The 184,105-nt window shown below is 41.5% G+C and carries 159 protein-coding genes and 3 pseudogenes; 54 read left to right on the top strand and 108 right to left on the bottom strand.

The annotated features are described in order from the left end of the window. Positions 1-250: 250 nt before the first annotated feature. On the top strand, positions 251-1,225 hold the full coding sequence (gene pfkA / locus G7B20_RS12780; protein ID WP_164111792.1) for a 6-phosphofructokinase: 975 nt from the start codon (positions 251-253) through the stop codon (positions 1,223-1,225). 40 nt (positions 1,226-1,265) lie between these two features. On the opposite strand, the gene G7B20_RS12775 is transcribed toward pfkA, so the two are convergent. The 3 genes from G7B20_RS12775 to G7B20_RS12765 form a co-directional block, all read right to left on the bottom strand. After that, positions 1,266-2,522, bottom strand: coding sequence for a metallophosphoesterase (locus G7B20_RS12775; RefSeq protein WP_164111791.1), 1,257 nt, complete (start codon positions 2,520-2,522; stop codon positions 1,266-1,268). Positions 2,523-2,529: 7 nt separating this feature from the next. Next, positions 2,530-3,558 carry a ferrochelatase gene (gene hemH, locus G7B20_RS12770; RefSeq protein ID WP_164111790.1) on the bottom strand — a complete coding sequence of 343 codons (1,029 nt, stop codon included), beginning with the start codon at positions 3,556-3,558 and terminating at the stop codon, positions 2,530-2,532. Between the two features lie 71 nt (positions 3,559-3,629). Beyond that, entirely contained in the window at positions 3,630-4,478 is an 849-nt protein-coding gene (locus tag G7B20_RS12765) for a 4-hydroxy-3-methylbut-2-enyl diphosphate reductase (RefSeq protein WP_164111789.1), read from the bottom strand. A gap of 105 nt (positions 4,479-4,583) precedes the next feature. On the opposite strand from G7B20_RS12765, the gene G7B20_RS12760 reads away from it, so the two are divergent. After that, positions 4,584-5,003: a nucleoside-diphosphate kinase gene (locus G7B20_RS12760; RefSeq protein ID WP_164111788.1), complete on the top strand. Its 420-nt coding sequence runs from the start codon at positions 4,584-4,586 to the stop codon at positions 5,001-5,003. A gap of 59 nt (positions 5,004-5,062) precedes the next feature. Here G7B20_RS12760 and ybeY read toward each other — a convergent pair whose 3' ends face one another. Further along, entirely contained in the window at positions 5,063-5,497 is a 435-nt protein-coding gene (ybeY, locus tag G7B20_RS12755) for an rRNA maturation RNase YbeY (RefSeq protein WP_164111787.1), read from the bottom strand. A 2-nt stretch (positions 5,498-5,499) separates the two neighbouring features. Then, the gene (gene ruvX / locus G7B20_RS12750; RefSeq protein ID WP_164111786.1) at positions 5,500-5,913 is read right to left on the bottom strand and encodes a Holliday junction resolvase RuvX; all 414 of its coding nucleotides are present in this window, start codon (positions 5,911-5,913) and stop codon (positions 5,500-5,502) included. 119 nt (positions 5,914-6,032) lie between these two features. Here ruvX and def point away from each other — a divergent pair, with 119 nt between their 5' ends. Further along, positions 6,033-6,755, top strand: coding sequence for a peptide deformylase (gene def, locus G7B20_RS12745; RefSeq protein ID WP_205600273.1), 723 nt, complete (start codon positions 6,033-6,035; stop codon positions 6,753-6,755). A gap of 11 nt (positions 6,756-6,766) precedes the next feature. Here def and G7B20_RS12740 read toward each other — a convergent pair whose 3' ends face one another. From G7B20_RS12740 to G7B20_RS12725, 4 genes are all read right to left on the bottom strand, one after another. Beyond that, on the bottom strand, positions 6,767-7,804 hold the full coding sequence (locus tag G7B20_RS12740; RefSeq protein ID WP_164111785.1) for a glutaminyl-peptide cyclotransferase: 1,038 nt from the start codon (positions 7,802-7,804) through the stop codon (positions 6,767-6,769). A gap of 37 nt (positions 7,805-7,841) precedes the next feature. After that, positions 7,842-8,195 (bottom strand): YraN family protein, encoded by a 354-nt coding sequence (locus tag G7B20_RS12735; RefSeq protein WP_164111784.1) that lies wholly within the window; start codon positions 8,193-8,195, stop codon positions 7,842-7,844. A 74-nt stretch (positions 8,196-8,269) separates the two neighbouring features. Then, on the bottom strand, positions 8,270-10,261 hold the full coding sequence (gene dnaG / locus G7B20_RS12730) for a DNA primase (protein WP_164111783.1): 1,992 nt from the start codon (positions 10,259-10,261) through the stop codon (positions 8,270-8,272). A gap of 30 nt (positions 10,262-10,291) precedes the next feature. Continuing rightward, on the bottom strand, positions 10,292-10,492 hold the full coding sequence (locus G7B20_RS12725; protein ID WP_164111782.1) for a PLDc N-terminal domain-containing protein: 201 nt from the start codon (positions 10,490-10,492) through the stop codon (positions 10,292-10,294). A 151-nt stretch (positions 10,493-10,643) separates the two neighbouring features. Here G7B20_RS12725 and G7B20_RS12720 point away from each other — a divergent pair, with 151 nt between their 5' ends. After that, a complete protein-coding gene (locus G7B20_RS12720; protein ID WP_205600274.1) occupies positions 10,644-12,029 on the top strand; it encodes a nucleotide sugar dehydrogenase in 1,386 nt (461 codons plus the stop codon). A 5-nt stretch (positions 12,030-12,034) separates the two neighbouring features. On the opposite strand, the gene G7B20_RS19685 is transcribed toward G7B20_RS12720, so the two are convergent. Continuing rightward, positions 12,035-12,718, bottom strand: a complete 684-nt coding sequence (locus tag G7B20_RS19685) for a helix-turn-helix transcriptional regulator (protein ID WP_317164279.1) — start codon at positions 12,716-12,718, stop codon at positions 12,035-12,037. 217 nt (positions 12,719-12,935) lie between these two features. Between G7B20_RS19685 and G7B20_RS12710 the strand changes: the two genes are divergently transcribed. The 3 genes from G7B20_RS12710 (at position 12,936) to G7B20_RS12700 (ending at position 14,921) form a co-directional block, all read left to right on the top strand. Then, positions 12,936-13,304, top strand: coding sequence for a hypothetical protein (locus tag G7B20_RS12710; protein ID WP_164111781.1), 369 nt, complete (start codon positions 12,936-12,938; stop codon positions 13,302-13,304). A gap of 175 nt (positions 13,305-13,479) precedes the next feature. Further along, positions 13,480-13,815, top strand: a complete 336-nt coding sequence (locus tag G7B20_RS12705; protein ID WP_164111780.1) for a phosphoribosylpyrophosphate synthetase — start codon at positions 13,480-13,482, stop codon at positions 13,813-13,815. Positions 13,816-13,883: 68 nt separating this feature from the next. Then, positions 13,884-14,921: a LacI family DNA-binding transcriptional regulator gene (locus G7B20_RS12700; protein WP_164111779.1), complete on the top strand. Its 1,038-nt coding sequence runs from the start codon at positions 13,884-13,886 to the stop codon at positions 14,919-14,921. Positions 14,922-15,028: 107 nt separating this feature from the next. Here the strand turns inward: G7B20_RS12700 and G7B20_RS12695 are convergent, their stop codons facing one another. Continuing rightward, the gene (locus tag G7B20_RS12695) at positions 15,029-15,625 is read right to left on the bottom strand and encodes a TetR/AcrR family transcriptional regulator (protein WP_164111778.1); all 597 of its coding nucleotides are present in this window, start codon (positions 15,623-15,625) and stop codon (positions 15,029-15,031) included. Between the two features lie 566 nt (positions 15,626-16,191). On the opposite strand from G7B20_RS12695, the gene G7B20_RS12690 reads away from it, so the two are divergent. Further along, positions 16,192-16,692, top strand: coding sequence for a GNAT family N-acetyltransferase (locus G7B20_RS12690; protein WP_205600275.1), 501 nt, complete (start codon positions 16,192-16,194; stop codon positions 16,690-16,692). A 356-nt stretch (positions 16,693-17,048) separates the two neighbouring features. On the opposite strand, the gene G7B20_RS12685 is transcribed toward G7B20_RS12690, so the two are convergent. The 20 genes and pseudogenes from G7B20_RS12685 to G7B20_RS12595 all read right to left on the bottom strand — a co-directional run bounded on the left by G7B20_RS12685 (position 17,049) and on the right by G7B20_RS12595 (position 50,987). Beyond that, a complete protein-coding gene (locus G7B20_RS12685; RefSeq protein WP_164111777.1) occupies positions 17,049-18,206 on the bottom strand; it encodes a sialidase family protein in 1,158 nt (385 codons plus the stop codon). Then, positions 18,130-18,642: pseudogene (locus G7B20_RS12680) on the bottom strand (AGE family epimerase/isomerase). The gene G7B20_RS12685 and the pseudogene G7B20_RS12680 overlap by 77 nt, the downstream one beginning before the upstream one ends. Next, positions 18,643-19,005: a hypothetical protein gene (locus G7B20_RS19495; protein WP_240452896.1), complete on the bottom strand. Its 363-nt coding sequence runs from the start codon at positions 19,003-19,005 to the stop codon at positions 18,643-18,645. 14 nt (positions 19,006-19,019) lie between these two features. Further along, on the bottom strand, positions 19,020-20,813 hold the full coding sequence (locus tag G7B20_RS12675) for a RagB/SusD family nutrient uptake outer membrane protein (protein WP_205600276.1): 1,794 nt from the start codon (positions 20,811-20,813) through the stop codon (positions 19,020-19,022). Next, positions 20,813-24,067 (bottom strand): SusC/RagA family TonB-linked outer membrane protein, encoded by a 3,255-nt coding sequence (locus G7B20_RS12670; protein ID WP_164111776.1) that lies wholly within the window; start codon positions 24,065-24,067, stop codon positions 20,813-20,815. The genes G7B20_RS12675 and G7B20_RS12670 overlap by 1 nt, the downstream gene beginning before the upstream one ends. A 16-nt stretch (positions 24,068-24,083) precedes the next feature. After that, a complete protein-coding gene (locus tag G7B20_RS12665; protein WP_164111775.1) occupies positions 24,084-25,226 on the bottom strand; it encodes an Sb-PDE family phosphodiesterase in 1,143 nt (380 codons plus the stop codon). 174 nt (positions 25,227-25,400) lie between these two features. Further along, on the bottom strand, positions 25,401-26,741 hold the full coding sequence (locus tag G7B20_RS12660) for a RagB/SusD family nutrient uptake outer membrane protein (RefSeq protein ID WP_164111774.1): 1,341 nt from the start codon (positions 26,739-26,741) through the stop codon (positions 25,401-25,403). 10 nt (positions 26,742-26,751) lie between these two features. Next, positions 26,752-30,072, bottom strand: a complete 3,321-nt coding sequence (locus tag G7B20_RS12655) for a SusC/RagA family TonB-linked outer membrane protein (RefSeq protein WP_164111773.1) — start codon at positions 30,070-30,072, stop codon at positions 26,752-26,754. A 297-nt stretch (positions 30,073-30,369) separates the two neighbouring features. Beyond that, a complete protein-coding gene (locus G7B20_RS12650) occupies positions 30,370-31,572 on the bottom strand; it encodes a FecR family protein (RefSeq protein ID WP_164111772.1) in 1,203 nt (400 codons plus the stop codon). 73 nt (positions 31,573-31,645) lie between these two features. Next, positions 31,646-32,263 (bottom strand): RNA polymerase sigma factor, encoded by a 618-nt coding sequence (locus G7B20_RS12645; RefSeq protein ID WP_240452897.1) that lies wholly within the window; start codon positions 32,261-32,263, stop codon positions 31,646-31,648. A gap of 258 nt (positions 32,264-32,521) precedes the next feature. Next, positions 32,522-33,397 (bottom strand): phosphodiester glycosidase family protein, encoded by an 876-nt coding sequence (locus G7B20_RS12640; protein ID WP_164111771.1) that lies wholly within the window; start codon positions 33,395-33,397, stop codon positions 32,522-32,524. Positions 33,398-33,418: 21 nt separating this feature from the next. Next, positions 33,419-34,570: a YdcF family protein gene (locus G7B20_RS12635; RefSeq protein ID WP_164111770.1), complete on the bottom strand. Its 1,152-nt coding sequence runs from the start codon at positions 34,568-34,570 to the stop codon at positions 33,419-33,421. Positions 34,571-34,576: 6 nt separating this feature from the next. Next, a complete protein-coding gene (locus G7B20_RS12630; RefSeq protein ID WP_164111769.1) occupies positions 34,577-36,271 on the bottom strand; it encodes a right-handed parallel beta-helix repeat-containing protein in 1,695 nt (564 codons plus the stop codon). 47 nt (positions 36,272-36,318) lie between these two features. After that, positions 36,319-38,106, bottom strand: coding sequence for a RagB/SusD family nutrient uptake outer membrane protein (locus tag G7B20_RS12625; RefSeq protein WP_164111768.1), 1,788 nt, complete (start codon positions 38,104-38,106; stop codon positions 36,319-36,321). Positions 38,107-38,119: 13 nt separating this feature from the next. Continuing rightward, positions 38,120-41,629 (bottom strand): TonB-dependent receptor, encoded by a 3,510-nt coding sequence (locus G7B20_RS12620; protein ID WP_240452898.1) that lies wholly within the window; start codon positions 41,627-41,629, stop codon positions 38,120-38,122. A gap of 170 nt (positions 41,630-41,799) precedes the next feature. Further along, positions 41,800-42,984 carry a FecR domain-containing protein gene (locus G7B20_RS12615; protein ID WP_164111767.1) on the bottom strand — a complete coding sequence of 395 codons (1,185 nt, stop codon included), beginning with the start codon at positions 42,982-42,984 and terminating at the stop codon, positions 41,800-41,802. A 108-nt stretch (positions 42,985-43,092) separates the two neighbouring features. Next, positions 43,093-43,674, bottom strand: a complete 582-nt coding sequence (locus G7B20_RS12610) for an RNA polymerase sigma factor (RefSeq protein ID WP_164111766.1) — start codon at positions 43,672-43,674, stop codon at positions 43,093-43,095. 479 nt (positions 43,675-44,153) lie between these two features. Continuing rightward, entirely contained in the window at positions 44,154-45,752 is a 1,599-nt protein-coding gene (locus G7B20_RS12605) for a RagB/SusD family nutrient uptake outer membrane protein (protein ID WP_164111765.1), read from the bottom strand. Between the two features lie 19 nt (positions 45,753-45,771). Further along, positions 45,772-48,681 carry a SusC/RagA family TonB-linked outer membrane protein gene (locus G7B20_RS12600; protein WP_164111764.1) on the bottom strand — a complete coding sequence of 970 codons (2,910 nt, stop codon included), beginning with the start codon at positions 48,679-48,681 and terminating at the stop codon, positions 45,772-45,774. 365 nt (positions 48,682-49,046) lie between these two features. Next, positions 49,047-50,987 carry a polysaccharide biosynthesis protein gene (locus tag G7B20_RS12595; protein ID WP_164111763.1) on the bottom strand — a complete coding sequence of 647 codons (1,941 nt, stop codon included), beginning with the start codon at positions 50,985-50,987 and terminating at the stop codon, positions 49,047-49,049. 298 nt (positions 50,988-51,285) lie between these two features. Between G7B20_RS12595 and G7B20_RS12590 the strand changes: the two genes are divergently transcribed. The 9 genes from G7B20_RS12590 to idi all read left to right on the top strand — a co-directional run bounded on the left by G7B20_RS12590 (position 51,286) and on the right by idi (position 57,808). After that, positions 51,286-51,930 carry an HdeD family acid-resistance protein gene (locus G7B20_RS12590; protein WP_164111762.1) on the top strand — a complete coding sequence of 215 codons (645 nt, stop codon included), beginning with the start codon at positions 51,286-51,288 and terminating at the stop codon, positions 51,928-51,930. 104 nt (positions 51,931-52,034) lie between these two features. Further along, on the top strand, positions 52,035-52,361 hold the full coding sequence (locus G7B20_RS12585; protein WP_164111761.1) for a zf-TFIIB domain-containing protein: 327 nt from the start codon (positions 52,035-52,037) through the stop codon (positions 52,359-52,361). Positions 52,362-52,604: 243 nt separating this feature from the next. Continuing rightward, positions 52,605-53,198: a MarR family winged helix-turn-helix transcriptional regulator gene (locus G7B20_RS12580; RefSeq protein WP_164111760.1), complete on the top strand. Its 594-nt coding sequence runs from the start codon at positions 52,605-52,607 to the stop codon at positions 53,196-53,198. Between the two features lie 39 nt (positions 53,199-53,237). Continuing rightward, positions 53,238-53,648 carry a hydroxyisourate hydrolase gene (uraH, locus tag G7B20_RS12575; RefSeq protein WP_164111759.1) on the top strand — a complete coding sequence of 137 codons (411 nt, stop codon included), beginning with the start codon at positions 53,238-53,240 and terminating at the stop codon, positions 53,646-53,648. Between the two features lie 8 nt (positions 53,649-53,656). After that, positions 53,657-55,138: a phytoene desaturase family protein gene (locus G7B20_RS12570; RefSeq protein WP_164111758.1), complete on the top strand. Its 1,482-nt coding sequence runs from the start codon at positions 53,657-53,659 to the stop codon at positions 55,136-55,138. A 114-nt stretch (positions 55,139-55,252) separates the two neighbouring features. Further along, positions 55,253-56,089, top strand: coding sequence for a phytoene/squalene synthase family protein (locus tag G7B20_RS12565; protein ID WP_164111757.1), 837 nt, complete (start codon positions 55,253-55,255; stop codon positions 56,087-56,089). A 2-nt stretch (positions 56,090-56,091) separates the two neighbouring features. Further along, positions 56,092-56,550, top strand: coding sequence for a sterol desaturase family protein (locus G7B20_RS12560; RefSeq protein WP_164111756.1), 459 nt, complete (start codon positions 56,092-56,094; stop codon positions 56,548-56,550). Continuing rightward, entirely contained in the window at positions 56,547-57,236 is a 690-nt protein-coding gene (locus G7B20_RS12555) for a lycopene cyclase domain-containing protein (RefSeq protein ID WP_164111755.1), read from the top strand. Before G7B20_RS12560 ends, G7B20_RS12555 begins: the two co-directional genes overlap by 4 nt. Before the next feature lie 47 nt (positions 57,237-57,283). After that, on the top strand, positions 57,284-57,808 hold the full coding sequence (gene idi, locus G7B20_RS12550; RefSeq protein WP_164111754.1) for an isopentenyl-diphosphate Delta-isomerase: 525 nt from the start codon (positions 57,284-57,286) through the stop codon (positions 57,806-57,808). 243 nt (positions 57,809-58,051) lie between these two features. On the opposite strand, the gene G7B20_RS12545 is transcribed toward idi, so the two are convergent. From G7B20_RS12545 to G7B20_RS12515, 7 genes are all read right to left on the bottom strand, one after another. Further along, the gene (locus G7B20_RS12545; protein WP_164111753.1) at positions 58,052-58,882 is read right to left on the bottom strand and encodes a family 16 glycosylhydrolase; all 831 of its coding nucleotides are present in this window, start codon (positions 58,880-58,882) and stop codon (positions 58,052-58,054) included. Beyond that, a complete protein-coding gene (locus G7B20_RS12540; protein ID WP_164111752.1) occupies positions 58,860-59,279 on the bottom strand; it encodes a DUF5017 domain-containing protein in 420 nt (139 codons plus the stop codon). Before G7B20_RS12540 ends, G7B20_RS12545 begins: the two co-directional genes overlap by 23 nt. A gap of 16 nt (positions 59,280-59,295) precedes the next feature. Beyond that, complete coding sequence (locus G7B20_RS12535; RefSeq protein ID WP_164111751.1) at positions 59,296-61,137, bottom strand: RagB/SusD family nutrient uptake outer membrane protein; 1,842 nt, start codon at positions 61,135-61,137, stop codon at positions 59,296-59,298. Between the two features lie 31 nt (positions 61,138-61,168). Next, positions 61,169-64,558 (bottom strand): TonB-dependent receptor, encoded by a 3,390-nt coding sequence (locus G7B20_RS12530; RefSeq protein ID WP_164111750.1) that lies wholly within the window; start codon positions 64,556-64,558, stop codon positions 61,169-61,171. 90 nt (positions 64,559-64,648) lie between these two features. Further along, complete coding sequence (locus G7B20_RS12525; protein WP_164111749.1) at positions 64,649-65,794, bottom strand: FecR family protein; 1,146 nt, start codon at positions 65,792-65,794, stop codon at positions 64,649-64,651. Between the two features lie 52 nt (positions 65,795-65,846). Then, complete coding sequence (locus G7B20_RS12520) at positions 65,847-66,371, bottom strand: RNA polymerase sigma factor (protein WP_164111748.1); 525 nt, start codon at positions 66,369-66,371, stop codon at positions 65,847-65,849. Between the two features lie 255 nt (positions 66,372-66,626). Beyond that, positions 66,627-69,848, bottom strand: coding sequence for a discoidin domain-containing protein (locus G7B20_RS12515; RefSeq protein ID WP_164111747.1), 3,222 nt, complete (start codon positions 69,846-69,848; stop codon positions 66,627-66,629). A gap of 488 nt (positions 69,849-70,336) precedes the next feature. Here G7B20_RS12515 and G7B20_RS12510 point away from each other — a divergent pair, with 488 nt between their 5' ends. The 5 genes from G7B20_RS12510 to G7B20_RS12490 all read left to right on the top strand — a co-directional run bounded on the left by G7B20_RS12510 (position 70,337) and on the right by G7B20_RS12490 (position 74,426). Continuing rightward, positions 70,337-71,101: a hypothetical protein gene (locus G7B20_RS12510; RefSeq protein WP_164111746.1), complete on the top strand. Its 765-nt coding sequence runs from the start codon at positions 70,337-70,339 to the stop codon at positions 71,099-71,101. A gap of 75 nt (positions 71,102-71,176) precedes the next feature. After that, positions 71,177-71,533, top strand: a complete 357-nt coding sequence (locus tag G7B20_RS12505) for a hypothetical protein (RefSeq protein ID WP_164111745.1) — start codon at positions 71,177-71,179, stop codon at positions 71,531-71,533. A gap of 2 nt (positions 71,534-71,535) precedes the next feature. Next, positions 71,536-72,393 (top strand): hypothetical protein, encoded by an 858-nt coding sequence (locus G7B20_RS12500; protein WP_164111744.1) that lies wholly within the window; start codon positions 71,536-71,538, stop codon positions 72,391-72,393. Positions 72,394-72,414: 21 nt separating this feature from the next. After that, a complete protein-coding gene (locus G7B20_RS12495; RefSeq protein ID WP_240452899.1) occupies positions 72,415-73,095 on the top strand; it encodes a response regulator transcription factor in 681 nt (226 codons plus the stop codon). Next, complete coding sequence (locus G7B20_RS12490; protein ID WP_164111743.1) at positions 73,092-74,426, top strand: sensor histidine kinase; 1,335 nt, start codon at positions 73,092-73,094, stop codon at positions 74,424-74,426. The genes G7B20_RS12495 and G7B20_RS12490 overlap by 4 nt, the downstream gene beginning before the upstream one ends. 145 nt (positions 74,427-74,571) lie before the next feature. On the opposite strand, the gene G7B20_RS12485 is transcribed toward G7B20_RS12490, so the two are convergent. The 31 genes from G7B20_RS12485 to G7B20_RS12335 form a co-directional block, all read right to left on the bottom strand. Beyond that, positions 74,572-75,369, bottom strand: coding sequence for a tyrosine-protein phosphatase (locus G7B20_RS12485; protein ID WP_164111742.1), 798 nt, complete (start codon positions 75,367-75,369; stop codon positions 74,572-74,574). 368 nt (positions 75,370-75,737) lie between these two features. Further along, the gene (locus G7B20_RS12480; protein ID WP_164111741.1) at positions 75,738-78,134 is read right to left on the bottom strand and encodes a GumC family protein; all 2,397 of its coding nucleotides are present in this window, start codon (positions 78,132-78,134) and stop codon (positions 75,738-75,740) included. 2 nt (positions 78,135-78,136) lie between these two features. Beyond that, positions 78,137-78,907, bottom strand: coding sequence for a polysaccharide biosynthesis/export family protein (locus G7B20_RS12475; RefSeq protein WP_164111740.1), 771 nt, complete (start codon positions 78,905-78,907; stop codon positions 78,137-78,139). Between the two features lie 529 nt (positions 78,908-79,436). Then, positions 79,437-79,865 (bottom strand): WxcM-like domain-containing protein, encoded by a 429-nt coding sequence (locus G7B20_RS12470; RefSeq protein WP_164111739.1) that lies wholly within the window; start codon positions 79,863-79,865, stop codon positions 79,437-79,439. Between the two features lie 44 nt (positions 79,866-79,909). Beyond that, on the bottom strand, positions 79,910-80,872 hold the full coding sequence (locus G7B20_RS12465; RefSeq protein ID WP_164111738.1) for an MraY family glycosyltransferase: 963 nt from the start codon (positions 80,870-80,872) through the stop codon (positions 79,910-79,912). An 8-nt stretch (positions 80,873-80,880) separates the two neighbouring features. Beyond that, a complete protein-coding gene (locus G7B20_RS12460) occupies positions 80,881-81,747 on the bottom strand; it encodes an aldose 1-epimerase family protein (protein ID WP_164111737.1) in 867 nt (288 codons plus the stop codon). 3 nt (positions 81,748-81,750) lie between these two features. Further along, entirely contained in the window at positions 81,751-82,740 is a 990-nt protein-coding gene (locus G7B20_RS12455; protein WP_240466009.1) for an NAD-dependent epimerase/dehydratase family protein, read from the bottom strand. Between the two features lie 72 nt (positions 82,741-82,812). After that, the gene (locus G7B20_RS12450) at positions 82,813-84,177 is read right to left on the bottom strand and encodes a right-handed parallel beta-helix repeat-containing protein (RefSeq protein WP_164111736.1); all 1,365 of its coding nucleotides are present in this window, start codon (positions 84,175-84,177) and stop codon (positions 82,813-82,815) included. 59 nt (positions 84,178-84,236) lie between these two features. After that, positions 84,237-85,406, bottom strand: a complete 1,170-nt coding sequence (locus tag G7B20_RS12445) for a glycosyltransferase (RefSeq protein WP_164111735.1) — start codon at positions 85,404-85,406, stop codon at positions 84,237-84,239. Continuing rightward, positions 85,381-86,484, bottom strand: a complete 1,104-nt coding sequence (locus tag G7B20_RS12440; protein WP_164111734.1) for a glycosyltransferase family 4 protein — start codon at positions 86,482-86,484, stop codon at positions 85,381-85,383. Before G7B20_RS12440 ends, G7B20_RS12445 begins: the two co-directional genes overlap by 26 nt. A 1-nt stretch (position 86,485) precedes the next feature. Further along, a complete protein-coding gene (locus G7B20_RS12435) occupies positions 86,486-87,802 on the bottom strand; it encodes an O-antigen polymerase (RefSeq protein ID WP_164111733.1) in 1,317 nt (438 codons plus the stop codon). After that, positions 87,792-88,757, bottom strand: a complete 966-nt coding sequence (locus tag G7B20_RS12430) for a glycosyltransferase family 2 protein (protein ID WP_164111732.1) — start codon at positions 88,755-88,757, stop codon at positions 87,792-87,794. Before G7B20_RS12430 ends, G7B20_RS12435 begins: the two co-directional genes overlap by 11 nt. Positions 88,758-88,764: 7 nt before the next feature. Next, positions 88,765-89,811: a glycosyltransferase family 4 protein gene (locus tag G7B20_RS12425; protein ID WP_164111731.1), complete on the bottom strand. Its 1,047-nt coding sequence runs from the start codon at positions 89,809-89,811 to the stop codon at positions 88,765-88,767. Continuing rightward, on the bottom strand, positions 89,802-90,917 hold the full coding sequence (wecB, locus tag G7B20_RS12420; protein WP_164111730.1) for a non-hydrolyzing UDP-N-acetylglucosamine 2-epimerase: 1,116 nt from the start codon (positions 90,915-90,917) through the stop codon (positions 89,802-89,804). The genes G7B20_RS12425 and wecB overlap by 10 nt, the downstream gene beginning before the upstream one ends. A gap of 2 nt (positions 90,918-90,919) precedes the next feature. After that, positions 90,920-92,110, bottom strand: a complete 1,191-nt coding sequence (locus G7B20_RS12415; protein ID WP_164111729.1) for a glycosyltransferase — start codon at positions 92,108-92,110, stop codon at positions 90,920-90,922. Next, complete coding sequence (locus tag G7B20_RS12410) at positions 92,111-93,355, bottom strand: O-antigen translocase (RefSeq protein WP_164111728.1); 1,245 nt, start codon at positions 93,353-93,355, stop codon at positions 92,111-92,113. It abuts the gene before it with no gap. Next, entirely contained in the window at positions 93,355-94,455 is a 1,101-nt protein-coding gene (locus tag G7B20_RS12405; RefSeq protein ID WP_164111727.1) for a DegT/DnrJ/EryC1/StrS family aminotransferase, read from the bottom strand. The genes G7B20_RS12410 and G7B20_RS12405 overlap by 1 nt, the downstream gene beginning before the upstream one ends. A 1-nt stretch (position 94,456) precedes the next feature. Then, positions 94,457-94,987, bottom strand: a complete 531-nt coding sequence (locus tag G7B20_RS12400; protein WP_164111726.1) for an acyltransferase — start codon at positions 94,985-94,987, stop codon at positions 94,457-94,459. Beyond that, complete coding sequence (locus G7B20_RS12395; RefSeq protein ID WP_164111725.1) at positions 94,980-95,399, bottom strand: sugar 3,4-ketoisomerase; 420 nt, start codon at positions 95,397-95,399, stop codon at positions 94,980-94,982. The genes G7B20_RS12400 and G7B20_RS12395 overlap by 8 nt, the downstream gene beginning before the upstream one ends. Further along, positions 95,389-95,796, bottom strand: coding sequence for a sugar 3,4-ketoisomerase (locus tag G7B20_RS12390; protein ID WP_164111724.1), 408 nt, complete (start codon positions 95,794-95,796; stop codon positions 95,389-95,391). The genes G7B20_RS12395 and G7B20_RS12390 overlap by 11 nt, the downstream gene beginning before the upstream one ends. Further along, positions 95,756-96,670 carry a glucose-1-phosphate thymidylyltransferase RfbA gene (gene rfbA / locus G7B20_RS12385; protein ID WP_164111723.1) on the bottom strand — a complete coding sequence of 305 codons (915 nt, stop codon included), beginning with the start codon at positions 96,668-96,670 and terminating at the stop codon, positions 95,756-95,758. Before rfbA (G7B20_RS12385) ends, G7B20_RS12390 begins: the two co-directional genes overlap by 41 nt. Before the next feature lie 41 nt (positions 96,671-96,711). Further along, positions 96,712-97,101 carry a GxxExxY protein gene (locus G7B20_RS12380; protein WP_164111722.1) on the bottom strand — a complete coding sequence of 130 codons (390 nt, stop codon included), beginning with the start codon at positions 97,099-97,101 and terminating at the stop codon, positions 96,712-96,714. A 12-nt stretch (positions 97,102-97,113) separates the two neighbouring features. After that, positions 97,114-97,965 (bottom strand): dTDP-4-dehydrorhamnose reductase, encoded by an 852-nt coding sequence (rfbD, locus tag G7B20_RS12375; RefSeq protein ID WP_164111721.1) that lies wholly within the window; start codon positions 97,963-97,965, stop codon positions 97,114-97,116. 186 nt (positions 97,966-98,151) lie between these two features. Further along, positions 98,152-98,721 (bottom strand): dTDP-4-dehydrorhamnose 3,5-epimerase, encoded by a 570-nt coding sequence (rfbC, locus tag G7B20_RS12370; protein WP_164111720.1) that lies wholly within the window; start codon positions 98,719-98,721, stop codon positions 98,152-98,154. Positions 98,722-98,761: 40 nt separating this feature from the next. Next, entirely contained in the window at positions 98,762-99,811 is a 1,050-nt protein-coding gene (gene rfbB, locus G7B20_RS12365) for a dTDP-glucose 4,6-dehydratase (protein WP_164111719.1), read from the bottom strand. Positions 99,812-99,816: 5 nt separating this feature from the next. Further along, the gene (locus G7B20_RS12360) at positions 99,817-100,812 is read right to left on the bottom strand and encodes a mannose-1-phosphate guanylyltransferase (protein WP_164111718.1); all 996 of its coding nucleotides are present in this window, start codon (positions 100,810-100,812) and stop codon (positions 99,817-99,819) included. Positions 100,813-100,934: 122 nt separating this feature from the next. Further along, a complete protein-coding gene (locus tag G7B20_RS12355) occupies positions 100,935-101,525 on the bottom strand; it encodes an adenylyltransferase/cytidyltransferase family protein (RefSeq protein WP_240466008.1) in 591 nt (196 codons plus the stop codon). Further along, positions 101,525-102,868, bottom strand: a complete 1,344-nt coding sequence (locus G7B20_RS12350) for an RNA-binding domain-containing protein (protein WP_205600277.1) — start codon at positions 102,866-102,868, stop codon at positions 101,525-101,527. The genes G7B20_RS12355 and G7B20_RS12350 overlap by 1 nt, the downstream gene beginning before the upstream one ends. Before the next feature lie 76 nt (positions 102,869-102,944). Then, complete coding sequence (locus tag G7B20_RS12345; RefSeq protein WP_164111717.1) at positions 102,945-103,451, bottom strand: ArsR family transcriptional regulator; 507 nt, start codon at positions 103,449-103,451, stop codon at positions 102,945-102,947. A 249-nt stretch (positions 103,452-103,700) separates the two neighbouring features. Continuing rightward, positions 103,701-104,705, bottom strand: a complete 1,005-nt coding sequence (locus G7B20_RS12340; RefSeq protein ID WP_164111716.1) for an ATP-binding protein — start codon at positions 104,703-104,705, stop codon at positions 103,701-103,703. Between the two features lie 190 nt (positions 104,706-104,895). Then, on the bottom strand, positions 104,896-105,090 hold the full coding sequence (locus tag G7B20_RS12335) for a cold-shock protein (protein ID WP_079643937.1): 195 nt from the start codon (positions 105,088-105,090) through the stop codon (positions 104,896-104,898). Positions 105,091-105,370: 280 nt separating this feature from the next. On the opposite strand from G7B20_RS12335, the gene G7B20_RS12330 reads away from it, so the two are divergent. From G7B20_RS12330 to G7B20_RS12280, 11 genes are all read left to right on the top strand, one after another. Continuing rightward, on the top strand, positions 105,371-105,793 hold the full coding sequence (locus G7B20_RS12330) for a hypothetical protein (RefSeq protein ID WP_164111715.1): 423 nt from the start codon (positions 105,371-105,373) through the stop codon (positions 105,791-105,793). A gap of 379 nt (positions 105,794-106,172) precedes the next feature. Then, positions 106,173-106,808, top strand: a complete 636-nt coding sequence (locus G7B20_RS12325) for a fibronectin type III domain-containing protein (protein WP_164111714.1) — start codon at positions 106,173-106,175, stop codon at positions 106,806-106,808. Between the two features lie 104 nt (positions 106,809-106,912). Beyond that, the gene (locus G7B20_RS12320) at positions 106,913-107,344 is read left to right on the top strand and encodes a hypothetical protein (RefSeq protein ID WP_164111713.1); all 432 of its coding nucleotides are present in this window, start codon (positions 106,913-106,915) and stop codon (positions 107,342-107,344) included. Further along, a complete protein-coding gene (locus tag G7B20_RS12315) occupies positions 107,263-108,012 on the top strand; it encodes a hypothetical protein (protein WP_164111712.1) in 750 nt (249 codons plus the stop codon). Before G7B20_RS12320 ends, G7B20_RS12315 begins: the two co-directional genes overlap by 82 nt. Before the next feature lie 49 nt (positions 108,013-108,061). Then, entirely contained in the window at positions 108,062-108,493 is a 432-nt protein-coding gene (locus G7B20_RS12310; RefSeq protein ID WP_164111711.1) for a hypothetical protein, read from the top strand. Positions 108,494-109,260: 767 nt separating this feature from the next. Continuing rightward, entirely contained in the window at positions 109,261-109,815 is a 555-nt protein-coding gene (locus G7B20_RS12305) for an RNA polymerase sigma factor (RefSeq protein ID WP_164111710.1), read from the top strand. 39 nt (positions 109,816-109,854) lie between these two features. Beyond that, positions 109,855-110,895 (top strand): FecR family protein, encoded by a 1,041-nt coding sequence (locus tag G7B20_RS12300; protein ID WP_164111709.1) that lies wholly within the window; start codon positions 109,855-109,857, stop codon positions 110,893-110,895. Positions 110,896-110,997: 102 nt separating this feature from the next. Further along, positions 110,998-114,273, top strand: a complete 3,276-nt coding sequence (locus G7B20_RS12295; RefSeq protein WP_164111708.1) for a SusC/RagA family TonB-linked outer membrane protein — start codon at positions 110,998-111,000, stop codon at positions 114,271-114,273. Positions 114,274-114,285: 12 nt separating this feature from the next. Next, entirely contained in the window at positions 114,286-115,884 is a 1,599-nt protein-coding gene (locus G7B20_RS12290; protein WP_240452901.1) for a RagB/SusD family nutrient uptake outer membrane protein, read from the top strand. Positions 115,885-115,887: 3 nt separating this feature from the next. Beyond that, positions 115,888-116,748 (top strand): endonuclease/exonuclease/phosphatase family protein, encoded by an 861-nt coding sequence (locus tag G7B20_RS12285; RefSeq protein ID WP_164111707.1) that lies wholly within the window; start codon positions 115,888-115,890, stop codon positions 116,746-116,748. An 85-nt stretch (positions 116,749-116,833) separates the two neighbouring features. Further along, positions 116,834-117,649, top strand: a complete 816-nt coding sequence (locus G7B20_RS12280; protein WP_164111706.1) for an endonuclease/exonuclease/phosphatase family protein — start codon at positions 116,834-116,836, stop codon at positions 117,647-117,649. Between the two features lie 205 nt (positions 117,650-117,854). Here G7B20_RS12280 and G7B20_RS12275 read toward each other — a convergent pair whose 3' ends face one another. The 5 genes from G7B20_RS12275 to G7B20_RS19615 form a co-directional block, all read right to left on the bottom strand. Then, positions 117,855-118,244 (bottom strand): hypothetical protein, encoded by a 390-nt coding sequence (locus G7B20_RS12275; RefSeq protein WP_164111705.1) that lies wholly within the window; start codon positions 118,242-118,244, stop codon positions 117,855-117,857. Positions 118,245-118,336: 92 nt separating this feature from the next. Further along, positions 118,337-119,068 (bottom strand): LytR/AlgR family response regulator transcription factor, encoded by a 732-nt coding sequence (locus tag G7B20_RS12270; protein WP_164111704.1) that lies wholly within the window; start codon positions 119,066-119,068, stop codon positions 118,337-118,339. Further along, the gene (locus G7B20_RS12265) at positions 119,055-120,050 is read right to left on the bottom strand and encodes a sensor histidine kinase (protein ID WP_164111703.1); all 996 of its coding nucleotides are present in this window, start codon (positions 120,048-120,050) and stop codon (positions 119,055-119,057) included. Before G7B20_RS12265 ends, G7B20_RS12270 begins: the two co-directional genes overlap by 14 nt. A 55-nt stretch (positions 120,051-120,105) precedes the next feature. Beyond that, positions 120,106-120,900, bottom strand: coding sequence for a hypothetical protein (locus tag G7B20_RS12260; protein ID WP_164111702.1), 795 nt, complete (start codon positions 120,898-120,900; stop codon positions 120,106-120,108). 60 nt (positions 120,901-120,960) lie between these two features. Continuing rightward, the gene (locus tag G7B20_RS19615; RefSeq protein WP_262886573.1) at positions 120,961-121,095 is read right to left on the bottom strand and encodes a hypothetical protein; all 135 of its coding nucleotides are present in this window, start codon (positions 121,093-121,095) and stop codon (positions 120,961-120,963) included. Between G7B20_RS19615 and G7B20_RS12255 the strand changes: the two genes are divergently transcribed. The 4 genes from G7B20_RS12255 to G7B20_RS12240 all read left to right on the top strand — a co-directional run bounded on the left by G7B20_RS12255 (position 121,094) and on the right by G7B20_RS12240 (position 123,088). Further along, entirely contained in the window at positions 121,094-121,321 is a 228-nt protein-coding gene (locus tag G7B20_RS12255; protein WP_164111701.1) for a hypothetical protein, read from the top strand. The genes G7B20_RS19615 and G7B20_RS12255 overlap by 2 nt on opposite strands. Positions 121,322-121,481: 160 nt before the next feature. Continuing rightward, positions 121,482-122,051, top strand: a complete 570-nt coding sequence (locus G7B20_RS12250; protein ID WP_164111700.1) for a Crp/Fnr family transcriptional regulator — start codon at positions 121,482-121,484, stop codon at positions 122,049-122,051. 150 nt (positions 122,052-122,201) lie between these two features. Continuing rightward, positions 122,202-122,798, top strand: coding sequence for a MauE/DoxX family redox-associated membrane protein (locus tag G7B20_RS12245; RefSeq protein WP_164111699.1), 597 nt, complete (start codon positions 122,202-122,204; stop codon positions 122,796-122,798). Continuing rightward, on the top strand, positions 122,762-123,088 hold the full coding sequence (locus G7B20_RS12240; RefSeq protein ID WP_164111698.1) for a hypothetical protein: 327 nt from the start codon (positions 122,762-122,764) through the stop codon (positions 123,086-123,088). The genes G7B20_RS12245 and G7B20_RS12240 overlap by 37 nt, the downstream gene beginning before the upstream one ends. 57 nt (positions 123,089-123,145) lie before the next feature. Here G7B20_RS12240 and G7B20_RS12235 read toward each other — a convergent pair whose 3' ends face one another. From G7B20_RS12235 to G7B20_RS12225, 3 genes are read right to left on the bottom strand one after another with little or no spacing between them, the layout of a single operon-like run. After that, complete coding sequence (locus G7B20_RS12235) at positions 123,146-124,462, bottom strand: TlpA family protein disulfide reductase (RefSeq protein ID WP_164111697.1); 1,317 nt, start codon at positions 124,460-124,462, stop codon at positions 123,146-123,148. Between the two features lie 14 nt (positions 124,463-124,476). Further along, entirely contained in the window at positions 124,477-125,835 is a 1,359-nt protein-coding gene (locus tag G7B20_RS12230; RefSeq protein WP_164111696.1) for a RagB/SusD family nutrient uptake outer membrane protein, read from the bottom strand. 2 nt (positions 125,836-125,837) lie between these two features. Further along, entirely contained in the window at positions 125,838-129,326 is a 3,489-nt protein-coding gene (locus G7B20_RS12225; RefSeq protein ID WP_164111695.1) for a SusC/RagA family TonB-linked outer membrane protein, read from the bottom strand. 881 nt (positions 129,327-130,207) lie between these two features. Here G7B20_RS12225 and G7B20_RS12220 point away from each other — a divergent pair. From G7B20_RS12220 to G7B20_RS12210, 3 genes are all read left to right on the top strand, one after another. Beyond that, a complete protein-coding gene (locus G7B20_RS12220) occupies positions 130,208-130,762 on the top strand; it encodes a hypothetical protein (RefSeq protein ID WP_164111694.1) in 555 nt (184 codons plus the stop codon). A 142-nt stretch (positions 130,763-130,904) separates the two neighbouring features. Continuing rightward, positions 130,905-131,132 carry a PLDc N-terminal domain-containing protein gene (locus G7B20_RS12215; protein WP_164111692.1) on the top strand — a complete coding sequence of 76 codons (228 nt, stop codon included), beginning with the start codon at positions 130,905-130,907 and terminating at the stop codon, positions 131,130-131,132. Positions 131,133-131,606: 474 nt separating this feature from the next. Continuing rightward, positions 131,607-132,728 carry a Fic family protein gene (locus G7B20_RS12210; RefSeq protein WP_164111690.1) on the top strand — a complete coding sequence of 374 codons (1,122 nt, stop codon included), beginning with the start codon at positions 131,607-131,609 and terminating at the stop codon, positions 132,726-132,728. Positions 132,729-132,764: 36 nt separating this feature from the next. Here the strand turns inward: G7B20_RS12210 and G7B20_RS12205 are convergent, their stop codons facing one another. Continuing rightward, positions 132,765-133,130, bottom strand: a complete 366-nt coding sequence (locus G7B20_RS12205) for a hypothetical protein (RefSeq protein WP_164111688.1) — start codon at positions 133,128-133,130, stop codon at positions 132,765-132,767. A 534-nt stretch (positions 133,131-133,664) separates the two neighbouring features. Here G7B20_RS12205 and G7B20_RS12200 point away from each other — a divergent pair. Both G7B20_RS12200 and G7B20_RS12195 read left to right on the top strand, forming a co-directional pair. Further along, positions 133,665-134,177 (top strand): hypothetical protein, encoded by a 513-nt coding sequence (locus tag G7B20_RS12200; RefSeq protein WP_164111686.1) that lies wholly within the window; start codon positions 133,665-133,667, stop codon positions 134,175-134,177. 17 nt (positions 134,178-134,194) lie between these two features. Further along, the gene (locus G7B20_RS12195) at positions 134,195-136,357 is read left to right on the top strand and encodes a hypothetical protein (RefSeq protein ID WP_164111684.1); all 2,163 of its coding nucleotides are present in this window, start codon (positions 134,195-134,197) and stop codon (positions 136,355-136,357) included. Positions 136,358-136,409: 52 nt separating this feature from the next. On the opposite strand, the gene G7B20_RS12190 is transcribed toward G7B20_RS12195, so the two are convergent. Continuing rightward, complete coding sequence (locus G7B20_RS12190) at positions 136,410-137,207, bottom strand: hypothetical protein (RefSeq protein ID WP_164111682.1); 798 nt, start codon at positions 137,205-137,207, stop codon at positions 136,410-136,412. 480 nt (positions 137,208-137,687) lie between these two features. On the opposite strand from G7B20_RS12190, the gene G7B20_RS12185 reads away from it, so the two are divergent. The 8 genes from G7B20_RS12185 (at position 137,688) to G7B20_RS12155 (ending at position 144,291) form a co-directional block, all read left to right on the top strand. Continuing rightward, positions 137,688-138,338 (top strand): HIRAN domain-containing protein, encoded by a 651-nt coding sequence (locus G7B20_RS12185; RefSeq protein WP_164111680.1) that lies wholly within the window; start codon positions 137,688-137,690, stop codon positions 138,336-138,338. 545 nt (positions 138,339-138,883) lie between these two features. Then, a complete protein-coding gene (locus tag G7B20_RS12180; protein ID WP_164111678.1) occupies positions 138,884-139,843 on the top strand; it encodes an ATP-binding protein in 960 nt (319 codons plus the stop codon). A 128-nt stretch (positions 139,844-139,971) separates the two neighbouring features. After that, a complete protein-coding gene (locus G7B20_RS12175; protein ID WP_164111676.1) occupies positions 139,972-140,994 on the top strand; it encodes a YhcG family protein in 1,023 nt (340 codons plus the stop codon). 298 nt (positions 140,995-141,292) lie between these two features. Next, a complete protein-coding gene (locus G7B20_RS12170; RefSeq protein ID WP_164111674.1) occupies positions 141,293-142,456 on the top strand; it encodes an ATP-binding protein in 1,164 nt (387 codons plus the stop codon). A 206-nt stretch (positions 142,457-142,662) separates the two neighbouring features. Beyond that, positions 142,663-142,794 (top strand): hypothetical protein, encoded by a 132-nt coding sequence (locus tag G7B20_RS19610; RefSeq protein ID WP_262886576.1) that lies wholly within the window; start codon positions 142,663-142,665, stop codon positions 142,792-142,794. Between the two features lie 17 nt (positions 142,795-142,811). Next, positions 142,812-143,195, top strand: a complete 384-nt coding sequence (locus G7B20_RS12165) for a hypothetical protein (RefSeq protein ID WP_164111672.1) — start codon at positions 142,812-142,814, stop codon at positions 143,193-143,195. After that, on the top strand, positions 143,114-143,854 hold the full coding sequence (locus G7B20_RS19490) for a CHAP domain-containing protein (RefSeq protein WP_240452905.1): 741 nt from the start codon (positions 143,114-143,116) through the stop codon (positions 143,852-143,854). Before G7B20_RS12165 ends, G7B20_RS19490 begins: the two co-directional genes overlap by 82 nt. 2 nt (positions 143,855-143,856) lie before the next feature. Continuing rightward, positions 143,857-144,291, top strand: a complete 435-nt coding sequence (locus G7B20_RS12155; protein ID WP_164111670.1) for a hypothetical protein — start codon at positions 143,857-143,859, stop codon at positions 144,289-144,291. Positions 144,292-144,311: 20 nt separating this feature from the next. On the opposite strand, the gene G7B20_RS12150 is transcribed toward G7B20_RS12155, so the two are convergent. Continuing rightward, positions 144,312-145,622 (bottom strand): sulfatase, encoded by a 1,311-nt coding sequence (locus tag G7B20_RS12150; protein ID WP_164111667.1) that lies wholly within the window; start codon positions 145,620-145,622, stop codon positions 144,312-144,314. Positions 145,623-145,887: 265 nt separating this feature from the next. Continuing rightward, positions 145,888-146,160 (bottom strand): hypothetical protein, encoded by a 273-nt coding sequence (locus G7B20_RS12145; RefSeq protein WP_164111664.1) that lies wholly within the window; start codon positions 146,158-146,160, stop codon positions 145,888-145,890. Positions 146,161-146,502: 342 nt separating this feature from the next. Between G7B20_RS12145 and G7B20_RS12140 the strand changes: the two genes are divergently transcribed. Then, positions 146,503-147,666, top strand: a complete 1,164-nt coding sequence (locus G7B20_RS12140) for an ATP-binding protein (protein WP_164111662.1) — start codon at positions 146,503-146,505, stop codon at positions 147,664-147,666. A 256-nt stretch (positions 147,667-147,922) separates the two neighbouring features. Here the strand turns inward: G7B20_RS12140 and G7B20_RS12135 are convergent, their stop codons facing one another. From G7B20_RS12135 to G7B20_RS12115, 5 genes are all read right to left on the bottom strand, one after another. Then, entirely contained in the window at positions 147,923-148,750 is an 828-nt protein-coding gene (locus G7B20_RS12135) for an endonuclease/exonuclease/phosphatase family protein (RefSeq protein WP_164111660.1), read from the bottom strand. Between the two features lie 110 nt (positions 148,751-148,860). Further along, a complete protein-coding gene (locus tag G7B20_RS12130) occupies positions 148,861-150,534 on the bottom strand; it encodes a RagB/SusD family nutrient uptake outer membrane protein (RefSeq protein ID WP_164111658.1) in 1,674 nt (557 codons plus the stop codon). Positions 150,535-150,540: 6 nt separating this feature from the next. Continuing rightward, positions 150,541-153,855, bottom strand: coding sequence for a TonB-dependent receptor (locus G7B20_RS12125; protein ID WP_240466007.1), 3,315 nt, complete (start codon positions 153,853-153,855; stop codon positions 150,541-150,543). A gap of 215 nt (positions 153,856-154,070) precedes the next feature. After that, positions 154,071-155,267, bottom strand: coding sequence for a FecR family protein (locus G7B20_RS12120; RefSeq protein ID WP_164111654.1), 1,197 nt, complete (start codon positions 155,265-155,267; stop codon positions 154,071-154,073). Between the two features lie 60 nt (positions 155,268-155,327). Further along, entirely contained in the window at positions 155,328-155,912 is a 585-nt protein-coding gene (locus tag G7B20_RS12115; protein WP_164111652.1) for an RNA polymerase sigma factor, read from the bottom strand. 335 nt (positions 155,913-156,247) lie between these two features. Here G7B20_RS12115 and G7B20_RS12110 point away from each other — a divergent pair, with 335 nt between their 5' ends. Beyond that, the gene (locus G7B20_RS12110; protein WP_164111649.1) at positions 156,248-156,538 is read left to right on the top strand and encodes a hypothetical protein; all 291 of its coding nucleotides are present in this window, start codon (positions 156,248-156,250) and stop codon (positions 156,536-156,538) included. Here G7B20_RS12110 and G7B20_RS12105 read toward each other — a convergent pair. The 7 genes and pseudogenes from G7B20_RS12105 to rfbB (G7B20_RS12075) all read right to left on the bottom strand — a co-directional run bounded on the left by G7B20_RS12105 (position 156,527) and on the right by rfbB (G7B20_RS12075) (position 161,274). Then, complete coding sequence (locus tag G7B20_RS12105; protein WP_205600258.1) at positions 156,527-156,772, bottom strand: hypothetical protein; 246 nt, start codon at positions 156,770-156,772, stop codon at positions 156,527-156,529. The two genes, G7B20_RS12110 and G7B20_RS12105, sit on opposite strands and share 12 nt — an antisense overlap. Positions 156,773-156,853: 81 nt before the next feature. Continuing rightward, a complete protein-coding gene (rfbA, locus tag G7B20_RS12100) occupies positions 156,854-157,717 on the bottom strand; it encodes a glucose-1-phosphate thymidylyltransferase RfbA (RefSeq protein ID WP_164111647.1) in 864 nt (287 codons plus the stop codon). Positions 157,718-157,755: 38 nt separating this feature from the next. Further along, positions 157,756-158,013, bottom strand: a pseudogene (locus tag G7B20_RS19770) (four helix bundle protein). A 148-nt stretch (positions 158,014-158,161) separates the two neighbouring features. Continuing rightward, a complete protein-coding gene (gene rfbD / locus G7B20_RS12090) occupies positions 158,162-159,016 on the bottom strand; it encodes a dTDP-4-dehydrorhamnose reductase (RefSeq protein ID WP_164111646.1) in 855 nt (284 codons plus the stop codon). Between the two features lie 191 nt (positions 159,017-159,207). Continuing rightward, positions 159,208-159,774, bottom strand: a complete 567-nt coding sequence (gene rfbC / locus G7B20_RS12085) for a dTDP-4-dehydrorhamnose 3,5-epimerase (protein ID WP_164111643.1) — start codon at positions 159,772-159,774, stop codon at positions 159,208-159,210. Between the two features lie 202 nt (positions 159,775-159,976). Further along, positions 159,977-160,195, bottom strand: coding sequence for a four helix bundle protein (locus G7B20_RS19485; protein WP_240466006.1), 219 nt, complete (start codon positions 160,193-160,195; stop codon positions 159,977-159,979). Between the two features lie 26 nt (positions 160,196-160,221). Further along, complete coding sequence (gene rfbB / locus G7B20_RS12075; protein ID WP_164111641.1) at positions 160,222-161,274, bottom strand: dTDP-glucose 4,6-dehydratase; 1,053 nt, start codon at positions 161,272-161,274, stop codon at positions 160,222-160,224. A gap of 333 nt (positions 161,275-161,607) precedes the next feature. On the opposite strand from rfbB (G7B20_RS12075), the gene G7B20_RS12070 reads away from it, so the two are divergent. Further along, on the top strand, positions 161,608-162,270 hold the full coding sequence (locus G7B20_RS12070; RefSeq protein ID WP_164111639.1) for a MarR family winged helix-turn-helix transcriptional regulator: 663 nt from the start codon (positions 161,608-161,610) through the stop codon (positions 162,268-162,270). Between the two features lie 82 nt (positions 162,271-162,352). On the opposite strand, the gene G7B20_RS12065 is transcribed toward G7B20_RS12070, so the two are convergent. Continuing rightward, positions 162,353-163,297, bottom strand: a complete 945-nt coding sequence (locus tag G7B20_RS12065) for a fasciclin domain-containing protein (protein WP_164111637.1) — start codon at positions 163,295-163,297, stop codon at positions 162,353-162,355. A 257-nt stretch (positions 163,298-163,554) separates the two neighbouring features. Between G7B20_RS12065 and G7B20_RS12060 the strand changes: the two genes are divergently transcribed. Further along, positions 163,555-165,978 (top strand): TonB-dependent receptor domain-containing protein, encoded by a 2,424-nt coding sequence (locus G7B20_RS12060; RefSeq protein ID WP_164111634.1) that lies wholly within the window; start codon positions 163,555-163,557, stop codon positions 165,976-165,978. A 20-nt stretch (positions 165,979-165,998) separates the two neighbouring features. Here G7B20_RS12060 and G7B20_RS12055 read toward each other — a convergent pair whose 3' ends face one another. The 14 genes and pseudogenes from G7B20_RS12055 to G7B20_RS11990 form a co-directional block, all read right to left on the bottom strand. Further along, on the bottom strand, positions 165,999-166,688 hold the full coding sequence (locus G7B20_RS12055) for a hypothetical protein (RefSeq protein ID WP_164111632.1): 690 nt from the start codon (positions 166,686-166,688) through the stop codon (positions 165,999-166,001). A 259-nt stretch (positions 166,689-166,947) separates the two neighbouring features. Beyond that, entirely contained in the window at positions 166,948-167,991 is a 1,044-nt protein-coding gene (locus tag G7B20_RS12050) for an alpha-L-fucosidase (RefSeq protein ID WP_164111630.1), read from the bottom strand. A 425-nt stretch (positions 167,992-168,416) separates the two neighbouring features. Beyond that, entirely contained in the window at positions 168,417-170,357 is a 1,941-nt protein-coding gene (locus tag G7B20_RS12045; protein WP_164111628.1) for an alpha-L-fucosidase, read from the bottom strand. Then, positions 170,354-171,658 (bottom strand): L-fucose:H+ symporter permease, encoded by a 1,305-nt coding sequence (fucP, locus tag G7B20_RS12040; RefSeq protein ID WP_240452882.1) that lies wholly within the window; start codon positions 171,656-171,658, stop codon positions 170,354-170,356. Before fucP ends, G7B20_RS12045 begins: the two co-directional genes overlap by 4 nt. 23 nt (positions 171,659-171,681) lie before the next feature. Continuing rightward, on the bottom strand, positions 171,682-172,875 hold the full coding sequence (locus G7B20_RS12035; protein ID WP_164111627.1) for a UxaA family hydrolase: 1,194 nt from the start codon (positions 172,873-172,875) through the stop codon (positions 171,682-171,684). Positions 172,876-172,885: 10 nt separating this feature from the next. Then, positions 172,886-173,191, bottom strand: coding sequence for a UxaA family hydrolase (locus tag G7B20_RS12030; RefSeq protein ID WP_164111625.1), 306 nt, complete (start codon positions 173,189-173,191; stop codon positions 172,886-172,888). 1 nt (position 173,192) lies between these two features. After that, positions 173,193-173,849, bottom strand: a complete 657-nt coding sequence (locus G7B20_RS12025) for an RraA family protein (RefSeq protein WP_205600260.1) — start codon at positions 173,847-173,849, stop codon at positions 173,193-173,195. Positions 173,850-174,051: 202 nt separating this feature from the next. Further along, positions 174,052-174,735, bottom strand: a complete 684-nt coding sequence (locus G7B20_RS12020; RefSeq protein WP_164111623.1) for a DUF4998 domain-containing protein — start codon at positions 174,733-174,735, stop codon at positions 174,052-174,054. 26 nt (positions 174,736-174,761) lie between these two features. Next, positions 174,762-175,955, bottom strand: coding sequence for a DUF5000 domain-containing lipoprotein (locus tag G7B20_RS12015; protein ID WP_164111621.1), 1,194 nt, complete (start codon positions 175,953-175,955; stop codon positions 174,762-174,764). Positions 175,956-175,970: 15 nt separating this feature from the next. Beyond that, positions 175,971-177,875 carry a RagB/SusD family nutrient uptake outer membrane protein gene (locus G7B20_RS12010; protein WP_164111619.1) on the bottom strand — a complete coding sequence of 635 codons (1,905 nt, stop codon included), beginning with the start codon at positions 177,873-177,875 and terminating at the stop codon, positions 175,971-175,973. Between the two features lie 19 nt (positions 177,876-177,894). Further along, positions 177,895-181,080: a SusC/RagA family TonB-linked outer membrane protein gene (locus G7B20_RS12005; RefSeq protein WP_164111617.1), complete on the bottom strand. Its 3,186-nt coding sequence runs from the start codon at positions 181,078-181,080 to the stop codon at positions 177,895-177,897. A 412-nt stretch (positions 181,081-181,492) separates the two neighbouring features. Further along, positions 181,493-182,320 carry a sialate O-acetylesterase gene (locus G7B20_RS12000; protein WP_164111614.1) on the bottom strand — a complete coding sequence of 276 codons (828 nt, stop codon included), beginning with the start codon at positions 182,318-182,320 and terminating at the stop codon, positions 181,493-181,495. Next, complete coding sequence (locus G7B20_RS11995) at positions 182,317-183,375, bottom strand: glycoside hydrolase family protein (protein WP_164111612.1); 1,059 nt, start codon at positions 183,373-183,375, stop codon at positions 182,317-182,319. Before G7B20_RS11995 ends, G7B20_RS12000 begins: the two co-directional genes overlap by 4 nt. A 10-nt stretch (positions 183,376-183,385) precedes the next feature. After that, a pseudogene (locus G7B20_RS11990) lies at positions 183,386-184,105 on the bottom strand (glycoside hydrolase family 29); the annotation flags it as partial.

The following is a 184,105-nucleotide window of genomic DNA, read 5'->3' as shown; positions in this document are numbered from 1 at the left end:
CACAGCCTTTATATGCGCTGTTGGATAATGAGGGTGAGCTATTGGTTCCTACAAGCGGAGCGGTATACGACATTGAGAAGTATATAGCCTTCCTGCAATCGGGAATCGATGCATTCAAAGCAAAATAACCATACTTTTAATACAAAAATAACAACATGTAAAAACAAATGTTGTTATTTTTGTATTGTTATTTTCGATGCATCTAACAATTATTTTGCACTTGAAAATAAATTTATCTAGGTTTGGAGATATGAGTGAAATTAAGAATATAGCTGTTTTAACCTCAGGAGGAGACTCTCCTGGAATGAATGCTGCGATACGTGCTGTAGTTCGGGCAGGTATATACCACGGTGCCAATATGTTTGGTGTACGCCGTGGATATGATGGATTAGTTAATGGAGAGATTATAGCAATGGATGCTAAATCTGTTGCTAATATTATCCAACGAGGCGGAACAATCCTAAAAACAGCTCGAAGTGATGAGTTTAGAACAATCGAAGGACGTAAAAAAGCCTACGAGAACATAAAAAATTTAGGCATTAATGCACTTGTTGTTATTGGAGGGGACGGTACATTTACGGGGGCTTCTAAATTTATTGAAGAGTTTGATATTCCCATTGTAGGTATACCCGGTACAATTGATAACGATCTTGCAGGAACAGATTTCACAATAGGCTATGATACCGCTATCAATACAGTAGTAGACGCTGTCGACAAGATCAGAGATACCGCCGAATCACACGACAGATTATTTGTCGTCGAAGTAATGGGCCGTGATTCAGGGCTTATTGCTGTCCGTTCAGGCATCAGTACGGGAGCTGAGGCAGTGCTTATCCCTGAGCTAGAGGTAGACTACCAGGCGATCATGAAACGTTTGGATCAAACCCGAAAAAACAAATCTTCCCGAATTATCATCGTTGCCGAAGGCGATAATGAGGGAGGTCTCGTTGTAGCGGAAAAGATTAAAGAGAGTTTTCCGCATTACGATGTCCGTGTTTCTATCCTGGGACATATACAACGTGGAGGAAAGCCGTCATGCATGGACCGTGTACTTGCCAGCCGACTTGGGGTAGCATCCGTAGAAGGCTTGCTGGAAGGAAGAAGAGGCGAAATGGCCGGGTTAATATGTGGTCAAGTGCAATTTACACCTTTTGATAAAGCAATCAAGCATATTGATAAAATCAACGACAACCTCTTACGGATCGTAGAAATATTATCTTTGTAAAAAAACAAAGCCTGTATAAAACTTCTACAGGCTTTGTTTTTTATGAGGCAACTAACTCAAAAATAGTTATTTCGGGCAGTATCCCAACCCTTCCAGGATAGCCCAAAAAGCCATATCCTGTATTAACATAGAGCTTTTGGTGATTTTCTTCATACATGCCTGCCCATTCTTTATAAATATATTTTGCTGGACTCCATTGGAAATGCTCACCACGAACGCCGAACTGCATACCGTGCGTATGCCCTGCAAACATAACATCAATATCTGTATCTAACACTTGCGCCCGCCAATGTGAGGGATCGTGCGATAATAACAACTTAACAGCTTTGTCCTCTGTGCCAATAAGTGCTTTATTTAAATCTCCCTTTTTTGGGAATCTGCCAGTTCCCCAATTTTGAACGCCAACTATAGAGATTTCTCCATTACCGACTTTTAATGTCCGATTCTCATCCATAAGAAGATCCCACCCCATTACCTTGTGGGTATCGATTACGTCTTTTAGGTTCTTACGTTTTGCAGCGCTATCTTCTTTTCCATAATAATAATCTCCATAATCATGATTTCCCAAAGTAGAATACACTCCAAAATCTGCATGTAGCTTTGAAAAAATATCTTGATAATCTCTCATTTCGGAAGCTACATTATTAACGAGATCACCTGTAAAGAAGATCGCATCTGGCTTTTCACCCAAAAGCATCTCTATACCTCCCAAGACAGCCTTCTTATTATAAAAAGACCCAGAGTGAACATCGGATATCTGTGCAATTTTAAAACCATGGAAGGATTTGGGAAGGTTGGGTAACACTAACTTTTGCCGCCTGACACGATAATCATAGGAACTTGAGAGCACCCCCCAAGCAAGCGGAAACATAGGTAACGAAGCCACTACAAGCCCTGATTTCAGTAAAAAATCGGATCGACTAATCCCATTTTTCGGTTGCTCAGGAAGAGGTTTTTCCAGCTCTTCAACCCTTTCTTCTATCGATTTCCCAACTTTTGGCGAAAAAAGTCGGGAAACCCACACACCACCACGTCTTAAGTCGTCAATTAGCAAAACAATAACGTATATAAATTTGCTAACTGCTGTCATGAAAAAAAGCACCAAAATAATGGAGCGGTACATCAAGGGGATATTAAACTTGAAAGCTATAAACACCCCCGCCAATAAACTTAAGGAATAGGCCCACCAAATTACCGTAAACCATTTCTTTCGAGCGAAACTTATCTTTGTTGCTCTAAGAGCAAAAAAGATATAGAAATCTAAGAAAAATAAGAAAATAGAGTTGAAGATCAACATAGTTTTATCAATTTGAGAGTACCAATCGCTTTAGCGAAGCGATCCATCTCGGATTATCATTTAAGCTTTCCACCATCACTACTTCCTCTCCACCTAATGCTTTAAATTCATCCGCATATTCAACCTGGATCTCATCTAATGTTTCAATACAGTCAGCTACAAATGCAGGACTAAATACCAATAATTTTTTGACTCCCTTTTGCGCCAAATCATGTAACACATCGGACGTATAAGGCTGTATCCACGGCGTCTTACCTAATCGGGATTGAAAACAAACTGTGAATCGATCCGATGACAATCCTAGTTTAGAAGAAATAGCACGTGTCGTTGCATAGCATTGTGAAAGATAGCAAAAAGTATTAAGCTCTGTTCGACAGCTGTCACAACCCGTATCTGGACATTTCAATTCACCGGTAGGATCCACCTTTCCTAATTGACGAACGGGTAAGCCGTGATAACTAAACAAAATATGATCAAATTCATCTATATTATGTTTTTTACCATTCTCCGCAAACACCGTCACCATATCTTCATCTTCACAGTAGCTATTTACAAAAGAAACATTCGGAAAATATTGCCATTTTCGCATAATTTCCATCACTTTCTCTATGACTGAGCCTGTAGTAGCCGATGCGTACTGCGGAAATAGGGGCACTACTTTTATAGATTCCAACAGCATTCCTTCCATCTTTTTTAATGCAGACGCTATAGAAGGATTTTGATATCTCATCGCAAGTTCGACGTGATACTCCTCTCCTAACTCTACTTGCAGCATTTCCTTTTGTAGCAAGCTGTAATACATCAGTGGGGATCCTGTATCCTCGTCCCAAATCGTCTTATAGGTTGCTGCAGAATTAGCGGCGCGCTTTGGTACGATAACACCTTTCACCAATAGTGACCGACTGAAATAAGGAACATCTATTACACGTCCATCCATCAAGAACTCATTGAGATATCTTCTTACGTCAGTAGTCTCAGGCGAATCGGGGGTACCCAATTGCACCAACAAGACTCCTTTTTTAGCTTGTTTGTCCATTAGTACAAAATTATACAAAAAAATAGATTATGCCCGTGAGGCACATTTAATATGAAAATTGTATGACCCAGTTACAATGATTCGAGGGCAACTTTAATTTCCTTCATCAACCACATAGGTGTGGAAGTAGCGCCGCAGATTCCTATCGTTTCGCCTTCATTAAACAACGTCAAATCTAATTCTTCTACCTCAGATATAAAATAAGAGTTGGGATTTGCTGCCTTACAAACGTCATAAAGAACTTTCCCATTAGAAGATTTCTTTCCTGAAACAAACACCACGCGATCATATTGCTTTGCAAAATCACCTAAATCTTCATAACGGTTAGACACCTGCCTGCAGATAGTGTCGTTTGCTTTCACTTCATAGCCCCTATTTATGAGTTCCTTTTTTATGGCATAAAACTTATCAACACTTTTGGTAGTTTGGCTATACAAGGTGAAAGACTGGGGCAATTCTATATTATCCAGCTCATCAATATCCTGAAATACCAGCGCCTCATTATTAGTTTGACCTTGAAGGCCTATTACTTCAGCATGCCCATGCTTACCAAAGATCAAAATTTTCTCAGAATCGTCATAAGAGGTTTTTATCCTATTCTGAAGCTTTAGCACGACAGGACAAGAAGCGTCGATAAGCGTGATATTATTCTCCAAGGCAATACGGTAGGTTTCAGGGGCTTCGCCATGAGCACGAATCAAAACCTTTTCATTCTGCAAGTCAGGAAGTGCGTCATGACTAATAATACGTAATCCTTTAGCTTTTAAGCGAGCCACCTCCTCATCATTGTGGACAATATCTCCTAGACAATAAAGATACCCCTCTTCTTCTAGTATTTCTTCGGCCATATCAATAGCATACACTACACCGAAGCAAAATCCTGAATCCTTATCAATCGTAACCTGCAGATTTTTTGACATACTACAAAGTTAAATAACTTTTAGATAAGTGAGAAGGAATCTTTTATCGCCAATCTTGAATCTTTTATCATTATTCTTTTATCTTTGCAAAAAAATTATAATACAATGGCAACAAACAGAACATTTACGATGATCAAGCCAGATGCAGTAGCAAATGGGCATATCGGAGCTATTTTAAATGACATTATTGCAGGTGGCTTCAAAATCGTCGCAATGAAATACATTAGCCTTACAAAAGAAACAGCAGGCGAGTTTTACGCGGTTCATAAAGCACGTCCTTTTTACGGGGAATTGGTAGACTTCATGTCTTCTGGCCCTATCGTAGCTGCAATCCTTGAAAAGGATAACGCAATTGAAGACTTCCGTACATTGATCGGAGCAACAAACCCAGCGGAAGCCGCTGAAGGCACAATCCGTAATAAATATGCTAAATCTATCGATGCTAACGCAATTCACGGTTCTGACTCGGACGAGAATGCAGCGATTGAAGGCAGTTTCTTCTTTTCGCAATTCGAAAGATTTTAAGCTAATCTAAATATTTAAAAAGCTCCTAAAACCATGGTTTTAGGAGCTTTTTAATTTGACTAAAAGGCTCGTTTGCTAAGGTATTCGTTTTCTTTGGCAGTCATCAATTCCTTATCCGCTTTCTTTTTATCATGATAACCACATAGGTGCATCACCCCATGGATAATAACACGATGCAACTCGTCTCTTTCTGAAACCTTAAACTTAGAAGAGTTGTCTCTAATCCTATCAATAGAGATAAATACATCGCCTGCTATTACCTCCTCCTCCTCGGACGAATCAAATGTTACAATATCGGTATAGGTATCATGATTAAGATATTGCTTGTTGATATCGAGAAGATATTCATCCGAACAAAATATAAAATTCAATTCACTCACTCTCTTAAAGCCTTCTCCTTGAATGGCAAGATTAATCCATTCACGGATCTTCGCTTTTTCCTTCAACATATAATCCGTGTCTTCCGAAAAAAAAGCTATATTCCTTAATGCCATAATTAGTATTTTTGCGTATTCATATAAGTCTGCAATATAAGCGTTGCAGATATCGTATCTACAAGACCTTTTTCTTTTCTTTTGTGTTTTTTTATCCCACTTTGCGCAATAGCTTGAGAAGCTATTTTTGAGGTAAATCTTTCGTCAACATGGACTATTGATATTCCAGGGTACTCCCGCTGCAATTTACGGACAAAACCAACGACATGCTGCGCAGATTCCGAATCGGTTCCATCCGTCTGCAGGGGTTTACCCACGACAAATGTCTCCACTTGCTCATGTTGCAGGTAGTTCTTTAAAAAATCCCAGATTTTCTCCGGATGAACTGTATCCAATGCCGTAGCAATGATCTTTAGAGGGTCAGAAACTGCAATTCCAATCCGCTTAGTCCCATAATCAAATGCCATTAACCGCATAATCTTCTTTTTTCACAAAGGTACAATTCCATTTCGAGGATAACATCCATCTATTTAAAAACAAATAAGATTTGTCTAATTGAAAAAAAGTGTAGATTTAATTCTATTTTCAAGGTAGCATGAAATTAAAAAATAGTTACACTGTCATCTCGTACTTCTTGCTTGCAGCGAGCACTCCCACACTTGCTCAGGTAAAGGTAATGTCAACAATGGAAAAGAGCACAATGAAACACACTAAAAACGAAGGCTTTAACAAACATGAAAAAGAGATCATTCTTTTCGGCGACCAACACAGCAAGTTACATGTCTATCAAACAACCGATGAATCGGAGTTTAAAGTTTTGAAAAACCTATCATTAGATATCTATTACGCTGACCCCTTATTACCTATCTTAAAGGCACGCATGCTTCTCACTGTGCAAGATCCCACACATCCCGGTGTAGGAATCGCTGCTCCCCAAATTGGCATCAACAGGAATATAATATGGGTACAACGGTTTGATAAAAATGATGAGCCTTTTGAATTCTATATTAATCCAAAAATAACTTGGAAGTCGCAACTTATTCGCCTAGGAACCGAGGGTTGCCTTTCTATTCCAGACCGAAAAGAAAGTATACATCGCAGCTATGCAATCCGAATCCAATACCAAGATAAAGAAGGTCAAGTTATAGAAGAGAATATTGAAGGATTTACAGCCGTAATATTCCAACACGAAATTGACCACCTAAACGGAATTCTATATCCCGACCGTCTTGAAGAGCAGTCGTCTGTTGGGTATGTTGAATTGAACGAAAAAATCCCATTCTCTCTTCAGATCCAAGGAAAAACTATATTACCGTAAGACAGAAAAAGTTAACGGGCAACCAACTTTATTTCAAATAACTTAGACCACAACTTACCCGTTACAAACAATCGTTTCGTCTGATGGTCATAAGCTATTCCATTTAATTCATTGTCTACCGGTTGGCGATTTTCATCATACATACCTACCAAATTGATCCTTCCCTCGACAGCCCCCGTTTTAGGATCAATGATTACAATAACTTCCTGACCGTAAACATTTGCATACACTTTCCCATCAATAAACTCCAATTCGTTAAGATTGTCCACGGCTCCATTTTCATCGTACACAGCTATAGATGCTTCCTCTGTCCCTGTCTTCGCATTTAAGAAATACAAACGATTAGTTCCATCAGATTTGATCATTCTTTGTCCGTCATAGGTCAATCCCCACCCCTCTTTGCTATTACTATAGTTAAAAGATCCTACCTGGGCAAAATTATCCTTATTATAAATCAGCGCTATATTTTCCTGCCAGGTCAACAGTACGATTTTACCATCTACGATTGTCATCCCCTCTGCAAAATACTTATCATCCAATTTAACAGACTTCAAAACCTTCCCGGTCTGAAGTTCAACCTTTCTCAATTGAGATTTTTCATATCTACCTGAAGATTCATACATGACACCATCGTGATACTGTAATCCTTGGGTAAAAGACTCGGAGTCGTGCGGAAAAGTGTTAACCACCTCAAATCCGTAATTCTTTGCGTTGGCGGGTACCACCATCACATTGCTATAGGCAATATCTTCCTTTCCTTCAACATAAACTTTCGCAGACAGCGAACGGTCCCCTAGACCGTACTGTTTTGTATCAAATGATATAGAAGCTGTATCTCTTTTTGTTTCAATCACATTGCCATCGATCGAATACACAACAGAATCTATCGTCGCATTTGGAAAATTCAGGGTCAATTTCACTTGTTCTCCATAGGCGATCCGTTTTCCCGAATCCGGGCTAATAAATTCTAATTTACCTTTTTGCGTTTTACAACCTATTACTGTAGCCAGCATTGCTACACACATTAGAGCGACTGATTTTTTCTTCATCGGGATGTTTTTAATTTTTACGGCCTACTTATTTAGACTATTCGTTCCAAAAGGCATCTTTAATCAATTCAATCTTTCCAGATTTCAGGTATACAGCGATAATATCAAATCGTATCTCTCCCTGAAAACTATTTATTTTTATATAAGCTTCAGCCAGTTTGACCAAATTTCTTTTTTTCTTCCAATTCACAAATTCCACCGGCTCGCCAAATGCCGTATTTGTACGGCTCTTCACCTCTATAAAGACCAGCGTATCCCCATCCATAGCTATTATATCCACCTCCCAATACCGGTATCTCCAGTTGGTATACAAAACTATATATCCAGCTTTAAGGATATAATCGACTCCGAGCTGCTCCCCATATCGACCCGATGATAGATGCTGCGCCATATACTTAGACAAGCTTTATGTAAACTTAGAGAAAAAGCTTTATATTCACCGCCTTGATCAGTAAAAAACAACATTTATTTCACGATCGTATTACCCAATAGATTACCGAGCAATTGTTCTCCCTCTTTCAGCTTTTGGTACTTATGCAACGCGATCTCCATATCCTGCGCATTAAGCGGCTGCTTGAGTTCCTCTCTTATCTTATGCATTTCAGAAGCAAACTTTCTTTTCTTAATTCGGTATATAGCTTGAATCACCAATTCCTTCAGATGCTCTATCTCCCTAGTCACATATATTTTCCGCTTATCGTCATTCCAGTTAGCACTAATTTCATACCGTGTAGCGATACTATCGATGGCTAGTTTAGCTACGTCCTCATTCTCGTGAGCGAAGAAAAAACGAGCTTCTGGCACTTCAAAAGCCTCCGCTTGCTTTCTAAATTCATCTACGATCACAGCACTGGGTCGATCTTCAAAAGTCAGATCATCTATGCTTCCCAGCAGATAAGGAGCGACAGGAATATCACCATTACCTTCCCAACTGACCAGCTCACGACCATAATTCAGCAAAATCCGAACAATCTCCCGTTCCTGTAATATCTCTGCAGTAATCGGCTGCGACACCGAGTCAGTACCCAATCCACTTTCACCCCTTTCATCTTCGGTCATGAAAAAATCAGGTGGAGGCATATCCCCTTCTGGCCCCACAAAAACGGGAGCTGACGGCATCTTACCTCCGCCTTTTTTATCTTGTGCTTTTGCACGGGTGAGGCGGATTTTATTCAGCTCGGATAATAAGATTCGTTCTTCGATATCTAACAACGAACTACACTGACGGATGAAAACGGAAACCTTGATTTCATCCGGAATCAAAGCAATACTCTCGACCACTTCCCGAATCACCTCAGCTCGCTTTATCGGATCATCCTTAGCGTCTTTAAGTAGAATATGGGTCTTATAAAAAATAAAATCCTCTTGGTGTGCCGCGATATATTCTATAAAAGCATTAGATCCCACCTCTTTAATATAAGAGTCTGGATCATTCCCATCAGGAAAAAGCAAAACCTTCACATTCAGACCTTCTTCGAGCAACATATCTGTTCCTCGGAGTGAAGCTTTAATACCTGCCGCATCTCCATCATACAGAATTACCACGTTCTTAGTAAAACGTGAAATAAGCTTAATCTGTCCCGAAGTAAGCGATGTCCCCGAGGAGGACACTACATTCTCAACTCCAGCCTGATGCATCGCTATGACATCAGCATACCCTTCGACCAGATAACACAGATCAGCATCCATTATGGCCTTCTTAGCATGATTTAGACCATATAAGACATCAGACTTATGGTATATTTCACTTTCTGGAGAGTTAACATATTTAGGCACCGATTTCTCGGTCTTCAATGTACGTCCACCAAAACCGATAATTCTCCCGGTCAGATTATGTATAGGAAAAATCACTCTTCCCCGAAACCGATCATACAGACTTTTATCATCTCTTTCTATGGCTAAGCCAATCTCGGCAATATACGCTTCCTGGAATCCATCTTTTTTTGCAGCATCTACCAAAGCTGTCCATTGATCTGGCGAATATCCCAAATCAAACTTTTTGATAATATCGTCCCGATAGCCCCTTTCCTTAAAATAAGATAATCCAATCGATTTTCCCAGATCTGTCTCCCAGATCTGTTGCTTGAAAAACTTCCCGGCCCACTGGCTCAATACATACAAGGACTCCCGCTTATCCTGAGCAGCCATCTGTGCCGGACTACGCTCTACCTCCTCGATCTCAATGCTATATTTACTGGCTAAGTAACGAATTGCCTCTGGATACGAAAATTTCTCCAGTTCCATCACAAACTTGAGCGAATCTCCTCCAGCACCACAGCCAAAGCATTTATAGATTCCCTTAGCTACCGAAACATGAAATGACGGTGTCTTTTCATTATGAAAAGGACAATTACCAATAAGTGATGTACCCCTCTTTTTGAGATCGACAAATTCACCTACGACCTCTTCGATACGAGCCGTATCCAGTACCTTATCAATTGTTTCTTTCGTAATCAACTATGCCCCCTAACTTTTTAACTCCAATTCCTACAACCGCTCCTTTGGCACCTCATTCAGAAACAGATATACCAATCCTCCAAATACAGGAATAATTATGATCCCCACACTCCACAACAATTTGTCTACTTTGCCCATACGCGGATTTACCATACATCTGTAGAACGCAAACAAGGGCACTAGAACAATCAATGCTCCAAATGCATAGGTAAAAAACTGTTGTATATCCATACTCAATTATAAAATGCCTTCAGATCAAAATTAAAAATTAAAAATCAAAATTCCCCACATTCGAGCTGAAGAGAGTTAGATAAAGTTAAGAAGTTATATTGCGTTAAGAACGATAAATTAGCTATTTTTGCATTACAAAATTTGATTGTCAATGGCTATTACCATAAAAAAAATATGCTGCATCGGTGCTGGTTATGTAGGAGGTCCTACCATGTCGGTCATCGCCCAGCAATGTCCAGATATTCAGATCACACTGGTAGACATGAATGCAGAACGAATTGCAGCATGGAATAATCCGGATTTGGAGCAGCTCCCTATATACGAGCCTGGTCTTTCAGCCATTGTCGCCGAGTCCCGAGGGCGTAACCTTTTTTTCTCTACGGATGTTGAAAAGGCTATCGACGAAGCAGACATGATTTTCATCTCTGTAAATACACCGACCAAAAACTATGGTAAAGGCAAAGGTATGGCCGCCGATCTTAAATACATCGAATTATGCGCCCGTCAGATTGCCGATGTCGCGACTTCCGATAAAATTGTAGTCGAAAAGTCAACACTTCCTGTTCGCACTGCTGCAGCTTTAAAAAGCATCTTGCACAATACCAACTCAGGAGTAAACTTTCACATTCTTTCGAATCCTGAATTTTTGGCCGAAGGCACAGCGGTACAGGATCTCCTCCAACCGGATCGTGTCCTCATCGGAGGAGAAGACCAAGACGCTATCCAAGCATTGGTCGATGTCTACGCAAGATGGGTAGACCGCGACAAGATCTTGACGACCAACCTCTGGTCTTCGGAGCTATCCAAGCTCACGGCCAATGCCTTCCTAGCGCAACGCGTATCTTCGATAAACTCGATCTCCGAACTCTGTGAAAAAACAGGTGCTGATGTTCAAGAGGTTGCCAAAGCCATAGGAATGGATTCTCGCATAGGGTCTAAATTTCTAAAAGCTTCTGTAGGATTTGGAGGATCTTGCTTTCAAAAAGACATCCTTAACTTAGTTTACATCGCTCGCTCTTACAACCTGCATGAAGTCGCAGATTACTGGGACCAGGTGATCCGAATGAATGACCATCAAAAACAGCGCTTCGCAGACAACATCATTCAGACATTATACAACACCGTGAATGGAAAAAAAATTGCTATTCTAGGTTGGGCATTTAAAAAAGATACCAATGACACCCGTGAATCTGCAGCGATATATGTTACCGATCATCTTCTAAACGAACAAGCCAGTATTAGTGTATACGATCCTAAGGTGCCAGCAGAAAAGGTGTTTATTGATTTAGAATATTTAAACAGCCGTCCAGCTATAGAGACACAATCTTTAGTCGTGGTTAATGACGACCCATACGAAGCCTGTAAAAGTGCGCATGCTATTGCTATTCTTACCGAATGGGACGAATTCAAATCGTACGACTGGCAACGGATCAAGCAAAGCATGAAAAGCCCTTCCTTCATATTTGATGGACGTAAGCTCCTTAATAGAGAAGAGTTAGAAAAGTTAGGCTTTATTTACTATGGCATAGGCGAATAATAAGATTATTCGTCCATAGTAGCTTGAAATTGTTCAAGCAGCTGTGCTACTTCAACTATTTTATTAACTTTCAGCTTTTTATACACATTTTTAGTATGTGTCTCGACGGTCGCTACAGAAATAAAAAGCTTTGTAGCGGCTTCTTTTTTGGTAAGCCCAGAAACCAATAGATGGATCACTTCCCTTTCTCTCACTGTCAGCTTAAGCAATTCCGAAAAGACAGAAGGATCTTTTTCTAACAACCTTTCTTCCATAACCGTAATCCCTATTTTAGCCTGTCCCTGTTTGTTCCAAATTACCGTTTTTGTACTTCCCACAGTATCTTTCCAAATATTCTGATAGTTTTTAAGCTTATACCTCAAGTTCAAATACCCTCCTTTATTTTTTCGGAAAAAGGAAATAGATTCTACCAGCGTATGATATGTCGACGTATGTATAGTTGTCAAGTAATACAAATAGTCCATTCCCTTCAATTTATTTTCCCGAAACCCATAAAACGAACGCATCTTATCATTAATATACAATGGTTTAAATGCCTCCACATCATGGACAGTGATTAGAAATGACGATTGGTTTAACACATTAATAAATTTATCATCATATATCATACTCAAATACATACAATCCAGAAACAACATTTCTTTTTCGATACGTTGCAGTTCTGTTTCTAATATTGGAAATGGATTCATGCTAATTTGGTTAATGTGGTTTTTTCATAATACCCACCCAAAAATAACAAATTTGAGCATAGGCGAAGAATAAAATAGCTATAAACAATTTACTTCACAAAAAAATAGCAAAACGTTAATATCCTAAATTTCAATTCGCTTGATCTGAGAACACAATTAAATTGGATATAAAAATGAATTTATGTAGATTTAAGACTATGAACCAATAGGAGTCCTAATGAAGCATATTATTTTCGTTGACGCCGCCAACATAGGACTCTTTTATTTTAGAGCCTTTATCTTCGAAAACAATCACGAGGAAGTCTGTTTCGGTATTTTTTTGGACGATCACACCTCACCTCTAATCTGGTTTGAGCAGACAAAAAAAGATTCTGTTGCTCTACACATCGATTTTAATCTAGCCCAATTGATCGGCGACAACAGTCAATCAGACAAAAAACAAAGATCTAGAAATTTTAAAGAGTTCATGCAATTTGTCAAAGACAGCGAACATATTGCATCAAAGATGGTATTCCGTGGTAAGCAAATCGAATTCCTTAGTAAAAGTCTGGATCTTGCCGATATAAAGAAAAATTACATCAAATAAAACTGATTAAACCCTATGTCTTAATTTACCTTTCAATTGGACTCCAATTTGGTAGCAATTAAGTGACATTTTCAATCGCATAAAATTTAGTATCTTTAACTAAATAGCGCACACATACATAATAAACTGAAAAACAAAAAGTTATTTTTCAACAATCATATATTGGCACAGCGTCATGGGAGATAATCAACAAAGATACGTTTACGACACCTTAAGTGAAGCCGTTAATGACTTACAAAAACGAGGATACACACACGATTTTTTGATTCCGGAAGATAAGGAATGCATCTATTGCATCGAAAAGTCTTTAGAGTTATCTCCCGACGATTTCAAAATTGAGGAAATCTACCGTTTTGAAGGAATGACAGATCCAGGGGATGAGAGTATTGTATTTGCCATAGCATCCGAAGAATATGACATTAAAGGACTGGTAATAAATAGCTTTGGAGCAGACTTTGGCTATCGCTCCTCTAAAATCGTCGAATACCTTTATCGGAGATCAAGACAATAGACCTGAACTAAAAGCAACGAGATAATACACTACATATCAAAAAGCTTACATCATCTGCAGTTAAACTTTTGAATAAAAAATTGGTACAGAAAAAAGAAATTGGACAAAAGGTCACATTGGTAGACATAGCCAAAGCAAATAATTGCTCTGTTTCTACCGTTTCAAGAGCCCTCAGTGATAGCCATGAAATTGGCGAAAAGACAAAAAAACGCATTGTTGAATATGCAAATAAACACAATTATATTTTCAACAACCTTGCTAAAACGCTAAAAAGAGGCAAGAGCAACCTCATTGGCGTTGTCGTTGGAAATTCAGGGAACTCATTTTTTTCAGCTTTGCTAGAAGGCATACACCAAGGTGCTAGAGAATCAAGCTATTCTATTATTGTGATGCAGAGTAACGATAATCCGGGCGAAGAAAAAAAATGTATAACAACATTAGTGTCTATAGGTGTAGATGCTCTTATTATATCGCCAATAGGCAATAGCGATAACATCGAATATCTCCAAAAGCTCCATATCAATAGATGCATGGTTATCGCTGTAGACCGAATAAACAACAGATTACAGACCATTAAAATCGGCAGTAAAAATTATGAAGGAGCCTACCTAGCAACCAAACAACTCATCGAAATGGGTCGTGATCGGATAGCCCACATAACACTGAATGCCAAAGGAGTATCTCAAGAAAGATTCAATGGATTTAAGGAATGTCTCAAAAATCACAATATTAAGATCAATGATAAATACATCCAAAAAATCCAGGTAAATAATAACGACGAGCTCTATGCAGAACTAGAAAAATGTATCAGTACACTTTGGAAAATAAGAAGTAGACCAAACGCTATTTTTTGTGCGATGGACAATATTACAAACAATATCTACGACATTCTCCGCGACAAGAAAATCAGTGTGCCAAAAGACGTTATCATTGCCGGTTTTTCAAACATGGAATACTTATCAAACTTTAAGAATCCCATAATACGTATCGAACAAAATGCATTCGATATAGGAAAAGAAGCAATACAAACTGCATTTGAATACCTGAATAACCAGGGTCTTCCATTATCTAAACGCATTGAGTTCAACGTAAAACTGATTCAATAGCATTAAAAACTTTGATAGTTATCTTAATAAAAGGTTAAATTCACTCGATCCTTGTTTCATTCATAAACAAAGAAAAACGTAAGACACTGGTTAGATCTGACGATATATTATTTGATCTTCTTCAAAATCCGCTCTAAAGTATCTGATACCCGATTAGCATCCTCCTCTTTATTGATATCTAGACCACAAAACAAACTCCCGTTTACAGTAGCATGCATAGACAAGTAATAAACACCTCCTATCAATAACGCCAACAAAGGTTGTACGTCATCTTTGAAACTTTCCTTTTCGATAATCTTCTGCAATAAACTATTCCCAACCTCATCTCTTTCATCAGCAAGGGCAGAGAGGACTTCATTTTTTTCGCTAAGCTCCCAGATTAAGAGTTGTGTTAATAATTTATTGTTTTTCATCTCGGCAAATTGATTGAGCAATACCTCAACTACAGCTTGCTTATCAAGCTTTTCAGGGATCTCTGCATAGGCCTTAGAAAACCAAAAATCCTTACTCCGAAGAAATGCATTAAAAAGACCTTTTAAATCTCCGAAATGAAAATAGATTAACTTTTTGTCAACTCCAGATACCCTACTGATGTTTTCAACTTTCAACGCAATAAATCCTTCATTTGACAGAATATCTTCTACCGCTTGAAGTAATTTTCGCTTAGTTGATTCCGATTGAAGCGTTTTCTTATTTACTTTCATATTATAAATATACTACTAAATATCTTTTTATCAACACCTTTTGAACTCTCAGCCCGTTTCACGCCCCCAAAAGAGGGAATTCTCCGTATAACTAAGAACTGAAAAACAAAGCACGTTTAAACATCATTTTCATAAGAGGTCAAATCCATTATTTGGACTATTTATTTATTATATTTAGGATAATATAATTCAATTATAGTGTAATTTTTTGACAATACTACATTTCATAAATTTTCAAAAAAATAATTATCATACGGTCAAAAAAATATACTTTGCAACAACATATGCTACTTTTTAGCCTATCACAACAGCCTAATCCTATTTCCGATTACGAAAGAATCTTATAACAACTCGGTCAATGATCCCATAGTCCATCCTTTCAAAAAACAGCCCCGAAGCTAGCATCTCAGGGTTATACAAACCCTTTTAATCTAGACTATGAAATCCTATATTATTGAACATTTGAAGCCAACAGATCGGCTTTATTATTTACCAGAAATGAAAAAATCTAATTTTGGTGATTTACAATAGAACCCCTATTTTTATCGCAAACAAAATCATCCAATATGATTAAAATAGTAACGGCTCAATTAGAAGATATACCTATTATACAATCCATAGCAGCAGAAGCTTGGCCTGTAGCCTTTAGCGACATTCTGTCTGCAGAACAGATTACCTATATGATGGAAATGATGTATTCAACAACAGCTCTTGAAGAACAAATAACCACAGGTAATCATTCATTTTTAATCGCTAAAGAAGAGGACAAAAATATAGGGTATCTGTCCTTCGAGCTAAACTATAAAAACCAACAAAAGACAAAAATTCACAAAATTTATCTTTTGCCCGATACACAGGGAAAAGGAGTTGGCCGACAACTATTTGATGAGGTATCTAGAATAGCACTTATTAACACTAACCGTACCTTATCGCTTAACGTAAACCGGGACAATACGGCTGTAAATTTCTATCAAAAAATAGGCTTTGAAATTGTGGGTCAAGAAGATATTTCTATTGGTAATGGATTTCTGATGGAAGATTATATTATGGAACGTCAACTGCATTAACATATTAGGCTACATTTCCTTCGATAAAAAAGCCTGTCCCCACACGGGACAGGCCGCTAAGCACTTACACAAATATCCCCCCGACTTAGCGATACATAATCTATACGTATAAAGTTTTAAAACTTCATAGATACCATCACTACACCAGCTTTCCCCATTCGTCCAGAATTTCACAACTCGTTTCATGTCATACTTTAATCCCTTATTCGCGTTTAAGAAAGCCGTCCCAAAACAGATACCTGTTCAGATCCAAACGACCTTCTTCCCTAGCTTCCAAGTAGATCATTACCCTTTTCGGACAATGCAGATTTTTCAATGGTTTGGGTGCCCTTCATCTACTTCCCTAAAAACCACTACTACTTTATAGATACTGGCAAAAATACGATCTCTTTATAGTTATCTTTTTCATATAGAACTCCGATTGTACGGTTATCAACTTTTACCATATCCGAGTAAGCAGAATATGCACCTTTATATCCTTCCGGTGCTTTTGCGATAATCTTTTCAAAATACCACTTCTTCCCTTTGTCTTTTGACAGACGTAAAGTCAGCTTATCCCTTTCCTTCGCGTCAGCAGCATTGCACACAGCCAAGATATAGCTCTTTCCTTTCTTCCAAGACAAAGTGCTTCCTTGATTTACAGGATCTGGCAGATTATTATCATAAAAAGTGGTGTCCCAACTGACGCCACCATCCTTTGAATAGCTTACGATACGGGCACGTACATTTCCTTGCTGATTTCTCGTATTCATATACAGTTCAGTATCCGATAGCTGAGCAGCCATCGTCTCATTTCCTCCTTCGAAGACAATCTTATCAGCAAGTTTAAATGTTTTACCGTGGTCATCCGAATAGTAAGCATGTGCAAAATAATCTCTGCCCTGTGATTTCGGTTCGCCTATTGAATGATTGGCCGGGATATAAATCCTTCCTTTATACACACCGCTATCAAATTGAAGGGCGTGTCCCGGCGTATTTGCATACGCTCTCCAGTCTTCCTTAAAATTATACGCTGGGTTTACATCAGGTTGGTTAGGTCGATGCACCTGTGTCGTGATATTTACAGGTTCAGACCAGGTCAATGCACCATCTGTAGAAGTAATGTACCAAGCCTCTCGCAATCCATTTCCCTCACGTACCTCATGTTCATGGTTATTACCTGTATTATAGAACAGAAGAATTCTACCTTTTGGGTATTGGGGATCCAGCAGATCGACAACAGGAGCAGCATTACCGGCCTGCAACTTGTCATAGTCTGCCGCAATTTTCAAGCTTCCCCACGTCTTACCGTTATCCTTGCTGATTTTATATACAATATCTACGTTGCCATAATCACCGGCATGATCTACTCTCCCCTCGGAAAATGCGATCAGCTGTCCACTTTTGTCCTTAACCACGGCAGGTATCCGATAACTAGCATAACCCTCGCTACCCGATTTAAAAACAGTCACCTCTTGCGCTTCCAATCTGGATACAAGAGCCAACGAAATCAATGTAATTAGTATTCTGTTCATATGTGTGTGTTTTTTTCTTTTTAATGGTCGTATGGAATATCCAAACTATATCCACTCGTTCCTTATCACGAAAATGACTGTATGCATATTCGTAGATCTGTTGATGCATCATTGCGTATTTATCCTTGTCCGTCATGAGATAAGCCAGCAAGATAGCGATGATTGTCTCATGCTGCAGCCACCAAAACTTCATATCCTGGCAGTACTCTTGCACAGGATTATGATATACATCTCAAAAATAAAGAATTCCGCCATATTCTTTGTACCAACCTCGTTCCCACATATAATCCAGCATACGGCAGCCCAGATCGATCAGCTGGGGATCGTTATTCCTATACCGGGCCTCATGGAGAATAATCCAAGCCCCTTCAATAGCATGTCCTGGATTTAGTGTTCGTCCATCCACATAATCAACAATACTCCCATCTAGAGCCACCTATTCCATCACACAGCGTATATCATCCTTCACAAACAATGCTTCTATCTCACTCATCCAGTGTACAATAGCATCATCACATCGTGTATCGCCTATAGTCACGTGCAATTGTTGTGCGGTAGTAATCATGATCATAAGAATACCTATCCCTTTTGTAGGACGAGTACTTTCAAACTTTGGTTCCATCAGCCGTTGGCCTGCGGTATACTCCATACATACACCAAACAGATCTCTGGCCAGTCGAGCAGCACCCTCATCTCCCGATGCCTTAGCATAGGTTGCACAAGCGGACACGACAGAATTTAACAATAAAAAAGCCTGTATCTCGATTAGATACAGGCTCTTTAGCCTTCGGCTTTGCACGATTTAACCAACGATTAATCCCAGCCTGGATTTTGTTCCAATTTATTATTATCGACTATATCCGCGTTTGCAATTGGTCTAAAGTACTTTTTGTCTTCAAATCTTCTTTCTTCGTCTATACGCCATATGATATGACCTTTAGTTCCTTCGGACAGCTTGGCTGCTTTATCATCTACTACAAAGTACACCACCCCTGGCGTGGTCTTACTCGGAATAGACTTCACAAAACATACATCAGGCGTATTATTACCGTCCAGATCCATTTCGATATTCATTCCAGGTACATATATCCCCTTCCAGTCCATCTCCAACAATTTTCCTTTACGCCAGCGTAACAGATCGTCATACCTTAATCCTTCGTACACCAATTCTATTCCACGTTCACGTCTCACTTCCATCAGGTATTTATCAGACACTTCTGGAAAATAAACCTTTTGCATGTAAAGATCCACCGCCATTGGTACCGCGGGATTCACCCCTGCGCGCTTGCGCAGCGCACCTATAGTCTCCCCCCATATCACATCGTTCATCAAGCCCAGCTCGGCCTTTGCCTCTGCATAGTTCAATAGTATCTCAGCATAGCGCATCATCGTTATCGAATTGAATCCCTCGGCTACACCATCCAAGCGCTTATCGTCCAAGCTGAACTTATGGATATGATAACCTGTAAACGTATACCCAAAGTTTGGAGGAGCTGCCGATCCATCCGAACGTTTATAGCCAAGCGAGCGCACCGACTGCCCCAATCGCGCATCCCTCCCTTTCATCTCCTCCTTAAACTCCAATTCGTCGTAACCCGCTTTATCCGTAAAGCGCGTACCATCAGTATTTAGATACGTATTTACAAACTGCTTATTCAATCCCCAACGTGCCCCATAGGTAGCCGAGTTAAATTTCCAGGTGATCTCGTGCCAGCGCTTCAATGCATTATTGAATGTATTTGCCCACATGACCTCTGTCGACACCGGATTTTCACTGATAAAAAGTGTCCTATAATCCGAATTCGGTTTTCCCGTATTATAAACCGCATATTGCTTACTATCGATCACTTCCTTCGCCGCCTTTGCAGACTCTTCCAACCATTTGTCCGCTGAAGATTTCAACCCTAAATTATCATGGTATTTTCGGAAAGTACCTTCAAAAAGACATATCCTGGACTTCAGTCCTAAAGCCACCCATTTAGTAATCATACTCGACGAGTTATCTTTATTCGTTCTGATATTTGCTATCGCAAAGTCAATATCTGCCAATACCGAGTCCATGACCAGTGACCTTGGATCTTGCTTCTTATAGAGATCCGGATCATCCGTAGCAAGCGGTTTACTGTACCAAGGCACATTACCATAGGTTTTCACCTTATCAAAATAAAAGTAAGCCCTAAAAAAGCGAGCTACCCCTGCATAGTGCTTCCTCGCTTCTTCCGGTATAGCCACATTGTCGTAGCGTGATAGAAAGTAGTTTACGTTCCGCAGCTTTGTCCAATCCCATTTGCCCTGATCCACTGGAGAAAAATTACCAGCAATAAATGTTGGCGAGTTATTTTTAGACGTATAGTCTCCCATCTCATCAGCCTGTACAATCGCTAGTCCATTCGGAATAAAATCCTGATAGAAAGAATTGGTATACAACTGTAAGTCCGCTTCCGTGTTAAAGAAAGAAGCCGGCACCAGCTTATCAAAAGGCTCCTTATCCAGAAAATCCTTACAGGAGCTGGCCAACACAACAGTTGTCAACAGACCCAATATAAATTTTGTTTTCATCCGATTCATCACAAAAAAATTCAAAATATCCAGTATCCTATTACCCATTAAAATGTTAAGTTTATCCCTATCGTTGTACTCTTCAACATAGGATAGGCATATCCCTGTCCCGATCCATTGGTCAGGTCACCATTAGTTTTTGGCTTTTCCATTACCTCTGGGTCAAAGTTGTCCGTATGTTTGAATAGTCCCGAGAATGTAAATAAGTTCTGAGCCGTCACAAAGATCTGTGCATTGTTGATCTTCATTCTATTGACCCACTCCTTGGGCAGTGTATAGTCCACCGTCAATGTTTTAAGACGCAGATAAGACACATCCTGTAAATAGCGGGTCTGCGGAGCTCCCAGAGACCGGTCGGTTCCCAATGCAGTGTACCCCCTATAGCGTGGGAAATAGGCCTCCGGGTTCTCCTCGGTCCATATATCCTCCATCATCTTTGTCGGCTGATAACCGTATGGTCTATTGTACGGACCCCAGAAAAGGCCTGCCTCAGGCGCAAAATACCAATCCCGCTTACCTATACCTTGGAAGAAAGCAGACAGCCCTATACCATTCCAATTACCCGATAGTGTAAAACCATATTGGTACCTCGGACTATCGTTACCAATTATCCTACGGTCACCTGGATTATTCACCGTATTATCCCCATGATTGATAACATCATTATTATCCAGATCGGCAAACTTTAAGTCTCCAGGTAGCCAGACATTATTGTTTGAGTTTTTCAGGAATTTCTGATTAGCATGATTTTTCACATCTTCCTCCGATGTAAAGAATCCCAATGTTTCATAGCCCCAGATCTCACCGACTTGCTGCCCCACATAATAAGTAGATAATAGTTTATTCGGGTTATTAAAGCGCTCTATCTTTGACCTACTATCCCAAAGAGATCCGTTTATCCCCCAATTAAAAGGTTTTCCAGCCAGTTCAAACTGCGAGTTATAATTTGCCGTCAGCTCCCATCCCTTGGTCGACATATCCGCATAGTTGCCAAAAGGCACTGCTGCACCAAATACATTTGGCAGCGGCTGACCCGCTGTAAACATATCGTAGGTCATACGGTTGTACCAGTCAAAAGTAAAGTTTAGACTATTCCCAAAAACGCCCAGATCCACTCCAAAGTTAGCTGTCGTAGAGCGCTCCCAGGTCAGACCATCCGGGATCACACCAGGCAATTTTGTATAGTTTGTCTGTACGCCATTCAGCACGACCGACGTTTTGCTTACCCCCATCTGCTCTAGGTATCGATATGGAGCCACATTTCCATTTCCGAGCGAACCATAGGATGCCCGCAATTTAAAATTACTTACCACAGGTTTTAACGGGTCAAAAAATCCTTCATTAGATACAATCCAGCCTCCCGATACCGATGGAAAGAATCCGTAGCGTTGATGCTCAGGAAACTTAGAAGACCCATCATAGCGACCATTAAGTTCCAACAGATACCGATTATCATAAGCATAATTCAAGCGATAAAATACACCCAGATAGGCCCATTCGTTACCCCCACCAGTTATATTGTAATTCAACCCGTCCATCAGATTGAAATCAGGTTTCGATTCGACCAGGATACCATCACGCTGTGCACGTAGCATTTTTGTTCGCGATGACTCTACGTTATAGCCTATCAACACATTCAAATCGTGCTTATCAGCAAACTTATTCACATAATTTGCTGTAATATTACCTGCTAGATAGGTTGTGTTTTCATTCCACTCCCGCAACAAAGACCTTCCAAATCTCGATATTACACCGGGCGAATTACTGTAGTCCATATAATTGTTGGTACGTACCTCGTTCTCCCAAGTCCTTCCATACGTCATATCCCCTTTTAGTGTCAGACCTTTCACAGGTCTTACGATCAGTCCTGCGGTATTTCTTAGCACCGTATTATTCAGATCTGAAGCATTATTACCTTCCATAAAAGACGCTACCCCTGTATACACGGCCGTATGCGTATAGGTACCGTCCGGATTATAGACTACAGCCATTGGATATCCCTGATGTTCAAACTGACGCCATATATTCCCATCGCCGTCCGCAAACATCGGGTAGTGATAATCGTAGGTACTCAACTCGGTATTGTTCTGAAAAGTAATCCAATCGTTGAGTTTCACATCCCCTTTAGCCCGTAAATTGTACTTATTAAATTTGTCCGGGTTATACTTAAATATACCGTCCTGATGATAGTACCTACCCGACAGATAATACGATGCCTTATCTCCCCCTCCTGACACACTCATCGCCTGTTCAGTAGCCGGCATGACATCTTTATAGATCATATTGTACCAGTCCGTATTACCGAAATACTCATACCTATTCTTCACCGGGTTAAATACAGCCTCCTCACCGGTAGGATTTTCTGCGTATTTTCCCAATGCTTCTAGATATTCCAAAGAGAAAGGATATATATTATTGACCGATATCGGTGTAGACTTATAGTCATACCAGGCATTGAAAGAATCGTTAAAATTTTTAGCCCATTGGTAGCCGTTAGTCACTAGCTTAGGTTCTACCGTGCGTTGATTAAAGGAGTAATTAGAGTTTAAGGTTACTTTTGCCTGTCCTTTAACCGGATTTTTGGTGGTGATCAGTACCACCCCAAAGGCAGCTCTCGAGCCATATATTGCAGCAGACGACGCATCCTTCAATACGGTCACCGATTCGATATCGTTCGGGTTGATCATATTTGCGTCGCCTTCCACACCGTCGATCAGTACCAAAGCCGATCCCCCGGCACCTATCGAGGTTGTACCACGCACATTAAATTCGGCGCCACGAGTAGGACTACCGTCCACCATTTTGAGGTTCAGGTTAGGTAGCGTGCCCTGTAGCATCCGGCTTAGATTAGGGGCCGGTCTATTTTCTAATACTTCAGAGGATACCTGCGATACCGCCCCCGTTAGGTTAACCTTCTTCTGTGTACCATACCCCACGACCACCACCTCATCCAGATCGTTCTTGTTGTCCAAGGTAAGGAGGATATCCGTCCCGAAGTTGACTTCAAAATCTTTCGTCGAAAAGCCCACACAACTAACCGTCAGAACCACTTTAGCGCCATTCGTATGGTTAAATTCAAATTCCCCTTTCGCATTCGTACTCACATTCAACAGCGTACCTTTGATCGACACATTTGCATGCGGAATAGCCCTTCCACTACCATCCACCACACGACCAGCCACTTTCTGCTGCTGCCATTCTACCGTTCTCCCCTCTTTAATCGATGAGCCTAGCTCCATAGCCTGGAGATTTTGGGACATAGCTATCCCTGCCAATAAAAAAATTGGAATTCGCTTATTCATGATTTATTGATATAAATTATAGGCTTAGTTCTATTTTCAGATGCTTGTCGCTACGCACATAGGTAGACACCACTTCATAGGATAATTTTCGTTGACCGTCATCCGCTATTAGGATCTGCGAAGACTTCGGTTGCAATACAATACTTTTAGTAGCCTTTCCATCCACAAGTTTTAGCTCAAAATACAGGTCCGAGTTGTTTTGCAGCTCATAATACTTACTGCTCGCTTTCTTAGCATTGGTTTTGGTATAAAATGTCGGGCTCAACTTTACACAGGCGTGGAACAAATCACGTACATGTTCTTCCTTTCCAAAGAGGTAGTTGCTCGACCAGGCCACCGTATTACCCGCTTCCAAAGCCGCACGTATCCCTTCAGCCGATCGATCTTTCGCCATCACCAGAGTCATGGTACGATGTACGCCGGCACGTTCGATATCATATTCATGCGCGATCAAGTTATGGATATCCGTATTGCCGATAACGGTTAGATTTCTATCCAAAGCCCAGTCCAATGCTTTTTTATGAAAACCGAAGCCATTGACCACCTCTATACCGTGCAGATGCTTGTCTTTATACATTTTATCCACGAATGGAATCCATTCATATGATCCTTCTATCTGCGTAGCTTTCCAACCCGGATGGTTCCAGAAGATAAAAGCCTTTTGATCCACGACCGCCTGAATAGCCTGCTTATCCAATTCCGATTCCCTGGACACGACTAGATTCTTATCGTCTTGTATAAATAAAGCATTAAAGTGACCAGGAGGCGTGTTACGCGTTACCTCTGTACCTTTGATCAAAAGGATGTTCTGTTCTTCTGCCATATTCTTGGCCAGTTCATGCGGACGTAGATTACCTGGTTTTACATCGTCTTTATGCGGCATATACTCGACATGCTCCGTAAACGAAATCGCATCCAAGCCCTCTTTCCAGGCCTCTTGCACCCGTACATTGGGCCATACGTGTCCATCGGTAAATACCGTATGCATATGAAAGTCACACTTCAATACCTGTAAGCCATTTACATCGGGAATATCGATTAATTTGCGTTGTTTCGGGTAGCGTAATTCGTTGAGTTTCATTATACCGGCATCATCCTGTGCCATAGCTACCCCTGCTAGCATTAACGCTACGGCAGTCAGAAGTAAAGTTTTCTTCATACTAACTTATCAATTTTGGCACAAAAATATTGAGCCTACATTACGATAACATTAAATAAAGATACTTTTCAGGTTAATTTTAATATTTGTTTTTGATCAAATTACAATCAAAAACCCAATATACATGGTCTTCGGTATTATAAACACTATACCGAAGACCATCGTAAGGAATAGCTATCGCTCATTCTGCTTCATCCCAGTTATCTGAATAACCGAGTTCGGAAATGGCAACGCATATCTATTTTCATTAGGTAGCAATTCTATCGTGCGGCCGTCTATGGTTCGAGTAAGTGTTTTTTGCAAATCCACCTCCGTATTCAATCTCTTAAGGTCCATCCAACGCAGATCCCTCATCAACAGCTCCTTTCTTCTCTCATCCAATACCAACTTTAGTGCTTCCCTAGCATTTGCCGCCTGTTTTTCAACAAATTCGCCCGTTACATACCTTTTAAGCAATAACGCATTAAGCACTTCCAATGCCTTATCAGAATCCCCCATTCGGGCGAGGCATTCCGCCTTGGTCAAGTACACCTCATCAACTGATATCCCGGTAAACAGGAGACTAGACCCCGTGTAACCTCCACAATAAGCCTTTGTGCCATCCTGATTTTCTTTAAAAAACAACACTTTTCTACGGTCATGTTCTTCGTACAGATCATACAATTCCGATGGGATCTTCAGAACCGTGAGCGACGGAAGGCGCGAAGAGCCATAAGTATAATAAATCAGCTCCACATTATACGTAGGAATAGGGTATCTCAATTTTTCATCCAACTCATTATAATCCATCAATCGATTACTCAGCGATAAACACATATCGGCATATAACTCAGCCTTCTCATAGTTCTTCATCGCCAGATACATCCGAGACAAAAATGCATATGCAGCCCACTTACTACCTCTCATTTGGTGCGCCGGAAATTCGGGTAAAAGATCTACCGCTTCCAAGGCATCTTTTTCTATCTGTCGATAAGTTTCTTCAAGAGAAGACCTAACAGATTTATCATTAAAGTTTGATGAAAGCCTCAACGCCAATCCCATATTACCAGCTGCAGTCCCCTTATCATATTGTTTCGTAAATGTTGTAGCGAGAATTAAATACGTATATGCCCTTACAAATAGCGCCTGCCCTCTTATCTCTCTCCTTTCTCCTGCATCCCCGGTTTCCGGTAGGTTTTTCAGCTCATCGAGGACCACATTCGTAACATTTATCCGCTTATACAACACCTCATACACATTTTCCGAGGATATCTCTGCCTCCCAGGTGTACGTATTCCTCAAAGAAGAAGATTGTGCGTCAAAATCCTTTTGGTCCAGATAATAGTTGTCGGCACTGGCCTCACCTAGTCCACCACCAACATAATTGAGCTGAAAATAGTCATCCAATAGTGCTCTAAGAGCTTTCAGCGAATTTGGCGTAGCCAGTTTCTTATCCGGCTTAGTCTCCAGTAGCTTTTCACAACCCGTCAAGGCTGTCAACAGTATTATTCCTAAAATATATACAATAGATTTCATTTCTTTCATTTTAAAGGTTAATATTCACACCGATAGAAAAACGTTTAGCACTGGGCAGATTCTCTATGAAGTCAGGGTCATAAGGAGTTTTTGCTGCCTTCCACAGAATTCCAAGATTCTCTCCGTTAGCAAATACCCTTATGTTCATACGTCTATTTCCTACGGTGATGGGATTAACCGCATAATCTAGACGGATATAATTTAGCCTAATGTGATCCGCTTTATAAACATCAGGGTTTATACTTTTATACACAAGATTTTGATATGAATTCAACGGGTATACAAATTTTGGGACATTCGTAAAGTTTTCGTCACCAGGTTTTTGCCAGCGGTTTTTAAAATTCCCACTACCATTGGCTATACCCAAAGCCGCTATAGTACCAAATCCTACTTTTGGCCCTTGGTAGTGATGTCCGAGTTTATAGGTCAGATTAATACCTAGACTTACTCTTTTATAAGAGAATGTATTCGTAAAAAATCCATAAGCCACCGGTACCGTAGACCCCGCATACACAAGATTAGAATAATGAGAGTTGTAAATATCCACATAGTTTGTACTTTCCTGACCATCCAAAGAAAACACAGGTTCACCTTTATCGTTCACTCTCAAGAAAGGAAACAATACAATTTGATACAGCGGTTGTCCCACTTGAGGAGATATAGACCCCCCATCCGTAGTAAAATCACGAGCAGATTGTGAATCATTGAAATACTTAGTAACCTTAGATTTAGTATAGTTAAAAGCAATATTACTATTCCATTTGAATGCCTTATCAATAATTTTCGCGCCGACATTCACTTCCCATCCATAACCCGCCATATTAGCGACGTTTTTGCTGATTGTCTTTCCCACACCTGCAGTGAGGTCCATTTCAGACGGACCATATAAATCGATTCCTTTCTTTCTGTAATAATTTACATTACCATAAACCCTATCTCTTGATGACCCGATATCAAAACCGACATTAAACATGGCTGATTTTTCCCATCTCAATTCCGGATTATTATATTGTGTAATATTTGCCTTTTGGAAATTTGTAATATATGCCGTTCCATATCTTATGATAGAGACCGCCGAAAGAGCCTGGTTTACCAATCCACTTTTACCGTAGGTAGCTCTTAATTTCAAATACGGTAGCCCCTTATCTTTGTAAAAACTCTCTTCAGAAATATTCCATGCCCCCCCAATAGACCACAAAGGTTGCCATTTATCGTTGGTCTCTAGTCCAAAGAGATTAGACGCATCCTGTCTTGCACTTGCAGACAATACATATTTTGACTGATACGTATAACTACCGTTAAAATACTGCGAAATAAAATTATTCTGTGTCGAATTATACTCTTCGTCCGACGGTATATACCTTCTATCCCCATACACAAAATCCTGGTATAAAAGATTATAATTGATATCGCTGGTTGTCAGTACTTCTTCATCAAAACCATAGGTCAAAAACCGATATCCATCCGCTTTGATCGTTCTAATCTCTCCCCCTACGACCGCATCGACTTGATGATCTCTCCATTTTTTCGCAATATTCATTTGCAATCGATAATTATTAGCGACCAACTCATTTTGCGAATTTCTCAATATACTTCCATAAGGTATATTTCGTTTTATTTTTCCACTAATAGGATCTAGCTCACTAAACATATTAATCAGATCTCGCGCATAATACCCTTCCACATTATTGGTAAGCCTGTTACGCTCATTCTGTCTATCCACATTATACATCAGATTAAAGTTTAGCCAATCGAAAGCCTTATAGTTCAGGTCAAAACTAAAATTGTAGTTTTGAGAAAACCCACGGTTTCTATTAAACTTATATTCTGCATAGGGGTATTTATTCCAATCCAGCAAATCATAATCTTTCACGGTCTCCAAATAGAAAGGATTTAGGCCTGGCATAGCTAGCGCATTTTTATCCTCATCGTATAGATTAATATATGGTTTTAACTGCCCATAGCCTTCCCTTCCGGACCTACTGTTACGCTGCGAATAGTTCAATCCCATATTGAAATTAATAGCATTGGACAACTTATAAGTAATATTGTTTCGCAGGCTCAGCCTATCCCCATAGCTTTCCAGTGAGCTACGAGATTTATCATACCCCACTCCCATAAAAAGAGATAGTTTATCCCATCCCGAGGTCAAGTTCAATGCATATTGTTGATTCAACGCATTTCTATACACACCGTCCATGTATTGCTTTCTGTTATCAATCCCGCGCAACTTGTCCAGTTCTATCGCTAGAGCTTCATCACTTAGCTTCGTTTTATCCTTATTATTGGCGATCAACATCGCTACCACCGGAGAGATATAAGATTTGGATCTTAAGTTTTCCGAATTTTTATAGAGACCCGCTTTATACAATTCGACTTCCAGGTCGATCACCTCCGAGCTCGACATCAGATTATAATAGTCCAGATCAGGCTTTTGTCCGATCTGCGTACTATTACTAAAACTGATTGTACTCGGCGAGTTTAGTTTCCCCTTTTTTGTCGTGATTACGATCACACCATTTCCGGCGCGTGTTCCCCAAATTGATTGTGCTGCCGCATCTTTTAGGAGCGTAATATTCTCTATGTCGTTAGGATTTATATTCTCTATATCCCCCTCATATGGAAAATTATCCAATACCACCAACAGATCCTTCTCACCTTTGATGGTACTAAATCCCCTTAGGGCCAATGCAGGACGATTGAGAGCATTGTCAAATAGCAATGAAGTTGTCCCCTTCAATCGATCAATAATATTGGAGCCCACCAATTGGTTAATCGTATTATTATCTACAATTTCAAAACTACCTGTAGCCCTCTCCTTAGGAATTTTTTGGTACCCTGTACTTGCCACCACTTCTACCGAAGACAACTCCGAAACAAAAGCCCGCATCCGAATTAGCTTTACACCGTCAGATACCTTTCTTTGCTCCACCCGATGTCCAAGACAACTAATCACAATTACGGCATCCCGGTCTACATTGTCAAACGAAAAATAGCCCTCCTTATCCGTTTGTGTTATCCTATCCGTCCCTTTGATCCTCACCGTTGCACCGGATATAACACTTCCGGCACTATCTACCACTTGTCCCGTCACCTTGGACTGCAAAAGCCCGTCACTCTCTATTTGAAGTATCTCCCCTTTTGGCGTTTGGCTTTTAGAATGCAGCACCACATATTCTTGATATATTTTATATGTTACAGGTTGGTTTTCTAAAATCTGATCCAAAGCCTCCTTCAGATTTAATCCACGTATATCGATATCAACCTCTTTAGCATCCTTTAGAAGATCCTTTTTATAGAAAAACACGTAATCAGACTGTTTTTCTATCATTTCAAAAGCTGTTTGAAGCGTTCCCTTTTTTACCTTAAATGAGAATCGCTGAGCATGCCCCTCGACAAAGCTCAACATCACAAAACAACACGATATTAAGATAGTAAGTTTCATTATCAAAAAAATGCTTGCCTTAACCTTTTTGCACGACAGGTCTACCCGGCCTCTTTCTTTACCGAAAAAATTCATAAATTAGTTTTTAATTAGGTTTAAAATCTTGTTAACCACTCGATTTAGAAGCCATCCGTTCCAGACCGATTTGTTAGCAGCAGATCGGTCTTTTTAGGCTTCCACATGTTACACTTTTTTTCTCTTCATAATTCTTAGTTTTTTTTCTATCAGTTCTACTTTTACCTCTTCGGTCAGTTCCAGTATTGTAATCAATTCCAGGAGACTTATTTTTTTACTCAGTTTTAAGACAAACTCCATATCCAAGGGCTCCACATATTCCACATCTACTCCATACCAGCGTTCTACTTCATCCATCAATGCACCCAGTGTGATAGACGAGGTAGAGAAAAAACCATCTTTCCAAGCCATTATTTCGACCAGATTAACATTTTTCAAGAGCCTGCTGCTATGATCAGACCTATATTCCAACTGCTGTCCCGGATACAAAACAGTTGCTCTATTTTCTTTTCCCACTTCGACAGCCCCCTCCACTACTGTAGTCTTTATCAAATTTCTATTCTGATACGAATTAATATTAAAACAAGTACCTAACACCCTTACGTCCAAACCATATACATCGACCACAAATGGCTTTCCTTTATCTTTGGCCACCTCAAAATACGCTTCCCCGTTCAACTCTACTCTTCTCTCTTGCTTGGCAAATGAAGTCGGGTAGCGGAGTTGCGACATCGCATTTAGCCAAACGCGACTTCCATCAGGGAGCAACACCTGAAAAGTACCCCCTACAGGAGTTTGCATGGTATTATAAAGAATCTCCCCTCCTTCCGATGCGACACTTGCGTACACGATACTACCATCATCCATTTTCGTAATTTGGAGTTTTCCGTCATATATGGATACCCCTTGAGTCAGTGTATCCAATAACACCTTTCTACCATCCCCCAGTGTCAATATCGCCTTATTACCACCTGCAGGTATATTATATTTTGTGCTCACAGCCCTACTTTCTGCCGTATCATCAGCATACCATACCGTCACGAGCCACGACGAGATCAGAAAGATTACTATGCTTGCGGCAGCAGTAACAGCCCACCTTCGCATTAACCTTATTTTTTCATGTCTTCTTAGCTCCTTGAGTTCTTCCCTTTGATAGCCCACCAAATACTTTAGGATAGCCTCTTTGTCTAGATCCACTATCGTTTCATTCTGCCCTTCCATTTCCCGATCATATAACGAAGCCATCAAGAATTGGGCATCTTCACTATTATTAGAATCAGCTATCCAATTAAAGAACTCCACCCGTTCCTCATCAGACGCAGTCTTACGACAATAATTATCAAATAAATAAATTATCCTTTCGTCTATCATTGGTTAATTAGCGTAAAATTCGAATCCTAATCATACTAAAGACAAACAGATTTCGAAAAGTGGTAATGGAAAATTAAAATTTTGTAAAATAAATTGATGAAAGAATCAGCAAGAGTATGCCTCCTTCCTTTCCTTTCAATTGATTTCTGAGCGTTCGTTGCGCCAGATACATATGTTTGCGCACCGTTTCAACAGAAAGATCAAGAAACTGTGCGATTTGTTCATACTTCATTTTTTTCATCTTGGCCAGTTTGAATACCCTTTGTTGCTGCAGGGGAAGTTTTTCTATTTCTTCCTCCAACAGCTTAAAATACCTTTCCCTCTCCTTAGGATCGTCCGATTGTTCAGACCTTTCCGTTAGCTGCGTCAGATGCATTTCCAGGGACTCAAACATCAGACTATCTTTAGCCTTTAGTTTGAGTTGATTATAAATCCTATTCCTTGTTATAATAAAAAGATAATCCTTAAAGCTCTCTACGTCAGCCAGACGTTCGCGTTCTACCCACAGGCCCAAAAAGACTTCCTGCACCAAGTCTGCGGTAGAATCCTGATCTTCCAGGAGTCTGTATATATAATTACCCAAGGCTCTATAATAGTGCAAGAAAAGACGTTCAAAACCATCATGATTCCCTTTACTAATTGCTTTAAGCAATTCTCTTTCATCTTGCATACCGGTTATCGTCAGCTTCATAATCTAAGAGACAGTGAGTAATAAAGGTACAATTTTAAAATAAAGTTAAAAAAACAATCCAAGAGCTATCCGTACAAACTACGTTTCATCAATCGATATTTAAGCTAAAACTTCCTTACACATTACTCCCTTTTGCAGAAACAAAAAACAGCAGTAGACCGAGTCATACTGCTGTTTTTTATAATAGATTGATCCCAAACTCTACTGTTCAAGATCCCTAAAGACACTAAGATTAGTTTAAATTTTTAAGCCCAACATTTACTTTACCGTAAATACAGTTGCAACACCGCGCTCGCCCTCATGATCAAACTTACCATTATCCGACGGAAAATTAACGACGCCCTCTCCCTTTACCCAAGCCGTAGAGGATCCACCCCCATCTAGATTGATTGCTTGCGTACAGCCCAAGGCTCCCATCAATTGAGATAGCTGTGGAATTGTCAGGCCCTGTGACTGTGATGAACGGCCATCAACCACCACTACGATCATCTTCTTCTCGGGAGTAATACCTAAAGCGGTACGCGGGTGCCTCGTCGTGTTAAAATCCACCACCAGTTGCCCGAGTTCCTTTCCATCCAATAACAACAGTGGTCCTGCGGCCAGCGCTACCGGTTCAGTAAGCCCCTGCCAACCTGAAGCCGGCTTTCCTATTACCCGTGGTAGCCCTGTATTATCCAGTACCACGGCTCCATTCTCCCGATAAGCCGTAAACCCCGAAACGGTATTATTCACAACCTGTCCATCATTTTTAAAAAATACCGTAGACCCACCTGTCGTTGTATTAAAATAGCTTCCATTAAATGCTACCAGAGCATCTTTACTAGCCGCTGCGTCACTCGTCTTCAAAAAACCAGCCTTCACATAGGGAATCTCTATTTTTAGCCCTTTGGTCAAGTCAATTTCCAAAATATTAATGTACTGTCTCGATTCAAAAATCTGCGGAAATTGATAATATTTCCAGATCACACCATCAGACACCACTTTTGTTTTCCAATCCGCCTTCGCCAGTATATCTTTTAGATTATCTTTTTCAACCTGAGAATAATCGTAAGGCAACTGTGTTCCTTCCTCCTTCGCAGTACACCCGAAGACGAGAAAAAGCAACATTAAACTGTATAAAAAATTCTTTTTCATCTTTATCAAATTACAATGTTATTACTTGGTATTTTCGATCCACTTTAATTTAAAAGGCATCGGCATTCCGATCAACTGACGATCCTTATCGACCCGGACCATTTCCATATTACGGTACAGCAGCAATTGCCCTGTCATGTGGTCCACTTCAGCACAGGCCACATTACTCTTTCCCCAAGCAAACGGCCAGCTTTTAAAATACTTATCTGCGGCCATCTCCTTTACAAATACGAATCTGTTCTTTTCCTTCTTGGCAATCAGGATACGGTCATTGGCAAATAACAATAAGGTCCTATCCCAGATCACTCCTGTTTCAAAAGCACCTTCTTTCCAAGATACCGGCATTCCTATTACCCAATCGGGCCACTCGGCACGCGCCACGGTTTTCTTAGCGTGCTTTGCAACTTTCCAGAGCGTCTTGCCGTTGCGCACCCACCAGAAGTCACCGCCGTCTATAAAGGCCCGCGAATGCTTTACGTCCAGCTCATTCAAAAAAGGGAGCACTTCCAACCCCCGCTGGATTGAAAAAGAGCTGTTTTCTTTGTCCGTTCCATACACCAGGTTATCCCGGAGATAATAGGTCGTATCTTGATGCGTCCACACCGCTTCCGGTGTAAGCCAAGCTCCTTTCAATACAAACTTCTCATTATCTGCCTGTCCATTAAAAATCCCCACATAATCCAGTTTGTCCGTATCCTTAGGCCGGATACTTCCCTCGATAGAAAAACGAGCCTCCAGTCCATCGTATTCGCGCAATCGCGCCGCAACAGCTATCGCATGCCAATGGTTAGACACGACCAATACCGTATCTCCAGGCTGCATAATGATCTGATCCTTTTCATCGCGAAGTATTCTGCTAAACACATAATTTTGGACGGTTGTCTTTGCATTCTCTTCCTTGTAGATTTTATGTCGATCCACTCCTCTAGCGACCAGTCCTTGCTGCATCACAGAGGCCTCACAGATACCTGAGCCATGCGCTCCACAGCCCCCACTCACAATAATCTTTTGGATAGGTTGCGTTTGGTACAGCCGCGCTGCTATCCCAATGCGCTCTTCCAACACCTGCGGGTCTGCCGATCCCAAGACCAGCATGACGGTCTTGGGGTCGGCTGCTATACATAGCTTTACCGACAAGCCCCAACAAATAAATAACCAGAATAACTTCTTCATCACGGTCTACTTTACTTTAGCTCCCATTACTGTCAAAGTTCGCGATTCGCCATTCATATCCTTTGCAATAGCCTCATTCAGCACCGGGTTATAAGTCTGTCCTATACCCGTCAGGCTGGTACCTGTCAATCCATAAACCAATGCCGGATTATTGGCACCAATAGGCAGGTAACCTGTACTCAACATCGAAGAGGGTGTAAATACCGCACCTGCTACAATTGTTCCCGCATCTCCATAAACCGAGGCCGTAGTAATAGCATTCTTAATCACAGGGATCACCGCTGCGTTATCCGTATGGGCATCCACATCTTTTGAGTTACCCGCCTGCTTATTCCCCGATATGATTGAATTAATGACAGTCAGGTTATTCACCTTATCACGTCGATACACCCCAGCACCTGGACCGACGATTTCATTCCCTGTTATCGTACAGCTTATAATGTCCACGGTAGTTCCACCATACTGCATTACTGCGCCACCGCCGTTGGCCGATGTACTCTTATTTCCGACCAAAAGACAGTTGACCAATAGCGCGTTTGAATTCTCCCTCACATAGACACCAGCACCATAAGATGTGTTGCTGTTATTCATGACCTGCGAGTTGTACAAAGAGATACTTGCATTGGGGTAGCCATGTACAGCACCCGCCGTTCCTCTCGCATAGTTGCCATTAAATTGACATCGATAAGCCGTCAGACTGGCATCGGCCACCCATACCCCACCGCCATTATTATTGTTATTGGAGTTGTTGTTCACCTTTGAGTCTTCCATCGTTACCTTTGCTCCGGCAAAAACATACATTCCAGCTGCATATCCCACCGTTCCTCCGCTATTAGAGGCCTCATTCGCTACAACTTCCACCTGTTTCAAATGCACGATGGTATTCGCTATCAGCATTCCACCACCATGACCGCGGTTATACTGTACACTATTGATACTCACATTGCTTCCTCTATTCGTTGCTTCTCCCCCACGGATGGTGAGACCTTCTAAATACACCTTCGACTCGTTATCCAGCGGCGCGGTCACCGTGACCGTATGATAGGCCTTTTTACCTGCTGCTATAGTCCCGTCCAAGATCGTTTTATAAAGCGCTGCGTTAGGCTTAGCCCCAGGTAGAGCGTCCGCTGCAAAACCACCGATCAAGGATATATTTTTCGAAATTTCAAAAGTACGATCCGCCAGTAGGTTTGCATCTCCGTTACGGATAGTCTTTGATGGCACGTACACGCCTTCCGCGAGATAAATTGTACTATTGGTTGTCGCTTTCTCTATTGCCGTGTTCAGGTCCGTAGCTGTATTCCAGGATTTACCATCGCCCGTACCATCCGTCTTTACGTAAAATACAGGCACTTTACCCGACTCCTGTACCACCAGCACCTGCCTGGTTGTCTCCGCATTGGTACGTACGATCACCATTCCCGACCGTTCGTCGTCGGTATTCGTAACGATGGAAAAACCGATACGTTGCTTTCCTTTTTCGTATACCGTTGTATCCAGTACGATCCACTCGGCATCCGTTTCCACCTGCATCGTTGTGTTGGATAACACCTCAAAATTATAGGTATTCGCCTTACTACCCACCTCCATATATTCCGTTCCGATCAGCAGTTTTTCTTCAAAGGCCTCTTTATCTTTCTTACAGCCTGTTACTCCTATAAAAAGAAATAAGCCCAGCAGTATATAGTTTATTATGTTCATTACAATATCATCTTTAAATTTACAATCACCGCTTCCATACAAACAGATTACTCGTCCCATTTTGGGTTTTGGCGCAGGTTTTCATTCAACAACAATTCTTCCGAAGGGATAGGCGCTAGGTAATCCCTATCCTCTCTAAACTTACCGCCATCCACAAAAGGATCTATATTTCCGAAATCACTATTTCGGTTACCTGTCAACGGATCGCGCAACGTGCGTTGTCTGATATTCACCATCGAAGTCACCGATGAAGGAGCGCCAGAAGTACTTCCCGTATGCACAAACACATCCGCTAGTCCATCTCCCGTAAAATCATAAGCCCCCACTCCCGGAAAATAAACGCCAACAATAGGCTGCATCACCTTTTGACCTTCTTTCCAGCGCATCAGATCGTCCCAACGGAACCCTTCATTAAATAATTCAGCCCTACGTTCCCTTCTGATTTCCAAGATTACCCCCTGCATGCCATGGTCATTTTTCACGTTCGGGTACATCGCCATCAAGTAGGGGTCTGGATTTGCGTTCGCCTGCGCCATATCCAGGTTAGGCATCCCTGCCCGCGCTCTCAATCTATTGATCGAAATATTCAGATCTGCCTGCGTTAAGGTCCCTAACTCCGCCTTCGCTTCCGCCAATACCAGCAATGCTTCCGCATAGCGGAATAAGATAATATCAAAATAAGCGCCCGATGTCGTCCACTGTGCGCGGTCAGGAAGCGCTTTGATCAAGCGATAGCCCGTAGTTGTTATGGAGAGATTTACCGGTTCATTTTTAGTCTCGCCGTTCACCCTAAATTCAGGTCCCGCCGTGGTTTGAGTCAATCGTGGATCCCGGTTTTGCATCTCTTCAAAAAAGCCCATGGTCTTGTAATTGGGCCTATCCGTAAATCGTGAACCATCGCGCATAAGGTAACTGTTTATCAAATCTTTTGGCACCCCATACGATCCCTGTGTCGCCGAAGTAAATGAATTGCCTAGCGAGTGTACCTTCAGTCCCAATTCATAATCTACCGCCAATAGGGTCTCCGTATTATTCTGATTATTGCGTGCGAATAGATTTCTATACGCCCCTTCGGCTCCACCCTCTGTATATAAAGAATACGCATTGGTCGTGATCAATGCCTGCGCCGCATCTGCAGCCAATATCAGGTATTGATCAGCTCCCTCGAGGCCATGATACTTGCGAAAAGTTCCCTCAAACAGCGCCACACGGGCTTTCAACAACATGGCCGTATAGCGTGTGATCAGGTTTACTTGCTTTTCAGCGGGTATATTAGCTATGGCAAAGTCCAGATCAGCCATCACCGAGTCCATCACCAAGGCCCTCGAATCCCGAGCTTTATACAGTTCCGGATCCTTTGCATCCAGTACACCACTATACCAAGGCACATCGCCAAAAGTCTTTACCTTATCGTAATAGAAATACGCTCTGAAGAAACGGGCTATACCGCCGTATTTAGCTTTAGCGGCCTCATCTTTCACCTTATGATAGTTCCCTAAGAAATAATTTATCTTACGCAGGCCAGACCAGTTCCAGCCCCCCGACCGCCGACCTACCGGAACCACCCTCGAACCCCTTACTCTTGGCGCTGGATTCAGCGGCATCAGGTTGTCCGAAGCAGCATCTTCTGTATATACCGATGTCCAGTCGTCCCCTTCGTAGTCCTTAGAAAACGCTTTGTAAAAATCATTCGTTGCGACCTCCAGATCTTTAGCCGTATTAAAAAAATAAGGAGCCTCCACCTGATCTTCCGATGGTCTATCCAAGAAACCATCATCACATGAAGCCGACATTCCCCCTAAAACAATTCCGAATATTATTAATCTTAATTTCATGACTTTTCTCCTATTATAAACCCAACATTACACCAAAAGAATAGGTTTTTCCCATTGGATACACCCGTTGATCCCCCCTATCCGTAGCATCCTTAGGTGCAGAATAACTTACACCTGCACCCGCCTGCTCTGGATCGATGTACTTGGTCAATTTGCCAAAGCTCCAGGTAAACATATTTTCTCCACTAAAAAATACGCGTAGACGATCCACTTTAGCTTTACGCGTCCATTCTTGTGGCAGGGTATAGCCTACTGTCAAGTTTTTGACACGGAGAAAGCCTAAATTTGTCAGGTAATAATCGTTAAGCTCGTATAGGGAGCGTCTTGCCTGTAGCGAAGAATATCCTCTATAGATCTGTGGATACGTATTTTCCGGTTTATCCGGCGTCCATGCATTGTCGACCAAGTCCTTACGGATAAAGGACAGATAAGGTCTTTGGTAAGTTCCCCAGTACAGCTCCCCTGTCGGATACCAATCCTGACGTCCTACACCCGACAAGGCTGTAGACACATCAAATCCCTTCCATCGAGCATTGAGGTTCAAGCCGAATAAGTACTGCGGCATAGCGTTACCGATCTTTTCCAGATCCCCGTGATTGGCTAGCGTATTATCGCCCTTATTTATCTTCCCGTCTCCATTCAGATCCAAGTACTTAATATCTCCACCCCGGAGGTGATTCCATTCGCTATTCTGCATAATGTTCAACACATCATCATAGACCTGTCCAAGATTTGTGGACGGGTTATCAAACGAATTTTGGTAAGCAAAAGCCTCCTCATCCGATTGGAATTGACCATCGATACGGTATCCCCATATTTCCCCCAGGCGCTGTCCCTCGTAGTAGGAGCTCAGCAATCCCTTTGGGTTATTATATTTCGTAATCGTACCTTTAAAATTAGAGACATTCGCCGTCACATTAAACTGCAAAGGAGCACCCGCTACATCAAACTTATCGCGGTACGATACCGCAACCTCCCAGCCATCATTACGCAATGCTGCATAATTTTCACGCGGTTCACTGGCTCCAAATACACCTGGCAGTGGTTCTCCAGGTAGATACATACCTTCTACATTCTTGCGGTACCAGTCCGCATTGACAAATAACCGGTTGTTCATCAGACCGATATCGGCCCCTAGGTTCAAACTTTTTGTACGCTCCCAGGTCACCACACTCGGCAGTGGTGCAGGCATCTGTGCACCCGTCAGGGGCAAGCCACTGTTCAACCAGGAGATCCGTCTCACCGCCATCAGCTCTTTAAAAGTATTTACCGATACGGTCTGGTTGCCCAATGCCCCATACGACCCCCTCAGCTTGAGCGAAGACACATAGGGCTTTATCTCCTGCCAAAAGTTTTCTCTATCCACTTGCCATCCCAGAGAAAGCGACGGAAAGAATCCCCATCTGCTATCCGCCGGAAAGCGGGATGACCCATCATAGCGCGCATTGACCTCCATGAGGTATTTCCCATCGTAATCGTAGTTAAAACGACCAAAAAATCCCCGCACAGCCCAGTTTGTCGCACTCCCCGTCATTGCATTCATCACGGTAGACAGCGATAGGTTGGATAGATCCTCCAACAGCAGATCATCTCCTTTTACACCAATAAAATCCTGATCATACTCCTCCTGGTTAAAGCCCAGCAACAGTTTAAAATTATGTCTATCCGCTACCGAGGTATTATACGTCCCGAAAAAGTTCAAGGCATTATACTTATCTTTTGTACGCTGTTCTTCCAGACGGTTCAGTCCCACGGTCAGTGGATTCAAACGATTTCCGGACAGATAGGTAAAAGGATTCAGACGCAAGGCCAGACTTTTATTCTCGATACGGTTGCTGTAGTCAAAGTTAAACTCCAGTCCTTTCAGCGGACGAGCCACCACGCGAAACGTATTGGTAAATTCCTCCGTGCCGATATCGCGCCAGCTCTTACCCGAATACAGACCGGCATTGCCGCCCTGGCCACCCGATCCCGTACCGATATCCGTAGGTATACCATCTACAAAATTCGGGTAAAAAGGCATCAGGTTGTACCAGGTCGTCGTACTCCACAACCCACCAAAACCGTTCGAGAAGCCACCATAGTCTTTATCCCTCTCGTTTATAAACTGCACATTATTGGATACCTCCAACCAATCATAAGGTGTAAACACGATGTTAGCCTTCATATTATTACGGCCTATACCTGCATCTTTATTGATGTTGTTGATACTTTGTCGATCATACACCCTTCCCGATAGATAACCTTTCAACTTGTCACTACCGCCCGATATCGAAATGTTGTGAAAATTAGAAGCCTGATATTTACGGAACAAATAGTCCCACCAATCCGTCTGGTAGAAAAACTTGTTCGTACCATCCGGCTGCAATTCGTGAAAAGGCGCAATTTCACCTCTGGACACCATCTTTATCGCCTCCCAATCCATCTCATTATAGCGGGTATAGCTACTTCCGTTGTATCCATATATCGCTGCATCTACCGTCTTTCCATATACATAAGGATCGGTGATGTAATCCGTACGTGCCGCTGGCGTAGTCCAGGCAAAATTGTTCGAATAATTAATTTCCATTTTACCCGACTTGCCCGACTTAGTCGTTATCAAGATTACTCCAAAAGCACCCCGTGCACCATATATCGCCGAAGAAGCCGCATCTTTAAGTACGGTGACCGCTTCAATATCATTCGGATTGACCCGTGTGATATTTCCCTCTATCCCGTCGATCAGCACCAGCGGGTTTCCTCCGTTTATGGAGTTAAACCCCCTCACGTTGATATCCGGTGTAGCACCGGGGTCGCCATTATTGATCTGAATATTCAGGCCCGGCATCAAGCCCTGTAGTGTAGCGGCAATATTAGCATCAGGACGTAAAGCGATATCCTCGGCATTGATCTGCGCTACAGCTCCCGTCAGGTTAGCCTTCTTTTGCGTACCGTAGCCTACGACGACCACCTCGTCCAGATCACTGATAGACTCCAGCATCCGTATCAGCAGTTCTGCGCCCACTTTATAGGACACAGTCTTATCTTCATAGCCCAGTGCCGTGATCAGCAATTGTCCATCGGCCTGCACCACCGGCATTGTAAACGAGCCATCCGCTTTGGTCGCTGTAGCAATATTACTTTGCTGTATACGTACCGAAGCCCCCGCCAGGGGTTGCCCTCCACTATTCAGCACTTTCCCTTGGATGTGCTGTTGTTGCCCTTCGATCTCCTTACTTTCCAGCTCCGAAGCCTTTTTTATCAGTACAGTCTTGTTCTGCACCACATAGAATAATCCCCGCGGTGTCAGACAAGCATCCAACACCTTTTTCAGATCCATATTTTTTACATCCAGATCGATTTTATCCACCTCTTTGAGTTGACTGCTGTTATAAAAAAAATCGAGGTTGGTCTGCTCTTGGATCTTTATCAGCACATCGGCGAGCTCCGCCCGCTTCACCGACAAACTTACTTTTTGCGCATAGGTATTTCCATTTGCCTGCATGAAAAAGCCGATTAGCAAAAATGAATATAACTTCATCATTAGTAAACACGTTATCAATCGGCGGTGAGCTCCTCCGATTGCGGTAATATTTTTATACATTTGATAGGTATTTGGTAAAATATTATTAATTCAAAACTGATGCTATTTCCAGGTACTACCGAAGAGGGGGTGTTGTCGCATCTCCTCTTCTCCTGATATGATTTCCGTCCTTATTTCATTACGATCACCCTCCCTTCTTGAATATCAAAACGTAAATCAGATACCTGTTCTATACTCGCCAAGACATCACTCAGCTTCTTGGAGCGCTTAAGGCTCCCTGTAAATCTATCGGTAGAGCCCGCTTTAAATTCGACCCCTTCTATGGCATACCACTTGGCCAGATCGGCCATAATAAGGCGTATCGGCACATCTCTAAATCGAAAATAGCCATCCCGCCATGCTAAAATGCTCCCCATATCCACATTATCTTCCACCTGTATTTTAGCGGTAGCTCCTGCCCGTGCCTGTTGCCCCGGCTTTATACGCACCTGCCCATTTCCTGCTTCCACCTGTACCGAACCCGACACCAGCGTCGTTGCCGTCAGACCATCTTCTTTATATGCCGACATATTAAACTGTGTTCCTAATACAGTGACCGCTGTATTTTTCGCATGAACCACAAAGGGAATAGCCTTATCATGAGCGACCTCAAAAAAAGCTTCCCCGGACAATGTCAACTCACGCTGTCTTTTACCAAATGAAGCATAAATTTCCACCTGCGAATCCGAATTGAGGTTCACTACCGAAGCATCAGGCAACTTCAACCTTAAGGTCTGTCCCTTAGGCGCTGCAAACCGATGTTTTTCGTCGGCCTTAAAAAAATCACCCGCACGATCCTGCTTTAGCTCAATCGTTCCGTCTTTAGCGCGCAACAGGGCAAGCCCTTTATAATGCAGCGTATCCTTGCCCACATCCGCCAGTGATAGCTGCTTTCCATCCGCCAATGTGATCATAGCGTCCTCTTCCGGCAATTCGATATCTTTGGATAGCTCCATCGAGGGGGCTTCGGTCAAATTTTCCACCGCAAGATCTCCTGGCCACAACCGATAAGCGACCATACCCACTAGTCCAGCTAATAAGAGCACCGCAGCAATCTTACCCCATTGCTTCCATCTTGCATACAGCGGTAGTACAAGCGCAGGTTCTTTATCGTCCATTTCTGCTTCAATGTTCTGATAGACTTTATCCCGTTCGAAAGCCGTATTTTCCACCAATTCAATAGATTCATCCACCAAATTTGAGAACTCAGATTTTTCCACAGCAGCCATCATTGCATCAAACTCTTCCTCTTCCGAAGCGTCCAGCGTACCTTTCAGGTATTTATTAAAAAGAAGTCGTAATCTATTTTTGTCCAATTTTCTTATCCTTGATTATAGGTAGTACACCCAAGTCGAGTGATAGGACTAGTCGAAAGTGTATTTTCTTTTAAAAGCTATACGCCATTAGCCAAAAGCCATAAGCCATTAGCCATACGCCATTAGCCATACGCCATAAGCTATTATCAAGAAGTTATAATCCGCTTGGGGCAGCGTCTTTTTTAGATTCTTGAGCGCTTGGGTGATATGATTTTTGACCGTATTTGGCGAGATCCCCATCTCTACCGCTATCTGCTGATGGGTGTAGCCTTCCATTCGGCTCAATTTTAAAGCCCTTTTTTGCTGTTCGGGTAAGTTTTCTATGGAATATTCCAATTGGCTTTCCAGTTCGCGTACGTTTAAGCGCTGTTCCACATCGTTGATCAGCACATCATCCAGCTGAACCAGATATTTTCTTGCTACACGGGCGTGCCGCAATTGATTAAAGCAAAGTCGCTTCGCTACCACATAGATCAGTGGCCATATCTCTTGATCCTCCCGAATCTCGCTACGGGCAGCCCATATTTTAACAAAACAATCCTGCACCATCTCTTCGGCCAGTCCAGAATCTTTCAAGAGTTTAGATCCCAAATCAAATACAAAAGGGGCATATGTATCATATAGCGACCTAAAGGCTTCCCTGTCACCATTTTTGATTTGTACCAATATCTCCTTTGTGCTTGTTACCATGATCTCCAGCAGTTACCGCAGACAATTTAGATTCAGGATAAAGGTATACACATTTATCTAAAAATCCAATCTGCGCCAAAGATACCACTCCAATGTTAGCCCAATGTTAAGGAATAAATTACCGCTCTACATTTACGCCAACGGGGTAGAAAGAAATGCATTCTTTTCTTGAATTCCATTACCGGAGAACAAATTAGCCCCATTTGGTTCAACTGCGGATTTTATCGAGCAAAAAAAAGCAGGCGTCGATGTACTACCGGCGCCTGCAAGTTCCGACAAAACCGGAACTTTCTCTAATATTAAGCTTAGTTCTATCTTTTTAATGTGCAACCTTATACAATTATTAAGCCATTTTTTATCGAGCTATTTTTTTACTAATTCAGGCAGCCCCCAAACCATTTACTTTCAACGGATAATAAAAAAAACAACGCCCACCTTTTACCAAGGTGGGCGTTTTCATATTCGTATCCATTAAACTATTAATAGCCTGGATTTTGCTTGAGGGCCGGTTCTACGCGGAGGCTATTCTCATGGAATGGCCACAGGTAGTTATTATCCTTAAAGGATCGGTCTTCCACCTTCAGCGTCTCCACCTTGCCATCTACCAATCTACTGTGTCCCATTGCCGGTTGGTTCATCACCTGTTCTGCTATTTTCCATCTCAGGATATCATCATAGCGCAAGCCTTCACCCGCAAATTCCGTACGGCGCTCGTTCCGTATCAGATCGATCCACTGCTGTTGCGACTTGGCAGTCAGTGTCACATCCGCCACACTCATGTCCAATCCTGCTCTACGCCGTACATCATTGATACATTTTTTAGCGAGGTCATCCACATCATTCATCATGATCTTAGCTTCCGCATAGGTCAGCAATACCTCCGCATAGCGCAAGAAACCAACATCCATATTACCGGATGATTTGGCCGCATCGGCTTGGTCTACCCATTTCTTGAACCAAAATCCCGACTTACCCGCTCTAGCCTTCTCGTGGTATACCGATGTACTTGGATCATAGATATCCAGTTTTTCACCGTTGAATGTATCCCCGTGCATAAATATACTTTCCGCCAGTCTCGGGTCTCGGTTCAGTTTAGGATTCAGTTCGTATTCCTCTTTTGTATGCAATGGACAAGCATCGATCGGCCTTCCCTGTTTTGTCCAGTAAGCATCTACCAATGCCTTAAGAGGCACTAGATAAGATTGTCCATGCCCCGTTTTCGACTGCGGCGCCATGACATTGAATGTAATACTTCCTCCCGATCTACTGTCGCGATCAAAGCGCATCACAAATTCCTTATTCGTCTTATCGGCTTTATAGTTAAACATATCACCGTATTTTCCATGTAGCTCATATAGCCCTCCATCCATCACCTCTTTGGCGAGTCTAGCAGCCAATTCATAGCGTCCATTGATCAATGCATAGCGCATAATCAGCGCTTTAAACGAATATTGATTAAAAAGGTAGGCGTTTGTCGTATATATTTCTTTAGGCAATCTATTGGCAATCTCCTCCGCAAGCGGAAACAATATTTCCAATATCTCTTCTTTTGTCTTCGTCGGCTGCAGAGCCGAGCCGAGGTCGGCTGGTTCCAGGTGGAACGGGACATCTCCCCAGCGGCTCGTGAGCTTAAAATAGTGCCAGCAACGCAATGCCTCAAATATAGATTTATACCTACTGCGCAACGCTTCATCTTCCATATACGGCACATCCATACTCGCGATAAAGGTATTGAGACGGCCCAAGTGCTTCATATGCAATTGATAGTAGAACAAGAACGGTTCGGTATTCGAGTTGATATTACCATTAGCTACCTGCTGATGCCTATCGCCCGATATACGGCTATACGCATTGTCCGACTTTCCATCTTCCATATAGAACAAGATGTGTCTATAAGTGCCGTGCGAAAACGGATCCATATAACTACTGTAGAGTACCCTTAGCACATCGGCCTCGGTATTAAAAAATTCCACAAAATCAGTCGCAGTAGGGTCGGTCTTGTCCAGGAACTTCTCACAACCTGTGAGCGACAATGTAGCCGATGCCAGTATAATATAGAATAGATTCGATTTTTTCATCTTTCTCAATCTTTAACTTTTAAAATATAGAAGTAGATACACCAATGGTATACGTCGCCATACGCGGATAGTTACCACCGCCACCATTTCTTTCAGGCTCTAGGCCTTCCCATTTCGTAAAGGTAATGGCATCCTGTGCATTGACATATACCCTCGTATTGTGGAATGCCTTTCCAATTTTCTTGACCGTATAGCCCAGTTGCAGCACCTTGATACGAAAGTAAGCCGCATTACCGATCCACACATCACTCAGGTACGCATTCGTACTTGTCCCGGTCCATACCCTTGGGAATCTACTGTTTTGGTTTTCAGGTGTCCAGCGATTATCCGCATAATACTGTCTAGGAGCACCTAATGCGTTTGTATTACCGTCCACCAATACCGGATAGCCCTCTTGATCGCTTATTCTCGCCGTACGTTTACCTACGCCTTGTCCCACCATACTAAAGTCAAAGCCCTTATATTTCAGACTCATATTGACATTGTAGTTATAGCGCGGCGATGGGTCTCCAAGATAGACGCGGTCCGCATCATTGATGATACCGTCGCCATTCTGATCCACATACTTAATATCTCCAGGCAGTGTATTTGCCATTTTAGCTGCCGTATTCGCTACATCGTCGGCGTCCCTAAAAAAACCATTAGTCTGGAATCCATAATAGTTGTCTATAGCGATTCCTTTGTACCATATTTTGTCTGTATTATCTGTAAAGACCAAGGTGTCGCTATCCTTATATCCTGCTTTCAATACCTCGTTGTTATTATCGAAGAACGCACCACCGATACTGTAAGTTACATTTCCGATTTTATCGCTCCAGTTTGCAGATAGTTCTACCCCCTTGTTGCGCACCTCCCCGATATTCACTGCAGTCGTCAATGAGTGCGATCCCGTAAGTGGAGGTACCGGAAATTTGGAATAGATCAGATCATAAGAGAATTTATCATACAGCTCAGCGGTTAATGTCAACCGATCTTTCAACGTAGTCACATCTACCCCCACATTCCATTGCTTTTGCTTTTCCCAGGAGAAATCAGGATTTGGCACCCGCATCGTCCATCCATAATTATTCACCACTTCCTCCCAAAGGTAAGGGTCTACATTCTCGTTACCGATCAGCCCGTATGATCCTCTCAGTTTCAGATTAGACAATACCTTAGCATCCTTCAGTCCTTGCATAAAGTTCTCGTTGTGGATATTCCATGCTACCGCTGCCGAAGGGAAAAATCCCCATTTATGCCCTGGTGCAAACTTACTACTACCATCTGCACGGCCAGTAGCCTCTAGGATATAACGATTATCGAATGCATAGTTCAGCTTTCCAAAAAACGAAGCCTTCGATATCTGCTTATAGCTGGTATAAGTCAGATCCATCACCTCGGTACCTGCCGTAAAGTAGATTTTATCTTTTCCGCCACGCAGGGAGTTGGTATAATTGAGTAGTGCACGAGCCGTCAATTGGCTTTCACTCACCCCCTGAGAGGCATCCACTTTGTTCGACACGATCTGTATCGGTTTACCGTTTTCGTCAAGGTATCTAAAAGATTTTACTTCTTCCTTATTGGCCGATTTACTGACCATATACGAGACATTTCCTTCAATATTCAGTTTATCGGTTATATTATAGCGCGGGCGTAGATTTATTACACTTTTGTCGTGCATATAGTTCTTGATTCCCCCTCGGTTGATACGCGCTACCGGATTCAGGTCATTGTGCAATATATAATGCTCTGGCAGCCCACTATCGTAGTATACCTGTTGGGTTGGATTCATGCGCCAAGCGACTTTATAGAGACCGTTACCATCGTCATTCTGCAAGAGACGGTCATTTTGGAGGCGTTGCGCGTAAAAATCCGCCAATAGCACAAATTTGTTTGCGATATTGACATTCGTGTTGAAGCGTGCCGTAAATTTCTGTGATCCTTCGATCGCATTGAGGCCTGTTTCGCGCAGGTGCCCCATCATCAGGTTGAAGGTCCCCACACCACCACCGCCCGATACATTGGCGGATTGGTTATGGGCCATAGACGTACGCTGCATGACTTCCTTCAACCAGTCTACCGACTTTATGTCACCGGACTGTGCCCTAGCGATATCAGCATCCGAGTAGGACAGCGACTGTCCCTGGTATCCGCTAGCCTCATTATTGAGGCGCATATAGTTTTCTGCATTTACAAATTGAGGCAGATCTATGGCTTTATTAAATCCAGACCAAGCATTCAGATTGACTTTAAACTTACCTGTAGTCCCTCTTTCCGTCTCAATAATAATAACCCCATTGGCCCCTCTCGATCCATACATGGAGGCCGAAGCCGCATCCTTCAATACGGTCAGACTCTTTATCTGATTGGGATCTAGGTCCGATATATCCATTTCCATTCCGTCTACGATGACTAGAGGCTCCGCATTCTGCAGCGTACTGACACCACGGATATTGATACTACCAAAGGTACTTCCCGGCAGCGAGTTGCCCTGCATCATAGTCACCCCAGGTATAGTTCCGCTAAATGCCTGTTGCATTTTCATAATGGGCCTGGACTTGGTCTGCTCCATATCCAACTGACCTACCGACGAGGCCACGTGCTGCCTATCCACCTTATTATAGCCCATCACTACGACTTCATCGAGCCCTAGCTGCGCTTCCTCCAGGATGACATTGACCGTTTTCGAAAAGTCCCTAATCACGATTTCCTGCGTTTCATAGCCCACCGCAGAGATGATCAGCGTTACAGCCGACGAATTCGACTTTAGGTCAAAGTTTCCCCCCGCATCTGTCTCCGTCCCCACGTTTGACCCTTTGATCAAAATAGAAGCATTAGCTACGGGTCGGTTCAGGTTATCTTTGACCCGTCCTGTCAGCCCTGCACCCGTCTGTGCCAGCGACCAGGTCGTAAAGCAAAGTAGGTTAAAAAAAAGTAAAATTGCTTTCATTTAGTTTTTAAATTGTTTTTAATATTTAGGAATTCTTGTGCATAGTTAACCAACTTTATTAAAAAAAACAACAAACAAAAACCATAAGCTTTAAAATCTAAATGAAAAAAAAGCAGCAAAATAGCATAAAAAGCAGTTTAAATCCCTTACAAAGCATTTCGCTGCCTATGTTAAGAAATTATTAATTATGAAAGGTATCGTAACAAAAAAAAGAAAAAAAAGGCCATGACTTTCGATTTCGAAATAAAAAAAAACTTCTTTTAATACGATTCGTTAGTTTATTATCAGCCTGTTATCATAAATTTTTTAGGTGGTACACTATTTTGTAGCCTATCTATCGGGAGTTTCTTTTGACACGATCGAGCTTAGCTGTCCAATCGCTCAAACACCGAGTTCTGCGATTTAAACTCCGGCACGATCTCTTTGATAAGCCGTACCAGTTCCATCTTATGCTCTTCCGGATCTGCCGTCTTTACGAGATTGCACAACAGCTCGATCTTCAGCCTTTTAAGCTCCAGATCATCGGTATTGACCTTGGCTATCATAATCTTCTCGTGATGGGTCTTTTCGGTAGTTTCTCCATTTGCCAGGAGCTCTTCAAATATTTTTTCACCCGGGCGCAGCCCTACCACCTTGATATCGATATCCTCGGGGTGGCTGTAGCCTTTTAGGCGGATCATCTGCTTGGCCAGATCCATGATTTTTACCGGCTGGCCCATATCAAACACGAAGACCTCCCCTCCTGCGCCCATCACCCCCGCTTCCTGCACCAGCTGACAAGCCTCAGGAATAGTCATAAAGTAACGCGTAATATCCGGATGCGTAATAGTCAGCGGCCCCCCTTTGAGCATCTGCTTTTCAAACAATGGGATTACCGAGCCATTCGATCCCAGCACATTACCAAAGCGTGTCACGATATAATTGGTTTTAGAATCTTTATTTATGCAGGACACGATTATCTCAGCCACCCGCTTCGTTGCTCCCATGACATTCGTCGGATTTACCGCCTTATCTGTCGAGACCATCACAAATTTCTCCACGCCATACCGATCGGCCAGCAGGGCCACGTTGCATGATCCCCAAACGTTTGTCATTACCGCCTCATAAGGGTTTTCCTCCATCAGCGGGACATGCTTGTACGCTGCCGCGTGGAATACATACTGCGGACTATACTTCTCAAAAACACGGCGCATGAAAGCCTCATTACGGATATTCCCCACAATAAATACGAAGCGATCGCTTCCCTTATAACGCTGCAGTTCTTGCTGTACCTCATATAGCGCAGATTCCGCCTGGTCCAGCACAATCAATTTTGAACAGCCAGTACGTCCGATCTGCCTTACCAGCTCAGCCCCGATAGATCCAGCCCCTCCAGTTATCAAGACCACCTTATCGCACATTTCCTGCTGTATTTCCGGGTTATCCAGATCGATGGCCTTACGCCCCAACAAATCCTCTATGCGCAAGCTACGGATCTGCCGGGTAGCCACCTCACCGGCCATCAGACGCGCACTATCCGGTATTATCTTGACAATCAAAGGAATAGGCTCTGCCAATTTTACGACCCGCTGTAGGCGTTCCGGCACATTACGGTCTGTCGCGATGATCAGTTCATGCGCATTTCCATATTGCTGTACAAACTCCTTATTCAATTTAGAGACATCATGGATCTTAAATCCCTGCAACCGTTTGCCGATACGCGTTGGGTTATCGTCCATTATCGCTACGATACGGTATTTGTTCCGAGAGGTCGACTGGATAAAATTAAACGTTGTATTCCCCATATTGCCCGCCCCGAACAAGATCACCGGGATACGGTTGTCCTTACGGTTCCATAACAGTTCGTGGTATAGCGCCCGATAGAGCACCCGTGCAAACGACATACTAAAACCAGTGATAAACGCATGAAAGAGCAATTGCGTATCCGAAAAAGGCAGTATATACCGCATAAAAGGAAGAAACTCAATTTTCCAATGAATCAGATGCGTTACCACTTCGACCAGCGCTAATGCTGTAAATACCGTGATCGACACCTGTTGCAGGTCACGGATCCCCGTACGGCGTATCACCGAACGATAGGTCTGAAAACCCAGAAAGCACAGCAAGTAGATCATTCCCACGACAGCCAGCTGCCCCAGCATACGATCCAGCAGATTCACCAGATTATGCGTCGTTATTCCATTACGCTCTTTAAAGATCAACACATAACTCAGGACAAATGCTCCAGCCATTAACAGCAGGTCGATCAATAGGATCACCCAGCGCGGCTTGTTCATCCGCAGTCCTTCTCTCCAAATATCTATCATGTAGTATACAACAAACTAAGTTTCACCCAGTCCACTCCCACAGGAGTGCTGGTTACAGATATCTCCTTGATTAATTTTCAGTTATTCTGGATTAACACCATTTAACTAAACAAAAAAGATACCAAAAAACAGAAAACAAAATATAATTAAGTCCGAATAGTACGCAAGATATAAAAAACATTCAATCCGATTTGTATTATTTATCGTAACTTATCCATTATCCAATTAGATTCCATGGCGTATTAACAAAACCTATAGCCTCCTTTTTTGTTAATTTAATACCTTAAACAACACAGATATGCAACACACATTTTTCAAAACGATCCAAAACTCGGTAAAACACTGGTACATCCCCTTGATCATCGGGGTACTATTGATCCTATTGGGTTTTTACACCATCAGCACGCCCCTAGCTTCTTTTCTGGCGTTAACATTTCTTTTTTCCTGGTCCTTTATTATTTCCGGGGTACTTGAGATTATTTTCGCTGTACAAAACAAGCGGGAGATCGAAGGCTGGGGCTGGTACCTTACCGGAGGTATCCTGTACACGCTCTTCGGCATACTGCTTTTCAGCAATCCGCTGTTATCCGCTGCCACGTTGAGCTTTATTGTCGGCTTTTACGTGATGTTCCGATCGATACAGCTTATGTCCTTCTCTTTCGATCTGAAAAATTACGGCAGCAAGAATTGGGGCTGGATGACTGCCTGGGCCGTATTGGGACTGATTTTCAGCTTTATCCTGCTCTGGAACCCGGCCTTTGCAGGGCTTTCCTTGGTCATATGGACAGGACTCGCCATCACGGCGGTCGGATTCTCGGCCTGCTTATTAGCCTTCCAGCTGAAAAACCTAAAGAACAAATATTCCAACATGTCGGCAGCGTGGAAAGAAAAGTACCAAAGTCTAAAAGATGAGTTCCACAGACAGCATAAAGGAGGAGCCTAACGTTAAAAAACGGTAAAATTTCAGCACGGCGAGCGGGAGAACAAACCAAAATCCTTAGCTTGCCGTTTGATTTGTTAGACTATTTATTTAAAAAAAATAAAACTATGAAGTGTCCCAATTGCAACGAAACATTACTCATGACCGAGCGTCATCAGGTCGAGATCGATTACTGCCCGAGCTGCCGAGGCATCTGGCTGGACAAAGGCGAGCTCGACAAACTTATGGATTATGCCGCAGCACAGAGCCAAGCGCCAGCAGCAGCCGCACCACGCTATGAAGAGCGTCCGCGCGACAGCCACTACGACCGCTCCGATCGGCACCAGCACCGCGATCATCGCGACAGCAGAGACCATAAGGATAGCCGAGACTACAACCAGCAGTACCCTCGAAAAAAGAAATCCTTTCTTTCCGATTTCTTTGATTTTGATTAACAGGCGCAGCCGTTTCAAGATCTCACCCATGCCCCTTCGCAAGTAGCCGGGCGACAGCCCCCCTAGCGCTCTACGACGCCAATAAACAGTTCCATTTATACCTCCCTTACTTTGGCGTCGTAGAGCCCTTATTCCCCTATCCCGCTACACATAGTATATTAAGATACCAAATTCGTTTATTTAGTTTACTTTTTTACTAATATAAAATATTTTAGTATACTTGTATTCTAAATAAGGCTACTTATGCATTATAATATGATTAATAATATTATTGACCTCGTAAAAGATTTCGAATCTGCCAACGCAGAGTCCTCTTACGACGCTACGATACAGGGCTTTAAAAAATGGGTTTACGAAGACTATGCCTTATCTACCGGAACGACGGCCAGTGCCGATACCGATGATCTGGCAAAAGACAGGATAGAACTGTTGGTCTTAATAAAAAAGATAGCGGGTATTTATTCACGGGTCACCGTTTCAGACTCCGATTTTTCGAGTCAAAATGACTTTTTATACCTTTTACATATTAATTTATCCGGCAAGACTACCAAGACGGCGCTGATCAATACGTTGGGCCACGACAAGCCCGTCGGCATGTTGACGATCAACCGGCTTATCGCCAAGAACTGGGTGGCACAAGAGAATTCGGCTGCCGATAGGCGGAGCAAATTGATTTTCCTGACCGCAGCGGGTAGCAGCGTGCTGGATCAACACCTCGAAAAGATGCGCAAGCTGTCCAATATTATAGGCGGCGATCTTTCCGTTACCGAGCTTTCCGAGCTTACCCGGCTGCTGAACAAGCTCAACGATTTCCATATCCATTTAAATCAAAAATAGACAAAAGAACAATTTATAAACTAAAAACACATTTCAACAATGAAAACTATAATAAGTACATTTACATTACTGGTGGTATGCGCGTTAGCCTACGGCCAGTCAAAAAGCCACCAACTATCCAGCCATATACTCAACATAACTACGGGACAGCCTGCGGCCGATGTGGTCATTAAACTGGAAAAATTAAACGATAAAAATCAATGGGAGCCTGTCAGCGTCAAAAAGACCGACGCCAATGGCCGGGTCGGCGATTTCCTACCTTATGATGAGGCGAAAGACAACAAAGGGACGTACAAACTTATTTTTGAGACCTATCCCTACTTCACAAAACATGGCGGTGATAGTTTTTATCCCTTTGTAGCGGTTGTCTTTGCGATCAAAGACCAGGCGCATTACCATGTCCCAATTACGATCAGCCCTTATGGCTACGCCACCTACAAAGGCAACTAGACTGGATTATGAAGAAGAAAATAGCAATCATAGGTTCTGGGTTTTCCGGGCTGTCTGCAGCGGCATATGCCGCTCAGGCAGGCCATGAAGTCCATGTCTTCGAGCGGCATGACCAGCCGGGCGGGCGGGCGCGGCAGTTCCGTACGGACGAAGGATTTGTATTCGACATGGGCCCCAGTTGGTACTGGATGCCCGACATCATGGAGCGTTTTTTTAGTGATTTCGGCTACCAGGCTTCCGATTTTTTCGAGCTGGTACCCTTAGATCCACAGTTCGAAATGGTATTCCAGGATACGCCGCTGGCAGTGCCATCCCATATAGCCGAACTACGATCGCTGTTCGAACAGCTGGAACCGGGGGCTGGCGCCCAGTTTGAAAAATTCATGCAGTCTGCCCAGTTCAAGTACGAAGTAGGCATGCAAGACTTCGTCAACAAACCATCCCACAGCTGGCTGGAGTTTATATCGCCCAAGATTGCCAAAAGCGCCTTAAAGTTGGATCTACTCACCGATTTCAGGACCTATGTGGCCCGGTATTTCAAAAATCCCAAGCTCCGTACGCTGATGGAGTTTCCGGTAATATTCCTGGGTGCATCCCCCAAAAACATCCCGGCCCTTTACAGCCTGATGAACTATGGCGGCTATGGCCTCGGCACCCATTATCCCATGGGCGGCTTCTACCAGTTGGTATTAGCCATGCAAAAGGTAGCAGAGGCACAGGGTGCCCGTTTTCACTTTGGCCATACCGTCCAAAAGATAAATACCAGTAGCGACCGGGTGAGCTCTTTGACGATAAATGGCACAATACGTCGCTTCGATGCCGTTATTGCCTCATCCGACTACCACCATACGGAGACCCTGCTCGAGGATAGTCAAAAAAACTATACCGAGGCCTATTGGCAGCAGCGCACCTTCGCGCCATCCAGTCTGATCTACTACCTGGGCATCCATACAGCGATACCCCAGCTCAAGCATCATACCCTATTTTTTGAGCATGATCTCGATGCGCACATCGACAATATCTATGGCGCGCAAAAATGGCCGGAAAACCCGTTATTTTACGTCTGCTGTCCTTCAAGGACCGACCCATCGGTAGCACCCTCCGGTGCCGAGAACCTGTTTTTACTGATGCCCCTGGCCATCGGTATACAGGACGGGGAGTCGCTTCGCGAGCAGTACCTGGACAAGATGCTGGCCCGTATCGAGCGGCACGCGGGACTGACCGATCTACGTTCACAGATTGTCTACCAGCGTAGCTATTGCGTAAGCGACTTTATAGCCGACTACAGCGCCTACGGGGGCAATGCCTATGGCCTGGCCAATACGCTAAGCCAGACCGCCGTGTTAAAGCCCAAAATCCGCAACAAACAGCTCAAGAACCTTTTTTATACCGGCCAGCTCACGGTACCTGGCCCCGGTGTACCACCGTCCATCATATCCGGCAAGATAGTAGCCCATGAAGTCCATAAACTTAAAACCCAGGTATTATGAGATATCCATGTAGCAACTTGACGAGTACGATGCATACGAAGCCCCCTGCACAGCATTTGCAGCAGGGTATATCCGGATATTCCACAGGCCCATTAAAAAACAAACCAACCCGCTATGAAACAGCTATTTGACGATCTTTCGTACGCAGTAAGCAAGATCACCACGCAGAAATACAGCACCAGTTTTTCCCTGGGTATCTTAGCCCTCAAGCCCTCTATCCGCAGCGCCATTTACGCCATCTACGGCTACGTACGCCTGGCCGACGAGATTGTAGACAGTTTTCATGGCTACGACAAAGCGCGCCTGCTCAGCAGGCTGAAGGTAGAGACGGCAGTAGCCCTTGAAGAGGGCATATCGCTCAATCCCATCTTACAGTCCTTTCAGGAGACCGTACGCCGCTACCAGATCGACCATACCCTGATCGATCAGTTCCTGCACAGTATGGAGATGGACCTACAGCAGCTGGACTACAGCCCATCGCTGTACCAAGAGTACATCTTTGGATCGGCGGAGGTGGTCGGGCTGATGTGCCTTCAGGTGTTTACCAAGGGCGATACAGCGCAGTACCAGGAGCTCAGGCCCTATGCGATGAAGCTGGGATCGGCCTTCCAAAAAATAAATTTCCTACGTGACCTCAAAGAGGACTACCACATCCTGGGGCGCACCTATTTCCCCAATATCGATATGGCCGTATTTGACAATACGGTCAAGTGCCAGATCGAGCAAGAGATCGAAGCCGAGTTTCGCGAGGCCCTGGTCGGCATCAAGCGGCTACCGCACTGCGCTATGTTTGGGGTATACCTGGCCTACAAATACTACCTATCGCTGTTCCGTAAGATCAAGAAAAAGTCTTCGCAGGACATCCTGCACAGCCGGGTACGCATTCCGGATACACAAAAAGCATTCGTAGCCTTAAAAAGTTATTTACGTTACAAAACTGCCTATTTATAGCCATGAACATACTCATCACCCTTGCCACCTTTACGCTTATGGAAGGCGCCACCTGGCTGATCCACAAATACGTCATGCACGGCTTCCTATGGTTTTTGCACCGCGACCATCACGACCACAGTACCGAGGGCCCTTTAGAGAAAAACGACTATTTCTTTGTCATTTTTGCCCTACCTACGATAGCCCTGCTGTATGTAGGCACGATGGATGGCATCAGCTACCTTTTCTACATCGGCCTGGGCATCATGCTTTACGGCATGGCCTATTTCTTCGTGCACGATATTTTTATCCATCAGCGTCTCCAATATTTCACACGCACGCGCAACCCCTACTTTTTAGCCCTTCGACGTGCACACAAGCAGCACCACCGACACACCGGCAAATACCACGGCGAGTGCTTCGGCTTCCTGTACGTGCCCATCAAATATTTCAAGATGTATTTTAAAAACAGTCCCCGATGATGCATTATACCTACGCCCTCGTCTTATTTTTTACCGTTATCATCTGCTTTGTAGCCTCTTTTGATAAGCGTATTCCGTTCCATTTACACTTTGCTGCGTTCCTCAAGGCTTCGGCTCTTGTTGCCCTTCCGTTTATTGCCTGGGACATCTGGTTTACCGCTCAGGGGGTATGGTGGTTTGACAGCTCCTATACCCTGGGATTCCGCCTCGCGGGGCTCCCCATCGAAGAATGGCTCTTTTTCATTTTTATCCCGTTCTCCTGCATATTTACCTACTACTGCGTAGACAAGTATTACCAGCTGGCCTGGCTCCAGGGCTTCAACAATCTTATCGTATTTGTGAGCGTCATCATCTGCGCCGTCGTCGCTTTAGTATACCAGGATCGCATGTATACCCATCTGACAGCGGTGGTGACTATTTTAACGCTGGTCTACCTGCATTTCATTAAGCGGGCAGACTGGATCGGCAAAGCATCGTTCGTATTCAGCTGCCTTATGCTGGGCTTTTTCCCGGTCAACGGTGTGCTCACGGGCACAGGCCTTCCTTCGCCTATCGTAAATTACAACCCCGAGGAGTTTCTCGGTATCCGCATACTCAGTATACCGATCGAAGACGCCGTATACGGCTATAGCCAGTTCTTGCTGGTACTGTATTTCTTCAAAAGATTCAAAAAGTCCGACGTATAGTGCGGATCACCCTTTATTCCACAATAAAAAAAACAAAAACATTACCAATGGACAGAAACAAAGTTGTACTCGTAGACGAGCATGATCAGACAATAGGGGAGATGGACAAGCTACTTGCCCACGAGCAAGGCCTGCTGCACCGGGCCTTTTCTGTATTTATATTTAATGCGCAGGGCGAGCTTCTGCTGCAGCAACGTGCCGACTCCAAATACCACGGCGGCGGTCTATGGACCAATACCTGCTGTTCGCACCCCCAGCTGGACGAGGACATCCATTGCGCAGCACTCGAGCGCCTGGAGTACGAGATGGGCATACGCTGCGAGCTCCGCCACCTTTACTCTTTCGTCTATAACGAACCCGTAGAGAACTACCTGATAGAGCACGAGCTGGACCATATATTTATAGGCCATTCGAACCAGACCCCTACCCCCCATCCCCTCGAAGTGCAGGACTATAAGTGGATGCGCCCCGCCGCTATCATCATCGATCTGTTGGAGCATCCCCGCAGGTATACGGTATGGTTTAGGCAGGCCTTTTCCGAGCTGGTCCTCAAATCAGTCATCAAAATATAAAACGCTTCCAACAAAAAAAGGCTTAGCTCAATTCCCGAGCTAAGCCTTTTTCTATAGCTATTCACAGTAGAATCCTTTTTACCCAACTTCACTACTATCGTATTCCGGACTATCGGGGCTACTACAGCATCCTTATCCCCCACCCTATACCGCAACTCGTGCGTATTATTCGATATACGCTGGTTCAGCGTACGGCTGTGGGGCGAGAACCGGCAACTGTAGTCTACACCAAAATTGCCATGATTACCCTTTCAGCCGATACACCTTTACATAATCAAACAAGATGCTGTCCGGATAGTTAGCGTGAAGGTGATTCCCGCCAAACCCCGTCAGCTCCGTACTCAAGATAATATACTCCGCGATATTAGATAGCGCCTCCGAAGTGCGCCACGTTTCCACGCCATCAACAAAGAAGACATACTCTTTTTCCGTCCATAACAGACCAAAAGTATGATACCCTTTATCCACCCCTGGAGCGGGCAATGCCAGCCCCACATTTTTATGTCCTGCACCATATCCATTCCAGTGCAGGTTATGGTGCACTTTATCCGGAGTGTTTCTATGGTACTCAAAGATGTCTATTTCCGTTCCATTATTCCAAGGATCATTATTCTCTTTAGTCATCGTATTGGTCTGGAGCCAAAATGCTGAGTGCGTGCCCAAGTATTTATTCACCTGGGCACGGCATTCAAAATAACCAAATTTCTGCGCAAATATTCCATCAGTAGTCACCTGTCCCACGTAGTATTTACCGTCCTTTTTTAGGGTCTGTAAGATCAGATTTCCCTTTCCGTCCAGTGCTATAGTTTCTCTCGACACCGTTGCAAACCCTCTTTTCGATCCTTCTGCGCGATATTTCCATTTTATTGTGTCCAATACCTCCCCTTCAAAATCATCCCACCAGCACAACGCATACTGACCGATAAAATCGTCCACCTTCAGCCCTGGATTTTCTATTATGCTTCGGTCTTTGCGGCCCTCCATCTGGGACAGCCCACGCAGGGGCATACCCACCAGCAACACCATCGCTATTAGGCCTATCGCGGATAGCCTAATTGACCTGTATCGTGACATCCCGTTCTGTTTTGGCCATTTCCTTTCCATCCACATCTTTGCCCAGCACCGTCATTTTATACTGACCAGGGGTTTTATACCCCAGTCTATAACTCGTCATCATATTCTGAAACCTCGTTTTCACGATATGCGATGGTTTATCCGGGGCCACTTTTTTATCATCCAGCATCGTCCTATCTTTAAAGCGGTATTCATGGCCCACCGTACCATCATACACCAGTATACTATCCGCATATCCGCCAAATTGTAGTGTAAAAAACTCCGATTGCTTGATGGCAGATTTATCCACCTGAATGGTCAGATCCCCCGTCCCGGGCTTCCAGTCCTCGGAGTACTCCTGTTTGCTACAGCCCGCAAGCACACCTATCAAAAGGCCAACAAATAACATTTTTTTCATCTCTAAACAATTAAATTTAATACAATGGATTCTGAACCAACAGTTTACTATTCTGTATCTGCGTCAATGGGATCGGGTACAGGTACATCGCCTTCGTGAACACCCTGTCCTCCACTTTCGTCCTTTGGTAGAATCCCGCTTCATTCGCAAATACATTCATGCCATATATCGCGCCCCCCTGCTTATAACCATCTGTTTCGGCCAGCATCCAACGCCTCACGTCAAAGTAGCGCTGTCCTTCGGTAGCCAGTTCTACCCGCATTTCGCGTCGTATAGCCTCCCGTTGTGCGTCCTGATCACCTACGATACCCGCCTTTATCGTGCGGAGTGCCGGTACGCCAGCCCGCTCCCTCACCTTGTCCACGTATTCCAAGATACGGGGGTCGTTTGGATTCACTTCGTTGAGCGCCTCTGCATAGAGCAGATAAAACTCCGCTAGGCGGTGAATAATTGCCGGTCTATATTCCGAGGTAGGGTTAGGGCTCAGGTTGTACACCCTACGGCTCATGCGCTTGTACATCAGGTAGCCGGTACGTGCGTTGTCTATGCCCGACGAGTTGTCGCTATTCCCACCTCTGTGCCAGGCGACCACTTCATTGCCTACATGCCATTTACGCTTGTTATAGAACACCGTACGATAAAATCGCGGTTCCCTATTGGTCCACATGCGGTAGGTTCCCACATCGGTACGTCCGGTCGGGTCATCCCCCGCCACCGAAAATCCTGTTTCCTTATACAGCGGCGACTCCTCGATAGTCAGCCCATCCCGCATCAAAAAATCGTCTACCAGCTCCTGGGTTATCGCCATGTATCCAGTTGTTGTATTCCCATTTCGGACACCTCGGGGTACATTCCAGCCATCCAGTCCGGCCCTAGACGATATATTTCCAAAATTGCCATTCGTCCGCGCGAATATCACCTCCTTGTTCATACTCATAAACATCTGGTAGAGGCTTTCGTCTGGATTTATCGATCCATCGGTCTTCATCACTTTAAAGAGCTCATAGTGGCCCGTATTGGCATAGTCCATAAATTCCTGCATCGCTTTCAGTGCGGCATTCCACTTCGCATTATCCTTAGCCGGGAATAGCTGTTTACCATCGGGATTCCTGACCTGCAATGCTTCTGCATATCCCCCGTTGAATAGTGGGCTCGCGGCATACATCATCAAGCGGGCACGCACCGCCAGTGCGGTCCCCCTTGTTGGCACGCCCAAGCGATTTACATCTGTCAGATTCGGGTCCTTTAGTGCCCCCGCGCAAAAAGTCAACTCATCGTATACAAACTTGACCACCTCATCGACGCTGTTGCGAGCAAAGTCCAACTGGCTGCTGCTGTTCGGATCCACCAGATAATCCATAATCGGCACAGGCCCATACTGTTCGAAGAGCAGGTAGTGGTAGTAGGCTCTAAAAAAACGAGCTTCCACCTGTAAGCTAGCTAGCTCCTCATCCGACACGTAATCTGCATCGCCCTGTTTAGGTATTGCTTTAGCCCGCTCCAAGAATACGTTGGCCTGTCTTATCAGTTTATAATACAGATCCCACCGCCCATAGGCGGTGTGCGACGAATTGAACGCGACCATATTAAAGTCGGCCCCTTGCGCCCTTTCGATCTCATCTGTGAGCTGAGGCCAGGGCAAGTCAGTGCCCGTAAGCTCCCGCATAAATTCGGCAGTATTCGGTATACCGGTATACACTACGCGATGAAACCGGCGCAAATTATCCGGTTCACTGAACACCTTTTCGTAGTCCAGCTCCTCCGCCAGCTCGTCCGATACATCCAAGAACTTCTTACACGAAGTAAATGATGCGGCCAGCATGGCCGCTATTGCTATAGCTATTATTGTTCTGTTCATGATTTACGATTCTTAAAATTACACCGACCGGTTAAAACGACAATTCCAGTCCACCCGTCCACATCGATGGCAGCGGGTACTTGGTACCACCTGCACTATTTCCCAGCTCGGGGTCATACATCTTCACTTTATCCCACAGCGCCACATTCTGTCCCATAGCATACAGGCGTATTGACTGTATACCTATGATATTCAACTTTTTGATATCAAAATTATACCCCAGTTCGACATTTTTCAGCCTTATGAACGAGGCATCTCTGATCCAGTATGTACTTCCGGTATTCGTATTGGTCATATTCACCGTCTGCAACCTCGGAAAGAATACATCCTGTCCCGGCTGCTGGACAGTCCACCTACTTTCCAGTACCTCGGCCCGCACATTACTCTCCAACAAGCCCCAGTGGAAAGGCAATGTCGCATTCGACTGGTTGTTCAGATTGGTCGATACATTGGCCGCCCCTTGAAAGAACAGGCTCAAAAAAGCCCCTTTGTACTTAAAGCTGGTTCCAAACCCATAAACAATCTCAGGGACGGTAGGCATTGCGGCATCTTTAATACGGTCAAAGGCGTTGACTATACCATCCCCATTCAGGTCTTTATACCTGATATCCCCCGGTTTCGGGTTGGCCATCTGCTCCGATGGCGCTATGCCCTGTTTCAGTTGATAAGCAATTTTACCATCTGCATCGGTGTATATATTAAAGTCGTCGTCCTTAAACAATCCATCCGCTACATAGACATCATTTATACCGTTGAGGCGTTTGCCCGTCAGCTCCATCCAAGGGTGGACCTGCTTTACCTCATCGTACTCTGTTATCTTATTACGCGCAAAGGTAAAGTTACCGCGTAGCTGCATGCTAAAGTCTGTTCCCAGCTTCTGGTTGTACGTCACCGATCCATCTACCCCCTTATTCTGCACCTTACCATAGTTCTGCCAAGGGTTGGACATGAATCCTGCGGCATTGACTATTGTTCTTCTGCGGAGCAAGATATTATAGCGGTCATTCTGAAAGTAGTCTGCCGTGATCTGCAGGTTGTTATTGAACAAACCCAGATCAATACCAAAGTTTCTTTTATTTTCGATTTCCCAGCCTATCATCGGTGCTTCAAATCGGGTTTCTGTCAGTCCATTTAGATTATCCAGGCTTCCTGTTGTCCCGATACCTATCGGATATGAAGAATAGGCTCCAAATTGGCCACGGTATATAAATCGGTTAGCCTCACTTCCGGTATCGTCATTACCTGTTCGTCCTACCGATGCCCGTAGCTTCAAGTTAGATAGGTAGCGTTTGAGGTGCTCTGGGAAGAAAGGCTCATTGGTCACGACATAGGCCAGCCCTACTGCCGGGAAGAATCCAAAGCGGTTGCCTTCGGCAAACTGCTCCGACCCGGTGATCCCAAAATTGGCTTCCATCGAGTATACCCGGTTATAGCTATAGGTTACCCGTCCTACATACGCCTGTTTACGGAACGATAGGGCCTGATTGTGCAATTGCCTTTCCTTCTGGTAGGTCAGTACCATAGCCGACACATCATGTCTATCGGCAAATACGCGGTCATAATTTAGCGAGGCCTCGAGGTATATTTTCTTCTCTGCCGAGTTCGATTCCGTGGGCTCACCCATCGCCGTCTTATTGGTTTTTCTTACAAATATCAGCTTTCCCTCATCATCCCTACCGGTAGCCACAAAGGTCTCCGGCGTGCGGGTCCTGGCCATCTGAAACTCCCCATAGGCATCGTAGCTCACGGTACCTTTAGCGCGTAGCCCCTGTGTCAGAAAGGGCAGCTTCTGCTCGATATCCACACGGCTCTGTATGGATGACCGCCATTCCTTTCTATAGCCGTACTCCAGCAGCTGGTTGTAAGGATTCACCTTATTATTATCCTGCGAAGGGTGTGCCGCCAGTGTTCCATCCGAATAGATCGCTGGGAATAGGTGCGGCGGTATCCGCGAGAAGCGATCGAATATTACGGTCTGATCGTAGTATGGCCTGTTCACCTGCCCATACTGCCCTGCCAGATCCACCCTTAGGGTCGTTGTATTGGTCACATCCATATCGATATTACTCCGCAGGTTGTAGCGTTTATAGTTCGAGTTGTTGTTATACTCTTTGGAGGACACAAACAGACCACTTTCGTTAAAGAAGCCTGCATTCACAAAAAAACGCATTCTGTCTCCACCACCTCTAAAGTTGAGGTTGTGTCTTGTATTGTAGGTATTGTCACGCAGCAGCAGGTCGTACCAGTTGCTGCTCGGGTATAGATCCGGATCGGCATTGGTCCGGAACTTGTCCAAGAGGTCGTCGCCAAATGCCGGTAGCAACCCATCATTTACCTGCGCTTCATTATACATACGGAGGTAGTCAAAGGAGTTGGCCATCCTGGGCACCCTGGTCGGTGTCGAGTAGGAGTATTCGCCGCGGTAGCCTATGGCTGTTTTTTGGATCTTTCCCCTTTTAGATGTGATCAGTATTACCCCGTTTGCTCCTTCTGCGCCGTATACGGCAGTCGCTGCGGCATCTTTCAACAAGGAGAACGTCTCTATTTCATCGGGATCAATATCATTCAGGCTTCGCGGTATCCCATCCACCAGCACTAGAGGCGATGTGCCGCCGGCAAAAGAGCTGGTGCCGCGTATCCAGAATTCGGCATCGTCGTAGCCCGGCATCCCCGATCGCTGTACGGCGATCAGTCCCGGTATCTGGCCGGCCAGGTTGTTGCTCAGACTGCGTGTGGGTGCGCGGAGGGTCTCCCCCGATACCGTCGCTATCGAGCTCACCACCGATTCTTTCTTCTGCTTGCCAAACCCCACAACGACGACCTCCTCCAGTCCCGCCGCATCCGGCAGGAGCACGATCTTATAGTCCTTGCCCTGGGTTACGACGAGCTCCTGGCCGGTAAATCCCATATAGCTGACCCACAGCACCGCATTAGGCGCTACCTCGATCACGAATCTACCGTTTCTATCGGTAGCCGTACCTATAGCCGGGTTCGATTTCAAAGCTACAGAAGCCCCCGTGATAGCAGATCCTGTGCTATCGGTTACCAGGCCTGTTACCTTAATTTTATCCTGTTTGCTGTTCGGTCTTTCGCTTTGCTGCAGCGTGATATTATTGTTGCGTCGCGTGTAGGTAATGCCCGACTCGCGAAATAGCCCCTGGAGCACCTGCTCTATCTCGACATCTTTCACATCAATACTCACAGGTTTCATCCTTAGCAATAGATCATCTTTGTAAAGGAAATGAATCTTATACCTTTCGGTAATCTGCTCCAGCACTTTTTCAATACGCTTGTTGCTCTGTTTGAGCGTGATCAGTTGGGCCGTTGCCTGTGCCCAAAAGCCAAATAAAAACATGGACAGCACCAGTAGACCATACTTTAGCACCATCCAGCTCTTATCTTTAATCTGGTTTTTCATCATAATTTAGACTGGTATCTTCTTTTTTAATATTACAGTTAGTTAATTCGCTGACATTTCGCAGCACTCGTCCTTGTTAATCCATAAGTTTCACTATTTGGTTATTTTCAATATTCTATTCTCAATCGTAAAGTGCAGCCCAGAGACATCCTTCAGTATGGACACCGCTTCCGCCAGGCTCGCCTTTTTATCTATTGTGCCCGATATATGCACCATTCTATCCGCTACCTCCGACTGTACCTCGATATCGTACCAGTCGGCCATCCTTTGCACCACCTCATTGAGGTTGTCCTGTTTAAAGTAGAAATACCCATCTTTCCAGGAGCTATACTTCTTTACGTCCACCTTCATCGCTACGAGTTCTCCATTGCGCCATCTACCTTGATAGCCCACCGGCAGATCCAGCATTTTTCTTTCCTGCCCCTGCATACGGACCTTGCCCTCGAGCAGGGTAGCAGCAGGATGCTTGCCATAGCTATTGACATTAAAAGAGGTACCGTATACCGCTACGGTATCCCTATCGGAGACGACCATAAATCGTCTTTCCGCATCTTTCGCCACCTCAAAAAAAGCTTCTCCCTTGAGGTACACCATCCTATTCCGTGTATTATATGCGCGATCGATTGTCAGCGTACTGGCCGCATTGAGCCATACCCGCGTATTATCAGGCAACCATAGTTCGATATTGCTCGCCTTCGGGGTAGTTATCGTCTTTATATTATCCATCTGCTGGGTAAAAAACCCCGAAGCAGCATCATTCCGCCCGCTATCTGCTCCTATTTTCAGGATCTTATCCTGCACCACGACCGTCTCTCCATTGGCCAGTTCCACCAGTGTCTGCATCTTACCGGGGCTGACGTCGTTTTTCTGGCCAAATACCCGATCCGGTATGACCTCGTTATAGTATACCCCCTGCCGCGCATCCCTACGTAAAAAGTATAGAGACAACGCTGCGGCCAACAATAGCGTAGCCGCTACAGCAGTATATTTATAATATATTTTCCACTTAGAGCGGGGCTTGGCGGTAGCTTGTAGATTCTTCCAGGCTTGTTGCTTTTTAGATTCAAAATAAACCAACAGCTCGTCCTGTACCTCGCGTCCTTTTTCAAAATCAGACAAGATTTTTTTGAGTTCAGACGGAGGCACCGCGGCCTCCAGTTCCTCCAATTCGTCGGATGAGATATTCTGATTGATATACTTAGCGATTAGCTGCGCCAATCGGATTGCGTGCTGTTCCATATCTCTATAATCCACTGGGAGCGGAAAAGGATGGAAAGAAAATTATTTTTTTTTAGAAATTTTTCAGAAACAGCAATATGGTCAGCAGATAGTGCAGCGACACCCGTTCCCGTAACAACATTAAGCCTCTATTTTTCTGGCTTTTTACCGTGTGTATCGAGATACAGAGCTTCTCTGCTATCTCCGCATTTTTGAGTCCTTCGACATAGCTCATTTTTAGGATGCGGCTACATCCTTCGGGCAGCTCCTCCAACAGTGCAGACAGGGCGACCGTCAGTTCAGCCTGGATAATCCTTTGATCATAGCCCTCTTCACTGATTTCGATCATCCCACTGGACAGGTATTTGGTATGGGTATTCTCTTTACGTATATTTTTCAGGCAACCATTTTTGACTGCACGATAGAGGTAGGGCAGTCCGATGCGCTGCACTTCGCTGGTCGCGTTGGCTACCATATTGAGGAATACCGCAGCCACCACATCTTCCGCAGCATGCGGATCGCCCAATAGGGCGGTCGCATAGACACATAGCCTCGCATAATACTGCTTAAAAAGTAATTCGGTGATCTCCGCTGTCATAATTCTAAGGTTCCCATTTCAGCTCCAGGCTGCAAATAGTGGCACTATTATAGTAAAAGTTAATAAAGGAGCGATACATTATCCATGCAAACGTTTCCGTTCGGTGCTATCTATTTGCGGGTATTTTTTCCATTCTCCATTCCGCCGGTTACCTTTTGGCCTAGCGCTCTGCTATCCCCTATTACCGGGGATAGCACGATATCCCTACCCTAGGGCTCTTTTTTCACCATTGTGTCTGGAACGCTGTGAAAAACACTAGAAAAAGTCAAGATCAGCTATTGCAGCCCATTTTCTTTTATTGACCTCTTCCAGCGCCACAAACTTCACGAACTTCCCTTCCCGGGGCTTTTCAAACTTCACCTGCTGCACCTGCGCCACGTTTTCAAAAGAACCACTTGCCACAGCCTCTCCCCAGCTCTTTCCATCCATACTGACAAATAGCTCATACTTCCCTACCCTTCCGTTTTCAGAGTCCTGCCGGGGCGTATAGGTACAGCCCTGGATCAGCTTAGACTGCGGCAGCTCTATTATTAAATAATGCGACTTGCTCGCCCTCCATTCCCCATTCCACTCACTGCTCCAAAAGGTAGCAGGATCGCCATCCAGCACATCCCTATAATCGTGCAGGGGCCATCGGCTCGATCCCTCCAGCACCCGGGTCACGGTCTTAGGATCCGGAATTAAGCTTTCCAGGGCCACGCTATCCATCTGCACTTTCGGGTCGAACGCATCACTTTGCATATACGCCAATAGGCTGTTTTTAAAATGTTGTATTTCCGGTCTCTTGGCTTCATCCGATACCAGGTCCAGTCCACACACCATCAATTTACCCTTCCCCACCCTGAGTTCGAACACCGCTGCCAGTTTGTTATTCCTATGGTAATCATCAATGATCTGCACCAATGGATCAATGTCTTTGTGATCGTTCAATATAAATGCATTTGCAAAATGGATCATATGCATCCATCTCGGATCCGCAAAGCTTCTGGTCTCAAATCCTTTAAACACCGGATGGTCAGGGTCGCACAGCATACCTGCCGTACCCGGGTATACCCTTCCCAGCGCACCTCTATTAAAAGACCAGAAATGAGGGGTGAATGACGTCTTCTGTACATTCTTTCCATGCCCCTCGAGCGGCCACTGCAAAAGCACCTTTCCGCCCGACTCCAGCACGGCAAAAACCTGTTCATCCAACACCTCAGCCACATGCACCCCTTTGGGATCCACCGGCTGCACCACAGGGTATACATAAAAGTCCCACGTATTCCGATAGGCTGTCCCTTCTAAGGCCAGCTCAAACATATAGCTGCCCGCTCTATCGAGCTTATCCAGCGGCAAGTTTAGACTGCCTACCGGTGTAGACTCCCCTTGCTTTATCTGCCCCGCTTCAAATTTACCCTTCATTAGCTTTTCCCCGTTCGGGCTGTACACCGCCCATGCCAGCCTCTTCCCCGTTATATCTGCCGGTCCAAAATTCCAGACCTCCGCCTTTATATCCAAAGACTCCCCGGTGGTATAGGTCCATTTCTTCATGCGTACCAGCGGCACCACCTCCGAACAGAAACTTCTAAACTCCTCCGGGCGCACATAGCCTTTACTATCCCAAAAAGGATCCAGAATCCCCACCATAGCTTCCGATTGACCGGGAAAATCCTGCAGCCCCAGATACTGGTACCCTGACACCCCACCAGTACGGTACATAGACTCCAGCACCTGCTTGATATGCCATACCCCGTGCCTGCCGGACGCCTTCGCCATTTCCCGATCTTTCTCCGCGAGACCATTGGCCAGCAGCCGATCATACATCGGCACAAAATTGTCTGGTTGTATCACGCCATCAAACTTTTTCATAAAATCAAAGCCCGGATACATCACCCATTGACCATTTTCATGTATCACGAGCGGCGGCTCATCCGGTCCCTTACCGGCAGCAAAGTCAAAATCATTACTTTCTATCAGCTCTTCCCTGGGTATATTACATATCTCTTCATTTTCCCAGGTTTTATTAAACCTTACCTCACTAGCCGTATGCATCTTATTGACATGTCCCGCCTGCGTGGCATACAATCTTCGGGGATCATATTTGCGGTATCCATCCACGATTCTATTCTTCATGGGCAGATCAGCATACGACAGCTCATTACTCAGCGCCATCAGTACAAATGAAGGATGGTTGCCATATTCATTGAGTACGCGGTAGCCTTCGTTGTAGAGGTATTCTGTCGCATAGTTTGTCGCTGTCGGCTCCGGCCCCCATAGCAATTCAGCCTGCAGATAGATCCCCATCTCGTCGGCCACATCAAAAGCTACCTTTGGCGGACATACCGAATGGTACCTGAGGTGATTCATTCCATATTCCTTGACCGTGCCCAGCACCTTTTCCCACGCGGCCCTATCCATCGGCATATACCCCGTTTTGGGATAAATCGCACAATCCAGGGTACCCCTCAGAAATACGGGCCTATCATTAACCAATATCTGGGTGCCATTGGTGGATATCTTCCTGAAAGCAAAGCGTTCTCTTTTCGTCTCCATAAAGGCGAGTCCCTCACCCTGCACCTCCAGTTCGAGTCTATACAGCTCAGGGGTAAATTCATCCCAGAGCACGATAGCCTTGTCGATAGGCAGCACAATCTCCTGTATCCTTTTACCTTGCTCTACCTTTCTGGCGTATATCTTTTGGGCGACCACCTTGCCGTCGCTGCCCCTTACCAGCACCTTGAACTGCGCTGGCAGCCTTCTCCCGGTATGGTTATCCAGCTCCACCTCCAGTCTTACGTTCTTGTCATGTATATCCGTAAATACACGCATGGATCGGATATGCAGCTCATTTATCTTACGCAGTTCCATTTTTCCGACCACACCATTCCAGTTGGTCTGGGTATGGTAGGTATAGCCATGCGCCATACCACCGATCAGATTCGTATTGTCCACACATATTGTGATCCGATGTTTTTTTCCGGCCTTCACAAACGGCGTCAAGTCAAATAGCCTGGGCGTGTAGAGGGCTACATCCTCTCCAACACGAACGCCATCCACCCATACGTTTATCTTAAACAAGCTTCTTTCGAGAAAGAGTTCGACCCCCTTTCCATTCCAGTCATTCGGAATATCTATTTCACGCTGGTACCAGGCCGGGCCTATATACTTATAGCGCTGTGAGGGGGCCGTATTCAGTTCATATATCCATTCGGGTTTTTCAAAATCCTCCGGAAAGGAGAACTTTCTCGTGATCGAATCATGTGGCCAGGGACTTGTTTTGTACCCTTTTTTATTGGTATCCGTGGTTCCGGGCAATACCACCTTATCCTCAAGTCCTTGTTTCAGAAACCAGGCATCCTTCATTCCGATTTTTTGCGGATCCAGCTGAAACTGCCATTCACCGGCCAGATCCAGTACTTCTTGCGTGTAAGCCACAGACCACAGCCCACAAAGCCCCAGTATCATCACCACTACCTTTCTCAGGCTACATTTCATATGTGTATAATTATTTCATGAGCTCGCAAGCTCGGTTTATTTTTTTTTAATGGTCATATGGAATATCCAAAGTACGTTATGCACGACTTTATTACTGTTGGCGTGCATGCTGCTCCGCGGCCATTGGTGCCTGTGCAGTTCTGCTACATGGATATTTCATAAGTTCAAACATTCCAAAAAGCCTTTAAATTTTTAATAAAATAGGTTTTGTAGGCGTATTTTACATCTCCAGTCTTATACATTGCCGCTCCCTCTTTTTTATTTTGGTTACCAATTGAAAGGCTATTATAGCTATAAGTTTATAAAGAGCAGGTACATTATCCATGCAAACGTTTCCGTAACTATCAGTAGCTTACAAAAGAAAACGGGAAATTTTATAAAAAAAAATTCATTTTCATTTTATTTTCATAATCCTGCTTTAGATTAGTATCTATAAATACTAATCCATGTAAAACGAGCTTACGCGCTCACCAAGTAATGATACACTTATGAAAAGTTTAGGATTATTCGTTGTAGCACTGTTGCTAGGCGCAACAGTTACAGCCCAAGAGACAACCACAAAAAGCAATACAGCTGTTGCAGCTGTAAAGAAAGCAGACAATGCCTCGCAGACGGGCAAGAAAACCGAAGGTGCTGTCCAATCTGAGACAGCCGTAGAAGCCAGTGCCGAGGGCCGTGCGCTGCGTGCGGCAAAATCGGCCGATCGCACTGAAAAGGCGGCACAGCACGCTTCAGACAAAGCGACGAAGCTGGCAGAGAAAACCTCCAATGGAGCCGTTGAAAACACCCAAAATGCACACGGAACACTCGTTAGCCAAACTGCTCATGGTATCGAAGGCGGACAGAAAGGGGCTATCGTGAGCGAGGCAGCTTCCGCCAAGGCCAAAAACGAAAACGAAGTAGAAGCAGCGTTGGCTACCGGTGTAGCAGCTGCAGAAGGAGATGCCAATGCACAGCAGGTCACGCATGGATCCGCAGTGAGCGCGGTCGCTCATGCCCAAGTTGAGTCCGGCACCAAGGGCGCCGTGGTCAGTGAGGTTGCCTCCGTGGTCGGGAAGACGCAGTCTACAGCCCATCGTGCCGTAAAAAGTGTAGACGTAGCGCCCCATGCTGCCGTACAGGCATCGCCTAAGGTACAGGCAAATGTCCGCGTATCGCCCCAGGTAAATACCCGTGTCCACACCAAAACCGACATCCGTACCACTCCGGTAAAAGTGCGTACCAATACAAGAATCCGTGGCGGCCTCAAGTAGGTCTTGGAATATTTTAGATGTTATGTTTAACTTTGAGGTGAGGGATCACCTCAAAGTAACTTTTTTTTAGGGATTATGGATTTTCGATCTCGTGTGTATGTATTCCTAGCCGTACTTTTGAGTCTGGGCAAACCCGACTCGGCCCTGGCTATGGATTGGGGCTCCAGACCGGTTTTAGCACGTGTCAGGGTCGTCATTGCCGATAGTATCCGTACCCCCCAACAAGAAGAAAAAGGCGCCAAAGCAAATCAGCGCCCAGACAAGCATGGCTCAAAAAAAAACACCGAAATAAAAAAAGAGATCCCCAAAATAGTCCCTAAAGCGCGCAACCAGCAAATCCCCCGTCCTGTAGCATTACCCAAAGTAAAGGGTACAGGCCCCCCTATTAAAGTTAAAACCAAGATCAATACGAAACTAAAAATTAAATTGTAACGATGATTCAGTCGAGTTTCTTTTGCAGTACATGTCTTTTCGTTGTACTGTTACTTTCGGGGCCTGTATCAAAGGCCCAGACCTCCGATAGTACAGCCCAAAAAACAACGTTCACGTGGACCAACCTGTGGAGCAGTAATGCAAATTATTACGGGCAGACCGCCGGCGAATCGCTGCCCTTTGTTTACACCGATTTAACCCTGCGTACCCCCATCGGATGGTACGTGTCGGCCGGCGGATACCAGCTGTTAAAAGAGGGCAATTTTCCATCCGAACTGCATGTGGGCACCGGGTTTGAATTTGCTCTTGGCTCCAAGGGGACACTTAATGTCGGCTATAACCGTTCTTTTTACAGTAAAGACTCTCCGTTGTTACAGGCCTCCAATCCCAACAGTGCTACCGTCGAGCTAGGGCTCACACACCTCTTCCAGACCGATCTTGGCGCCGATTATAACTTTGGTCAAGAAGACGATTTCTTTGTCACATTAACCAACAGCAAGATTGTGCCGCTGCACTCCTTCACCGCCAAAGACATTTTATATATCAAGCCCAATATCTCGGTCACGGCGGGTACCCAACGCTTCTACACCAGTTATATAGAAGAGACGCAAAAACACCCCGGACTAGGTAGTATCCTAAATGGTAAAAATCCAACGCAACAGGAAGTCACCTACACCGAGACCACCGTGATCTCTACCGATTTTACGCTGTTATCCTACAATTTTCAACTTCCCGTTATCTGGCAATATGGCAACGGTTCATTTCTGGCATCCTATCAACTTTCATTATTGGGCAAAGAGGTACAAAGTGAGGCCCGTAAAAATTCATTTTTTAATGTAGGATATTTTTATCAATTTTAATAGTAACGATTAAAAACCATTATGATGAACGTGCTTCTAGTTGAAGACGAAAAAGAACTTGCCCAAGAAGTATCGGTATACCTGCAGGGACTACGTTATGACTGTACAGTTGCGGGCAGCCAGCGCGAGGCATTGCACTATCTTTCGCAGAAGCCCTATGCTATTATCGTATTAGACCTGGGTTTACCCGACGGCAGCGGATTTGAGCTGTTGCGCGCTATCAAGAGAGATCATCCGGAGAGCTTCGTGCTGATTGCTTCTGCACGTGGGGCAGTAGCGGATCGCGTACTTGGACTGCAGGACGGGGCAGACGACTACCTGCCCAAGCCCTTTGCGCTGGTCGAGTTACATGCCCGTCTACAGGCATTATGGCGGCGGCGCTACGGAAACCTACAGGAAACCATCTCCTTAGGCGGTTTTGTAATAGACCTGGAGCAGCGCTGTGTACGATTTCAGCAACAGGAGATACAGCTGTACAAAAAAGAATTCGATATTCTGAGTTTCTTATTGCTGCACCGCAATCGGCCATTGAGCCGTTCGCAGCTGTACGAACACGTCTGGGGCGATTACAGCCTCCCCAATGGAGACTCCAACTATATCGATGTACACATCAAGAACATACGCAAAAAACTATCGGTATATGCAACAGTCGATTGGCTACAATCGGTACGGGGCATAGGTTATAAAATTGTATTGCCGTGAAGCTAAACAGCAAATTCACCTTATATTTTGCCCTATCGAAACTACTTATTTTCGGGTTATTCCTATTGATCCTTCCCTGGCTATTCAGCTTTTATGCACGGTATTCGATAGACGGGGTGTTAAAGAAGCAACAGCATGCCGTCTTTGACAATATACGGCACTACGGTCTACAACACTATCTACAAGGCGACAGCAGTTTTGGGAGCTATACGATGCTCAAGGAAGATTACATCGCCCTACAACAAGTACAAGCCGACAGTAGCCTTCCAGGATCATTCAGCATAGCCAATGAAGCACGTATTATTGATCGAGATACGATCGAATACCGCATTCTACATCGCTATTTTGAGGCCGACGGCACTACCTACCTCCTCGAAATCGGACGTTCGGAGACCAGCATACGCCTATACGCCGCCCTCTTACAAAAGGTAGCCTTGGGCATTCTCGGTCTTTTGCTCATTACCACAGTCACTATCGATTATTTCTACGGGACCCATATCCTTAGGCCTTTACGCGATATCGTACGGCTGCGGTTGCAGCACCAATCTTTTCCCTTCACGGCCGCATCCCAACCCATTTCTACCTCTACCTTAGATTTCCAGTTATTGGATCAGCGATTACGGGAGCTCATGGCTCAGGCTACCGCTGCATACACCCGTGAAAAAGAGTTCACCGCCAATGCATCCCATGAGCTATTGACCCCCATCGCCGTGTTACGCAGCAAGCTCGAGAACCTTCTGGATACCCCATCGCTTTCCGACGCCGTGATCGACAAACTACAGTCCAGCCTCCATACGCTAGACCGGCTTCAGGGACTGGTACGCACGCTGCTCTTTTTAGCACGGGTAGATAGTGGCGAGTATTCGCGAACAGAAACCGTCCACTTACACCCCCTCTTGCAGGATATCATTTCCGAATTACAGCTCTTTATGGATGCCAAGTCCCTCTCCTTGAACATGACGGTAGACCCACAGCTCCGGATAAGCCATCAACATAGGCAGCTGCTGTTTCAATTGCTCTATAACCTGATTCACAATGCCATCCAGTATAATGTACAGGGCGGAAGGGTAGACATCCGGGGTAGCTTTTCAGCCGATAAGTTCAAGCTGTGCATCCAGGATACCGGCATCGGCATGGACGCGACGCAAACGGAAAAATTATTCCAGCGATTTCACCGTCTTGCCGTAGGTAATGGATTAGGCCTGTCCATCGCCAAAAGCATTGCCGATTTTCTAGCGATCGACATACAGGTCCATTCCGAAAAGCAACGAGGTACCACTATCTATTTATTGTTCGAGGCCCAAGATTGCCAAGCGTATGAGCCCCAATAGTCTATTATTCCAATTGATCTGTTGATAAACATAACGCCCCAAGTCCATATCGACCTCAGTAACCAATCTATTCGAGCAAGCAAAAAAAAAAGGCTTAGCTCGGTAGTCGAGCTAAGCCTTCTTGCTATAGTTATATTAACAGCGATTAGCCTACCGCTATTGTATTATCATTCTGCAAGTGATCCAACAAGGTTGGGTTTTTGATCGGGCAGGTCTTCAACAGGTCCCTTACCGGGTACTTGGCCACTACATCCTGTAGCGCAGCCAGGTGCTTTTCGTGGTGCGTATCCGTACCTACAAAATCATACATACCCGATTTGATCATCGTCAATGCTGCTACTTTCACCTCCGTACCGTAGTACCTACTTATCGAGAGCAGGTTGAGCTGCAATAGGCAGCCCGCATCTTTGATCTGCTTGTACATATCGAAGTTGTAGTGGTAGTAGTTGTAGCGTTCCGGATGCGCCAGTATAGGCTTATAGCCCAGGTTTTGTATGTCGAGTATCGTTTGAAATAGCGCTTTCGACTCGGCTAGGTAAGACATCTCGATCAGCACATAACCTCCCGGCATTACACAGAGGTTGTCTTTCTTGATGATACCGTCCAGTTCTTCATCTATCATATGCTCGGCAGCTGCAAATATCTTCACCTTAGGATCTGCAGTGCGCAGCTCCTTGCTTAATGTCTCGTGTGCTGCCGCTATAGTCGATTTTGTATTGGGATGTACACCGGCCATAATATGGGGCGTGCAGATAAATTTTTCAAAACCCATGGCATGTAGACCTTTTATGAGCGAGATCGACTGTGCCGTAGATTGACTACCGTCATCAATAGCAGGGAGAAGGTGATTGTGCATATCTACTTCTAGAAATGCCAGTTTACCCATCGTCATCACCTTGGTTTCGTTCTGTCCTTTACCAAATAGCTTCGAAAAAAATCCCATTATATCTAATAAAAAAAGTCTATATGTACTATTAACGTAATCAATTCCTTTTCGCTACACAGGCAGTCTGGCAAAATATCTTTTCGCATCCAATTTTACCCTTCTTATGAGCAAAACTTATGCCACAGTAAGCCGTGCATCGAGCAATACAATTTAATATTGTGCGCAAAATACGTAATATTAGATTAATATTCAATTCGAATTGTATAAAATTTATTACAAATGAAAGGGATTTACTTACTTTATGGAAGCTATTATGCGCCATAACCATAAAAAAAAGCTCCCGTAAGTATACGAGAGCTTTTTATTTTATTTTTAGCTTATTCCGAATAATTTGTATATGATTAACAATACAATATAATAAGTTGTTATTTTTTTCCAAACAAGCCTTTTAATTTCCCCATTAGTCGTTCACGCAGGGATTTATTGCCCATATCGCCGTAGCCATAGCCGTAACCATAGCCGTAGCCGTATCCTTTGGCAAAATCCACATCATTCACCACTACCGCCATATTCTTCAATTTACCATCTGCATAGAGCTCTTTCGGCACATTAAGCAACCGTTTGTCCAGGTAGTTGGCACGCGATACATATACCGTCAGATCCGCATTATGGGCGATCAGTAGCGTATCCGTTACCAGACTGACCGGTGCCGTATCGACCAGTACATAATCGTAGTGCTCCTGTGCGTATTTAATAATATCGTCAAAATGACCATTCATCAGGAGCTCTGCCGGATTCGGCGCGATATAACCCGAGTAGATAACATCAAATCGATAGTTGTCCGGCTGCTTGATAATGATATTATCAATATCCATATCCGGATTGATCAGGTACTGCGTGATCCCCACATTGGTATGCTGCAAATGCGAAAGCCCGAGGTAATCCAACACCTTCGGCGATCGGATATCTGCCCCCATCAATAGCACCTTCTTGCCTGACATAGACAATATACGAGCCAAGTTGGTCGACACAAAAGATTTACCTTCACCCGAGGTGGTCGAGGTCACGAAGATTACTGCAGAGTCTTTCTTCGCACCCAGCATAAAAGAAATATTGGTCCGTAATATACGGAACGCCTCCGCAAGTGAGGAGCGATCATTATCCCGTACGATAGGATCAGATGAGGTTGGAACCTCGCCTAGAATCGGCGCTGACAATACTGCTTCGATGTCTTTACGCGACTGCACCTTATTATCCAATAAAAATTTGATGTAGAGAGCACCAAAAGGAATCAAAAGACCCGCTATGAGCGCTCCTAATAGAATAATCATTTTGCGCGGAGCTACCGGAATATCCGAACCATAAGCCGCATCAATTACTTTTAATATATCGGGTCTTGCCGAGGCCTTGATTTCATTCTCCTCCCTTTTTTGTAATAAAAATAGGTAGATTGACTCTACAATTTGCTGCTGACGGGATATATCTTTGAATCCAAGTTCCTGCCTTGGTACCGCCGAGATACGCCCTTGAAGCTGATTTTTCTTTGCCTGTGCATTGTTAAGCGAAAGCTCCAAGACCGACTGATAATTATCCAGCGATGCCATTAGATTCCGGTTCAGTGAGCGAATATTCTCTGTGAGATTCTTTACAATGGGGTTATCCACCGTTGAACTCTTTAAAAGGTCTTCCCGTTCCAGTACCAGCTTATTATACTCCATTAAAGACTTTTCAATAGATAGATCCTGCAGCCCTAAATTAGATGGCAATAGCTGTAGATCCGAATTCGACTTGATCGACTCTTTCATATAGTTTGCCAATTGCAACTGCGTACGCTTTTGCAGCACATCCTTATCGGCTTCAGACATGGTTCTCAGGTTCAGTTCTGCCTCTGCCATGAGGTCTGTCAAATTATTATTTGCTTTAAAATCGCGCACTTTTTCATCTGCCGAATCCAGGTCTTTAGAAATCAATTCCAGTCTTGTCGAGATAAATTTTGAGGTAGCTGTTGTTACCTTATTCTTATCATCAGACACATCGTTATTATATTGGTCGATTAAGCTATTAATAATAAGCTCTGATTTTTTTTTGATAGGCCCCGTCAAAGAAAAAGAAACTATATAAGATTGCTTTTCTGAACTAGGATTTATTTGTACTGCCTTTTGTAATCCATCGATAGTATTATTTACGGATTGCATTGTCACCTTCACGCTCTGTCCTAGAGATTTGGAAAAATCAGCATTCGGGGTTACTAAAACTTGCCCAAAGTTGGTAGTTACGTTCTTGCCAAATTCAATCTTTTCTTCTTCTACTCCATCCTTTTCTATCAAAGCAAATGTAGTATTATCCAATAACTTTATCGTAAAAGTACCAGTCTTATTTTGGTCTTTAATATCTGTTGCCAACACTTTTATGGGAGATTCAGACACAAGCACTTCAGTCTGTTTAATCTTTCCCTGCACAAAATATGTGTTCTGTAGGTTATGCTGCTCGATTACCTTACGGAGTATCCGACGCGATTTTAAAATCTCGATTTGATCGATTACGAAAGCCGATTGCCCTGCCCCCCCTGTGAGACTACTCAATTCTGTCAATCCAGACATTTCCCCTCCAGCTTGATCTTCCTTCTGCAATAGAATTTTAGCCTCCACCTTATATTCCGACGTACTATATCTTAGATACAAAAACGACAACAATAGCGCTAGAAATATCGAAACAACAAACCACTGCCAGTAATAAGCATACTGCTCTACCAACTGTTTTAAATCAACTTCCTGTTCTTCGTTTCTTTCGCCCCTATATTTATTTGCTGTAGATTGATTCATGCTTAGTTATTGATGTTTGTAACAATAAGTGCAGTTATAGTGATGATTAGGGAAGTAATCGATATCCACACATTGGTATCCTGCCCAAAACGGGAGTTACGAACCTGTGAATTATTAGGTTCCACATAGATTAAATCGTTTTGAGCTAAATAGTAATAGGGAGAATTCAATACTGAGTCAGTTAACAGGTTCAAGCGTTCAGTTTTCTTTTCTCCATTCTGTTCACGCACTAATAATACATTATTACGCTGACCTTTTAAAGTCATGTCACCAGCGAGCGCCAATGCTTCCAAAACTGTTACACGTTCTTGGGGCAAAGTATAGACACCAGGTTTATTTACTTCTCCCAATACCGTTACCTTAAAATTCGAAAAAGTAAGATTTACGACTGGGTCTACAATATACTGCATTAATTTTGTACGAATTTTGTCTGTCGCTTCTAATCGAGATAACCCACCTAATTTCATTTTACCTAAAACAGGAAAGTCTATTTCTCCATTAGCATCAACAAGATAGGTTGGTTTGAAAGCCATATCGGTAGAAGAACCGACTGAAGCTTGATAGATATTTTGTTGATTAAAAGGCAAAGTGGCCTTGACATCAGAAGCAGAAACCGTAATTGTTATTAAATCTTCTTGTTGAATCTTAGGAGCATATTTCGCCTGCATCTGTTCAAATTGCACTGATGAAGGCTGTAAATAAACAATTTTCTTACGCGACGCACAGGAAGCTAAGATAAAAATTAGTACGAAGATGAGGTAAATTTTATTCATTAAAAACGATTTAAACCCTATAAACAATAATCAATCCAGTTCTCACGAATCACCCACAAAAGTAAAATATTAATGGTAATATTAAAACAAGAATAATAATATAGTACCCAATTTCCTGACAACATACTTTTGTCCTAAAATTAATTCGAAAAACAAATCCAAAATCGCTTACGATTCACCCTTTTAGGTCTTAAACTTTCAACCTTGGTCTGTCACCGATTTTTCACTTATTAATCGTTTAACTTCTTAATTTACAGTTTTTGGCAAGGAAATTGCATAGCTCCTAACACATATTACCTGTTAGAACGCTATGAATCGGTTCACAATACTATTTAAAACTCTACATAACGACGCTCGTACGTTTCTTGTCGCTATTACTCTATTCTTTATTGCGACCATACTTTTTGCATCACTATTATACTTGGGATATTAATCATTTTGATACAGGCACCATCTTGCGTATCCAAACCTTTGGGATTCACTATTGAATTGGAAGTTCCCGAGTGTTAAAAAAACAAAATGCCCCCAGCTAAAACGACTCTCTATTAACAAAGAAATCCACTGGCCAAGTATAATCATCCTTAGCAGCATGATCAATTCCATAATCTGCAAATACAGTCATTTCCGATCCCTCCTCCAACGCCTGAAAAGCGGTCCCGTAGCCTACCGGAACGTGCACAACCTGCATATCCGAAGCTTTAATTATCCGGCGCTGTATCGGTAAGTCTGGAGAAGTATCCTCCCAATCGTCAATCTTTACCAAATCCAGTGCAAAGGAACCCGACTGCACATAAAACCAACGCTGTTCTATTCGATGTGCACGCCATCCACGTACAAGTTCGGTATCTCCATTCTTAATAATATAAAAGCGCTTCACCTGCGACATATCAAAATCATTCACAAACCTAATCTGCCCCCGATGATCCTTCGCTACCCCCCCTTGTATTAACTTAACCATTATATAACGATAACCTTAAAACATCAAACATTAATCACTGACAATTAACAATTATTCACATACTTTTTAATCAAATATGTCTTATATATTAAATAAAACATACTTAAAATTATCAACAACACAACCGAAAAGATGACCTGCACTACCACAGTCTCTTTAGAAACTAAAATCACAGCCATCCCAATTATAAACTGCAAAGCACCGTACAAGAATGAGACCAATAATTTATTAACCTTCGCCTCATTACCAAGATACTGGTACAAATGCGAACGATGGGCTTTAAAAATATTCTCACCCCTCAAAAGTCTACGAATAATAGTCCATATTGCATCTATCCCATAAACAGTTAAAAATAAGATATAGATCAAATTTTGTGTATTGATAATTAAGGCCGTTAAGGCAAAAAGCAATATAAAAGCAATCGCGACCGAGCCCACATCACCAGCAAAGCAGATAGCCTTCGTACGAAAATTGAAGATCGTAAATACCAGTACCGACAGTAGCGTGTAAATTAATAAATCCGGATTAATAAAATCAATAGACTGGCTTACCCAGAATAATAAACCTCCAACTGCTAAGCTATAACAGGCTGTAATCCCATTGATGCCATCCATAAAGTTGTAAGCGTTTATTACACCTACGACGACTATAAATGCAATCAGTAGAAAATACAAAGGCATAGCGAACAGATCTAGTTGATAGGCCATAAGCAGTACCGAGATAAAATGCACAAACAAACGCACTTTATTGGATAGCGTCATGACATCATCAGCAAAGCTGACTGCTGTCATGAGTGTCAATCCTATAAAAAACCAAGGGTACTGAAATCCCGATAGGATAAAGAACGTAAATACGCCTACGTAAAATATAACACCTCCACCACGGAGAGTAATAATGGTATGCGACGAGCGCTCATTGGGCCTATCAATGATATTAAACCGATCCGCAACCTTAAAATAAACAAGCTCTAAAAATAATAGAGCAAAAAAAACTAATACGTATATCATTATATCTATTAACTATTAATTTTGATACACCATTCTTTATGCCAAATTTTATCCTTGGCCAACTCAATTACACCTTCCTTTTCTTCTATATTGTCGCTAGAAAAGAGTGAGTCATTGAGTCCCCACCATGGCTCTAAGCACAAGAACGAACTTCCAGGCACAGACCATAATCCAAAATAAGAAAAATCACCATGGGTTACTTCAAGACTATAATTACCTTGTTGATTCGACAAAGTTATTTTAGACGATTTCAAGCTTCTTAATACCCAAGCATCTTCATCAAACATGTTATGCGTTAATGGCAACTGATGACCATTCAACTCAATTACTTGCGTTTTATCAGCTAATAAATTATCTACTAAATACTGCCTTTGCAAATGCCCATCCAACTCAAATTTGATAAAATAGTCAGTCCAATTCTGGGCTTCTGTAAAATCTAGTTTAAACGCAGGGTGAGCACCTATTGAAAAAAACATGCTTCCAATAGACTTATTCACGACGGCATACTTACAAATCAACGTATTTTCGAGAAGCTTATACTTTATGATAAGTTCAAAATCAAAAGGATAATCAATAGTTAGACTTTCAGAAGATAAACGAAAGCTAACTGATGTAGAACTAACTTCTATAATGTCAAATAACATATCCCTTGCGAATCCATGTTTTTGTATAGTGTACTTCTTTCCATCAAATAAAAATTCGTTATTTCTTAATGCCCCCACTATTGGAAACAATACCGGACTAGATCTCGGCCAATGTACTCGATTACCTTCCCAAATATACTCTCTGCTTGTCTCAAATGCATAAAGACTCTTAATTTCTGCACCTAAAGTCGCTATCTTAACTTTAAGTCTATTATTTCTTAGCTCAATCAAAGATTATTTATTATTTAAAAAAGAGTTAATGGTTTTCTCCAATCCTTCCTTGGCGGTCAAGGGCAACTCTTCAATGTTCAGCGCTTTCTTTATTTTTTCATTTGATACCAACAAATTACTCGTCAACTTTTTAAGCCGCTTACTATTCAGAGGAATAGATAATCTATCTCCAAACCTAGCAATTGCTTTAACAAGTCCCTTAGGTAGAACGATATTAGGGACATTCTTATTGGTTACTTTCTTTATAATGTTTATGATTTCTATTGTAGAGATGGGTTCTTCATCCGCGATATGATATATACCAGACTCCAATTTATCTGGATTTTGAATGATTTGTTGAATGTAAAAGCAAAAATTATCAATCGATATAAATGAACGTTTATTTTCAAAAGAAGATAGCGGATAAGGAATACCCCGGGAGATTAACTTATATAGCAATTTTAAATTTCCTTTATCACCAGCTCCATGAACCATCGGTGGTCGGATAATGATGATTTTTTTATCATTAGGTAAAGGCTGAGACAATAGCCATCTTTCTGCTTCACGTTTTGATTTCCCATACCACGATTCGGGAGAGCAAATATCGTTTTCCTTTAATTCTTTGTTAGATTCATATTCTTCAATAGCTGAAATAGAACTAATATGTACAAACAATTTAGCCTCAGAATTAATAAAATTCTTGAAAATATCTTTTGAAATCTCGACATTTACATTAAAAAAATCTTCCTTTGTAAAATTTCCCGAATGATCATGGGCTTTACCGATTAGGTTAATAACACTTTCGCAATTTATAACTTTAGATTTCCAATCGTTTTCTCTGTAAGAAATACCTATACAAGAGGGTAGGCTTGCAATAAGACTACTTCCTATAAAACCCGAATTCCCAAAAATTCCTATTAATCTATTTGTTGAAATACACATACACCACAAGGTTAAATTTACACTAACAAGAGTATATTTTCTTAAATTTTTATAGCCAAACTTGCTACTCATTAATTACTCATACAAATAAGCTATAAATCATACAATTACAAACATTAATTCTGAAGAGCAAAACAAGAAGAACTATTTTTTCCAACTTACCTTATTCAAATAATTTCGACCTGTTATGGGATTATTGCTGTTGAAAATGTTATAACCACTAGAAATTGCGTAATTGTATTTCTTGTAAGATGAAGTTTTGTTGAACTGTAAATTTATATCTGTTTTATCATAGAAGTCTCCCGCTAATTCAATAGAAATATTACATTCATTTATAACATTATTTTCAATATTTATTAAGGATTGCCATACCCCCCCTGTATTTACATATATTCCAGAATTCAAATTCTCAATTGTATTGTTATTTACATCTGCATTAGACATATATATATTAACACCATTTGAAGAGACATTTCTCACCCCTTTAAGGATATTATCTGATATCGTTATTTTCTTATAAACTTTTGTTTTTGAATTCTGATTATTTACCTCAATTGCTGCATTATGATTCTTCAACGAACTTACTTCAATTTTATTTTTCTTAACGATGATATTATTCGCATCTTGAAATATTTTAATTCCTGTCCCTTCACCACTGTTAAAAATCCTATTATTTTCAACCGAAACATTTTCACAAGATTCTATACTAAAAATTGAAGTAGTGGGGATTAAAGCCTTAGATCTGTTATAAATTACATTATTAAAAATTTCCACATTTCTCACAAGTCCATATTTTGCAATTTGGAAACTATCCAAAGCTATTAAAAACAAACATCCGTCGTCATTGTTATAAATTACATTGTTTTTAATTATTATGTTGTAACTACCTTCTACAATATCTATTCCCGAGTCTCTTCCCGACAAACAATAATTATCTTCAATTGTTACATCATTACTGTTCCAAACTCCAATTGCATCGAATCCATTGGTGGTAATCCTACATTTACGTATTCGCACGTTGTAGGTTCTATTGTAAAAATTATCTGGCGCATCGGTTGCAATTGAAATAGTAGATCCTTCCATAGCGTCCTTGCCGTTTATTCGATTTTTCCTGTTTCCGTTTAAAAAAAGACTTTCAATTTCAACATTATTTCCCCTAATTGCAATAAAATGATTTTCGGAGCTTGTAATATTTATTAATTCGCTGCTACTCCCATCACCTACTAGCTTTATATTCGAAGGAATTATAAAAGACGTGGTTTTATATTTTCCTTTAGGAAAATATAAAGTGCCTCCTCCTTTCTGTGCTAAAAACACAATAGCATTTTTTATTGAAACAGTATTATCAAAAATATTATCTCCCTTGCCACCAAAATTAGTAATATTAACTTTTGGCTCTATTAATATTGTGCTGTTGTAAATATTAAGCTTAGCATACCCCGTTAATGAAAACAATATATAAGCGGATATACCTACAAAAGCGATTATTATATTTTTACGTAAACACATAATATAAAATGGATATTAGCCATAAATAGATCATAATTAGATGACGAATTAAACGTTTCTTAATCGTCCTGAATATTTTTTAATATTGAATTTAACTTTTTGATATAATTATCCCAAGTATAATTATTTTTAATTAACTCCTTCCCTTCGCTTTTCATATAATCCAGATTTAAATCTCCAACGGAAAGCTTATTAATGATATCAGCTAAATTATTTGGTTTATCTTCTACTATAAAATGTTTATCATTTTCACCGCCTATAATTGGTCTAGCGGCGTAACTACTAATTATATTTATTGTACCCAAAGCCATGCTTTCCAAAATTTTATTTTGTATTCCGCCACCATTTTGCATAGGGGCTATTACAACTAAACTCGACTTTAAAATAGTGAACGGATCATCAACGAAACCTAAAACTTTGACATTCTTACGACGGTTTTGAATATCTAAGATTTTCTTTGACGGATTTGCACCAACTATCAATAGCTCGATTTTTTCATTAAGCTTATCTATCACATACTTATCAAACCATAAAATTGCATCAATATTGGGTTGGTAGTGCATCGCTCCTAGGAAAACGATCCTATTTTTAATAGTTGGAGTTTCACCGTATTCAAAAAGATTTTTATTAACTCCATTTGGAATCCACGTAATATTGTCAAAAACGCAACTTAGCATTTCTGATTCTTCTTTATTTACTAATATTACATGCCCTACTTTTAAACAAACATCATCTTCTTCCTTACGCAATCTATTAATCTCTAAACTATAAATAACCTTATAAAAAAAGGAAGAGGTTGTTCTTAAGGATTCAGCATAACTCTTTGATAATAAATCTACCATATCAAATATTACCTTCTTTTGATCAACCAAATCTCTATAAGAAGATGTCCTAATCATATTAAAAATATAAGCATCAAATCTATGACCGTTTTTTTTAATATACTTCCGTGCAGCTCGACTTCTATATAAATGTACTTGAATTGGTTTAAAAGAAAATACGGCTAAGAAAAGATTTAAGATCTTTTCAAAAAATCCTACTTTAAAAAGTTTAATAGGTATTTTATAACTTTCAAAATATCTTGCATCAACGGGTTTATCATTAAGCTTAATTACCACTACTTCTATATCATGGTTTAATTTTAATAAATCAATAAGATTATATGTTTTAATCCTAAAACCATTATTGGGAGGATAAGGAAAATCAGGAAGGATTATTTGTATTTTCATTATTTAATATTTGTAAAAAATCTACAATTTTAGCCTCAATCTGAGTTTCTGAAAATCTCTTAACATTCTTGTAGCCAGCAATAACCATCTTCTCCCTAATATCAGCATCATTCAATACTTCTATTATTTTTAAAGACAATTCCTTAGAATTTAACGGATCAAAATACATAGCAGCTTCGCCACCAACCTCTGGAAGACAAGAAGAATTACTAGATATTACAGCAGTTCCGTTGTTCATCGCTTCAATAAGAGGAATTCCAAAGCCCTCCTTAAAAGATGTAAATACAAATATTTGAGCCCTTTTATACAATAATTTTATAGCTTCATCTGATAAATATCCTAAAAACTCTACCTTATCAGCAATGCACAATTCATCGCAGATTAATTTGAATTCTCTAAGCGAATTTACATTCCTTATTCCAACAATTTTTAACTTAAAATTATCCTTAATATCATTAGGTAGTAGTGAAAAAGCCTTTATAAGAGTCTTTGTATTTTTATAATCAGGCTCTCCTCCTAAATGAAAAATATAATTTTCTTTTTTTTCGGTGTTAGCTGTTGTAAGTTCTATTGAATTTGGAATAACAAATATTTTATTATTATCAATTCCGAATTTTTTTACAATTTCAACTTTGGAATATTCTGATACAGTAATTACATGATCAAAATCCTTAATAATTTTGGGTAAAATGAATTTTCTATAGGCTTTGCCGATTTTCTGCTTGAACGTTAAATTATCGCCAAAATTATCAAAAAAAATTAAATCATGAACGATTAATATTTCAGTAGAATTTTTCCTCCACCTCCATATTGGAGCTGTATTATATGGATATATATATAAGCCTTTATTTTTATATAGAAAACAAGGAAGAGAAAACTGTTCCCAAAGGATATAGTTAGAAAATCCAAAAGAGATTGATTTATGATCTTTTAAATTCTTTGTCAAAAGACCTTTAACCACAAACCCTTTAGATTCGAGTGTCTTGCGGAAAAAATTAATATACTTCCCCATTCCTCGAAATTCACCAACAGAAAAGTTTGCATCATAATAAATATGCTTTTTAATATTATCGAACATATTATCTTTTTAAAAACAACTTTTTAAGAATCACATACATAACTAAAACAAATACAATATTCATTAACCCTTCGGGAATATTATTTCGTAAAAAAGCATAACACCCATTAAAGAAAATCAAATACAGACCCATAAAGTCCTTATCTCCTATTACATACTTTAAGTCCAAATAAGCAAATAGGGTACCAATAAACATCATTATTAAAAAAGAAAAATAAATTCCAAAATTTAAATAGAGATCACCGAAAAGTGTTGGGGGTACCATAAACCCACTTTTAAAAGAGTCCTTATCCGTTATCTGAGCGTAATACGCAGTGGTATTACCGGGTTTGCTTGGGTAAAAACTTCTAGGGATAGGCTTGAATAATATAGGCAAAACAATAGTTTTTCCAAACTGATATTCAAACCTCCCAAGTTCTAAATTATTTACTATTTTAGAATACGCTATAATAGGTGAAAATTCAGCATACACAGTAGTTAATGCACTCATAGAAGAGGTATTGCCACTCAACTTCTTTTCCCGTAAATTTCCTATTTTTACTACGACCAATATAAGTGCAAAAAAAACAATTAATCCTTTAAAAACTAATTTAACAGAAAATTTACTTCCATGCTCGAATGTATATATTAATAACAAAGTTAAAATTCCAAATGCGAAAGCATTCCGAGAAAGCGAGATAAGAGGAATTATAAGGAAAGGTATAGACAGAAAATAATAATTAATTTTAACTTTTAAAATTATACAATGTCTAATATATAGGGCCACCCCTGCTATGATTGAACTTGTTGTGAAGGATCCTAAAATTGTTTCTAAACCAGAAGAGGAACTTTCTGTACCATATGAATTTATAGTATCTGCCATTGAGTGACCAGAAAAATATGATCCAACTCCAATTGACAAAATAGAATATAATGTCAATAATAATTTTAAGGTTAAAAAAAATAATAAAACATGTCGAATTTTTCTTAACCCCAAAAAACTGACTCCTTTATATTCAAGTGATTTTAATCTTATTCTCTTTTTTTTGACTAAAAAATTAATCGTATAGCCTATCATAAATGAAAAAAAATAACCTATACCATGGTACGTAAGATCTATTTCATTAGGAAAAAAGAAACTTCGGGAAAAAACAAATAATAAAAGCGTGTAACAGATAAATATATTCCTTAAGGTCAATAAACTGGTAAAATTTATTCCCAGGACAAAAATAATTGAAACATATATTAATGAAGTATTTACTTCAAAAATTAAAGAGAAGAAAATAAGGATAAAAATAAAAATTATTTTCAATAATAAATAACTCAGTCTATCTTGCATTTGGAAGAAGTCTACTACCAATCATGGCTTTACTTATGGATGTGATATTTTTAAATTGCCCCCTGCGAATCCTATTTAAAATAACTAAAATAAAGGAGAGATAATACAATGGTAAATAGAGTGGGTAAAACTTTTTGCAAAATAAAATTTTACTACGGGTAAAATGATAGTCTGAAAAGGGGCTGGCTAAACTAGAAGTAATATTGTCCTTTGTACTAGCGCCCTCTTTATGATAAACTAATGCTCTAGGACAAAATTCTAATTTATAGCCTAATTGGTTCCCCCTTAAAGTCCAATCAATCTCTTCAAAATACAAAAAATATTTATCATTTAAGCCGCCTACATCTTGGATATATGATTTACTGACGAACATCGAAGCTCCGGCTACATATGAAAAATCACTCCCTTTATATTTCAACGTATCCAAACTATTTGCTGGAATATTGGCACCAATCTGTTTTGGGAAACCAAAATACTTATTAAATCTCCACCCGATAGACTGTATTGAATTTCTATCATAATAATGGATCAATTTCGATCCAATTATCCCGACTTTAATTCCTTCAGCCTTCTTAGTCTCGTATGAATCAATTAACTCATTCAAGATATTTTCGTCGACAATTGTATCATTATTGAGTAGCCATACATATTCACAATCTGATTGTTGAATCGAAAATCTTATACCTAAATTATTGCCGTAAGCAAACCCTCCATTCCGATCACTCTCAATCAACACCACTCTATTATTTGCTTTCATATTCGAAAGCTCCAACATTGAAACAAATTGTATATTTGTACCTAATTTACTTGCTAGTTCATCAATCGTATGAGTAGTGGACTTATTATCAACAATGATTATGCGGAAATCCTTGTTACTTAAGCCCTGTAGACTTTTAACACATTCTATCGTATCATCGATCCCATTATAATTTAATAAAATAATATAAGTGGCCATTTAAATATTAATTAGATTTTAAAACCCAATCTTGTAAATTTCTCAATTTCATCCTACTCTCCAACTCGCGAAATAGACTTGCGTTCCTTATGCTCTTACCAGGTTTTAGATTCTTATTGAAGTCTACATACTTTAAATAATCATAACCTAGATCATTAAAATCACCTATTTTTTCACATTTGACTATGGGTACGATTCCATAATTTAAATATTCTACCATCTTAGTGGGATTTGACACTCTATTCACATCGATGTCATCTCTTAATAAAAATCCGTAATGAGCCTTCTCATAATAAGCTCCTAATTCACTAGGAGCTACGCTTTTTAAAACTACTTTTGACTTTTTGATCGAATAAAATTTCAGTTTATGTTCAAATCCTTTTAAATCACCTGTTAATACTGTATAATTTATTAATTCGTGATCATTGGCTTCCATAGTTTTCAACATTAAATCGATATTCTGCCATTTTTGAAGATTGCCACTATATATGACCTCCAATTTATCTTGTTCACCAATATATAGGTTTACGTTTGTTTTAATTGAAGGCAATATATAATATACAAAATAATCAATATTCATTTGGGGATATTTGTGTAAATAATGTGATTTCATGGCATTAGTTACACAAATAACCTTAGTAATCTTAGAAAACGTAATTTTTTCTAACAAGCTAAAAATTACGAATTTTCTTGAACCATTAAATCGTAATTCCTCTGGAAAAATCCCATGAGCATCAAGAACAAATTTTCGACCTGGACATACAATGAAAGCTGGCCAAACGTTGAATATCCCCATGAGTGAATGAGAATACACTACCCTTGCTTTTATTAGAATGTTTAAAATAATGAAGAAATGAAAAAAAGTATTCAACTTATAAACGATAACATTCTCAGTGGGTGAAAATTTCCTTTTAAATAAAGAAAATTTATAAGAGCTATCAATATAAACCCTCTCTAAATTTTCAAATTTTTGATCAATATGCTTGACCCTCTGAATCATTCCATCCTTGGAATTAAGATCATTAGGGTAAGGGGAAAGGAAAACTAAAGACATTTTATAAAATTAACTATTCTACTACCAGCTAAACCATCACCATAGGGATTATGCAACTTACTCATTTTCTCATATATACCATGATCTCCTAATAAAACATCCACTTCATTCACTATTTTTGCTATATCCGTCCCAACTAAAATCACTGTTCCTACCTCTACCGCTTCGGGTCGTTCTGTTCTATCACGCAAAACCAGAACTGGCTTCCCTAAGCTTGGAGCCTCTTCTTGAACACCTCCTGAATCAGTAATTATTAAATATGACCTAGACATTAACCAAACGAATGCTGGATAGGATAGTGGATCGATTAATTTTAGATTTTCAATTCCTGATAATATTTCATAAACGGGTCCTTTTACGTTAGGATTCAAATGTACGGGATATATAATTTGTACATCCTTATACTTACCCGCAATTACTTTTAGTGCTTCACAGATATTGCTAAAACCCTGACCATGATTTTCTCTTCTATGCCCAGTCACAAGCACAATCTTTCTGGATGTATCAACTATATGTTTTAATTCATTGATTTCCTCATTCTCAATATCTTTTACCCGTTCTGAACTTTCCAGTAATGCATCAATAACAGTGTTTCCAGTTACAAGGATGTCTTTTTCATTTATATTTTCTTTTAATAAATTCTCCTTAGCCTGGATAGTTGGGGCAAAATGGTAATCTGCTATTCGACTTGTCAATTGCCTGTTAATCTCCTCAGGAAAAGGTGATAATTTATTGAACGTTCTTAATCCCGCCTCTATATGACAAACCTTAGCTCCCGAGTAAAATGCTGCAATACTCGTTGCCATCGTCGTGGTAGTATCACCGTGCACATAGACATAATTAGGTTTAAATTCTTCTAATACGTCCTTTAAACCAACAATTATACTAGCGGTTAAAGAATATAAATTCTGATCTGATTTCATAATATCTAGATCATAATCTGGAACTATTTCAAAAAAATCCAATACCTGATCCAGCATCTCTCTATGTTGAGCTGTTACACATACCCTTGTTTCAAAATGCGAGTCGTTCTTAAACTCTTTAACTAAGGGTGCCATCTTTATTGCTTCTGGTCTTGTACCAAAAACTATCAAATTCTTAATCATAATTATACTTTAAAAAACCTCTTTATCAATTTAATCTTACTAAAAAAAAATGAACATCGAAGTTTTGTCTTTTTTAAATCACATGAGGTTAACGTAGTTTCAGACACAGCCTTTAATATTTTATCAACAACAATATCAATAGTATGATTTTTTAAATAATATTGACGAGATAAATTCCCAATAACCTCTAAATCGTCATTATTAATATTTAAGATAATATTTTCAAATGACAGGGCGTTTTCATTTACTATTGTAAATGGAGTACCGACAGAGAAATATTTCGAATTATATATCCATTTAAATCTGTTAACGGCCCCAACTTCCTGATCCATGAGATCAACTAATACGACAGGTTTTCCCATACTTGCCAATTCTAATGACGAGGTACCCATTGCAAAAAAAACATCGACTTTATTGTTCGCATACTCTGTTAACTCATCGTCTAACAGAGTATTTATTAATACCATAGAAAAGTTGTCAGTCGTATTAACTTTTGATAAATTTACGCGTTCCTTCCCGTCTCCTATAATATGAAAAACAATTTTAATGTTTTTGTTTTGTTCACAGAACTTCTGTATATGACTAATAATATTTTTTACTGTATAGATTTTGTCCTTATCGAGTCTGCCCAACCATCCCAAATTTACTTCCTCTTCATTGATTTTTCGTGTGCCCCCCTTTCTAGCTGGACAAAAAATTGGAGTAAAATCATCTACAGTGGTCTTAAACTTAAAAGTTTCTTGTTGATAATATAAATTACTTCCGTCCATAAACGTCAATCCGTTTTTGCTAAGCAGAAAATCAATGTCTTTACCATATCTATCCATTCTCGGATTCGAAAAAAGACTATATTTATGATTACTCACTATAGCGTCTTTAAGGCCAAAAGGATGGATAGACCAAAAATATAATTTAAAAAGACCCCTCAAATAATTGTTAACTTCAAATATATTTGATAGCGGTGTTATCACTACAGTATTATAATTAATAGCTATTTTCTTATGATCGCAGAATTCGATAATATCAATATCTAATCCATTTGATTCAATTCTACTCTTAGCAAATCCATCTCTGTAATCAATATATTTAACTCTTACCGATCCTAACTTCGACACTTGCTCTGCCAATCGCAAGAAAAGAAACTCAGCCCCCCCAACAGTTTTACTGGGATAAAAAAATGTTATACTATCCATCTATCTAAATAATAGGTCTCGGTAGTAAAATACCATAAACATACAGTATAAAAAATAATTAATTGCAAACGCAATTGTAGCACCTAATGTGCCTATTGAATTTATTAACACTAAAGATAATACAACATATATAATTGAAAAAAATATTTCGGAAAATATATAAATTTTTAAGTTGGCTTTTGCCAACATTACATATGCTAATATAAATGCTGAAATTTTAAAAACATCACCTACAAGTTGCCACAAAAAAAGATACCGCATCTCATAGAAATCTTTTGAGTACAAAACATGTATTATAAAATCTCGCATTATAAAAATAAGCGCAGCGCTAAATATTGTAAATGGGAGTACAAGCCTATAACCATTTTTAATTTCACACTTTAATTCTTTTCCATCTATTTTTGCAAGCTTTGGCAGATAATAAGTAGCAAGAGCAGTGTTAAACACTAATAAATATGCATCTGAAATTCTTAACATCCCTTGCCAAATACCGGCTTGCTGAGTATTTTCGTAATATACTATACTATTTCTAATTACAATCTGTGCTACCGGGGCAGTTAACGCAGCCACCATAGCCATAATACTAAATTTTGATAAGTTCTTTGCAATTGAATAATTAAAATCTGCTTTAAACAAACTAAATTTCAAGTCAGTTTTATACCAGATGATTCCCAAAGTTAAAAAGAAAATAACCGATTGCACTAAAATCATAGATATTAGGGCACCTTTTACATTATACTTGAATACTAAGATAATAGTTAATAAAAGTCCAAATACACTTCCAATTATATTTACAAAAGAATAAAGAGGTATCAAGCCTTTTCCATTTAAAATCGAAATTAACAAGGTATTTAAGGAATACAAAATAACTGAAGCTCCAAATCCAACTATAATCAAATTATACTCGTTAGATGCAAAAACTAATCTTGAAAACAGATCGGCTCCAAGTATAAGAACTGCACCTATAAATATTGATGCATAAATTGATATTTTTAAAGAAGTACTAAAAAGTTCTTTCGTTTTTGTAACATCCGAAGAGTACTCAGAAGTATATTTCACAATTCCGTTAGTTATACCTCCGTTTGCAAAAGTTGATATAATTGCAATGAAATTCACAAACGCACCAACAGCAGCAACACCAGCAGGCCCAATAACACTTGCAACAACTTTAGTTGACACAAATCCAGTAATAGTTTTCACAACAGTAATTAAACTGGAAAATAAAGCTGTTTTAACTAATCTCATTAATATTTATTAATCAATTCTATTATTTTTGAAATATCAACCTCTGTCATAATAGGACTAATAGGGAGACTCAATACCTCATCATGAAGCTTTTCCGAGATAGGATAACTCAAATTATTCCATTCTCTATAAGCTTCTTGCTTATGGGGCGGTGTCGGATAATGAATCAAAGTTTGAATACCATTTTCAGATAAATATTTTTGCAATTCACATCTATTCTCACAAAGAATAACAAAAACATGCCAAACATGCTCATTTTTATCTAATGGACCTATTGGCAAAATAATCTTTTCATTGATTATCTCATTAATATATCTTTCAGCAATAGTTCTCCTAATTTCGTTTTCTATATCTATATACTTAAGCTTTATATCTAAAACAGCAGCTTGAATTTCATCCAACCTAGAATTCAGTCCCTTGTAAATATTTACATATTTTTTATTCGAACCATAGTTCGCCAAAGCTCTAATTGTTTCAGCAAGATCGTTATCCTTACAAGTCACAGCTCCTGCATCTCCTAAAGCACCTAGATTCTTCCCTGGATAAAAACTAAATCCTGCTGCATCACCTAATGCTCCTGTTTTAATTCCTTTCCATTCAGCCCCAATAGCTTGCGCATTATCCTCAATTATCTTTAAATTTTTACTTTTTGCTAATTCCCTTAGTTTCTCAGAAAAAACCACTCTTCCGTAAAGATGGACGATCAATATTGCCCTAGTTTTATCTGTAAATAATGCCTCAATTTTATCTTCATCAATATTGAATGTGTCTTCAACAGGTTCACAGAGGACTGGAACTAATCCATTATCGGAAATTGCCAAAATAGAAGCAATGTAAGTGTTTGAAGGTACGATTACTTCATCTCCTTGCTTCATCACGCCTAACTCAATATATGCTCTTAGAATAAGACGTAATGCGTCTAATCCATTTGCAACGCCAATAGCATTTTCGACTCCAGTGTATAATGCTAGATTTTTTTCAAATTCCTTAATTTCATTTCCTAAAAGATACCAACCACTCCGAAAAACTCTTAAAAGAGCACTTTCTATTTCTGATTGATATTGCATGTTTATTCCATGCAGATCTAAAAATTTAATCATATTATATTTCTTCTAATTTGTAAGCAACCCCATTTTTATCCTTAAAATCGAGATCTAACAGAATCCCTTCTTTCGTTACATACCCTTTGTGCCTTGCAGGGTTCCCATAATATACGTGAAAAGGGGGAACTGAAGTTGTTACCACTGATCCCGCCCCAATAAATGCAAACTTACCAATCGTGTTTCCTGCCACAACAGTTGAGTTAGCTCCAATTGATGCACCCTCACAAACTAATGTACGATCAAATCTTTCGGGATATTGTTTTGATCGAGGAACTTGATCGTTCGTAAATGTCACATTGGGTCCAATAAACACATTATCTTCTAAATCGACTCCATTCCAAACTTGAACACCAGATTTAATAGTAACATTATCGCCAATTACAACATCGTCCTCAATGAATACATTAAAGTTAATATTACAGTTTTTACCAATTCTTGCCCCGAAGAGAATGACCGAGTATTGCCAGACAAAAGTATCTTCACCAATTTTATCCGTTTGAACATCGGCAGTAGGGTGGATTTTAATCATTTTGAATATATTCTAAATAGTTATTATAATCTCTAATATAATCTGATTCTGAATAAGTATGAGAAGCTAAAACCAAACAAATTGCCCCAGAAGAAAAATTCATCTCACTTGCCCAAACCCCTGGAGGAATATGCAAACCTACATTAGGTCTATTGAGAAATATCTGTCTCTTATATTTTCCATCATTTAACTGAACTTCGAAACTTCCGCTTGCGGCTATTAGAAATTGGTGGCATTCCTTATGAGCATGCGCCCCCCTACTCTCCCCACCCACGATATCAAATAAGTAAAAAACTCGTCTAACAGGAAAGATGAAGTTATCATTTTCTAAAACAGTTATATTACCTTGGTCTGAATTGATTTTTCCCAAGTCAATTACAGCGCAGTCAAATACATTGGGCTTATTTTGCATTTCCAATCAAATTTCTAAATTCCTCAAAATCTCTTATATAATCACCTTCATCATATATCTTATCCGAAACAATTAAGGCTAGGGAATTAGTTGAAAAATTATCAATTTTTCGCCACATCATTTTTGGAATATACAAACCATAGTATGACCTATTCATCGAATAGGTCTTTTCTTCTTTCCCATCATTTATAGTAATATCAAAACTACCTGATAACGCAACAATAAACTCTTGTTGTTCTCTAAAAGCATGGCTTCCTCTTACATCACCACCAGGCACATCGTAAATCCAATATGATCGGTCAATGTTAAATGGAATTTGGTTTTCATTTTCGAAAAAAGATAAATTCCCTCTTTTATCAAGAATCTTTGGTAACTGGATAATTCTCTCCTGATCCATAATATTTAATTAGACTTTTCTTTATATATGAATAATAATCTCCCTTCAAAACTTTAATACGCTCTGTGACATTTGATGATTTTATCCAATCTTGTTTTATAGCAATTTCTTCTAAACAGGCTATTTTAAGCCCTGTTCTCTTTTCAATAGCCTTAACAAACTCTGTTGCTTCCGTCAATGATTCATGGGTTCCTGTATCAAGCCAAGCGTGACCTCGCCCCATTTGCTGCATTTTTAGTTTTTCAGTCTTTAAAAATGCTTGATTTACTGATGTTATTTCTAATTCTCCACGGCTTGAAGGCTTAACTTTCTTTGCAACATCTACTACAGCATTGGGATAAAAATATAACCCTACAACTGCATAATTTGACTTCGGATTTTCAGGCTTTTCTTCAATACCCAGCACTTTTCCATCTCCATCAAATTCAGCCACTCCATAACGTTCTGGATCATCTACATAATACCCAAAAACCACAGCATTCTTATTCATTTCCACTTCATTGACTGAGTTTTTAAGTAAATCTACCAAACCGGCACCATAAAAAATATTATCCCCCAATACGAGGCAAACATCATCCTTTCCGATAAACTTCTCACCAATAATAAACGCTTGGGCTAATCCATCTGGAGAAGGCTGTTCCTCATAAGAAAACTCAACTCCAAATTGAGATCCGTCACCTAACAGTCGCTTAAAATTTGGAAGATCTAAAGGTGTAGAAATTATTAATATCTCTCGTATTCCGGCTAACATTAAAACCGAAATTGGATAGTAAATCATCGGTTTATCATAAATCGGCAACAATTGCTTCGAAACTGCTATTGTCAATGGGTGTAATCGTGTACCGGAGCCGCCGGCGAGTATTATTCCTTTCATTCGTGATCTAATTAAAGCGAATTTTCACAAATTAATGCGAATTACGCATGTTTACTATTAACGATTCTTTTATATGTCAATGACGACTGTCCAAAATTAATCAATATCCCAAGCTTCTTATTTGTTGCTCGTAAATAATTTAATAATTGCTTATTGAACGCTTCCGCCAAAAAGTTAACTGATTTAATCTCTAAAATTATATCCTCAAAACAAATAAAGTCTGCTTTAAAATACTTACTCAACTTTTGATCTTCATAATATAAATCTAGTTTCTTTTCTTGCTCAAAAGGAATCCCCCCCTTCTTTAACTCTTTAGCGAGTACTTCTGAATAAACTGACTCCAAAAAGCCTGCTCCTAAATTCGAATGAATTTTCATACAGATACCTATGATCTGAAAGCTTTCATTTTTATAGACAATCTCTTTATTCATCGCTCAACTAAATTAGCTTAAATTTGCAAGCATAGCTTGCAAACTATCTTTCCACTTTGGAACTTCTACTTTAAATGTACGTTTTATCTTTGATTTATCTAGCAACGAGTACTTTGGACGCTTTGCGGGCGTTGGATATTGACTCGTAGGAATCGGATTAATTTGACAATCCAGTCCTTTTATTTCTCTAATCGCCGTAGCGAAGTCATACCAGGATATTTCCCCTTCGTTGGAGTAGTGGTAAAGCCCTCCTACCCAATCCTCACCTTCGATGATATCGACAATAGCCTGAGCAAGGTCTTTGGCATAGGTTGGTGAACCGATTTGATCGTTAATAACGGAGATTTCGTCTCTTTCTGTCATCAAGCGGATCATGGTCTTGACAAAATTATTGCCATAAGTCGAATACACCCAAGAGGTACGAATCACAATACTCTCCGCATGCCATTTCAGGATCGCTTGTTCACCTTTTAGCTTAGTCAAGCCATAGGTATTGATAGGATCTACAGGCGCGTCTTCGGTTAGCGCTACATCCGAATTACCATCAAAGACATAATCTGTTGAGATGGCAATCAATTTCGTACCATGCAGCCTACAGTATTGGGCTATCTCTTCGGAAGCCAAATGATTAATCGCATCGGCAAGTACGCCCTCTGATTCGGCCTTGTCTACAGCTGTATAAGCTGCTGCATGGATGATCAAATCGGGTTGGTACATTCCTAAGATCTCCTGAATGATCGCAGTTTGGTCTAAAGGGAGTTGTTTGCGGTCCAAGAAATAGGTTTCGTATCTTGAATCGCTTTCAAGTATATCTCTTAATTCTGAACCGAGTTGGCCATTAGAGCCGGTTATTAATATCTTCATATCAATTTATCTTTGTCCTCTATGCCGGACAGGCATCCCACTTTGTATCGGCAAAGTGGTCAAACCTCGTCGCTTGATATTTTTGAATGTATGGATAGTGAAACTGCTGCTATTTTCAAAAATATAGGCGACATTTTTAATTTGCACAGCCTGAGCTTTTATCTCACTCTGTAACTTATAACTGTGTCACTTTATAACTCTGTCACTCGTAACTCTTTTAAACTCGGCGAATGATTGTGCTTCTTTGTCTTTATCAGACAACAGCATCTCCTCTATCGGAATTTGCCAGTCTATTGCTAAATCTGAATCTAGTGGGTATACGCCACACTCGGATTCTTTGTTATAGTAATTATCGCATTTGTAAAAGAACGTTGCTGTTTCGCTCAACACCACAAATCCATGCAGGAAGCCACGTGGAACGAACAATTGCAGGTTGTTTTCTGCAGATAGTCTAACGGCTTCGTATTGACCGAAAGTCGGAGACTCTGGTCTGGCATCGACCGCTACATCCAACACTTCACCATCCAATACACGCACCAACTTAGCCTGAGCATGCTCACCCGACTGCGCATGTAATCCACGAAGCACTCCTTTCGTAGAAAACGATTGATTGTCCTGCACAAAATGCGTGTTCGTGCCAGTCACTTCATTGAAAGTCATTTCATTAAAGCCTTCCATGAAATATCCTCGGCTATCACCGAATTTTGCGGGTTCTAATATGTAACAGCCTTTTAGACTGGTTTCTGTGATTTTCATTACAAAGTTGTGGAGTTATCTTGTTAACAAGTTATATAGATTAGTTATATTGTTTTGAATAGTAGCTCTGATACTCTCCTGAGGTTACGTTGTCTAACCAGATTTGATTATTTAAGAACCAATCGATTGTGATCGACAAGCCTTGTTCGAAGGTGACGGATGGTTGATACCCTAGTTCTTGGTTGATCTTCGTAGCATCGATAGCGTAGCGCAAATCGTGCCCTGGTCTATCTTTTACAAACGTGATCAATTGCGCCGCTGTACCTACTGCTCTTCCCAACTTCTCGTCCATCTGCTTGCACAATTCTTTAACCAGATCAATATTTTGCCATTCGTTAAAGCCTCCTACATTGTACGCATCACCTGTTTTGCCTTGATGGAATACCAAATCAATAGCCTTGGCGTGGTCGATTACGAACAACCAATCGCGGGTAAACTTTCCATCACCGTAGATAGGTAGTGGTTTATTGTTTAATATATTATGAATACAAAGCGGAATTAGTTTCTCTGGAAAGTGATTCGGGCCGTAGTTATTCGAACAGTTTGTCAGTACTACTGGCAAACCATACGTATCCTGATATGCGCGTACGAAATGATCCGAAGAGGCTTTTGATGCCGAATAAGGTGAATGTGGATCATAAGCCGTTTCTTCGGTGAATAATCCCGTTTCACCCAATGTACCGTACACCTCGTCCGTAGATACGTGGTGGAAACGTTTGCCCTCAAAATTGTCCTTCCAAATCTCACGCGCTGCATTCAACAGGTTCACGGTCCCGATAACATTCGTCATGACAAATGCTAGCGGATCCGATATTGAACGGTCAACATGCGATTCTGCCGCTAAGTGTATCACCCCGTCGGGCTGATACGTTTGAAAAACCTCTAAAATATGCTTCGCATCGGTAATATCCGCCTTTACAAAGGTATAGTTCGGTTTATCTTCTATATCCTTTAGGTTCTCCAAATTACCGGCATAAGTCAACGCATCTAGATTGACAATGCGATATTCTGGATATTTATTTACGAACTCACGCACTACATGCGAGCCTATAAAGCCAGCTCCTCCCGTGATTAATATTGTTTTATGCATATGTCTTAATCCAATAGTTTTGATTGATGCTTTTCTAGCATGTTATATATTTTCTTTACATCCTGTGATTTTTCTTTCTGCACCATCAAAAAGGCATCACTGGTACAGACAAAAATGGTATTCTTCAGACCAACGAAACCCGCAAATTTATCCGTACCGATCACAATATTTCCATTTTCATCTTTGGAATAACCCGTAGACACTAAATAATCGTACAACGCTTCAAAAGATCCCAGATCGGACCACTCAAACTCGGTAGGTACTACCCTGATTTTTTTTGAACGCTCCATAACGGCATAATCAACAGAGATAGAAGGAATTTTTAAAGATAGCTCTTCATCCAACTTTCCATCTACCGCAGATTCCCATGCTAACTTAGCAGCATCATAAACAGCTGGCTCATATTTTTTCAGTTCTTCCAAAAATACGGAGGACTGAAAACAGAACATACCTGAATTCCAAAGGAAGGTACCTCGCTCGATAAAATCTTCAGCCGTATCTTGATTGGGTTTTTCACGAAAAGATTTAACCTTGTCGCCCTCAAATTCGATATACCCATAACCTGTTTCTGGACGTGTTGGCTGTATTCCAAAAGTGACAATAAAACCTTCCTTAGCCTTAACAATGCCCGCACTCATCGCCGATTGATAAGTCTCGTCTCCTGAAATCATATGATCAGACGGCGTTACTATCAGTACATCCTCTGGATTTACAGCGAGAGCGGCAAAGGCTATAGCAGCAGCCGTATTTCTTGGCGTTGCTTCTACTATACTGCGGTATGGTAATCCGCCAGTAAGCATTGCTTTATCGCTCAAATGGGCGTTATCCTTATTTCCGACGACAATCACTTCGTCTGCAATTTTTGCATTGCGCTGAACAGTCAAGCCAAATAAAGATTGTCCATTAAATAGATCTAAATATTGTTTTGGTTGTTGCTTGCGGGACAAAGGCCATAATCGGCTGCCTATCCCTCCTGATAATAATACGTGTACTACGCTCACTGTAATTTCCTAGTTTTAATATTTATTCACGATAAACCTTATTTGTAGATTTCTCCGCTACGGTTCCCGAAAAGTCGGGACACAGCAAAATGACGAAAAATAGGCTTGTTCGTTTTTGAACACTACCCCTTTCCGTTCTTCAGATTCTCTTTGTCTGCTACTATCTTGCGCAATCCCGAACTTGAAAAACGGTGATCTCTACTGTTATAATAAAGTTCAATACCCTTATCTATACAATACTGCTTTCCTGTAAAATCACGATCCGCATACTCGTCGCCCACAATACGTACATCCAATTTGAAAGAACGTAAGATATCTTCTAAATCCTGTTCGGTCGAATAAGGCACAATCTCATCGACATACTGGCAACCTCGCAATTGAATATAACGCTCAACGACGGTTTGTGTTGGTGCATTCTTCTCCGGACGATCCAGTGTAGGGTCCATCTGTAATCCACAGATCAAATAATCACATTGACGCTTTGCCTCGGCCAGCATCATGATGTGCCCGGCATGTAACAAATCGAAAGTCGAGAAGGTAATTCCTACCCGAGGGCCTGGATTGTAGTCTTTGCGCGGATTTGCGGATTCGTTTAATTGCTGATTCGTTAATTTGCTCATTTGCGTATTCGTTTTATTTGCGTTATCCCGATTCACTTCGTTCATCCCCGATTGCGTCGGGACAAGCGGGACTTCACTGCGTTCAGTTTGCATTATTCATTTATTCTCCAATAGCCACCGGTTTTCCTGCTCCCTCTTCGCTCTATCAAACCTTTCTCCATCAACTGTGCTATCTGTCGTTCAATAGTTTTTAGTGGACGCTCACCTAACCTTTCAACCAAATCCTTTGCTTGTATTCCTGAGTTTTCTGTTATTACAGACAAAACAGCTTTTAATCCCTCATTTAATCCCTCATTTAATCCCTCATTTAATCCCTCATTTTCTCCTTCAATAAAGCCGATCTGTTCTTTTACTAAAGGATCTATAAGTTGCGCACTCGGAAAACTCATCCGTATATAATTGTCTGAAAACTTAAAACATGACCTGCCGTAAGATCGCAATATTCTCGGTATGCCTGACCCTAACTGTTCCACCAATTCGATATCACGAAAAATGCGCATAATCTCTTTGCTTCGGGGAATGGAAACACCTTCAAAAAATTCATCTTCGGAAATTCCTAAGGGAAGCCCGCCGTAAGAAGTAATTTCAAAACGATCGCTAAAAAACTCAAATTTAGGCGCTAATTCATACGTATAATCATTGTGGACCAAAGCGTTAATAATGGCTTCGCGCAGGGCGACCTCATCCCACTTCCTTTTCTCTATTCGTTCTTTGGAAGTAATCCTCATAAAAGTCAGATTCTCCACATCTACTCGATCCAAAACTTGCTTGGTAGCTTTTATCAAAGACCCGAATCCATACTCCTCACTTTGTATCAAATCGACCCTATCAGTACCTTGGTATCGTGCTACTTTTACCGAAACCGTATTATTATCCGCCATCAAATAACCAACATAATTATACGCCCCTTCTTCATTGAGCAATTCCAAATTTTTGGCGAACTGCTCATTAAGTTCAATCCCTACAGAATCGTAATAGATACGCAGTTGCTGAAATTTCAGATCTTGCTTGTGCGACCTGATTTTTCCAATGGAGTTGCGCGTCCGCTTGGCAAACAAATCCTCTATCATTCGGGCAGACATCGGTTCGGATGCGCTTCCTAAACGAATGAAAGCTCCTTTTTCGGACAAACCGTACTTTTTGATGTAATAAGGCCTCTCTTGTCCGCTGGCTACGATAATCTTGATAACGTCTTTTTCATCTTTTGTTTCTTTCACGACATCAAACAAGCCTAAACAGGACGGAACAATGTTATTTCTAAGTCTATCTTTGACCTGCAATTGTACCTCATCCGCCTGAGATATACCCACTGCCTTTCCGACAGGGTCAATCCCGAGATAAATAATCCCACCACCGGTATAATTCAAAAACGCAACCACCTCCTTTTCGAGCTGATCGGTAAGCTTTTGTTTGTATTCTATACGGTTAGTTTCCATTATTAATGTTTGTCTGCTTATCCCGATAATCCCCGACAATCTCGGGACACGCGGGACTTCACTTCGTTCAGTTTGCTTATTTACTATACAATATTATTTTAGAACGTATCTGTTCTGGTGCTTCTAAGTATAAACTCACTTTTTTATCCAACAGTTTTTCGGCTTTCTCTGCTGCCTGCAATAAATATGCCGAATCTATATTTTGCCCTGTTACCAACACTTCAATATGTCCCGAATCCAGTCCTTGCGCATAGTCGCCCAATAGTGCAACTTGCTCTACATCTCCTGCCCGATCCAGTACCTGATCGACAATCTGGTCGATACCTAAAAAATGGTGGATTAGTCCTTGCAATGAACCAAACAAGGCATGTTTATTATTCGCTCGGTAGAAAACCTTTTGCTCACCTTCCTCGCGCACTAAATACCCCGCATCGGTCAATTGATTAAGCTCCTTGCGAATAGAGTTGGTTGATTCATTAAATTCTTCGGCAATCCCCCTTAAGTACCCGCGATTGCTCGCAGAAACAAAAAATTTAATCAATAACTTGAGTCTCGTCTTCGACGTAATCAATGATTGCAACATTGGCTAATAGTGTTGAGTCACAAAAGTACTCGTAATAAATTAAAAATTCAAAAATAAAAGAAAAAAACAGGGAGAAATTGATGAGTTAGATAGTTAAGAGGGTTGATAAGGTTTAGAGGGGTAATAAATTTAAAGGGTAGCAACAGGCTGCGGCGTGGATGATGAGATTTTATTTAATTGCTTATGTGGGTATTCCGACTTCTTTCCGACTATGCCGGGACAAGCGGGACTTCGGTAAGTTCCGTGCGTTTATTCGTTTATCTTCCAGTAGCCTCCTTTTGCAGGACCAACGTACTCTACCCGATTTTCAACTTTTAATTTTTCTATATCTCTAATAATAGTTCTTTTCGTTACCCCTAATAAGTCGGCAATCTCTTGTGTAGTAGTTGAAGGCTTTTTCTGCATTATACCAACGATATTCCTCTCACGCTTTTCGGTGACATTTTCGGTGACATTTTCGGTGACATCTGATTTTGATTTATTGAGCTTCTCATTAAACAGGACAACCCGGAAGCCTCCGGAAAATTCTTCAAAGACGGGAGCAACCACACCATAATCTTTACAAATTTGCTGTACGCGATGGATCCCAGAGCCGTATCGTTCGATCAGACCTACTTCTTTAAAGGCTTTTGCTATTAATTTATTCCGCGACTTCGAGCTGTAATTGCCGCTCAATAAATCTTCTATAGTGATACCTCCAAACAATTTACCTGGATTAAAAAATTCGATTCGGTTATCAAAAATCTTGATTACACTACCCGAACTTTCGCGGTAGTCGCGGTGCACGATCATGTTGATGACAATCTCTCGGATAGCATCCAAAGGATAGTCAAACCGCTCTGTACGCTGGGGCTCGCCCGTAATGATGTATTCCACCATCAGGTGCTTCTTAATAAAAGCAATAATCTCATCCACCTCCGTGAAAAGATCGGCATTCAAAGAAATGGAATCGATAATGGTGATATTGCTCTTGAAACGCCCTACCTGTACATCGCTGATCAGACAATAGTCTGTCGCGAATAGTAGATAAGCGCCAAAAGTAAGTTTCCCTTCGCGGAGCATCTCCATTTTGGTTAAAAAATCGATTGGGGTATAGGGTATCTTATTGTCTGTCCGCTGCTCCAAACGATGAATAAAACGGTTGACTTTATCTACAGAGATGTCATCTAAAGAATGATTGGGATCTATATAAAAGTCCCAACTGGTGTTGATGGTCTTTAAATGCTCAATCAATATAACATTGCCCCCTAGCATTGACTCACAAAAGTAATCGTAATAAAATTAAAAAGGAAAAAGAAAAAGGATGATAGGGGTGAAAGAGTGAGGAGTGAGGAGTGACCAGAGATGAGGGGCTAGGGATGGGTAGATCACATAAAAATGGTAATAAAACGAAAAGAGACGCTCTTTCGAGCATCTCTTTCAAAAAGATATGTCTTTCTTTTGTTTAGTAAGCTACGCGAACGTTAGTTGCGTTAACTCCTTTTTGTCCGTTTTCTACTTCGAATGTTACGCTATCGTTTTCACGGATGTTGTTGATCAAACCTGTTGAATGTACGAATACGTCTTGTCCACCGTTTTTTGGTGTAATAAAACCAAATCCTTTTGTCTCGTTAAAGAATTTTACTGTTCCTTCTTGCATTGTATTAATTATTTATTAAAAAATTTTGTTACATCAGGCCGCACCATTAAGTCGTCATCGAACAACTTATATAACACTGTTTGCTGGCAAGAAAAAGATAGTGGTAATTTTAAGGTTCTTGAAAATATTCAAGTTTCGAAAACGTACGTATCATCAATTGATAACAAAAATAGCAGCTGGATATGCAAGGGATGAGAGAGGAGAAGAGTAAACTTAACAAGCTCAAAGATTGCTTAGGCAGAGCCTGATTATAAAACAAATATACACTTATTTTTTTAATATGCAAGGAATTATTGCTTTTATTTTTGATACATCGGCTGAGGCATCTGCTTTATCAGTTGCGCCACTTGATGTATCTTACGTATCATTTGATGTATCGTGCGGCCTATTTGATGAAACGCACGGGCTGTTTGATACATCGGCCAGCACATTTGATGCATCGGCCAGTCCACTTGATGTATGTTATGTATCATTTGATGTATCGTGCGACCTATTTGATGAAACGCCCGGGTTTTTTGATACATCGGCCAGCCCACTTGATGTATCTTATGTATCATTTGATGCATCGTGCGACCTATTTGATGAAACGCCCAGGTTATTTGATACATCGGTCAAGGCATTTGATGCATTGGCCAGCCCACTTGATTTATCTTATGTATCATTTGATGCATCGTGCGGCTTATTTGATGAATCGTGCAGGTGATTTGATAAATCGGCCAGCGCATTTGATGCATCAGCCAGCCCACTTGATGTAACGGCTGGCGCAAAAAGGAATCCTAAAACGAGATCTATATACCCAAAGTGGAGAATCTAACCACTACCTGTACAGCGTGTGTACAACGCCTGTACAATCTTGTACAATCTTGTCCAAAAAATCGACTAGCCCTGCTATTAAGCTCAAATTCGTAGTATGAACAGAACGAAAAAGCAGATCAGAGCACCGCCTTAATTAGTGACTAGTGATGAGTGATTAGTAATAAGTGACAGAGTGACTAGTGATGGGGTAAATAAGTAAACCAAGGACAACAAGTTAAACAGCCTAGGGCTTAATACATACAGCCTACGGCTTAAAAATTAAAATCATGAGAAGAGATAAAGTAAGAACAGATTATACAAATGTAAAGGATAGCGAGCTGGCTATCCTGGCGGGCAAGATTGCCGGATTTATGGAAGGCAATACAAATTTCAGTGCAGACATCAAACCGACGGCGGCGGAGCTTCTGGCGGCAGCCGAGGACTACCGTATCAAGCATGAGGTAGCGATAAATGGGGGCTCCTCGCACGAGAAAGAGCTCAAGAAAGCAGCTAAGCTGAAGCTTCGGGGCATGCTTACGCACCTCGCCCATATGGTCAATATAGAAGCCCAAGGGAATACGGTGGCGCTGAGCAGCACCGGCCTGATGTTTAACAAGCAGCCCACTGCGCTGCAGGAACCGGGGATCACGGACCGGATCATACTGAGGGATGGCCGCCTGACCGGACAGATGCGCGTGGATTTTGACAAAATATACAATGCTTACGAATATGAGGTACAGGTGGGCGAGATGGATAGTATCTCGGAGAAGATTGTATGGGACAAAACACACCTCACACCATCCAGCAGCAATACTATTATCGCTCCGCTGACACCTGGCACACGCTATTACGTACGTGTACGCGGCCGCAATAAGATAGGCACAGGCGATTGGTCAGATCCCGTATCGATGATCGTTCGTTAGCTCAAACTGAGTGACTCAGTAACGAAGTAACAAGGATTAATAATTAGGCGGATTTGCAGATCCGCCTACCTTATAAACTTTATCAACCTTATAAACAACATATCATGCAAACAATAACAAATAACGCTTCATGGCTGCTTCAAGGCACTATATCGTCATCCCGCCGTGTCCCGATGTTTTATCGGGGACCGCAGTGGAGGGATCTAAACACTATACAGAAATTAATGTTCGGCTCCCTCTTCCTAATCATCGGCTGGATCATGTTATCTACCGTATTGCAGCTGCTCGATCCCACCATCGGGGTACTCGATTTTGGCACCTTGACTATGCTGATCTTTGGGTTACTGGTCGGTTGGCTGGCGGTATATATCAGCATATGGCTGCAGGAGCTGCTATGGCATCCTTTTCAATCGTTTCGTAAACAGTTTGATCATCACTTTAATAAACTCTCATCATGGCAACAATGTATTCTTTATTTTTCGGTATTCTTTTTACTGTTGTATGCAGTATTGAAGGCGATAGAAGTGGTATTTTAGACTTTTTATTCTCGCTCAAGCCGCGAGGGGCTCATCTTTATTCCTTGATGAATAAAGATGCAAACAAATCAAGAACTTGGACACTTGGCCGATACCAAGTGCCCCGCCTGTCCGGTACAGAGGACAATAACAAGAATCAAACACTTCGTCCATCAATAATAGCTATTGCTTCTGCTGAGATAGGCGTAAAAGAAGCTACTGGCAACAACGACGGAAAGCGCGTGGAAGAATACCTCCGCTACACCGACCTGGGCAAAGGCTACGACTGGTGCGCAAGTTTCGTATCATGGTGTTATGGACAAGCGGGGTTAAAAGAGCCCTGCAATCCTTGGAGCCCGGCACTATTCCCGAAAGCTAGGGTGTACTGGAAACAAGGAAAGTTGCTTACAACCGATAGATCATCGCGTCGCCGCCAACTGACGGGTCCTCTCCGAAGTGAATTCCCGATTCTCGGGACAGGCGGAACACAGCATGATGAAGACAGAGTAGCAGCGAATGTCTTCGGTATATATGGTGCCAAGGCTAAACGTATCAACCACGTAGGATTGGTCAAGCAGGCATCAGGAGATTACCTAGTGAGCATCGAAGGTAACAGCAACAACCGGGTAGAATCCCGACGCAGACATCTCCGCACGGTACATGCATTAGCGGATTGGGTTGATGAGTGACGAGTGGCAAGTAACCCTGTACTTTATAAACTTTATTAACTATCTAACCATGAAAAACACCACCCTCGTTACCCTTCTCGTTCTCCTCACCTTCTCTTGCCGTACGAGCAAGCACAGACTGGAGGAGCAAAAAGCTATAAAGCAGGTAAGCCGTTCTGAATTTCAAAAATGGCAATACTACCTACAGCAGGATAGCAACTGGCGGTACTGGCACTTTGCGAGCGATTCCATTTTTTACTTTCATCCCGATAGCGGCCTTTGGGCAAAGAGCGGATGGCTATATGCCGAGGAACAGTGGGTACATAAAAGCGAGCAGCAATCCAATGTAAGCAACAGAGATAGCGCGGCCATCGAACAATACTCGTCCAAAACAGAGCAAAAAAGGATCCGAAAACAGCAACTCCCCTGGTACATTTATGTAATTGCCCTACTCGGAATAGGATCTTTAGGGTATTTTTACTTCTGGCGAAAACGTATCTAAACGAAATGAAGCTGTCTTAAAAAGGTTGAAAAACCTAAAAACGCGTCATTGCGAATGAAATGAAGCAACCCCGAAGGGCTCATCGTAGATAATCTCATTGTTAATAGGGGGATTGCTTCGTACCTCGCAAAGACGATACAGTTTACAAACCGAGCTTGCGAGATCACCGTAGGTATCTGTCATTGGTAAAATAGGGTGCCTGTCCCGAATTTACTTCGCGAAAGTAATCTGCATTTTTGATCCTGATAAATCGGGACTTCGTTGTAATCAGATTGCTTTGTCGTCATTCTTCCTCCGCGCAATGACGTTGAGAAAAGGCTTCCAATCGAAATACGCCTGAAGCAAATCCCTTCAGGCGTATTTTTTATATAAATCAGGATAATCTACTAGCTCAAACCGCTATTATAAACTTCATGATACAGACAACTTAATCGCCATTAACTTAACCACCATTAAGTTAATGACCATTACAAAAACAACAATTAACTCCGCATACAACTAATCTACAAACACTTAACCATCCAAAAAAAAATAATCTTACTTTTTCCTTTAGAGGACCTCTCCACATATCTACCAAAGATATTCTTGCGAAGAGTATCGGCTGGTGATGACTTTGCAAATCTTGCATAAAATATTTACCTTGAATCTGATTAATAAACCATTGAGCAAAAAGTAAAACTGAAGTTAATCTTTAGATAACACTTAATTAATAGAATTTATCAAACTTTGCTAAAGCTTTTTAAGCCATTAAAAAATGTAAATTAGCTATGTCTTGGGTTAAATTTATAGAGGGGGATACCAGCGCATTTGAACAGATTTATAACGAGTATGTTGAAGATCTGTACAAATATGGTACGCATTACCATACCGATCATGCCACCGTTATAGATTGCATTCATGATCTTTTCACCGATTTATTTGGGAATGTCAAGATAGCGAAGGAAGTAAATATTAAATACTATCTATTTGCTTCTCTGCGTAGACGTTTGTTGCGCAATAAAGTCGCGCAGGACAAGTTTAATAATGTACAGTTAGAGGAAATCCTGAACTGGTCTGAGGACAACAGTTTTGAGCAGGAGGAGATGAAGGAAGAGCAAATTATCCTGCTACGCGAAAAATTCAAAAAATTGCCTACTCGTCAAAGGGAGGTACTTTTCTTAAAATATTACATGGATTTCAAGTATGAGGATATCGCCGAGATGATGTCGATCCATATAGAGACCTGTAGGACACTTTCTTTTCGGGGGATGAAGCAGCTTCGCCTGGAGTTGAACTCGCCCGAAGCACTCTCTGTTATTTTTTTTATAATTTATAGTCAATAAAACGACAATCGCTGCTCTATATAAGTAAATACACTTATTGTGGACAGAAATAAAGAGAACTATAAAAAGATTTTTAACCTTGGCACGAGTGAATTGTTCGATACGCATGCCAAGACCGCACTCTATCAATCGATAAGGAGGCAACACCGTAGAAGGCGTTATAGACGTGTATGGGGGTATGCTACGGGGATCGCCGCTGCGCTGATGTTGTTTTTCATGTACTTTCCCTATAATCCCGCGAAAGAACTAATTCAACAAGACGATATCATACAGACCGCACAACACAATCAAAGAGCTATTCAGGCAGGGAGCGATTTATTACTGGCATCTTCTGTGAGGGGGCAGGATCGCGCCAAGGTCAACCCCCTAAAGGTGGATGGTGATGAGGATATACTTAAGCTTGACGAGCATGTCGGGGATAACGAAGTGGAATATGCTACCGTGTATGTCCCTTACGGAAAACGGCAGGCCTTTGTACTGCCCGATCAATCTACGGCTTGGCTCAACGCCGGGTCCTATCTGACCTTTAAAAAAGATATGAGTCAGGGTACGCGCGAAGTATACCTCAACGGCGAGGGGTATTTTGATGTAACCCATACCGGGCGGCCTTTTGTCGTGCGTACAGCCGAGACCCAAATCCATGTATTGGGTACGACTTTCAATGTCAATTCGTACGAGGAGGATAACCATACTGTCATCGAGCTCCTCACAGGAGCTGTGTCTTTGGAGAGTACGAAAGGTCTTTTTGAAGGAATCCGCATGAAACCAGGAGAACGGATAAGCTTCGATAGCAAGAATAAGAAAATAAGTATCAACCGTAATGCCAAGGGGGATGATGTCCTCTGGACCAAACGCCAATTGGTATTGCAGCAGCTGAGTATCGATGAGCTGGCACGTAGACTGGAGCGTATCTACAATGTGCGGATACATCTGGACAGCCGGCTTAGAGCATCATCAGTAGCTTACTCCGGTAGGCTCAATATCGATGTGGATATTGTGACTTCACTGAGAAGTCTCTATGAACTGAATGATTACGAAATCACACAAATAGAAAAGGAGGTCTGGATCAGAAAAAGATAAATCAAAAAAAGAATGGTATCACAAAGAAGATAAATAGGAGTTGCACCTCCCCTTTATCGATTGATCAATAAATCGTTTGCACAATTTAATCTATTCAAAATTATGAAAAATAAACAAGCGGAACAATACGCGTCCGCTCGATGGCGATTGCCGTCAAAATGGAGCTATAGCATGAAAATAGGATCATTAGCACTGACCGGTATCTTCCTATCGATCAGTGTAGTTGCCTTTCCTCAGCGTGTCACCCTCAAAATGGAAAACGCAACACTAAAACAATTTCTTGAGCAGGTACAGACACAGGTCGATGTGGCTTTATTGTATTCGGATCAGTTGGTGGCTAACAAGCGGATCACGGTCAACACCAAAAACCGGGATTTCAAGGAGCTCTTGTCCAAAGAGCTGCCTAAGTATCACCTCACCTTCAAGGAGTCCGATGGACAGATCACGATCGTACCCCATTCCTCTTACCACAAAGGGGCAGACCGAGAAGAGGTGAGGCAGGAAAAAATAACCGTTAAAGGACGTGTGTTCAATAGCCAGGAACCTCCACAGGCTTTAGAAAACGTAAGTATCTCGATCAAAGGAGGAGCATCCGTAGGTAGAACCGGTGCCGGCGGATATTACGATGTTGCAGTACCCAAAGGATCACAACTGGTCTTTACACTCGTAGGCTACCGTCCATATGAGGTATTGGTCAATAAGAATGAAAATAACTTAAGCTTATCGTTGCAGGAAAATGTAGCAGATGTAGAAGAAGTCGTCGTTGTGGGGATGACTGAGATGCAAAAGAAGCATATTGCCAGTTCGGTAGCTACCCTAGATGTCAAGTCTAATATTGAAGGTAAGCCAATTACCAATCTCTCTCAAGCCTTACAAGGAGGTGTCACGGGCCTCAACGTGCAGCAGGGATCGGGACTACCTGGCGGAGATGCCGCTACGATCAAGATCAGAGGTATATCTACGATGAACAACTCCGACCCATTGGTGCTTGTAGATGGTGTCCCTATGGATATGAACCATATCGACCCCGTAACGGTAGAAAGTGTGACTATTCTGAAAGATGCGGCAGCGGCTGCCATGTACGGTGCCAGAGCAGCCAATGGGGTCATCCTGATTACGACCAAACGAGGTAAGGCCGGACAGATCAATGTGTTGTACGATGGCTATTATGGTATGCAGACCCCGACACTGATGCCCGAATTTGTTGATGCCGCGACCTATATGCGTACCTATAATTATGCGGCCCTGGCATCAGGCGAAGCTGCTTTTTTTGATGATGAACAGATCCGCAAGACCGAATCGGGTGAGGATCCCATCAATTTCCCAAATACCAACTGGACCAAGGAGGTCATCGACGAGTACGCGCCATTGACCTCCCATTCACTGGCGCTGAGCGGAGGTAACGATGTCGCTAGGTTTGCCATTACGGGCAATTATATGTATCAAAAAGGGATGTTGCCGGTCAACAAAATGGACCGCTTCAATATTAGGGCCAATACATCCGTATCACTATCCAAGAAATTCTTGGTCAATTTAGATGTACTCGGTATCCGTCGTAATGTATTGTACCCCAATCGTGGATTGGGCAACGGTGGTATCCGTATGCTGGACGACCTGTACAGGCTCCCGCCTAATATATTGCCCAAATATCCGGCCGAAGAAGGATGGCCTACCATCTATGGACGCTATGCAGATATCGTCAATCCAGTGGCCTATGCAGAGGTCGGCGGCTCCATCGGTTATCAATTTGACCAAGCTACCATCAATTTGCAGCCTAAGTGGACGATTACCGATAACCTTAACCTAACAGGACAGTTTAGTTACCGACTCAACTCCGATGTGTATAAACAGAACCGTGATAATTTTTATTTCTTTGATTATTACAGCAAGCAGCTCGTACAGACCTGGGCGGTACAGCGCAATTCATACTCGAACAAGCGGGATACTTACATTTTCGGCAGTGGAGCCTTAGATTATTCAAAACGATTCGATAAGCACAATGTATTTGCCTTAGGAGGGTTTTCTATAGAGCGTTTTAATGAAGGTTACTGGGATATGTCCGCTTTAGCATCGGCCTACAGTAAAGTTAATTATTCGTACGACGACCGCTACCTGGCCGAGTTGGCTTTCCGTGCCGACGGATCCTCCAAATTCGGGGCAGGCAACAAATGGGGTTACTTCCCTTCGGTTGCCGTCGGATGGAATGTGCACAATGAGGATTTCTTCAAACTGGATGCGATCAATAATTTGAAGCTAAGGGCATCTTATGGTCACTTGGGCAACGAGAATATAGGTTACTACCAATATCAGAATCTGATCAATGAGAGCAATGGGACCGAGTCGGTATGGGGCAATCCGGATATCAGCTGGGAAAAGGTACGGATCACGGATCTTGGATTTGATATGTCACTTTTCAATAACAAGTTTGCATTGACCTTCGACTACTACGATAAGCTGACGACAGATATGTTGATGCGCCCTATGATCCCTCCATCCGGGTCCTTGGGGGCTATCCGGTTGAATGCCGGAAAAGTGATGAATAGAGGGGTAGAGGCCCAGATCACGTATAATGAGCAGATCACTCCTGACCTTTTTATCTCCGTAAAACCTGGAATCACTTACAATAAGAATAAAATTATAGAACTGGCTGGTGGTGTCTTTGGTGAAACAGGAATCATACGGCAGCGTGAAGGTTATGCACTGGGCAGTTATTACGGTTATGTATCGGATGGTATTCTGCAGCTCTCCAATTTTGATGAGTACGGGCGTGCTAATGTGCTGTTGGCCAACCAGAGCCAAGGCCCGGGTGATATTCATTATAAGGACCTCAATCAAGATGGCCTGATCAACGACGATGATCAGCAGATGATCGGCGACCCTACACCTCGTATTAATTACTTTGCAAACTTCAGTGTGAATTATAAAAAGTTTGATATAGAGGTGCTACTCCAAGGAGCGGGCAATCACGACTATTCTGCCAATCTGGGTGGTAAATCGAGTGGTTACCTATGGCATCCGCTCAATATGAGCGCTTCGGGCGGTGTACCTACTACGTATCGTGCTGCCAATTCTTGGCGCGAGAACAATCAGGATGCCATGTACCCACGCATAAAGACCACACCGGGTACCAACGTATTCGTCAGTGATTTTTGGCTGTTCAATGCGCGCTATATGCGGGTCAAATTTATCCAGGCAGGTTACCGTCTGAGCGGAAAGACGTTGAATAAATACGGTATCAAGAGTTCACGTATCTATCTGAACGCGCAGAATCCATTTTTATTCTCCGGTGTAAAAATGGCAGATCCGGAGTCGCAAGGTGGTTCTTGGACGTATGGAATTATGAAAACATTTACCGTGGGACTGACTGCAAACTTTTAATTAGGGGAAAATATGAACACGATATATAAGATGAGAATATTGATATACAGCTTGGTTGCGGTGGGAATGCTGCAGGTATCCTGCGAAAAATTCCTGACTATAGACAGTCCTACGGGGGTGTCGGATGACAAGTGGTGGAATACCGAAACCGATGCCTACAACGCACTGTCTTCCATTTATGCGGGAATCCCGGGAGGTTCTTCGGGACGTAACATCATGTACTATTCAGGCCTTACGGACGAGGCAGTACAACGGGGCGAGTTTAAGGGAGATTACGATGGTTTTACCAGAGGGTTAGCTACCAGTCGCTGGGGTGTTTCGCAGTCCTTGTGGCAGGATGATTACACCTGCATCCGAAGAGCGAATCGCTTTTTGGAAAATGTGGACAAGGTATTTGCAGATGCAGGATTGAAAGAAAGGATGAAGCTGGAAGCCCGTGCGCTAAGGGCCTACTACCACATGGAGCTTATGATGCTCTATGGAGATATTCCCTTATTGACGGCTTCCTTAAAACTCGAGGAAAATAATCAATCGAGGATCCCACAGGATCAGGTGTATGATTTTGTCGCCGAAGAGCTGAAACAATGTGCGGAGCTGTTGCCGTCGACCTATACCAATGCCGATAGGACAAGAATCACAAGCGGCATCTGTTGGGCGCTATTATCGCGATTGGGTCTTTACAAAAAAGATTATGAACTCGCAAAGATGGCCTCCAAGAAGATCATTGATTCGAAGGTGTACAAATTGTGGCAGAATACCGCTAATATGCAGGCCAGCTACAGCGAGCTGTTCAGTTATACAGGCGAGTTGAACAATGAGCGTATTTTCTTCAAAGAGCAGGGAGCGAGCAATGCCTGGACTTCCTTTGCCCCGTATGGTATAGGTGGCGAAACCTATCTTTCGCCCACTAACCGGGTAGTTGACAACTATGAAACAAAACAAGGAAAAACCATTTATGAGCTGGGGCCTGATTCGCTGGCCATCTACCGTAAAGACCCTAACCACCTGAATAGACGGGATCCACGGCTTTCGGCCTCCGTATTTGTGCCCAATGAAAAGTTTTTGGGACAATACACACTAGATCCCTTTTATAGTCCTGCCGACAAGATTGGTTTGACCAAATCTACGGCTACAGGTTATTGGATCAAGAAATATATCGATGCCCGTGATCAGCAGAAAAAGTCAGGTGAGCTTGACTTTATGATCATTCGCTATGCCGAGATTTTATTAACCTATGCCGAAGCCAAGATCGAGCTGGGTGAGTGGAACGATGCAGAGACACTTGATGCCATCAATCAGGTGCGTGCGCGGGCTACTATGCCAGCTGTAACGACTACGGTGTACAATTCTCAGGAGCGTATGCGTACACTGGTCCGCCGTGAGCGACAGGCTGAATTAGCATTTGAAGGTGGGCGTTATTTTGATATACGCCGTTGGGGTATAGACACCGATGTGATGAATGGACAGGTCTATGGGGCCACCAACCCGGCTACTGGCGAAATTGTACAAGTGCAGATGCGCAAATACAACCGCAATCGCGAATACCTGTGGCCGATACCGGAAACGGAAACGAGTACAAATCCGAACATGGTTCAAAATCCAAATTATTAAGAGATGAAAAAAATATTTTTTACCCTATTAGGCGTTTGTGTAGTGCTGATCCTGGCGCAGTCCTGCCGTAAATCGGTTGATGCCGGGGACTGGAATGTTACTCCTACCAAATTTCTAGATCCTAATGAATATACCGGCCCCGTCAAGACATTGAAAATCATGTCGGTGAATATGAATTTGGGAAGTAACGCTACAAATTTTCCGGCTATGGTCGCGATGATAAAAGCGTACAATCCGGATCTATTATTCTTGAGACAATGTGACAGCAAGACAACCCGTGCCGGAGGTGTTGACCGACCGCAGGTGATCGGTGACGAGCTAGGGATGCAGGTATTCATGAAAGGCCGGAGCTATGGCGGAGGACAGTTTGGCAATGCCGTGCTTTCTAAATTCCCTATCACCGAAAGGTTTGGCCTCGATCTGACCAAGGATCCAAATAGAGGGGAGCAACGGATGCTGGCTATGATAAAAGTAGAGGTGGAGGATGGCATATTTGTTCAATTTGCAGGGACAGAGTTAGAAACCAATGCTGACGACCGGAGGCTGCAAGCCATTGATATCCTTCGTGCTACAGAGAATCTAACGAATCCTGTTATTTTCGTTGGGAATTTTAATGAGCAGTGGTCGGCACCAGGGGCTGCACTGACTTATATACAAGGTAATTTCAAATATGCCTGTCCTGCTACAGGCTGTGTTTTTAATGCTCCTAAGGCTAACCCCACTGGCACCTTTGATTACATCACCTATCAGGATCCTGCAAACGTGCTTATTGTGGATAAGATGTTAGAAGCGTTCAAAAATCCAGAAACGGCCAACACTTTTTTCCCTACAACAGCAGAAATCAAAGTAAAAACGCAAAAATAGAAACGCAATAGTAAATCATCCAGATTTATAGGGCTCTTAGGAAGCTATATAAATCTGGTGGTTTCACCACTAACAAATCAAAAAAATGAGAAAAGGATTACTTGCTATCACGGCACTTCTGTTTTTGGTCATTACCTGTTGCAGCAGCTCAGGTGAAGAGACCAAGCCCGAAACACCAAAAAAGAGACTGACGCTGATGACGTATAACATCAGGCATGGTGCACCCTACAATTCGGACGTGATCAACCTGAACAATATTGCGGCCGTCATCAAGAAAAGCAACGCCGATGTAGTCGCTTTACAGGAAGTCGACGTGAACACCACGCGTTCGCCCAATGTCGCCGATCAGATCGATCAGATCAAAAAATTAGCCGAATTGCTCGGCATGGAGTATTATTTTTCCAAATCCATTGATTATAAAGGAGGAGAATATGGGAATGCAATCCTTAGTAAATATCCGCTGAGCAACAAACGTCGCTTTGATCTGCCTGCGATTGTGGGAGGCGAGCAGCGTAGTATTGCTTTAGCTACCGTGTCCTTGCCGGATGGCAACACTATGGAATTTGGGTCCACACATTTTGATCTGAATACCATCCGCGTAGCACAGGCACAGTTTCTCAATGATATGAGTGAGCAGCTCAAAAAGCCGCTTTTCATCGGCGGAGATTTTAATGCGACACCAGATTCGGAAGAAATGACTCTGCTCAAGAAAGGGTTCAACTTTTCCTGCATGGGTAATTGCCAGTTTACGATCCCTGTCGTAAACCCAACTAAAGCAATTGATTTTATCGTGTATAACCCATTGGCAAAACAAACGTATAGCTTATTGTCGGCGATAGCTATGACCGGTCAATATGCATCAGATCACCTACCCGTGGTCGCCATATACCAATACGATTAAAAATCTACCTCTGTCGAAAAGTTATCTAAATAAAATACGCCTGAAGCAAAATACTTCAGGCGTATTTTATTATACCCTTCCTAACCTTTTTAACCCTATAAATACACAACCTCGTAACTAAATAACCTCCTCCCTACCCACCACTAGTCACTAGTCACTCATCACCTCTTAACCTTCTTAACCCTATAACCTCCATAACCTGAAACTACACCTTCCCCTTCGGCACCGAATACAACTCCCGCAGTCGCATCACCTCGCTGGAGATAAAGCGCACGCCACCTCCTTCTTTTCCTATCCGCACCTCGGTGACCAAGCCCTGCTCCCGATGCGATAACAGCGTACCGCGCGAGAAATTTAGCACATCCAGTGCTTCCAGGGTGGTCATGAGCCAGTCGCCCTCGGCCAATACCAGGTCGCGCACATGGATGACACGACGTCCAACCCGATGCTGTACCAGAGGTTCAACTTGCACGGCCTTAAACCCCTCTCCCTTCCCTCCTTCATGCTGCATCTTGTGTGCAAGCAACTGTTCCAGGAGCAGTCGGATCTGTATAGCAGTCTCTACCAAAATCTCTTTTCTTTTTTTTCTTTCCATATGCCTAAACTTTCCTTTTGCAACTCCTGCAACACGACCAAATTCAACCATAAGAACTGCAAAAAATTAATCAATTAAGTTTTAAACCACAATTAGCCCTTGATCAGTTTATCATTAAACCATTCGTTTACACTCTTTTCATAGGTATTGCCCACATTAATAACCTTACTATTACCTGCGCAGGAAATAGTAATCATTTTATCTTTTAATGTTCGAGCATAGGTCTTGTTTAAAATATACTTATTATGAACCCTCTTAAAATCACTAACTGGCAGATCATCTTGAAATACACCTATACGTTCCGTTATCGTCAAATGCGTACCGTCAATAAAGTACAACTCGGATTCATCCTTTGCCGATTCAATGTAAAACAGCTCATCGTACGGTATTAAACGCTTTTCATTGGAACGTTTAACCGTAAAATAACGACTGCTGAGCGCCTCGGCAGGCAGGGAATTACTGAGGCCAAGCGCAGACTCTACCTTGCGGACCATCTGATTGACCCGGCTGAACGTAAGATTTTTGAGTAGGTAATCCACAATATTATACTCATAAGCTTCGAGCGCAAAGCTGTCGTAACCCGTAACCATTACACAGACCATCTCGCTGGGTAGCTGTTGCGCGACCTCCAATCCATCTACACCGGGCATCTCTTTATCTAAGATCAATAGATGGGCAGGCTTTTTATACAAATAATTGAGTGCTTTTACCGGATCTGTAAACATTGCTACGACTTCGATCCGGGGGATACTTTTTAAAATCCCGTTCATAAGCTCATTTGCATTTGAATCATCATCCAAAAGCACTGTTTTAATTTTCCTCATACTTCTTATTTTTTGATTTGAGTATCAAATTGATTGTATATAGCCCATCTGTACAGTAGTGCTGAATATCGCCTTTGAGAATAGGATTTAACAGTATTCTCTTTTTGATATCCCTTATTCCAGAGCCAAGTCCAGCTGCCGACCTTGTATCATCTACCACATTTTGTATCTGTAATATTAATCCATTTGCTTCCAAAGAAAAGAGAACCACGATCGGTGTACCAGCCTTGCTATACTTCAGCGCATTGCCCAGCAGCTCTATTCCTGCTGTAGGTAAGATTAACTGACCACTTGGCTCGCCTTTAACTTCGATCTGAACATCACGATCGAGGGCTTTGATCCAAGATTGCATCTTAGCCAATTCCATTTCGACAACAACAACATCCTGATCCAGCTTTTGGGCTTTTAAAACATACAGCTGTAAGGCAATATGCCCATTGATAAAAGACATCAACTCCTTGATATTACCTCCTACACGTGCCAAAATCCCATTCCAGGCATTAAAATTAAAATGTGGATCTATCCCTTTCAATAACAAGCGGGCCTCTAGTACCTTCACTTTCTTAACCTGTTCCAACTTGGCAAAAAAAACGCCGTAAAAACTATACTTGATCAGATATTGCAAATAATTCATCGCAAAATCGACCGTATCCCGACTCTCATAATTCGAGATTCGGATATTGATTTTCGGCAGGAGGTCATAAATCCAATAATCACAAATAAAAAAAAATAACACAGCAAATGGAATGACCAATAAAACAAATCCGTTACGTAGGGTAAATCCCTTTTTAGATTTTGCAAAATGAAAGCTCAGATAAAAAACTGCCATAATTAAAGGTATCCCTCCAAGAAACTGTAAAAAGGTGGTATCCCGGTACCGTATGATATTGACGATATAAACAATCACGATATACAGCACCCAGAAAGCAACATGCAATAGGAACCCTCTATTTATCGAAGGTTTTCTCGATTCAACAATCATAGGTATAATCTTTAGTGAGTAATCTGGGATACTAAAGATATAAAAATATAACCAATCAAATATAATCTTGAAGATACAAGAAACACTCCCATTGTGCAGGGTCATCATTAATGATATCGTAGAGATCTGAATACAATTGTGCCACTATCTCGTGGGTTTCTTTTTGGGTATCAACATCTTTGATATTGAAATACGCTTGTAGATCGGCATCCATATGTGCCCATATAAAGTATAGTGGACATGCTAACCACTGCGCCAACTGCACTATCCCCTTTCTGACACGCAACCTTGCTGCTCCAAAATCGACTGTATGCAGGTGGTCTGCGGATTTATCGTTTAATGCGGTACCGGTATTGCCATCCAAGTAAGCTAATATATGATACCCACGATCGAATGCTCTGCGTGCCTGCAATAAAACACTCGGCTGCTCTGCATCCAGCAAAATAAAATGTTCGGCAAATCGATCTCCATGAATATCACGCATCACGGATTCAAAAACAGCTCCTTGTTCTAGGTATACATCGGCAGAGACCAGCAAGGCTATTTTGACCCCATTTTCGGAAAGGCAACGAACGAGAAGTCGGTAACTATAAATGTGTGCCGTCAGGATCACACTTGGTATTGCTTTTATCTGCTCGGCCAATGCATTATTTTTATAATCGGACGATCGCTGTTGTATACTGGCTAGCCGCTGATAAAACAGCGTATTTCTGAAGCTAGCCTGAAGACACTCAAAGTCTCTATCGGGATATACCCGGTGCAAATTGGTTACATAGGTATGGTAAAGCTCGGCTGCCCACCCCGTCTCCAGATTCAGTTCAGCGACTTCTTTCTTTAATTTAAGTATCATAATATAGTGTTAATAAAGGTTGATAATCCAGTCTATAGAGACTGGATCTAGATTATTCAACTATAGATAGATCGGACATTTGGGCTTAGGCTTTTCGATATCCTGTACGATAGGGTCCAATAAGTCCTTCAATTGAACTTGAACCTGACAATCTTTTTGATGATTGATTTCTGTTAACTTTTTTTGATTCTGCATGTTAATTTTATTTTCATTCTACCATCAATCTGCTCTTGCAATAGCAGCTTGTTTTGTGCGCCGGCATTACAAAGGATTCGTAAAAGATTTAGAAACAAAAAGAAAATCGAAGGATGCATTCATTCTCACGACAGATGAGTCTAGAGAGTCTGTCGATAGCTTTATAGCACTAAATAACCTTATGATAAATGTATCCTTAGCCAATAAAGAGTCATTTACGTATTAAAAAGGTGCAGTTATGGCAACAAACACAGTTGAACGTATAAATAATGACATAATCGTATGGTTTGATGTCAGCTTTGTAGGCTGGAGACACATGCATCGATTTAACTTGTTTTATAGGAGATAACTATCGACTCATTGTGATCTACCAATGAAAAAAAATTATGGAACGATTCGTCACTCAGGCCAAAGGATTATTACAATGTGCAGATGCAAGCCAGGCACTATTCAGGCATATCAAAATACAGGAGTTTAATAAAAATAAAGTGTACTGTAGCGATGGGGAGCAGAAGCCGTATTGGTGTTATGTGATCGATGGGCTGGTCGGGGCGTATCAGTACTTTGAATACGAGACCCCCTATATGCACTGGGCCACATTACCGGGACAGACCTTTACCGGGACCAAGCATGAATATAGCGGTAGCAGCCATGGCCTGGAGATCCGTTTTTTAAAAGATACCAAGCTGGCTACGGTACATCTGCAACACCTGCGTGATCTTATGGACAAGCATACCCCTATCATGCGGCTGGTCAATGTGCTGCGGCAGCGACGGTTTACCACAGGTGACATCAAATCAAGAGTGATGGCGCGCAATGCCAAGGACCGATACAGCGAGACGCTATATGAAATACCTGCTATACCCGCTATTCTCAATAACAACCAGCTGGCCCAATACCTAAATATCAACCCGAAGACCCTGTACAAGAGTCGAAAAAAGGAAATAAACCGATAAAAATTAAATACTACCATAAGACCCGATTTTAAGAAATGAACGGCCCCTACCTTTGAAATATCAAAACGCAAGTACAGCGGATCGGCGATACCAGGTGTCAATGAAAAGGGGAAGCTCACCAAAAGGGTACACCGCGCAGGCTGTGCCTGGGTGTATAAAGAAAAGGCGGCAGCGACAATGCTTTTGAACACAACCGCGCAAAACATAGGCAACAGGAATATGATCACACTTTGGTATAAGCAGGCAATAGTTGACAGGTTAGATAAAACCTTACGCTGGTATCGGAGATATCTGAGCAAACCGATATACAACGTTACCGTATATGGCTATGCCATGCTCTATATGTATACGGCATCCAGCAAACTATGGAAGATGGAAACCTTTATTAAGGGAATAGCAGAGATTCCCTATATAGGCAGCTATGCACACCCTATAGGCTGGGATATAGCTCAGCTCGAAATCCTGTTAGCGATCGGGCTGATCCTACCCCGTTATCAACGTACAGCCCTGTGGGGCAGTACCATTTTAATGGGAATACTTACAGCATACCTGGCATTGATGATGTTATTTGTTCCAGACCGCTTATGTAGTTGTGGGGGCGTAATCGAAAGCATGGGATGGGGTACCCACCTGGCCTTTAACATAATTTGGCTTATATTGGGTATACACGCCATCCGACAAAAAAAGTATAAACAACTAAATTTAAAGCCGTGGAAAATTCACAAAAAAACAAGGGCAAGGCGCTAGTTGGCGCACTATTATTAGGACTGGCTGTGGTCGGTTCGGCATTTACAACAAAACAACATAACAAACCTGTCGAAAACCCAGAAAGACAGGCACAACATTTCTTTAGAAATGAGGGCACATCCAAAGTAAGTCCAGTATGGAAGTACATTGGGACTACTGCCCCAAGTGCGCTGGATTGTTCGCTAAATCCGAACAACTACTGTTATGGATCTTCAGATATGGGAGCAGATGCGTCTGGAAATCCATTGGGATCAGTAACAGCGGAAGCCGAAGGGAACTATACCCCGTAATACGGGTCATTAATCTTCAACAGAAAGGAGCCAATAATTATTATTGGCTCCCTTTGATTATTTTAGATCAGCTATTACGAGTACTTTTGTCTTCCTTACTGATTTGCTAAGTTTAAGTTTATAAGGGAGCAAAGCTTTATTGACAGATTCCACACTGGACAAGCTACCATCCAACTCGATATCTATTGCGAAATCAATTCCAGTTTCGTCCAAAATCGGAAGTTTCAGATGTTGCAAAGTGAAAGTCAGATGGTGGGTCAGCCAAGACAACTTTCTGTTCACAATTTTTAAGCCCGCTAAGTCTGCATTAAACATCGATGTGTCACTTTCACTTTTCGGAAATGATGTGTCCCCTATAGAAGTCAGGACTAATGCCGGTAAAACTCTTTCTTCTAGTCGACCTTCAATTCCATACATAGATCCAAAATATCGATTCAGATCCTCTTGCATAAAATTCGACATATTATGAGCCATATGCTTAGGAAGACGTAGTTCATAAGAAAAACCATATTTTTTGATCCAATCCATGACTTCAGCTCCAACTTTGTCTGTATTCACAAAGGTTGAATCACGAAGAAGCAAATCAACTTTTGCATTGTACAAAAATGCTCTATCAAAATTTGAAAATGCTAACTTATACAAATTTTTCACGGTAGTATTAATATAAGAAACCCTTGTTGAATCTCTCACCAATGACCCTATCACCCCTGGAATATCTCCCTTAGTAATAATAGAAAAGTACTTTAAGCTACTATCCGGAAGTGGCACAAAGCGATTTACAGTATCAAGAGTCAGCACATTGCCCAATTTAAATACAGGCTCTCTATCATTCAATCTTTCCATCGCCTCCTGCTTTATTGGAAAGGAAATGATTGCCCCTTCCATCCACCTGTCCACATTTTCGATAGTAAGATATTTTTCTTCAGTGATAGCAACGATCCTTCCCTTGTCATCTATCCAGACATAGTGCGGTATGGTACGATGCGGAAAGTAACGCTTCAAGGTATTATCGTTGACAATAGATATCAGACCTAGGTCTCCAATCTCAGATCTATCAAAAAATTGTTCAATTTTATCTCTCTCTTCGTAAGTAACGGGCAAAATAGCTAATCTATCCGCATATTTTTCCTGAATGGTTTTCATTTTCGGGAATCCCGCCAGACAGGGCGCACACCAGGTTGCCCAGAAGTCAAGAATGATATACTTCCCCTTAAATTCCTTAAAATCGAGAGAATCTACGGGATGACCAACGACCTCGTGCAGACCTAATCCAGGTAATTTATCGCCTATTTTTAAGGGCTTGATCTGGCTGTTAGCCAGATTTATATTCAGGAATAGCAAAATTCCCAAGAAATACTTTACTGCTTTCATCATTTCTATTTTAAATATTAATTATTCTGTTCAACTCCAGTCAATAAGACTTCCTGATTAGGTATAGCAAAAGTGTATCGAGCAGAGCGAGGTAATAACTCATATCGTGATCCCAAGACTTCTCTTGTTAGCAGAATTTCTGTTGTAGGGTCTTGATTTAATCTTCTAAGATCTGACCATCTTAATCCCCGAAAACAAAGTTCTTTTCTACGTTCTAACAAAATTTCCTTTAGCAGAATATCCTTGTCGGTGATGGCGAACGGAACAAAGCTACCCTTATCGATACGCGCCTTCAACAAGGCATTAAGATCTGCTAACGCCAGATCAACCAATCCCTTTCTAATATAACATTCGGCTCTATTTAGCAATATTTCACCCGTAGATAGGCCACAGAACAAAAGGCGTGTGCCATCATAACTTCCTTTATACCGCACCACCCCCCCGTGTTCTCTAAAAAACACGTTTTTTCGTAGATCATGAGGACCGTACAGCCTGTACAAGGAGGCATCAACGATTAGTGCACCCGGGGAGAATGCTGAGTAATTACCTATTCTTGCCAAGAATAACGTCTCCTTATTCAATTGTTTGATGGGATTTGTCAATTGGAGATTGATATCAACATCACCATTAAAATCCATCAGGCTATTATGTTCTAAGAGACAAGAGTCAGCATATACCAGCGCATTATCATAATCGCTCGTTGATAAATAAATACGTGAAAGCAAAGCATAAGCTGTGACTTTTGAAGGCCTAGTTCTAGAAATAGTATGCAAGGGTAATAAATCCGTCGCTTGCATCAGATCATCTAAAACTTGTACATACAAATCCTCAAGAGTGGATCTACCTACATTTTGATTGACGTTAGCGGTCAGTCGTAGAGGTAATCCCAACTCTTTGTCTGCGACAGATGTTGCGTAAGGAGGCGTAAATACCTGAGCTAACTGAAAATAGTTAAATGCACGGTAGAATAACGCAACACCTTTTAGTTCTTTCCATTGCGAAGTGTTTACTTCCTCTTTCAAATTTACCAAGCCATCCAACACTATATTGGAGCGTAATATCCGCTGGTAGGCATAAGTCCAGTCCCCAGCCATATTGCTACTATAAGTAGGTTCCGACTTCCACAGATAAGCAATGCGTTCATCATCAATCAATCGCGCGTAAAAGTCGTCCGCAATATGAAAATCTGCCGAAGCAACCTCTCCGATTCCTAAGTAGCTGGAATTCATTATATTCACATTGTCCAAAATAGCTTCATAATCGGCCACTTTGGTAGGTATGACCATAGACTGTACAGGTTTGACATCTAGCCATTCATTCTGACAAGAGGTAATTAGCCATAGCAATAGGCATGCACCATATTTTAGAACATTCATAATCAATAATTTAATTTTAAACCAAGGGTAAATAAAAATGGAGTAGGAATACTGACCGCTGCCGCACTAGCATACGCCTGAAAATCAGGATCAAGTCCCTGCTTATTGGCTTTCCAGAGTATCACCAGATTGTCCAACTGTGTATATAATCTAAAGCTATGGAATGGGATTCGGCTTTCCGATCTACGCCTAAACTCGTACCCCATATTAATATATTGCAAACGGACATGGTCGCCTTTTTCTACCAATACGGAGGCACGTTGGTAAAAGATATCTCTGTTGGTATTATTGGGGTACAACATCGATGGGACATCTGTTCTCAACTCATCACCAGGCTGCTCCCATCTGATCGCAAAATCCCGATGTCCTGACCAATTGTTGATAAGCGAATTGTAGTTGATCGATCCGCGGCGGAAATAATAACCCAGCTTGTACACGATATTGAAAGAGGCATAAAAGCCTTTGTAAGATAACTCGTTGAATAGATTCCCAAAATAGACAGGTTTTGCTGGCCCATGGTAGTGTATATCTTCCAGTGCAGGCGTATTCAAGGCTACATAGTCATCGCTAGCGACCTCCTCAATGTATCCTCTGGGATTACCATTGACAGGATCGAGACCTGCCCAAGGCATACTGAACACAGCATATAAAGGATAACCTTCAATGGGATATTTATCAAAGGTATTGCCACTGGCTCCAAAATAGAGCGCCGGTGCAAAAGAAGTTTCGTATTTTTTAACCTTATCCGTAGCCCAGCTCCATTGGAATGCAGAATGCCATCGGAATTCATTCACAAAGCTTTTGTTTAGCTTTACCACAATATCCAAGCCCTGTCCACTTATCTCTGCATAATTACCGCGAAAGTTCTGCACACCCGAGCTCGGCGGCATTGGTGCATCACCGATCATATCTTTTCCATTCTTCTTAAAATACTCCACACTACCACGCAACAAACCAGTTTTAGTCGCGAAGTCGAGCCCCAGATTCAGCATGGCTATCCGCTCCCATCGTAGATCAGGATTACCTAAAGTATTGATATCCGCATAGGGCAAGCCAGAAATAGGCGCAGGTGTAGGATTAAAACGTAAAATGGTCACCCCTGTCAATGAACGGTCTAAATTACCATTATAACCATAGGTGGCCCGAAGTGAAAGCTCCGGAAGCCATTGTATGTTGTAAAAACATTCATTCGAAGCACGCCATTTAAAACCTGATGACCATAACGGCACAGATTTCTGATTGGCATTGACCCCGAAAAAGTTAGATTGATCTATGCGGCAGCTTGCCGAGATGGTATAATTACCATAACTGTAGGAAACATTGCTGAAGTAGGATCTGAACCTATCCTCGCCACTCCCCAAGGACCGTAAACTGGGTATAGGAGCTCCCATGCCCGATGGATACAGTGTATAACTCTTGAGTGGAGATTCCAACAATTTGCTTGAACCGTTGTCCTCATTGTACCCGTAAGTTCGTAATGATGATGAGTTTCGTGAGAGCATTTTTTGCTCGGCACCTAAGATCGCATCCACCTGGTGATCAGAGGCTATTGTTCGAGATAAACGAAACTGTCCACGCAGATTGTGGGAGACAAATCCGCTATAAGTCTCATCAAGAATACTGCCCAGCGGAATATTATCCAATTTGGTGACCAACCCTGCAGTGCTCACCGTAGCATATCTATTGATAAGATCCCGCGTATAATAACTGTCTTCTTCGGCCAGTTCGTAGCGATCTGATCTAAAATCCTGATAGAAATATTTACCCTGTATTTCTAATCCGTCAAAGAGGCGATAATTTATACTGGGTTCGATACGGATATCTCTTCCATGCGTCAACTCAGTGTGTAGGCCGATATCATATAGAGGGGCATAAATCCAGTTTAGGAAGCCATTTTCTGTAGCTTCATCGGCAAAGGGCTGTTGATAATCCTTGACCATTTGTAATGGATTACCATTCTCATCGGACAATCGAAGATAAGGGTAAATACCTCTTCCATTGCCAGTATTTAAATTAATCCCCCCTTTATTAAATGTGGCTCGTATTTTGGCAAAATTAAAATCTACACCAACCTGAAGCGCTTTAGAAATGTCAAATTGATTACTGGATCTAAGCGTGATTCTATCATTATAATCCCTGACTGTACTGAGATCCTTGCGATCGTAGCCTGTTGAAAAGAGATATCTGTAATTCGCAGTACCTCCTGAAAACTGAACGGCATATTGTTGATCTCGCGCATGGCGATAGATGTGGGTCCCCATTTCGCGTCGTATATCGTAGCCTTCGTACAGAGCCAATCTGCGACTTAACTCGTCGTCAGTGATTTCTTCCTCCCGATGCGCATACAGTAGCTGCACCACAGGCGATAAAGGAGCTCTTTTTTTGGATATTAGATCAGCCTGATAATAATTCTTGTCAAACAATATTCTTTCAAACTCGATAAAATCCTTGGCAGGGATAAAGTTGGGATTATACATTAGATCGGGTTTTGCGCTTATAGAATTATTAGCATTAAAATCTATACGTGGTCGATCTGACTTACTCCCTTTCTTGGTCGTAATAACAATCACACCATTACCTGCCCGTACACCCCAGATTGATGCCGCGGCGGCATCTTTTAAGAGTACGATATCTGCTATATCGTTAGGATTGATCTGATTGAGACTACCTTCATAAGGAAAATTATCGAGGACTACCAAGGGTTGTTCGTTAGCAAATAAGGTACTACGTCCACGTATCTGCAATTCGTCCTGCCCGGTGATCCTCTGCTTATTAAATACCAGCCCGCTAGCGATCCCATTTAGTTTATTTATGATATTGGTCGATGCACGATTATCAAGCTGTTTATTATCTACGCGATAAAAACTTCCCGTAGCTCTTTCTTTAGGTATTATCTGATATCCGGTGGATACCACCTCGACCTCATCTATCGTGTTCTCATTTGGCTGTAACTGTATTTTTATAAATGTAGACGTATTTTCATAGGCAACACTTTGCTCCTTGTATCCGATATGTTTTATGGTTAATACTCCTGTAGGTGGATCTACGCTAATCGTAAATCTCCCCTCTTTGTCTGTGCGCACGTGTTTCTTATCGACGGTGACCGAAGCCCCTTCAATAGCCTGCCCATCGGCAGCCGAGCGTACCTCCCCCTGAAGTACTGACCCCGACTGCGTCTGAGCGACCGCCTGCGTAAACGCAAGCTGACTAAACAACACACAGAATACTATTTTAAAAGCTATAAGCCCTAGGCTATAAGCAGTATGCCTCACTATCCCTCCGTCATCATGCCGGGTTCCGGATTTACTTCGGAAAGGAGTGTAACGACGTGATGATCTATTTGTTGATATCACGTACTTATCTTGTTCTATTGGGCGATTAGAAAGATCTTGATAACTGGGACCCGTCCCGATTTTATATCGGGATAACATGTTAACATGTTCACCTTCACAAAAAGACAGTCCTCTCCCACCCCTTAAAAATTTGTTCATTTCTAAAGTTCATTAGGTGTGACCTAATTTTACTCCGTCACTTTGCTCAGTTCCGATTCATCGGAAAGCGGAACGCAGAGGAGTCGAACGGGTCTAAAAACTATATAGTCCTTAACTAGTTCACACGGTTCATAAAATAATATTGAAAGGCAGACGAGGATTATTGGGTTATTTCATAAGGGTCTAATAATTGGCGACGCCTCATCTGCGCATGAATAAAAACCGACCTGTTTGTTTATAGAAAATCTATATTATTTTGATTCATATCCTTGCAAGTGCATTTATATTTTCCTACTTTTAGATTGCGAAGTCCATAATTTTGGAAAACAGACCTGCCTTGTGTGGAAATGGTCCATAAACAAGTCGGAAAAACCAAAAGAGAAGTACTGATTATTGACCATTTAGGCTCTTAATATGTACTGTGTAAATAGACCGTAGTCTATGTACCCTTTGTTGGTTTTTAATGTCGTATTGCACTATTCTGGCGGGCAGCATTTGTTCTTTATCAGCGCGCGCAGTGCCAGGTAGCAGCCTCGACCTTGGGTCGCGAGCTGTACACTGTTGTTGGTTAATGATTCTCTTTTTATCATGTTGTCTAAAAATTGGTAACACATTTAAAGAGTCTCTGAGAGGAGGAAAATTGGAGCTAATTAAAAAAGATAGGCTCCTGCTTTCCACCGCCCAACATGGCACCAGCAAGGGCCTTAGACACGGTTTCCAGCAGGAGCCTATCCCACACATCGCAAAGATAGCAAAGTAGGGATAAAACTCCTAGTGGTCTTGTGTCTTAAAAATTGCTGGTTTTTGTTAGACAAGACTCAAATCAGACGAACTGATTACAACACAAATATAGCTACTAATTAATTATAATCAAAATATTGATGAAAAATAATTCGAATCAGACAGAAAATTCTTTACTGAAGACGTTAGCCATAATGCAAAACAAACAGATAGGAGAAAGACTGAAAGGTTTAAGAAATTTGCTAGCAAAGCGGGCTGAAGAAATCTCTAGCGTATTGGCAATGAGCACAAATACATTAAAAGGGGCAGAGAATGGAGAGAATGTTGGGGTAGAGGTTATCAATGAACTTATACTCTTCTACGGATACACTTTGCAAGAGTTCTATTCCCTTAAGAAACTCCCTAGTTGGAAAGCTCTTATGCAAAGAATTATTAAGTACCATATGTCGATACAGAGTAATGCTCACATGATATTAGAAGAGCGTGCTGGCTTGATGGAACTGCTTGAACATAGATTAATACCAAACACAAAGCTTTTTGAAGATTGGGTAGACGAACAAGAAGTTATAGACTTTTGTAAGAAAAACTACTCATTTATATATGATACTGCAACCAATACATTGAATAGTGCTGTGAAGAAAGGTTGGTTGCAAAGAGACGATAACGTTTCCCCTAAAAAATATAAATTGACTTGAGCACTAAGTTGAAACAGAACTACTATTTTCTTTAACCAATTATAAGGCGACAGTCCAATAACAGGTTTAGTACCATTTGCGGAAGAGAAAAAGTAAACAACTAACTAGTCTAAAAATTAAACCAATAACAAAGCAAAAACATATGAACTTATTATTTTTAAACCTAGGAACATCTGAATTTTTACTTCTCGTACTTCCTATCTCTATATTTTACATATATACATTCTATCATTTAATGAATAATCCAAAACTGGATGGTAATCGTACATTTTGGATTATAGCGCTATTGGTCGCGTCGGGACTGGCTATGATATGTTACTGGATATTTGGAAAAGATGGAAATAAGAAATCGACTAAGGAAACTGCATAGATCTTGCCACTCGCTCGAGCGCCCTATAATAGGCTTGGAACCTCCTGCGGAAGAGAAGAAATAGAAAATGGGAAAACGAACGTATAGTTTGTAGATGTAACTTCGTTGAGCCCTTCGGGGTTCTCGACACCCTCGACTATCTGTCCCGATTTCGGGATGACGAGGCCAACTTCAGAAGAAAACCAAAAGGATATCAAAAAAAGGAGAGTATCAAAAACAAAACCATAGACAAGCTATAGGCAACTGTACGAACCAATTTAAAGCATTAGCAAGAGTTAAGCAGGGTTAAGCAAGAAAAAGATGAGAAATCCTAAGCTACTCCGGATTTAAAAAGTATGAATTTTCTTAATTAAGCCATTCGTTATTTAAATAAATAGACATATTTTTAAATAAGGTTTTTATTGTTTAATTTTGCTCATCCAATTTTAAACAACTGCATCTTCAAGTTAAGGTGTTATCATTAAATTTATCCAAATGAAAGACTTCAAGGCTGGAACATATATCAATCAGGGATTCTATAAGAGTTTTCAACCAACTGAAATGAACAAGCAATGGGTTTTGGATGACATGGAAATTCAACAATTGCTATCCAAAGCAGATCGACAAATAGGACGCCTGGATATGTATTCTGAATACATCCCCAATATTGACTTATTCATCAGCATGCATGTCGCTAAGGAAGCGACCCAGAGCAGTAAGATTGAAGGTACGCAAACCAATATAGAAGATGCTTTCTTAGATAAAGAAGATTTACGCGTCGAACGAAGAGATGACTGGGTAGAAGTTCATAATTACATTGAGGCAATGAATCAAGCGATTCAAAAGCTCCACGAATTACCTTTTTCTTCAAGATTAATCCGTGACACTCATCGTATTTTACTACAAAGCGCTCGTGGTGAACATAAATTACCTGGTGAATTTAGAAGCAGTCAGAATTGGATTGGTGGCGCTAGTATCAATGATGCTACATTTATACCGCCCGTGTGTAACTCTGTTCCAGAATTAATGAATGATCTAGAGAAGTTCGCGCACAATGAAGAGTATTTTATTCCTGATTTGCTGAAGATTGCTTTAATACATTATCAATTTGAAACTATTCACCCTTTTTTGGATGGTAATGGTCGGGTAGGACGTTTATTGATCACGCTATACTTAGTTGATAAAGGGATTCTTAAAAAACCTATTCTGTATTTATCAGATTTTTTCGAGCGTCATCGAGGATTATATTACGATAATTTAATGCGTGTCCGGACACACAGCGATATCAAACAGTGGTTGAAGTTTTTTTTGGTTGGAATTATAGAAACAGCCAAAAATGGAGTCGCTACATTTGATGCGATATTAAAATTAAAAAAAGAAACAGAAGAGTTACTCCAGAAAAAGAGTACGAGAAGTCATCATATACTTAGTATATTAGACCAATTGTACCAACGTCCAATTATTAATGCACAACAAGTCGTAACATTAACGGGAGTATCCATGCCAACCGCTTACAAAATTATCGACGAAATGGAACAATATGGTATAATAAAAGAAATGACAGGAGGAAAAAGGGGACAGATTTTTATGTTCGACTCTTACATCAAGTTGTTTTAATCGATAATAAACAACGAAGAAACCAAAAATTGGTCATTAGCTTCTCGTAATATTTTCAAGAAAAGAGAATTGGAAGAAAAAAGCAATATGCAAAAATGCATATAGCCAACGGCAACATATCCCTACAATTACAGGGGGATCGAAGCGTTCAAAACGCAGGCTACCAAAGCACTCTCCTATCTTAGCGAGCGGCAGAAGACCAGCGAATCGCTCAGTCATCAAAGAGCCTCCTCCGAGATTATGATTAGCTACAGCACTATCGTCGCCATAGACCTGCCAAACGGTATGAAAAAAGGTGATGCTATCAAGCTGAAAGGCAGGTCGGTATTTGAGTTCGACAAGGACGGGAAGATCTGCAGACTTACGGATATAGCGTTTCTTTAAAATGGATAGCCATGACACACCCTGAAAATATTAAATCACCCCGGACAAAGCTACTACACCACCGAAGCGGGCAAGGAAGTATTACGACTGAAACCAGAAGGAGAAGAAAACGAAAACAGTTAGTGAAGCCAAGTAAGAAGTGATACTAAAAAGCAATAGAAGACTCGCCTTTAGGGGAAGCTAAAATGATCAGATTTTGATACTGAAAACAAAACACACCACTGGTTTAGAAGAAAACTAATTATCTAAAATATCATTATTCCACCCAAGGTAACAGAACAAAGAGTACATACTAAATGATATATAGACAACATCGAAAAAATCTATGTTAATCATGAGATTTACGAAGGATAATGTTGGCACAAAAAACTATAAAATAATTTGCGCTGGATCTTAGTAAATAAGTTCTGAAATCAGCACAGCATAGAACAGAAGAAAGCGAAAAGTATTGAAAAATAAATAGTTGACAGAAATAGGAATATAATAAATTTTATTACTATATTTATCATAGGTTATTTTTACCTTTGCAGCCACTTATGATAGAAGTTCGTCATGAAAAACCAAATCTTTGAATATTTTATCTTCAAAACACTTGTTCATTTAAGAGACAACGGAAGATCTAACGATCTGAGTATCCTTAAATGCGTAAAGCTTTTGTTTTTCTTCTCCACCGTGGAGGATGATGAAGGTAATTCATTGATTGATCATTTCAATAATGTTTACGCTATGCCGCTAGGCCACGTAGAAAAAGATATATATACATGGATGAAAGCAAATAGCTTTGACAACTTTTTATTTACAAAACAACAAACAACATTAAAAAGACAGACTATACTGTCTAGTTCGTTTGATCAAACTGTTGTTAGTATAGTCGATCCAAAGTTTGAGCTGTTATTGAAGAAAAATCCTGAAATATTATTCATGCCCGCGTATGATCTTGTCGAACTAAGCCATCAGTGGTTTTCATGGCGATATTATTTTAACCAAGCTAAATCTCAGAATAAGCTAAGTATGAAAATCCCTACCCAGGTGATTAAAAACGAATACAAAGTGTATAGTTTTTAATACATTAATACTAAGGTATGGGAACATATTTAATTGGAGTTGCCAAAAAGGTAACTGAATATCAAGCGGAATTAACCAAAACTGTTAATGCTATACCCACGGTTTCCATAGATCCTGAAGAAGAATCGATAAGAGCTAGTGATATAACAGAAGTGACCGCACAATCGGCAAACCCAGAAGTTATTAATGAAACCAGTGATCAGAAAAAAATCACCGAATCAGAACAACAACTAGATTTAGGCGATCATTTTTTTGAGCCAACATCGACAGAGATAGAATCAACGCAAACCCAAAACACAACTACTGAGCCTAGGACACCACTTATACCACCTAATGATATAGACCATGTAGGTGCTTTTTCTAGTTTCTCTGACTCATCCATTAGAGAAATAGTGAAATTACTAAGTTACAGCTTACTATCTGGTGAATTCTTGACGATAGATGAGGTTGATGATGAGCTCAACTCACTAATTAAACAAATACAATTACTCGTTACTATCGTTGAGGCGTCGGAAAATTTATCCGAAGAGTGGAGAGTCTTTAGAGATTCTATCGTATATTGCCTCGAAGAATATCAGAAATTTGTTAGCTACCTAGTTGCTAACTTCACAAAATACCGTTCGGACCACTATTTTATAATAGAGGACAATAATATCGATCAAATTCCACATCTATCTGATGAACTCCAAAATGTAATTCGGATGTTTACACTAACGCTGAAAGTCTCAAGAAAAGACTTGCTGATCAACAGTGACAGATCTGAATTACAAAGCCTAATAATCTTAAAGCGACAAGTTGATAGTTTAAAAGGAACACAAAAATCTGTCGCTTATGCTTTGGATGTTAAACTTGAATTCTTGATCCATAAATGGGGTGAGCGGTATAAAAGTAAAAACAAAAATAAAACTATAGCAATCAAGTATCGAATCGGTGATACTGAAAAGTCTATTGATAAGTTTGAAATTAAAATACCCACACTAATAAACTGGGATAAAAGAATATATCACCACTACGACTTTTGCACAGACGCCAACCAATATGGATACTATATCCATGACACCCTAAACAAAAAGCGTAAAGGATATGACAAGCTAAACTTCACAGAATTACACGGGCTTATAAAATATTATAAAGATTTTAAAAAGTCTGACACCGAACTAGAACAAATAGTTGATTATCTAATTCATGAAGATTATTCTGACAGACATAGCTATGATCAATATTGTATTGATATTTTCAGGAACTATGCAATTAATAATTATTTTTCGTTAATCTCTGAGAATGAAACATGGGGTCTGGATATATACCGAGAAAAATATTTGGAATGCAAACGCAAATTAAATCACCTCAGTGATAATTACTTTCTAGAGAAAAAATATTTAGACTACGTCCTAAAGAGAATAGAAACTGATTTTGCAAAGTCATCAAAAGAAGAAAAGATAAGTGTACATGAAAAATATGTGGATAAGGTTGATAAAGAATGTACGAAACTACTGAATGAGTATTACGACAAAAAGGAATGGGCAAAAACGCATGACAACTATATCGTGATCCTTCCGTATGAAGAATCTTTAGTAGAGCTTTCGAAAGAAAAACACCCAGATCTACCCAAGATACTTTTTTTCACTAGTTTTGTACTGCCCTACTATAAAGATTCTATCGATTATGAATATTCCAAAACTAGACAGCTATTCAGAGAGGTGAAGGCTCTGACTAGCGTGGTAGGGAGTTTAAAAACTGATCTTCAAAATCTGAACGAATTAAAAAAAGACTTTGATAAAAAAGACTTAAAATCTATTGAGACCATTACACTGTTTACAGCAGTGATAACTTTTGTTCTTTCGTCAATACCAGCATTCAAATTTGTTGAAACGGTCCAACATGCAGCTCTATTTATGCTATCGATGTCGGCATCTTTGGCGATTTTTATTCTACTTGTATTTTCATTAACACGTGGGTTTTCTAAGTTTTTCAAAAAACACAGGAACGTTATAACTGCTGCAGTTATTGTTTTTATACTGATTGTAACCACGTTTAGCCTAATCAGCTTCGAAAACAAATCGGTCGATGGAATAATTAATAAATCAATCCAAAACCAAAAGGAAAGAGCGGAATTGGATAGCTTAAAAAATATATTAAATCCTAAGTTAACTGGAGAAAAAATAAGTACTGTGAAATAAAAGATCTAATTATAGTCCTTCCACATGCAAGGACTATAATAGATTTCGGGAATTAATCTTCTTTTTTTTGTGAATCTTTTTTACTTTCACCTAATCCGACATTAAAAACCTGGTATCCAATCCCAAAGCCAATCCACATTTTCCCATTACTTTGCCATTGATAATGCTTTTGATTATTTATATAGTCTACACCCGCATAAATTCCTGCCTGAACTTTTTTATATTGAAGCATAAAGCCACCAAACATGGTTAGCGTAGCTGCATTAATATTTTCATTGGCTTGAATTCCAAGTGAGTTATTTGAATTGAGATCTACACTCCCTAAACCAGCCCCTATTTGCAAAAAACCATTATGAGACGGTCCAGGGCTACCTAAAAGTATATTTAAAGTTGAGTTCAAGTTAAATTGTGCTTCAAATGTCTTTTCATCTTGTGGTCTAAATTTAAAAGGTAGTGTAAGTATTCCTATTGAAATACGCTCAGGTATCTCAGCTTTTACGATCTCCTCAGCTTTTGCTAAATATTCTGCTTTTTTTATTGAAAATAATTTATTATTATAATAGGTAGCATTTGAAACTCCTTTGAATTTTTTATTAGGCACATTAAAAAGCGGATAAACTTTTACCATAAGATCATCTCCATTTATATTTACAATTTTGTATTTAATACCATCATCTAAATAGTTAGCAGTTTTATTTGCTTCATTATATATAAAAGATTGATTTGGATCTGTCCTGGAGTGCTTTGCGGGTGCCAACAAGGTAAAACGAGTGCCGAGTTTTATGTCTGCCTGCGCCCAGCATTTTACTACAAAACCAAACACCAATAATGCGATTAATAAATTTTTCATAATTTTATATTTTAAGTGTTTATTGTTATGAATCCATAATGGTTCAGCACTCGTAAATGCTGTGATGTAAGTGACTTTTCAACTCGAAAATGCCCAATACAATGTTTGTAATAATGTTTATCGTTAAATTATAATTGGTCTTGATTTAATAGTTCTTAGCCTTAAGTTTGAACCTAAAACTTCCAATCTATTTTTACGGCTATAAACATATCGGATTATCTGTAATATCATCAAAGTTATCCCCAATTATAGAATGACACAATACCAAGAACTAGGTATTTTTAGGGAGCCTTGATAAATATATACCCCACTGCTGCATGAATATATAATAGCGGAAGCTCATTAGCCCGTGAACTTACCGAAGATAAAATCAATAAAATGCTGAACGATCCACAAATGATGGAGGCATATCCGCCACAAGGAAAGAGTTGATAGTAAAATTGCTAACTTTGCGGTACGAAAAAATAATATCTATTATCAATGAGTGAATTTTCAAAAATATATCTTGCATGGCGTAAGGGGGCGGGATCCCGTAGGCATATTGTTGGACTTTTGGAAAGAGACAGCGATAATAATATTACATTCCGATATCTCCCTGAAGCCAAAATTTTAAAATCAATAGAGGGATTTATACCTTACTTTGAATTCCAGAACCTAGATAAGGTATATGATGTCAATGTGCTCTCTATATTCGCCCATAGGCTGATCAAAACGGATCGCCCGGACGCTCAGCACTTCTTGGATTTTTGGGAAGTATCTGCTGAAAAAGTAGATGATAAATTTCACCTGTTAGGTAAAACACAAGGGTTAACGGCAACGGATAACTTCGAATTCTTAGCGGAATACCAAGATAGTGATGATCTTCCTTTTTTAACTGATCTCTCAGGACTCTCTCATTACCAGATCCCAAAAGATTTTGTAAAAAATGGCGACTCACTACAGTATGCTCTTGAAAAAGATAATGTATACGATCCCGAAGCGGTATTGGTCAGCTTTAACGGAACCAAACTGGGGTATATAAAAAAGGTGCACTGTAGAATTTTTAAAAAATCTGAAAATCTGAAACTTACCATAAAAGCTATCGAACAAAATGGCGTGATTAGGAAAATATTTATAAAGATAGCTACCTAAACAAAGCAGCATTCAACAAATGCTGCTTTGTTTTTTTTACACGGGCGTCTGTCTTACGTCTCTACCGGTGGTCATTACCCTAAGCTTGCTATCGCCTCTCTCTTAGGGTGGTGTGTCCACAGTTTATTATAGCACTCTCCTATTTTAGCGAGCGACAGCAGACCATCGAATCGCTCAGTCATCAAATTATTGCCTCCGAAATCAGGATCTACTACAGCAGCATCGCAGCCATAGACCTGCCAAACGGTATGAAAAAGCTTTCATGATTCCTTTTGATCACCAACAGATAGGAAAGCTCTTGATGTCCTTAAAAACAGATACTCCCAGAAAAATGGTGACATAATAAAACTGAAAGGGAGGTCAAAAATAAAACTCAACCTAGTATCATACCTGATGTAAATATCATTGAAGTCGAAGGTGTTAATATCGGGGAACTAACCATATCTGAATTCCCTATTAAACCGGTTGCATTCAAAGGCCGATACTATAAGAGACTCAACAATTCTAATCACATTTTATCTCCGACTCAAATTTCTGATTTAAGCTTGCAGTCGCTTCAACTTTCATGGGATTCTTATCCTGCGTACGGCAAGACACTGGATGATTTAGATATGCATTGGGTAGAAAAGTTTATCGACAAAGTAAATACTACGGGCAGGTTTCATTTACTCTCTGATGTGAAAAGTAGTCTTGAAAAACTTAAACTTATCAATGGAAATGAAATTACCAATGCTGCTTGGTTATTATTCGGAAAAGGGAATATCGGCTACAACATACACCTAGGGAGGTTCAAAACATTTACTTTTATTATAGATGACCGCATGTTTAACGCAGCTTTATTTCAGGCGGTCGATGATATTATGCAATATATTATAGCGCAGATTAAAGTGGCTTTTGAAATTACGGGAAAAACCACACAGCGAACCGAGATATTTGAATACCCCTTGGCCGCTATACGCGAGATAACACTCAATTGTATCATTCACAGAGACTACAGAAGCCCTATCGATGTCCAAATTAAAATATTTGACAATTATATTTCCTTTTTCAATCCTGGCAAACTAATGGGGGATTTGACCGTTGATGACCTTCAATATGACAATTACAGAGCCTATTCTATAAACAAACTAATTGCAGAAGCATTCTATTTGACGGGGGATATTGAAAAGTATGGCAGTGGATTTCTTCGTGTACGAAATGAGATTTCGACATACCCTACCATGAAATTAATAGTAGAAGAAATCTCTAACGGTTTTCACGCACAATTGGGCTATACTGATCAGAAGACCTCTACAGTAATTAAAGAGGGGGATCGGTTTTCTATCAATCAACAAGCTATCTTGGAAGCTATGAAAATAAACCCAAGAATCACTATTCCAGAATTATCGACAATTGTAGGTATTAACGAAACAAACATACAAAAGAATCTAAAGAAACTACGAGATATTAAAAAAATAAACCGCGTGGGGTCAGCAAGAGGAGGCTATTGGCAGATTCTTGATTGATACGTATCAAATAACAACAGCCTTCCCCAGAAGAAAACAAACCAACGGAATAAACAGACCAAACCTAGAAGAAAGCCAAAAGAGGTTAAAAAGTAAGGACAATTATAAACTAAAAGCACTAAGCAACGATGGAATCTATAGTCTCAGATATAATCAACATTATAGAAAACGGTCGTCAAAAAGCCTATCATGTGATCAACACCTTTATGGTTGAATCATACTGGCTGATAGGTCAAAGGATTGTAGAAGACGAACAACAAGGCAAATCAAAGGCTGGTTATGGCGACTCTCTTCTAAAGATTCTATCTAAAGGATTGTCCAAAAAATTCGGAAGCGGATTCTCTCCCGCTAACTTACGGAACTTCAGACAGTTTTACTTAACGTACCCCGATATTCAAAAATGCTACGCACTGCGTAGCAAATTGAGTTGGACGCATCATCGCACAATAATGCGCGTGGAAAACGAACGTGCCAGAGAATATTATATTCGCGAAGCAGAAGAACAAAACTGGAGTACCAGAAGCCTGGAGCGAAATATAAATTCTTTATATTATGAAAGATTGCTTTCTTCAAAGGATAAAAAGATAGGGCTACAGATCAGTATAGAACAGGAGAAAAACCGTCCGGAAGACTTTATCAAAGATCCATATGTATTTGAGATTTTAAATATCCCTCAATCGAAAAACACGTCAGAGAAGAATGTGGAATCGGCACTCATTCAGAATCTTCAACAGTTTTTGTTGGAACTGGGTAAAGGTTTCTCATTTGTAGGTAGACAATATAGCGTCAGCACCGAACTAGAGCACTTCTACATAGATCTGGTGTTTTACAACTACCTGCTGAAGAGCTTTGTACTGATAGACCTCAAGGTCGGAAAACTTACACATCAAGATATTGGACAGATGGATATGTATAGAAGGCTATTTGATGACCTCAAAAAACCAGAGGGTGACAATCCAACAATAGGAATAATATTGTGTACCGAAAAAAGTGAAACTGTAGTAAAATACTCTGTAATGAACGACAGTCAACAGCTCTTTGCTACGAAGTATATGATGTACTTACCTTCGGAAGATGAACTCGTAGCAGAAATAGAACGGGAGAAAAATTTATTACGTGAGCAAGGTGTTCCGTATGGAAAGGAGGACTAAATGATAATAAGAGCAGGCTCTTCTACTGTGGTCGGCTTGAAACAAGAGGAAGAAAACGAAGCGATATAAATAATAGCCACCTCCAGAAGAAAAACAAAAGGAGATAAAAAATAAGGGAGAATTATAAACTATGGCAACGGCGAAGGCCAGAATCCCTACGGAAGAGAAAATAGTTTAACATCAGATAATCCAAAGTTTAATATCAGATATTTCAAAGTTTAACATCAGATAATCCAAAGTTTAACATCAGATATTCCAAAGTTAATCGTTATATTTGACTTAAATAATGGAGGTTAATATGTCAGAATGGATAACAAGAACGTTAGCGGAGGAGATTAAGAAGCGAATAGATCAATACCCTATTCTAGCGGTAACAGGTCCGAGACAATCAGGAAAAACCACTCTACTTAAAATCCTTTTCCCCGATTATGCATACGTGTCTCTTGAAAACCCTGACAATCGTTCGTTTGCCACGGAAGATCCAAATGGTTTTCTCCAACAATATGCAGGTCCGGTGATTTTAGACGAAGTACAGCGGGCACCTGAATTGTTTTCCTATCTGCAGACAGCTGTAGACGAATCCGGCGAGATGGGGCAATATATCCTCTCAGGTTCTCAAAATTTTCATTTGCTCAAACATATTACACAATCCTTGGCTGGACGGGTAGCTCTATTTCGCTTATTACCCTTGGACACCCATGAATTAGAGCAGGCGGGAAAATTGGCCGACAATTATCTAGAAGCTTGTATAAAAGGAGGCTACCCCGCGATCTACCATCGAGGCATTAATCCAACAGATTTTTACGCCAACTATATCCATACTTATATCGAAAAAGACGTCACCGAACTGATCAATATTCGTGATTTAAATAGTTTTAGAACATTTCTAGGGCTGTGTGCGGCACGGGCAGGGCAACTATTAAACCTTACAGCGATGGCCAATGCGTGTAATATTTCGCAGCCTACTGCAAAATCTTGGTTGTCCATTTTAGAAAGCAGTTATGTTGTTTTTCAGCTCTATCCCTATCATGAGAATTTTAATAAACGTTTGGTAAAAACTCCTAAACTCTATTTTTATGACACCGGTCTACTGACTCATTTACTACAAATCAGAGAGCAGGAGGAATTGGCAACGAATAGATTCAAAGGTAATATCTTTGAAAATTTTGTAATTGCCAATTTTCAAAAATTTAATGAAAACAGCTATCAGCATCTTCAATATTATTTTTGGCAGGATCATAACGGAATAGAGCTTGACCTCTTGCTCAAGAATGCCCATGGATTTGACGTGTATGAGATAAAATCCACTCAAACAATAAGCGCTCCCTTATTTAAAAACTTAAAGCATTTCGCAGAATTGGCCGAGCCTCAAATCGTAATACCTCATTTGATCTATGGTGGTGAAGAAAGCCTGATACGTAGTGGTGTACAGGTATTACCCTGGAAAATGACGGTAAAGTAATTGAGACCTCACTGAAAGATCTGCACAAGAAATGGTTTATTTTTTCCAGAATGGATAGCTTGGCTGAGAAGGCTGGCAAAAATGGAGTGACTGCGTACCGTAACACCCTTTAATAGATCTGGTGCCACCTGTGGAAGAGGAGGGGGGCGTAAAGAATAGCCCCTGCGGATGCAAGAGCTACCAAATCAATGATAAAGCCACCGAGGATGATGGCAGCTACAGATGGAGCTCCCCGATGGTATGGAAGAACTGCCGGTACATCTCTACCTGATTGTACACGACAAGGAGCAAAAGGCCTTCTCCAACAGCCTCTATTTGGGACTGTTCTAATCCGCTAACATTTTTACTACATAACATGACAACAACAACTCGCCCTTTGTGGCTGGCCCAGGGCTGGCAGGGACAACTCTCTATAAAAGAAAAGCTATTCTTTGGCTTTCTGGCGCTGGTCATCGGCTGGATCATGGTATCTACCGTATTGCAGCTGCTCGATCCTGCTATCGGTATCTTAGATTTCGGAACACTTACTGTTGCGGCCTTCGGACTGCTGGTCGGCTGGCTTGCTGTCTATATCAGCATATGGCTGCAGGAGCTGCTGTGGCATCCTTTTCAATCGTTCCGTAAACAGTTTGATTATCACTTTAACCAACTATCCTCATGGCAACAATGTATTCTTTATTTTTCGGTCTTCTTCTTACTGTTGTATGCAGTGATAATGGCTGTGGAAGTAGTGTTTTAAAATCTAGGCCGATTTATTCAGCCCGTGTCAGTCGTTCTATCTGTACGATGGTGAAAAATGCCGCCTTTGATATTTTTAAAAATTTGAAGGTGGATGCACAATCCGTTGTTTTAGAAATATCCAGCGACGAGCTTTTGTTTCCTTTTTCCGGAAAAAAGGAAAAGCCCTGCCACGGCTTGAGTGGCGTAGAAGATACGCTTTCTGGCATGGAGGACAGAATCAATATCATTAAGATTGCTTCTGCCGAGGTAGGCGTAAAAGAAGCTACTGGCAACAACGACGGAAAGCGCGTGGAAGAATACCTCCGCTACACCGACCTGGGCAAAGGCTACGACTGGTGCGCAAGTTTCGTGTCATGGTGTTATGGACAAGCGGGGTTATCACAGCCCCGCAATCCCTGGAGCCCGGCACTATTTCCAAAGGCTCGGGTGTATTGGAAGCAAAACAAATTTTCGAATTCGCATATTCGCGATTTTATCTCCAAAGCTAGCATATTCGGTATATACGGCGCCAAGGCTAAACGCATCAACCACGTAGGATTGGTCAAAGAAATATCTAATAACTACCTGATCAGCATCGAAGGTAATAGCAACAACCGGGTAGAATCCCGACGCAGACACTTCCACACGGTACATGCCTTAGCAGATTGGACAAGTTAACCATGAAAAACTCCACCATCTTCAGTCTCCTCCCCCTCACCATCATCATCGCCTGCCGTACAAGCAAGCATCGACTGGCGCATCAACAGACCACGCAGCAGGCCGGTATTTCGGAATCGCGGGAATGGCTATACCGTATACAGCAGGATAGTACCAAGCGGTACTGGCACTTTGCAAGTGATTCCGTTTTTTACTTTCACCCCGAGAAGGGCCTTTGGGCATGGGGCGGCTGGCTATATACGGAGGAGCAGTCGGCACATAAAAGGGAGGTGCAAGCTCATGTCAGCAAGAGAGATAGCACGGCCAGTCAACAGCATGCGTCTAAAATGGAGCAAAAAACGACTCGAACGCATCAGCTCCCCGGGTATATTTATTGGATTGCTTTGCTAGGGGCAGCCTTTGTAGGCTACTATTACAGCTGGCGAAAAGGTATGTAAACGAAATACGCCTGAAAAATTTAAAATCCAACATTTTTAATAAGAGCTGTAAGTTCATTCACCACTTCGGGATATTCTCCAACGAGATTGTTCTTTTCTTGTATATCGAGTTCCAGGTTGTACAGCGCCGGTGTAAAATCTCCTTCTTTCGCTTTATTCCATCCTAGAGACTTTTTTATATGGAGCTTCCATTTGCCATAGCGAACCGATTCGAGTTCTCCATTCGTGGCAAAAAAGTAGAATGGCCGGTCTGGAAGAGTTTCAATAGCTGGATTTAACAGAAAATCCGTGATGTCCAAGCCATCCAGTTCAAGATTTCGGGATAGTCTCGCACCTGCAATTTTAGCAAGTGTAGGGAACAAGTCAAGAGTACTGACCATTTGGTCATTTACTATCCCCTCTGGAATCTTCGCTGGCCATGTAATAATACCAGGAACACGTTGACCTCCCTCCCATGTTTGGGCTTTCATTCCTCTTAATGGCAGAGCTGAACCTTTCTTAGGCCCATTATCAGAGGTAAATATAAAAATGGTGTTGTCATAGATCCCTTCCTCTTTCAACGTCTTGACAATTTCACCGACACTCCAATCCAACTCCATAATAACATCGCCGTACAGCCCCAATTCGCTTTTCCCTCTAAATTCGGGTGAAGCATGGAGTGGGGTGTGCGGCATATTATGTGCTATATACATAAAAAAAGGACGGTCAGCACCTCTATTACGTATCTGGCGAACAGCCTCTTCTGTATATCTTTGGGTTAAATAATCCTGATCGGGACCACTTTCCAAAACCTCTTTATTCCGATAAAATGGAAGTGGAGGTGACTGGAAATTATTATGCCCGTAGTAATGCCGATCCATATCATTAGAATAGGGTACCCCATAAAACTCGTCGAAACCTTGATTGTTCGGCATAAATTCTTCCTTATGCCCCAGATGCCATTTCCCGATACATGAGGTTTCATACCCATTGTCTTTTAACATCTCAGCGATAGTGTAAGCCTCGGGTGAGAGCCCATTTTCCGAATAAGGGCAAATAACCCCTTCATGCAAATCATTCCTCTTTGGATATTGACCAGTCATAAGTCCTGCTCTAGACGGAGTACATACAGGAGCCGGTACATAAAAATCGGTAAACCTGATGCCATTACTCGCCAACTGGTCGATATTGGGGGTGGTAAAACCTTTGGCACCATAACAGCCCAAGTCTGCATACCCTTGATCATCCGTAAAAACAATGATAATGTTAGGCTTAATATTGACTGGTACGCGCTGACAGAATGCACTGCCGAAGGTGAGCATCATAAAAAATAGCACGATATATTTTTTCATATAGTCAAATTTATCGTTAAAATTAAATATTAGCAATATTTTTTCATAAATAAGTGAGAACGTGACTTCTATACCTTCTCCAGTGAACACAAAATCTCCATCTCTCCAAGCGAATACCTGCCCCACGTCGCCCTGCTCCCGCCGCTCGCGCGAGCGTCCTCGCTCGGAAAAACTATAGATATGTTTTCTCGCTCTTCTATGTAACTCTTGTTATCACACCCTCTGACCAGAGCTATAGCATGCACCAAAAGCACATGAAATATTATCATAAGCATGCAAAAATATTGATCCGATAGATTCGAAAAAGCTCTTTATTCTCTTCCGACGGATGTTGATCAGAAATAAATCCTTTTACAGTCCATTCACTGATCCAAGGTTGTAGTATATCCAAATATTGTACATAGGTGAATGAAGCGTCCGCATTGGAATAACGGAAATGATTACTATCTACCTTTCTTAAGATCTCTGTATTAATAACAGGAAGATTGACAACAACCAGAAACACAAAAACTGTTATAACGATCGCTCTTTTTTTCATCTATTTAAATTTGTCTTTTATTTGTGATGAAGCTATCAGATTTATTCATCGAGAATGCCCGCGCCTTATCTATCTTGCGGCTTTGATAAATTTTTTCCTACTCTTTTTGGCAACCTATAAATAAAAGCGTAAAACAAAAAAGTAAGGTCAATAATTTTTCTCTTCTCCTATAAATGGCAACGGCGAAGGCCAGAATCCCTACGGAAGAGAAAATAGTTTAACATCAGATAATCCAAAATTAAAGTTCAGATATTCCAAAGTTATATCCAAGATATTTCAAAGTTTGATATCAGATATTTCTAAGTTAATTACTATATTTGATTTAAACAATGGAAGTTAATTATGTCAGAATGGATAACAAGAACATTAGCTGAGGAAATTAAGAAGCGAATAGATCAATACCCTATTCTAGCGGTAACAGGTCCGAGACAATCAGGAAAAACCACTCTACTTAAAATCCTTTTCCCCGATTATGCATACGTGTCTCTTGAAAACCCTGACAATCGTTCTTTTGCCACGGAAGATCCAAATGGTTTTCTCCAACAATATGCAGGTCCGGTGATTTTAGACGAAGTACAGCGGGTACCTGAATTGTTTTCCTATTTGCAGACAGCTGTAGATGAATCCGGCGAGATGGGGCAATATATTCTATCCGGTTCTCAAAATTTTCATTTACTCAAACATATTACGCAATCCTTGGCTGGAAGGGTAGCTCTATTTCGATTATTACCCTTAGATACCCACGAATTAGAGCGGGCGGGAAAATTGCCCGACAACTATCTAAAAGCCTGTATAAAAGGAGGCTACCCCGCTATCTACCATCGAGGCATTAATCCAACAGATTTTTACGCCAACTATATCCGTACTTATGTCGAAAAAGACGTTACCGAACTGATCAATATTCGTGATTTAAATAGTTTTAGAACATTTCTAGGGCTGTGTGCGGCACGGGCAGGGCAACTATTAAACCTTACAGCGATGGCCAATGCGTGTAATATTTCGCAGCCTACTGCAAAATCTTGGTTGTCCATTTTAGAAAGCAGTTATATTGTTTTTCAGCTCTATCCCTATCATGAGAATTTTAATAAACGTTTGGTAAAAACTCCTAAACTCTATTTTTATGACACCGGTCTACTGACTCATTTACTACAAATCAGAGAGCAGGAGGAATTGGCAACGAATAGATTCAAAGGTAATATCTTTGAAAATTTTGTAATTGCCAATTTTCAAAAATTTAATGAAAACAGCTATCAGCATCTTCAATATTATTTTTGGCAGGATCATAACGGAATAGAGCTTGACCTCTTACTCAAGAATACCCGTGGATTTGACGTGTATGAGATAAAATCCACTCAAACAATAAGCGCTCCCTTATTTAAAAACTTAAAGCATTTCGCAGAATTGGCCGAGCCTCAAATCGTAACACCTCATTTGATCTATGGTGGTGAAGAAAGCCTGATACGTAGTGGTGTACAGGTATTACCCTGGAAAATGACGGTAAAGTAATTGAGACCTCACTGAAAGATCTGCACAAGAAATGGTTTATTTTTTCCAGAATGGATAGCTTGGCTGAGAAGGCTGGCAAAAATGGAGTGACTGCGTACCGTAACACCCTTTAATAGATCTGGTGCCACCTGTGGAAGAAGAGGGGGGCGTAAAGAATAGCCCCTGCGGATGCAAGAGCTACCAAATCAATGATAAAGCCACCGAGGATGATGGCAGCTAAATTATGCTTTTTTAAAAGAATAGAATCTCTGCTCTATTAATCTAAAATCAAAAAATCAGCGACATGCGGCAGATGGTCTGAAGCCTCCTCTCCAACCATAGCGTGTGATCCTTTGAACTGGAATAGACCGTTGAAAGTGGAATTAAAAGCAAAAAAGTCAATGGCACGCTTCGGTGTCTTTACTGGAATAGTAAAACCGCACCCGCCAACAGGACATGAGAGACTAAAGGATTCCTGCAAAAGAATCATCTCCGCACTGGTCGGTGTCGCATTAAAATCGCCTCCGATTATCAGAGGTGCATCCAATTCCTTTTCCAGTGCTTTGATAGCCTGCACCTGAGCTGTTCTATTGGGCACATTCAAGTCAAGATGGGTGGATCCAAAGTAAAACTCTTTGCCATTGGGCAATCTGATCTGAGCCAAGGCTATACTACGCTGCTCTCCAGCTATAGCCATAGGAAGATTAACTTTTTGGGTGGATACCAGCGGATACTTACTAAACAAAGCAACACCATACTCTCCGCCATCGTGATCGATAGATTTAGAAAAATAGGCTTTCATATGCAAGAGCTTCTCCAACTCCGCAATTTGATCAACATTGCCCGAACGCCCCGTAAAACGATCCAACTCTTGTATAGCCACGATACTGGCTTTACTTTTTAATATCACATCTGCAATATTTCTTAGGTTTATTTCTGTAGAGTGGGCAGGAGCTCCATGATGGATATTGTAGGTCATCATGGTGAGCGTATCACTTTTTATTTCTTTTGTGCCAATACTTACAGAGGAAGTAAGAAATATACTCAGGCACACCAAACCTACAAGCTGTAACACAGCGAAATTAATTTTTTTGTATTTTATCATAGCTATTACTAACAATTGAGTAGAAAGAGGAAAAAACTTCTTAAATGATTCCAAAAGGACCATATCTTAATAATATAGCCCTTTTGGTATTTGAAGCTAGACGCTCCTATTTACCATCCGACATTTTGTCCCAAATTAGGATTTTTCTCCCACTGTGTCTGTGGCACAGGCCATAGGTAATTTTTTGGCGATTCGAATGCCCGATTCCACTGCACAAGCAAATAACCATCTTCGCTTTTGCGAAAGGTACCGGCGCTCAACTGTGGAAACCACGAAGCCTTCACTCCCTGTATATCACGTCCTAGAATCTCTCCTTCTTTCCAACGTCTTACGTCAAAGTAACGATGCCCTTCCAACACCAGCTCTACACGACGCTCCCGGCGTATCTCTGTACGTACGTCCATACCGTGCTGCGCCAAAAATGCAAGATCCATACGCTTCATACCTACCCTATCACGAAGGAGATTGATTGACATATCTAGATCGCCTTGAGTCAGCTTGCCCTGCTCAAAACGGGCCTCGGCATAGTTGAGCAAAACCTCCGCATAGCGGATATGATGGATATCATTGTCGTCACGGTTATAATTCGGTACGGCAGAAGGCTCTACATATTTCTTATAATAGTATCCTGTCGTAGTCACGGAGCCACGTCCATCCTGACTAAATTTTGGCACCTGAAATATAGTGGGATCGGGATTCTGCGCTATAGGCCTTCCATCATATCGCCCACCCCAAGTATCTCCAGGTGTCAGGATAGTCTGTGTCATACGGGGATCACGGTTTTTAAATACATCGGCATAGGATGCATCGCTATATAGTGGTGATTTATCAATAGGAAGTCCATCCGCACATAAATAGGATTCGACCAACGATCGGGTAGGTACAAACCGAGCAAACTGATCAGGGACTTGTATCTCGCGGCTCAGATTGTGCATGATGATGTCTTCCAGATGCATACGGGCAAAGATTGTCTCTTTATTGCGTCCGGCAGCAAGCTTGCCCGCACGTGTAAACAGCTCCCAGTATGCTGTCTTCGGATTACCGCTGTCATAAAGCTGGTATACGCCCAGATCCATAACGGCCTTGGCTGCTGCCTCGGCTTCTTCAAAACGACCATAGGTCAAAGCAATACGGGATTTGAGTGCCAGAGCGGTACCTCTGCTCACGCGGCCAAGGTCTTTGCCTCCCGGTATCTTGACGGGCAGTACTGCAGCTGCTTCGTCTAGTTCTTTCATCAGGAAATCGACTACCGCGCTCTGAGGATCGCGGGCGCTATAGAGCTCAGGGTCCTCTGGATTAAGCGTTTTTGTAATCAATGGGATATCACCATAAAAAGAGGTCAGAAAACTGTAGGCCAAAGCTCGGATAACGCGTACCTCGCCAGCTAACCGCTCTTTGGCACCGGCCTCATTTTCTGTGGCTCCACCATAATTTTCTAGAAAAGCATTGCACTCGCGCACGTCCCGATACATATTGGCCCACTCACTGTTTACCGTAGGCTGGGTCACAGGAAAGACACCAGAACCTATATCTTTGTATTGATTGGTAGTAGGCCACATCGTATTCTCAGCCAGATTCTCCATATCGACGAGATTCTTGGCTTTGACACGGGAGTAAATGGCCGTAACTGCCATCTCCAGATGTTGTTGGGTCTTCCAATAGGTATCGTCTACAATCTCGTCCTGTGGTACCCGATCTAAAAAATCACTACAGGATGAAAACACCCCTACACTGAGCAACAAAACACAAGCTAGCCTAGTATATTTTTTATATTGAATTTTCATTATTATCTATCTTAAATTTAAGTTGACACCGAACACAAAAGTCTTGACCTGAGGGTAATAAGCTCCATCGTTGGCCGAAGGTACTTCTGGGTCGTAACCGTAGAAGAAATCTGTTTTGGTAAATAGGTTGTCCGCCGACGCGTAGATACGTAACTTGCTGATACGTGCTTTTTCGGTCCATTTAGGTGAAAAAGTATAACCGATCTGAACATTTTTGAGCCGTAGATAAGATGCGTCTTCTATCCATTTGGATGATAATCGGGTATTGTGGGTACGCATATACACTAACCTTGGGTATGAAGCATCCGTATTGTCTGGTGTCCAACGGTCTAAGTGTATCTCTTGAGGCATTGCACTGTTATTGATGAAAGAATGCCTAGCATATCCGGAAAGATAACCATCGGCTTTTCCGACTCCTTGTAAGAAGAAGCTAAAATCAATATTTTTATAATTAAGATCTCCTCGGAAACCATAGGTATATCGCGGAATATCACTGCCCAATACATGCCTATCATCTTTTACAGTGATCTCTTTAGCATTAGGATCGGTAGGTACATAGATCAAATCGCCTGGAGCAACTAAATCGCCTTTTTGAAATGGAAACTTAGGTACATACTGGCCATTGACCAAATCAAAATCACTCTCCTGGGCGATACGGTCGGCTTTAAATCCATAAAATGCATCAAGAGGCTGACCAACCAACCGTACTTTGTCTCCCAAGTTGACCGCATAGTTATCCAAACTTGTAATCTTATTGCGCACGTCAGACAAATTGAAGTTGGCACGGTAGCCGAATTCACCTATTTTGTCCTGCCAACCGGCAACGATCTCCCATCCTTTATTCTGCATAGCTCCGGAGTTTTGAGCAGGGTAACCACTGCCCACACCAATAACATCTGGAAGCGGTGGATATAATAACAGATCATTCGTATTATTGATAAAATAATCTGCCGTAAGACTCAAGCGCCTATTAAAGAAGGCTAAATCTAAACCAATATTAGTTTTTTCTGAAGATTCCCACGAAACCTTTTCATTCGGAATAAAACTAGGACGGAAACCGACAACCCCGATATTTCCGATAGGATTGTTCGAATTGACCTGTGAAGAGGCCAACGTAGACATATAAGGATGATCGCGACCTACCTTGTCATTACCTTGTGTTCCGTAAGAAAATCTTAACTTACCAAAATCCCACACGCTGCGTAGCTCTTCAAAAAAAGCTTCTTCGGAAAACACCCATCCTGCAGAAAATGACCCAAACCAATGCCAACGGACGCTAGGATGGAAACGGGAAGATCCGTCTCTACGGAAGTTACCCTCTAAGAGGTATTTGTTATGAAAATCATAATTGACCCGTCCAAAGAACGACATCAATGCATTCTGGCTACTACCGCTGCTGTTCAACTGATTTTCTGTCCCTATAGCTAGAGATGGAAGATCTACAGGGAGATGCGTGCGTGAGGCTCCAAAATCTGCCCCAACAGTCTCTTCTAAAGAGTATCCCAAAAGTGCCTTAATGTTATGCTTTTCTGCTACGGTCTTTGTGTAATTCGCAGTTGCGATAAAGGTTTGATAGGTACCCGAATAATGATCCATCGATACTTTGTTAGGATTATTGGTCTGGTAAATCAACTTATCATCATCTGGACTATAATAGTTGATGGTCTTTAACAATGTCGTACGCTTGGAGTTGTACTTTACAAGGCCATACTGTCCTTTTAGATCCAATCCCTCAAATAGGTTGATCGTAGCACTCATATTTGCCGTAATCTCTTGGGAGGTAAACGTATTAGTCCCGCCGTCGGTAGCAATAGCGACTGGATTGCTCTGCCCCCCGTGGTACCCCCAGCTCCCATTGGTAAAACGAACCGGTACCAGTGGCCGAATACTGAGCGCAGCAGTTAAAGCTCCTGTACCAGAAGCGCTGCCATCGTATGACCGGTCTACATAGCCTAGATTGCCATCAATCTTTAACCGATCCAAAATCTCCGTATTCAACCGGAGACGCGCATTGTGACGGCCCGATTTAAAATTGTCTCCAACGACTAGACCTCCTTCATTAAGATAACTGTAGGAAGCATAATACTGTGTCTTGTCTGACCCTCCGTTTAAACTCAGATTGTGGCTCTGCTGCGGTGCATTCTTTCTATAAACTTCGTCAACCCAATTCGTATTGGCAAAATAATTTGGATCGCTCCCGTTACGGGCAATCTCTATCTGCTCTGGCGTATAGGTTGGGTTAGTACCAGCATTGATATTGGCCTCATTTTGAAGGGTCATATAATCGGCCGACCCCAAAAACTTAGGTAATGCCGTAGGTGTTTGATAACCGAAATAACTATTTAAGCTAACATTGGTTTGTCCAGACTTGCCCTTTTTGGTAGTCACCATAATCACACCATTCGCCCCACGGACACCATATATTGATGAAGATGCAGCGTCTTTCAAAACTGAAATATTCTCTATATCATCTGGATTAAGAATATTTAGATTGCCTCCAGGGATCCCATCAATAACGATAAGTGGATTAGCATCTCCCCAAGTCCCTACACCACGTATACGGAACTGTGGCGCCCGATTGCCTGGCGCAGTATTGGCTGTACTTCGTACCGTAAGACCAGGCATCTGCCCTTGTAGACCTTGCCCAACATTAGCCAGCGGCCTGTTCTCGAAAGCCTCGCCCGACACCATCGATACTGCCCCGGTGAGATTGGCTTTGCGTTGGGTACCATATCCTACGACCACTACCTCATCGATATCATCAGTACCCTCCTCGAGGACAACATTCAGTTCTCGCTGACCATTCCAGTTGACCTGCTTGGTCACATAAGAGATATGCTTGAAAATAAGGAGCGCATCAGACTGACCAACAGTGATACTAAATCCGCCATCCTGCTGTGTAATATGGGTGCCTTCCTGATCTCTAACAGAAACTGATACACCCTGTATGGGAGTTCCAGATCGGTCGGAGACTATACCACGTACTGTCGTCTGCTGATGGCTCAGTGAAAGGCTACCTGCCTGGTGCACCCCACGACGAACCAATATATGATCATCCATAATGGTGTACTCCAGTCCATTTTGATTAAGTACTCTATCCAAGCCCTGCTTTAACTCGACCGACTGAAGATGGATACCTTCTAGATATACATTGCCCAGCTCGGCATTATTGTAAACAAAACGAAAAGGAATCTGTCGCTCGATCTTGGTCAACAGGCTGGTGAGTTTGATCTTAGATTCCCGTAACGAGATTCGCTGGGCATAAGTCTCTGCACTTACTGTAGTAAGTGTCAATAAGAACAAGACTATTACAAATTTCATGATTCTTAAAAATCGAAAAAGTTTATCTTGGCTCTTGCCGTAAACTTTCAAATTAAAATACATACTTTTAACTTACTTTAGTTCATTAAATAATTGATCTGTACAATTCACGTGGACAAAAGAAAACAAGTATCAGGGAGTGTTCCAGCACTCCTTGAATTCTTAAGCTCTCAGTCATTTTTTTTATCTTCCATCTATTTCATAGGCTTTGCTTTTTATAAAATGATTAATTTATTATTCAAGTATTTACTTTTTATCCCCAGATAATCCAACATCTCTATCATCTGAGATAGCTTGATTTTACGTGATACGGTACCCGTAAACTCTTGATGAGGATTTGTACTCTGCACTACCACTTCGATATCATACCAACGGGAAAGCTGAGCTGCAATGCTATAGGCATCTGCATGATCAAAATAGAAGAACCCGTCTTTCCACGAGATGTGGTTATTGATATTGTCTACCCTAGCCGTAACAATACGACCATCAGTCCTAACTTTGGCTAACTGATCGGGATACATTCGTACTTGAGCTGTGCTGGATTCTAATTGGACGGAGCCTTCTAAAAGGGCTGTAGTGCTGAGCGCCCTATCATATGCATTGACATTAAACTTGGTCCCTAATACATCGATCTGCCCAAAATGCCCGTTGACCACGAACCGCTGTCCTTGTCGCTTGACTACTTCAAAATAAACTTCTCCTGTCATATCAACGACTCTATCTGCTGTCGTCATATTTGATGAAAAAGTCAGGGAAGAGGCTGTATTCAACCATACTTTGCTACCGTCGGGCAACAAAAAATTAATCTGCCCCCCGCGTGGTGTCCGAACGGTATGTCGTTGAGGTGACTGATTCTGTCCGGTACTCTGGTACTGAATCTCTCCAGATTCTAAGCGGACAATATTAAAGGACTGTGACGATTTTATAACACCTACCTGTTTACTATCCAATGTTATCTCTTCACCGTCTTCTGTCAAGAGAATAGCCCTATCAGTACCCGGCTCCACATCCTGTTTTGAATTATTATTGGCTAATGACTCTACAGGGGCGTCAATACGATCGGAATATAGGAATAAGCCAACACCTATTGTAAGGAGCATCACAGCAGCAACCATATAACGAGCTAAAGCCCCCCTCCATACGCTCTGCCCGCTTGGGTATGAGATTTTAGCTGGGCTATCCCTTTGTAAGACTTTATCGAGAATGTGCTTCTTTTCCGTATCGCTGAAAGTCTGAACGGGTTCATCGCCTTCGGACAACACTTCCTGCCATACTTGGTAAAAAAGTTCTCTTTGCTCTTCCTCTGGGACGCTATTTAAAAATTTATCGAATGCAGTCGTATCGTCCTCGGACAATTGCCCATTAATGTGCTTTCTAAGAAGATCTGAAAAGTGCTGTCTGTCGCTTTGCATATACTATAACAACATAATGTTCTATATACACTAGACAACGACGACAAAAAAAAGGGGGTATTAAAAAATAAAAAAAGCTAAAAAGAGGCTTATAACGGAATCTTTACGCCTCAATAAGTAGTTCTTTACAGAAGTAGACGCTAACTGCAGGTATTTTTTGACCGTCTCGCGTGATATCTCCATATCTGTGGCAATTTCCAGATATTTTTTACGTTCAAATCTGCTCAGTACAAACACTCGCTTTTGCTGAAGGGGCAATTGTGCTATCGCTTCATCCAAAAGCTTATCGAACCGATGCTGATCGGAAGTTGTGTCTATGAAGTCAAAATTGGGGCTATTTTCTGCAAAAAAATCCTGCTCTACTTTTTTACGACGAACATCAACTTTAATCCTGTTCAATGCAGCATTACGTGCTAGCACAAACAAATATGCCTCCATATTCAGGATCGAACAGATCTCAGCGCGACGATTCCATACTGTGCAAAAAACATCCTGAAGAACCTCCTCTGCCTGTGCCTTGTTTTTCAGAAGACACAAAACAGCTGTAGCTAGACGATCAAAGTGTATGCTGTAAAATGTAGCAAAAGCGCCTTCATCCCCTTCAGATATTGCGGTATAAAGGTGTCTATTTTCGTGTCTTTGCATGCTGGAAAATACTCCTCATAATTTGGTAAAAATATCACTATATTCTGTTTATTAGCGGCTTAATAAGGTTAAGTTTATATTAAGGTTTTTACTAAGACTATAGTCTTCCTCTATCTAGCTAGATACAAAACTAAAAAATTCTACTTAGAATTGCTATCCCGTGGGTATTCATGAGCAGTATCTCTCTAAGAAGCTAAATAACAATTACATCTTCAACTGGTTCCACCGTCCCATTAACTCTATTTCTTAGTCAATCTCTAAACTCACAAAAAACATTTTACGCTTCGGCAGACATAGAAAAAACCAGATTTAGCAGGATATTAAAACTTGGGATATTGGACGAAATATATGCAGACGAAGTTTACGGAATCGCAGTAGAGCCATTGGTTCTTTTTGAATATCTCTTTGAGGACGCCAAGCATACAACCTATGATCTGGCATTAAAGATACTGGAGCTATATGTCACGAAAGAAGAAGATCAATCACGGAAAGATACAATAAAATTATCTCCTAATCAAGAAAGAATTCTACAGGAGATCATCAAGAATAAATACACGACCGTCGAAAAGCTATCGACAGCAGAGGTATCAATTCCGCTAACATTCAGAAAAATATTAAGAAGCTAAAAGATGCTGGCCTAATAAAACACATCGGCTCAGATAAAGGAGGGTATTGGGAGGTGGTAGAAAAATGATGAGTATCCATACCCACCAAGGAATCCCTTGGGGTGTCTCACTGCCTTCGATCAAGAAGTCTATCTGATCGCCTTTGCCATATGCATTGATCATAATCGGAACTTGCCCATCAACCACCGCCCCTTCTTTAAGACCACTAATATCGATAGCGGGACCATTGCGCACTTCGAAAGGTATAACGCGGACGCCTTCCTTGAATTTCTCTTGCGCTATTTGACCTAAAACATATGGCTCCTCATAGTGGACTTACTTTTTTACGAGCTGTATTAAATATTCGCCGTATCCTGATTTCTTTAGAGGCTCGGCGATTTTGGACAATTGGTCCCGATCAATATACCCCATCCGATAAGCGACTTCTTCAATACATCCGATTTTCATGCCTTGCCGTTCTTCGATCACCTGAACGAACTGCCCGGCCTGCATCAGGGACTGAATGGTCCCTGTATCCAGCCATGCTGTACCACGATCAAATACACCTACCTTGAGCTTGCCTCTCTTGAGGTATTCTCTATTGACGTCCGTAATTTCCAGCTCTCCGCGGTGGGAAGGCTTTATGCCCTTTGCAATCTCTATCACATCATTATCGTAGAAGTATAATCCGGGAACGGCATAGTTTGATTTGGGCCGTGCGGGCTTTTCCTCAATAGAAACAACTTTGTTTTCGTCATTAAATTCAACCACACCATAGCGCTCGGGATCGTTTACCGGATAAGCAAACACCACACCTCCCTCGGGGTCTGCCGAAGATTGTAACAACTTGGACATACCTGACCCGTAGAATATATTATCGCCTAAGATCAAAGCTACCTTATCGTCTCCGATAAACTCCTCGCCCAGGACGAAAGCCTGCGCCAGTCCATCTGGGCTTGGCTGCTCTTTATACACGAACTTACAGCCCAGCTGTGAACCATCACCCAATAGCTTTTCAAAATTGGGTAAGTCTTGTGGTGTAGAAATAATCAATATCTCATTGATCCCTGCCAACATCAGCGTAGACAAGGGGTAATAAATCATCGGTTTGTCGTATACCGGCATCAATTGCTTGGAAACGGCAAGTGTCAAGGGGTGCAGCCTTGTGCCAGAGCCCCCGGCGAGTATTATTCCTTTCATTCGTTCTGAGCTTAGGGCAAATGGCCTATAGCTTATGGCTATTGACTAGTTGCTTTTAGTTTTTTACTTAAATTAATTATTTGACGCTTTATTACTTTAATTTCTTCTTGCAAACTTTGGCTTATATCTTTATCCATAAAGCCTAGGTCTGCACACAAAATTAAAAAATATTCCAGTTCGTTTGCTGAACCCTAGCTCATTTGCAAAAATCTATTAAATTCCTTCTCCGAGTCTCTCCCACAGCCTTCAACAATATTAGAAGGTATCGAATAGGCTGCGCGCTGGATTTGAGAAATTAACCCCTACTTTTCTGAATTTGGCAATTGTAAAGTCTCTTTATACACCCTCAGTGTCAAAGCATGACTCAGAATCCATATATCGTATTTCTTAAAATCTCTCCTATTTTTAGCCATCTGCCATCAGCTATCAGCTATCTGCCATCTGCTATCCGCCACCAGCCATCAGCATCTTTTGCAAGCTTTCCCTCCAGTTCGGTACTTCTACCTTAAAAGTACGCTTTATCTTTGACTTATCGAGCAGCGAGTACTTTGGACGCTTTGCGGGTGTCGGATACTGTGTCGTAGGGATCGGATTGATTTTGCAATCTAGTCCTTTTATTTCTTTGATGGCCGTAGCGAAGTCATACCAAGATATCTCGCCTTCATTGGAATAGTGGTATAGCCCCCCAACCCAGTCTTCGCCTTCGATAATATCTACTATGGCCAGCGCTAAATCTTTGGCATAGGTGGGCGAACCGATCTGATCATTAATAACCGAGATCTCATCTCGCTCGGTCATAAGGCGGATCATGGTCTTCACGAAATTGTTGCCATAGGCCGAATATACCCACGAAGTACGAATTACGATAGATTCTGGATGCCATTTTAAAATTGCTTGCTCACCTTTTAATTTCGTAAGCCCATAGGTATTTACGGGATCTACGGGGGTGTCTTCGGTCAAAGCTACGTCCGAATTGCCATCAAATACATAATCCGTAGATAGCGCAATAAGCTTGGCTCCATGTAGTCTACAGTACTGTGCAATCTCCTCGGAAGCCAAATGATTAACCGCATCTGCAAGTACAGGCTCGGATTCTGCTTTATCTACAGCGGTGTAGGCTGCGGCATGGACAATCAAGTCGGGCTGATACATACCTAAAATGTCCTGTATGATCATTGGATGATCCAAAGGGAGTTGCTTGCGGTCCAAGAAATAGGTTTCGTATCTTGAATCGTTTTCAAGTATATCTCTTAATTCTGAACCGAGTTGGCCGTTAGAGCCGGTTATTAATATCTTCATATCAATTTATCTTTGTCCTCTATGCCGGGCAGGCATCCCACTTTGTATCGGCAAAGTGGTCAAACCTCGTCGCTTGATATTTTTGAATGTATGGATAGTGAAACTGCTGCTATTTTCAAAAATATAGGCGACATTTTTAATTTGCACAGCCGGAGCTTTTATCTCACTCTGTAACTTATAACTGTGTCACTTTATAACTCTGTCACTCGTAACTCTTTTTTAAACTCGGCAAATGATTGTGCTTCTTTGTCTTTATCCGACAACAGCATCTCCGCTACCGGAATCTCCCAGTCTACTGCCAGATCTGCATCTAGTGGATACACGCCACATTCGGATTCTTTATTATAGTAATTATCACATTTGTAAAAGAACGTCGCTGTTTCGCTCAACACGACGAATCCATGCAGGAAGCCACGTGGAACGAACAATTGCAGGTTGTTTTCTGCTGATAACCTAACAGCTTCGTATTGACCGAAAGTCGGCGAATCTGGCCTAGCATCTACCGCCACATCCAACACTTCGCCATCCAACACACGAACGAGCTTGGCTTGCGCATGCTCGCCCGACTGCCCATGTAATCCACGAAGCACGCCTTTCGTAGAAAAAGATTGGTTGTCCTGCACGAAATGTGTGTTCGTACCAGTCACCTCATTGAAAGCTCTTTCATTAAAGCCTTCCATAAAATACCCTCGGCTATCCCCGAATTTTGCAGGCTCTAATATATAACAGCCTCTTAGACTGGTTTCTGTGATTTTCATTTGTTGTTATTGTTGTTGTTGTTGTTGTTGTTGTTGTTCTAGATAAAGTGATATGGTTACATTGTGACAAATGTTAAAGCTTCATACTGTTGATTAGTTTTGTCAACATATTCCTTATAAAAAATATACTAGAAAAAACATCCTTGGCTTCAGCAATATAATTTAAACGTTGTGCAATTTTGAGTTGAGTATCCAACTCGGATCAAGAACCCTGTGCAATAAAAAGAAATCGTATCCATTCGGCTTTGCTCTGCCTGCCAGCACCTTCTGCTATATTCGAAGGAACCGAAACTGCTGATCTTCGAATTTGACCAGTCAATCCATAAACCTCTTCCTTTGGAAAAGATGCCGTCAATGCATAGACCTTTTCAACTAGGGTCATAGATTCTTGCCAAACCTTTAAATCTTCATGCGATTTCATTCCTTGTAACTTTATAACTTTGTCACCTACCTGTTATACTGCTCGTTATAATACTTTTGATATTCCCCTGAGGTTACGTTGTCTAGCCATTCTTGATTCGATAAAAACCAATCTATCGTAATGGATAATCCTTGTTCGAAGGTGACCGATGGTTGATAACCAAGTTCCTGATTGATCTTTGTCGCGTCGATGGCGTAGCGTAAGTCGTGTCCTGGTCTGTCTTTTACAAAGGTGATCAGCTGTGCGGCTGTGCCTGCCGGTCTTCCCAACTTCTCATCCATCTGCTTACACAATTCTTTCACCAGATCAATATTTTGCCATTCGTTGAAGCCCCCGACATTGTAGGCGTCACCTGTTTTGCCTTGGTGGAATACCAGATCAATGGCTTTTGCGTGGTCGATCACGAACAACCAATCGCGGGTAAACTTGCCGTCACCGTAGATAGGCAATGGTTTGTTGTTTAAGATATTGTGGATACACAATGGGATTAATTTCTCAGGAAAGTGGTTCGGCCCATAGTTATTCGAACAGTTGGTCAATACCACCGGCAAACCGTAGGTGTCGTGGTAAGCCCGGACAAAATGATCGGAAGAAGCTTTTGACGCCGAGTACGGCGAATGCGGGTCGTAGGCCGTTTCTTCGGTGAACAACCCCGTCTCACCCAGTGTACCGTATACCTCATCGGTAGAGACATGGTGGAAACGCTTGCCTTCAAAATCGTCTTTCCAGATTTCGCGAGCTGCATTCAACAGGTTGACGGTTCCGATCACATTGGTCATCACGAATGCCAAAGGGTCCGATATCGAACGGTCCACATGCGATTCGGCTGCCAGGTGGATTACGCCATCGGGCTGATATTCTTGAAATACCTCTAAAATATGTTTCGCATCCGTAATATCTGCCTTTACAAAGGTATAGTTGGGCTTGTCCTCTATATCCTTCAGGTTCTCCAGATTGCCCGCATAGGTCAATGCATCCAGATTGATGATATGATACGATGGATATTTAGTTACGAACTCTCGCACGACATGGGAGCCTATAAAGCCTGCACCACCTGTGATTATTACCGTCCTCTTCATTTTACGAAAGTAAGAATATTCGAGGGTAAAGTAAAAAAATGATGAGGGATGAGTGACGGGTGAGGAGGGCTGTCGTGTCCATGTTTGCGCCCTTTACCATCGGGTTGATCAAAATGAATAAACATAAATGTGGGCTTTTCCTTTTTGATCACTTCGGCAGATTGCCACCGTCTGCTACTCACCCCTGTTTTAGGCTACCTGTTTGAAAAGCCTATCACAACTATTAACATCGCTAACTTCCCCTTTGACCGCCATCAGCAACGATTTTCGGACAGAAGTGTGTTGTTTGGTAAAAAATGTGTATTTTTACACTAAATTCAACTGCTTTTTTAAATGGATTACAGCCTGTTAAAAGAAACAATCGGCCTTTTAGAAGATTTCGAAGGTGCGGCGCATGAGCAGGGTTCATACCCGAAGACCCTTGTAGGTTTAAAAAGATGGATCGTAGATCAAAAGTCACTTTCTACGGAAGAGGATCCTATCGCCGAGTGGGACGGTAAAGGCACAGGTAGGACTGCGGATAGTGCGATCAGTACCTTGCTCGTGCATATGAATAAGTATGCGAAGAACTATTCCAAGGCAGCCATCTATGGCTCCGACTTTTCGACACAAGAGGAATTTATATTTCTTATCGTACTGCGGGCCTTTGGCCCTATGACCAAAATGGATCTGATAAAACGAAATGTTCAGGAAAAACCTGCAGGCATCAAGGTTATCGACAGACTGTTAAAGCAGGGATGGGTATGCCAGATAGATTCTGATCAGGATAAGAGAAGCAAGGTGGTATCTTTAACACCAAAAGGAGTCGAGATTTTGGATGCGCACATGGACAAAATACGGATGGCTACGCGTATAGTACCGGGCAAGCTTACCGAATTGGAAAAGAATCAACTGATTGCTCTTCTTACTAAGCTGGAAGATTTTCACAAGCCTATTTATTTAAAAAATATCCCGCCATCCGACCTATTGGACACGGTAGCTGACGAATATCTTTAACACTACAAAACCTCTATAACAGCCTTTTGAAAACCTTAAAAGCCCTTAGTATGCACCAAAGGCTTTTAAGGTGTAAGTCTCCTTACGGTAGTAATACTTTATCAATTGTATGAATCACACCATTGGTTGTTGTTAAGTTTACGGACGTAACCGTTGCAGCGGTGGTATTTCCGTTTCCTTTTACCGTCACGCTACTGCCTACCCCGAATACGATATTATTCTGCGCTAGGGTTTTCACGCTCAGGTTATTCTGTACAGCATTCGAAAATATCCTACCCTCGACGACGTGACCTGTAAGAATGCTGGTCAGTGTTGCCGGATCGGCAGCTTGTACGGCTTGTACCGATGCAAATCCCGCCTGTATGAAAGCTTGATTCGTGGGCGCAAATACGGTCAGAGGGCCGTTCGCTTCTAATACTGCTTTTACATTGACCGCTCCTTGACTCGCACGCACCACGGCAGCAACAAGGAAGCTGTAGTCTGGCTTACCGGAGAGTACCTGCACGATGTTGCCTGTAGGTGGCATCAACACATTGTCAATAACATGGATCACGCCATTTTTGGCAGTGACATCAGCTTTTGTCACCATAGCCCCGTTTACATAGACACCGGCAGCACTTTTGGTCACGTAGATATCAGCCCCTTGGACAGTCTTTACGGCGGTGTTGGATGCCGTAGGTAGCGATCCAGCTGTAGCCTTGGTTGCGACGGTATGGTATAGAAGTATGGACTTGAGTGTCTCTACAGGGACTGTAGCGATGCTAGCTTCGTTGCTGAAACCAGCTTTTTGAAAGGCGGCATTTGTTGGTGCGAATACGGTAAAAGGCCCTGTACCATCTAACGTAGCGGCTAATCCTGCACGAACGACCGCTGCTTTAAGTATCGAGAAGTTATTGTCACTACTCACTATGGCGGTAATGGTTTTCTCTTCCTGTGGATTTGGGCTGTCCTCTTTATCTGAACAAGAGACCATCATAAGTGCACAAACTGCCAGCAGACCGCTTTTAAATAAATTGAATGTTTTCATACTTTTTGCGTTTAATTAGTGTTTTTTTAAATCATTTGGTGTAATATTATACAATAATAATGTTTTTTAAACAGCAAAACCTACTAAATGTTTTAATTTTAGAATATTATTATACCAAACAAATATAAACAACTGTTAAACAGGTGCTTATTTTAAAAAATCAACTTATAGGCATCTGTGTAGCTTCTTTTTTTTGAGATATTTAGGATTTTGATCCGTAAAATAGTTTAATTTTACACTTTAATTAGCTTTGTCCCATGAAAATAGGATTACTATCAATTCTGACCTTATTAACGCTTCGCTTAACTGCCCAGACGACCGGGTTAATAAGCGGAAAGCTGCTAGATATCCAGAGCCAGCAGCCGGTATCTTCTGCGACAATTAGGATTATAGGACTGGATACTCTTCTCGCCCAACCTACCCCACAAGGTACATTCAGTATCGTGGTGCCTACGGGTAAATATAATATCGAATGTACTGCTTTAGGATTTGTGCCCTTTCATAGTTACAATATCAATGTGAATGCGGGTAATCCACAATTTTTAACTATTGAACTCAGCCCCTCGTCGCAGCTCCTGGAAGAGGTTGCTGTCAAAATAAGACCTACGGTACGTGCTACAGACCGGATCACACTACTGTCGACACAGAAATTAACTTCTGAAGAAATCCGCGCTAACCCCGGGGGCAATTTCGATGTTTCTAAAGTGATCCAGGTACTCCCTGGCGTGTCCGGTGGTACCAGCGCCAATCGTAATGACATTATTGTACGCGGAGGTGGCCCTGGAGAAAATGTGTATTATCTTGACGGTATAGAGATACCTGTACTGAACCATTTTCAGACGCAGGGCGCCAGTGGCGGAGCTACAGGTATTTTGAATGTTTCGTTTATAGACGATGTTCAGCTTTCTTCGTCGGCATTTGACAGTAAATACGATAATGCGCTGGCCTCCACTTTTGTCATCAAGCAGCGCAATGGCAACCCGGATAGACTCGCCGGGAATGTACGCTTATCCGGAAGTGAATTTGCGACCACTTTTGAAGGGCCCTTGGGGCCAAAGACGACCTTCTTGGCCTCTGCACGACGATCTTATCTGCAATTTTTGTTCAAACTTTTAGATCTCCCCATACGTCCGGATTATTGGGATTTTCAATATAAAGTAAACCATAAGATCGACAGCAAATCGGAGTTGACCCTGATCGGTCTGGGGGCTATCGATAATTTTAAATTAGAGCCGCCTAAATCTGTGGATGTAAATAAAGAATATATTTTAAGGTCTAACCCTTTGATCAAACAATGGAACTACACGATGGGGGCATCATTCAAGCGCTTGGTAGATCAAGGATATTATACGCTTGCCTTGAGTCGCAACATGTCCTTTAATGGCGCTGACCGGTATGCCAATAATGCCGTACCCGAGGGCAATAAATTATTTAGCTTGCAGAGCCATGAGAGTGAAAATAAATTGCGTCTGGATGTCAATAAATACAACGATGGCTGGAAGTGGAGTTATGGCCTGGGAGCACAATATTCGAAATATGATGTCGATCTGTTTAATACGGTAAAAGCCGAAACCTCCGATGGACAAGGGAAGGTGAGCAGCCCAGCGGTAACTGTGAATACGCGTTCGGCTATTGATTTTTTTAAACTGGGCGGATATATACATTTGAGCAAATACCTTTGGGAGGAGCGCGTACTGCTATCAGCGGGTGCACGCACGGATATGAATACTTTTACGTCTGGTGGTAGGAATCCGCTTAAATCTCTCTCGCCCCGGGTGTCCATGTCGTATGTCCTTAGTCCAGAATGGAATATATCCGGTTCGATAGGAAGCTATTATAAGTTGCCTATCTATACGGCACTGGGCTATAGAGACATAAATGAGCAACTGGTTAATAAAGACTTAAAGTACATCAATTCGGTCCATTATACCTTGGGTACACAATTTGTACCCCGCAATGATTTTAGATTTACTGTCGAGGCCTTTTACAAAAGATATAATAATTATCCCGTGTCCCGCACCGATGGTATCTCGTTGGCTAATGTAGGCACTGATTTCTCGGCTGTAGGCAACGACTCCTATACTTCCCAAGGCGAGGGCAAAGTCTACGGTGCCGAAGCATACGTACAGCAGAAGTTGATCCGCAATTTATTTTACATTGCGAGTGCTACCCTGTTTAAATCTGTCTTTTCAGGTAGCGATGGCGTGTTTAAGCCTTCGACCTGGGACTATGGCTATACGATCTCGGCTACCCTCGGGTATAAGTTTAAGAAAAACCTGGATGTTGGCATAAAATATAGGGCTGCGGGCGGCCAACCTTATACCCCTTTCGATCCGGCGGCTTCCAGAGCCCAATATTTGACGTTGGGTCGCGGAGTATTGGATTATACACAACTCAATAGCGAAAGATTATCTGTCTTTCAACAGCTTGATATACGGGTGGACAAAAAGTTTAATTTCAGACAAACAAGCCTTATCGTGTTTGCCGATCTACAGAATGCGCTGTTGTTTAAAACGCCTTCATTGCCCAAGTATACCTTCGAACGCAACGCCGACAACAGTAATTTTTTAACAACGGATGGCAAGCCTGTCTCAAGTGATGGTGCCAATGCGGTTCCTTTAATTTTAAATGACCGCAACACAACTGCTGTACCATCCATAGGATTTATATTTGAATTCTAGACACAATAAACCCTATTCTTTTACCTATGATATTGATAGTTTACGTATTCGAACAACCCATAGTTCTGCTGTTTTGGGATGTGGTCTCCGATAAACTTGAGATTCTCAACACTACAATAGATATAAAAAGATATTTCTGCTCCGTATTCGAGCTGTAACTCGTGGTGCTTTACTTCATCAATCCACCAGGTCACAAAATACCTATCGTCTCTAAGCGTCAAATCGATTTCAAAGATATGCCAGCCTGGTTTGACAGCTACGACACGCGACGAAAAAGGAAAGGCCTGTGAAGTCATATAGACCAACATTTCATCCGAAGCAGCATTTACTTTCTTTCGTTCTGCTTCCTTGCCGTGACCAACTTCGAAGTCGAGCTCATGCCTATCGTCTGCATAAATCCAAGAGCCAACACTAGCTTGATCACGTGTACCCATAACCGGGATATAAGTCTTCCAAGTGTACCGGCCGGAAGTATATTTTTTTTCTGCTGTCCTTATCTTTTTTCGATCACGGGAGTGGGCTCGGGTAAAAATCTTTAAAATTCCGTTTTCAACTTCAAGTTGGTTCAAAGGATTGTCATCCTGATGATCAAAGTCCCAGCCCTCAAGACTATCAAAATACCATTGCTGACTATATTTCTTTTGTGTAGCGCACGAAATCATAAGACATAGCGATAATGCAACGAAAGTTACACCCGTAATCTTTTTCATCCAAATAGTGCTGTCCATCTTTTTATTACGGTCTAAATTAAGCATTTTAACAATAACACGACGCTATAATTTAATTTTGGCACGGTATTGGAGATGTCTTTAGTATTCATAATTTAGGTTAATAATTGGTTAGTTAAAAACGCCTGAAGCTCCCGCTTCAGGCGTTTTTTCTTTTCAAGTGAAAAGAAAATCATGACAAAACTTGGATAATAGCCCGGAAAACCACAATTTTCTATTTTTCTATTTCGAACATAAACTTTTATCTCCCTCGTATCAACTTACCAACTTGCTGTAAAACTTTTACATCAATATCCCGAAGTTTGCCTTCTCTATCAGGACCGACGTCCAGTGCAAAAAGGTTATTGTATTTTATAGCTCCTTTATAGTCTTCGTATATTTTTTCCGGATTTAAAGCTTCTCCGTCATTTTTGGGACTTGTATAAAACCATCTTCCTCCTTTACCTAAAATCGGATAGGTAAACTCTGCACGCTTAAAATCTTTGTGCACCACCTTGTTGTATGGACCTCCTCCCTCGGCACTATCCAATGGCCCTGGTTTACCCATCTCGCCTAAACGAATATCTCCGGCCACTTCTCCGTGATTAAAACCGACCAGACAATCCGGTTGAAACTTCTTAACCCATGCCGCTGTCTCGGTATGACTAAGCCCTCCGTCAGATTGTGCGTGGTCCATCCAAAAATATGCGATAGGTCCATAATTTGTACATAGCTCTTTTAACTGTGCCTTTTTCAATTCACTGCTCCTTCCCATCCACCAATATTTCTCGGGCTTTACAAAGTCTTCTGGATTCAGATCTTGCGGTATCCAGGTCCAATCTCCTTCGGAAAAGTATAATGCCAATTTGAGTTCGTACTTTTTACAGGACTTCTGAAGCTCTTTCAAAACGTCTCTTTGAAGCACACTGTTAGTAACTTTCCAAGAGGTCGTCTGCGTATCCCATAACGCAAATCCATCATGATGTTTCGTAAGAAAGAGAATATAATCCATGCCGGCCTCTTTCGCAACTCGACACCATTGGTCAGTATCTAATCCCGTAGGCTGAAAGATAGACAGATCTTTTATTCCTCTTGTCCACTCTCGGTCAGAGAACGTACTAAACGACCAGCAAATAAACATGCCAAAATTAAGCCCTTTCGTATTGTCCTTGTCATTCAGCCTAGCTGCTGCTTTGTCAGGTGCTATAGCGCTCGTCGCCGAAAGCGCACTGGAAACCATGGGCAATACTGAAAATGCGGAACATGCCGTAATAAACTTACGTCTTGATAAATCATTTATTTTCATAACTTCTAGATGTATTACTTTGTTTTAATGCGTTCTTGTCCGTCTTAAGATGGAGTAAAACAATATGGTCTATACTATTCCTGCTTTCAATCAATATCAAATAAAATGAATGATTAATAATCGTCACCAGAAGGCAATATACTAACCGCACATCTACTAGAAAATAGACGATTCTACAATAGTAATGGACTAAACTATACGGAGCATAGAATTAAACAGCCTGTAATGGGGTATTACGTCCGCTAGCGTTGGGGCTCCTTAAATGGGAGCTACCTGCAGATGATCCATTGCGGGCCGTACACTGGCCGAATGGACTTCCAAAAAGCGTGATCCGGAAGTCTTTCAAAAAAGACGACCACGTAACCTATTGACATGAAGCACTTCGATGCTGGATTAGGAGGTCTATCAATAAGGCCCCATTACTCTCAATAGGTGCTTAATTCTGCAATTCTGATTATTGCTCCTTCGTCTGTCAGATGAATCGGTATAAACTTTATATACCTTACCGTTCTTTTTTCAGCAAACGGGATGATCTGTTGAAGCGGGTTAGCCCGAATATTGCCTAATTCGCCCATGATCTCCTCCTGCCAATTTATCCCATCTAAACTTACAGAATACCGGTACTTATCCATTAGTCCTGCGCTGAAAGCTTCGGAAGGTGGGGTAAATAATATGCCTGAAATTTCTTGAGCTGCCCCCATATCTATAATGATCTGATTGTTGAAAGAATTCTTTTTATCAAAAGGGCCTTGCCAAATATCGGCGCTATCTTCTATTAAGGCTTTTGCCTTATTCGCACCACCAGGGGCAGAAAGTATACGCCAATCTTTTTTGGGAGTAGATACAATTTCTTTTCTCTGGATTACAGATGCCAATAAAGAGTCCGGCTCGGCGAATACCGCAAAATCACTCAAAACAGGAGATACGGGACTTTTCAAAATACGTACCCGTATACGATCTGTGCTTACAAAAGCAGGCATCCTCAACAAACGCTGCGCGCCCACCGAAGTACCTTGAGCGACCTCCTCCCAAACATTATCCTTCCATATATCTACCGCAAAAGCCTCGATACGCTGCCCTAGTGCGATATACTCCCTCAGCTGGATAATATTGAATCGCTGTGGGATCTTTAACTTAATAATAAACTCAGGTGTTGTCACACTGTCATCCGTGGCCCAATAGGTATTGCGGTTATTATCTAATAAATTTTCAGGCCCAAAACGGGCTTCCCCTCCACGTATATTGGAGGTTGTTATAGTGGCCTTCGCTAATAAATTAGCGGAAAAAGTCTGCTTTAAAAGATCCCCAAATCCTTTTAAAGCTTTAACATCATTGTCGTGCAACAGCCCTCTCTTATCTGGGGCGATACCCAGATCTAGTGCAGCTCCCCTTCCAACGCTTTTGAAGTAAATATCAAATAACTCAGCAGGTGTTTTTACCTGACTATCCTGTGAAGCGTGATAGTACCATCCCGGTCTCAAAGGCACATCGCACTCGGCAGGAATCCAGTACTTTCCATCTCTATGGCCACTAGGTGCCTCCTTATACCGACTATCTCCCAGTGCTGGCTTATTTATAGCAGTTCCGCCTTTTGGAGTGAAAGTCGACCAACTTGTTTCTGAGGCAATACCTTTCTCATTGCCTACCCAACGTACGTCGGGTCCGATATCACTAAAAATAACAGCTTCTGGTTGCTTTTGGCGAATTAAACTCCAAGTTGTTTGCCATCCATAGTAGGAAAAGCGATCGATCTTCCTCGTTTCTCGGGCTCCGCCATAATAACCATCACCTCCATTTGCTCCGTCAAACCAAGAAATAAACAGGGGGCCATAGTTACTGTTCAATTCATTCAATTGCTCCCGGTAAATGTCAATGTACGCTGGTGTACCATAAGTTGAACTATTCCGATCCCAGGGTGAATTATAAAGGCCAAACTTTAATCCGACTTTACGAGTAGCAGTTTCAAATTCTTTCACCATATCTCCTTTACCTTCCTTCCAGGGACTGGCAGCGATAGAATATGCGGTGGTCGTGGTGGGCCACAAACAAAAACCGTCATGATGCTTGGCCACCAACAAAAGCCCTTTAAAACCCGCCTCTTTTAAAACGTTGGTGATTTGTTCTGCATTAAAAAATTCGGGGTTAAATAATTTAGGATCTACATCTCCATAGCCCCATTCTTGATCGGTATAGGTATTTAACCCAAAACAAATCATCGCATACATTTCAGTCTCATGCCATTTGAGCTGTGCGGGACTCGGTATTGGTCCATATGGGGCGGGTGATCCAGATTGTCCACACAATATTCCGGTAGACCAGAATACCACTGAAAAACATACTATTATAGGCTTTAAAATATTGTTCATCTCCGTAATTGATCCCTTTCTTGCTTTTTACTCCTTTGCGCCCAGCCAAAAAGGGCAACAGGTATAAAACAAAGGAGCGGTACCAGGTAAGCCAACTGGATACTGCCGCTCATATCGGATATGTATCCAAGCAAGGGAGGGAATACCGCCCCTCCGATAATAGCCATCACCATATAGGATGAAGCTATGGGCGTGCCTCTGCCTAAGTTGCGTACAGAAAGCGAAAATATAGTGGGGTACATGATCGACATAAAAAACTCAACCCCAATGAAGGCGTAAATAGCCTCAAGACCTCCTACAACTACAATATACAACATCAGAAAAAGGCTGATTGAGGCATATATCAACAACATCTTTGCCGCATCTACATACTTCATAAGGAACGCTCCGATATAACGGCCAAGCATAAATCCTAATAATAAAAGCCCTAAATAGCTGGTGGATTCATACTCGCTGATACCAACGATGGAGGTGCAATACAATATAAAAAAGCTAGAAATACAAACTTGCGCGCCTACATAGAAGAATTGTGTAATTATGCCCCATCTCAACTGTGTACGTTTCAACTGCGCAATTTGGCTTTCATCTGGCTCCTTAATGTGTTCGGGTACATCAGCATTTTTCAGATTAAACTTTGCGACAACGAATAGGAAGGCAATAATGAGCAGAACAACACCAATAGCAACGTAAGGTGTCTTCAATTTATGAAATAACAGGGAGTAATAATGATCCAACGCTTCGGGCGAAAGTAGCTTCAGCTCATCCGGAGACTTGACCTCTCTGCCGATAATCAATTTACTAAGAAACATGGTTGCAATAAATGCGCCTAACCCGTTGAAAGCCTGCGCAAAGTTGAGCCGCTGCGAGGCCGTCGCAGAATCGCCCAGAATCATAATAAATGGATTGGCCGATGTTTCTAAGAAAGTCATCCCTGACGCTAAAATAAAAAGCGCAAAAAGAAAGAAGGGATAGGAACGGGATTCTGCTGCTGGATAAAATAAAAAGGCACCTATTGCGGCTAATACTAAACCTAGTATAATCGCCTGCTTGTAACCAAACCTCTTCATAAATAACCCGGCAGGTAGGGCAATTAAAAAATAAGCTATCCAGTATGCGGAATCTATCAAGGAAGATTCTAAATCGGTCAATCGACAAGCTGTTTTCAAATGGGGAATAAGAACGGGTAGCAAATTTGCCGTAATTGCCCAAAGAAAAAACAAACTGACAACCAATACCGTGCCCCACATAAAGCCTGTTTTTTTAGACGTTGCACTAGATTTTGTAGCTGTATTTGATGTCATAAAATCAAATTTATAAGATGGCCTCAAGCTGGCAAGCAAGAAGGTCCTAGTGGTAAAAAAGTTTTATAGGTCAAAACAAACTCTTGGTGACCTAATTGTTCGGAACAGGTGGGCTGACCAGAAGCTACTTGCTGGATCATGGCAAATATCTCTTGCCCTACCGCATCTAGGCCTGCCTTTCCTTCTAGAATGGTGCCTGCATTGATATCCATATCTTCTTGCAATTTTTGATAGGTGTGGGGATTGGCGCATATTTTTATTACGGGAGATAGCGCTGAGCCAACGACAGAACCTCTTCCTGTCGTAAAAAGAATCAGGTGACAACCGCTAGCGATCATTTCTACGATCTCCGCATTATCATTAATATTGGGGAATCCAAACTTAGGATCTCCGTCTGGCACTACATCCATCAGGTATAAACCAGGCTTATGGGGACGGTCTCCAGGTTTAATAAGCCCGCTTATAACCGAATCACCGCTTTTGCTATATGCTCCCATCGACTTCTCTTCGATAGTCGTGAGCCCGCCATCCGCATTGCCGGGAGCAAAACTACCATGCCCCATTAAGGTATAATACCTAGCCGCTTTTACTACAGACTGCTTGAGCTCAACCGCCAACTCAGGGGTGACCGCACGGCTGCTCATAATCGATTCCAAACCGATCATTTCGCCGGTCTCTTCAAAAATAGCGGTACCGCCCGCTGCTATCAATTTGTTGAAAGCACGACCAACAGCTGGATTGGCAGTGATGCCACTAGTGGCATCACTGCCCCCGCATACTGTGCCCACGATAAGCTCTTCAATAGACATCGGAGTAGTCGGTGTGTTCTGTAGCTGCTCCAACGCATCTTGGATCCAGGATACCCCTTCATCAATTGATCTTCTTGTGCCTCCGCTCTCCTGAATGACGATAGTATGGACGGGCCTACCCGAAGCTTCGATGGTGGATGCCAACCTGCTTCGATTAAAACTCTCACAGCCCAATGAAACCAATAACACAGCACCGGCATTGGGATGTGTACAGAGTGCATTCATAATACGATCGGCGTACTCGTTCGGATAGCAGCCCGAAAAACCGATTAATTGAACAGGTGCTCCTTTAAATTGTTGAGTAATTTCCCGGGCGACATGGTGCGCACATTCGACCAGGTAAACTACTAATATATAATTACGAATTCCTTTTCGACCATCTTGTCGCAAATACCCTTTCCATTGCATGGTTACGTGTTTAAATTACATCTTCTTTAAATTCTCTGTGGTGCGTAAAAGTGGGAATATAATCACTCTTCATATTATGGAGATGAACCCATTCGCCTTTTTCAATAGTGGTTGTGGCTGATCCAATGGGTACCCCATATTTCATAATCTTTTGTCCCTCTTGAATAGTCTGATCAGCTATTTTAGAGCCTATACCAATCTTAACATCCATTAATACGCGCTCGTTTGAAAGTGCTAAAAAGTCTCCTTGATTGATATCTTCAATAACTATTTGCACATTATCCAAGACATGTAACTTGATAGCTTTTTTGTCCATTTTAAAACTTCTTAAATTCTAAATATGCTGTAACAGGGTCTACCCCGCTTAGTATAGCTTTGCGCACTAAATTCTCTGTTCTTAATACAGCCTCGGTGGTCTCCAACACGGTTATAACTATTTCTTTAGGTATTATAATTACGCCGTCACGATCTGCTAACACATAGTCTCCGGTTCGAATGAAAACATTTCCAATGGTAATACTTTCACCCAATTCTTTAACGGACCAAGTAGCTACGACGTCCTTTGGACTAAAATAAGTACAAAACACAGGAAAACCAATTGACTCGATAAAAGTGGTATCTCGACAGCCTCCTTCAACAATATATCCTCTTACCCCTTTTAACGTTAAGGCTTCTGCTGATAACTCGCCCATATGGGCAACGGTATCATCGTTGGGTTGACAAATCAATACATGTCCTGATGGTGCTTTAGACAACATTTCACACCACTTCAACAATGATGTCTCCTTATCGATCTCCTCTTCGGTATTTCCAGAAATCGTGAAAATTGGCCCCGCTATCTTATGCTGAACATTTACAGGTCTTATATGATAAGGAAGGAACTGCTTGGGATACCCCATATCTCGCAATACATCGTATACAGCTCCCGTATAACATTGTTCTAAACGCTCTGATAACTCTTTGATACTCGACATAACATAAATCTATTAAACAAAAATGAAACGGTTGTTTCACCAAAAACTAAAGCCAAGGTACCGTAAAGAAATAATGATGAAAATAGATAATTATACAAAATGATGGATAAAAATCTATTAGGCAAAAAGGCTTAACAAAGCTAATCATTCCCGAAAAAGCTTGTTAAGCAAAAAAACGGATATCTAGCTGGCAATGTGTTATTTAATCTACAGTAATATAGCCTGTCCAATCAGATAAAAATACATCTATAGCATTTAAACCCGGATTAAAAACTGTTCGATAACGAATCGGTTTATTTGAATCAGCATCAATAATGGTTGTGATTTTCTCTGTAGTAGGTGTTCTTTTGATTTTTATTCTTCCCTCCATATCAGTATATTCCACGTCAACGGCGACCATAGCTTTTTCTGCCACGGCCCAATTAATAGAAACCCCTTGGGTCAACTTGCTTAATTTGGTGTATACCAGATTAAGCAAGTCCTTACGATACCGCTCTCCATACACCACTGCGCTGATCTCACTTTTTATAGAAGCATTCCCCGCTTTGTCAAAGGTATAAATACTGAACAAATAGTATCCTTCGGTCATAGCCTCCATGGTGAATTCATAATTATTAACCAAAGTTTTTTGCAAAGGCAATTCACGAGAATGTTTTTTACCATCCCAATATACCACAGCTTTGACTGCCGAGTGGTTGGCAGGCAACAACCAGGTAAGCTTGACCCGCTCATTGCCAGAGAATACTTTTAGCGAATCTAAACGCGTGGAGTAAATAATCTCTCCATTTTTGACATACTCAGCAATAGGGTCATTCATCTTTGAACAGGCGATAAATAACGTACAAGCTATTGCCACCATGACGTATAATTTATTGTAATATTTCATAATACTTGTTTCTAAAAACCACTATGTTATTGTACTTGTCCCCAAAATTGCATTTCTGCAATCTGCATTATATGACCACCCGACCAATTTTCTAATGCCTTAACCCGAATGTACCTCACAGCTGGAGCGGAGGTAGGTACATTAAATTCTTCACCGGCCTTTGCATAGGCTACATCTTCATTGGTAACCGTACCTCTAGGAAGTCCGGATGGTTTTATGGATTCGTAAGTACCCAATAAAACCCAACTATCCCAGCTTCCGTCTGTCGAAGGGTTATTGCTACCCCAGAGTTCAAACCTTTTAAGGTTATTGTGATCAAATACAGCATTTGGTGTAGAAGTTCGCTGAAATTGCTTAAAGCGGCTAAGTTTTGCTTTTACGCCCATATCAAAAGTCACCCATATCGGCATCACAATTTCTATAGAAGGGCTTGAGTGAAAGCCCTGTTTCTCTCCGAATTTATCGTCCCACATATTGGATATTTTCCAGCTGTCTGAATGGATCCCCACATCGGTAGGTAAAGTATATTCTGAAAATTTTAACCTATCCAACCGCACTTCCTCAATGGGCAAAATATTTTTATACACTGTCTCAGAAAGATTTCCGAACTTGTCCTTAATATATACACCGAATACGATAGGCTCTACCGGATACCCCCTAATGTTAAAAGCCCCTTCCTTAGCTTTGGTATAAAAAGTTTTGACCAACAAATCTTGATCTCCGTCCTGTTTTTTAACGACGACAAATGACAACTCTGCATTTGATGGATTATCATAGAGCAAACCAACTCCCCCAAAATCATTAATAATCTGCAGATGCTGAAGCACCGTCTGCACGGGAGGGTTTAAAGGATTTACTCTTACGGTAATTGGTTCAGATATGTTCTCTCCATTATCTACCGCATACAGCTTTACCTCATATTCTTTAGCAAGACCAAAACCATCCACAATTAATGAATCATTCGTTTTAAATGAGCGCACCTCTCTTTTGACCCCTGGGCGAATTTCATATTCAGCTTTAACATACAACAAATCATTGTCGCCGGGTATTTTATAAACGAGCTTAGCTTCACCGGGTCTATTTTCTATACGAACATCCAAAATCTTGCCCGGAGCCTTATCATCATTGAGCAATGGCTTGCTTACACCAAGATCTTCGGAGCAGCTTTGGATGCAGGCTGCAATCAAAAAACTGATAAGTATTATATATATCTTTTTCATATTTCCTTAACTTTATTACCAACCTATATTTTGAATTAGATTACTGTTGACTAAAATATTATTATCCTTCACTGGCCAGAAGTAATCTTTTAGCTGGAATGTCTGATAATCTAAAACTTTTTCCCTGTAATAATTTACAGCATCTTTTTGTTCTATATCCCACCCTTTAATAGGACCATTATAAACTGTAGGTGCTTCCTTCCATCTGCGCAAATCCCAAAACCTACTTCCTTCGAATGCCATTTCAATCATCCTCTCTTGTCTAATAATGCTGCGCATGCCTTCTTTGGTAGCTGGCTTTGATGGTTCTGTAGAAAAATTTGACCAAGAATACATAACATCTTTTAATCCTGCTCTTTCTCTAATCCTATCCAAATATTTAAAGGTATCTGCATTGGGACCGTTTACTTCGTTTGAAGACTCTGCATGCATTAAATAAAGATCGGCCAGGCGCATCACTGGCCAAGTATAACGCTGGGTACTAAATTCCCCACCTGCTGCCTGTGTCGTTAAATAATTCACTAACTTTTTGGGCCAATAACCCGTAGAAGAAAATCGTGTAATGTCACGTCTTCCCGCATTTTGACCAAATTTACCTTGTACATACCAAACATCCCCGCCATCAGCATATTTGCCTATCCCATACCATATTCCGCCATCAAAAGCCATATCTGCATAAAAACGTGGCTCTCTTTCAAAATTAATCCGCGCAGTTTGATAGCCCTGCTTAATATAAAACTTCTCTGCAGCAGTGCCCGCACGAAGGTCGTTCCTATTGGTAAAACTCAAATTCTTATCCTCTGAAATGGGTACACCGTTCTTGGTGTAAAAAAGTTCTACCATTCGGTGGGTAGGGGCCATCGAAGAAGCCACACCATAATTATTCTGTAACCGAGCCATTGATATAGATTGCATCATTCTCGTATCATTATTCGTTAAACCCCAAATAATTTCAGAATTCCAACGTTCAGTTACCGCATTTTGAAGCGACAAGATCCTTGTGGTTTCTTGAGAAAGCGGACCTGTTATAATTGTGGGTTGAAACTTATACAATTGAACACCTACAGATTCTGCTAGATCTATAGCATCTTGGGTCGCTTTTAGAGCCCTCTCCCATTTCGATGCATCATAGGCCTGATTAAAAAGTATTTGCCCGTCCTTATTTTTCATACTGGCAAAATCAGAATTCCCGTTAAACAAGGGGCTTGCAGCCATAAGCAATACCCTCGCTTTTATGGACAAAGCAATCGGTTTTGTAATCCGTCCCAATTCTTCAAGAGGCAAATCAACCTTTTCCGGTAAAAGCAAAGCCGCTTCATCAAGGGTTTTCACAATATAATCTACACATTCATCAACTGGTCTTCGTGCTACCCGCACCTCTTCAGGGGTTGAATAAATGGGTAAGTTCTTATCAACAATAGGAATCGGCCCGTACATTCTTAATAAATAAAAGTGGTAATAGGCCTTTAAGAACATCGCTTCTCCTATCCATTTGTCTCGCTCATAAGAATTAATATCACGTACCTGCATAATCTTTTCTATAAAAATATTACAATCACGTATACCTCTAAATAATGGCTTCCCGCCATTCTCCCCATCCCAATAATTTAACAAAGGAGAGGTAAGTCCCTGCTCTCCTAAGGCAATATACCAGCCGTTGGGATTTATCCCAGAATTTCCTCTTACACCAGGAAACAACCAAAACTCATCACTCGTCAACATAGCAGGATTAACCTGGGGGTCTCCTTCGGCAGGTAAATAGGAATAACAAGTAAACAGGGATTTCTCCGCCTGAATTCTTGAGGAAAATGCATCCTCTAAAGTGGCGATATTGTCTGGTACTACATCCAGATACTTTTGACAGGAGCTCAGTACACTAAGCCCTACCAATGAGGCAATTAAATAAATTATTTTTTTCATGTTCAGTTCCTATTAACAATTAAAATGTAGCATTTATTCCAAGATTAAACACACGCTGAAGCGGGTAATTAAAAGCATTACCACCTAGTTCGGGCTCCCATAGCCTAAATTTACTGAAGGTAAGAAGGTTGCTTCCTGTTGCATAAATACGTAACCGTTTCATGAAAACTTTATTTGCAATTTCATTACCCATGGTATACCCCAACTCTACCTGTTTCAGGCGCATCAACGCTCCATTTCGCATAAACCAGGTGCTGCGTTGGTTGTTATTTTCTACAACAACACTACTAAGACGAGGCCATAAAGCATAAAGATTACGATTCTCTTCGGACCAATGGTTTTGTGCATAAACTTCAAGCAAGCCTCTTTGGTCATCTACAAAGGGATTGGTTGCGGCGTTATCTATCCAAAAAGAGGTGCGGCCCAGTCCACTAAAAAAAGCAGAAAGATCAAAACTCTTGTAGCCAGAAGAAAAACCAAAACCATATACAATTTCAGGACTGGTAGGATAGCCCAAAGCAACTCGATCGGCCTCTGTTATTCTTCCGTCTCCATTAATATCTCGGTACTTTATATCTCCCGGCATATATTTGCCAAAAGATTGAACTGGAGAATTGTTAATATCCTGATCATCAATAAATAAACGCTCTGCGATATATCCTCGCTGTTGGTTAGCAGGACTTCCTATCAAGCTTCGGTACGGTTCTGGGTAATTGGGCTCATCATAACGTTCAAAGCGGTTGGTAGCGTAAGTAAAGTTTGCCCGCAAACTGATCCAGGTGGAATTTTGAAAATTCTTGTTATAATCTACTGAGGCCTCAAATGCTTCCGATTTCATAGCGCCCGTATTGGCTCTTACGGCTGCAGATAAACCCATCGTTGTAGGTATGTAAGAGCGATCCATTAAAATATTAGTACGGTAGTCTCTGGAATAATCAACAGTAACATTGAAGTTCAATATTCTAGTATCCATACCTAGATTTATTCGTTCGGATCTTTCCCAAGTGATATCCTCATTATCATATCTTTTAACGGTATACCCCGGACGGGAACGCTCAAAATTCTGACCAAATACAGCGCCTCTCCCCGCATCATTTAAAGTAATCTCTGATAGATAAAAGAAACGATCTGTAGGCGATCCTATGGCATCGTTACCGATCAAACCATAAGTTGCTCTTATTTTAAGATTGGAAACTATATTTTTAAATCCTTTCCAAAAATTTTCGTTGGATACATTCCACGCTACCCCTGCAGAAGGAAAAAATCCAAAACGTTTGTCTTTATAAAATCGTTCAGAACCATTGTAACCAAAATTGAACTCAACCTGATAACGGCTATCGTAACCATAGCTAAATCGACCAGAAATGCCGGTATTCCTAAAAGGCAATGAGCTCTGAAGAGATCCCGCATTTGCATTAATGCTATTTCTAAATATGCTTACAAGTAACCCGCTAATATTATGGGTTTCGTTAAATATTTTATCGTAATTTAAGGCGAATTCCATGTAGCTTTCTGTTGAAACTTGTTTTGCACCCTCCTTGTAGGATAACGTCTCAGCCCCTTTTTCTGGATTCAATCCTTCTAACACATATTTATCATTTAATATACTCGATTCAGGTAGCGTATAATAAAATGGGGTATAAGCCCTTGTGACGTCAAAAAAGGAACGTCGATTTGTACTGGCCATCAAACGCGCTTTTAGCCCATTTACCATACCCGAAAGATCTTGTCTTAATTCGATTTGAGCTAGCATTAATGAACGTGAATAATCCTTGTACCCCATAACCATATTAGCATAAGGGTTATTTTTAAGCGATGAATTTACATTTTCAGGATTCGACAAGGCATTACCGAAGAGTATATGATTGGTGAATTCATTTGCTTCATCCGCAGGATAATAAGGGGCAAATAATACGGGATTACTATTCATAATCTGGTTATACACTTCACTTCCACCACTTATTGGACCAGTATAATCATCAAAATTACCATAAAGCCTAACAGCCATTTTTGTCGAATTGGTAACATTGATATCCACGTTGGACCGGAGAGAGCTTGATTTCAGATCAATATTCGTATTGAAGTTATTGCGTCTATCCACCTTTAGAACGCCATTGTCTTGATTAAGTGTTCCAGTCACATAATACCTTGCTACTTTTCCCCCACCTTTAATACTTAAGTTTGACCTGTGATTAAGAGTACGGTCTTTTAAAAGCATATCCATCCAATCATTGGCTGGGTAAGCTAGTGGATTGTCCCCTCTGATCGTTCCATCAATTTTATTAGGTGAATAAATCTGGTTTCCTAACGGATTCCTGGTCAGTACAGCTTCATTGTGAAGACGCATATACGTTACGGGGTCTGCTAGTTTTATATTTCTAGTAGGTTCAGAAAATGCGGCATCATATTGAAAGTTTATTTCCGCCTTTCCCTCTGTTCCTGTTTTTGTGGTTACCAAGATTACTCCATTTGCACCTCTCGCGCCATATACTGCAGCAGAAGTTGCATCTTTTAAAACAGAAAAACTTGCGATATCATTGGGTTGCAAACGTGCTAAATCGGTGGGAGTCAATTCAAGCCCATCGATTAGAATAAGTGGATCTTTTTTATAGCCAAAGGTTGCCGCACCTCGGATAAAAAAATCTGCATTGTCTACCCCTGGTTCGCCACTCCTTTGGTAAGATATTATCCCTGCAATTCTACCTTGCAAGGCGGCTGTTAAATTGCTTGCAGGGATTTTAAGCTCTGAAGGGTTAATCGTTGTAATTGCTCCCACAACACTTTCTTTCTTTTGAGTTCCAAATGCAACAACCTGTACTTCTTCTAATGTCGAATTGTCTTCTCTCAAAACAACGTCAATAATAGAATGATCAACATTTTTTTCTTCAGTAATAAATCCAACCATCTTAAAAACTAGAACGGAATTGGCAGAAGGCACGCTCAGGGAATATCGACCATTTAAATCAGTGCTTGTCGCAATATCTGGCCTGTTTTTAATGGATACTGATACGCCTATCAAACCATTTTTAGCACTGTCTGTAACCATACCTTGTACGACGGTATCAACCTTAGCTCTAGAATAAGAATTACGTGTTAAATCTTTTTCGTGCGTATTAGCTTTGAGGCTAAAAAAAGACATTAATACAAAAGCCAACATCACACAATTTAGAAAATAGCAGATGTAGGGTGAAATTTTTCTTTTCATAATTTATTGGTTTTTTTGGTATTCAATACAAGTAAAAGAGAGTAGGTTCTGAACATTAACCAACAATAGACAATCCGCTATAAATAAGGAAAACAATTACCCCCACCACTTTCTGTAACAATAAAAATACCAACAAGATACAGGAGGAAAAATAGATTATATTGCAAAATGATAGATTATATTAGCATAAATCTATTATTTCCTATATGGAATTAGTTACTGCCCATGGTCTAACACAAAAAATGCATGATTTTTTATGAAATCATGCATTTTTATTAATATTTATATTGATTAATAAGGAGTAGTTCCATTCGTATTGAAACAATAGACCATAGACCGAATCTGGAAACTAAGTGAGATCTGCATTAAATGCATAGGATCGTTAGGGCATTACATGGATGTTGAATGGAAATTATATCTCTTCGAGTTTATCTGCGTATCTCTTCCCTAGAATAATATAGGATTCACGATCAAAGTGAACATTGTGATGATCGATAGACTTACACCCCACACTTTCCACAAAACCGGTATGCTTAACTTTTTGGGGCAGGTTCCTTAACGTCTGTTTAACGGTATTAATTTGAATAACCCGTTGGGGAGCATTATGATCGGGTCCTGTCCCATAAAACTCGGCAAGATTACCGACAACAAACGGCAAATCAACTACCCCTAAATCATTTCTCAAATCACTGATCATCTTCCGGAGCTTTTGCTCATAGGAAGTGGCCAACTCCTCACTTACGGTATCCGACTCCCCTTGATGCCAAAGAACTCCTTTAATCTTGGCTCCTTGTCCCGCTGCAAAAAGTGCTTTCTTAATAGCATCGGCATAGACCGAAGTCCCTTTACTTAATCTATCGATACCCGCACCTCCCCACGCAACGGGAATCAGACCTACAATAACATTAGGGTGCTTTTTTTGGTATTCTTTTGCAAACGGAATCCCTAAGCCAAAGCGATCTGACTTCAAGCGGTTGTGCAAAGGATGTGACGCTACTTTCCACTGAAATGGCTCGTTTCCAATAGTAGGGATATAAAACACGCCTCGCACAGCTACAGAATCTTCAGGCAACATATCTCCGTATCCAGCCATATTGGACTGTCCCATCAATAGAAATACATGGGTCTCCCTCTGATCAGGATTCCAGACTTGGCCAACTGCTGTACCAGAAAAAAATGGACTTATTAACAGGATGATTGCCCATACAATTAGTCGATTGGGGGTGTAATTTTTAATCATAATATAGATTGCTCAATAGGTAGAAATATAATATAAGCATCATTGCCTTTCTTTACCGCCATGGATAAAACACGAGGTTCATTTTGCTCCAGAAAAATAAATGGTCTTTCAAGTCTGTCTGGCAAGAGGAAACTCCCGTCCTTTTTTTTAACTTTTTTCTCACTGATCTTATACGCTGGTGCTTGCTCCCAATTTACACCATCTTTAGATTGTATCATTCCAATAAAGGTATGTGCATGAAATACGGCATAAAAGGAATCCCTCGATCTATCGTACCATACCGAGAGATCTTCGGTGTCCAGGTCTTCTATTACAGCTTTCGATTGCATAATAAATGGGCCTGTTGGTGACTCAGAAATGGCGACTGCCTGATTTCGGATAAAACGGGTTTCATTAGGTTTATCGCCTTTTACAATCAAATAATACTTTCCATCTTTACCTTGAGCAATTGAGGGATTTACCGTTAACGTTGTTATCGGACCAGAGGGCTCTATTAAAGGTTTGTCCATTCGCGCCCAGGGACCATTGAGATTTGATGCAACAGCTACACCAGTACGTTGATTGGGGCGCAGTATTTTCCAGTTTGGGTGCGTGTAGCCAATCTTAGCTGTCTCTATCAACTCGCTCTCGGTGTAGTCTTTGCTATTCATCTGCGTAGAAACGTAATACAGATAGTACTTGCCCTCAAATTCCTTGATCATCGGATTATGGGCAGTTATGGCATCCCAATGTCCCTTCCCTCTCCCTGACATTACGGTCTCCTTATAGGTCCATGGGCCTAAAGGTTTATCGGAAACGGCATGTGCAATTTCCGAATGGGTTAGCCACCCCGTAAAACCGTACTCTTTCTTCCATCGGGAATAAAACAAATGATACTGCCCATCATTGTCTTTAATTATAGATGAGCACCAATTGAAATAATCTGGACTTTGAAAAATATGATCATCAGAAAGAAGTTGAATTTTATCCTTAATCAACACATCTTTTGACATATTTTGACCGTAATTATCGCTGGTCATCCATAAAAAAGTAATCATTAATAGAAACTTCTTCATTATTGAAAATTTATTTTTCGGTAACAGCAAACACGGCGAACTCCTTTATCAGGGCTTTTGCCCTGCTCTTGGAAACTGTAAACCGCAACGAGGAAACTTCTACATCATCCACCTTGACCAAATACTTGTGGCCGATACTACTCCCCGTCGCCAGCACTTTCCAGCCTTGTTTTGTTTTGCCCTCCACTTTAAATTCCCTTACACGCTCGCCATGGGCAATATCCTCCTTCAGCTGAATATGGTTGACCGTCTGCAATCCGGGCAACTTCATGGTCAAGATATTGCCCTCGCCACTGGTCTTGGCAAGTGGCGCCGAGAATCTTCGCCTGATCTCATCACCAAACTCTTTGATACGCTTCGCATCGGCCTCGGGAAGTAATCCCGACGGATCTGGTGTCAGTCCAAGGATCAACGTGGAATTGCGCCCAACAGATCCGTAATACATATCCATCAGGCTGGAAAGAGGAAAGATAGCCGCTTCATCATCCGGCTCCCAGAACCATTCGTGACGACCGTTATAGCCCCGCAAAGGGGCATCGCTCATCGCGGGCATGTAGTATCGACCATCGGGATCGCCCTCCTTCAGCAGACGGAAATTGTCCTTGAAAACAAATTTCTGATTCGTAGAATGGGAATAAGGGAAGGGATAGGTACCCCAAGATGGATACGTCACCTTGCCCGTCTCACTGCCTCCCCAGCGGATATCCGCTCGCTGGGTGTTGTGGTAGAA

The sequence above is a fragment of the Sphingobacterium sp. xlx-96 genome, from assembly GCF_011007365.1.
GTDB classification, from domain to species: domain Bacteria; phylum Bacteroidota; class Bacteroidia; order Sphingobacteriales; family Sphingobacteriaceae; genus Sphingobacterium; species Sphingobacterium luzhongxinii.
The sequence above is the reverse complement of the archived record's forward strand: the minus strand, read 5'-3'. Positions and strand labels throughout refer to the sequence as shown.

Bases quoted from the DNA above. Each gene is read 5' to 3' on its own strand.
- G7B20_RS12650 (WP_164111772.1), bottom strand. From the start codon at position 31,572: ATGATAGACGAAAGGATAATTTATTTATTTGATAATTATTGTCGTAAG.
- G7B20_RS12355 (WP_240466008.1), bottom strand. From the start codon at position 101,525: ATGCAAACTGAACGCAGTGAAGTCCCGCTTGTCCCGACGCAATCGGGG.
- rfbA (WP_164111647.1), bottom strand. From the start codon at position 157,717: ATGAAAGGAATAATACTCGCCGGGGGCTCTGGCACAAGGCTGCACCCC.
- G7B20_RS19685 (WP_317164279.1), bottom strand. From the start codon at position 12,718: ATGAATCCATTTCCAATATTAGAAACAGAACTGCAACGTATCGAAAAA.
- pfkA (WP_164111792.1), top strand. From the start codon at position 251: ATGAGTGAAATTAAGAATATAGCTGTTTTAACCTCAGGAGGAGACTCT.
- G7B20_RS12130 (WP_164111658.1), bottom strand. From the start codon at position 150,534: ATGAAAATTCAATATAAAAAATATACTAGGCTAGCTTGTGTTTTGTTG.
- G7B20_RS12540 (WP_164111752.1), bottom strand. From the start codon at position 59,279: ATGAAAAAAATGTTATTTGTTGGCCTTTTGATAGGTGTGCTTGCGGGC.
- G7B20_RS12695 (WP_164111778.1), bottom strand. From the start codon at position 15,625: ATGAAAGTAAATAAGAAAACGCTTCAATCGGAATCAACTAAGCGAAAA.
- G7B20_RS12015 (WP_164111621.1), bottom strand. From the start codon at position 175,955: ATGAAAAAGATATATATAATACTTATCAGTTTTTTGATTGCAGCCTGC.
- G7B20_RS12565 (WP_164111757.1), top strand. From the start codon at position 55,253: ATGAAACAGCTATTTGACGATCTTTCGTACGCAGTAAGCAAGATCACC.
- rfbC (WP_164111643.1), bottom strand. From the start codon at position 159,774: ATGAAAATCACAGAAACCAGTCTAAGAGGCTGTTATATATTAGAGCCT.
- G7B20_RS12500 (WP_164111744.1), top strand. From the start codon at position 71,536: ATGATTCAGTCGAGTTTCTTTTGCAGTACATGTCTTTTCGTTGTACTG.
- G7B20_RS12170 (WP_164111674.1), top strand. From the start codon at position 141,293: ATGTCAGAATGGATAACAAGAACGTTAGCGGAGGAGATTAAGAAGCGA.
- ruvX (WP_164111786.1), bottom strand. From the start codon at position 5,913: ATGCGGTTAATGGCATTTGATTATGGGACTAAGCGGATTGGAATTGCA.
- fucP (WP_240452882.1), bottom strand. From the start codon at position 171,658: ATGACATCAAATACAGCTACAAAATCTAGTGCAACGTCTAAAAAAACA.
- G7B20_RS12020 (WP_164111623.1), bottom strand. From the start codon at position 174,735: ATGAAATATTACAATAAATTATACGTCATGGTGGCAATAGCTTGTACG.
- G7B20_RS12765 (WP_164111789.1), bottom strand. From the start codon at position 4,478: ATGTCAAAAAATCTGCAGGTTACGATTGATAAGGATTCAGGATTTTGC.
- G7B20_RS12690 (WP_205600275.1), top strand. From the start codon at position 16,192: ATGATTAAAATAGTAACGGCTCAATTAGAAGATATACCTATTATACAA.
- G7B20_RS12230 (WP_164111696.1), bottom strand. From the start codon at position 125,835: ATGAATGTTCTAAAATATGGTGCATGCCTATTGCTATGGCTAATTACC.
- G7B20_RS12570 (WP_164111758.1), top strand. From the start codon at position 53,657: ATGAAGAAGAAAATAGCAATCATAGGTTCTGGGTTTTCCGGGCTGTCT.
- G7B20_RS12220 (WP_164111694.1), top strand. From the start codon at position 130,208: ATGAAAAATAATTCGAATCAGACAGAAAATTCTTTACTGAAGACGTTA.
- G7B20_RS12295 (WP_164111708.1), top strand. From the start codon at position 110,998: ATGAAAAATAAACAAGCGGAACAATACGCGTCCGCTCGATGGCGATTG.
- G7B20_RS12705 (WP_164111780.1), top strand. From the start codon at position 13,480: ATGGGAGATAATCAACAAAGATACGTTTACGACACCTTAAGTGAAGCC.
- def (WP_205600273.1), top strand. From the start codon at position 6,033: ATGAAATTAAAAAATAGTTACACTGTCATCTCGTACTTCTTGCTTGCA.
- G7B20_RS12425 (WP_164111731.1), bottom strand. From the start codon at position 89,811: ATGTCTTTAGTTTTCCTTTCCCCTTACCCTAATGATCTTAATTCCAAG.
- G7B20_RS12625 (WP_164111768.1), bottom strand. From the start codon at position 38,106: ATGAAATTAAGATTAATAATATTCGGAATTGTTTTAGGGGGAATGTCG.
- G7B20_RS12580 (WP_164111760.1), top strand. From the start codon at position 52,605: ATGCATTATAATATGATTAATAATATTATTGACCTCGTAAAAGATTTC.
- G7B20_RS12675 (WP_205600276.1), bottom strand. From the start codon at position 20,813: ATGGGTAATAGGATACTGGATATTTTGAATTTTTTTGTGATGAATCGG.
- G7B20_RS12525 (WP_164111749.1), bottom strand. From the start codon at position 65,794: ATGGAACAGCACGCAATCCGATTGGCGCAGCTAATCGCTAAGTATATC.
- G7B20_RS12395 (WP_164111725.1), bottom strand. From the start codon at position 95,399: ATGCAAAATAAGCCCAATGTATTTGACTGCGCTGTAATTGACTTGGGA.
- G7B20_RS12115 (WP_164111652.1), bottom strand. From the start codon at position 155,912: ATGCAAAGACACGAAAATAGACACCTTTATACCGCAATATCTGAAGGG.
- G7B20_RS12135 (WP_164111660.1), bottom strand. From the start codon at position 148,750: ATGATAAAATACAAAAAAATTAATTTCGCTGTGTTACAGCTTGTAGGT.
- G7B20_RS12585 (WP_164111761.1), top strand. From the start codon at position 52,035: ATGAAGTGTCCCAATTGCAACGAAACATTACTCATGACCGAGCGTCAT.
- G7B20_RS12530 (WP_164111750.1), bottom strand. From the start codon at position 64,558: ATGATGAAAAACCAGATTAAAGATAAGAGCTGGATGGTGCTAAAGTAT.
- G7B20_RS12305 (WP_164111710.1), top strand. From the start codon at position 109,261: ATGTCTTGGGTTAAATTTATAGAGGGGGATACCAGCGCATTTGAACAG.
- G7B20_RS12475 (WP_164111740.1), bottom strand. From the start codon at position 78,907: ATGAATAAAATTTACCTCATCTTCGTACTAATTTTTATCTTAGCTTCC.
- G7B20_RS12285 (WP_164111707.1), top strand. From the start codon at position 115,888: ATGAAAAAAATATTTTTTACCCTATTAGGCGTTTGTGTAGTGCTGATC.
- G7B20_RS12545 (WP_164111753.1), bottom strand. From the start codon at position 58,882: ATGTCACGATACAGGTCAATTAGGCTATCCGCGATAGGCCTAATAGCG.
- G7B20_RS19490 (WP_240452905.1), top strand. From the start codon at position 143,114: ATGGCAACAATGTATTCTTTATTTTTCGGTCTTCTTCTTACTGTTGTA.
- G7B20_RS12685 (WP_164111777.1), bottom strand. From the start codon at position 18,206: ATGAACAGAATACTAATTACATTGATTTCGTTGGCTCTTGTATCCAGA.
- G7B20_RS12145 (WP_164111664.1), bottom strand. From the start codon at position 146,160: ATGAAAAAAAGAGCGATCGTTATAACAGTTTTTGTGTTTCTGGTTGTT.
- hemH (WP_164111790.1), bottom strand. From the start codon at position 3,558: ATGGACAAACAAGCTAAAAAAGGAGTCTTGTTGGTGCAATTGGGTACC.
- G7B20_RS12315 (WP_164111712.1), top strand. From the start codon at position 107,263: ATGGCAACAATGTATTCTTTATTTTTCGGTATTCTTTTTACTGTTGTA.
- G7B20_RS12280 (WP_164111706.1), top strand. From the start codon at position 116,834: ATGAGAAAAGGATTACTTGCTATCACGGCACTTCTGTTTTTGGTCATT.
- G7B20_RS12060 (WP_164111634.1), top strand. From the start codon at position 163,555: ATGAAAATAGGATTACTATCAATTCTGACCTTATTAACGCTTCGCTTA.
- G7B20_RS12290 (WP_240452901.1), top strand. From the start codon at position 114,286: ATGAACACGATATATAAGATGAGAATATTGATATACAGCTTGGTTGCG.
- G7B20_RS12560 (WP_164111756.1), top strand. From the start codon at position 56,092: ATGAACATACTCATCACCCTTGCCACCTTTACGCTTATGGAAGGCGCC.
- rfbD (WP_164111721.1), bottom strand. From the start codon at position 97,965: ATGAAGATATTAATAACCGGCTCTAATGGCCAACTCGGTTCAGAATTA.
- G7B20_RS12200 (WP_164111686.1), top strand. From the start codon at position 133,665: ATGAAAAACCAAATCTTTGAATATTTTATCTTCAAAACACTTGTTCAT.
- G7B20_RS12255 (WP_164111701.1), top strand. From the start codon at position 121,094: ATGTTAATTTTATTTTCATTCTACCATCAATCTGCTCTTGCAATAGCA.
- G7B20_RS12450 (WP_164111736.1), bottom strand. From the start codon at position 84,177: ATGTGTTTACGTAAAAATATAATAATCGCTTTTGTAGGTATATCCGCT.
- G7B20_RS12505 (WP_164111745.1), top strand. From the start codon at position 71,177: ATGGATTTTCGATCTCGTGTGTATGTATTCCTAGCCGTACTTTTGAGT.
- G7B20_RS12435 (WP_164111733.1), bottom strand. From the start codon at position 87,802: ATGCAAGATAGACTGAGTTATTTATTATTGAAAATAATTTTTATTTTT.
- rfbB (WP_164111641.1), bottom strand. From the start codon at position 161,274: ATGAAGAGGACGGTAATAATCACAGGTGGTGCAGGCTTTATAGGCTCC.
- G7B20_RS12480 (WP_164111741.1), bottom strand. From the start codon at position 78,134: ATGAATCAATCTACAGCAAATAAATATAGGGGCGAAAGAAACGAAGAA.
- G7B20_RS12775 (WP_164111791.1), bottom strand. From the start codon at position 2,522: ATGTTGATCTTCAACTCTATTTTCTTATTTTTCTTAGATTTCTATATC.
- G7B20_RS12665 (WP_164111775.1), bottom strand. From the start codon at position 25,226: ATGAAGAAAACTTTACTTCTGACTGCCGTAGCGTTAATGCTAGCAGGG.
- idi (WP_164111754.1), top strand. From the start codon at position 57,284: ATGGACAGAAACAAAGTTGTACTCGTAGACGAGCATGATCAGACAATA.
- G7B20_RS12210 (WP_164111690.1), top strand. From the start codon at position 131,607: ATGAAAGACTTCAAGGCTGGAACATATATCAATCAGGGATTCTATAAG.
- G7B20_RS12035 (WP_164111627.1), bottom strand. From the start codon at position 172,875: ATGCAATGGAAAGGGTATTTGCGACAAGATGGTCGAAAAGGAATTCGT.
- G7B20_RS12430 (WP_164111732.1), bottom strand. From the start codon at position 88,757: ATGGCCACTTATATTATTTTATTAAATTATAATGGGATCGATGATACG.
- G7B20_RS12000 (WP_164111614.1), bottom strand. From the start codon at position 182,320: ATGATTAAAAATTACACCCCCAATCGACTAATTGTATGGGCAATCATC.
- G7B20_RS12620 (WP_240452898.1), bottom strand. From the start codon at position 41,629: ATGATGAAGTTATATTCATTTTTGCTAATCGGCTTTTTCATGCAGGCA.
- G7B20_RS12655 (WP_164111773.1), bottom strand. From the start codon at position 30,072: ATGATAGAAAAACAGTCTGATTACGTGTTTTTCTATAAAAAGGATCTT.
- G7B20_RS12600 (WP_164111764.1), bottom strand. From the start codon at position 48,681: ATGAAAGCAATTTTACTTTTTTTTAACCTACTTTGCTTTACGACCTGG.
- G7B20_RS12055 (WP_164111632.1), bottom strand. From the start codon at position 166,688: ATGAAAAAGATTACGGGTGTAACTTTCGTTGCATTATCGCTATGTCTT.
- G7B20_RS12380 (WP_164111722.1), bottom strand. From the start codon at position 97,101: ATGAATAAAGAGATTGTCTATAAAAATGAAAGCTTTCAGATCATAGGT.
- uraH (WP_164111759.1), top strand. From the start codon at position 53,238: ATGAAAACTATAATAAGTACATTTACATTACTGGTGGTATGCGCGTTA.
- G7B20_RS12520 (WP_164111748.1), bottom strand. From the start codon at position 66,371: ATGACAGCGGAGATCACCGAATTACTTTTTAAGCAGTATTATGCGAGG.
- G7B20_RS12725 (WP_164111782.1), bottom strand. From the start codon at position 10,492: ATGGATATACAACAGTTTTTTACCTATGCATTTGGAGCATTGATTGTT.
- G7B20_RS12515 (WP_164111747.1), bottom strand. From the start codon at position 69,848: ATGAAATGTAGCCTGAGAAAGGTAGTGGTGATGATACTGGGGCTTTGT.
- G7B20_RS12250 (WP_164111700.1), top strand. From the start codon at position 121,482: ATGGAACGATTCGTCACTCAGGCCAAAGGATTATTACAATGTGCAGAT.
- G7B20_RS12225 (WP_164111695.1), bottom strand. From the start codon at position 129,326: ATGAACAAATTTTTAAGGGGTGGGAGAGGACTGTCTTTTTGTGAAGGT.
- rfbC (WP_164111720.1), bottom strand. From the start codon at position 98,721: ATGAAAATCACAGAAACCAGTCTAAAAGGCTGTTACATATTAGAACCC.
- G7B20_RS12275 (WP_164111705.1), bottom strand. From the start codon at position 118,244: ATGGAAAGAAAAAAAAGAAAAGAGATTTTGGTAGAGACTGCTATACAG.
- G7B20_RS12495 (WP_240452899.1), top strand. From the start codon at position 72,415: ATGATGAACGTGCTTCTAGTTGAAGACGAAAAAGAACTTGCCCAAGAA.
- G7B20_RS12125 (WP_240466007.1), bottom strand. From the start codon at position 153,855: ATGAAATTTGTAATAGTCTTGTTCTTATTGACACTTACTACAGTAAGT.
- G7B20_RS12510 (WP_164111746.1), top strand. From the start codon at position 70,337: ATGAAAAGTTTAGGATTATTCGTTGTAGCACTGTTGCTAGGCGCAACA.
- G7B20_RS12470 (WP_164111739.1), bottom strand. From the start codon at position 79,865: ATGGTTAAGTTAATACAAGGGGGGGTAGCGAAGGATCATCGGGGGCAG.
- G7B20_RS12345 (WP_164111717.1), bottom strand. From the start codon at position 103,451: ATGTTGCAATCATTGATTACGTCGAAGACGAGACTCAAGTTATTGATT.
- G7B20_RS12555 (WP_164111755.1), top strand. From the start codon at position 56,547: ATGATGCATTATACCTACGCCCTCGTCTTATTTTTTACCGTTATCATC.
- G7B20_RS12720 (WP_205600274.1), top strand. From the start codon at position 10,644: ATGGCTATTACCATAAAAAAAATATGCTGCATCGGTGCTGGTTATGTA.
- G7B20_RS12070 (WP_164111639.1), top strand. From the start codon at position 161,608: ATGGATTACAGCCTGTTAAAAGAAACAATCGGCCTTTTAGAAGATTTC.
- G7B20_RS12050 (WP_164111630.1), bottom strand. From the start codon at position 167,991: ATGAAAATAAATGATTTATCAAGACGTAAGTTTATTACGGCATGTTCC.
- rfbB (WP_164111719.1), bottom strand. From the start codon at position 99,811: ATGCATAAAACAATATTAATCACGGGAGGAGCTGGCTTTATAGGCTCG.
- G7B20_RS12235 (WP_164111697.1), bottom strand. From the start codon at position 124,462: ATGATGAAAGCAGTAAAGTATTTCTTGGGAATTTTGCTATTCCTGAAT.
- G7B20_RS12645 (WP_240452897.1), bottom strand. From the start codon at position 32,263: ATGAAGCTGACGATAACCGGTATGCAAGATGAAAGAGAATTGCTTAAA.
- G7B20_RS12325 (WP_164111714.1), top strand. From the start codon at position 106,173: ATGAGAAGAGATAAAGTAAGAACAGATTATACAAATGTAAAGGATAGC.
- G7B20_RS12440 (WP_164111734.1), bottom strand. From the start codon at position 86,484: ATGTTCGATAATATTAAAAAGCATATTTATTATGATGCAAACTTTTCT.
- G7B20_RS12485 (WP_164111742.1), bottom strand. From the start codon at position 75,369: ATGGGATTTTTTTCGAAGCTATTTGGTAAAGGACAGAACGAAACCAAG.
- ybeY (WP_164111787.1), bottom strand. From the start codon at position 5,497: ATGGCATTAAGGAATATAGCTTTTTTTTCGGAAGACACGGATTATATG.
- G7B20_RS12410 (WP_164111728.1), bottom strand. From the start codon at position 93,355: ATGAGATTAGTTAAAACAGCTTTATTTTCCAGTTTAATTACTGTTGTG.
- G7B20_RS12310 (WP_164111711.1), top strand. From the start codon at position 108,062: ATGAAAAACACCACCCTCGTTACCCTTCTCGTTCTCCTCACCTTCTCT.
- G7B20_RS12045 (WP_164111628.1), bottom strand. From the start codon at position 170,357: ATGAACAATATTTTAAAGCCTATAATAGTATGTTTTTCAGTGGTATTC.
- G7B20_RS12630 (WP_164111769.1), bottom strand. From the start codon at position 36,271: ATGAACATAATAAACTATATACTGCTGGGCTTATTTCTTTTTATAGGA.
- G7B20_RS12760 (WP_164111788.1), top strand. From the start codon at position 4,584: ATGGCAACAAACAGAACATTTACGATGATCAAGCCAGATGCAGTAGCA.
- G7B20_RS12455 (WP_240466009.1), bottom strand. From the start codon at position 82,740: ATGAGTAGCAAGTTTGGCTATAAAAATTTAAGAAAATATACTCTTGTT.
- G7B20_RS12005 (WP_164111617.1), bottom strand. From the start codon at position 181,080: ATGAAAAGAAAAATTTCACCCTACATCTGCTATTTTCTAAATTGTGTG.
- G7B20_RS11995 (WP_164111612.1), bottom strand. From the start codon at position 183,375: ATGAAGAAGTTTCTATTAATGATTACTTTTTTATGGATGACCAGCGAT.
- G7B20_RS12185 (WP_164111680.1), top strand. From the start codon at position 137,688: ATGAGTGAATTTTCAAAAATATATCTTGCATGGCGTAAGGGGGCGGGA.
- G7B20_RS12735 (WP_164111784.1), bottom strand. From the start codon at position 8,195: ATGGCGCAGCATCTATCATCGGGTCGATATGGGGAGCAGCTCGGAGTC.
- G7B20_RS12400 (WP_164111726.1), bottom strand. From the start codon at position 94,987: ATGATTAAAATCCACCCTACTGCCGATGTTCAAACGGATAAAATTGGT.
- G7B20_RS12150 (WP_164111667.1), bottom strand. From the start codon at position 145,622: ATGAAAAAATATATCGTGCTATTTTTTATGATGCTCACCTTCGGCAGT.
- G7B20_RS12140 (WP_164111662.1), top strand. From the start codon at position 146,503: ATGTCAGAATGGATAACAAGAACATTAGCTGAGGAAATTAAGAAGCGA.
- G7B20_RS12155 (WP_164111670.1), top strand. From the start codon at position 143,857: ATGAAAAACTCCACCATCTTCAGTCTCCTCCCCCTCACCATCATCATC.
- wecB (WP_164111730.1), bottom strand. From the start codon at position 90,917: ATGATTAAGAATTTGATAGTTTTTGGTACAAGACCAGAAGCAATAAAG.
- G7B20_RS12320 (WP_164111713.1), top strand. From the start codon at position 106,913: ATGCAAACAATAACAAATAACGCTTCATGGCTGCTTCAAGGCACTATA.
- G7B20_RS12265 (WP_164111703.1), bottom strand. From the start codon at position 120,050: ATGATTGTTGAATCGAGAAAACCTTCGATAAATAGAGGGTTCCTATTG.
- G7B20_RS12350 (WP_205600277.1), bottom strand. From the start codon at position 102,868: ATGGAAACTAACCGTATAGAATACAAACAAAAGCTTACCGATCAGCTC.
- G7B20_RS12640 (WP_164111771.1), bottom strand. From the start codon at position 33,397: ATGAAAAAGAATTTTTTATACAGTTTAATGTTGCTTTTTCTCGTCTTC.
- G7B20_RS19610 (WP_262886576.1), top strand. From the start codon at position 142,663: ATGATGGCAGCTACAGATGGAGCTCCCCGATGGTATGGAAGAACTGCC.
- G7B20_RS12215 (WP_164111692.1), top strand. From the start codon at position 130,905: ATGAACTTATTATTTTTAAACCTAGGAACATCTGAATTTTTACTTCTC.
- G7B20_RS12590 (WP_164111762.1), top strand. From the start codon at position 51,286: ATGCAACACACATTTTTCAAAACGATCCAAAACTCGGTAAAACACTGG.
- G7B20_RS12635 (WP_164111770.1), bottom strand. From the start codon at position 34,570: ATGAAGAAGTTATTCTGGTTATTTATTTGTTGGGGCTTGTCGGTAAAG.
- G7B20_RS12595 (WP_164111763.1), bottom strand. From the start codon at position 50,987: ATGATAGATATTTGGAGAGAAGGACTGCGGATGAACAAGCCGCGCTGG.
- G7B20_RS12465 (WP_164111738.1), bottom strand. From the start codon at position 80,872: ATGATATACGTATTAGTTTTTTTTGCTCTATTATTTTTAGAGCTTGTT.
- G7B20_RS12260 (WP_164111702.1), bottom strand. From the start codon at position 120,900: ATGATACTTAAATTAAAGAAAGAAGTCGCTGAACTGAATCTGGAGACG.
- G7B20_RS12605 (WP_164111765.1), bottom strand. From the start codon at position 45,752: ATGAAAAAATCGAATCTATTCTATATTATACTGGCATCGGCTACATTG.
- G7B20_RS12165 (WP_164111672.1), top strand. From the start codon at position 142,812: ATGACAACAACAACTCGCCCTTTGTGGCTGGCCCAGGGCTGGCAGGGA.
- G7B20_RS12120 (WP_164111654.1), bottom strand. From the start codon at position 155,267: ATGCAAAGCGACAGACAGCACTTTTCAGATCTTCTTAGAAAGCACATT.
- G7B20_RS12065 (WP_164111637.1), bottom strand. From the start codon at position 163,297: ATGAAAACATTCAATTTATTTAAAAGCGGTCTGCTGGCAGTTTGTGCA.
- G7B20_RS12030 (WP_164111625.1), bottom strand. From the start codon at position 173,191: ATGGACAAAAAAGCTATCAAGTTACATGTCTTGGATAATGTGCAAATA.
- G7B20_RS12610 (WP_164111766.1), bottom strand. From the start codon at position 43,674: ATGGTAACAAGCACAAAGGAGATATTGGTACAAATCAAAAATGGTGAC.
- G7B20_RS12445 (WP_164111735.1), bottom strand. From the start codon at position 85,406: ATGAAAATACAAATAATCCTTCCTGATTTTCCTTATCCTCCCAATAAT.
- G7B20_RS19615 (WP_262886573.1), bottom strand. From the start codon at position 121,095: ATGCAGAATCAAAAAAAGTTAACAGAAATCAATCATCAAAAAGATTGT.
- G7B20_RS12415 (WP_164111729.1), bottom strand. From the start codon at position 92,110: ATGGATAGTATAACATTTTTTTATCCCAGTAAAACTGTTGGGGGGGCT.
- G7B20_RS12390 (WP_164111724.1), bottom strand. From the start codon at position 95,796: ATGGATCAGGAGAGAATTATCCAGTTACCAAAGATTCTTGATAAAAGA.
- rfbA (WP_164111723.1), bottom strand. From the start codon at position 96,670: ATGAAAGGAATAATACTCGCCGGCGGCTCCGGTACACGATTACACCCA.
- G7B20_RS12010 (WP_164111619.1), bottom strand. From the start codon at position 177,875: ATGAAAAAAATAATTTATTTAATTGCCTCATTGGTAGGGCTTAGTGTA.
- G7B20_RS12330 (WP_164111715.1), top strand. From the start codon at position 105,371: ATGCAAGGAATTATTGCTTTTATTTTTGATACATCGGCTGAGGCATCT.
- G7B20_RS12670 (WP_164111776.1), bottom strand. From the start codon at position 24,067: ATGAATAAGCGAATTCCAATTTTTTTATTGGCAGGGATAGCTATGTCC.
- G7B20_RS12270 (WP_164111704.1), bottom strand. From the start codon at position 119,068: ATGAGGAAAATTAAAACAGTGCTTTTGGATGATGATTCAAATGCAAAT.
- G7B20_RS12660 (WP_164111774.1), bottom strand. From the start codon at position 26,741: ATGAAATCTATTGTATATATTTTAGGAATAATACTGTTGACAGCCTTG.
- rfbD (WP_164111646.1), bottom strand. From the start codon at position 159,016: ATGAAGATATTAATAACCGGCTCTAACGGCCAACTCGGTTCAGAATTA.
- G7B20_RS12195 (WP_164111684.1), top strand. From the start codon at position 134,195: ATGGGAACATATTTAATTGGAGTTGCCAAAAAGGTAACTGAATATCAA.
- G7B20_RS12340 (WP_164111716.1), bottom strand. From the start codon at position 104,705: ATGCTAGGGGGCAATGTTATATTGATTGAGCATTTAAAGACCATCAAC.
- G7B20_RS12335 (WP_079643937.1), bottom strand. From the start codon at position 105,090: ATGCAAGAAGGAACAGTAAAATTCTTTAACGAGACAAAAGGATTTGGT.
- G7B20_RS12025 (WP_205600260.1), bottom strand. From the start codon at position 173,849: ATGTCGAGTATCAAAGAGTTATCAGAGCGTTTAGAACAATGTTATACG.
- G7B20_RS12405 (WP_164111727.1), bottom strand. From the start codon at position 94,455: ATGATTAAATTTTTAGATCTGCATGGAATAAACATGCAATATCAATCA.
- G7B20_RS12175 (WP_164111676.1), top strand. From the start codon at position 139,972: ATGGAATCTATAGTCTCAGATATAATCAACATTATAGAAAACGGTCGT.
- G7B20_RS12710 (WP_164111781.1), top strand. From the start codon at position 12,936: ATGAAGCATATTATTTTCGTTGACGCCGCCAACATAGGACTCTTTTAT.
- G7B20_RS12190 (WP_164111682.1), bottom strand. From the start codon at position 137,207: ATGAAAAATTTATTAATCGCATTATTGGTGTTTGGTTTTGTAGTAAAA.
- G7B20_RS12740 (WP_164111785.1), bottom strand. From the start codon at position 7,804: ATGAAGAAAAAATCAGTCGCTCTAATGTGTGTAGCAATGCTGGCTACA.
- G7B20_RS19485 (WP_240466006.1), bottom strand. From the start codon at position 160,195: ATGAAATCGCATGAAGATTTAAAGGTTTGGCAAGAATCTATGACCCTA.
- G7B20_RS12535 (WP_164111751.1), bottom strand. From the start codon at position 61,137: ATGAACAGAACAATAATAGCTATAGCAATAGCGGCCATGCTGGCCGCA.